The organism is Streptococcaceae bacterium ESL0687 (assembly GCA_029392475.1).
Lineage (GTDB): Bacteria > Bacillota > Bacilli > Lactobacillales > Streptococcaceae > Floricoccus.
This window is the reverse complement of sequence record CP113940.1, coordinates 1,209,546-1,440,231: the sequence shown is the minus strand read 5'-3', so window position 1 is coordinate 1,440,231 and position 230,686 is coordinate 1,209,546. Positions and strand designations below refer to the sequence as shown.

Here is a 230,686-nt window from a genome sequence, read left to right as displayed (position 1 = left end):
TTTAGTGGTTATTGCTACTAGTATAAAGATTCCCCTACCAACGGGTGCTTTTGTCCATTTGGGGAATGCCACCTTACTTCTGGCAGTCTTGCTTTTGGGCTATTTTAAAGGATCTTTAGCAGGAGGACTTGGTTTTGCTATTTTTGATGTTTTAAATGGATATGTCAGCGAGGCACCATATTTCATAGTAGAAGCTTTTATTGTTGGTGGAGCAGCTTATTTAGCCTTCTTGTATTTTAAGAAAAATCCAAAGAATGTTGGTCAATTATTTGTCATCGGGCTTGTAACTGGTCTTGCTAAACTGGGCATGACTTTTTTAAAAAATTTAGTTATCCAACTATATCTGGGTCAAGGATTTGAGGTTTCTGCTAGTTTAGCCCTTGCAAAATTACCTGCCACCCTTATTAATATAAGTATTACAATTGTTGCTGTATGTTTACTTTACTTCCCTTTAAGAAGTGCTATGCGAGCATTAAAATTACAGGATTAAAATTAGGTAAATTCTACTAGTCCCAAGTCTTTTCAAGTGGTTAAGCTTGGGGCTTTTTGGTATAATGAGAATATGAATAAATTAGATTTGAAAGACTTACACTGTATTGGTTGCGGGGCAACCTTACAGGTAGACAACGATAAACAATCTGGCTATACGCCAAAGTCTGCAATTGAGAAGGGACTTGAAACAGGAGAGCTTTACTGTCAGCGCTGTTTCCGCCTGCGCCACTACAATGAGGTAGCAGATGTTGAGATGACTGATAAGGACTTCCTCCGCCTGCTTAATGAGCTTGGAAACACTGATGCCCTAATCGTAAACGTGGTTGATATTTTTGACTTTAACGGTTCTGTTATTCCGTCCCTCCACCGTTTTGTCCAAAATAACGACGTACTTCTAGTCGGAAATAAAAAAGATGTCCTACCGCACGCTGTTGGAACTAGGAAACTTACCCAGTGGTTAAAGGAGCGAGCACACGAAGCAGGACTTCGCCCTATTGATGTGGTCCTAACTAGCGCCTTCAACCAAGATGATGTAAGAAACTTGATGGAAAAAATTGATGAGTACCGAAAAGGTCGCGACGTCTACGTGGTTGGGGTAACAAATGTTGGTAAATCAAGCCTGATCAACTCAATCATTAAGATTGCTACAGGAGAAGAGGATGTTATTACAACTAGCCGCTTCCCGGGAACAACCCTTGATAAAATTGAGATCCCGCTTGATGAAGAAAGTAATCTGGTTGACACACCGGGGATCATCCACCACCACCAGATGGCTCATTACCTTGGTAAAAAAGATCTCAAGCTAATCAGCCCAAGTAAGGAAATTAAGCCCGTAACCTACCAGCTTAATCCGGAACAGACCCTCTTTTTAGGAGGACTTGCTCGTTTTGATTATCTGCAGGGGGAAAAACAAGGGTTCACAGCCTATTTTGCCCGTGACCTAAAACTACACAGGACAAAACTTGAGGGTGCAAGTGACTTCTATGAAAAACACGTCGGTGGTCTTTTAACTCCGCCGCAAAAAGATGAGGTCGCTGAGTTTCCAAAACTCCGCCGGGTTGAATTTTCAATCAAGGAAAAAACTGATATCGTCTTCTCAGGACTAGGATGGATTCGTATGGCTCAACCTGGAGTCGTAGCCTGCTGGGCCCCTGAAGGAGTCGACATATTAACAAGAAAGAGTATTATTTAAATGGCATTAACTGGAAAACAAAAAAGATATTTAAGATCTGAAGCCCATCACTTAAACCCAATCGTTCAAGTCGGAAAAAATGGCTTAAATGATGAGGTTAAAACAAGTATTCGTAACGTCCTTGACGCCCGCGAACTTATCAAGGTGACCCTTCTACAAAATACTGATGAGACTGTGGAAACTGTGGCAGAAGCCATGGAAGAAATGGGATTTGATGTGGTTCAAGTAATCGGCCGCATGGTCGTTCTTTACAAGGTTTCTGAACGTAAGGAAAATCGTAAAATTTCTCAAAAGGTTAAAAGCCTTTAAGAAGGAAAGTAGGCTAGGAAGATGCCCTTTGAATTATTGACACCTTTTACAAAGGTTAAACCCTATCAGGAAGAAAAAAATAATCGTAGACAAATTGGAATTTTTGAAGGATTTTTTAATCCTGTTCATAATGGGCACTTGCTGATTGCTGACCAGGTCTGCCAGTTCCTAAATTTAGAAAAGGTCTTACTTTTTCCGGAGTATTCTTCATCAGATCATGTGGTGCGAATGCTTGAGTTGGCCCTTTTGGAATTTGAACAGAATAATATAGGAATTGATCTTCATGCCCATCAAAATCCTGGAATTACTAGCTATCATCTGGTGAAAATGCTAATTGAAGAAAATCCAGATGTTGATTTTTATTATATTCTAGGTGGAGATAGGGTTGGTAACCTAGATAAATTCTATAAAATCGATGAACTTGTAAAAATGGTTCAATTTGTTGGGGTACAAAGGCCAAAATATAGGGTTGGAACTAGCTATCCTCTAATCTGGGTTGATCTTCCTACAATGGATATTTCATCAAGTGCCATCAGAAAATATGTTAAAGAGGGCATGAAACCTAATTACCTCCTGCCAAATTCTGTTCTTGATTATATTTTGAAGGAGGGATTATATGACTAAATACTATTCTGAACTTGGTTTAACAAGAAAGGAACTCCTTGAAAAAATCAAGGCTCAAATGAGTGACCACCGGTTTAAGCACGTTTTATCAGTTGAAGAAACAGCAAGAAAACTTGCTAAAATCTACGGGGTTGATGAGGATCAGGCAGCCCTTGCTGGCCTTCTTCATGACTATGCCAAGGAGCTTCCCAAAGAGGAATTTAGGGAGCTTATTCAAAAGTATGAATTGGATCCTGACCTTTTGAATTGGGGAAACAATGTCTGGCATGGAGTGGTTGGAATCTATAAGATTAAAGAGGACTTGGGACTAAAGGATCCTGAAATTCTTGAAGCAATCAGAGTCCATACTGTTGGCTCAAGTTCTATGACCACTCTTGCAAAGATTGTTTACGTTGCTGATTATATTGAACCAAATAGGGATTTTCCTGGTGTTGATAAGGCACGAAAACTAGCTAAAAAAGATTTGGATGCGGCTGTAGCCTTTGAAACTCAAAAGACGATAGAACATCTTTTAAATAAAAAAATACGGGTTTACCCGCAAACAATTGAAACCTACAATGCTTATATTTCTTACTTAAAGTAGATATTTATAAGTAAGACATGCATGTAGATATAGAAAATATTGGAGAATAAATTGAATACAAATAAACTTATTGAAACAGTTGTCAAGGCTGCTGATGATAAAAAAGCCCTTGATATTGTAGTTATGGATATGAAAGGAATCAGTGGAGTTAGTGATGCCTTCATCGTAATGGAAGCCATGAATACTCGCCAAATCGGAGCTATCGTTGACAATATTGTTGATAAGGCTGAAGAAGCTGGCATGCGTGCCCACCATATTGAAGGAAATCCAAATAGCGGTTGGGTGCTAATTGACTTCCTTGACGTTGTAGTAAGTGTCTTCTCACATGATGAAAGAAGCTTCTACAATCTTGAAAAACTTTGGTCAGATGCACCTTTAGTTGATATTTCAGGAATGATTGGATTAGATTAAGATGGCAATTTACGAGGATTTTGCGCGTGTTTATGATAGCATCATGGATGATAGTCTTTATGATGCTTGGTATGATTTTTCAATCAGACATGCTTCAAAAAATACTAAAAAAATTCTTGAATTAGCTTGTGGTACTGGAAAACTTTCCCTCAAATTTGCAGAAGAAGGATACAAGGTCTATGGCCTTGATTTTTCTGAAGAAATGCTTACAATTGCTTATAATAGAGCAGTTGATGCAGATCTTGATGTTGCTTGGATTGAAGGAGATATGCGGGACTTGGGACAAATTGATACCTATGATTTAGTTACCTGCTACTCGGATTCGATTTGCTACATGCCTAATCAGGAAGAAGTTCAAAAGGTTTTTGATGAAGTTTATTCAAGCCTAAATGATGAAGGAACCTTTATTTTTGATGTTCATTCGACCCATCAAATTGATCAGGTCTTCCCTGGCTACAGCTACCATGAAAATGATGAAGACTTTGCCTTTGTCTGGGATAGCTATCCGGGACTTCATGAGCATTCAATTACCCATGAATTAACCTTTTTTGTAAAAGACGAAGAAGACGGAAAATTTATCCGTAGAGATGAAATTCATGATGAGAGAACTTATACTATCTACAACTATCAAATTATGCTAGAAAATGCAGGTTTTTCATCAGTTGAGGTTTATGCAGACTTTGAAGATGAACAACCTAAAGAAGACAGCGCACGCTGGTTTTTCGTGTGTAAAAAATAGAATTTATGGCAACTATTACAGGTATTGTAGCTGAGTTTAATCCCTTTCATAATGGTCATAAGTACCTTTTAGACCAGGCAGAGGGAACAAAGATTGTTGTCATGAGTGGCAACTGGCTCCAAAGAGGGGAACCAGCAGTTATTGATAAGTGGACTAGAGCTCAAATGGCAGTTCTTTGTGGTGCTGATCTGGTCCTAGAACTTCCTGTTCTTTCAAGTGTTCAGGGGGCTGACTTTTTTGCTGACGGCTCTCTTGAACTGCTAGCTAGGGTGGGGATTGATAATCTTGTTTTTGGAACAGAATCTGACATTGACTATGACCAGGTTCTTGAGATTTACCGCAACCAAAAACCTCAGATGGATGCTTATTTGGCTGAATTACCAAAGAGTATGTCTTATCCTGAAAAGACTCAGGCCATGTGGTCTGAATTTACAGGGATAAGTTTTAGCGGGGATTCCCCTAATCATGTTTTGGCTCTTGCTTACTTAAAGGGAATAGCTAAATATAAACCATCTATAAGGATGAACGGGATAAAAAGACAGGGTCAAGCCTTTCACTCACAAGAGCTTGTAGGTGATTTTGCTAGTGCTACTGCTATTAGGCAGGGACTTGAAAAGAATGAAGAGGTGGCATCATTTCTTCCTACTGAAAGTTATGACCTTCTTCAGCATAAACCAGCAGTTAGTTGGAAGAACTTTTATCAACTTTTGAAATATAAGATTATTTCAACTAATCTTAGTTCGATTTTTCAAATGAATGAAGAGCTTGAGGTTAGGATTAAGGCTGCTAGCCGGAAGGCTAGTGATTTTGATGATTTAGTCAATAAGGTTCATACCAAACGCTATACCAAGGCCCGAGTAAGAAGACTTTTAACCTATGTTTTACTTGATATTAAAAAGACAGACTTTGATTCCTTGAAAAAAACTCAGGGAGTTAGAATTTTAGCCATGAGTAATAGAGGTCGAAGTCATGTTAAGGAATTAAAGGATCAGGTTAAATTTATTTCTCGAATCGGAAAAGATCCGTGGGATCCTTTGAGCCAAAGAGCAGATGATATTTATAGGCTTGGAGATCCTGGAATTTTTGAGCAAAATTATGGCCGTATCCCTTATATCAAAGCTTAAGATATAATTTAATAGTTAGTAAATTTATGGTAAAATATGTAGGAAATTAACAGAGGAGGTCCACAATGGGACGTAAATGGGCAAATATTGTCGCTAAGAAAACAGCAAAAGACGGAGCAACTAGTAAGGTCTACGCTAAATTTGGTGTAGAAATCTACGTGGCTGCCAAACAAGGTGATCCAGATCCAGAAGCAAATGCTGCGCTTCGCCTGGTTCTTGAGCGTGCTAAACAGGCTCAGGTGCCAAAACACATCATCGACCGTGCCATCGACAAGGCTAAGGGTGGGGCTGACGAAACCTTCACTGAAGGACGTTATGAAGGATTTGGACCAAATGGTTCAATGATCATCGTTGACACTCTTACAAACAATGTAAACCGTACCGCCGCAAACATCCGTACTGCCTTTGGTAAAAATGGCGGAAACATGGGTGCATCAGGTGCCGTTTCATACATGTTTGACAACACTGGAGTTCTTGGATTCAAGGGTGACGACACTGATGCAATCTTCGAATACCTGCTTGATCAAGACATCGACGTTCGTGACGTTGAAGCTCAAGACGACCAAATCATCGTCTACACTGAGCCAGAAGATTTCCACCGTGCTATGGAAGCCCTAAAAGCTAACGGAGTTGAAGAGTTCTCAGTAAGTGAACTTGAAATGATCCCTCAAACTGAGGTTGAACTTTCAGCTGAAGACCTTGAAATCTTCGAAAAACTTGTTGAAGTTCTTGAAGAAGACGACGACGTTCAAAAAGTTTACCACAACGTGGCTGAATAAGTTTAATAAAAAGATCAAACCAGAGCAATCTGGTTTTTCTTTTGTAAAGATTTAAGTAAATCATTTACAGGTAGTTGTCACGATATGGATTCAATAATTATAGGATTTTAGCCCTTGTTTTCCTCAGTCATGTAAAGAAAGGTTACAAGTTTATTTACGGTTATATGTAAAGGATGTAAAGAAAGAAGATTTATTTGGGGAAATGAATTTAAAAAATAAAATAAATTCCCTAAAGGGTTGACAGAATATCTATTTATGATAGAATTATCTGGTATGCTTCTTTGCATAACAATGAAACGGGAATGGGGTGAAAAATATGTCAAAAACTGTAGTTCGTAAAAATGAATCTCTTGATGATGCTCTTCGTCGTTTCAAACGTTCTGTAACAAAAGCTGGAACTCTTCAAGAAGCTCGCAAACGTGAGCACTACGAAAAACCTTCTGTAAAACGTAAACGTAAATCAGAAGCAGCTCGTAAACGTAAAAAATTCTAATTAGATTTCTAATTAGAGAAAAATACCTGGCCGCGGTTAGGTATTTTTTTATTTTATTTTATTTGGTGACAGGAGTCTTCAGCCACAGATAAATATAACGAAGAAGATAGTAGGCCACATAGAAGATGGGAATCCAAAAAGATAATCCACTAAGCCAGGGAGAGGTACTTGGAAGCAAGTATTCCAAGACCTCTAGGAATAACCAAAAAATAAGAACTAGAAAAAATACTTTTTTATTCATTTTATCTCCTTTATGAGCTTATTATAGCACTAAAGAAAGGTAGAAAAAACATTTATAAGGAAAAAAACAAAAAAAGCGCATCAGCGCTTTTTCTTTTATTACATTTCTTCTGGAGCTTCAACACCTAGTAGGCGGAGGGCTTCTTTGATTACAGTTGCTGTTGAGTCAGCTAAAGCCAAACGAGCTTGTAGTCCATCATTTTCTTCAAGGATACGTACGTGGGCGTAGTATTTGTTGAAGGCCTGGGCCAGGTTGATTGCGTATTTGGCAATAACTGAAGGCTCATTACGGTCAGCTGCACGGTGGATAACTGCTGGAAATTCTTGAATCAGCTTGATGATTTCCCAAGATTCAGCATCGTCGAAGTTTGCAACAACTGTTGAATCAGCCACGTAGTTAGCTTTTCTAAGGATTGACTGGATGCGGGCGTGAGTGTACTGCACATAAGGTCCAGTTTCACCCTCAAAGCTTAACATGTCTTCCAGGCTAAAGTCATATCCATTTGTACGTTCGTTTTTAAGGTCAAAGAACTTAACGGCACCAACACCTACCTGGTGGGCAATTTTTTCCTTGTTGGCAAGGTTAGGATTTTTAGCCTCAATTTGTTTTAGGGCACGTTCAACAGCCTCGTCCATTGTAGGCTCAAGACGGATAATGTTACCTTTACGGGTAGAAAGTTTTTTACCTTCACGGGTTACTAGACCAAATGGCACGTGTTCAACGTCGTTTGCCCAGTCAAATCCCATTTCAGTAAGAACAGCCTTAAGTTGTTTGAAGTGGGCAGCCTGTTCTCCACCTACCACGTAGATAGATTTAGCAAAGTCGTAGTTGTCCTTACGGAATTTGGCAGCAGCAAGGTCACGGGTGATGTAAAGAGTAGCACCGTCAGACTTCTTGATAAGGGCTGGATTTAGGCCGTATTCTTCAAGGTCAACAATTGTAGCCCCTTGAGATTCCTGAAGCAGTCCTTTGTCTTCAAGCAGGTTTACGATTTCATCCATCTTGTCATTGTAGAAGGCTTCACCGTTGTATGAGTCGAACTCAACTCCCATTTTTTCATACAGGCGGTTGAACTCTTCAAGCGACTCGTCACGGAACCATTTCCAAAGGCTAAGAGCTTCCTCGTCACCATCCTCAAGCTTTCTGAACCAGGCGCGAGCTTCCTCGTCAACTGTTGGATCAGTGTCGGCCTCTTCATTGATGCGGACGTAAAGTTTTAATAGTTCGTCGATTGGGTGAGCCTTAACAGCCTCTTCGTTCCCGTATTTCTTGTAGGCAACAATCAGCATCCCAAACTGTTTACCCCAGTCTCCCAGGTGGTTGATCTTGATTGGGTTGTAGCCAATTTTCTTGTAGATGTTAGCTAGAGCGTCCCCGATTACAGTTGAACGCAGGTGTCCAATTGAGAAAGGTTTTGCGATATTTGGGCTAGACATGTCGATGGCAACGTTCGCACCTTCACCGATATTTTGGTCGGCATAGTGGTCACTACGTGCTACAACTTCGTCAAGGACCTTAGTTGAAACAGCGTTCTTGTCCAGGAAGAAGTTAAGGTATGGTCCCATCGCGACAACTTTTTCAAGTCCGTCTTTGTCGATTGATTCAGCAAGGTCAGCTGCGATCATTTGTGGGGCCTTCCGTAGAGACTTAGCCAGGGTGAAGGCAGGGAAGGCGATGTCTCCCATGTCAGAGTTTTTTGGTTTTTCGAGTAGGTTCTCGATATCTTGAAGCTCAAGGGCTCCATCAAGAGCTGCAAAAATTTTTCCAGCAACTAGTTTTTTATCGTCCATTAGGGTCTCCTATTTTATTTGTTTAGCTCTGAATATTATAACATAAAGTTGTTTTTCATTTAACCTTTTCACCATTTGTAAGGGATTTGTTAAAGTGGATGAAAAGGTGCATTAATGCCTTACAATACTAAAGTCTTGAAAATCATTTGATAGGATTGGATAATTTTTTTAAACTGTAGTTGAGTCAGATAATGATAAGTGTCCTATATTTATAAAAATGATAAATTTTAGTATAATTATTAGCATGAAGAAGAATGATAGACATAAACTTATTAAGAAATTAATAAGAGAAAATAAAATTGAAACCCAGGAAGGTCTTAGTAGACTTCTGGCAGAAAACGGGGCAAGCACTACTCAGGCTACATTGTCACGCGATATTAGAGAACTTGGAATTATTAAAAATAGATCCTCTTCTGGATCGTTTTATACTTTACTTGACGGGGAACTTAGTCCTTTTGAAGGGCTTGATCAAAGTTTTCGCAATCATGTTTTAAAGGTTTCAAGTGTTATGTTCATGGTAGTAATTCATACCAGACTTTCAGAAGCTGATATTTTAGCTAATATTTTGGATGAATCAAATCATGAAGGAATTTTAGGAACTCTTGCAGGAGCTGATACTCTTCTAGTAACTTGCGCAAGTATTGAAGACGCTGAAAATCTTTATGCTGAGGTAAATAGGGCTATTTCTTATGAAGAATAATAAGGCTTATGAAGAAGCTCTCAAGGAATTACAGAATAGCCTAGCTGAACTTGACTATGTGCGTGATTTTAAGGAACTTGAAGGAAAGATTAAGGAAAACCCGGTCATCTGGCAAAAGGAAAAAGAAATGAAGGACCTCCAGAAGGAGGCAGTTCTTTTTAAAAAGATTGAAAAAAATCGGGCCTATGAAGAAACCCTCCAAAGGGCGACTGAAATTGAAGAAGATTTAAATAAGGACCTGCTGATAAGGCAGTATCGTGCTAAACTTTTAGATGTTAGTGATCTTTTGGATTATATTTCAGGGGAGCTTGAAAGAAAGATTAATGAGGGTTTGAAACAGGCAACTGACAAAGAGAAATAAGAATAGATAGGTCCTTAAATTAAGGAAGGTAAGAAAATGGCAGAGGAAAAAATATCACCAGGAATGCAGCAGTATCTAAATATTAAGGCAGATTATTCAGATGCCTTACTTTTATTTAGGATGGGTGATTTTTATGAGCTTTTTTATGAGGATGCAGTCCGAGCTGCTCAAATTTTAGAACTAACATTAACGAGCAGGAATAAAAATGCTAAAAATCCCATCCCCATGGCTGGAATGCCCTACCACAGTGCCCAGCAGTACATTGATATCCTAGTTGATTTGGGCTACAAGGTGGCCATTGCCGAACAGGTGGAGGATCCCAAAACAGCTAAGGGTGTGGTCAAAAGGGAGGTAGTACAGGTTGTAACTCCTGGTACAGCCGTTGATAGTCTAAATGGTGACAAGACCAATAACTATCTAACTGCTGTTGACTATGACGGAGAATCATATGGCTTTTCTTATATTGATCTTGCGACAGGTGAGTTTTACGTAACAAAGATTGCTGATTTTTTAGATGTCTTAAATGAAGCCGCAAGCCTTCAGACCAAGGAAATTATTTTGGGTTATGAGGCAGATGAGGCAGACCTTGATTTAATCAAGGTAAAACTTAATATTCTAGTAAGTTATCAAAAGGAAGCAGATTTTGTTGCAGAGGAATCTGACCTGATTCAGGCTTCCTTGAGCTCCCTTGAAAAAAGTGTTGCCGCAAAACTTCTTACTTATGTTAAAGAGACCCAGAAAAGAAGTCTAAGTCACTTGCAGGAACTTAGAACCTATGAGTTAACCGACTTTTTAAAAATGGATTATGCCACCAAGCGTTCCCTTGAACTTACAGCTAATTTTAAGACAGGTAAAAAACAAGGGAGCCTATTTGGTCTTTTGGATGAAACGAAGACTGCCATGGGAACCAGGATGATGCGTTCATGGATTGAGCGTCCCCTCATTCAGGCCCATAAGATTAGACGGAGGCAGGATCTGATTCAAGTCTTTCTTGATAACTTCTTTGAAAGGGCTGATCTTTTAGAGGCCCTAAAAGGAGTTTATGATATTGAAAGACTATCCAGTAAGATTTCCTTTGGTAAGGCCCATGGTCAAGATCTGCTGCAGCTTTTAAATACCCTCAGGCAGGTACCAAGAATTAGAGGAATTTTAGAGAGTATTGCAAGTCCTGTTTTAGATACTTTGGTTGGGTCTTTTGATGAAATCCAAGACCTAAGAAAACTTCTAGGGAACAGCATCTCTGAGGATGCACCCAAGTCTATAACCGAAGGCGGGATTATTAAGGACGGCTACAATGATATACTTGATGACTACCGGATTACCTTAAGGGACGGAACAGCATGGATTTCAGAGCTTGAGTTGCGCGAGCGGCAAAATTCAGGAATTAATGGCCTAAGAATTGACTATAACCGTAAGGATGGTTACTATTTCCACATTACCAACAGTAATTTAGATCAAGTTCCTGAACACTTCTTTAGGAAGGCAACCCTTAAAAATTCTGAGCGTTTTGGTAGTGAGGAATTGGCCAAAATTGAGGGAAGGATGATTGAAGCCAGGGAGAAATCATCAGTCTATGAGTATGAATTATTTTTAGAATTGAGAGCTTTAGTTGAATCCTATATTCCAAGGATTCAGGCCTTATCAAGAGCTGTGGGTGAACTTGATTGCCTCCTTTCACTTGCCCTTGTAGCAGAAAACTACCAATATTCAAGACCAGAAATTCTTGAGGAAGGACGAAACCTGATTCTTGAAGGCGGAAGGCATCCAGTTGTTGAGAAGGTTCTTGGCAGGCAGGAATATATACCAAATGATATTATTTTATCTGAGGACGTTGAAATTCAGCTGATTACAGGTCCTAATATGAGTGGTAAATCGACCTACATGCGCCAGTTGGCTCTTTCTGTAATCATGGCTCAGATGGGTTCATATCTACCAGCTCAAAGAGCGGTTTTACCTCTGTTCGATGCTATTTTTACAAGAATTGGAGCAAGTGATGATCTGACCTCAGGTCAGTCAACCTTTATGGTTGAGATGATGGAGGCTAATAATGCCATCCGTCTGGCAACAAGTAGGAGTTTGATCTTATTTGATGAACTGGGGAGGGGGACTGCGACTTATGATGGTATGGCTTTAGCCCAAGGAATCATTGAATACATTGCCCGTAATATCCATGCAAAGACCCTTTTTGCCACTCACTATCACGAGTTAACAGAACTTTCAAAGACCCTTACAGCCTTAAAAAATGTTCATGTCTCAACTCTTGAAGAAAATGGGACAGTTACCTTCCTCCATAAGATTGAAGATGGTCCAGCTGATAAGTCCTACGGAATTCATGTGGCAAGGATTGCCGGACTTCCGGAAGATTTACTGGAAAGATCTGAGAGTATTTTGGCTTCTTTAGAAGAGAAATCAAAAGAGAATGACTCACAGTATAAGCTACAAGTAGAACAGATAACAGAAAATAATATAGTAGAAAATAAGGTTGAGGAAAGGGTTCAGCAGCTGGATCTTTTCACTGATCCCCAAATTGACGGGGAGATTCTTGAAAAAATCCGCAATCTCGACTTAACAAGCATGACTCTAATGGATTCGATGAACTTTCTTTGGGAGTTAAAGGGTCTACTTTAGTTTTCTTAGAAAAATCTACATTTTAAAATATTAGATGAAAAAGTGGTCAGCCACTTTTTTGTTATAATTATCATAGATTAGAAGAGGGAGAAAAAGATGGCAAAAATTATAGAATTAGATCCCTACTTGGCTGATAAAATTGCGGCTGGTGAGGTAGTTGAGCGTCCTGCAAGTGTTGTAAAAGAGCTTGTTGAAAACGCAATTGATGCTGGAAGTACCCAAATTACCGTAAGCATTGAAGAAAGTGGTTTGAAATCGATTGTTGTAACAGACAACGGAGAGGGTATTAGTAGTGATGATATTGAACTTGCCCTTAAGCGTCACGCTACCAGTAAAATTAAAACGATTGATGACCTCTTTCGAATTAAAAGTCTTGGTTTCAGGGGAGAGGCCATGCCAAGTATTGCAAGTGTTAGCCTCATGACGATTGAAACAAGCGTTGCTGATGAAGCGGCAGGGAGCAGGCTTTTTGCTGAAGGTGGTCATATTAAAGAAGTTAAGCTCTTGGCTAAAAGGCAGGGGACTAAAATCAGGGTTGAAAATTTGTTTTTCAATACCCCTGCTAGACTAAAATATGTGAAAAGTATGCAGGCAGAGCTTTCTCATATAAGTGATGTACTTAATCGCCAGAGTCTTGCTCACCCGGAAATCTCCTTTACCCTTATAAGTGATGGAAGAAGCCTGATGAGGACGGCAGGAAATGGGGACTTGCGTGCAGCCCTTGCTGGGGTTTACGGTCTAGCAACCGCTAAAAAAATGGTTGAAATTTCAGGAAGTGACCTTGATTTTGATATTAGGGGTTATATTTCCCTTCCTGAACTTACCCGTGCCAATAGAAATTACATTACGGTTTTAATCAATGGCCGCTATATTAAGAATTTCTTGATTAACCGGGCTATTATTAATGGCTACGGTAGTAAGCTTATGGTGGGGCGTTTTCCGCTGGCTGTGCTTGATATTAGACTGGATCCCTTTTTGATTGATGTCAATGTCCATCCAAGTAAGCAGGAAGTCCGTCTTTCTAAGGAAAAAGAGCTTATGGATCTCATATCAAGGCTGATTGCTGAGAGCTTAAACAAGGAAACTTTGATTCCAGATGCCTTAGACAATTTGCAAAAATCTTCCAAAACAAGGGAGACCAAGGGTATTCAAACGAGCCTGCCCTTAAAAAGCACCAATCTTTTTTATGACCAGGAAAAAAAGGATTTCTTTGTTGCTGAGGAAGGATTAAAGGAAACAACTGTTGAAATCGACAGGAATGCTGGTCCTTCTTTTGAAGGATCTAGTGTTCCAGAAGGGGAATTTCAAGAAGAAAGAGTTAGTCAACCTCTGGGGGCCAAACAGGCTAAGAGAGAGAATGGACCTGTCTCAGAAGATTCAGAGCATCCTGATTTCCACCAGCTTGATAAAAAAAATGTAAAAAATTTAAGTGGTCTTGCAAAAAAACTTGAAGGCGAAGAAAAGTCGACCTTCCCGGAACTTGAATTTTTCGGAAAGATGCACGGCACCTATCTTTTTGCCCAGGGGCGTGATGGTCTTTATATTGTCGATCAGCATGCTGCCCAGGAAAGGATTAAGTATGAATATTTTAGGGAAAAAATAGGTCAGGTCGAAGACCTTAAGCAACAGCTTTTAATTCCTTATCTTTTTGATTTTCCTAAGAATGATTTTCTTTTAATTAAGGAAAAATTACCTCTTTTAAGGGAGGTTGGTTTAAATCTGATGGAATACGGTGACCAGCAGTTTATTTTACGGGAGCATCCAACCTGGATGAAGGAAGATGAGGTTGAAGGAGCAGTCTATCAGATGGTTGACATGCTTTTAAATCTTGGTCAGGTGAGCGTTAAGGATTACCGGGCTGATCTTGCCATTATGATGAGTTGTAAGCAGTCTATCAAGGCCAATCATTATCTTGACGATTTTAGTGCAAGACAGCTTTTAGTGGATTTATCTCGGTGTAAAAATCCCTATAATTGCCCACATGGTCGACCTGTTTTAGTCCATTTTACTAAGGCTGACATGGAAAAAATGTTTAGAAGAATCCAAGAAAATCACAAGGGTGGTTGGGATTTAGAGTTTTAATAGAAAGTAGATATATGTATGAATACCTCAAAGGAGTTCTAGTAAAGATTACTCCCACTTATATTGTTGTTGATGTTTCAGGAATTGGTTACCTCCTCCAGGTGGCTAATCCCTATAGTTTTTCTCATTTGATGAATACTGAGCTTAAGGTCTATGTTCATCAGGTAATAAGAGATGATGCCCACACCCTTTATGCTTTTATGAGTGAGGACGAAAAGGCTCTTTTCTTAAAATTAATCAGTGTTTCAGGGATTGGTCCTAAATCAGCCCTGGCTATTCTTGCAAGTTCTGATAATGAGGGTTTGGTTGAAGCTATCCATGCCAGTGATACTAAATATTTGATGAAGTTTCCTGGGGTTGGGAAGAAGACGGCCATGCAGATGGTTTTAGATCTTGAAGGAAAATTTGAACTTAATCCAAGTGGTAATTTATTTGCTGAAGCGCGGGTAGAGAATCAAAATACAGCTCTCGAAGAAGCTCTTGAAGCCTTGGAAGCCTTGGGTTATAAGGCCAGTGAACTCAAGAAGGTTAGGAAGAATCTGGAGGGAAGTTCTGATACAACTGAAGGTTATATTAAATCTGCCCTTAAGTTTATGATGCGCTAGTTAGTCTATAAGCTTATAATATAAAAGATTACTTGCTATTTTTTTAGAAAAGATGTAGGTTTTTAATATAAAATTAGGGTTTTGGTGGTAATCATGCTTACTTTTTTAAGTAATTTAGGTGGTTGGGGTGTTTTTTGGTTAATCCTAGATGTCTTTTTAATTTGCCTTGTAACACGTATGGGGATTATTAAGAGAAATCTTGGAACCAGTTTCCATGATCAATTGAAAATGTTTTTTCAAAAGAAAAAATAATTAAAAAGATTCAAAGTCTAAGGCTCTGAATCTTTTTATTTGGCCAGTAAATGCTGGTAGAAGAAAGGATTTATGTCACATATTTTACATAGTTTGGCTGATTCCTACCCTTATTTCTTATGCTATAATAAAGCCTAGTAGGAGAGTGATGACAATGACAAATGAATTTTTAGATGGTAAGGCTCAGGGTCAGGAACTTTCAAGTGAACTTTCCTTAAGACCCCAAAGGCTTGCCCAATATATTGGCCAGGACAAGGTTAAGGAACAATTAGAAATCTTTATTGAGGCAGCTCTCATGCGTGAGGAAAGTCTTGATCATGTTCTCTTATTTGGTCCCCCAGGTCTTGGGAAAACAACTATGGCTTTTATTATTGCCCAGGAACTAGGTGTTAATATCAAGCAAACATCAGGGCCTGCCATTGAAAAACCAGGGGATTTGGTCGCCCTTTTAAATGAGCTTGAACCAGGGGATGTTCTCTTTATTGATGAAATCCACCGGATGCCCATGAATGTTGAGGAGATTCTCTATTCGGCCATGGAAGATTTTTATATTGATATTATGCTAGGTAATGGAGACGGAAGTAGAAGTGTTCACTTGGAACTTCCTCCCTTTACCCTGGTGGGTGCTACCACACGTGCTGGTATGCTTTCAAATCCCTTGCGGGCCCGTTTTGGTATTTCAGCCCATATGGAATATTATGAGGTTCATGACCTGGAAGAGATTGTAAAAAGGACGGCAGGCTTATTTGATGTTGAAATAAGTGATCAGGGAGCCCTTGAGTTGGCCCTTAGAAGTCGTGGTACTCCCCGGATAGCCAACCGCCTCTTAAAAAGAGTTAGGGACTATGCTCAGATTAAGGGGACTGGTCTAGTCGATGAGCAAGTGACAGACCAGGCTTTAAGCATGCTTGATATTGACCGGGCAGGTCTTGATTATATCGATCAAAAGATCCTAAAAACAATGATAGAATTATATGACGGAGGGCCTGTTGGTCTTTCGACTATAGCAGTAAATATTGCTGAAGAGCGTGAGACCATTGAGGATATGTATGAGCCATATTTGATTCAAAAAGGTTTCATTGTAAGAACAAGACAGGGCAGGAAGGTTACAAAACTCGCCTATGATCACCTAGGTCTTCCTTTTTTCGAGGAAGATTAGTAATTATTTAAAGGATATAAGAGGAAAAGGCTTTTGGAATATTTAACAAGTCAAGAGGTTGAACATGCTGAAAAGAATGTAAGTACTGACAAGATAACTAAGTCAGTCTGGGAAATTATTCTTTCAAATACCTTCACCTTTATTAATGGGATGGTTCTTGTCCTAGCAATTATAGTTGCTACAACAGGACGCTTTGAAAATCTGACCTTTGTCTTTGTTATTGTAGTTAACTCAGTTATAGGAAGTGTTCAGGAGATTCGCTCTAAGCTGGCCTTGGAAAGACTTGAACTTTTAAGCCGAAGTGAATATGAGGTTAACCGGGATAAGAAAACAGTTAAAATCTATTCAGAAGAGATTGTTCACGGCGACTACCTCCATTTAAACATAGGAGATCAGATACCCGTTGACGGGAGGATTATTTCAGGCCAAATAGAAGTTGATGAATCCCTATTAACAGGTGAGAGTGACAGTATTTTAAAGGGGATTGGAGAAGAGCTCTTAAGTGGTAGTAATGTTTTAAGTGGTCACTGCTTGGTCAAGGTTGAGGCCGTAGGAGATGCAAGCTATATTAATAAGTTTGCCCAAAAGACCAAGGTTTTTAAAAAATACCCTTCAAAATTAAGGGATAACTTAAATGAGATTTTAAAAATTATTTCCCTCCTTTTAATTCCTCTAGCGATTCTTATGTCACTAAGAGGTTATTATAAGGGTTTTAGCTATGATGAGATTGTTCTAGCTACCTCGGGAGCTCTTGTGGGAATGATTCCTGAGGGACTTATTCTTTTGGTGAGTGTATCCCTTGCAGTATCTGCCCTTAAACTGTCTCGTAAAAAGGTTCTGGTTGAGGAGTTATTTTGTGTGGAAACCCTAGCTCGGGTAGATGTTCTGTGTTTTGATAAGACAGGGACAATTACGACAGGGAGGATGAAACTTGTTGATATTGATTCAAAAACTAAGGATATTCTTGAAAACTATCTTTCTTATTTTGATGATGAAAATGCTACAAGTAGGGCCCTTAAGCAGGCTCTAAAATTAAAAAGAACCTGGGACGTTAGAAACATTGGTGCTTTTTCAAGTAAAAATAAGTATTCCTATATTCAAGTTGAAGGCCAGGGGACCTATTTCTTTGGGGCAGCTGAATTTTTGGATCTTAAGGAAGAGCTTCCAGAAAAATTTCAGGAGGCAAAACTTGAGGGTTATAGGATTTTGACCCTTGCCTGGAGCAAGGACTATGTAGAAAGTCCTTATAATTTATCAATGATTGGAAGTCTGATATTGTCAGATGAAATCAAGGATAACACCAAGAAAACCTTCGAGTATTTTTCTAGTCAGGATGTGGATATTAAGATAATAAGTGGGGATAATCATCTAGCTGTTCTTGGGGTAGCCCGTGAAGCAGGTTTTTCAAAGGATGCGCGTGCTATTGATATGAGTCAAGTTGCAGATGATGACTTTCGTGAGGTTGTTTTAAAATATGATATTTTTGGCCGGGTCACTCCTAGTCAGAAGGAAAGAATGGTTGAAATCCTCCAGGAAGAAGGAAAGACAGTTGCCATGAGCGGGGACGGGGTAAATGACGTTTTAGCCCTTAAAAAAGCAGATGTAAGTTTTGCCATGAACGGGGCTACCAGTGCTGCCAAGAGTGTTTCAAATATTATCTTTTTAACTGATGATTTTGGTGTCTTTTATGACATATTGATGGAAGGTAGACGAGTTATCAATAATATTCAAAAGGTTGAGTCCCTCTTTTTGATTAAAACCTTCTTTTCCATTGCCTTTTCAGTCATCTCCATCTTATTTGCCCTAAGATTTCCCTTTACACCCATTCAACTTACCTTACTGTCGACCATTACGGTTGGTGTACCTTCCTTCTTCTTGACCTTTGAGGAAAGTAAGGCCAAGGTAGCTGATAATTTTATGAGGGATGTTTTAGTCAATGCATGTATCGGAAGTTCGACCCTTGTGGTATCAAGTATTCTGGCAAATATTTTTGTTAGTGGTTACAGCAAGGTGAGTCTCATTTGCTTGATTATCGCCATGTTAAATGGTTTGCTAATGGTTGGGGTAGTTAGTCGTCCCCTTAATTACTATAATAAAATTCTAATTTTAGCCCTCGCTATTTCAGCCATTATAGCTGTTGTTATTGATGTTTTATTCATTGATAAAAACATAGCTAGTTTTGGAGGAGCTGACTACTTGGTCTGTGGCCTCTTGTCGCTTATGGTTCTTTTGATTTACTGGGGACTGGAAAAAGTAAGATTATTAAGAAGATAGAAAGAAAGATAGAAATGGAGTATGGTAATTTATGAAAAAAGTAGCCTTTGTTTGCTTGGGTAATATTTGCAGAAGTCCAATGGCAGAGTTTGTCTTCAAGGATGAACTTAAAAAAGCAGGGCTTTCAGATGATTATCAGGTTGAAAGTTTTGCGACTGGTAACTGGGAGCACGGAAATAAAATTCACGGGGGAACCCTTGATATTTTTAAAGAGCACGGGATTATCTATGATAGTACAAAGACAAGTAGGAAAATATCTGATGTAGATTTTAAAAATTTCGACTATATTTATGCCATGGATGAAAATAATTACCGGGACCTTTTAGTCATGTCTCCTCAGGAATACAAGGGAAAAATTCATCATTTTATCGAAGGAAAAAGTGTTCCAGATCCTTATTTTACCGGTGACTTTGATGAAACTTATGAGCTTGTAAGAAGCGGAAGCAGAAAAATAATTGATCAACTTAAGTAAGAATCTCTTGGAGATTCTTTTTTTAATGATATTTGTTAGTTTTATAACATTTTTTAAAATATAAATTAACAAATTTTAACTAAAAAACCTTTAAATATAAGTATTTTAGAGCTAAATAAGGTTTTTTAACCCTAAAAATAGTGAAAAAATTATCAAAAAATGGTTTACATTTCTTACGTCTGTGATATAATAACTTTGATAAATAATTAACAAAGTTGCAAATGACTTATAAAGGAGAAAAGATGGTAGTAAAGACTGTAGAAACTGTTGAAGTTTCAGAAACTGAGCTTATGATTAATGAGTTGGTTGGTAAGGCCAACTATGCCCTTAAAGAACTTGAAAAACTTAACCAAGAGCAAGTTGACCATATTGTTCATGAGATGAGTATGGCGGCTTTAAATGAGCACATGCCTCTTGCTAAGATGGCCGTAGAGGAAACAGGACGTGGAATCTATGAAGACAAAGCCATTAAAAATATGTATGCTTCAGAATACATTTGGAATGCTATCAAGGACAATAAAACAGTCGGTGTCATTGACCGTGATGATCAGGCTGGACTAATTCATATTGCAGAACCAGTTGGTGTTATTTGCGGGGTAACTCCTACAACAAACCCTACATCAACTACTATCTTTAAGGCTATGATTGCCCTTAAAACTCGTAATCCAATCGTTTTTGCCTTCCACCCATCAGCGCAAAAATCATCAGCTGAGGCAGCTCGCATTGTTCGAGATGCAGCAATTAAGGCAGGAGCTCCTGAAAACTGTGTGTCATGGATTGAAAAACCAAGTATTGAGGCTACCAACCTTCTTATGAACCACCCAGGTGTTGCTACAGTTCTTGCGACAGGTGGTTCTGCTATGGTAAAAGCTGCTTACTCTACTGGAAAACCAGCCCTTGGAGTTGGTCCTGGTAATGTACCAAGCTACCTAGCAAGTGATGCTCATGTAAAACGTGCTGTAAATGATATTATCCTATCTAAAACCTTTGATAACGGAATGATTTGTGCCAGTGAACAGGCAGCAATCGTTGATAAGTCAATCTACGAGCAAGTTAAGAGAGAATTTGTAAAACACAATTGCTATATTGTTTCAAACCCAAGTGAGCTTAAAAAACTTGAAGCTGTTGTTATGCAGCCTGATGGCCATGCTGTAAATCCAAAGATTGTTGGTCACTCGGCTGAAAACATTGCAAAACTTGCAGGAATTAAAGTACCAAAAGGAACTAAACTTCTTCTTGCAGAGATTGCCGGTGTGGGAGAAGACTATCCTTTATCTCGTGAAAAACTTTCACCAGTTTTAGCACTTATTAAATCAGATGGTGTAGAAGATGGTTTTGATAAGGCTGAAGCCATGCTTAATTTAGGAGGTCTTGGACATACAGCTGTAATTCATACAGAAGATGAAGATTTACAAATCCGTTTTGGTCTTCGTATGAAAGCCTGCCGTGTCCTTGTAAATACACCATCAGCAGAAGGTGGAATTGGAAATATTTATAATGAAATGATTCCATCTCTTACCCTTGGTTGTGGATCATATGGACACAATTCAATCTCACATAATGTTGGAGCCCTTGATTTGATTAATGTAAAAACTTTAGCTAAAAGAAGAAATAATATGCAGTGGTTCAAATTACCACCAAAGGTTTACTTTGAAAAAAATTCAATTACCTACCTACAACAGATTAAGGCTGAGCGAGTAATGCTTGTCTGTGACCCAGGAATGGTTAAATTTGGTTATGCTGACTTAGTTCGTACCCAACTTGAAAAAAATCCAAATAACCCACGAGTTGCTATCTTCTCAGATGTTGAGCCGAACCCATCAACTAATACTGTTTACAAGGGATTAGAAGTCTTTATGGACTTTAACCCAGATGTTGTTGTAGCTCTTGGTGGTGGTTCTGCTATGGATGCTGCCAAAGCTATGTGGATGTTTTTTGAACACCCAGACGTAAGCTTCTTTGGTGCTAAACAAAAATTCCTTGATATCAGAAAACGTGCCTATAAGATTCCTTATGCTCAAAAGGCTGAGCTTATCTGTATCCCAACAACATCAGGTACAGGTTCAGAGGTTACACCATTTGCCGTAATTACTGATAGCGATGACCACACTAAATACCCTCTAGCAGACTATGCTTTGACTCCTGATATTGCAATTATTGATCCCCAACTTGTAATGTCAGTCCCAGCAGGTGTTACAGCTGATACTGGAATGGACGTTTTAACTCATGCTATTGAGTCTTATGTATCAGTTATGGCAAGTGACTACACTCGTGGATTATCTCTTCAAGCCATTAAACTTGTCTTTGACTATCTTGAAGATTCAGTTAAAAATGGGGACGAGGAAGCCCGTGAGAAGATGCATAATGCATCAACAATTGCTGGTATGGCCTTTGCCAATGCCTTCCTAGGTATTACCCATTCAATCGCCCACAAGGTTGGTGGAGCTTGGAGCATTCCTCACGGACGTACTAATGCCATTCTTTTACCGCATGTTATTCGCTACAATGCAAAAGATCCTCAAAAACATGCCATGTTCCCTAAATATGACTTCTTCCGTGCTGATACTGACTATGCTGATATCGCACGCTTCCTAGGACTTCCAGGAAATACGACAGAAGAATTGGTAGAATCTCTTGCCAAGGCAGTTTATGATCTAGGAGTTTCAGTTGGAATTTCTATGAACTGGAGTGCCCAAGGGGTTACTAAAGGACAAATGGATAGGGACGTTGATCACCTGGCTGAAAAAGCTTATGAAGACCAATGTACAACTGCCAACCCTAAAGAACCTCTAATCTCAGAACTTAAAAATATTATCCAAGTAGCTTACGACTACAAGGGATAGAAAAAAGGCAGCCCTAGCTTATAATAAAGGGCTGCTTTTTTTGACTATAAATGAACTTATTTTTATAATTAAAATCTATTAGGAGGAAAGAAATTATGGCTACTTGGTTATTATTAAGTTCATTGCTTTTAAGCTTACTGCTAGTTGTCCTAGTAATTTATGTTACCTACCGTTTTTGGCATGATGATCTTGCTGGAAGCAAAATGGCATCTGATCAGAAGGGAATGGGGCTTTATCGTCTTTTACTTGTAATTATTTTAGTGGTTGCCCTAGCGATTTTTGTAGTTAATCTTCTACATTTGATTAATCTATGATGAAGTAAATTTCAGATGAACAAAAAAGAAGACCTCAAGTCTTCTTTTTTCTGTTATTTATTAAGGCGGCAGACGGATTTGAACCGACGATCAAGCTTTTGCAGAGCCGTGCCTTACCACTTGGCTATGCCGCCGAACTACTGTAATATTGTAACCCATTACCACTTGTTTAGTCAAGCACCAAATTTGATGAAAAATTAATTATATGATATAGTTAATTCAACAATAAAATAGTTTTTAAGGTTGAGCGAGATGCTTCAAGTTTATCTTCTTGGGAGGGAGATAGCTTTTGGTATCTCGCTTTTTTTATTTATAAGACAGAGGAGGTCTTTTATGTACGGATTGATGTTAAACTTACCAGTAATAATTTTAGTTTTTATTTTCCTTATATCACTTTACGCCCTATCAAAATTTTCTGATTTGATGGTGGAAAATTCGGTTGTTTTAGCAGAGAATTTAGCTATTCCCAAGGTTGTCATTGGGGCAACAATTGTATCACTTGGAACCACCCTTCCAGAAGTATCAACTGCCGTCATAGCTATTTTGAATGGATCATCAGATTTGGCCTTAGGAAATGCTGTGGGTTCTGTCATGTCTAATATTACTTTGATTGTAGGAGTATCAGCACTCATTGCCCCCTTACCAGTTACCATTCAGACCAGCAAGAGTTATAACTTTTTTCTAGCGGCATCCCTCATTCCAATTGTAGCAAGTTATTTTAAGGGATATATAGACCAATGGGTTGGCTTTGTAATGCTGATTTTTATGATTTATTATATCGTTGAGCAATTTAGAAATAGTCCTCTAAAAAAGAGGGAAACAAATTTGCTTTTATCTAAAAAAACAAATGTTAAGTCTGATGGAAATGCAAAATTGATAGTGAGCATAATATTATTTGCTCTCTTAGTGGCAGCTTCAGCGAGTCTATTAGTGGCCAGTATACAAGTATTTGCTGAACGAATAAATATTCCGCAAACAGTTATTGGTGTTATAGTAGTAGCCCTTGGAACTAGCCTACCAGAACTTACAACAGCTATACAAGCTACAAGAAAAGGACAGGGGGCAATTGCAATTGGTAACATACTGGGCGCTAATATTTTAAATTTATTGCTTGTTCTAGGGACAGGAGTCGCCATGTCTAGCGGTGGTATAGGTATACCTAGTATCTACCTAACAGCTATATTTCCTATGCTTTTATTCGTCCTCTTCTTGTTCGCTCTTTCTATCTACAACTCAAAAATTCACGTAATTTCTAAAAAAGAAGGAATATTTCTTTTGATTTTATATGTAATTTTTATATCTATAGTTATTGTCAAATGAAGATATTTAATATATAATAAAAAGGCTGTTATTACAGCTATAATTTCACATTTCAATCGGATTGTCTTCTATGTGCCCTAGGGTCTTTTAGGCAAGTTGATGATTGGGAGAGGGAAAAAACAAAATATAAAGGAGACTTGCAAAATGGCAGTCATTTCAATGAAACAACTACTAGAAGCAGGTGTTCACTTCGGTCACCAAACACGCCGTTGGAACCCTAAAATGAAACCTTACATCTTCACAGAACGTAACGGAATCCACGTTATCGACCTACAAAAAACTGTGAAAATGGCAGATAGCGCATATAACTACATGCGTAATGCAGCTGCTGATGGAGCTGTTGTACTATTTGTTGGTACTAAAAAACAAGCAGCTGAAGCTGTTAAAGAAGAAGCACTTCGTGCTGGTCAATACTACATTAACCACCGTTGGCTTGGTGGAACCCTAACTAACTGGGGAACTATCCAAAAACGTATCGCACGTCTTAAAGAAATCAACCGTATGGAAGAAGATGGAACTTTCGAAGTTTTACCTAAGAAAGAAGTTGTTCTACTTAACAAACAACGTGAACGTCTTGAAAAATTCCTAGGTGGTATCGCTGATATGCCTCGCATCCCAGACGTTATCTACATTGTTGATCCACATAAAGAACAAATCGCTGTTCAAGAAGCAACTAAACTTAATATCCCAATCGTTGCTATGGTTGACACTAACGCTAACCCAGATCCAATCGATGTAATCATCCCTGCAAATGATGATGCTATCCGTGCCGTTAAACTTATCACTGGTAAAATGGCTGACGCTATCATCGAAGGCCGTCAAGGTGAAGATGCAGCTGAATCTGTTGAAGCTAAACTTGCAGCAACTGAAACTTCTTCTGATGATTCAATCGAAGAAATCGTTGAAGTTGTTGAAGGTGACAACAAGTAAGAATCGGATAACTTTTTAAAGTTACAAACGCTAAGGCGGGGCTTTGGCCTCGCCTTTTCTTAATAAAAAATCAAACAAGGAGACTGAAAAATGGCAGTTACTGCAGCTCAAGTTAAAGAACTACGCGAAATCTCTGGTGCTGGTGTTATGGACGCTAAAAAAGCATTAGTTGAAACTGATGGAAACATGGAAAAAGCTGTTGAGCTTCTTCGTGAAAAAGGTATGGCTAAGGCAGCTAAAAAAGCTGACCGTGTAGCAGCTGAAGGACTTACTGGTGTTTACGTTGACGGTAACGTTGCAGCAGTAGTTGAAATCAACTCTGAAACTGACTTCGTAGCTAAAAACGACCAATTCGTTACTCTTGTAAACGAAACAGCTAAAGTTATCGCTGAAGGACGTCCTGCTGACAACGAAGCAGCTATGGCTCTTAAAATGGCTAACGGAGAAACTCTTGAAGAAGCTTATGTTAACGCTACAGCTACAATCGGAGAAAAAATCTCATTCCGTCGTTTCGCTCTTTTAGAAAAAACTGACGAGCAACACTTTGGTGCTTACCAACACAATGGTGGACGTATCGGGGTTATCGCTGTTATCGACGGTGGAGATGACGCTTTAGCTAAACAAGTTTCAATGCACATCGCTGCTATGAAACCACAAGTACTTTCATACAAAGAACTTGATGCACAATTCATCACTGATGAACTTGCACAAATGAACCACGCTATCGAGCAAGATAACGAATCACGTGCTATGGTTAACAAACCAGCACTTCCAGCTCTTAAATTCGGTTCACGTGCTCAAATCACTGACGAAGTACTTGCTGAAGCAAAAGAAAACATCGAAGCTGAACTTAAAGCTGAAGGTAAACCAGAAAAAATCTGGGATAAAATCATTCCAGGTAAAATGGACCGCTTCATGCTTGACAACACTAAAGTTGACCAAGCTTACACACTTCTTGCTCAAGTTTACATCATGGACGACAGCAAAACAGTTGAAGCTTACTTAGATTCAGTAAATGCAAAAGTTGTTGCATTCGTACGTTTCGAAGTTGGTGAAGGAATTGAGAAAGCTGTAAACGACTTTGCAGCAGAAGTTGCAGCTCAAACAAAAGCAGCAAGCAAATAATTAAAAAAACATCTCTTTTGAGGTGTTTTTTTTTTTTAAACTATCATAATTATCTAAATTGTGGTATAATTTACAAAGCAATTTAGACTATTAGACTAGGGGAGTTATATATGTCAACAACAATTATTTGGGGATTAATCATCATAATCGTTGCGGCCTTAGCGGGATATATTTTTATCATGGTTACTCGTAAAGGTAATGAAAAGCGTATTCATAAACTTGAAGAAGAAAAGGAGGAACTTTTTGATCTTCCAACTCAAAGCGAGATTGATGCTGTTAAAAAAATGCACCTAATTGGGCAAAGTCAAAGTGTTTACAGGGAGTGGAATCAAAAATGGGTTGATTTGTCTGCTAATTCATTTGCTGATCTTGAAAAACACCTGTTTGAAGCAGAAGAATTAAACCGTGGCTTTAATTTCTTAAATGTTAAAACTGAAATTGATGCTTGCGAAAAACAACTTGAGCTGATGAAAAATGATGTTACATCAATTCGTCAGGCCATTAAAGACCTAACCGTTCAAGAGGAAAAAAATAGTTCAAAAATCCAAGCCTCTCTTGATCTTTATGAGGAACTTCGTAATGAGATTTCTGAAAATCCAGAAATCTATGGGACAACTATTGATGAAATCGAAAAACAGTTAAACAATATTGAAGAAGATTTTTCAAATTTTGTTACCCTTAACTCAACTGGAGATCCAATCGAAGCTGCTGAGGTTCTAGAACTTGCTGAAGAGCACACCATTGCTCTTGGTAAAATTACTAAGAAGATTCCTGAGATCATTAAGGCCCTTAATGAAGAAATCCCTGCAGATATTTCTGAACTTAAGGATGGTAACAAGAGATTTGAAGAGCTTGGTTACAAGCTACCTGAGGAAATCAACTTCAATGAGGAGATTGAGACAATCTCTAAGCGAGTTAAGGAAACAACAGAACTTGCTGAACGTTTTGACCTTAACCATGCTGAAGCTGAACTTAAAGTCATTAAAGACCAGTTAGCATCACTTTACAAGGTCTTTGAATACGAATATACAGCAAGTAAGCAACTTGAAAAAAATATTGGCATGGTAGAAAGCTTTATTGCCCATGCCCGTGAGAACAATAAAAATCTTCTTCTTGAGATTGATCACATTTCGCAAAGTTATGTTTTAACTGCTAATGAAATGGCTCAAGTTCGTGCTTATCAAGTACAAATTGATCAAGCCAGCCAAGATGCTAGCACTTTACTAGAAGATGTTGAAAAGGGTATGGAAGCTAATTCGACTCTTAACAATCGTTTAAATGAAATCCTTGATATCTTAAATGAGATTGAGGACAATCAGGTTACAATTAATGACTCACTTTCTAAGCTTAAGGTTATTGAAAAGCAAGCTCAAGAGCAAGCGGATGCCTTTGACATTGAACTTAGAGCCATTAAACGTTATGTTGAAAAATTGAATCTTCCAGGTCTTCCAGAAGCCTACTTAGATTTATTCTACATGGCGACATCTCGTGTAGAGTCACTTTTCAAGGAACTTAATAAGGTTCGAGTTAACATTGACACTATTTCAAACCTTTTAGATATTAGTAATGAAGATATGGATATCTTAGAGGATGCGACTGATCGTCTAACAGATGATGCCAATCTTTCAGAACAACTAATTCAATACTCAAATCGTTATAAAACAACTGACGGTGAAGTTGCTAAAGCCTTCAACCGTGCAGTAGATATTTTTGACAATGAGTGGGAATATGACAGAGCTCGTGAGGACATCTCAGAAGCCCTTGAAACAGTAGAACCAGGTGCAGTAGAGCGCATTAGTAACTTCTACTTCAATAATAAGGAAGTTCCTGATTATAGGGAGATTCGATAAAAAAAGAGGCCTTAGCCTCTTTTTTTTATGTCATCAGTAGATATATTTCCGCCTTCAACCTGAAAAATTTCCATATTAGCTGGTAAATTTTTTAAATGGTCCAGGGTTGTTGTTGTAATAAAGGTTTGAGTTTTTCCAATAATGGTCTCAAGCAGGTCAAGTTGCCTGATGTTATCCAGTTCACTCATGACGTCATCAAGAAGGAGAATAGGATATTCACCACTTTCCTCAAAAATTAAATCAATTTCAGCCAGCCTAACTGAAAGGGCAGTTGTCCTTTGCTGTCCCTGAGATCCAAAGTCTGAAACATTAATTCCATTAATGAAAAATTCTAAATCATCCCGGTGAGGTCCTACCAAGGTTTGGTGGCGGATAAGCTCCTTGCTGCGATTTTTCAATAATTGATTTTTAAAATCTTCTTTAATCCCTGAAAGGGTAGGGGCATCTTCGCTTAAAGAAACATTTGACTTATAGCTAATGGTCAAATCTTCTAGACCATGACTAAGCTTAAAATGAAGTTTATTAGCCAAATCTTCTAAATGCCTAATGAAGCTTATCCTATGCTCAATAATCTTACTACCATAATCAATAAGCTGGTCATCTAAGACGCTTAAATAAGTATCGTCAATCTTCTTGCTATCAAATTTCAAGTAGGCATTGCGCTCCTTAAGGATTTTACCATAGTAGATGGAATCATAGAGGTAGATGGATCTGAGTTGGCTGATTTCCATATCGATAAAACGCCGTCTCATGCTAGGACTTCCTTTAATGACAGATAAATCCTCTGGGGCAAACATGATAACCTTCATTTGACCGATATAGTCAGCAACCTTTTGTTGGACCAGATGATTGACCTTGGTCTTTCGTCCATCCTTCCCCCCTATGATTTCAAGAGGAATCCTAGATTGATGCTTTTCAAGGGTTCCAGCTACCTTCATAGATTTAGAATCCCACTTGAGAAGGTCCTTATCACTTGAAGTCCTATGACTTTTAGTGAGGGCTAGGTAGTAAATACTCTCTAAGATATTGGTCTTACCTTGGGCATTTTGTCCGAGGAAGATATTCAAGTTGGGATGAAAATCAAGGTTTAAATCATCATAATTCCTGAAATTTCTAAGAGAGATATTTTCTAACTTCATTTATTTTACTCCAGGAAAGCGGGGTTTGGTAGGCTTTTTGACAGTCTTTTTATTTTCTTTATTAAGTTTTGCAACGATTTCTTTAACTCGCTCTTTTTCTTCCTTTTCTTCTAGGAATTCAGCCTTTTCCTCCTCAGTTGGAGCAGAAATCTCAATTGTTAGGTCATAGTCAGGAAATTCTAAGACGTCATTCACGCGCAGTTTACGTCCACGGCGGTTTTCAAACTCACCGTTCATAAGAATAGTGTTTTCAGCAAGAAAGGCCTTAGCGGCTCCTCCGCTACTTATCATATCAATCTCCTTGAGCAGTTTGCCGAGGGTGATAAATTCATCAAATAGTATATAATTCATGCCTTTATTCTACCACAAATTAGCAGATAATCTTAATTAGTAGGCCAATCTTTTAAACTAGCCCAAATAAAATATTAGCAGTTTTTTTTAATAAATCTGTTATAATGAGAACATCATTTTAAGGAGCAAATTATGCAGGTAAATAAAGGTGTCAATCTCAATATAATCAAGGAAAAGAAATTTAAAACCATAAATATAGCCATTCGTTTTAAGGCTGATTTTAAGGCTCAAATTTTAGCCAACAGGATTTTAATTTCAAACCTTTGGGAGACCAGCAATAAAAATCTTACAAGTAACCGAGATCTTGATTTAAAGCTTTCAGACATGTACGGTGCTACTTTTTCGACAAGGGTAGCCAAAAAAGGTAAAAAGCACCTTTTAACCATTAATTTATCCCTTGTTAACCCGGCCCTGGTTAATGACAATAATCTTTTGGAAGAAGCCCTTAATTTCTTAAAAGATGTTATCTTTAATCCTCTTGTAAGTGAAAGTGGCGGTTTAATGTCCTTTGACCGGGAAACCTATGCCCGAGAGCAAAAAAATCTAATAAAATACTTAGAAGCAAGTGTTGAGGACAGGTCATACTATGCCAGCCAAAGGCTAACTAGTCTTTATTTTACAGATGAGAACATGAAACTTCCTAGCAGTGCTACAGCAGAGCTTGTCAGAGAAGAAGACCGATTTACTACTTATAACTATTATCAAAAGATGCTTAAAGAAGACTTGGTCGATATTTTTGTCTTAGGAAATTTTGATGATCAGACTGAGGATTTTCTCAAGGAATCTTTCAAAAAATTTGGCTTTACAGACCGTTTGGATTATGTAGACGTAAGGAGTGAAGCTCAGACTTATTTTTATAAACAAGAGCTTAATCAAGTAGAAGTTTACGAGGAAGATAAGCCAGCTAATCAGTCAATTATTGAGTTTGCTTATAACCTTCCTGTTTATTTTGGGGATAGCCTTTACATGGCCCTTCTTGTCTATAATGGTCTTTTGGGAGCTTTTGCCCATTCCAAATTATTTATGAATGTGAGGGAAAAAGAAGGTCTTGCCTACTATGCGTCAAGCTCTATTGATTCATACAGGGGATTTTTAAGGATTAAGGCAGGGATTGAGGCTTCTAAAAAGGATAGGGTCATTTTCCTTGTGGATCAAGAGGTTGAAGCCATGAGGCTTGGTGATTTTAGCCAGGATGACCTTGAGCAGACTAAAAAAATGCTTGAAACCTCATACAAGTTGGCTCAAGATTCTGCTGGAAACTTGATAGAACAGGCCTTTATTCGAGGTGAATTTCCAGGTCTTTATAAGAATCAGGAAATCTGGCTTAAGGATCTGTGGTCGGTTACTAGAGAAGACGTTATGAAAGTTGCAGAACTTGTAAGCCTGCAAACCATTTATTTCTTGAAGGGAGATGATTTAGATGCTCAAGAAGATTAACTACCAGGCAGTAGAAGAAGGCTTATACCAGGAAGACCTAGAAAATGGCCTAAGGGTTTATTATTTACCTCAACCTCTTTACAATAAAACCTATGCCCTTTTTACAAGCAAATTTGGATCCCTTGATACATCATTTGTTCCCTATAATCAGGAAGCTTCAAAAACTTACCCGGAAGGGATTGCCCATTTTTTGGAGCACAAATTATTTGAAAAGGAATCAGGGGATGTTTTCCAAGATTTTTCAAAACTTGGAGCTGCCAGTAATGCCTTTACAAGCTTTGAGCGGACCAGCTACCTTTTTTCAACAAGTGAAGAGGTCTATGCTAGCCTAGAAGTCCTTTTGGACTTTGTTCAAGAACCTTATTTCACAGAAGAAGGGGTTACGAGTGAACAGGGGATTATTGGTCAAGAGATTCAAATGTATCAAGATGACCCTGACTGGCGTCTTTACTTTGGCCTGCTGCAAAGCTTGTATCCGGAGTCTCCTCTGGCTGCAGATATTGCTGGTAGTCCTAAAAGTATAAGTGAAATCACAGTAACAGACCTTTATGAGAACTATGAGAGTTTCTACCAGCCGGGGAATATGAATCTTTTTATTACAGGTCCCTTTGAAATTAACCAGATGGCTGATTTTGTTAGAAAGAACCAGGACACAAAGAATTTTCCTAAGACTCAAAAGATTAAGCGGGATAAATTTCAAGCAGCAGATTCTATAGCTTATAGGGAGATTGAGATGGATCTTGTAAATAGTAAATTTGCCCTAGGATTTAGGGGGAAAGACTCTCTACCTAGTGAGGGTGCTGAACTTCTAAGCTATAGAATGTCTAATTTCTTCCTATTTACCATGCTTTTTGGCTCAACCAGTAAGAGATATGAAAGGTTATATAATGAGGGTCTAATTGATGACTCCTTTGACTATAACTTTGAACTTCATGAGCGCTTTCATATGGCAAGTATCACTTGTGACAGCGAAGATCCCAAGTTCTTAGAGGAGGAATTTACTGCGGCCCTAAATAATTTTGAACTTGATCCAGATTTTACAGAAGAGCATCTTAAGCTGATTAAAAAAGATTATTTGGGTAATTATTTTAAAAGTATGAACTCCCTTGAGTTTATTGCTAGCCAGTTTGCTTCTAATATTTATGAGGATTTGAACTTCTTTGATTATCCGGCTATTTTGGAAAAAATTAACTTGGACCTTGTAAGGGAGAATGGGAGAAAATTCATTTCCTCAATGGAAAAAAGTGTCTTTTGTATCAAGGCAAGTCCTGTGGACTAGATATTTTGACCTTTAAAAATTATGAAAATAATTGTATACTTGTAACAACTGATTAAGAAAAAAAGATTATGAAAGGAGGTAGTATGAAAGCTAAAACTGCAGGAGAATTCCTTGCCTACAAGCGCCAGGAAAAAGGTTGGACCATTGATGAAGCTGTAGAGACGACAAGGATTAAGAAAAAATATATCCTGGCTCTTGAAGCCGATGATTACAGCGTTATTCCTGGAAGCTTTTATGTTCGTGCTTATATTAAGCAGTATTCAGACCGTTTAGGAATTGATTACGGTCCACTAATTAACTACTATGAAAGTGGTCAAAAAATCGGGGAGGAAGAATCCTTAGATTCATATACAGATGACTTTAAGGCCAGCCTAGCTGATTTTGAGCTCGGAGAACGTGAGCAAGAAAGGGAAAGAAGAGGTTTTCTTGAGGGAGTAAAGGCGCGTTTACCTTTGATTTTACTCTCAGGAGCAGCCCTTTTAATCCTTGTAGGTGTCTTTTTGGTCGTTTTCCTAAATCGTCCCAAAACTTTAATTTCTACTGATGAAAAAATCAGTCAAACAAGTAGCCAGACAAGTCAATCAAGCCAGGCAAGTGCCCAGTCCTCTGAAAGTAAGGAAGTAACATCTTCTAGTTCAGAAAGTCAGTCAACTAGTAAAGATAAAGAAGTTGAAAAGACTGAAAAAATTAAGGTTTCAGGGTCAGGCGCTAGCCTTTCAGCTGAAATAACAGGGGCAACAAGTCCTCTTACTATTGAGTTATCAGTAGCTGACGGGGTTACCTCATGGATTTCTGTGACCAATTCAGATTTAGCCAGCGGTCTTGTACTAAGCCCTGACAATAAATCTACTCAGACCAAGTTAGTTGATAAGGCAGCAAATAGTCTTATAACTTTAGGAGTTGTCCAAGGAGTAACCATTAAGATTAATGGACAAACGCTTGATTTGTCAGCCCTTACGGCTACAACTGGAACAATAACCCTAAAAATTACCTACCAAAATTAAGAAAGTGAGCTCCCTTTATGGAGATGAATCTACCCAATAAATTAACCCTACTGCGAATTATCTTAATTCCAGTATTCATCCTTATTTTATCCCTACCAGGATCTGTCGTAGTCTTTGGTATTTCCCTAACCCATCTTTTAGCTGCAATAATTTTTACCTTTGCAAGTGTTACAGACTGGCTTGATGGGTATATTGCCAGACGAGATAACTTAGTCACTAACTTCGGAAAATTTGCTGATCCTTTAGCTGATAAGATGCTTGTTATGTCAGCCTTTATCATGCTAGTAGCTCTTGGTTTTGCACCAGCCTGGGTGGTAGCGATTATTATCTGTCGTGAACTAGCTGTAACAGGTCTTCGCTTACTACTGGTTGAAAACGGGGGAGCGGTTTTAGCTGCGGCCATGCCTGGAAAAATAAAAACAACAACCCAGATGCTTGCCATTATCTTCCTGCTTTTAGGAATGAAGACCCTAGGAAATATTACCTTATATATCTGTCTCTTCTTTACCATTTACTCAGGATATGACTACTTTGCCAAAAATACTCAAGTCTTTAAGGACGTAAAATAGATAGCCCAGCTATCTATTTTTTTTGTTTCAAAATTAATCAAAAGGCTCAGGCAATAACAAGATATTCCAGCTTTAAAGCATAACTTTAAATTAGATTTTTAATTTTTTATATGTTAACATTGTACATATATTAGTGAATACAAAATCAATAATTATTAAATAAATTAACTTATAATTATATAATTTGATATATTATATTCCTTATTTTTTAATTTAATCTAGATTTAAGCGATTTCATTATAATAACGGGGTTTATGATGTGATATATTTTAATTTTTATTATTAATAATTAGTTATTATTTTTTCTATCTTAGTGAATATTTTTCTTTAATATATTATATTTGTTGCATAAAAAAATATTTTAGGGGCTAAGATTGAGAATTTAATGAACGGGGGTAAATGGGTTTGAAAAGTAATTTTTTTAAGGGAAAATTTTTCCTACTAGCTGTTATAATTTTAAGTTTGTCCTTGACCATTAATGGTTTTGCCCTGGGAAGTTCAGGTGTGTCTTCAAGTAACTCAGGTTCAGTTACAGATTCTTCGGATAGTTCCGCAGACCTATCTTCAATAGGTAGTAGTCTACTTCCATCTAGTTCATCTTTTATTTCTAATTCAAGTTCTATAAATTCTGAAAGTCTGAATTCTAATGAGGTAAGTGATTCTGCATCAGATGAGGTTAATGAAGTGGAAGTAAGTGAGGAGGCAGGAGAGCCAAATGCTCAATCATCGACCATGATGTCAACAAGGGCCAGTATTACAGTAACCACTCAAACTCAATTACAATCTGCCCTAGCTAATACATCATATGATACCATCTATCTTGGTGCCAATATAGATCTTGGAACTACGTCCAATCCGGTAAATCATAGTGTTATTATTGATGGGGATAATGGTTCTGGTGGACGCTATACTATCACCTATGCAGGTGATAGTAATTCTGGTATTGGGATTTGTTACGGAGCAAATGGGATAACCATTCACTATAGGAATGTTAATTTCGGTTTCCCGGGTACCCCTGTAACCAGTCATAGCACAACAAATGCTAGTAACAACTACGGGATTGCTCCTCCTAATGGTATGTCAAATAAGACTTTGATTGTTGAAAATGTTGGCTATTATTCAGGATATGGAGCCCAACCCTTCTACCTTCCAGGGGCATCAGAGACTATAACCTTTAAAGGAACTAATACCTTTGTCATGGGTGGTGGATCATATTCACAGGAATTTGCTGAAGGATCGAATTTTATTTTTGATGCTGGTAGCACAACCACCATTACTGATGGTAATACAAACAATTTAGGTTTTATTTGGCCTCAGAATAATCCTTTAAATTTTCAAGTGGGAGCAGGTGCGACCGTCAATATTTCAACTACGCATGATTTTATTTATTCAGATTTAAATACACTTCATAATGTCTCCATTGGAGCTGGAGGGACCTTATCAATAACACAGGCTAATACTGTTAGTTCAGGAAAACTTATATATCAAACTGGTAAAAATTTAAATATTGACGCAGGAGTTGGATCGACTCTCTATATACAAACACCTATAAAATCAGTATTTACAAACTTTACTTTAAGTCAGGCAGTAAATTCAGAGGCTGCAATTGTTTCAAAATCAGATGATGCCTTAAATGCATCTACTATGGCTACCTTCAATATTAATGAAGCTTCTAAGCTAACTCTCCAGGGAACAACCACAAGTGTGGCAGGGACTAATGCAACATTTAATTTTGGGAGTTTTAATAATGGAACATTAGGATACGATGTATCTATAAATGGTGTATCCCAACCTATAGTAACTCAGACTAATAATGATTACTGGAGTGTTGCGGGAAGTTCATTTTCAAGGCCCAATTCGGACTTTACCACGACTGTTAGGAACCAACTTAATAATGCCCAAAAAATTGTTTTTGAAAGAAAAACCAAGGCTGTCATATCCTTTGAAAATGAAGCAGGGCATTTGCAAGAGCCAGGGACTGCATCCGTTGGAACTTATTTTGCCGACCACTTGTACTGGCAGGATAATGGTTCTAACAGAAACTTAATCTTTAAAATTTTTATTGCAGGTACTGAGACCCAGGTTGGATCAGACTTTTCGGTTACGACAGATGGAGATTCAGCTTTTGAATCTAAAACTTATACGATTGCACCTATGTATTTTGAAGAATTTGGTGCTAATTATAATTTTGAGATTAGAGCCTACAAGGAAACGGCAAATGGTTACCAGTATGAGGAAACGACAACAAGTGAGCGTTTATTACTTAATTTAACAACATCTGACTTTGTTGTTACCCTAACCACTGCCCCAACAGCTCTTACTTGGAGCAATCGAACTATTTCAGAAACTAAGGGTATTTTAACAAGAGACACTAATAATCCCATGACCCTTGAGGTTTTGGATAAAAATGAAAATGCTCACCACTGGGTTGTAAAGGCTCTTGTATCAGGAACAGATGATTATTCTTTGGTTTGGAAGGCAGATTCATCTACAGACCCTGTCGATTTACATTATCAGACAGTATTTACCAACTATGATGTCAGCCGGGACGGTGATGACATTTACAGTAAGACTTGGGATGAAAATACGGGTGTCTTGGTTAATAGTTCTGATTACTTAACTATTGGAAGTCACAGTAATATTACCATAACTTGGACCTTAGCCATTACGCCATAATCATAATAAAAGAAGCAGGACAGTTTTTAGTAACTGCTTCCTGCTTTTTATTATTTAATATGTATTAGCATATATTAGAAAGTATATTGATAGGATTATTAATTTGAAACATAAGTTTTTAAGGCAATTATTTTTTACATTTTTATTTTTAATTTTTTACCTGCCTGTGACTATTATGGCTTATGGGCAGGAGTCAACTAATTCCGCATGGAAGAATTCATCAAGCTATGACGTTCTCAGTCAAAATTCAAGTAGTGAGGAATTAGATTTGCCATCATCAAGTATTAGCGTTTCAGGTGCAGATTCTTCGACTATTATGGTAGGTGATAGTTCAAATGATCAAGAAATCCTAGGAGAAGTCGTAGGAGTAAGTAATGTAGAAGCATCAACCATGGCAGATGCAAGAATTAGCTATTCGGTTGGAAACATAGTAGATCTTACCCTGGCTCTTACCTTGCCAACAGTTGATACCATTAACCTAACAAGTGATCTTGACTTAGGGATTTTAGGCTTTGCTGTTACAAGAGATATTACTATAAACGGCGACAAAAATGATGGGATGGGTGGAAGGTATACTATTACTTATGGTAATCCACTTGGGACTAATAATTCCACTACTAGAGGAATATACTATGGTGCAAGCAATATAACCATTACTTACAAGAATGTAAATTTTGGTTTTGAGTCAGCTCTTGGATCAAATAATAAGACTAATGCTAGTAATTATTACGGGATAGCTCCTCCAGGAATTTTAACGAGCGGAAAAAAATTAGTCCTTGAAAATGTTGGTTACTATTCAGATTATGGGGCAGAACCTCTTTTCCTTAATGGAGCAAATGAAACAATAACATTTAAAGGAACCAACACTTTTATTATGAAGGGTGGAACTGATTCTGAGGAATTCGCAGAATGTGCTAACTTTATATTTGAGGCAGGAAGTACGACAACTGTTACTGATAGTAATACAGATCAAACAGGATTTATCTATGCTGCTAATGGGTCTCTTAATATGCAGATTGGAGCAGGGGCAAGTTTTAATGTAACCTCCAATCATGATTTCCTTTATACCTCAGGTGCTAATCCAACAATAAGTATAGGAGATGGGGGAAGTTTAAATTATATCAAGACTACCGCTAAAAGTACTGGAAAGTTTATTTCACAGACCGATAAAAATCTGACTGTTGGATTAGGAATTGGATCTAAGTTTGATATACAAACTCAGTCAGTCAATCAGTTTGCTAATTTAACAATAAATCAGGCAAGAGATTCTGAAGTAGTCATTAATTCTGCTGTGGGAGATGCTCTGAATGCCAGTACGATGGCTACCTTTAATATTGATAATGCCTCTAGACTTACTCTTCAAGGAACAACAAATAGTGTGGTTGGTAATAATGCTAAATTTAATTTTTCAACCTATTCAAATGGGAGACAGGTTATGATGTTTTTACTAATGCATCATCTAATCCACTTTTAACTCAAACTAATACTTATGGTTGGACTGTTGCAAGTGGAGCCTATACTAGGGCCACTAGTGATTTTTCTTTAGGTGAAAAATCAGCCTTAGTTGCAGCCACTAAGTTGATCCTTGAAAGAAAAACGCCAACCACCTTATCCTGGGCTGATGGAAGTGTTGTTTCCAGCAATTCTGAGACCATATCTCAAGGTAATTTTGAGGACAACTTTTATTGGACAGATCCTGGGACTGATAGGAATTTGGTCTTTAGGATTTTTGACTCATCTAATAACCAAGTAGGGTCAGATTTTACAGGTGCTAAAACTAATGGCGGTACGGGTTATAATTCCTTTACCTATTATATTCTTGAAGCCAATCTAGCAGCTGGACATACCTATACCTTCACCATTAGGGTCTATAAGGCTACCGCAGGTGGTGCCCTAATAGAAGAAACTTCAAGTCCGCCTTTGACGATAGCTATAACGGTTACTAATCCGACTGTAACCCTTATATCTACCCCAAGTAATCTTTCCTGGACCAACCGGACAATTACTGAAACTAAAGGAGTTCTTGAAAGAGATCTAGGTAATGATATGACCATAAGTGTCAAAGATACTCGCACAATCCCGCAAAATTGGGTTTTAAGAACTTTTGTTGAGGGAACGGAAGATTTTTCTCTTGTTTGGAAGGCAAATTCTGGAAGTTCCCTAGAACCTTTAGACACTCATATTGTATTTACAAATGGGGATGTAAGCCGTGATGGTAATAACCTTTATACTAAAACCTGGACCAAAGATGTTGGCATCTTGCTAGACAGTAGTAACTATATGAATATTGGGGATTATAACAATCTATCCATTGTTTGGATTTTAGCAGTAACCCCGTAAATGCACTTATAAATTTACCGAGGACTTAGGTCCTCTTTTTTATTTGTGAAAAAATAACTTTATAAAAAAATACTTGTTAAATATTTAGGCCCTTTTTTAGAAATTGCACAAAAAAAATTGAATACTATAAAAGAAGTTCACAATTATTTTTTATTGACTTACCCTGTAAATTCGGTATATAATCGTTTTCATGTAAATGAATAAAACGTTTTCGAAAACTCATGAATTTAAATTCTATTTGCTTACATATTTTTGAAAAATTAGATCTTAATTTAATTATTATATTTGAAAGTATGGATTTTATGGAAAGAGAATCAAAGAAGACCAGGTGGGGTCTTTACAAAAAACACACTATCTTACTGTCCTATTTGTCTTTATTGATAACATTTTTAAGTAATTTAGGAACTGTTCATGCTGATGATATTTCACCGTCTTCTACTAGTAATGAAAGTTCTAAAATAAATCAGGTGGCCCCTAGTTCGTCACAATCAAGTGAGGTAAAGGGAAGTTCTAGTAAAATTTCCTCATCTGAGTCTGTAAAGTCTGATGGCTCAGATGATTCCGCTTCTTCTGAGCCCAGTGATATAAGCCCTAGATTGTCAGTTAGCACCATGGATGTGGGAACACAAACTACTGCTTCTGTAGCAAACACAAACGATTTAACCAATGCCTTAAATGACTCTTCGGTGGATACCATTTACTTGACTGCTGATTTAGCACTTGGTAATGGTCAGTTTGCAGTTAACCGGAATATTACCATTGAAGGTAATAATCACACAATTACCTATGGCGGCACTATGAGTGACACGCGGGGGATTTACTTTAACCAAGATAATATAACCATCCATTTTAAAAATATATTTTTTGGAAGGGCTAGTGACCTTGGCAAAAATTTATCAACCAATGCTGGTAACTACTACGGCTTTAGCCCAGGTAGGAACCTATCAGGGAATAATTCAAGTAGGACCTTGATTATTGAAAATGTTACCTATAATTCAGACCGGGGTGCTCAACCTTTTTATCTGAAAGGAAAGAACGACAAAATTATCTTCAAGGGTAACAATGTTTTCAACATGTTAGGAGAAAGTGACGGTAATTCTCAGGAATTTGCGGAGGCTTCAAATTTTGTTTTTGAAGACAACAGTACAACGACTGTAACAGATAAGAACCAAGGGGCCAGTGGTTTTATCTGGTCAGATAATGCAGCTCCAAGTATCACTGTGGGAGACAATGCAAATTTTATCGTCACAACATCAAGGCATGACTTTATCTATGCCGGAGGCGGTGTTCCCGTAATAAAGATTGGTAATAATGGAACCATATCCTTTAACCAAAATACAAGCGATACAAGGGGAAGTGGGAAAATTATTTACCAAACCCTTTCGCCATCAATTACTCTAGGAGAAGGGGCTAACTTAGATCTTCACTCTCGTTATACCAGTACCTTTACTGATATAACAGTAAATATGCCTAAGAATTCTAGTGCTGTTTTTGCTGCAGCATCTGGAGATTCCATGAAAATTTCAGGGACAGGGAACTTTAATATCAGTGATGCAGCAAGACTTTTGATTGAGGGAACAAGCGGTAATCCTATTACAGGTAAATCAAATATTAATTTTAATTCATTTGGGACTAATACTTTAGGATATGATTCCTACATTAACGTTCCCCCAAGTAACTCTTATGCTAATTTCCTTACTCAAACCCAGCCTGGAACTTGGTCTGGTAATTCATCTGACAATGGTAGTAATGTAACTTTTTCAAGGACAGGAGATCCGAACTTTACAAATTCCCAGCTGATTAGTTTGCAAAATACAACCTTCATGTCTTTTACAAGACAAACCCCGGTCAGCCTTTCGTGGACCAGTGATGGAAGTGATACATCAGCAAAAGCAGTGCCTCTTACCACATCTACAGATAATGCGGCTGATTATACGGATACTGTTTACTGGAATGACCCGGGACGTTTTAACAATCTTATTTTTAAACTATATGACAGTGATGGAGTAAGTCAAATTGGATCAGATTTGGCCAATATAGCCTCAACACCTGGGCATAATGATTATACTGGCATCCAATTTACTATTCCTTCTTCTTACCTCCCAGTTAAAAGTGTTAATAAAAGCTTTTATATCAAGGCCTTTAAGAAAAATTTAGATGGTAGTCAAACACTCATGAAAACTCTACCTCTCAATATAACAGTTGACGGAAGGGTATCCCTTAAAAATATGCCGTCAAATCTATCCTGGACTAATAGGACTATCGCTCAAACCAAGGGTATTCTTGCTAGAGATGGTGGTAATACTATGTCTTTTGAAGTTAAGGATACAAGGATAAATCCAACCCCTTGGATGCTTACTGCACATGTTGCTGGAACTGCGCCCTTTAGTTTGGTTTGGAAGGATGCTGCAGGAGACGTGCCTGTTAATTTAGAAGATGTCTCAGTTTTTACTAAGGATACAGTTGGTATAGGAACAAGTACTGATGCCAACGGTAGTGTTACCTACAGTAAGTCCTGGGCTGAAAATTCTGGAGTTCTTTTAAAAAGTGATGACTATTTGACTATCGGCAGCCACAATGGTCTTACTATTTCTTGGAATCTGGTTGCTGCTCCTTAAAGTAAGTTAACTAGTTAACTATTTTTGTGAAAAAAAAACAAAAAAATAAATCGAAAGTGTAGCTTTTTAGAAAAAGGTGTGGTATTATTACCGCATAATAAAAGAATCTTTATATCTAATTAAAAACTAATGATACAGTGGTTTAATTAACTAATAAAAGTTTTACAATCCTTCGGTAGTGTTTTAATTAATAAAGAATAAAGTTAATGTTTTATTAAATATTAATTGTTGGGCGGTTTGGGGTAGTTTTCTTAGGAGTACTATGTAATGTAAGCCCTTACTAGTCTACATGATAGAAATTGGAGGGAGGGGCGAATTGAGATATACAGTTTTTTTAAAAGGAGCTTTGCTTCTGTCTTGCCTGTCCGCTGGAATTTTAAGGAGTAATTCAGCTTATTCAGAAGATATAAGTTCAGATATTTCAAGTAGCTCAAGTTCAACCACTTCGAGTTCAGCAAGCTCTGTACAGTCGTCAGTTTCATCGGAATCAAGTGGAAGTTTATCCATTCTGAGTGAGGCTATTTCAAACTCTGCGAGTTCATCCTCATCTGCTGAAATCTTATCAACTGAGACACCTAGTCTAAAAGCATTTGCAGCAGTATCAACCATGGATGCTTCATCTACAGCTTATGTGGGATCGACAAGTGATTTGACTTCTGCATTAGCCAATTCAGCAATCGATACCATTATCCTAACGGCGAACATAGCCTTAGGAACAGGTAGCTTCAATGTCACTAAGAATATTACGATTGATGGTCAAGGTCTCTATACTATAACTTATGGGGGAGGGAGTCAGACACAAGGTATTAATTTTAGAGCCAGTAACATCACCATTCACTATAAGAATGTGACCTTTGGTTTTGCTAGTGCGATAGGATCCCATAGTCCTAGTAATGCTGGTAATTATTACGGTATTGCTCCCACGACTGACGGTAGGACAAATCTTACATTAATCGTGGAGAATGTTACCTATAACTCTGACTATGGTGGACAGCCTTTTTACCTAACAGGTTCATCTAACAAGATAGTTTTTTCAGGAACTAATGTCTTTAATATGATGGGAGGTTCCTACTCTCAAGAATTTGCTGAGGCTTGTAACTTTGTTTTCACTGATAACAGTAGTACGACAGTCTATGACAATAATACTGAGGCAGATGGTTTCTTCTGGTCAGCAGCAACTGCAACAACTGTAACAATCGGGGATAATGCAAGCCTTGTTGTTCCGGTGTCCCACCATGATTTTATCTACAGTGGGGGTGGAACGCCAACCATAACTATCGGGAAAAACGGGACTCTATCTTTCAAACAGGCAACACCACTTGAAAGTACAGGACAGATTATCACTCAAACGGGTATGTCACCTATCATTACTTTAGGTGAAGGGGCTAATCTTGATCTTCATTCGATAAATACTAGTTATTTTGTCAATTTGACGATGAATATGCCGACGAATTCCAGTGCTGTCTTTTCATCAGCTAATAATGATTCAATGATTATAAGCGGAACGGCTAATTTTAATATCAATGATGCAGCGAGACTTTTGATTGAAGGGGGAGCGACTTCTGGTAAAAATAATCCAATTACTGGGGCTGCTAATATAAATTTTAATACTTTTGGGGCCAATACCCTGGGATATGATTCTTACATTAACGCACCTCCAAGTAATGCTTACACTTATTTTCTACCTCAGACACAACCTGGTACCTGGTCTCAGAATCTTAATTCTTCAAATGTCGGAACTATTACTAGAACTGGAGATGCCAATTTTACAACAGCGCAGGTAACAAGTCTCAAAAATTCTACCTTTATGTCCTTTACTAGGCAAACGCCGGTTACTCTTTCTTGGGCGAGTGACGGAAGTGATATTTCTACAAAAGCGATTTCTCTGTCAACGGCTACCGATAATGCAGCAGACTATACGGGAACCTTCTACTGGAATGATCCCGGAAGGTTCAATAATTTGATGTTTAGATTGACGGATAGTGCTGGTAATCAAATAGGGTCAGATTTGGCTGATGTTATTACAGATGGATTGTCTACTTACAATAGTTTGAGTTTTACGATTCCATCTTCGTATCTTCCAGTTAAGTCTGTTAATAAAGTCTTTTACCTTAAAGCCTTCAAGCAGTCGTTAGATGGCACAGAAACTTTGAAACAAACCTTAACTATGAATGTAACAGTTGACGGCATGATAACCCTCACTGGTGTTCCTTCAGGTCTTTCATGGACGGGTAGACAGATGACTGATACCAAAGGTGTTCTTGTAAGAGACAGTGGTAATACCATGGCTCTTACTACTAAGGATACTAGAATCAACCAGACTGGTTGGGAGGTTACGGCTGAAACCAGTGGTAGCGCACCTTTTAGTCTAGTTTGGAAGGAAGATACTAGTGCTACACCGGTTGATATAGATGGTGAGCCCTTGTTTACCAATTCTACCAGCGGTGCAAGCACAAGTACAGATGCCAATGGAAGTATTACCTCTACTAAGTCCTGGGCAGAAAATGAGGGTATCCAGCTTAAAAGTGATGATTACCTGACTATTGGTGATCATAATGGGATGACCATCTTGTGGAGTGTAGTTGATGCCCCTTAACTTGTGATTAAGACGAAAAAATAGTGAATTTTTTCAAAAAAATTACAAAAAATTGGAGCAAATGAGTTGATTTTTGAAAAAACACATAGTAATATATTAATAAATAAATATTAATAAAAGATAGTTAACTTAATTATTTATTAATAATTTATTTAACTAATCAAAAACAAATAAAAGTGGTTTACCACTTAGTCGTTCAAGTATATTCATTCCAGTTACTAGAAGTTTACTTATCTGGTCTATGAGTATCTTTACCAAAGGTACTGATAGACCGGATAATTAGACTAGGTGTAATTTTCGGAGACTATAGGACAGCATTCTTGCTAGATTATAGGAGTATACAACTATCGCTACATGGATTTACTTGTAAATCTTAGTACATTATATTTAGGAGGTATTCATAAATGAATGCAAAGAAATTACTAGGACTAGGTCTTGCTAGTGCTGTTCTACTAGGATCTGGAGTTGCTACAGCTTTCGCTGCTGATGTTGACCACGAAGTTCAAACTCAAACAGGTACAACACCCGTTACTGTTCAAGTTAACGATGAGTCTGATCCAGATCCAATCAACCCAGTTACTCCGACAGACCCAACTTCACCAGTTTTACCAGGGCAAACACGTCTAACTCTTAATCACGTTCCTACAGCTTACGATTTCCAAACTACTGTATCGGATGGTCAATATACAGTAAACTCAGGAACAATTGGTAGTGGTACTGCAGGTGATGGATCTGAAGACATCGTAGTATTCAACAGCAAGGTCGGACGTAAATGGAATGTTAAAGCTACTGTGGCTAACGAACAACTCTCTATTACTAAGAGTGGTACTACAACTAACTTCCCAGTAACTTCATTCAAGATTACATCAACTGGTGCAAATGGTAACGGTTCAGCTCAAGAAGTTTCAGCAACTGGTTACCAAGGTGTCGTTGCCCAAGATGTGAACGCAGCGTCAGGCGCTACTCTTGATGCAGAGAACAATACAAGTTCAATGTCAATCCCAGTATCAGCTGTATCAATCGGCTTCACAGATAACACTCACGTTATCAAGGCTGGAGACACAGTAACTGGTACAATTGATTACCAACTTTACATGGTTACAACAGTTTAATATGTCCCAATTAGAAGAAGGAGAATATTCTCCTTCTTTTTTTGTGTGTCAAAGAAGAAATTTGTTTTAAAGTCTTTGATAGATTTGTTATTTAAAGTTACAGACTAAGATAATATAAACTTTTATAAATATATTAAAAATAGTACAATAACTTGTTAAAATAATTTCATAAATACACACCTTTTATTAGCTTTTTATTAATTCTAATGATATTATATCAATATAATAGCTTGTAAATAAACAAGAAAAAACTTGCTTATTTATGATAAAATTTTTTTATAAATGTTTTTAGGCTAGTTAAATTTAAGGATAATTTTGAACAACCTTTATTTTGCTTGTTCAAAATTATCTGGTCGCACAGGTATACCATCTTTGATACCAAGGGTTTTCTCGTTTGGTCTATGAATATTTTTTAGACAAGTAAGAGATATTCATAGACCTGATGATTGGACTAGGTGTCTTATCGGAAACTACAAAAGGGTAGCTATGCTTTTTTGTGGGAGGTATATTAACTTTAGCTACTGGGATTTACTTGTAAATTTTAGTACATTGATTTTAGGAGGTATTCACAATGAATGCAAAAAAATTACTAGGATTAGGTCTTGCAGGAGCTGTTCTGTTAGGAGCTGGCTCTACTGCTGCCTTTGCAGATGATGTTGACCACGAAGTTCAAACTCAAACTGATGATACAACGGTCACAGTTAACGTTATCGATGAGTCTGATCCAGACCCAATTGCTCCAGTTACACCAACAGACCCAACTTCACCAGTTCTACCTGGTCAAACTCGTTTAACTCTTAATCATGTTCCGACCGCTTATATTTTTAATACTGAAGTATCTGATACAACATATACAGCTACAGCTTCGACCATCGGTAGTGGTACATCAGGTGATGGATCTGAAGACATAGTAGTATTCAATAGTAAGGTTGGACGTCGCTGGAAAGTTAAAGCTAGTGTAACAGATCCAGAGAATGGTAATGTGGTTACTGGTAATACCGGTCAACTTACTATTAACAAAAGTGGGGCCAAATATTTCCCAGTAACTGCCTTTAATATTACAAGTAGTGGAGACAATGGTACAGGTACCACACCAGTCAATGCTGCAACAACTGGTTACCAAGCAATTGTTGCCCAGGACGTATACGGTAAATCAGGAACAACTCTTAGTGCTACTAACAATACAAGTACAATGACTATTCCAGTGTCTGCCGTATCAATTACCTTTACAGATGCTGACCACGTTCTTCAGGTAAATGACGTTGTCTCAGGTACTATCAGCTACCAACTTTACATGGTTACAGAATAATCACTATTAAAAGAAGGGGAAGTCCCTTCTTTTTTACATAAAACTATTTTTATGGATTGAAGTTCTATTCGTAGATGATTTAATTTTTTATTTTCTTAATTTTTTCCATGTATTTTCAGAAAATATATGGTTTTTTGTGTTTTTTACATAATTTTTTCAGAAAACAAGCAGATGTTAACTTTAATTCACAAATTATTTAATGTATACTACTATCTTGGTTAGATATCTAATATATTAGTAACTAAAAATATGAATGGAGTACACAAAAAAATGAAAATTATACGACTGTTAATTTTAGGAGTATTAACAGTCTTGGTTTTCCATGGAGTTAACCAAGTTAGAGCGGATGAATTTATAGGTGCGGGACAAACTCAGGTTACTATTAAGATACTTGATGGTGATGAAAGTGAAGTAGATGTTAGTGGATCTACTTTGCCATATGATACAGAGTTAGCAGCGAATCATCCAAAAGAAAAAATAGCAATGAATCATGTGCCAGACGTCTATGGTTTTATAGATCACTCAGATAGTACGACTCATCAAATTGATGCTGAGGAGCTTGCTCAGGATAATAAAGTTGAAATTTTTAATGATTCTAGTAAAAGAGACTGGGTATTAAAAGCCAGTGTTTATAATAATCAAGTTACTAGGGATCATCAGGAAAAAAATAAGCAGACTGATTATCATGTAACAAGATTTGAAATTAATAAAGAATCAATGAAAACAGGTGTAGATACAATTATTGCAAAATGTGAACATATGACTACTGAAGAGAATACTGGAATTATAACAAATTATATAAAAAATCTTGAAATTACATTTAAAGATTCATTGAAGTCTCTAAAAGATGGAGATGCAATTAATGGACGCATCTGCTATCACTTATATATGGTTCCGAAAAATTGATTGAAGTATATTGAATAGAGAGGGAAATGAAATTCCTTCTTTTATTATGCCTAATTTATCTAAATTAGGCCCAACTATCTAACTATGCAAATATCCTCCTAGCGTGATATAATCAGAGAATGGAAAAAATTCTTGAAATTGAAAATATAAGTTACAAGTACGAAGAGGATAGTGACAAGCTTAATCTGTCAAACGTGAGTTTTGATGTTTACAAGGGGGAGTGGGTAAGCATCATTGGCCGAAATGGTTCAGGTAAATCAACAACTGCACGTTTAATTGACGGATTAATGCCGGTACTTGATGGAAAAATTAAGGTTGCTGGAGAACTTTTGACCGAGGAAAATGTCTGGGACATTCGCCAAAAAATCGGTATGGTTTTCCAAAATCCAGATAATCAATTTGTCGGAGCTACTGTGGAAGATGACATTGCCTTTGGCATGGAAAATCAGGCCATAGCTTATGACGAGATGAAAAAAAGGGTTGATCAGGTCCTTGACTTGGTTGGTATGTCAGCTTTTAAAGATAGAGAACCTGCCAGGCTTTCTGGTGGACAAAAACAGAGGGTGGCAATCGCAGGTGTTATTGCCCTAAGGCCTGAAATTATAATTCTTGATGAGGCAACAAGCATGCTTGACCCTAACGGGCGTGACCAACTAATGAATGTGGTCAGAAGTTTGAAGGATCAGTACGGTTTAACAGTTATCTCCATCACGCATGACCTGGATGAGGCTGTAAATTCTGACCGAATCATTGTGATGAAGGACGGTGAGGTTCTTAAAATTGCAAGACCTGAAGAGATTTTTGAAGGGGAAGAGGACATGGTGTCAATCGGTCTTGATGTTCCCTTTACTTCAAATCTTAAGAAGGATTTAAAGGAGAAGGGTTTTGACCTTCCTGATGGATATATGGATGAAAGGGAGCTTGTAGATTATTTATGGCAATTACATTTGAAAAAGTAGATTACATCTACCAGGAAAAGACCCCTTTTGAAAGTCAGGCTCTTTTTGATATAAATATGAATATAGAAACAGGTTCTTATACAGCCCTTGTCGGACATACGGGATCTGGTAAGTCGACCCTGTTACAACATTTAAATGGTCTTGTGAAACCAAGTAGCGGTAAGGTTTGTGTCTTTGACACAGAGATTACAAGGGAGAGCAAGAATAAGGACCTTAAAAAAATTAGAAAAAAAGTAGGGGTGGTGTTCCAGTTTCCTGAAGCCCAACTTTTTGAAGAGACTGTTTTAAAGGATGTTGCCTTTGGCCCTAAGAATTTTGGGGTTTCAGAGAAGGAAGCAGAAGATCTAGCCCGGGAAAAACTAGCTCTTGTAGGAATTAGTGAGGATCTTTTTAGTCATTCACCTTTTGAACTTTCCGGCGGACAGATGAGGCGGGTTGCCATTGCTGGAATTCTTGCCATGAATCCTGAGGTTTTAGTCCTGGATGAGCCGACAGCAGGCCTTGATCCCAAGGCAAGGATTCAGATGATGGAGCTTTTTAATGACCTTCACCAAAAGAACAATTTAACGACCATTCTTGTGACCCACTTGATGGATGATGTGGCTGATTATGCTGACTATGTCTATATTTTGGATAAGGGGCACTTGGTCAAGGAGGGCCTACCAAGTCAGATTTTCCAAGATGTTGCCTTTATGAAGGAAAACCAGCTGGGAGTTCCCAAGGCTACTGATTTTGCCCTAAGTCTTAGGGATAAGGGAATGACCTTTGACCACCTACCTGTAACCAGGCAGGAGCTAGCGCAGATGTTGGAGGATATGCTTCATGGATAAATTAATAATGGGCCGCTATATTCCAGGTAATTCAATCATCCACCGGATGGATCCAAGAAGTAAGCTTCTGGTTATGTTCTCTTTTGTGGTTGTAATCTTTATGGCCACTGACTTTGTGGGTTACCTGATTTTGTCAGTTTATACTTTATTAGCTATTCTGTTATCAAAAATTAAACTTTCCTACTATTATACTGGTTTAAAACCGATGATTGGTTTAATTTTATTTACGGCAGTTTTTCAGATTCTTTTTACCCAGTCGGGCGAGCTTTTATTCCAGATTTGGTTTATTAAAATCACAGTCGGAGCCCTTCTTAATGCCTTTTATATGGCTCTTAGACTTATTTTAATTGTCATTTTAAGTACGGTTATGACCCTTACAACAGCGCCTTTAACTCTGGCTGATGGGGTAGCAACAGGACTTTCACCCCTTAAAAAAATAGGGGTTCCGGTTTATGACATTGGTCTTATGCTATCGATTAGCCTGCGTTTTATCCCGACTCTGATGGATGATACAACCAGAATCATGAATGCCCAAAAATCAAGAGGGATGGATTTTGGTGAAGGTAATCTGATGCAGAAGATTAAAAGTGTTATTCCTATTTTGATACCCTTGTTTGTTTCAAGTTTCAAGCGGGCAGATGATTTGGCCATTGCCATGGAGAGCCGGGGCTTTCGTGGTGGTGAGGGAAGAAGCAAGTACCGCCTATTAAAGTGGAAACTTTGTGATACTGGTCTTGTCTTATCATTTGTAGCTTTGGTTGTAATATTATATACTTGGAATATTTATAAGTAATAACTTATAAAATTTACTAGCAATTTAATTTATTTATTATAATTATGGGAGAGAAAAGATGACTTCAAAAATGAATGCTCAAGAAATTATTCAATTTATTGCACAGGCTGAGAAAAAAACACCAGTTAAGGTGACTTACAAGGGTGAAATTGGTCAGGTACCTGAAACTGTTAAGGAATTTAGGGCAGGTGACAACAGCTTCGGACTTCTTTTTGGAGACTGGGAGGAAATCAAACCTCTATTAAGCCATTTAGCAGAAGCTGACTATGTGATTGAAAATGATAGTCGCAATACGGCAGTGCCTCTTCTTGATTTAAAAGAGGTTAAGGCAAGAATTGAACCAGGCGCAATCATTCGTGATCAGGTTGAGATTGGTGATAATGCTGTTATCATGATGGGAGCTGTAATTAATATTGGAGCTGTTATTGGTGAATCAACGATGATTGATATGGGGGCTGTCCTTGGAGGGCGTGCAACTGTTGGTAAAAATAGTCATATTGGAGCTGGAGCTGTCCTTGCAGGAGTGATTGAACCAGCTAGTGCTGAGCCTGTTCGTGTGGGTGACAATGTTCTTGTGGGAGCTAACGCTGTAATTATTGAAGGGGTTCAAGTAGGATCAAATTCAGTTGTAGCAGCAGGAGCAATTGTAACTAGTGATGTTCCAGAAGGTGTAGTTGTGGCCGGAGTTCCAGCCCGCATCATCAAGGAAATTGATGCTCAAACAGAAGCTAAAACAGCCCTTGAAGAAGCTTTAAGAACCTTATAATTATAGGTGGTAAATGATATGGATAAGAAAACAGCTAAGTCGCTTAATTTAATAGAAACTAGAAGGGACCTCCATCAGATTCCTGAAATTGGTCTGTGTGAATTCAAAACTCATGCTTATTTAATGGATAAAATCGAGGAGCTTGCAGCTGGTAAGGATTTTGTTAAGATTAAAACCTGGCAGACTGGAATTTTAGTCATGCTTGAAGGTAAAAATCCACAAAAGACAATTGGTTGGCGAACAGACATTGATGGTCTTCCAATAATTGAACAGACTGGATTTGATTTTGAGTCAACTCATGAGGGTCGCATGCATGCTTGTGGTCATGATTTTCATATGACCATTGCCCTTGGACTTTTAGAGGAGATGCTTGCTGAGCAACCTGAAAATAACATGCTCTTTCTCTTCCAACCAGCTGAAGAAAATGAGGCTGGGGGCATGCTTATGTATGAGGCTGGTGCCTTTGGTGACTGGCTACCTGATGAATTTTATGGTCTTCATGTAAATCCTGATTTACCAGTTGGAACAATTGCAACTAATGCAGGAACTCTTTTTGCAGGAACTTGTAGCTTGAACATCACCTTTAAAGGGGTGGGAGGACATGCAGCCTTTCCGCATAATACCAGAGATTCCTTGGTTGCAGCTGCAGCCTTTGTAACTCAGGTACAGTCAGTTGTTAGTAGAAATGTAAACCCCGTTGAGGGAGCTGTTGTGACAATTGGATCCTTCAATTCAGGAAATACAGACAATGTAATTTCAGAGGAAGCAACAGTTAGGGGAACAGTTAGAACTCTTACCACTGAAATGAATCTTTTAACCCAAAAAAGGGTCAGGGAGATGGCTGAAGGGATTGCCCTTTCTTATGGGGTGGAAGCTCATGTTATCTTAGACCAAAAGGGTTACCTCCCTGTGGAAAATAATCCAGACTTGGCCCTTAAGCTAATGGATTTCTTTGAGAACAAGGAATCAGTTGACTTTAGAGAGGTTGGCCCAAGTATGACCGGAGAAGATTTCGGTTACCTGCTCCATAAGACACCTGGAGTTATGTTCTGGTTGGGAGTTGATAGTCCTTATGCCCTCCATCATCCTAAGATGACACCAGACGAGGATGCTCTGGCCTTTGCTGTTAAGGAAATCAGTGACTACTTAAAAGTTAGAACTGCTAAGTAAAAAGACTGCCATATGGCAGTCTTTTTTAATGGGCTAACATTTCTTCAGCAATTTCAAAAGAAGACATGTCTTGCGGGTAATAAGTTGGCCAGTTGTCCATTTCTTCTAAAAGTTTATCCTGGCTTTCACCTCCGTAAAAGATATGGAAATGACTACTTTTTACAGGTCCGATATTATGGTCGCTAAACTGAACATACTTAAATTGGCCGGCATTAGGATCATCTGTTTCAAAGAGGTAGCGGACTCCCTTGTTTCCTTTTTTGTAGGTCAAAATTTTGTAACCAACATACTTGTATTTATAGCTTGAGCTGACACCATTTTGTAGGAAGGTCATGCTGTCATCTGTGATTTTAATTTGATTGACATCACTTGCGTAACCCTTTTGGTAGTATTCCTTGTAGGCTTGAGCGGTCATGTCTTTTTTAATTTTTGCCTTGTAGTCAAAAACTTGATCAAGGTCCCTTGCTTGAAGGAGGGGATAAACAGATTGCCAGTCTCCCTTGTAGTCACTTAGGCTGCGGTCCTTGACATCACCATCTGAAAAATAGCCATCTGCTACGGTTTTTGTAGTTTCAGAAGAGTTTTCTGCCTTTATATCTGTACCTTTAAGGCTTGTTGTCTTCATTAGGGAAGCAAGGTTTTCCTTCATGACAGAAATATAGTCTTTTCCTTCCTTTAAGTCCTTGTCTGTTAGGCTTTCAAGAGGATTAAGTGAAGCAACTTGAACTTTTGCTTCCTTGGCTAAGGTTTTGGCAAATTTATCGCTGGTGTTATCTTCGAAGTAGATATATTTAATATCATTTTCTGAAACATATTTTTTAAGCTCCGCAAGGCGGGCAGCTGAAGGTTCCTTATCAGGATTTAGTCCAGAAATTGGGATTTGATTTAGGCCGTAGTCGAGGGCTAGGTAGCGAAAGGCTGAGTGCTGGGTGACAAAGTTCTTTTGCTGAGCCTGACCTAATTTCTCAGTAAACTCACTATCAAGGGCCTTTAATTTTTTTAGATACTTGCTGGCATTTTCCTTAAATTTATCTGCCTGGTCAGGATAGAGGGTAACTAGTTGTTGCTCGATATTTTCAACCTCTTTAATGGCCATATAAGGTGAGGTCCAGGTATGGGGATCATATTCATGTTTGTGATCGCTACCTGAATGGTCGTGATCATGACTACTACCATCATCTGGTAGTAGTAGGATATCCTTAGTAGCATTTATAAGCTTAAGGTCACTCTTCTTCCAGTTATCTTGGGCCTTTTTAACCCAAGTTTCCATATTGTCATTATGGTAGATGAAGGCATCTGACTTGCTAATGTCTGCAAGGTCTCTGGCAGATGGTTCATAGTCATGGGGCTCGCTTCCTGCTGGAACAAGTAGCTTGACCTCACCAGCGTCCCCAACGATTTCCTTGGTAAAGGCGTAAACTGGATAAAAACTTGCAGTAATTACTAATTTGTCCTTATCTCCTGAAGCCTTTGGTTGGCTACAGGCAGCTAGGACTTGTAAGGTGCAGGTTAGGAGAATGCTTCCCCAAAGGATGGCCTTGTATCTAACTTTTGAAATTCCTGCTTTTTCTTCTTTTTTCATTTAACTCTCCTATTTATGGTGGTTTTCATAATATATAAGCATCTTGGCTAAGGTCAAATTATAACAGAAGTCCTAAACGTTTACAAGTGTAATCGCAAATAAATTTAATTTTAAAGGCCAACAAAAAAAGAACCAGCAGATGCTGATTCTTTTTTACTTAATTGAATTAATATCGAATTAAGCTTTTGTTACGTTAACCGCTTGAGGTCCACGTTGACCGTCTTCAACGTCAAACTCAACTGCTTGACCTTCTTCAAGAGTTTTGAATCCATCAGTTTGGATAGCAGAGAAATGTACGAATACATCTTTACCATCTTCAGCAGTAATGAAACCAAATCCTTTTTCTGGGTTAAACCATTTAACAGTACCTTGTGCCATAATATTACACACTCCTAAAATTTATTTGTATCTTTTTATTAGCCTTAAAAGTGTGTAACATTTGAATCCTTTTACAGAATGGAACAAGCACTGATTTAATTCTTAACTAAAATACAAATTTAGTATATCATAGATAATATGAAAAGAAAAGAAATAACTCGCCAAGCAATGCTTGAGCAATTAAAAGGGCAAAAAACCCTTGAAAAAAGGCGCAAAGAGGCCCTTTTAAGTAAAAAATTTTTAGAAGATGAAAATGTTTACAGGGCTCAAAAAATTGGCCTTTTTATGAGCATGCCCTTTGAGTTTGATACTGGCTTTCTGATTGACCAACTTCTTCTCAGGGGAAAAGAGGTTTTCATTCCCAAGGTTATGGGGCCTGGCAAAATGTCCTTTTTTCCCTATGATCCAGCCAGTTTGATTAGGTCAAAATTTGGAATCTTAGAACCAAGTCTTGGTAGTGAAGAGATTCCTGACCTGCTTTTAGTTCCTGGCCTTGCCTTTGATGAAAGAGGCTACCGGATTGGCTACGGAGGTGGTTTTTATGACCGTTATCTTAGTAAATTTGATGGCTCTACCATAAGTCTTGCCTTTGACTTTCAAAGGTCCAAGGTCGAAGAAGAGGTTTATGACCAAAGGGTTGACCAAATTATATTTTACCAAGAAATTGAAAGTGAGGAGGACAAGTGAATTTTACTTATAATAAAAAACATAGGGTGACCTATCTTTTGACTGCTCTTACAAGTTTGGTCTTTATTTTAATGTATTTGAAGTATGGGTCGAATATGACAAGTCCTAGGAATTTACTGGCTTCAGGTGCCCTTTGGGGGCCAGATATCTTAGAGCATCCTGGTCATTTGTGGCGTTTAATTACACCAATTTTTGTCCATATTGGTTTTATGCACTTTGCATCCAATACCTTTATCATCTATTTTATTGGTAAAGATCTTGAGGAAGTTTTTGGATCCTTTAATTATCTTATTCTCTACCTTCTTTCGGGAGTTTTTGGGAATGCCTTTGTCTTTTGCTTTGATACCTTTTCCTTATCAGCTGGTGCTTCAACCTCTCTTTTTGGGATTTTTGCAGCTGTTGTAGGTTTAGGTTATATCAGTAAAATCGAGGCCCTCAAGGAATTTTCCAAGGGTTATCTGGCCTTAATTCTCTTTAATTTGGCTTTTAATCTTTTTGATCCAAGTATTAGTTTATTAGGTCATTTGGGCGGGGCCTTAGGTGGTCTACTTCTAGTATTTTCAGTAAATCTTCCTAACTATCAGACCAAAACAAGTAAGGCGACTAGGTTTTTATTCTTGGTTATCTTTGTGATTTTACTTATTGGTCTAGTTACTTATCCATTTTTAAAATTTAATTTTTAGGTGTAAATATAGGTAGCGAGGGAAGGTAAGCGTTTATTTTAAAAAAATTTTATGGTATCATACTGGTGGATACGCTTTATCCAAATTGCCTATACTTTTTAAGTAAAGCTAGGCCAAGGAGTTTTCTACAGGTATTAAGATATACTGGATTTATAAAGCTGAAAAAGAAAAGATTATAACTGATAATTTGAGTAGTGTGAGCCTGTATGGAGATTTTTTGGGAAAGAAAAGGATAGGTTTCACAGTTAGTCTTGGAATAAGGGCATTTTCCTTGAACTAACCTTGTGAAAAATAGCATAGGTTATGACCTATGCTATTTTTGCTTTGAATCAGTTAGTGGATTTGGTTTGTATATTACCTATAAAACCATTATAATAAATAAAAGTTTTATAATAAAAAAATATTAAGGAGTTTTTATGAAATTTAAATCAATCAAAAGAGAGGCCAAGGATTTTGTTAATGGAAATCTTAAATATAGTATTATTTTATGGTCAGTTACAATTGTCCTTTCAATCATGTCAACCAGTTTAGGAGCACAGGTTGATGTTAATGATGATAGTTTTTATATTAGTGTTCCAAGCATTTTATCTTTTTTAATCTCTATTGCTATCTTTATAACTTCAAATAGTGCCAACTATGTGACCCTTGATAATTTACGTCTGGGTCGTCCAAGTGGTCGTCCACTTGACCAACAATCAGAGATTTTACAGAAGAAGTACTTTTTCCCGCTAGTTATAATAAATATTTTAGTAAGTATTTACATTTTCCTCTTAACTCTCTTAGTTGTTGCTGTTGTAGCTGGGTTATTCATGCTTTTTTCTTACTATAACCTCAACACATTCTTCTATATAATCCCTGTAGCAATCGCTATTCTTGGTTGGATTTTTGTTGCAGCAAAGAACCTTTCTTATGCTCAGGCAGCAAATATCTACAAGGACTATATTGATCAAGGAATAAAGATTTCAGCCAGAGAAAGCATTACTAAAAGTAAAAATCTTATGGCAGGACACCGCTTTAAGCTCTTCCTCTTTAGCCTAAGCTTCATTCTTTGGTTTATTCTAGTCGGTTTAACCCTAGGTCTTGCGATTTTCTATGTTCTTCCTTACTACAGGACAAGCCTACAAAACTTCTATCTTAAACTTGCTCCAGAAAAAGAAGCCCTTGATTTATATTAAAAATCATACCTACAAATTTGTAGGTATTTTTTGTTATAATTAACTACGAAAACGTATATAGTATTGGAGATATAATGAAAATTCGTGGATTTGAAGTAGTGAGTGCTTATGAGCATAAAGGAGTTAATTTACCCAAACGTTCAACCAAGCATGCTGCTGGATATGATATAGAAGCTTCTGATAAATTTATTATAAAGGCTTCTGAAATTGGCCTGGTGCCAACTGGACTCAAGGCCTACATGCAAGATGAGGAAGTGCTCTACCTTTTTGATCGAAGCAGCAATCCCCGTAAAAAAGGGCTTGTTCTTATTAACTCGGTTGGAGTTATTGATAAAGACTATTATAATAATGCAAATAATGAAGGTGAGATTTTTGTCCAAATGAAAAATATTACCGATAAAGATGTCATTATTGAAAAGGGTGACCGGATTGCTCAGGGAGTGTTCATGCCTTATTTAGTCGCTGACGGAGACTTAGCTTCAGGCGAGCGCACTGGCGGTTTTGGTAGCACAGGAAAATAAAGTTTAAAAGATTAGGAGGTCACTTTGGCCAAAAAAGCAAAATCAACATTCATTTGTCAAAATTGTGGTTACCACTCTCCCAAGTACTTGGGCCGCTGCCCTAACTGCGGGGCTTGGGGTAGTTTTGTTGAGGAGGTTGAAGCAGAGCCTGTCAAGAATGCTCGGGTAAGTCTTAGTGGCGAGAAGAGTCGCCCCATGAAGCTTGAAGAGGTTGAAAGTCAACATACTTTAAGGGTTGAGACAGACCTTGATGAATTTAACAGGGTCTTAGGTGGTGGGGTTGTTCCAGGCAGTCTTGTGCTTATTGGAGGAGATCCAGGAATTGGAAAATCGACCCTTCTTTTACAGGTCTCAACTCAACTTGCTAATAGGGGCCGGGTCCTCTATGTTTCCGGTGAAGAAAGTGCCCAGCAGATAAAGCTTAGGGCAGAGCGCCTAGGAGATGTTAATAGTGATTTTTACCTATATGCAGAGACCAATATGGCAAATATCCGGGCAGAGATTGAAAGGTTGCAACCTGATTTTGTGATTATTGATTCCATTCAAACGGTGATGAGTCCTGAGATTACTAGCGTTCAAGGATCTGTTTCTCAAATTAAAGAGGTTACAGCAGAGCTTATGCAACTTGGAAAAACTAACAATATTGCGATTTTTATTGTTGGCCATGTTACCAAGGAGGGTAGTCTTGCTGGACCCCGGATGCTTGAACATATGGTTGATACTGTTCTTTATTTTGAGGGGGAGCGCCAGCATACCTTTAGGATACTAAGGGCTGTTAAAAATCGTTTCGGATCAACCAATGAAATCGGGATTTTTGAGATGCAGTCAGTTGGTTTGGTTGAGGTTACCAATCCTTCAGAAGTCTTTTTAGAAGAGCGGCTTGAAGGAGCTACAGGAAGTGCCATCGTGGTATCCATGGAGGGAACAAGACCAATTTTGGTTGAAATTCAGGCCCTTGTGACACCAACAGTTTTTGGAAATGCCAAGAGGACCACAACGGGTCTTGATTTCAATAGGGTTAGTTTAATCATGGCTGTTCTTGAAAAGAGATCTGGTCTTCTCCTTCAAAATCAGGATGCCTTTTTAAAGTCAGCCGGAGGAGTTAAGTTAGATGAGCCGGCCATTGATTTGGCTGTGGCCGTGGCCATTGCTTCAAGCTATAAGGAACTTCCAACACCAGCTGACGTTTGTTTCATTGGGGAAATAGGTCTGACTGGAGAAATAAGGCGGGTCAACCGGATTGAAAGTCGAATTAATGAGGCAGCAAAACTAGGATTCAAGAAGGTTTATTTACCTAAAAATAGCCTCCAAGGTTTGGTTATTCCACAGGGGATTGAGGCTATCGGCTTAACCACAGTTAATGAGGTTTTAAGGGCAGTTTTTGACTAGTTTAGTAATTATTTAGGCACCTTCATTTATGTATTTTTATTTATCTTTAAGCTTTTTTTTATAAAAATAAAACTACAAACTACTTTAAATCTTAGATTTAAGTGGTATTATGGTAAAATAGCGATAATAGAGGTAAGTTAGATGATACAAGGAGGTGTCTATGAGAAAATTAATAGTTCAGATTTTAATAGTAATTGTTGGAGCTAGCGTAGGTGACGCACTTCTGCCCCAATTATGGTCGACCCTAAATCAACCAAGGCTTGAAGATAGCAGTCTGGTTAATAGCATTATTGGAGCAATTATATTTTTATTATTATCATTTATAGTAAGCAGACCAGTTTTAAAAAGTCTTTCAAGACTTGACGAGTATATCAACAAATTAAATCTTCAGAAATTCGCCCTAAATTCAATTGGGAGTCTTCTAGGGCTTATAGCAGGAACCATTGCCAGTGTAGGCTTTTGGGCCTTAGATATTCCTTATGTCAGTAGTATCGGGCCCCTTGTTTTAATGATCGGTTTTGCCTATGTCGGATTTAGAATTTTTTCCAGTAGGGGTGGTGAGATTTCATCCATGTTTACCAGGAAGAAGGATGAGGAAGTTGATGAAGAATTAACTAGGCTTGATCAAAAGTTTGATAGCTATCATGATAGTAAGCTTCTTGACACAAGTTCAATTATTGATGGCCGGATTATTGATGTTTTAAAAACAGGTTTTATTAGTGGTACTATTTTAATCCCAAATTTTGTAATTTTTGAACTTCAGTTGATTGCAGACAGTAATGATAAGCTAAAAAGAGCCAAAGGACGACGAGGTCTTGATCTTGTAAATGCCATTCAAAGCCTTAAGAATGTTCATGTTGAAACAAGTGACAAGGATTATGAGGATATTCATGAGGTTGATACTAAACTTTTAAGGCTGGCAGTAGAAATTGGGGCAAGCCTTATTACCAATGATTATAATCTTAATAAGGTAGCTGAAATTCAAGGGATTCAGGTTCTTAATATTAATGAGTTAGCTAATGCCGTAAAACCACAGGTAGTAACTGGGGAAGAGTTGGATGTTATCATTATTAAAAAAGGAACAGAACGCCACCAGGGGATTGGTTACATGCCTGATGGAACTATGATTGTTGTTGAAGATACAGACGATAAGCTTGATGAAATGGTAAGGGCAGAGGTTACAAGTTCCATCCAGACTAATGCTGGTCGAATGATTTTTGCTAAATTAGTTGAAGTCTAAACTAGTTGAAATGTAGAAAAGTAAATAAATTAAATATATTAGTAGATAAAGTAAGGGAATATGAAATACGATGCAATAATACTTGCGGCCGGTTCAGGACGCAGGATGAACTCTAGGGGAAATAAAATTTTTCTTAAGTTAGAAGGGAAATTCATCTTTGAATATTCTCTGGATCTTTTTAAGGCAGATGAAGACTGCCACCGAATCTTTTTAGTTGGAAAGGCATCTGAAAGAGAGATGTTTGAAAGTTACCTGGGAGATGAGGTTTACTTTGTTGAAGGAGGCAAGGAGCGTCAGGATAGTGTGCGCAATGCCTTAGATCTTGTTAGTTCAAGTCATGTTATGATTCATGACGGTGCGCGTCCCTTTGTAGACGAAGCAGGACTTTCAACCCTAAAGGCTTGTCCCAATTCAATTCTTGCAGTCCCAGTTAAGGACACAATTAAGATGGTGTCAGAGGCTACAGGCTTCATTGAAGAAACGCCAGCCAGGGAAAGACTTTACGCCGCGCAAACTCCTCAATTTTTTGAAAGTAAAGAAATTAGGAGGGTCCATATTAAGGCCCATGAAGTAGGTTTTCTGGGAACAGATGATGCTAGCCTTCTTGAAAAATTTTCAGATTACGGGGTTAGAATTGTCGAAGGATCTTATAGCAATATAAAAATTACAACTCCTGATGATCTTTTTATGGCTGAACTTATCTTAAGAAGGAGGGAGCAGATTAGTGAAATTTAAAATTGGACAGGGTTATGACGTCCATGAACTTGTTGAAAATAGAAAACTTATTATTGGTGGAGTAGAATTAGAACATGACCGGGGACTCCTCGGTCACAGTGATGCAGATGTCCTTCTACATGCCATAACAGATGCCATTATTGGGGCTCTAGGCCTTGGTGATATTGGCCATGCCTTTCCTGATACCAATCCAGAAATTGCAGGCATTGCTTCAACCAAGATTCTAGCTGACACTTATGAGCGGATGGCTGAAGAGGGTTTTGCCATTGGAAATATTGATGCTACAATCCTTGCGGAAGCTCCAAAGATGAAACCTCATCTGGCTGCTATGAAGGAAAATATTGCAAGTATTCTTCATACAGATAGGGAGAATATCAATATCAAGGCCACAACAACTGAAAAATTAGGTTTTGTTGGTCGGGAAGAGGGAATGGCAGTAGAGGCTGTTGTTTTAATTGTAAAATCTTAACTTGTTTGTAAAAACATTTATGTTATACTATTGTCAGCAAAAGGTTGCGACACCTTTAGAGGTTAGTTTAGGCTAGCCTTTTAGACTGCTATAATTGGAGGAAATATGTCAGATAAAATTCGTGTGCGCTATGCACCATCACCAACAGGACTGCTGCACATTGGTAATGCTCGTACAGCCCTATTTAACTACCTTTTTGCCCGCCATTATGGTGGAGACTTTGTTATCCGTATTGAGGATACTGACCGCAAACGCCATGTTGAAGACGGAGAGCGTAGCCAGCTTGAAAACCTTGCTTGGCTTGGAATTGACTGGGATGAAAGTCCAGAAAATCCAAATGAAAAATATGGACCATACCGTCAATCAGAGCGTCTAGACATCTACCAAAAATATGTGGACGAGCTTCTTGCAAACGGCCGCGCTTACAAGTCTTACAAGACCGAAGAAGAAATCGCAGCTGACCGTGAAGCTCAAGAAGCTAAAGGTTTACCACCAGTTTATATTTCAGAATACGCTGGCATGACTGAAGATGAAATTGCAGCCTATATGGCAGAGCGTGAAGCAGCTGGAATTGTGCCAACAGTTCGTATCAAGGTTCCTGAAAACTCAATCTACAGGTGGGATGACATCGTTAAAGGTGAAATCGAGTTTGAAGGTAAAAACATTGGTGGAGACTGGGTTATCCAAAAACGTGATGGTTACCCAACCTACAACTTTGCTGTAGTAGTTGACGACTACCTAATGGATATCTCACATGTTATCCGCGGGGACGACCACATCGCCAATACACCTAAACAGCTAATGATTTATGAAGCTCTTGGATGGGATGCTCCTCAGTTTGGTCACATGACTCTTATCATCAACAGCGAAACTGGTAAGAAGCTTTCTAAGCGTGATACCAATACCCTTCAGTTCATCGAAGACTACCGCAAGAAAGGCTTCATGAGCGAAGCTATCTTCAACTTCATCGCCCTTCTTGGATGGAACCCAGGTGGAGAACAAGAAATCTTCTCACAAGAGGAGCTAGTTAACCTATTTGATGAAAAACGTTTAAGCAAGTCACCAGCTGCCTTCGACCAGAAGAAACTTGAGTGGATGGACAACCAATACATCAAGGATGCTCCAGCTCAAGTAGCCTTTGAACTAGCTAAACCATTCCTTGAAGCAGCAGGCCGTCTTGATGAGAAATCTCCATACCTAGTTGAACTATATCAACCACAACTTAAGTACGGGGAAGAAATCATCGAACTTACAGATCTTTTCTACGGAGACTTCCCAGAACTATCTGACGAAGCCCGTGAAATCCTTGAACTTGAAACAAGCCCAGTTGTTATTGAAGCCTTCAAGAACAAGCTTGCAGCCCTTCCTGACGAGGACTACAAGAAGGAAAATATCTTCCCGCTAATCAAGGAAGTCCAAAAGGAAACTGGAATCAAAGGTAAGAATCTCTTCATGCCAATCCGTATCGCCGTATCTGGTGAGATGCACGGACCAGAACTTCCTGACACAATCTACCTTCTTGGAAAAGAAAAAGCAATCAAACACCTTGAAGGTAATCTTAAATAGTTAATTTATTTCAAAGAAAAAAGCAGCATGCTCTTGCATGCTGCTTTTTAAAGTTTATTAAGAAAGTAGGAGAAAATTTCCTTATCTCCAGCTGATAAATCCCAAGTAGCTTCAGGGTGCCACTGGATGCCAAGGATTCTCTTTTCCTTGTTGTAAATGGCTTCAACTAGATTGTCACTAGCATGTGCAATTTCTTCAAAGTCAGGAGCAAGTTTTTTAACAGCCTGGTGGTGGAAGGAATTAACCCAGTAATCGTCACTTAGAAAGTCAAGTACGCTACCTTCTTTAATTTTTACCGAATGAGTTGAAAAAATTTGTTTGGTAGGAATCTGTAGGTGCTTGATTTGGCTGTCTGAATAGGAGATATCCTGGTAAAGACTACCACCAAATTTAACATTAAGAACTTGTAGACCTCGGCAGATTCCTAAAATAGGTTTCCCCTGTTTAACAGCCTCATCAATTAAGGCAAATTCAAACATATCACGTTCCGGATAAATTTTTCCAAGTTTAACCAGAGGCTCTTCCCCGTAAAATCTTGGACTTACATCCTCTCCCCCGGTTAATAGTAATCTATCAACAAGTTTCATGTAGTCCCTTGCCTTATCAGGTTGATCCTGGGGAATAATGATTGGGATATGCCCTAGATTTTGGATGACATCAACAAATCCTTTTCTTGTATAAATTACCTTGTTACCATGAAAAGGGACTTCTTCCATTTCATTAAAGGTTGTTCCTGCAATACCAATTATAGCCATCTTCTACCTCGCTTATCTCTGTTTATAGCGTATTTATAAACATAACAGAAAAATCATTTAACTACAAGATATTTGTTTGCAAGAAGCTAAAATCTTCCATTTGAGACCCATCTAGACCCTTTATTTTAAAGGGAAAATCTAATAATTTGTAAAAAATCACAAAATAACTTACAATGAAAATTGTAAGCGATTGCCATGTAATAGTGCTTAAAGAGAAGGAGAAGCCCTTGAGATACATCATAAATAATAATAAAACTGCCCCATTCAACATTGCAATGGATGAGTGGCTACTTACTAAATTGAAACCTAGTGAGCCGGTTTTTGCCCTATGGCAGAATAAAAGTGCTGTAATTGTTGGAAAGCACCAAAATACCTTTGAGGAAATCAATGCTCCTTTTATAAAAGAACATGGAATTGAAGTTGTTCGAAGGGTCAGTGGGGGCGGAGCCGTCTACCATGATCTAGGAAATCTTAATTTTACCTTCATTATTCCACTTGATCACCCTGATAAGGTTGACTGGAAGAAGTTTGTTGAACCTATGATTAGGGCCTTAAACAAATTAGGGATCCCAGCTGTAGCTAGCGGTCGTAATGATTTAATGGTTGACGGTAAAAAGATAAGTGGTAATGCCCAGCGTTATGCTAATGGTTACCTGATGCACCACGGTACCCTTCTCTTTAATAGTGACGTTGAAACCCTTGTCAGGGCCCTTAATGTAAGTGATGAAAAATTTATTTCAAAGGCCGTGAAAAGTGTTCGTAGCAGGGTAGGTAATATTCACGATGTGGTACCGGATTTATCCTTTGAAGAGTTCCATGAGGCTATAAGATATGAGTTATCAGATCAGGATAAGGATCAGGAGATTGTTTTAAACGAAGATCAACTTGCTGAGGTTGAAAAAGCTGCCCGTGAAAAATTCTCGAGCTGGGATTGGAACTACGGTGAAAGTCCGGAATTCAATTACCATGCCCATGAAAAATTTGCAGGAGGTGTGATCGATCTTAAGGCTCAGGTTGAAAAAGGTATTATTAAATCAATAACCTTTGAAGGAGATTTCCTTGATGTCGAGGATGTTGAAAATATAATTCCTAAATTTGTAGGTCTTCCTTTTGATGAAGAAAGAATTCTTGATTTGCTTAAAAAATACGAATCAAACAAGTACTTTGGAAGCATTAGTCCTGAGGAAGTTGCAAGTTTATTTGAAAATAAATAGGAGGTTTAGTTTATGGTAAAAGGTCTAGAAATTTTAGATTTTAAAAAACAGTTGGAAGCTCAAGATACCGAATTTCCAACCTTAGAAGTTTTAAATAATGACGGAAAGCTAGTTGATCAAGCTCTTTTTGATGATGCTGGTATTAGTGATGAGGATTTGGTAAATATCATGCAGCGCATGATTAAGCAGTATGTCCTTAATGAACGAAGCACAAAACTTGCCAAACAAGGACGTTTAGGATTTGTGGCCCCAACTCGTGGTCAAGAAGCAAGTCAATCTGCGACAAGCTACGCCTTTAATGACGATGACTTCTTGATGCCAGGTTACCGTGATATCCCGCAGATGATCCACAAGGGATTTCCAATCTACAAGGCCTTTTTATGGAGTCGTGGTCATCAAATCGGAAATGAGATGGGTGATGTAAAAACTTGGTTCCCGCAAATCATCATTGGAGCTCAGTTTGTTCAGGCAGCAGGAATTGCCCTTGGAATGAAGATGAGAGGGAAGAAATCAGTAGCCTATACTTACACAGGGGACGGTGGTTCTTCTCAAGGAGATACTTATGAAGGAATGAATACTGCAGGAGCTTACAAGGCTAATGCTGTCTTCTTTATCCAAAATAATGGATTTGCTATTTCAACCCCGCGTAATCTTCAAAGTGCAGCACCTCATTTAGCCTCTAAAGGTTGGGGAGCAGGTATTCCAAGTATCGTTGTTGACGGTATGGATGCTTTGGCCTGCTATATTGCAGCTAAAAAGGCGCGTGAATGGGCAGTATCAGGTAATGGACCAGTCTTAATTGAAACCCTTTGTGACCGCTTGGAACCACACTCAATGAGTGGGGATGACCCTCTTCGTTATAGAACTAAGGAAGACATTGAAGAATGGTACAAGAAGGATCCATTAATTAGAATGCGTATCTTCCTTGAAGCTAAAGGATTATGGTCTTCTGATATCGAAGAAAAATACATTGCAGAGATCAACAGCGAGATTGATGATGCAGTCAAACAAGCTGATAATGTGCCTAAACAAAAGGTATCAGATTTCATTAAAAACACTCTTGAAAACCCTGGATATATCATGGAAGAGCAAATTAAGAAGTTTGAAGGGGAGGGAAAATAAATGGCAGTAAAAACTTATATTGCAGCTATCACAGAAGCACTTGATCTTGCCTTAGAAAGGGACGAAAATGTCCTTGTTTTTGGTGAAGACGTTGGTGAAAATGGTGGAGTTTTTAGGGCTACTGAAGGACTTAATGCCAAGTACGGAAAAGACCGTGTCTTCAATACTCCTCTAGCAGAAAGTGCCATTGGTGGGATGGCGATTGGTCTTGCAACAGAAGATTTCCGTCCTGTTATGGAAATTCAATTCTTTGGATTTATCTTTGAGGTAATGGATTCAATTGCAGCTCAAATGGCTAGAAATAGGTTCCGTTTCAGCTCAACCAAACAATTCCCAATTGTTGTCCGCTCTCCTTATGGAGGTGGTACTCATACCCCTGAAATGCACGCAGACAACCTGGAAGGTCTAATGGCTCAAACTCCTGGTTTAAGAGTGGTTATGCCAAGTAATCCAGCTGATGCTAAGGGACTTTTACTTGCTTCTATTGAGTCAAATGACCCAGTCATCTTCCTTGAAAACTTAAAACTTTACCGTTCAATTAAGGCGGAAGTACCAGAAGGATATTACACAACACCTTTAGATAAGGCAGCTGTTGCTCGTGAAGGAAGTGACATAACTGTTGTTACCTATGGTGGAATGGTTGGTAACTGCCTCAAGGCCGCTGAAAATCTTGAAAAAGAAGGAATTTCTGTTGAGGTTATCGACCTTAGAACTGTTTCACCGATTGATGTTGAAACAATCGGTAAGAGTGTTGAAAAAACAGGTCGTGTTGTTGTAGCCCAAGAGGCTCAAAGGCAGGCAGGAATTGCAAGTAACATTATGGCTGAAATTAGTGAGCGTTTCATCCTAAGTCTTAAGGCACCAATTGGTCGTGTTTCAGCACCAGACAGTGTTTACCCATTCTCAATGGCAGAAAACGACTGGTTACCACAGGTGGATGATGTTGTAGCAAAAGTTAAGGAGATTGTGGAATATGACTGAGATTTTTAGAATGCCCGATGTCGGTGAGGGAATGCACGAAGGTGAGATTGCGTCATGGTCTGTAAAAGTTGGTGATCAGGTCAAAGAAGATGATACTCTTGCAGAAGTACAAAATGACAAGTTACTTCAGGAAATCCTCTCACCTTACAGTGGAAAGGTAACAAAACTATTTGTTGAGCCTGGAACTGTTGTTGAAGTTGGAGCTCCTCTGGTGGAATTTGACGGGGACGGAAGTGGTGCTGCAGCTGGCGCAGAAAGCCCTGCACAAGCACAAGCTCCTCAAGTAGAAGAAGCACCGGTTGAAGCACCACAGGCCCCAGCACAACCCCAAGTAGAAGCAGCTCCTGTTCAAAAAATTGGAGCTCCTGTAATTGATGGAAAAATTAGGGCCATGCCTTCGGTTAGAAGACTTGCTCGAATTAATGGTATTGATTTAACCAAGGTTCCTGCGACTGGTCGCCACGGTCAAGTTACCCTAAATGATGTTAGAAACTTTAAGGATAATGGTCAAGTAGCTCCAGAGGCGCCTCAAGCTCAGGTTTCTCCAGAAGCTGTTAACCCGCAAGCTCCTGCTAGTCCTACTGGTCAAGCACAAGTTCCGCAGGCTCCTTCGAAAGAGGGTAGAGTTCCAATGACCCCTATCAGAAAAGCTATTGCTAGGAACATGGTTAGTCAAAAACAAGAAGTTCCTCATGTTACTCTCTTTGAAGAGGTTGAAGTTACAAAACTTATGGAACACAGGTCAAACTTCAAGGAAGTAGCTGCAAAAGACGGGGTAAAATTAACCTATCTTGCTTATGTAACCAAAGCTCTAGCAGCTATGGCTAAGAAATTCCCAGACTTAAATGCTCATGTGGATATGGCTAAATCTGAAATTGTGTATCCAGATGCTATTAATGTTGGAATTGCAGTTGATACTCCAAGTGGTCTTTTTGTTCCAGTTGTTAAAAATGCAGACAGCAAGTCAATCTTAAGTATTGCCAGTGAAATTGCAGACCTTGCAACTAGAGCCCGTGACGGTAAGTTAACACCTGACGTATCAAGTGGATCAACAATTACCATTTCAAATATTGGTTCAGCCCGTGGAAACTGGTTTACTCCAGTTATCAACGTTAATGAATCAGCTATTCTAGGTCTTGGAACAATTGCTAAGGAACCAATTGTCAATGAAGAGGGTGAAATTGTTGTTGGTAATATGATGAAATTATCTCTTTCATTTGACCACAGGTTAATTGATGGAATGTTAGCCCAATCAGCTATAAATTATTTGAAAAAATTACTTGCTGATCCTAACTACATGCTGATGGAGGTTTAATAAATGGTTGTAGGTTCTCAAGCAAAAAGTGTTGATTTAGTTGTTATTGGAAGTGGCCCTGGAGGTTATGTTGCGGCCATCCGTGCAGCTGAATTAGGACAAAAAGTCGTTGTAGTTGAGCGTGATAGCATTGGTGGGGTCTGCCTAAATGTAGGTTGTATCCCGTCAAAGGCTTTAATTAATGCAGGTCATGCCTACTATGATCAAATCCACGATGAGAAAAAAATTATGGGAGTTCATTCAAAGGGTGCAACCCTTGATTGGCAGGAAACTCAGAAGTGGAAGGATGAAAAAGTCGTTAAAACTCTAACTAGTGGAGTTGAGATGCTTCTTAAAAAGAATAAGGTAGAAATCCTTAGAGGGGAAGCACGCTTTAACGATAATCAAGTCCTAAATGTTATCTCAGGTGACGATTCTCATCTACTTGAATTCAAGTCATGTATTGTGGCTACTGGAAGCCGTCCGATTGAAATTCCAAACTTCAAATTTGAAGGTCGAGTGGTGAATTCAACAGGTGCCCTATCTCTTCCAGAGGTTCCAAAAAGACTTATTATTATTGGTGGAGGGGTTATCGGTTCAGAACTTGCAGGTGCCTATGCCAATCTAGGTTCTGAGGTTATAATTCTTGAAGGATTACCACATATTTTAAATGGTTTTGACCAAGAGATGATTGATGTAGCCCTTAAGCAGTTTACTAAAAAAGGCATTAAGGTCATAACCAATGCCATGGCTAAAAAATCAGAGCAGGATGAAAATTCTGTTAAGGTTACCTATGAGGTTGACGGGAAAGAAGAAACAATTGAAGCTGACTACTGTCTAGTTTCTGTTGGTCGTCGCCCTAATACTGATGAGGTGGGTCTCAATAATACAGATGTGAAACTTACTGATCGTGGTCAAATCATTGTCAATAACCGCCAGCAGTCAAGTGTTCCTCATATCTATGCCATCGGTGATATTGTTGAAGGACCAATGCTTGCTCATAAGGCAAGTTATGAAGCAAAAGTTGCAGCAGCAGTTGTTGCAGGAGAAGACTTTACAAACTGTGCAGTAGCTATTCCAGCTGTTGCCTATTGTGATCCTGAACTTGCGACCATGGGTGAAACTCCTGAGAGTGCCAAGGAAAAGGGACTTGATGTTTTAGTTTCAAAATTCCCCTTTGCAGCTAATGGACGCGCCATTACCATGAATGAAACAAATGGTTTTGTACGAATTGTAAGTGACAAGAAGGAACATGTCATCATTGGAGCTCAAATTGCAGGTCCTGGGGCAAGTGACTTAATTAGTGAGTTCTCTTTAGCTATTGAAAATGGCCTAACTAGTGAGGATATTTCAATGACCATCCACCCTCATCCAACCTTGGGTGAAGCAATCATGGATACAAGTGAACTTGCAGACGGTCTCCCAATTCATATTTAAGAAGAAGTGATGAGCTTAGGCTCATTACTTTTTTATTATTTAATATTTAAGGCTTGCCTAAAAATAAAATTTAGGTTAAACTAAATTAACAAAGTAATTATTATAAAATATTTAAAATCAAAAAATAAGAGAGGTTTTTATGTTTAAAGTAAAGGGATTAGGGGTCGCTTACGGAGGTAAGGAGGCCTTAAAGGACATCAACTTTGAAATTGATGCCTTGGGAACATCGATTGGGATAATTGGCCCTAATGGAGCCGGGAAATCGACTTTTCTAAAGGCTCTTTTGGGACTGGTAAAAAAAACTGGGGGAAGTAGTTACTTCAATGACCGGGACATTTTATCCTTGAAGAGAAATATTGCCTATGTTCCCCAAAGAAGTGAGATTGATTTGTCATTTCCAATTACAGTTTTTGAGGTAATTCTAACAGGAACCTATCCCAAGCTACCACTTTTTAAAAGACCTGGCGTTTGGGAGAAGGGGTTAGCCCTTAAATCTTTAGAAGAAGTGGGTCTAGTAGACTACAAGGATGCTCCCCTATCTAGTCTTTCAGGAGGTCAGCTTCAAAGGGTTTTCATCGCAAGAGCCTTGGCTCAAGAGGCTGATTATTACTTCTTGGACGAGCCCTTTGTAGGGATTGATATGGTAAGTGAGAAAATAATCATTGATATCATAAGTGACTTAAAGGCTAAAGGGAAAACGATTCTAACAGTCCACCATGATCTTAACAAGGTGGAAGATTATTTTGATAATCTAATCATTATCAATCAGGAGCTGGTGGGAGCTGGCCCGGTATCTGAAATTTTCACCAGGGATATGATTGGACAAGCCTACGGGCAAGTTCTTTTAAATCTTGACTTGAAAGGAGTAAAAGACTAGTGGATATTTTATTTTGGTTGGCCGATTTTCTAAATCTACCAGTAAGTATGACCAATGCCCTGATTACATCTGTTAGCTTGGGCATAGTGTCTGGAATTTTAGGAAGCTTTATTGTCTTAAGGCAGCTTTCCTTAATGGGAGACGCCCTCTCGCACGCAGTTTTGCCTGGTGTGGCTGTTTCTTATATGCTAGGAATCAATGCCTTAATAGGAGCAAGTATCTTTGGAATTCTAGCAGCAATGTTAATTGAATTCATTAGTAAGAAAAGTAAGATTAAGGCTGATACGGCTATTGGGGTTGTTCTTTCATCATTTTTTGCCTTGGGAATTGTTCTGATAAGTAATTTAAAAAGTGGGGTTGATTTGAACCACGTGCTTTTTGGAAATATTTTAGCAGTTACTCCCAATGAAATTCTCCAATCGATAGTTCTCATGTTTCTAGTAATTCTTATCATTTCCTTATTCTACAAGGAGCTTCTAATTACAAGTTTTGATCCGGTTATTTCTAAGGCCTACGGTCTAAAAAATGACTTTTACCACTATCTTCTCATGTTTCTTCTAACGATTTTTACTGTGTCGTCACTTTCAGAAGTTGGGATTGTTCTTGTCGTTGCCATGCTTGTCATCCCTTCATCAACGGCCTATTTATGGACAAAACACTTGTCTAAGATGATCTTTGTCTCAGCCTTGCTAGGAGTTCTTTATGGACTGGTAGGAGTCTTTATAAGTTTCCACTATAATCTGCCAACAAGTGCAACAATTGTTTTGATTGGATCCCTTGTTTTTATGATTTCGTTTCTATTTTCACCGAAAAATAATTTTATCAGTTCAACTGGTTTAGCTAATTTATTGAATGCAAAAAGGAGTAAAAAATAATGTTTAAAAAATTAAGTTACCTGGGATTAGCCCTGATTTCCCTTATTGGTTTATCTGCTTGTTCCAAAGATAAGGATACAAGTAGTGACAAGATAAATGTTGTGGCTTCTTATTCCATCATAGGTGACATGGTTAAAAATGTTGGAGGAGATAAGGTTGAGGTAAATAATATTGTTCCTGTTGGAGTTGACCCTCATTCATATGAGCCAACACCTGAGGATAGTAAGAAGATGGATAAGGCTGATCTAGTTTTTTATAACGGCTTTAACCTGGAGACTGCCAAGGGTTGGTTTGAAAAGATGCTTGTTAATTCAAGGAAGGAAGACCGCGCCTATGAGCTGACAATGGGAGTAACTCCACTTTATTTGACTGAAGATTCAAGTGAAAAGACAGAAGATCCTCATGCCTGGCTTAATATTCAAAATGGAATAAAATACGTTGAAAATATCAAGGATCAGCTGGTTTCGTATGATGCTAAAAACAAGGATGTATATGAAAAAAATGCCGCAAGCTACATAGCTAAATTGCAAAAATTGGATGAAGAAGGGGCTAAAAAATTACTTGAAATTCCTGAAGAAAGACGAGTTCTTGTAACCAGTGAAGGTGCCTTTAAATACTTTGCTAAACGCTACGGGATGGATGCTGAATATATTTGGGAAATTAACACCGATAATCAAGGTACACCTGAGCAGATGGTAAGGATTGATGATATTGTTAAGGACCGTAATGTTCCAGCCCTTTTTGTTGAAACAAGTGTTTCACCTAAAACCATGGAGGCTGTTGCAAGAAACACAGGTCGCAAGATTGCTTCCAAGCTATTTACAGATTCTCTAGCCAAGGAAGGCCAAAAGGGAGACAGCTACTATGAAATGATGGAGTGGAATATTAATAAGATCTATGAGGGCTTAAAATAAGTCTTTGAAATTTACTTAAAATATCTATTTTTCTCAGCAAATATCAAAAATAATGGTAAAATTGAGGGAAGAGAGGATGGGTAGATAGATGAAGAAACATGTAAATAACGCTAATCAGGAAGATTACCTAAAGGTTATGTATCAAAATGGAGGACTTCATAGTCATGTATCCAACAAGGTACTTTCACAAAAATTAAAGGTTTCTCCTCCGTCAGTATCTGAGATGCTTTTAAAGTTAGCGGAAAAAGATTACATAAGCTATACACCTTATAAGGGTGCCATCCTCACGGAAAAAGGGGCAGAAGATACGGCAAGAATCATTAGGAATCACCGTATTTTTGAAAGATTTTTGTATGATAAACTGGGTTATTCTCTAAGAGAGGTCCACAATCTTGCTGAGGAGCTGGAACATGTCAAGGATCCAGACTTCTTTCATCGTCTCTATGACTTTTTAGGTCATCCAACAACCTGCCCCCACGGAAGTTTAATCAATAAGGACCGAGTTATCTACGAAGAATATACAGAATCTCTGGCTGACTTTGATAATGGTGACCGTCTTCTTATAAAAAGATTTGATGATTCAAATTCTCTTTTGGAATTTGTTGAAGAAAATCATTTGAAGCTTAATCAGGAAATTGATCTGGTCAAGGAAGATGATCGAATTATGATTGAATCAAAGGCTAGCAGGCTACTTTTGAGCGATGACTTTGCCCATAAAATATATGCCATTAAAGATGCAAAAAAACAGGACTAAAATCCTGTTTTTTTATTTTATAGACTGGTGAAATTTTTGACAGTATTTCCAAATACTTATATGCTTGAGATAGAAAATCTTAAGTGTGAGGGAGATTACATGAGGGCAGAAGAATTACTAGACAAAAGGGAGAAGGCTAAAATTGAGCTTTTGCGTTACCTGATTTTAAATGAAAATGTTAGCCTGAGTCAATTAAGCCATCATCTTAAGCTTTCTATCAATACTCTTAAACTTTACATGAGGGAGCTTTCAGAGCTTAAGATTTCAGCAGGTGAGCAGATTAAAATTACTTCTGACGAAGGAATTTTAAGGCTTTATTTACCAAGTGGTTTAAATTTGGACCGTGTCATAGCCTATTACTTGAAGGATAGTTTGGAGTTTAACCTTCTAAGAAAACTTCTTTTGAGGCGAAAAATCTCCATCCTTTACTTAAGTCAGAAGTTTTCCATTAGTGAGTCCTCTGTTTTTAGGCGGATAAAAAGAGTTAACCATCTTTTGGAGGAATTTGGTTTATCTATTAAAAATGGAATCCTCCAAGGGGAGGAACTTCAGATTCGCTATTTTTACTTTCTGGTTCTTGAGTACATGTATCAAAATTCGACCTCTTTTTCTGAAAAGTACTTCCCAGGGGCTAGATCAAGGCAGGTTGCCAGAAGTTTTTTGACCAGTCTCTTGGTTGAGGAAACAAGTTTAGATCTTGAAGACAGGCTTTTGATTTGGCTGGAAATTAGCCGGCTAAGGTCACGTCAGGTAGGTGCTAGGGAACTTAGAGTAAAAAGGCGCTATCAGATTTTTCAGATGGATAAACTCTACCAGGATATTAAGGCATTTACCGAGTCCTATGTTAAAAATTTTAATTACAAGAATTTGGACTTTGAAAGTCTGGCCCTTTATGCCTTTGTTAACTCCTTGGGGATTTTAAATGAAAGCAGGCAGTATAGCTATGAGCTTTTAAGGAGTAAGAGATTACCCACGGCCATGCTTGATGTCTATATTAGGGAATATATTTTAAAGAATTATCCCAGTAAGAGAATTTCCCTTGATCTTGAAAAGCAGGTAGGTTTTTATCTGGCCAAAAGTAGTAACAGGCTTTACTTTTTTGACGGATCTCTAGAAAGGTATGACTGGGATAATCTATTAAAAAGGCAGGGGGAGCTAATCAACGGGGATTTATTTCATTTAGCCAGTAATTTACAGGAGATTGCTCTTAAGGAGTTTGAACCCTATAAGGATAGGGAGGCTTCTATGGGAGTAAAAAACTACCTACTAGTGAGCTACATCAATATCTTGTCTTTCATTGACTTTCATGTAAGTGAACTCATACGGATTGGGGTTGACCAAAGGAGCTTACCGATTTTTGGTTTAAATTACAGCCAGTACCTTTATAAGAATTTAGGATCCAGCCAGGAAGGAATCAGTATTGTAAGTTATGATCCTGCAGAAGATTATGATTTGGTAATAACCTGCCGGCAACTCCTTAAGGTTAAGGCCAGGTGCAGGCTTTATAGGCTTTCTGAGTATGAAAGTTATTATGATTTAAAGCAAATTGAAAGGATAGTTGAAGAAATAAAGCTTAATAAGAATAGTAGAAGATGCCTGTAAAATATGACTTTTATAGAAAAACTGTCAAAAATTGATAAGGCCAGTCCATATCTTGATGGTAAAAAATCTTAGAAAGCTATATTATATATTTATAGAAAGCGTTTACAAAAGGAGGAAATGATTTTGGAAGATAAATATATTATGGCTATTGATCAGGGCACAACAAGTTCAAGAGCAATCATTTATGATAAAAAGGGTAACCATGTGAGTAGTTCCCAAAAGGAATTTACCCAGTACTTCCCCCAAGAGGGATGGGTTGAACATAATGCCAATGAGATTTGGAATTCAGTTCAGTCAGTAATTGCAGGGTCATTTATTGAATCAGGCATTAAACCCAATCAGATTGCAGGAATTGGAATTACTAACCAAAGGGAAACAACAGTTATCTGGGAAAAGGAAACAGGAAGGCCAATTTACAATGCCATTGTATGGCAATCAAGGCAGTCGGCAGGAATTGCCAACCAACTTAAAAAAGATGGGTATGAAGATTTTTTCCATAAAAAAACAGGCCTTGTAATTGATGCTTACTTTTCAGCGACAAAAATTCGCTGGATTTTGGACAATGTAGAAGGTGCTCAGGAGCGGGCTGAAAAGGGAGAACTTTTATTTGGAACCATTGATAGTTGGCTGGTCTGGAAGCTTACTGACGGGGATGTTCATGTAACTGACTATTCCAATGCCAGCAGGACCATGCTCTTTAATATTAATGATTTAAAATGGGATCAAGAAATTTTAGACCTTTTAAATATACCTGAGATTATGCTTCCAAGGGTAGCATCAAACTCAGAGGTCTACGGAAAAACTCAAGGTTATCACTTCTTTGGAAGTGAGGTTCCAATTTCAGGTATGGCAGGAGACCAGCAAGCAGCTCTCTTTGGTCAGATGGCCTTTGAGCCAGGGATGGTAAAAAATACTTACGGAACTGGTTCTTTCATTGTCATGAATACGGGAGAAAGTCCGCAGTATTCAGCCAATAAACTTCTGACAACCATTGGTTACGGGATTAATGGTAAGGTCTATTATGCCTTAGAGGGAAGTATCTTTGTGGCAGGATCATCTATCCAGTGGTTGAGAGATGGCCTCCATATGATTGAAAAATCAAGTGATTCAGAAGCAGCTGCTAAGAAGTCAACTAATGATGATGAGGTCTATGTTGTACCAGCCTTTGTGGGACTTGGTGCCCCTTACTGGGATCAGGAAGCCAGGGGATCAATGTTTGGGCTAACTCGGGGAACCACTGATAATGATATTGTTAAGGCGACCCTCCAATCAATTGCCTATCAGGTGCGGGATGTAATTGAGACCATGGAAGCTGACACAGGTATCAGTATTCCGGTTTTAAAAGTTGACGGTGGGGCTGCCAATAATGGTTATCTAATGCAGTTTCAATCAGATATCTTAGATGTACCAGTTCAGAAGGCTGGTAATCTTGAAACCACAGCACTTGGTGCCGCATTTTTAGCCGGTCTTGCCGTTGGCTACTGGAAGGATATTGACGAAATCCGTGAATTCTATGCTCTTGGAGACATGTTTGAGGCTCAGATGGATGAGGGACGAAGAGAGAATTTATATGGTGGTTGGAAACGGGCAGTCAAAGCAACTAGATTATTTACAGATATTGAAAAAGGGGAAGAATAATGGAGTTTTCAAAGCATTCTAGAAAAGAGACAATTAAAAAAATACAGGGCGAAGAAATTGACCTATTAATCATTGGTGGGGGAATTACAGGGGCAGGCGTTGCCCTTCAGGCAGCGGCAGCTGGGATGAAAACTGGAATTATTGAAATGCAGGATTTTGCTGAAGGGACATCTTCAAGATCAACCAAGCTTGTTCATGGTGGAATTCGCTACCTTAAGAATTTTGATGTGGAAGTTGTTGCAGATACGGTAGGAGAAAGGGCAGTTGTTCAAAGAATAGCTCCTCACATTCCCAAACCTGATCCCATGCTTTTACCCATCTATGACGATGAGGGACCAACAACCTTTGATATGTTTTCAGTTAAGGTTGCAATGGATCTTTATGATAGACTGGCAAATGTTACCGGTACAAAGTATGAAAACTATACTTTGACTCCTGAAGAAGTTCTAGAGCGTGAGCCTTATATTAAAAAAGACGGCTTGCAGGGTGCAGGTGTCTATCTTGATTTTAGAAATAATGATGCACGCCTTGTAATTGAAAATATTAAAAAGGCTGTTGAAGACGGGGCTTATGCTATTAGCCGGATGAAGGTTGTTGGTTTTACCTATGATGACAATCAAAAGATAAACGGCGTTAAGGCGCGTGATTTGGAGAGTGACCAGGTAATTGAAATTAGGGCTAAACTTGTTATTAATACTGGTGGTCCCTGGGTTGATAAGGTAAGAAGTCTAAACTTTACTCGCCCTGTAAAACCTATGATGCGACCAACCAAGGGAATTCATTTGGTTGTCGATGCCAAAAAACTTCCAGTTCCGCAGCCCACCTATTTTGATACTGGAAAACATGATGGACGGATGGTCTTTGCTATTCCAAGAGAAGATAAAACCTACTTTGGAACAACTGACACCGACTACAAGGGAGATTATCTAGACCCTAGGGTTACTCAAGAAGATGTTGATTATCTTTTAGAGGTAATTAACTACAGATATCCTCAAGCAGATATCAAGCTTTCTGATATTGAATCAAGTTGGGCAGGCCTTCGTCCTCTTTTAGGTGGGAATTCTGGTTCTGACTATAATGGCGGGGACAATGGAAGTGTATCAGATCAAAGCTTTGAAAAAGTCATTGATATCGTTCTTGATTACAAGGAAGATAAGGCTTCTAAAGAGGACGTTGAAGAGGTACTTAATAATCTTGAGACCAGTAGGGCTGAGAAGGAACTCTCTCCGTCACAGGTTTCTCGTGGATCCTTCTTAGAAGTTGAAGATGATGGTTTGATTACTCTAGCTGGTGGGAAGATTACTGACTACCGTAAAATGGCTCAGGGAGCACTTGATTTAATTCGCAGACTACTTAAAGAAAAATACGGTGAAAACTTCAAAGAAATAGATTCTAAGACTTATCCTGTATCAGGCGGAGAGTTTGATAATACCAAGGTTGAAGAGACTGTTGAAGAAAATATGAAGGCGGGTCTTCTTGTAGGTCTTTCTGAAGAGGACGCAAGATATATAGCTGATTTTTACGGAATGAACTCCCTTAAAATATTTGATTTAGCTAGTAAGATGGAAGCTTATCCAGGCCTTAGTTTGGCTGAGTCAGCTCGTCTACTTTATGCCTTAAAAGAAGAGATGATTTTATGGCCTAGTGACTACCTAATGAGAAGAACAAATCATATCCTTTTTGAAAGGGATAGCCTTGATGGCCTGATAAATCCTGTTATTGATGTCATGGCTGACTATCTTTCTTGGTCTGATGGTCAAAAGGAAGCTGCCCTAAAAAATCTTAAGGAAGTGATTGCTGAATCTGATCTTGCTTATTTGAAAGAGGGAGGTAGCTAGGATGACAGAAGTTTTAGGAGAATTTGTTGGAACCTTCTTTCTGGTTCTTTTAGGGGACGGAGTTTGTGCTGCTGTAAACCTAAAAAAATCTAAGGCAGAAGGAGCAGGTTGGCTTGCTATTGCCTTTGGTTGGAGTATGGCTGTTACCATGGCTGCCTTCATGTCGGGCTACTTGGGCCCAGCTCATCTTAATCCAGCTGTAACCATAGCTATGGCCATAAACGGGGCGACTCCGGTATCACAGGTCCTTCCCTTTATCCTGGCCCAACTAGCAGGAGCCTTTCTGGGAGTCATCCTAGTTTGGCTTGCCTACCTGCCTCATTGGGATCAAACCAAGGACCAAGATGCAATTTTAGGAAGTTTTGCTACAGGTCCAGCTGTAAGAAATTACACAGCAAACTTTGTAACAGAAGCCATTGGAACCTTCGTCCTACTATTTGGAATCCTATCATTTGGCCGGCAGGATTTTGCAGGTGGAGTTAATACCTTTGCTGTTGGTGGCTTAATCTTAGCTCTTGGCTTGTCTTTAGGTGGTCCCACAGGATATGCCTTAAATCCAGCCCGTGATTTGGGTCCACGCCTAGCTCACCAGGTTTTACCAATTAGGACCAAAGGAGATTCTGATTGGGCCTATTCATGGGTGCCAATCTTTGGCCCAATTGTTGGAGCAAGTCTTGCTGCCCTAATCTTTGGCCTTCTACCTTAGACCTTAGTAAAATAAAAATCCCTTTCATAGGAAGGGATTTTTTTTATTTTTATGAAATTAACTAATAGCCTAAAATAATATGGGCTGCAAGGGGAACAAAGATAACATACATGATACCTGTCATACCAATAGAAAGTGCAGCCATGGCAGCCTGAGTTTTTCCAAGCATGATGGCAGATCCTGTTCCTACGGCATGTCCTGTTCCTCCAAGGGCGATTCCTTGAGCAACTGGATCATTTATCTTAAATAGTTTTAGAAGGGGAATCCCTAGAGCACTTGTTAGAATACCAGTTGCTACGACGACTACAATTGTTATGGTAACAACCCCGTGTATTTTGTCAGTAATCCCCATGGCCATGGCTGTAGTTACTGATTTGGGGAAAAGAGATAGCTGGGCAAGTTTTGGTAGGCCTAGAAATTTTACCAAAAGGGCTGTGATTGAGGTGTTTACCAAGGCAGCAAGCCCGATACTTATGGTAATTGATCTAATATGATGCTTCATAAGGTGAAAGGTCTTATAAAGGGGAATTCCTAGTGCTACAGTAGATGGTCCAATTAGGTCATTTAAGATTTCCCCGCCCTTATAATAATTTTCGTAGGGAATCTTAAAAATCAATAAAAAGCCAATAATTGTAAGGGTCGAAAGAAGGAGGGGATTGGTCCAGGCCCTGGGGAAGCTTTGGTTTATCCTAGATGTCAAAATAAAGACGAGGATGGTCAAGGTCACACCAAAGAGTGGTGACTGGGTTAATTCAATTAATTGTTTCAATTGTTTTCATCCCCCTTTCTAGTATCGATATAGTCCCCTTCATATTTGGTCTTAATAAATTGGACCACTCTACCCAAAACAAAGATATTGATAATCATGGTTACAAGGATGATTAAACTTATTTGCCACCAGTAGTCAGAAATCATTGCCCATTTGGCCATAATTCCGACTCCTGCTGGTAGAAAGAGGATGGTCATATTATTAATTAAAAAATCACCAACTTCTTCAATTTTATCAAGATCAAGAATTTTGAATTGTAAAAGAAGGAGGAGGACAATCATCCCGATAATACTTCCTGGGACGGGGAGGTTAAAAAAATTTGAAAGGCTATCACCAATGTAGGATAGCCCAAAAATTATTAGTAGTTGAAAATATATTTTCATGGAAATCTCCTAGATATTTAAAGTTCACACCTATCATAGTCCTTTGATTTACAAAATTCAATTACTTGAATAATTAATTTTTATTCTTACCTGCGCTCATAAGTTTCCGGTATTTAAAGATATATAAAAGGACCAGAATAATTATTAGGATAAGGGAAATGATTATAAGAATTCTGAAATTTCCCTGGAGGAGTTCTTGGCCATTGAAGGCCAGGAAAATCGCCTTAGGAGCCGACCCCAGAAGAACGATAAGCATCACCTGCTTGAAGGGAAGCTTAATAAGGGAGAGGGCATAGTTGAGGGCAACCTTGGGAATAAAGGGCATCATATAGGCCAGGCTAAGTTCAAAAATAGGATTTTTACTGGCTTTAATATATTTAATAATCCTTAAAGACTCCGCCTGAGGGGTGATATGATTGACCTTGTCAAAGATATAGATAAAAAATAAATTTCGTACTACAACCCCTATGATGCCAAAGATGCTTGATATAAAGGTCCCGTAGCAAATGCCTGTGAAGATTAGAAGAGATGAGTAGGGAACAAAGGGGGTAGCCAGTAGGATTGCTAGGGGAATGGCTCCAACAATCCCGTGTGACCTTAGCCTGGTACTTAATTCAAGCTGATTGTCTCCTTTAGAAAAGAGAAGGATAAGATCTGGCAAGTAAATCTTAACCGCCAAAAGCATCAGTAGGAGGGCACTTATGCTTGAAATGGTAATAATAAGCTTTTGTAGCCTGGTAAATTTTTTAATTTTAACTATTATCTTTACTATCTCCTTTACTGTCTTCATGTTTTTTTAAATAATAAGTTAGAAGGAAGATTACTAGGATAAAGCTTACAAGAATGATAATTCCCTTGAGGTGACCTTCAAGGATTGAATTTCCTCCGTAGGCATAAATAATTGAGATGGGAAGAGTCCCTAAAAAGATAATCAGTATTTTTTTGGAAAGGGAAAACTTGAAGATACTCAAGGTATAGTTGACCAAAAAGACAGGGATTATTGGAATAATATAGGCTATCACAAGTTCAAAACTTGGATTTTTTGAGTGTTCAATTTTTTTGACCCATTTTTTTGATCTAGCCTTCTCTGCCAAGGTAGTAAATTTACCCATAACGACAATTGAAAGTAGGTTACCGAGTAAATTACCGGTGATATTAACAAGGGTCCCTAAAAGGGGTCCAAAGGTTAGCCCTGAGAGGATGCAGATGAAGGCTGATGAGAGGCCTGGTGTAGCATTGATGATGGTTATAAGAAGGATTAGAAAAAAGATGACATTATTACCGTGGGATCTAAACTGCTCCACAAATAAATCCTTATTAGCTGACGGATTAAGAAGGAGTTTTAAATCTGGTAGGTACTCAAGAACTATTCTATATAAGATAAAGGCTGAAAGTATCAGGCTTGTCGCAACAATCATATTTCTAGGGGTCAGTAGTTTTTTCATAATCCTCTTTCAATTAAATTTCTGGTGGTTAGTCTATTATATTATTATAGCATAAGTAGAAAAAAGTGAGATAAACTTGAGGTTTGGTAGCTCTGATAAGATAGGCTGTTAAGTTAAAATTTTACTGGATTATACAAAAATTATTCATGGACAAAATCTTCAAGATTGTATAATATGTGTAATGAATAACAATCATGTTTTTAGCATAATCTTTAAGCAAGGGAGAAATTATGGAAATGGTAAAGGGAATGAAAAAAGTGAGTAAAATGAAGCATAAAAACTTATTTTTACTAGTAGCAAGTACAATTATTCTATTCCTCCTATCCCTGCCTTTTTTACCGGAGAATATTGTTTCTCATTTCAGTGGGGATGGTTATCCAAGGTCTGTCCAGAATAAATATTTGGTATTTTTATTTTTTTCGGCCTGTGATATATTGGGCACCCTCTGCCTGACTTCATGGATTGAATCAAATTTGATAGTAAAATCTATTTTTGATGAAAAAACAAGATCATTTTTGATATTATATTATCCGTTACTTTTACTGAATCTACTTATTATGATTATAGTTTCTAGTCTTAGTCTAAATGCTGTGCTTATCTTGTTTATCTTTAATTTTATGTACTTGCTTATACTGATTATTAGTTACATAAGATCTATTTTTCATAAAAACGAAATTAGATGATTTGCATCTTAGCGGTCTGTGTGAGGGTATGACTTTGCTACAATATGAAATATTCTTGGTTAGGGACAGTTAAAAGGCGACCGAAGTGGTTGCTTTTTTTGTATATATCAGAGAGAACGACACGGAAGTAATACGTGAATACCTAAAAATATAAATACCTTAGTCACCCCATAAGCCCCAGTTGACAAAAAAAAGAGCCCGTTAGGACTCTCCTATACTCAATGCGGAGAAAGGGACTTGAACCCTCACGACCTAAAACGGTCACAAGATCCTTAGTCTTGCGCGTCTGCCAATTCCGCCATCTCCGCTAATACCCTACTAGTATAACATTAGTAACCTACTTTGACAAGATTAATTTTGAAATTTTAGTAAATTTGGCTAAGCTTAAGGGATTTCTAGCAAGTAGCTTTATGGGCTATGCTAAAAGGGTGGTTAAATTTTCCTAACATATCTTCTAAAGCCTAGAAACTTCATCAGACACAAAAAAAGGAGCAAACCTGCTCCTTGATAGCCCTTTTATAATTTAGTTTGGAATAACAGAAGTCCTGTGCTCATATCTATTGGCGTGATCGTTAGCTGCACTGACAGCTGTGGATGCAAGAATGTGCTTATTGCTATAATAACCGCAAGTCCAACACTTCCAGTGGTAACCCATTCCTTTTTCATGCTCTTCCTCATCGTGGTCTGACTTAGCCAGAAGGTCAGTCGTCACAAGATTTACTTGCTGGGAGCTTACTGTCTGTAGTTCGTTGGCACTTGCTGTCTTGGTGTTTCCTAAAAATTGGAAGCCTGCAAGACCTGTAAGTCCAAGTAGACAGGCCAGAGTTAAAATTTTCTTTTTCATAAATTCTCCTTATAATAAGATGGTTCGGCGACAACCTAAACGTAACATAAGCCCTGAACTTATTCAAATTTAAACTCATCGCAGGATCAACTTATAACTTTGAGGGCCTTTGGGTCTGAGTCCCTCAGGGATTGTTTACGTCTAATTTGTCTGCCCTTTTGTTATCAGAATCTGCTAGCCAATTAGTTTCCCTTTAAAAAATCCACTAGGAATATGAGCAGGAAGAGCCTTGTTTTCTAGGAAAAAACCATGATACAATAATCACATTATTTGGGAGGATTTTATGTTTATTTGGATGGCTTGTATAATGGGAAAAGATCTAATGGTTATTGCCCTATGAAAAAAGGAAGAATTAAGCAGGTAATATTACTAATCTGCTGCTTGCAGTTGTTTTACCTAGGAGTATGTGGTTTATTAGGGGGACATTTTATCAAGGGTCCTCTGACAATAATTTTTGCTCTTTTGATGGGAATTATTTATAGCGATATTGACTCGGTTAACTAGCACTTCTAGCACCCTTTGATTGATGGGTGCTTTTTATATTTAATAAATTTTGGATTCTACCAACAAATATAAATAAAAAATAAAATATTATCTCGAAAGTAAATAATATCTGACAAAACACTTGACTAGTTTACAATAATGTATTATTATTCAGTAAAATGAATTATTATTCAATAAAAGGAGAAGGAAATGTCAGAGAAAGAAAAAATTATCTTAGCTTATTCAGGGGGACTTGATACTTCTGTTGCCATCAAGTGGCTTGCTGAGGACTATGATGTTATAGCTGTCTGTCTTGATTTAGGTGAGGGTAAGGATTTGGATTTTATCCATGATAAGGCCCTGAAAACTGGAGCTATCATTTCAAAAGTGATTGATGTTAAAGATGAATTTGCGGAAAACTGTGTCCTCTATGCCCTGCAAGGTCATGCCTACTATGAGCAAAAATATCCCTTGGTATCAGCCCTATCGCGCCCATTAATTTCTAAAAAATTGGTTGAAGTGGCCCATGAACACGGAGCAACAACCATTGCCCATGGTTGTACTGGTAAGGGAAATGATCAGGTTAGGTTTGAGGTTGCAATAAACGCCCTAGATCCTAGTCTTAAGGTCATAGCCCCTGTGCGTGAATGGAAGTGGAGCCGGGAGGAGGAAATTGAGTATGCTAAGAATCACGGAATCCCAGTTCCTGCAGTTCTAGATAGTCCTTATTCAGTGGATCAAAACCTTTGGGGACGGGCTAATGAGTGTGGTATCTTAGAAAATCCTTGGGCTGAAGCCCCTGAGGATGCTTACGGTATAACCAAGGCTATAAGTGACACACCTGACCAGCCAGAATATATTGAAATTACCTTTGAAAAAGGAGTTCCTATTGCCTTAAATGGAGAAAAATTAAAACTTGCTGATTTAATTGAGAAGTTGAATGGCCTTGCTGGTAACCACGGAATTGGCCGGATTGATCATGTGGAAAATAGACTGGTTGGTATAAAGTCTCGTGAAATTTATGAGTGTCCTGCTGCGGTGACCTTATTAAGTGCCCACAAGGAGTTAGAAGATTTAACAACAGTTAGGGAAATGTCACATTTTAAACCTATTATTGAAAATGAATTTTCAAATCTAATTTATAATGGACTTTGGTTTAACCCAGCAACTGATAGTTTGATTTCTTATATTAAGGAAACCCAAAAACCTGTTAATGGAGTAGCCCGGGTTCGTTTATTTAAAGGAATGGCCGTAGTTGTTGGAAGAAAATCACCTAATTCCCTTTATGATGAAAATCTAGCAACCTATACAAGTTCTGATACCTTTGATCAGGATGCTGCTGTTGGTTTCATCAAACTTTGGGGTCTACCAACAAAGGTTAACAGCGAGGTTCAGGCTAAGGTTCTTAAAGAGAGCAAGGAAAACAAGTAAATAAGTAAGGATATAGGTAAGTAGGATGGATGAAAAACTTTGGGGTGGTCGCTTTGAAGCTTCACTTGATGATTGGGTGGAAGAGTTTGGGGCATCAATTGATTTTGATAAAAAAATGGCTCAGGAGGATTTAACAGGAAGTCTGGCCCATTTAAAAATGCTTGCTCAAACTGGAATTTTAAATAAGGAAGAAGCTGAGATTATCGGGGCAGGACTTAAGGTTGTTGAAGCTAAGTATGAGGCCTCAGAGATTGAATTTGATAAATCCAATGAGGACATCCATATGAATATGGAAGTCCATCTGCATAAGGAAATTGGAGCTCTAGCAGGCAAACTTCATACGGCTCGTAGCCGGAATGATCAGGTTGCAACTGACATGCACCTGTATCTTAAAAAAGTTCTCTTAATGGTTAATGAAAAGCTTACAAATTTGCGAGAGGTTTTATTAAAACTTGCAAGTGAGCATACTGAAACCATTATGCCTGGGTATACTCACCTGCAACATGCCCAGCCCATAAGTTTTGGTCATCATCTTCTTGCCTATTATCAAATGTTTACAAGGGATGCTGAGCGTTTTACATTTAATCTAAAGCATACTGACTTGTCACCTCTAGGAGCAGCAGCTCTTGCAGGGACAACATTTCCGATAGACCGAAAGCTTACAGCAGATTTACTAGGTTTTGAAAAACCCTATGAAAATTCCTTGGATGCTGTAAGTGACAGGGACTTTATCCTTGAATTTTTAAGTAATTCAAGTATTCTTATGATGCATCTGAGTCGTTTTTGTGAGGAGATAATTCTTTGGTGCAGTAATGAATTTAATTTTATAAGCCTTTCTGATAAATTTTCAACAGGGTCAAGTATCATGCCCCAGAAGAAGAATCCTGACATGGCAGAATTAATCAGGGGTAAAACAGGCCGGGTATACGGCGATTTAATGGGTCTGTTAACAGTAATGAAGTCTCTTCCCTTGGCCTATAACAAGGATTTACAGGAAGATAAGGAAGGGATGTTTGATACAGCAGATACCATTATGAAATCCATCGATATTATGGCTGGGATGCTTGAGACTATGACAGTAAATAAGGATGTCATGGAAGAGTCAACAAAAAGTGATTTTTCAAATGCTACAGAGCTTGCTGATTATCTAGCAGCAAAGGGCCTGCCTTTTAGAAAGGCCCATGAGCTTGTTGGAAACTTGGTCCTAGAATGCAGTAAAAGAGCCTGTTACCTGCAAGATTTACCACTTGATTACTATCAAAGTTTGTCAAATTTAATTGAGGATGATATCTATCACTACCTGGAGTCTAAGACTGCTGTTAGCAGACGTAATTCCTACGGAGGAACGGGATTTGACTCAGTTAGGGATCAGATAAAAAGAGCCCAAAAACAAGATTTTTAAGGAATTAAAGCCTAAAAATGTACCGTCTGTGTACGTTTTTAGGCTTTTATGTTATAATCGAGGAGATTGAATGTAGTTTAGTAAAGTGAGGATTCAATGAAAAAATCATATCGAATCAAAAGTTCCCAAGACTTTCAAAGAATCTTAGGAAAAAGGAACAGTTTTGCCAATAAGAAATTTGTTATCTACAAGGATGATGCCCAAAAGGATAATTTTAGGGTGGGGATATCGGTAGGAAAAAAACTTGGTAATGCGGTTGCTAGAAACAGAGTAAAAAGACTCATTCGCCATGCCCTAATGGAATTTTCTCCTAATATTCAGGATTTTGATTTTTTAGTTATCGCACGTGCGGGTGCTGAGGATTTAAACTTTGTAGATCTTAAGAAGAACCTAAAGCATGCCTTGAAACACGCAAATATTTATAGAGATGGAGATTTAGATTAAGTGAAAAAGAAATTAGCTGGCCTAGGAAGTCTAGCAATGCTTCTAGTCCTTACAGGATGCGGAAGAAGTGATGTTACAGCAGCCTCGCCTGGAATTTGGGAAAAGATGGTTTATGCCTTTGCCCAAACAATTAAATTCCTATCTTTTGGTGGCTCAATTAGTATTGGTATTATTTTATTTACCCTAATAATTCGAACAGCCCTCTTGCCTTTGATGAATATTCAAATCAAGTCAAGCAGAAGATTACAAGAGATTCAGCCCCAATTAAAGGCCCTTCAGGCTAAGTACCCTGGAAAAGATCCGGAGAGCCGTAGACTTCTTAGTGAAGAAACACAAATTCTTTATTCAGAAAATAACGCCAATCCAATGATTGGATGCCTTCCGCTTTTAATTCAGCTTCCAATTTTAACAGGGCTTTACCAAGCTCTAACCCGTGTTGATTTTTTAAGGGATGGTCATTTTTTATGGCTTGATATCTCTCAAAAGGATCCTTACTATATCCTGCCTATTCTTGCAGCTGTCTTTACCTTTATTAGTTCATGGTTGACCATGAAGGCTACAAGTGAGAAAAATAGTATGACTACAAGCATGACTTATTTACTGCCTGTGATGATTCTATTTATGTCCTTAAATATGGCAAGTGGGGTAACCCTTTACTGGACAGTATCAAATGCCTTTCAAGCCTTCCAGACCTTGATTTTAAATAATCCATTTAAGATTCAAAGGGAGCGGGAAGCAAGCATTGAGGCGGAAAAAGCCAAGGTTCGTGCCAAGGAAAAAGCCCTTAAGAAGGCTAAGAAGAAAAAATAATAGCTAATAGTTTATTTATATAGGAGAACGAGTTTGAAGGAGAAAATATGACTATTTTTACTGGTGAAACGGTTGAAAAAGCAATTGAAAGAGGTCTTAGGAGACTGAATGTTGGCCGTGAAAAAGTTCATATAAGTATTGTTCAGCATGAGAGAAAGGGCTTTCTTGGTTTTGGAGTTAGAAGGGCCCGTGTAGATATTGAAATAATCGATGAAGAGACCCAGAGAAGGGCCGATTATGAGGTTCTCAAGGGAAGTCGAATAAAAAGTTTTGACCGTAATAAGAAGGTTAAAAGTAATAAGGATTTAACCCTTGAATTAAGTCATGTTGTTAAGGCTGTCCGCCTGGCTGAAAAAGAAAGTCAAGCTGGACTAAGTGATCTGGAAAAAGAATTGATCATGAAGGAGGCCAGGGAAAGTTTTAATCTGGCCCTGGATATAAATTTGCCTCAGCTAAAGGAAACAGTTCCCGAGGTTCCTAAAGAAGATCTAGTTACGCCAGTTATTTCAGAAAAAACAGCTGAACCCCAAAATAAGATTTTAATTGAGGTCGAAGAGTATTTACTTGAAATAATTTCAAATATGGGTATCAAGGCCTCTATTGATTCTTCTTACATGGAGGATGATAGGCTTATAAAAATCGATTTAAATTCTGACCAGGGAGGCCTGTTAATTGGTAAGCATGGTAAGATTTTACAAAGTCTTCAGGTCTTAACCCAGGCCTATGCAAGCCTTCTTGCTAAAGATTATATCAAGATAACTATCGATGTTGCGGGATATTTAGTCAAACGAGAGGTTTACCTCAAGTCCTTGGCCCGAAAATCAGTTGAAAAGGCTCTGGCTGGAGAGATTGTTGAACTTGAGGATCTTCAGTCCCATGAAAGAAAATTTATTCATAATCTTATCTCTGAAGAAGAGGGAATCACGAGCTATTCGACAGGCCAGGATTCAAAAAGATCTGTTATTGTTTGCAAGGAAAATAAATAACAGACTACAGGTTAGCTTTAGGGGATAAAATTGTGAAAGATGGTATTGACAAAGCAGACTAAAATATATTAAAATAGTTTGGTATGTTTAGTATTCGAACAAGTAAAGCCTAGGCTAGACATAAATAGAATAAAACAGGAGGAATCAAGAAATGAAACGTACTTACCAACCAAGTAAACGTAAACGTCAAAAAACACACGGTTTCCGTAAACGTATGTCTACTAAAAACGGACGTCGCGTATTAGCGTCTCGTCGTCGTAAAGGACGTGCAGTAATCTCTGCATAATAGTTAAATAAAAATCGTAGAGCGAACTCGAGCGCTTGCGATTTTTTTTATTTTTAAAAGTTTTTATCCACTCACGCAGAAAGCTTTTATAGGCTTTATTTGGGGTAGGATAATTTGAAAATATCTCTAAAATACCTTATAATTAGACCTATAGTTAAGAAAGAGGTGAGATTATGGGATTCACAGATGAAACAGTTCGCTTTGAATTTGATGATTCAAGCAAAAAAGAGATGAGTGAAACTCTCCTTTCCGTTTATAGGGCGCTTGAAGAAAAGGGTTATAGTCCAATTAATCAAATGGTAGGTTATGTCTTATCAGGTGATCCGGCATATATCCCTCGTCACAATGATGCTCGGAACATGATCCGTCGTTTTGACCGCGATGATATTGTTGAAGAGTTAATCAAATCATATTTAAAGAATCAAGGTGCAGATATTTGATGGAGAGAATTTTAGGCCTCGATGTGGGTAGTAAAACTGTAGGAGTGGCTGTCAGTGACCTGCTTGGTATTACTGCTCAGGGTCTTGAAATCATAAAGATTGACGAAGAAGCTGGTAATTTTGGCCTAGAGCGTATGGATGAGCTTGTAAAAGAGCAAAAACCAGGCCGTTTTGTTTTGGGCTTACCTAAGAACATGAATAACACCCTTGGTCCAAGGGCTGAGGCTAGCCAAAAATACGGTGCTCTTTTAGAAGAGCGTTACGGCCTTCCAGTTGATTATCAGGATGAGCGTTTATCAACAGCAGAAGCTGAAAGGATGCTTATTTCAAATGATACCAGTCGCGGTAAACGTAAGCAGGTTATTGATAAACTAGCTGCGGTAATTATCTTGCAAAACTATCTAGAGATACATAGATAGGCAAGTAAATATAAGTAAGAGATTAGAAGAGGGAAAACAATGACAGAACACAATCATGATCATAATCACGACCACAATCAAGAATTTATCACTTTGATTGATGCAGCAGGTAATGAGTCACTTTACGAAATTCTTTTAACTATTGACGGTCAAGAAGAGTTTGGTAAAAATTATATTCTTGTTGTTCCAAGTGGAGCTGAAGAAGATGAAAACGGCGAAATTGAAATTCAAGCTTATGCCTATACTCAAGATGAAAACGGAGTTGAAGGAGAGCTTCAACCAATCGCTGAGGATGCTGAAGATGAATGGAATATGATTGAAGAAGTATTTAATTCATTTGTTGAAGAAACAGAAGAATAAAAAAATCCTGGGAGTAATCCCAAGATTTTTTATTTTTGAATCGTGCTATTATTTAAAAGTTAGTAGACCTTTTTTTAGCTTGATTGCGAAAACTTCCTTTTTTTGCTATTATTGACTTAATATTTTGGAGATGGAGTTAAGATGAGTAGAAAAACCTATGCCCGTCGTTTCAATAGAAACGAGCATGATAACAATGAACCCATAGATGAATCCCTGAAGGATAGCGAAAATTTAGAATCAACCCTTGAGTACCAGGAGGATGATTTCTTGGAAGAAGAGACGACAAGGAGCCGGTCAGCTTACGATGATAACCAGGAATATGTTGAAAGTTTTAGAAAGCTTAAGACTTACCCTCTGGTAATCCTTCTGTCTATTTTGGTGTCCTTTACTTTTAAATCAATGCCCTTAAATCCTTTTAGCCCAGCAAGTAAGGTTGCTGAAAACCTTTATTCTGGTTTTGCTATGAATCACGGACAATTTCCTTATGAAAATTTTTACTCAAATGATGGGATTGTTTTCTTTTTAATCAATCAATTGGGAAATATTACTTCTGATACCTGGGTTCTATGGGGGATTGAGCTATTTTGTCTGATTTTTTCTTCGGTCATGCTTGGTAGACTCGTCCTTAAAAACGGGGGGTCTTATAAATTAGCTAGAATTTCTAGTGTTTTTAACCTCTTACTCATTTTTGTTTTAGCTGGAGGAGGAGATTCATCAGCCCAATTTGCTGTGCTACCTTTAATAGCGTCTGTTGATATCTTACTTGATTATTTTAAGGGAAATATCTCTGATAGGAGATTCTTCCTATTAGGTCTTTACCTTTCTCTGGCAGTTCTTATTATGCCTGTGGTTTCTATTTTTGCTCTTGTAGCAATCCTTGCCTATTTGGTCCAAGGTTTTAGAAAGAGTTCATTCAGCCGGGTTTTCTACCAGCTCATGCTACTAATTTTAGGTGCTATGCTTGTTGTTTATCCAGCTTGTTACTTGCCTTTAAAAGATCAATATTTAGGTCTTGCCTATGAGCAAATGTTTGTCCTTCCATTTAAAGGTATGAATTTTGATGCAGAAGGTTTAAAAACTGCTGGTATCTATCTTCTTGCCTTTGTAAGTTTATTTGGATTTAAGATTGTAAGTGGTCTAAAAGCTAGAAAGCCCTTCTTTTTAACCTTGGTAGTAAGTGCAGTTCTTACAATTCTTATCTTGGCTTTCTTACCTGATAATTCTTTTGCGTCATTAATTATCATTCTTCCTCTAGTGATGCCTTTTATACCAACAATGCTTAAGGACGTTCCCAGACGAAAACTTAATCTGGTTAGCTACCTTGGAGCCAATAAATTTTTACCACTTGTAGGTATTTTAGCTCTTGGGGGATACTCTGTTTGGGGCCTTGTGCAAAGTGTTGATTCTTACAATCAGGAAGTAATGGTTGCTAATCTTATTGATAGTTCAAGTAAAAGCGATGATAAAATTCTTGTTATTGATGATGGTAAGGATATTTACAATCTATCTGAAAGGGTGGCTGTAGCTATGCCAGTTCCAGCCTACTATCCAGCCAAGTATACAAGTGATTTTAACCACCGTTTAAATGAGAAAACAGCTAAATTTATTATTATTGACAGTAAAAAGGAACATTCAGAAGATTTAGCTCGAGTTTTAGAGGAGGCCTACCTGCAGGTTCAATCTGAGACATCAAGTTTTAATATCTATGAAAAGGCGATTAATACTGATGAGCCTGCTAATTCAGCTAATCAACCAGCTACTAGTGAGTCAACACCTGAAGCTAGTTCAGAGACTATTGATGTCAGCGGACTGATTATATCTGATGATGAAATGCCTATAGACACAAACACAGACACAGATATAGATATAGATTCTGGCAATTAAAAAAATCCTACGCGAGTAGGATTTTTATTTTTAGTATTCTTTAATTTCAGCGACAGTTTTATCGTCTAAACGACGGGCTACCTCGGTTAAGAGTTTAACTGTGTTTAAGTAATCGTCTTCGTGGATGATTGAAGTATGGCTGTGTAAGTAACGTACAGGAACAGTTACAGCAAGGCTTGGTACACCATTATGACTTAGATGCATTTTACCAGCATCAGTTCCACCGCCAGCAATTACTGTTAATTGGTAAGGGATGTGTAAATCATCAGCTACATCAGTTACAAAGTTTAAAAGTTTTTGATGAGGAATCATTGAAGCATCAAAAATAAGAATTTGAGGTCCTTTACCAAGGATACTATCAGCTTCTTTAGGAGTCATTCCTGGAGTATCACCAGCTGTACCAGTATCAACAGCAAAGGCGATGTCTGGGTTAACTAAGTGAGTCAAGGTTTGAGCCCCTCTTAGACCAACTTCTTCTTGAACGTCAGCACCAAGGAACATTTGATTGTGGACTGTGTCGTCACCTTTAAGGTTTTCAAGAACTTTAAGGACAATAGCAGTTCCAATACGGTTATCCCAGGCCTTACCAAGGAGGAATTTACCACCATTTAAACGAGTTGCTTCAATTCTTGGTGTAATCATGTCACCAGGACGAATTCCAAGGGCTTCAACCTCTTCACGGCTTGACATACCAAGGTCAATAAACATGTCTTTAATGTCATAAACCTTGTTGCGAACTTCAGCGCTTAAAACATGTGGTGGTTTAGATCCTGTAACACCTTGAATCTTGTCACCTTTTCTGGTTGTAATGGTAACCTGTTGGGCAAGCATTACCTGTGCCCACCAACCACCGATTGTTTGAAATTCAATAAATCCATTATCCGTGATTTTTGTTACCATGAATCCAACCTCGTCCATGTGGCTTGCCATAAGGACACGTGGTCCTTCTTGACCTAGGCGTGCAACAACACTTCCAAGACCATCAAATTCAATGTCAGAAGTATATTTTTTAGCTTCTCTTTTGAAAATTTCGCGGACTTCACCCTCATGACCGGCAATACCATCGGCATTACTTAGTTCATATAAAAATTGTTCTTCGTTAATATTCATTTCTAACCTCCTAAAAGTCAAGTCCATTCTAACATAAGTTTTTTATATATTAAAGTGTCGCTGCTTTTTCTTGGTCATACTAAATCTTGAAAACTTTTGGGCCTATTTCACTTTGGATTAAATTATGGATTGGTATTCTTAAAATTGTAAAAGTAAATATCCTTATCTGACCATTTGCCAAATTCAAACATGAAATTTTTTCTGGTAACTTCAAAAGTAAATCCAAGTTTAGCCAGCAAGTTTTTAGATGGAGTATTTTCAGGACTTACATGCGCTTCAATTCTATGAAACTTTAGGTGCTCAGAAGCAAATTTTAAGGTAGCCTGTAGTGCTTCAAAAGCATAACCTTGCCGCCATAAGTTGTTGTGGATGAGATAACCGATTTCTCCCCAGTCCATATTTCCTCTAGCAAGGGTTGCAATATCAATCATACCAATATGCTGCCCGCTCTTTTGATCAAAGATAGCAAAAATGTAGATGTTATCATTTTCTCTAAGCTTGTCATGCTTTTTGACCAAATTGTTGAACCATTCTTGATTGCAAATACTCATATCCAGTAAACCTTCATCGAAAATATTCTGTGATTTTTGACGTTTGGAGTATCCAGTAAACCATTCTTCATAGTCGGTAGTTTTTAAGGGTCTGATAACTAATCTATTGGTGAAAATTTTTGGCAACTGCATTATTGAGTCCCGTCCTTAGAATAATATTTCCCTCTAATCTATCATAAATAGATTGAATATCAAAATAATAACTAATCTCTATCTATACTACATATTGTGCCATATTGACGTTTTTTAGATAAGTAACACAATATATAGTGGTAGTCAAGATTGAAATTAAATATTATTTTGTTATACTTAAACCTATACAAGGAGAGTCTAATGGATTTAATTGAAAAACTAGAGGATAAAGTTATGGATATTCAAGTCATCAAGCGTGATGGTAGGGTGCTTGATTTTGAAGCAGGAAAAATTTACACTTCCCTACTTAAGGCTAGTAGCTCAGAAGAATCAGAAGGATTGAATAAAAGCGATCACCCTGAAAAAATTTCCCAATTAGTCGATAAGGTTTTATTAGAAATTGCTAATAATTTTGACCAAAAGATTGGGGTTTTTGAAATTCAAGCAATCGTTGAGGAAGTCCTGCTGGAAAATCAGGAGGATCAGTTAGCTAAGGGTTATAGTGATTATAGGGTCGAGAGGAATTTGGCCCGTAAGCAGGCTACTGATATCAACTTCACTATTGATAAACTTTTAAACAAGGACCAGGCTGTGGTCAATGAAAATGCCAACAAGGACAGCGATGTCTTTAACACTCAAAGAGATTTGACTGCAGGAATTGTTGGAAAATCAATCGGGCTACGTCTTTTGCCAAGTCATGTGGCCAATGCCCACCAAAAGGGTGACATTCACTACCATGATCTTGATTACCATCCGTATACGCCGATGACCAACTGCTGTCTGATCGACTTCAAGGGAATGCTAGAAGACGGTTTTAACATCGGTAATGCTGAGGTGGTATCACCCAAGTCGATTCAAACGGCAACAGCTCAGATGAGTCAAATCATCGCAAATGTGGCTTCAAGTCAGTACGGGGGATGTTCAGCCAACCGGGTTGATGAGCTTTTAGCACCATACGCCAAATTGAACTTTGAAAAACACTTGGCTGATGCCCGCGAGTGGGTGGCAGCAGACCGCCAGGAAGAGTATGCCTATGCCAAGACGAAAAAAGACATCTATGATGCCATGCAGTCTTTGGAATATGAAATCAACACTCTTTTCACATCAAATGGTCAAACCCCATTCACTTCCCTTGGTTTTGGTCTGGGAGAAGACTGGTTTGCCCGTGAGATTCAAAGGGCCATTTTAGAAATCAGATTAAAGGGACTTGGTCGCGAGGGTCGTACAGCCATCTTCCCAAAACTTATCTTCACCCTAAAAGACGGGCTGAACCTACACGCCGATGAACCAAACTACGACATCAAAGAGTTAGCCCTTGAATGTGCCACAAAACGGATGTACCCAGATATCTTAAGCTATGACAAGATTGTCGAACTTACCGGTAGCTATAAGGTTCCAATGGGTTGCCGGTCCTTCCTACAGGGCTGGAAAAATGCCCAAGGTGAAGACGAGGTAGAAGGTCGGATGAACCTGGGGGTTGTAACACTTAATTTACCAAGGATTGCTCTTGAGTCAAAAAGTGACATGGACCGCTTCTGGAATATTTTTGGAGAACGTTTGGACATCTTGCGTGATGCTCTCGTTTATCGTATTGAACGTGTCAAAGAAGCAACTCCAGCAAATGCCCCGATTCTTTACCAAAATGGGGCCTTCGGGGGACGCCTGGCTAAAACAGACTCAGTTGACGAGCTCTTCAAAAACCGCAGGGCTACAGTTTCCATGGGTTATATTGGACTTTATGAGGTTGCGACAGTTTTCTATGGGGGGGACTGGGAGTCAAATCTTGAAGCTAAAGAGTTCACCCTGGATATCCTAAGAAGCATGAAGAAGGCCGCTGAAGCCTGGTCAGATGAGTATGCTTACCACTTCTCAGTCTATTCAACTCCTTCAGAGTCACTGACTGACCGCTTCTGCAAGCTTGATACGGAAAAATTTGGTGTCATTGAAGACATCACAGACAAGGAATACTACACAAACAGTTTCCACTATGACGTCAGAAAGAACCCAACTCCATTTGAGAAATTGGACTTTGAAAAAGACTATCCAGTCTATGCCAGCGGCGGATTCATCCACTACTGTGAGTATCCAATGCTCCAGCAGAATCCCAAAGCTTTAGAAGCTGTTTGGGACTATGCCTACGACCGAGTTGGCTATCTTGGTACCAATACCCCAATCGACAAATGCTATGAATGTCATTATGAGGGCGATTTTGCACCAACTGAGCGAGGATTTAAATGCCCTAACTGCGGTAATTCAAACCCTGCAACAGTTGATGTGGTTAAAAGAACCTGCGGTTACCTGGGAAATCCTCAGGCCCGTCCAATGGTGAATGGTCGCCACAAGGAAATCACCAGCCGAGTTAAGCATATGAATGGTTCAGTTGGTCATATTTTAGCTGATTAATTAGTTGGTTAATTATCTAAAAGAGAACATTAATTAATAGAACCTTAGAGAATTAGGAATAAGTATTTAAAAAAGATAAGGAGGTAGTTATGGGAAAATATCAATTAGATGACAAGGGACGTGCTCAAAATCAAAAGTTCCACGAGAAACATTCTAATGTAAAATCAGACAAGCAGGCTCGAATTTTAGAGATGCGTGCTAAATTTTTAGCTGGTAAAAAAGGACAAGCTAATGAAGAATCCAAAGCCTAAAGAATGGCTAGCAGAAGATTTAAGCCAGAATTATATAGCTGATTATAAGCCCTTTAACTTTGTTGACGGCGAAGGTGTGAGAAATAGTCTTTATGTATCAGGTTGTCCTTTCGCCTGTGAGGGCTGCTATAATGCAAGTGCTCAAAGTTTCCGCTTTGGTAGCCCCTATACTAAGGAGCTTGAAGAGAGGATTATGGCTGACATGAGAGAATCTTATGTTCAAGGCTTGACCCTTCTTGGCGGTGAACCCTTTTTGAACACAGGCGTAGTCCTTCCCCTGGTTAAAAGAATCAGAAGGGAGCTTCCTCAAAAAGATATTTGGTCATGGACAGGCTATACCTGGGAGGAACTCTTGCTTGATAGCTCTGATAAACTTGAACTACTGGAGAATATTGATATTTTGGTCGATGGCCGTTTTGATATTAATAAAAAGAATCTTCTTCTTCAGTTTAGGGGATCAAGCAATCAAAGGATTATTGATGTAAAAAAATCACTTGAATCAGGGCACCTTATTCTTTGGGATAAACTTAAGGATGGCAGTACAAGCTTTGAACAGGTTGACCGCAATAAATTATTATAAAAGGAACACTCGTTTAAATTTACGGGTGTTTTTTCTATAGTCTCTATAAGTTTAGAAATTATTCAGAATTTTTGATACAATACTATTAAAATAAAGGAGGAAGATATGGTTCGTATACAAGATGATTTATTTGAAGCAGTTAACAAGGATTGGTTGGAAAAAAGTAAAATTCCAAGTGACAAACCAAGAATATCTGCCTTCGATGAATTAGTTATTAATAATGAGAAAACACTCATGGAAGATTTTTCAGGTCCTGTTGATTTTGCAGAACCTGTAATGCATGAATTTATTAAATTTTATAAAAAAGCAGGAGATTTTGAAGCTCGTAAAAATTTTGGAGTGGAGCCTGTAAAAGCAGACTTAGCTCGAATTGAAGAGATCAAAGATTTTTCTGACTTTGATGAAAATTTGACAGATCTTATTTTAAATTCAAGTACAACACCGCCTTTTGGACTTTCAGTGTCTCCTGATATGAAGGATGCCATCCATAATGCCTTATACTTTTCAAGTGTTGGACTTATCCTGCCTGATACAAGTTATTATGCGGAAAATCATCCTAGAAAGGATGAACTTTTAGCCTTTTACCGTCAAAATACCATTGATATTTTAAAGGAGTTTGGCTATGACCAGGACAGGGCTGAAAAATTAGCTGATGATACATTGAAGTTTGATTCTCTCTTGGTTCCTTATGTAAATACAAGTGAAGAGTGGGCTAAATATGCAGACCTTTATAATCCAGTTGAGATTGGAGAATTTGTAGGCAAGCTTACAACAGTTGATTTCGACCGTTTGATGAGAGGGCTGATTGGGGAGCTTCCTGACCGAGTTCTTGTTTATGAGAAAAGATTCTTTGAAAATTTTAATAGCATCGTAAATGAAGAAAATTTTGAACTTATCAAGTCATACATGCTTGTTATGGCAGCAAGATCTGCGACAGGTTATTTATCAGACGATCTTCGAATTTTAGGTGGAGCCTTTGGTCGTTTCCTAAGCGGTATTTCTGAGGCCCGCAGTCAGGAAAAACACGCCTATGATCTTGCTACAGGGCAATTTTCTCAAGCAGTTGGACTTTATTATGGTCACAAGTATTTTGGGGAAGAGGCCAAGCAGGACGTCAAAAGAATGACTGCTCAAATGATTAAGATCTACCAAGAGCGTCTAAGTGACAATAATTGGTTATCTAAGGAAACAATTGATAAAGCCATTGAAAAACTTGATGCAATGACAGTCTTTATTGGCTATCCGGATAAGCTACCTGAGATTTATAACAAATTTAGGGTAGGAGATGCTAGTATCTATGAGGATGTTCGAGAATTTAGTAAAATCCGCACTCGTAGGCACTATGAAAAATACTCTGAGGATGTAGACAAGACTGAATGGCATATGCCAGCTCACATGGTAAATGCCTACTTTAGTCCAGACAGTAACACAATTGTTTTCCCAGCAGCTATTCTCCAAGAACCTTTCTATAGTGTAAGTCAAAGCAGTAGTCAAAATTACGGGGGAATCGGGGCAGTTATTGCCCATGAAATCTCACACGCCTTTGACAATAACGGTGCTCTTTTTGACAAATTCGGTAACATGGAAAACTGGTGGACTGAAGAAGATTTCAAAGCCTTTGAGGAAAAACAAAAACTGATGATTGATGAGTTTGAAGGACTTGAAATTGCAGGTGGCAAGGTTAATGGAACACTTGTTGTTAGTGAAAATATCGCAGATGCTGGAGGGCTAACAGCAGCCATGACAGCAAGTCAACTGGAACCAGATGCTAATCTGCGTGAGGTCTTTGAACAGTGGGCTACTGTTTGGCGTAACAAGGCCAAGGATGAGTACACACAAATGTTGTTAAGTTCTGATGTCCATGCTCCGGCCAAACTTCGTGCAAATGTCCAACCAACTAACTTAGATGAATTCTTTGAGGTCTTTGATGTTAAAGAAGGAGATCCTATGTGGCGCGCGCCAGAGGATAGGGTTAAAATTTGGTAAGAAACTTCTATAAGTAAGAATAATAAAAAATAAGAAAAACTCTTGACATTACCAAAAAGTAGTGTATAATAGGAAGAAATAGTTTGTCGGTGCACCTGGTATGAAATATTGTCCATACGGGTGTAGTGAGCAGCGGTGAAGGAATTGACCGTTGCTTTTTTTGCCGTTTTAGACCTTGTTTTTCAGGTTAAGTCACTGAAACTTAAAGCTTCTAAATTTTCAGACTACTTTAAAATAACTATTTATAAGCAATGATTTGTAAAATAGGAAAGAGGAGAAACTACATTGGCAGGACATGATGTTGCCTACGGTAAACACCGTACAAGACGCAGTTTTTCGCGAATCAAAGAAGTTCTTGATTTGCCAAATTTAATTGAAATCCAAACAGATAGCTACCAGCAATTTCTTGATGAAGGCTTTAAGGATGTATTCCAAGAAATGCTTCCGATTAATAACTTCACAGATACAATGGAGCTTGAGTTCGTTGGTTACGAAATGCGTGAACCTAAATATACGATTGAAGAAGCTCGTGCCCACGATGCTAACTACTCAGCACCAATTTTTGTAACCTTCCGCCTTATTAATAAGGAAACTGGAGAAATCAAAACTCAGGAAGTTTTCTTTGGTGATTTCCCACTTATGACTGAAATGGGAACCTTCGTTATCAACGGAGCGGAACGTATCATCGTAAGTCAGTTGGTTCGTAGCCCTGGTGTTTACTTCCACGATAAAGTAGATAAAAACGGTAAAGTTGGATATGGCCACACTGCCATCCCTAACCGTGGTGCCTGGTTCGAACTTGATACAGACGCTAAAGATATCGGTTATGCTCGTATCGACCGTACTCGTAAACTACCATTTACAGTAATGATGCGTGCTCTTGGATTTGGAGCTGACTCAGAAATCTTCGAGATTCTTGGGGACTCAGAAATCCTTCGTAACACAATCGAAAAAGACATCCACAAAAACCAAAACGACACTCGTGTTGAAGAAGCTCTTAAAGACATCTATGACCGTATCCGTCCAGGTGAACCAAAAACTGCTGACTCATCTCGTAACCTTCTTGTGGCAAGATTCTTCGACCCACGTCGTTATGACCTAGCACCAGTTGGACGTTACAAGGTAAACAAAAAACTAGCTCTTAAGAACCGTCTTTTAGGTCTTACACTTGCTGAGCCTTTAGTTGATCAAGAAACAGGAGAAATCCTAGTTGAGGCTGATACTCTTGTAACTCGTGAAGTTCTTGATAATATCACTGAAGCTCTTGATAATGGTTTAGCTACAGTTACTTACTACCCATCAGATGATGCAGTATTAAACGAAGCTGTTAACCTTCAAGTAGTTAAAGTTTACTCACCTCTTGACCCAGAACGTGTGGTTAACGTGATCAGTAACGGTCAAATTGACTCTGAAGTTCGTACAATTACACCGGCTGATATCATTGCAAGCATCAACTACTGGCTTGGATTAAATGATAACATTGGTAAGGTTGACGATATCGACCACCTTGGTAACCGTCGTATCCGTTCAGTAGGTGAACTACTTCAAAACCAAGTTCGTATCGGTCTTAGCCGTATGGAACGTGTTATCCGTGAACGTATGTCAAGTCAAGACAATGAGAACATGACTCCTCAAGCTCTACTTAACATCCGTCCAGTTGTAGCTGCAATCAAAGAATTCTTTGGTTCTTCACAGCTTTCACAGTTCATGGACCAACATAACCCGCTTTCAGAGCTTTCACACAAACGTCGTCTATCAGCCCTTGGGCCTGGTGGTCTTACACGTGACCGTGCCGGATATGAAGTCCGTGACGTACACTACACTCACTACGGTCGTATGTGTCCGATTGAAACCCCTGAGGGACCAAATATCGGGCTTATCAACAACCTTTCAAGCTACGGAAAAATCAACAAATACGGATTCATCCAAAGCCCATACCGCAAGGTTGACCGTGCATCAGGTCTTGTAACTAGCGACATTCACTGGCTAACAGCTGATGAGGAAGATAACTACACAGTAGCACAGGCAAACTCTCCGCTTAATGAAGATGGAACTTTTGCAAATGATACTGTAATGGCCCGTCACACAGGTAACAATATTGAGGTATCAACTGAACTTATTGATTACATGGACGTATCTCCTAAACAGGTAGTAGCGGTAGCGACAGCTTGTATTCCTTTCTTGGAAAACGATGACTCTAACCGTGCCCTAATGGGAGCGAACATGCAGCGTCAGGCAGTACCACTTATTGACCCACACGCACCATTCATCGGAACTGGTATGGAACACCAGGCAGCCCACGACTCAGGAGCGGCTCTGATTTCAAAACACGCAGGAACTGTTGAGTTCGCTGATGCTGCTGAAATCCGTATCCGCCGTGAATCTGGTGAGCTTGATATCTACAACGTTACTAAGTTCCGCCGTTCAAACTCAGGAACATCTTACAACCAACGCACTCTTGTTAAGGTTGGAGATAAGGTTGATGCAAGTGAGATCATCGCTGATGGACCATCTATGGAAAATGGGGAAATGGCCCTTGGTCAAAACCCACTAGTTGCCTTCATGACATGGGAAGGGTATAACTTCGAGGATGCCGTAATCATGAGTGAACGTCTGGTTAAAGATGACGTTTATACATCTATTGCCATTGAAGAATACGAATCAGAAACACGCGATACAAAGCTTGGGCCTGAAGAAATTACCCGCGAAGTACCAAACGTTGGTGAAGAAGCACTTAAGAACCTTGACGAATTCGGTATTATCCGCATCGGTGCTGAGGTTAAAGAAGGTGACCTTCTAGTTGGTAAGGTTACACCAAAAGGTGTAAGCGAACTTTCTGCAGAAGAACGCCTCCTTCACGCAATCTTCGGTGAGAAATCACGTGAAGTACGTGACACATCTCTTCGTGTACCTCACGGAGCTGACGGTATCGTCCACGATGTTAAGATCTTCCGCCGTGAAAATGGGGACGAACTTGCAACTGGTGTTAACATGCTTGTTCGTGTATACATCGTTCAAAAACGTAAGATCCACGTTGGGGATAAAATGGCCGGACGTCACGGAAACAAAGGGGTTGTATCACGCATCCTTCCAGTTGAAGACATGCCTTACCTTCCAGACGGAACTCCAGTCGATATCATGCTTAACCCTCTAGGGGTACCATCACGGATGAATATCGGACAGGTTATGGAGCTTCACCTAGGAATGGCTGCCCGCCAACTAGGAATCCACATCGCAACTCCAGTCTTCGACGGAGCAAACGATGACGACATCTGGAACACAGTTAAAGAAGCTGGTATGGCAGATGACGCAAAAACTGTCCTTTACGACGGACGTACTGGTGAACCATTTGACAACCGTGTATCAGTTGGTGTCATGTACATGATCAAACTTCACCACATGGTTGACGATAAACTTCACGCCCGTAGCGTAGGACCTTACTCACTAGTTACCCAACAACCACTTGGAGGTAAAGCTCAATTTGGTGGACAACGTTTCGGGGAAATGGAAGTATGGGCCCTTGAGGCATATGGAGCTGCCTATATCCTACAAGAAATCTTGACTTACAAGTCAGATGACGTTACAGGACGTACTAAGGCATACGAAGCAATCGTTAAGGGAGAACGCATCCCTCGTCCAGGTGTTCCTGAATCATTCCGCGTACTTGTTAAAGAGCTACAATCTCTAGGTCTTGACATGAAAGTACTTGATGATGAAGACAACACACTTGAACTTCGTGATCTTGATGATGATGAAGATGATGGAATCCACGTTGATGCCCTTGAAAAAGCCCGTAAGGAACAAGAAAAATTACGTGCTGAAAATCTTGCTGCAGAAGAATTAAAAGCTGCTCAAGAAATCAAGGAAGTTCAAGCAAACGAACTTGAATCTGATGCAGATGGCAAGTAAGTTAGGATTTAACTTCAGTAAAAATAAATAATATAGATTTTGAGAACTGACGTTGATAAAGGGCACAGATGCCCTTTATCAAGTTTTATATAGCTAGGAGAAGAAATCTTGGTAGATGTTAATAAATTTCAGAGTATGCAAATATCTCTGGCTTCACCACGCCAAATCCGTACTTGGTCTTACGGTGAAGTAAAAAAACCAGAAACAATCAACTACCGTACACTAAAACCAGAACGTGAAGGACTATTTGATGAACGTATCTTTGGTCCTACAAAAGACTGGGAGTGTGCCTGTGGTAAATACAAACGTATCCGTTATAAAGGGATCGTTTGTGACCGCTGTGGTGTAGAAGTTACCCGTGCTAAAGTGCGTCGTGAACGTATGGGACACATCGAGCTTGCAGCTCCTGTAACTCACATTTGGTACTTCAAAGGTATCCCGTCTCGTATGGGTCTTGCTCTAGATATGAGCCCACGTGCCCTTGAGGAAGTAATCTACTTCGCATCATACGTGGTAATCGATCCAAAAGACACTCCAATGGAGAAGAAAACACTTCTAAGTGAACGCGAATACCGTGAAAAAATGCTGGAATACGGCTACGGATCATTTGTTGCTAAGATGGGTGCTGAAGCTATTCAAGACCTTCTTATGGATGTTGACCTAGATAGTGAAATCGCTGAACTTAAGGAAGAACTTAAAACAGCAAGTGGACAAAAACGTGTTAAGGCTGTTCGTCGTCTGGATATCCTTGATGCCTTCCGTAAATCTGACAACCAGCTTGACTGGATGGTAATGGATGTACTTCCAGTTATTCCACCAGATCTACGTCCAATGGTTCAACTTGATGGTGGACGTTTTGCCACAAGTGACCTTAACGACCTTTACCGCCGTGTTATTAACCGTAACAACCGTCTTAAACGTCTGATTGAGCTTAACGCTCCTGGAATCATCGTTCAAAATGAGAAACGTATGCTTCAAGAGGCTGTTGATGCCCTAATCGATAACGGACGTCGCGGTCGTCCAATCACAGGACCAGGTAACCGTCCACTTAAATCTCTAAGCCACATGCTTAAAGGTAAACAAGGACGTTTCCGTCAGAACTTGCTTGGTAAACGTGTTGACTACTCTGGACGTTCAGTAATCGTCGTAGGACCAACTCTTAAGATGTACCAATGTGGTCTTCCAAAAGAGATGGCAATTGAGCTATTCAAACCATTTGTTATGGCTGAACTTGTTAAACGCGAGATGGCAGCCAATGTTCGTGCAGCTAAACGTAAGGTTGAGCGTATGGATGAAGACATCTGGGATGTTTTAGAAGATGTAATCAAAGAACACCCAGTTCTACTTAATAGGGCACCTACCCTTCACAGACTTGGTATCCAGGCCTTTGAACCAGTTCTTATCGATGGACGCGCAATTCGCCTTCACCCACTTGTATGTGAGGCCTACAATGCCGACTTCGATGGAGACCAAATGGCCGTCCACGTACCACTTTCTGAAGAAGCTCAAGCTGAAGCTCGTATCCTTATGCTTGCTGCTGAGCATATCCTTAACCCTAAAGATGGTAAGCCAGTAGTAACTCCATCTCAGGATATGGTTCTAGGTAACTACTACCTAACTATGGAAGAAGCTGGACGTGAAGGGGAAGGAATGATCTTCTCTAACGCTGACGAAGCTATCATCGCTTGGCGCAATGGTTACGTTCACCTACACACACGTGTTGGTATCGCAACTAACTCACTAGAAAAACCTTGGACTTCTGAACAAGAAGGTAAAATCCTTCTTACAACAGTTGGTAAGATTCTCTTCAATGCAATTATGCCTGCTGAGTTCCCTTACCTAAATGAGCCAACTATGGATAACCTTACAAGTAAGACTGATGATCGTTACTTCGTTCCTGCAGGAGGAAATGTTAAAGAAGCGATTGAAAATCTTGATCTTGTAGCTCCATTCAAGAAAAAATATCTTGGTAATGTAATCGCTGAGGTCTTCAAACGTTTCCGTACTACAGAAACATCTGAAATGCTTGACCGTCTGAAAGACTTAGGTTACCATCACTCAACAAAAGCTGGTCTTACAGTGGGTATCGCAGATATCCCAGTCGTTGAAGAAAAACATGAAATCATCGACGCAGCCCATGAAAAAGTTGAAACAATTACTAAACAATTCCGTCGTGGTCTAATCACTGATGATGAACGCTACCAAGCAGTTACAAACGTTTGGCGTGGTGCCAAAGAAGAGCTTGAGAAACGTCTGATTGAAACTCAGGATCTTAAGAACCCAATCGTAATGATGATGGACTCTGGAGCCCGTGGTAACATCTCAAACTTCTCACAGCTTGCCGGTATGCGTGGACTTATGGCCGCTCCGAATGGACGTATCATGGAACTTCCAATCATCTCGAACTTCCGTGAAGGTCTATCAGTCCTCGAGATGTTCTTCTCTACCCACGGAGCTCGTAAAGGTATGACCGATACGGCTCTTAAGACTGCCGATTCAGGTTACCTGACTCGTCGTCTAGTAGACGTAGCCCAAGACGTAATCATCCGTGAAGACGACTGTGGAACTGACCGCGGACTTATCATCAGTGCTATCACTGACGGTAAAGAAATGGTTGAACCACTTGATGAGCGTTTAGCAGGACGTTATACTCTACAAACTGTAACTAATCCTGAAACTGGTGAAGTAATCATTGGTATGGATGAGCTTATCACAGAAGATATTGCTTCAGCTATTGTGAAAGCTGGTATTGAACAAGTTAAAATCCGTAGCGTATTTACTTGTCGTACTCGTCACGGTGTATGTAAACACTGTTATGGTGTCAACCTTGCTACAGGTGACGCGGTTGAAGTTGGTGAAGCAGTTGGTACAATTGCAGCCCAATCAATCGGGGAACCAGGAACACAGCTTACAATGCGTACCTTCCATACGGGTGGGGTTGCCTCAAGTGAAGATATCACTCAGGGTCTTCCTCGTATCCAGGAAATCTTTGAAGCTCGTAATCCTAAAGGGGAAGCAATCATCACTGAAGTTACAGGTGAAGTTGTTGAAATCACTGAAGAAGCAAGCACACGTACTAAGGAAGTAACTGTCAAAGGTGAAACTGATACTCGTACATATACTGTACCATTCACATCTCGTATGAAGGTTGCAGTTGGTGATTTCGTTCACCGTGGTGCTCCACTTACTGAAGGATCAATCGAACCTAAACACCTACTACAAGTACGTGACGCCCTATCTGTAGAAACTTACCTACTTGCAGAGGTACAAAAAGTTTACCGTTCTCAAGGGGTAGAAATCGGCGACAAACACGTTGAGGTTATGGTCCGTCAAATGCTTCGTAAGGTTCGCGTTATGGATCCAGGGGACACTGATCTTCTACCAGGAACACTTATGGACATCTCAGACTTCTCTGATGCCAATGAAGACACTCTTATCAAGGGTGGAGTTCCTGCGACATCACGTCCAGTTCTTATGGGGATTACAAAAGCCTCACTTGAAACTAACTCATTCCTATCAGCTGCATCATTCCAGGAAACAACTCGTGTCCTTACAGATGCTGCCATCCGTGGTAAGAAAGACCACCTACTTGGTCTTAAGGAAAATGTTATCATTGGTAAGATTATCCCAGCGGGTACAGGTATGCAGCGCTACCGTAACATCGAGCCACAAGCTCATGTACCAGTAGTCGAAGAAACAGAAGAAGTAGTTGAAGTTACTGAATAAAGGCTAACTTTAATAACTTTTAATAAATAAAAAATACCCAAGGTTAATTCCTGGGTATTTTTTTGTTGGCTGCGGAAATTCTCATATATAATGAAAGTTTCCAGTAAATTTTTGGAAGTTCCTCTCTTAAATGGTATGATTTTTATAATAAATTATAATAAAAGGGGTTAGTGGATGAATATATTTTTAAAAAATAGAGATTTTAGGCAGATGTCGATAAATGAATGGATTTCAATCTTAGGGGATACAATGTTTTATTTGGCCTTTATTAATTATGTGTCAGCCTATAAATTTGCTCCCCTGGCGGTCCTTTTAATTACCATTTCAGAAACAATTCCCCAGATTATTCAAATCTTTACAGGGGTAGCAGCAGATTTTCAAAAAAATAGAATAAAAAAGTATACAATAATTGCTCTCATTAAATTTATTCTTTATACCTTTGTAGCTATAATTTTACTTGGAAGCGAATTTGGTATCCTATCAGTTTTTTTAATTTGTGGTATTAATCTTGTATCTGACACCCTAGGTACTTTTTCTGGGGCCATGTTAACTCCAATTTATATGCGAATTATAAGTGATGATATGACCCAAGCCATGGGTTTTAAGCAGGCCACCTCTAGCTTAGTTAGGATGTTTGGAAATCTCTTGGGCGGAGTTTTAGTAGGCTTTATTAGTATCGGAAATTTTGCGGCAATTAATGCCTTGACCTTCCTATTAGTTTTTCTAGGAATTCTTTTGATTAAAAAGGATCTAATCAAGTATGAAGAGGAAATTCCTCCGGGTCGTCCTATGAGCTTTAATGGCTTTTTAGATCACTTGAAGGAGTCGTTGAAAATATTATTTGGTTTAAAAGATGTGGTCAGGCTTTTAGGAATTCTTTCCATTAGCCAGGCCGTTATGAGCATCCTTGTTCCCCTATCAACCCTTGTGCTCTTAAAGACAAGTTTTTACGGCTTAGAAAATGGACAGTCGATTGCTATTTTGACGGTCATGGAGCTTGTGGGGCTAGTTTTTGGTAGCTTCCTAAGTGGGTCCCTTTTGAAGAAGATGACGACAAGAAGTTCCATCTATTTATGCCAACTTATGGAGCTTTTGATAATTTTTGGTTTTGCAAATCAAAGTTTTCTTCTGATTATAATTGGTGCCTTTGGAAATGCCCTTTCAGTTGGGGTTTTAAGTCCTAGGTTGCAGAAGGCAGTCTTTAGCCTGATTCCAGAAAAAGCTATGGGAGCCATTCAATCAGCTATTTCAACAATCACTGTTGTTTTTCCGGGACTTTTATCCATCGCTCTTGTTGCTGTTGCTAGCTCCCTTGGAATCATGCCTGCAGCAATTTGTCTAGGACTTTTAGTAGTTCTTGCTATCGGTCTAATTCTAAGCATGAAGGAGATTCCTGCCTAAGCTTTGTCAAACACTAGTAAAGCTTATTTTAAATATTTCAAGCAGGTTAAAGTCAGGTGATTAATCTTTTATTATCTTTACGGCCCAAGTCAAATTTGTTAGAATAGTAGAGCTGTAGCTAAGTAAGAAGCTATAAAAAAATGCCTTGAACTGTTTTTTCAAGAGCCGGAGGAAAAATGAAAGATTCACCGATAAAATATCGTCTGATTAAGACAGAAAAACATACAGGAGCCCGTTTAGGAGAAATTATAACTCCCCACGGGACTTTTCCAACACCCATGTTCATGCCAGTTGGAACGCTTGCAACTGTTAAAACTCAAAGCCCAGAAGAGCTTAAGGCCATGGGAAGTGGGATTATTCTTGCCAATACCTATCACTTGTGGTTACGCCCTGGTGATGAACTTGTTAAAAAAGCTGGTGGTCTCCATAAGTTTATGAACTGGGATCAACCGATTTTAACTGATTCAGGAGGTTTTCAGGTCTTTAGTTTGGCTGAAAGTCGTCATATTGAAGAAGCAGGAGTTAATTTCAAGAGCCACTTAAATGGTGAAAAACTTTTCTTAAGTCCTGAAAAGGCCATCCAGATTCAGAATAATCTAGGTTCTGACATTATGATGAGTTTTGATGAATGTCCGCAATTCTACCAGCCTTATGACTATGTTAAGGCATCAATTGAAAGAACCAGCCGCTGGGCTGAAAGGGGTCTTCGTGCCCATGAAAATCCAGATCGCCAGGGTCTTTTTGGGATTGTTCAAGGGGCAGGGTTTGAGGACCTTCGCCGTCAGTCAGCTCAAGATTTAATTAGCATGGATTTTCCAGGTTATTCAATCGGAGGTCTTGCTGTTGGTGAAAGTCATGAGGAGATGAATGCTGTTCTTGACTTTACAGCACCTATGCTACCTGCTAATAAACCCCGTTATTTAATGGGAGTAGGAGCACCGGATTCTTTAATCGATGGTGTAATTAGAGGAATTGATATGTTTGACTGCGTTCTACCTACTCGAATTGCAAGGAACGGAACTTGTATGACAAGTAATGGACGCTTGGTTGTAAAAAATGCTCAGTTTGCTGAAGACTTTAGGCCAATTGATGAAAATTGTGACTGCTATACTTGTCAAAATTATACTAGAGCTTACGTCCGTCATTTAATAAAATGTGATGAAACTTTTGGTATGCGCCTGACCTCAACTCACAATCTTCACTTCCTCTTAAACCTTATGAAACAGGTTCGTCAGGCCATTATGGATGACAACCTTCTTGAATTTAGGGAAGACTTTTGTGAACGTTATGGTTACAACAAAGAAAATGCCAAGCAATTCTAATTTGTTAAAGGCCAAGAAATTTGGTAAACTGTAGAAAGCAACATAAAAATCGGAGGTAGATATGGGTAGCCCATTTATTTTAGTAATGTTAGTCATGGTTGGGGGAATGATGTTCATGACCTCAAGACAGCAAAAGAAAGCTCAAGAAAGTCGTAAAAACTTACTTGATAGCATGAAAATTGGAAGTTCAATTGTAACCATCGGAGGACTTCACGGTACACTTTTTGCTGTTAATGATGACCTTGGAACTATTGAACTTGATTGTGAAGGTGTAATTTTAACCTTTGACAAGTCTGCTATTAAAACTGTAAAAGAGCCAGCTCAAGTACAGGCCGAGGCAGAAAAATTTGTAGCTGACAGTGAAGAAAAAGCTGATCAAGAGAGCCAAAGACCTTACGACACACCAATCGAAGAAGACAAATAAGAGGGCCTAGGCCCTCTTTTATCTGTATTAAAAATAATTTAATTATGGTAAAATAGGATATTAAGTATGTGGAGTGATTATGTTAAATCTGTTTAAAAATAAAGATATAAAAAATTTAGCTGATATTCCAGTTCCTAATCACATTGGGATAATTATGGACGGGAATGGAAGATGGGCTAAAAGACAGGGGAAACCTAGAATTTTAGGTCATAAGGCAGGTATGGATTCCCTCCAAAGGGCAGCCATTCATGGTCAAAAAATGGGAATTAAGGTCATGACAGTCTATGCCTTTTCAACAGAAAATTGGGCAAGACCTGAGGCAGAAGTAAAATTCATTATGAGCCTACCCATCGATTTTTATGAAAAATTCGTTCCTGTTTTAAATAGGGAAAATATTCAAATTAGAATGATTGGGGAAAGACAAGGTGTTCCTAAGTCAACCCTTGATGCTATTGATAGGGCAAGTATTGATACTAAAGATAATACTGGGATGATCTTAAATTTTGCCCTGAACTACGGGGGTCGTAACGAAATTACCCAGGCTGTTAAAAAAATTGCAGGGGCTGTAAAAGAAGGAAGCATTAGTCTAGAAGATATCAATGAAGATTTGATTTCAAGAAATCTAGAGACCTCTATCTTACCAGAAGAGTACTGGGATCCTGATTTTATTGTTCGAACTAGCGGTGAGGAAAGACTTAGTAATTTTCTTCCCTGGCAGGCAGCCTATAGTGAACTTTACTTTACCCCAACCTTATGGCCTGATTTTGATGAGGCAGAGCTTGAAAAAGCAGTGGAAATTTATAAAAAACGTGATCGAAGATACGGAGGAATTAAATAGATGAGAGAAAGAGTTATTACTGGAGTTGTAGCTGGAGGGATTTTTATTCTAGCAATTCTCAAGGGTGGCTTGATTTTAAACCTTTTAGTAGCAGCTTTAGCTGTTATAGCTCTTAGTGAGTTATTCAAAATGGCAAATCTGCCATTTTTATCACTTGAAGGTGGGTTGTCTTCCCTTGCTACCTTGGCTCTAGTTCTTCCGATGAACACTTATTTTCCAAAACTTGGAGTGGATAGCCAACTCATGCTCTTTACCTTCTTTGTCTTTAGCCTACTAGCAGGTATGGTCTTTTCAAAGGGTCAATACAAGTATGAAAATATTGGCTTTCCTTTCCTATCAGCCTTCTATATTGGAATTGGTTTTCAGAGTCTTTTAAATGCTAGGTTGAATAGTTTGTTTGTTATATTCTTAGCCCTCTTTATCGTTTGGGCGACTGATATCGGTGCCTATTTTGCAGGAAGTAAATACGGCAAGCACAAGTTAATTCCTTCAGTTTCTCCTAATAAGACAATTGAAGGATCCCTTGGGGGAATCTTATCGGCTGTCGTGACAAGTTTTCTTATGGCCATTCTTTTTTCTAAGTATGCACCAAATATCTCTTTAGGGAAGCTTCTTTTCCTAACTATTATCTTTAGTGTGGTAGCTCAGCTAGGAGATTTGGTTGAAAGCTCTATCAAGCGTCAATACGGGGTTAAGGATTCAGGTGACATTCTACCAGGTCACGGGGGAATTTTAGACCGTTTTGATAGTTTGCTATTTGTTTTTCCAATAATGCACCTTTTTGGTCTCTTTTAAGATTCGGACATGAAAGCAATGAAAAAAATTTGTTTGTTGGGTGCTACGGGATCAATTGGATCAAGTACCCTAGATATAATTGAAAATAATCCCCATAAATTTCAGCTGCTTGCAATAAGTTTTGGACAAAATTTAGCCAAGGCTCGCGCCATTATTGAACAATTTAAGCCTCTTTATGTAGCAACCCAATCAGAAGAAAATGCTAGTCTTTTAAAAAAGGATTATCCAGGTTTACAGGTTTTTTATGGTGATGAAGGGCTAGCTGAGCTTGTTGAAGTTGACTATGATTTACTTTTAAATGCTGTGATGGGAAGTGTTGGTCTTCTTCCAACCATGAGGGCTATTGAACTTGGAAGGGATATTGCTATTGCCAACAAGGAAACCCTAGTTGTTGCAGGAGATTTTATCATGCCAGCAGCAAGGGCCAAGGGAGTAAAAATACTTCCTGTTGATAGTGAACATTCAGCAATTTTTCAACTTCTTGAAGGGGTGAAAAATTCTGACCTAAGGGATATAACCATAACAGCTAGCGGAGGTAGTTTCAGAGATAAGAAACGCTCAGAACTCAAAGGAGTTAGCGTTGAGGATGCCTTAAATCATCCCAACTGGTTTATGGGAGCAAAGATTACAATTGATAGTGCTACCATGGTTAATAAGGGGCTTGAGGTCATTGAAGCCCATCACCTTTTCAATCTTGATTACGGGCGAATCAATGTTCTTATGCATAGGGAAAGTGTGGTTCACTCCCTTGTAACTACCCATGACGGGGCTATGTTTGCAGAACTTGGAGCCAGTGATATGAGGCAACCCATTCAGTACGCCCTTACCTATCCTAACCATGAACCCTTGATTAAGGAAAAGGATTTTTCTCTGGCTGATATGGCCTGCCTTCACTTTGAACAAGTTGATTATGAACGTTTCCCTATGCTTGCCTTAGCCTTTGAGGTTGGTCGCCTTGGTGGAAGCTTTCCTGCTGTATATAATGCAGCAAATGAAATAGCTGTGGCTTCATTTTTAGCAGGCGAGATCGAATTCTTAGAAATTGAAACTGTCATTGAAAGGGCAGTTGCTCGTCACACGGAAGTAGCCCAATTAAGTCTTGAAAAACTGATAGCAATTGATCAACAAACCAGAAAATCAGTTAAAGAATGGATTAAAAATAAGGATGTAGGCTTTGAATCTCAAGGAGGTTAGAGAATGGAAGTTATTAAAACACTAGTTACATTTATTATAATTTTTGGTGTAATTGTAATCGTTCATGAGTTTGGTCATTTTTACTTTGCCAAAAAAGCAGGGATCCTTGTCAGAGAATTTTCAATTGGAATGGGCCCCAAGTTATTTGGTCATATAGGTCGTGATGGAACAGCCTACAGTATTAGGATGCTCCCTCTTGGAGGCTATGTCCGTATGGCCGGCTGGGGTGATGATGACACAGAAATTAAAACAGGTACGCCAGTTGGTCTTACTCTTGTTGATGGTCTTGTGACAAGGATTAATCTAAGGCAGGGAACAAGCTATTTGGAAGAGCTGCCCATGTTTGTGACCTCTTATGATTTTGAGAATGCTCTAACCATTACCGGTGAGGTTGCAGGTGACGAAAGAATCTATCCAGTAAATCATGATGCAACAATTATTGAAGCTGACGGGACAGAGGTTAGGATTGCACCAAGTGACGTTCAATACCAAAATGCAAGCCTTAAAGGGCGCTTGATGACAAACTTTGCAGGGCCTATGAATAACTTTATTTTGGGAATCCTTGCTTTTATTCTAGCGGCCTTTCTAGCTGGTGGTGTTCAGGATCTTTCAACCAATCAAATTGGCGAGGTCGCAAGTGACTCTCCTGCAGCTCAAGCAGGCCTTGAATCAGGTGCCTACATTGAAAAAATTAATGGTGTTTCTATCTCAAATTGGGATGATTTGACTAAAAATATAGGGGAAAGTCAAGTAGCTAGCCTAACTTTTGACGTTGTTCAAGACGGACAAAGTAAGGAGCTTAAAATAACTCCGAACAAGGTGGAAGACCGTTACTTGGTCGGCATTGCCCCCCATATTAAAACAGGGTTTATGGATAAAATAAGCTACGGTTTTAGTGAATCACTAAGTGCTTCTACAGCGATTGTTAAGGCTTTGGGAGATTTGATCGTAAAACCTAATATCAATAAGTTGGGTGGTCCAGTTGCCATGTACCAAATGAGTGGAACAGCAGCCCAGGCGGGTCTTTCAACAGTTGTTAAATTTATGGCAATTTTATCAATTAATCTGGGAATTTTTAACCTAATTCCAATCCCAGCTCTTGACGGGGGTAAAATTGTCTTTAACATAATTGAAGCCATCCGTAGAAAACCAATAAGCCCAGAAAAAGAAGGAATAATTACAGCAGTTGCCATGGTCTTTATGATTATACTAATGATTGCTGTAACCTGGAATGACTTTATGAGACTATTTTAGTAAGTGAAAGGAAATATATAAATGAAACAATCGAAAATGCTAATCCCAACCTTAAGGGAGATGCCAAGTGATGCCCAGGTAATTAGCCATGCCCTTTTAGTACGTGCAGGTTATATCCGCCAAATCTCAGCAGGAATTTACTCATATCTTCCTCTTGCCAATCGTGTTCTTGAAAAATTTAAGAATATCTTGCGCGAGGAATTTGAAGCCATCGGAGCTGTTGAGCTTCTTGTACCTGCTCTTTTAACAGCTGACTTATGGAAGGAAAGTGGTCGTTACCATACTTACGGAGAGGATCTTTACAAGCTTAAAAATCGTGATAACTCAGATTTTATCTTGGGACCAACTCATGAGGAAACAATGACAGCCCTTGTAAGAGATGAAATTACTTCTTACAAAAAATTACCGCTAAACATCTATCAAATTCAACCAAAATACAGGGATGAAAAACGTCCACGTTATGGTCTTTTAAGGGGCCGTGAGTTTATCATGAAAGACGGTTACAGCTTCCATTCAAGCTATGACAGTCTAGATGAAACTTATAACGACTATAAAACAGCCTATGAAAATATCTTCAGTCGTGCCGGTCTTAACTTTAAGGCAATTATCGGTGACGGTGGGGCTATGGGAGGAAAAGATAGTCAGGAATTCATGGCCATAACCCCAAGCCGTACTGATCTTGACCAGTGGTTAATCCTTGATAAAAGTATCGCTTCTTTAGATGAGATTCCAGAGGAAGTTCTTAACAACATTAAGGAAGAATTAACCTCATGGCTTGTTGCTGGTGAGGATACTATTGTTTATGCTGATGGTGGAGATTATGCTGCCAACCTTGAAATGGCAACAAGTGAATTTAAAAAATCAAATTCATATACTGAGCCTCTTGAGCTTGAAAAAGTAGCGACACCTGATGTTAAAACAATTGACGAAGTATCAGCCTTCTTGGACCTTCCAGTTGATACAACTGTTAAAACCTTACTTCTTGTAGCTGATGAAAAACCAGTTGTTATTCTTTTACGCGGGGATGACGAACTAAACGAAGTTAAACTTACTAACCACCTGGGAGCAAGTGATCTTCGTCCAGCAACAGAAGATGAAGCTGTTACATTATTTGGAGCTCACTTTGGTTCTCTTGGGCCAGTTGGTCTTAAGGAAGGCACTTATGTAATTGCTGACCGTTTAATTGAAACAATGGATAATGTTGTAGTTGGAGCAAATGAAGATGGCTTCCACTATATTAATGCCAACCGTGATCGCGACTTCGAGGTTTCAGAGTATGTTGACCTTCGTACAGCCAAAGAAGGTGAAGTGTCACCTGATGGACGTGGTAACTTAAAATTTGCCCGTGGTATTGAAATTGGTCATATCTTTAAACTTGGAACTCGCTACAGTGAGTCAATGGATGCTAAGGTTCTTGATGAAAATGGCCGTGCAATTCCAATCATTATGGGTTCATATGGAATTGGTGTCAGCCGCATGCTTTCAGCCATCCTTGAACAATTTGCCCGTGTTTATGTTGAAAAAACACCAAAGGGTGATTTCAAGTATAGCTGGTCAATCAACTTCCCTAAAGGTCTTGCACCATTTGATGTGCATTTGATTCCAGTGAATACTAAGGATGAGGCAGCCGTCGAATTAACTAATGAACTTGAAAGCAAGCTTCGTGAAGTTGGTTATGAGGTTTTAGTTGATGACCGTAATGAACGTGCAGGTGTTAAATTCGCTGATAGTGATTTAATTGGACTTCCAGTGCGTGTTACCGTTGGTAAAAAAGCAAATGAAGGAATTGTTGAAGTTAAGATTCGCTCAACTGGTGAAACAATTGAGATTAACAAGGATGAATTAATCGATACAATTAAAATTTTAAATAAATAAGTAAGGGGAGTTAAAAGTAATAAAATAATTATTTTTAGCTCCTTCTTGCCTTTACATGAGGAAAATAAATGAATGAACTTTTTGAAAGGTTGATGGATCAGATAAATCTCCCCTTAGAGATTAGACAATCAGCTGATTTTTCAGGTGCCGACATTGCGAACGTTGAAGTTCATACAATCAGTAATTTGTGGCACTTTTACTTAAAGTTTCCAAGACTTTTAAGGGTTCAGGATTACAAATCTTTAAAGGGTCATTTGGAAGAAGCTTTTAGTAATATTGCAAGGATTAAATTAACTGTTTTAGCAGAAGATGCAAGTTTTTCTGATGAGGACTTAAATGATTACTATCCTTTAATTTTTGGTGAGGAAGGATGCAGTAGTCCGTCATTTTCAAATATCTTTGAAAATTATAAGCTTTATTCGGAAAATTCAAAGGTCTATCTTGTAACAGCGGATTTATCTAATCTCAAATACTTTGAAGATAAGTACCTACCTTTAATGGAAGATGCCTATAAAAATTTTGGGTTTAAGGACATAAAAATTTTTACTAGGGTGGATCAAGATTTATCAATGAAGCTTGCCAAAAAGCATGAAAAACAGGTAACCGAGGCAACTAATAATCAGCTCCAAAAAATTAAAAGTCAGGCGCTTAGTCAACCTCAAGTTCCTGCAGCCAGTAAAAAAGAGAAGAAGGGATCGACCCCTACAATTTTTCAGATGGGCCGGGAGATTAAATCAAATGAACTCCTAACTCAAATGGTTGAAATTACAACTGAGGAAAATCGCCTAATTTTTGAAGGGTATGTTTTTGATGTTGAAAGGAAAACGACTAGAAATGGACGTCATCTTTTAATTTTTAAAATGACGGATTATAGTTCTTCTTTTGTCGTTCAAAAATGGGCCAGAAATGATGATGAGGCCAAGGTTTTTGATTTATTAAAGACTGGTATGTGGGTTAGAGCTCGGGGTAATGTTGTTATGAACACCTTTACAAGAGATCTGGTCCTTGAAGCCCAAGACCTAATTGAAGTCAAAAAGAAGGCTAGAATGGACCTTATGCCTGATGATGAAAAACGAGTTGAATTTCATGCCCATACAAATATGTCTACCATGGATGCTATTGAGTCAGCTGGGGCTTTGGTTGAAAGGGCAGCAAAATGGGGCCACAAGGCCATAGCCATTACAGACCATGCTGGTCTTCAGGGTTTCCCTGAAGCCCATAGTGCTGGGAAAAGAAATGGGGTTAAGATACTTTACGGGGTTGAGGCCAACCTGGTTGAAGACAGGGTACCGATTACCTACAATGAAGATGATTCGAGCCTAAGTGATTCAACTTATGTTGTTTTTGACGTGGAAACAACAGGACTTTCGGCAGTTTATAATAAACTTATTCAAGTCGCTGCCAGTAAGATGTACAAGGGTAATGTCATTGAAGAGTTTGATGAATTTATTAACCCAGGGCATCCCTTAAGTGAATTTACAACTCAATTGACAGGAATTACAGATGATCATGTCAGAAATGCAAAACCACTTAAACAGGTTCTTGAAGACTTCCAGGAATTCTGCCAGGGTTCCATTTTAGTGGCCCATAATGCAAGCTTTGACGTAGGTTTTATGAATATTAATTACTCGCGTAATAATTTACCGGAGATTACTCAGCCAGTAATTGATACCCTTGAATTCGCAAGAAATCTTTATCCTGAATACAAGCGCCATGGTTTAGGACCTTTGACCAAACGCTTTGGTATAGCCCTTGACCACCACCATATGGCCAATTATGACGCCGAAGCTACAGGTAGACTTCTATTTATCTTCCTAAGAGACGTAGCTGAAAAATTTGGGGTAAGTAAAATTTCCGAACTAAATACCAAGGTGGTAGCCAAGGATTCTTATAAGAAGGCACGAGTTAAGCATGCTACAATTTATGCCCAGACCCAGGCTGGTCTTAAAAATCTTTTCAAGCTGGTTTCCTATTCAAATGTTGACTATTTTGAAGGGGTAGCAAGAATTCCTAAAAGTGTCCTTGAAGCCCATAGGGAAGGTCTTTTGGTGGGATCAGCCTGCTCAGAGGGTGAAGTCTTTGATACGGTTACAACTAAGAGTTTTGAAAAGTCACTAGAGGTTGCAAGTTTTTATGATTTTATTGAAATCATGCCCCCATCTGTGTACAAACCACTGATAGCCAAGGAAACAATCAAGGATGAAATGGAGCTGCAGGATATTTTGAAGCAGCTTGTAAAGCTTGGGAAGACCCTAGGAAAGCCTGTACTAGCTACAGGAAACGTTCACTATCTAGATAAGACTGATGCCCTTTACAGGGAAATAATTGTTAGGTCTCTGGGTCCTGGGGCTATGATTAACAGGCCGATAGGACGCGGGGAAAAGGCCATGCCTGCAGATCTTCCAGATGTTCATTTTAGAACAACCAATGAAATGCTTGATGAGTTTTCATTTTTAGGGGAAGAGCTGGCCCGTGAAATTGTAATTGAAAATACACAAAAGATGGCTGATAGCTTTGAAGAAGTGACCCCTGTTAGAAGTGATTTGTATACTCCTTATATTGAGGGAGCAGAGGAGGAAGTGGCAAGACTTACCTATGAAAAAGCTCACGCCCTTTACGGTAATCCCCTCCCCGATTTGGTTGATCTTAGGATTGAAAAAGAGCTCAATAGTATTATCGGTAACGGATTTGCTGTAATCTATCTAATCTCCCAGCAGCTAGTAGAGCGGTCTAATGACCGGGGCTATTTGGTTGGAAGTAGGGGATCTGTGGGTTCAAGTTTTGTAGCTACTATGATTGGAATTACTGAGGTTAATCCCTTAGCTCCCCATTACATGTGTCCTAACTGCCAGTACTCTAAATTTTATGATGAAGGTCAATACGGATCAGGCTATGACATGCCAGAAAAGGATTGTCCCCAGTGCGGAACCAGGCTTAATAAAGACGGCCAGGATATTCCCTTTGAAACCTTCCTAGGATTTTACGGAGATAAGGTACCTGATATCGATTTGAACTTCTCAGGAGAAGATCAGGCCAGTGCCCACTTGGATGTTCGGGATATTTTTGGAAAAGATTATGCCTTTAGGGCAGGAACCATAGGTACAGTTGCTGATAAAACAGCCTATGGCTTTGTTAAGGGCTATGAAAGAGATTACGGTAAATACTATAGGGCAGCAGAAATTGATAGGCTATCACAGGGAAGTACTGGAGTTAAAAGGACAACAGGTCAACACCCAGGGGGAATTATTGTAATTCCTAATTATATGGATGTTTACGACTTTTCACCTGTCCAGTATCCAGCAGATGATTTGAATGCTGAATGGCAGACCACTCACTTTGACTTCCATGCCATCCATGATAATATCCTAAAACTTGATATCCTGGGTCATGATGATCCGACCATGATTAGGATGCTGCAAGATCTTTCTGGAATTGACCCTTCAACCATTCCACCTGATGATCCAGATGTTATGAAGATCTTCTCAGGGACTGAGGTTCTTGGGGTTACACCCGAGCAGATTTTTTCAAAAACGGGAACCTTTGGGGTACCTGAGTTCGGGACAAGTTTTGTTCGCGGTATGCTTGAAGAAACAAAACCTAAAACCTTCGCTGAACTTTTGCAGATTTCCGGATTATCACACGGAACTGACGTTTGGCTAGGTAATGCCCAGGAGCTTATTAAGGCAAAAATTGCTAACCTAAGTGAGGTAATCGGTTGTCGGGATGATATTATGGTTTACCTTATCCATGCTGGTCTTGAAGAGGGGATGGCCTTTAATATCATGGAACGAGTGCGTAAGGGTGCTTGGAATAAGATGGATGAGGCGGAGCGAGATAAGTATCTAGCGGCCATGAAGGAAAATAATGTTCCAGAATGGTATATCGAATCTTGTAGCAAGATTAAATATATGTTCCCCAAGGCCCATGCGGCAGCTTATGTTCTCATGGCCCTTCGTGTTGCCTACTTCAAGGTTCATTATCCTATCTTTTACTATTCAGCCTACTTTTCAATTAGGGCCAAGGCCTTTGATCTGAAAACAATGGGAAGTGGTCTTACAGAAGTTAAGGCTAAAATGGCTGAAATCCGTGAAAAGGATAAAAATTATGAGGCAACGAAGGTCGAAAAAGATCTTTACGGAACCCTAGAACTTTGTAATGAAATGCTTGAACGTGGCCTTAAATTTGGTAAGCTTGATCTTTATAGAAGTGACGCAACAAACTTCATTATTGAAGGGGATACCTTAATTCCACCATTTAGAGCCATGGACGGTCTAGGCGAATCAGTTGCCTATCAGATTGTTGAAGCCCGCAAAAACGGAGAATTTTTATCGAAAACAGAGCTTAGAAAAAGGGCAGGTGTTTCTCAGACTTTGGTTGAAAAAATGGATGAAATGGGAATCCTTGGCAATATGCCTGAGGATAATCAACTGAGTCTCTTTGATGATTTATTTTAAAAGCTAGATTTTTAATGAAACTTTAACTAACAAGAACTTGAAAATTTATGTAAATCAACGTAAAATAGAAGCTAGAAATCGCGGAGGATGTAATGAGTTATTCAGATTTAAAGTTATTTGCCTTAAGTTCAAACAAGGATCTTGCCCAAAAAGTTGCTGACAACATGGGTATTGAGCTTGGAAAATCTACAGTTAAGCAATTTTCTGATGGAGAAATCCAAATCAATATTGAAGAAAGTATTCGTGGTTCACACGTTTACATCCTTCAATCAACTTCAGCACCAGTTAATGACAACCTGATGGAACTTTTAATCATGGTTGATGCCCTAAGACGTGCTAGTGCTGAAACAATCAACATTGTTATGCCTTACTATGGTTATGCTAGACAGGACCGTAAGGCACGTGCGCGTGAGCCAATCACATCTAAACTTGTAGCTGATATGCTTCAAGTAGCTGGGATTGACCGCTTGCTAACAATTGACTTACATGCTGCACAAATTCAAGGTTTCTTTGATATTCCGGTCGACCACCTAATGGGTGCGCCACTTATCGCAGACTACTTTGATCGTCAAGGACTTTGCGGAGATGACGTGGTTGTAGTAAGCCCTGACCACGGGGGAGTGACTCGTGCAAGAAAACTTGCTGAGTTCCTTAAGACTCCAATTGCTATCATCGACAAACGTCGTCCTAAGGCAAATGTTGCTGAAGTTATGAACATCATTGGTTCTGTTGAAGGTAAGAAATGTATCCTGATTGATGACATGATTGACACTGCTGGAACAATTACTCTTGCTGCTGACGCCCTTAAACAGGTCGGAGCAACAGAAGTTTATGCATCATGTACTCACCCAGTTCTTTCAGGACCTGCGCTTGAGCGTATCGAAAACTCAGCCATCAAACAATTAGTCGTAACTGATACAATCTATCTACCTGAAGATCGCAAGATTGACAAGATTGTTGAAATTTCAACTTCAGGACTTCTTGCTGAAGCGATTATTCGTATTCACGAGAAACGTCCACTTTCACCACTATTTGAAGCACCACACAAGTTTTAAAAAATAAAAGGAGATAGTCTTATCATGAGGCTATCCTTTTTGTTTGTCTGGGTAATTATCTTTGAATATTTTAAATAGATTATGGCAATTTTCAGGCTATTTGTGTTAGAATAAAAATATTAAATTAATTGATAATGAGGAAAACTATGAACTACAATCATCAAGAAATTGAGCAGAAGTGGCAAAAGTACTGGGCTGACAACCATACCTTTAAAACTGGTGAAAAACCAGGTGCCAAAAAATTCTATGCCCTAGACATGTTTCCGTACCCATCAGGAGCAGGTCTTCACGTAGGACACCCTGAAGGATATACAGCTACTGACATCCTAAGCCGCTACAAGCGTGCCCAAGGTTATAATGTCCTTCATCCAATGGGTTGGGATGCTTTTGGTCTACCTGCTGAACAATATGCTATTGATACTGGAAATGATCCAGCTATTTTTACCCAACAAAATATTGATACCTTTAAGGGTCAAATCAATTCCCTTGGTTTCTCTTATGACTGGGACCGTGAAATTAATACAACTGATCCAAACTACTACAAGTGGACCCAGTGGATTTTCACAAAACTTTACGAAGAAGGACTTGCCTACGAGGCTGAAGTGCCTGTAAACTGGGTTGAAGAGCTTGGAACAGCTATCGCAAATGAAGAGGTTCTTCCTGATGGAACCAGTGAACGTGGTGGATATCCGGTAGTTAGAAAACCAATGCGCCAGTGGATGCTTAAAATTACAGCCTATGCTGAACGTCTACTTGAAGACCTTGATGAGCTTGACTGGCCTGAGTCAATCAAGGAAATGCAAAGGAACTGGATTGGTAAATCAACTGGAGCTGATGTAAACTTTAAAATCAAGGGCTCAGATCGTGACTTTACAGTCTTTACAACTCGTCCTGATACTCTTTTTGGAGCAACTTATGCTGTAATGGCACCAGAGCATGCCCTGGTTGACCAAATTACAACTCCTGAACAGGCTGAAGCTGTTGCTGAATACAAACGTATTGCATCCCTTAAATCTGACCTTGCCCGTACAGACCTTGCCAAGGAAAAAACTGGGGTCTTCACTGGTGCCTATGCTATTAATCCAATTAATGGTCGTGAAATTCCAATCTGGATTGCTGACTATGTTCTTGCAAGCTACGGAACAGGTGCTATCATGGCCGTTCCTGCTCACGATACTCGTGACTGGGAATTTGCTAAACAATTCGACCTTGATATTATTCCGGTTCTTGAGGGTGGAAATGTTGAAGAAGAAGCTTATACTGAAGATGGTATTCACATCAACTCAGGTTTCCTAGATGGTCTGAACAAGGAAGAAGCCATCAATCGTGTTAATAGCTGGTTAGAGGAAGAGGGAGTAGGATCTAAGAAGGTTACCTACCGCTTACGTGATTGGCTATTTAGCCGCCAGCGTTACTGGGGTGAACCAATTCCAATCATTCACTGGGAAGACGGAGAAACAACAGCTGTTCCAGTTGAAGAGCTCCCACTAGTTCTTCCAAAAACAAATGATATTAAGCCCTCAGGTACTGGTGAAAGCCCCCTAGCAAATATTACTGAATGGGTAAATGTAGAAGACGAAAATGGCCGTAAGGGACGCCGTGAAACTAATACTATGCCTCAGTGGGCTGGTTCAAGTTGGTACTACCTTCGTTACATTGATCCAACAAATACAGAAGCTCTTGCTGATCCTGAAAAAATTAAGGAATGGCTACCAGTAGATATTTATATTGGAGGAGCTGAACATGCCGTGCTTCACCTGCTTTATGCTCGCTTCTGGCACAAGTTCCTTTATGATTTAGGAGTAGTTCCAACTAAGGAACCTTTTGCCAAACTGTTCAACCAAGGTATGATTCTTGGAACAAGCTACCGCGATTCAAGGGGAGCTCTTGTAGCAAGTGATAAGGTTGAAAAACAAGGGGACAAGTTCATTCATATCGAAACTGGTGAGGAGCTTGAACAAGGTCCAGCTAAGATGAGTAAATCGCTTAAGAATGTTATCAACCCTGATGATGTTGTCCGCGAATACGGAGCTGATACCTTAAGACTTTATGAAATGTTCATGGGACCACTTGATGCTTCAATCGCTTGGTCTGAAGAAGGACTGGACGGAGCTCGTAAGTTCCTTGACCGTGTATGGCGTCTTTATGTGACTGAGGACGGAGCTCTTCGTGATAACATTAAGGACGAAAACGATGGAAGCTTGGACAAGGTTTATAATGAAACAGTTAAACTTGTAGGGGATCACCTAGAAAACCTTAAATTTAATACAGCAATCAGCCAGCTAATGATCTTTGTCAATGCAGCTAACAAGGCTAAGGTCTTCCCACTTGAATATGCTAAAGGATTCATCCAACTTCTAGCTCCAATTGCACCTCACCTAAGTGAAGAGCTGTGGGCTAAACTTGGTGGAACTGAAGGAATTTCATACGTTGCCTGGCCAACCTATGATGAATCTAAACTTGTAGAGTCTGAAATTGAAATTGTTCTTCAAGTTAACGGTAAGGTTAAAACTAAAGCCGTTGTTGCTAAAGACTTATCTCGTGATGAACTTGAAGCCCTAGCTCTAGCAAATGATGAGATTAAGGCAAATATTGAAGGTAAAACAGTTAGAAAGGTTATTGCTGTACCTGGAAAACTTGTAAATATTGTTGCCAACTAATAAAGCTAAAGCAAATAAAAAGGACCTAGGTCCTTTTTATTTGCTTGCTTTTAATTTTCCATTCTTCTTCCTGTAAAGTAGTCGGCCTGATCAGTGAAAATACCATCAACCCCCCAGTTAAAGAGTTGGTTGGCCCGGGACGGATCATTTACCGTCCAAACATTGACCTTGTAACCACGATCTTTAATTTCCTTGACCATTTCATAGGTAAGAAGTTCATTTTCGAGGTGGACTGTTTTTGCGCCGCAGGCATCTGCAATTAGTTGCCAGTCTGGATACAAGGTATGTCTTTCAAAGAGGATGGCGTATTCATATTCAGGAGCAATCTGCTGCATCTTGGCCAGCATAATTGAATTAAAGGATGAGATTAAAATCTTAACCTCAGGATCAATCTGGGCCAAAAGTTTTTTAAGTTTTACCACCAAATTATCAGCCAGAAGGTTTCCACGGGGACCAGAAATTCCCTTTAGTTCAAGGTTTAGATTGATTTTACTGTCATTAATAAAATCTACCAAATCCTCCATCCGGGGTAATTTTTCCCCCTTAAATTCTTGGGAAAACCAAAAGCCTGCATCCAGATTTTTAAGGTCCTGATAGGATGTCCTTGCTACCTCACCATGTAGGTTTGTTGTTCGGTCTAAAAAATCATCATGGATAATAACTAGTTCACCGTCACTTGTAGATGTGACGTCTGTTTCAAACCATTTTATATTATAATCCTTTAATAGCCTAAAAGATGCCATAGTATTTTCAGGAGCCTTAAGAGGAAGCCCCCTATGGGCAAAAATTATTTTATCTTCGTACATATTTCTCCTATTCATAAGTTTTATTAAGTTCTGAATACCTGATTTACCTACATTATAGCGAATAAGTTTCTTAAATAAAAGGAAACAGCTATTGCCTTTAAGGGTTAAACCGATACCTTGACAAAGAACATTTACAGCTGTAAACTTGTTATAAAGATAGAGGAGGTAGAGCATGATTAATACAATTAGTGATGCAGAATGGGATGTTATGCGGGTCATTTGGACTAACGGTTCAGCCACTGTTGACGATGTTGCCAGCAAAATTGATCCAAGCCACGGTTGGCAGCTTTCAACCATAAAAACCCTTCTTGGTAGGCTAGTAAAAAAAGAGATGCTTTCCACTCAAAAGGAGGGGCGAAGGTATATCTATTCAGCTAGACTTTCTGAGGGTGAAGCGGCCCGTGAAATGGCAGATGAACTCGCTGATAAAATTTGTACCAAACAAAGGGTGCAGGCTATTGCAGAGTTGATTAAAATTAGTGATTTTACTGAAGCTGATCTCGAAATCCTAAGGGATGCCTTAGATCATAAGACAAGTGAGGTCATGGTTAAATGCAATTGCATTTTTGATTAAAAGAAAAAGAGAAGGATTATTTTCCTTCTTTTTTCTTTTTATATTTATCAAGTAGATAAGAGGTAAAACTCCCCTCATAGAGGATAAAGGTGCTTATGCCCAGAATGAAAGCCACAAGTCCAAGTTTAAATCCTTGAGGTAGGAATTTTAATTTGACTGTGTGTTCACCAGCAGGAGCCTTAATTTTCATAAAGCCAGTTTGGGCCTGCTCGATAGTCACCTTTTTACCGTCAACAAATGCAGTCCAACCTTGATCATAGGGAACAGTTAGAAACAAGTCACCGCTAGTCTTGGCATCATAGTCAACGCTTAGGCCATTTTTAATGACCTTGACATCAGTTTTATTAGAATTTATTTTTTCAATGGCCTTTTGATAGTTTTCAACATCCAAGGCCCAAAGTTGGGTCTTATCAAAGGAGATATTATCATTATTTGGCACGGTTAACTTAAAGTCAATCGGTGTTGAGGTATCATAATAACCTAGATTGAAGAAAGCACCAGTATTTAAAGGATTAAAGGTATAAGACCTATCGTTTATGGTAAGTTTTATATCCTTGCCCTTATCACCAGAAAAGCTGATATTAGGCATCTTTAAATAGAGTTGTTTCTTGGCTGGTGCAGTGATTGAATAGGAGAAGGATAGCTCCGTTTCACTATCTTTTTTCCTAAGGGTAACCCGGGTATCATTTGCACTGATATTTCCTGAAATGCTCTCGCTTCCTTTAGCTTGACTGCTGAAATAGTTAAGATCCAGGCCTGAGAGCTGGTTGAGCATCTTGGTTTGATTTTCAAGGGCTTCGTTTTCTACTAATTCAACGTCCTCATAACCTCCTGCAACAAAAATAGCAGGATTTAGGGCCAGGGTGTTTTCCTTTAGTTTATCAAAATCGGTATCTTCAAAACCATATTTGTTTTCTTGTAGGTTGTTGGTGATATTATATTTAATGGCAAAAATTCCGTCACCTATCAGGGTATTATTTGGATATCTTAGATTTAAGTTTGTTCCAAGGGATTTAAATCCAAGCAGATTAAGGGTGCTACTTGATTTACGATTTCTGACACTTGAAAATTGGGCTAGGGAATTGTAATCATATTTCATTCCGTCATTGGCTGTGTCAGGTTCAAGATTTTCCATCCGGGTAAAGGTCTTAGAATCGAGACTTTTTGCCAAGGGATCAATCTTGTCGTATTGCTCATCATAGTGGGATTTTTTAGCGTATCCCCACTCGCTAGAAAGACCCTTAATTTGGTAGTAACTGTTAATACCTGTTTCTCCAATCATAAGAAAAAGGAGAGTCAGCATTAAAAGTTGGGTATTAATTTTCCTTTCTTTAAAGGCCCAGGCTAGAAGGAAATAGGCAAGTAGGAAGAATATTGTTAAGATGATATTGTATTTATTTAAAAAGTTATAGCGCTCACTTACCAGAACGTAGCTAAATCCGGTAGCTAAGAAGATAAACCCGTAGGTAATTGTCCGTTTACTGAATTCATTAATCCTGCTTAAGCTTTCAAGGGCCATAAGAACAATTAAGAGACTTAAGGTAAAGGAATAGCGGTGTAAAAACATATTAGGCGCGTGCATCCCCTGCCATAGAAGATCAAGCGCCTCTAAGTGGAAGCTTAGATTGATAAAGATCAAAAGAGCTAGATAGGCAAATTTTGTCTTAAGCGAGATGCTTTTGGCAAGGAAAAATAAGATGGCAAGGATTAGAGGAACCAGTCCGACATAAATCATAGGAATTGAACCATATTTAGTGGTATCAAAGGCTCCTAGAAAGTTTTTAGCAAAGAAATCAAAGTACCAACTTTTTTCAGTAAATAACCTAGTGATGGGGGTTAAGGCTTCACCGTTGATTTTAAGGTCAAGGTACATGGGAAGAATGGTTATCAGGGAGCTGATTCCAGCTAAAATTGATGTAAGTGAGAAGTCCCTAAAATTCTTAAGGAATTTTTTCCTGGTAAAATTAAAGGTTGATCTGGTCAGAAAGTATCCTACCAGAAAAATAGCCATCATAAATCCAAAGTAATAATTTTGAATAAAGAGAATGGTCAGGCTAATAAAATAGAGTTTTTTCTTGCCAGAATCCATGAGGGAGTGAAGCCCCCAAACAATAAGTGGCAGCCAGATGAAAACATCAAGCCACATGATAATCTCACTCTGACTACTTGAAAAACTCATGAGGGAGTAGGCTGTTGATAGGGGTAAAATAAGCCAGCTTGAAATGCCTTTATACATATTTTTAAAGCTTACAAAAGCTGTCAGCCCAATTGTCCCAAATTTTAAAAGGGTAAACAGATAGAGGGCATTAGGCATATTTTCCGCCGTGAAAAAATAGGTCAGGGGCATGAAAAAGCTACCCAAGTAATAGGATGAAAATGAATAGAGATTCAGTCCAAGACCACTGGTAAAGGTATAGAAAAAACCTTTACCAGAGTGCATGATATCCCGATAGAGGGAGTGGGCATTAACATACTGGTGGTAAGAATCTCCAGCTAGAACGGTCGTTCCCCCGTCCCAAAAAATGCCAAAAATTGAATAAATAACTGTAAGTAAAAAGGCCGGTACAAAAAAGCTTGCCAGAAGTGGTAGCTTATTTTCTTTAATAAATTCTGATAATTTTTTCATGGTATGATTATAGCAAAAAAATTAAAAAATTAACAAAGAAACCAAAAGAAATAGGTCTTAGCCAGGTTTTTAGGCCAGCAAAAAAGCAAGCTTTGGGCCTGCTTTTTTATTTATTAAATTAGATTTGGACAAGTTCCTGTGGTTTCAACATCATTAAAATTATCAAAGCTGATTTCAATCATATTTTTAAGGGCTTCGTCCGTATTTGACCCAATGTGCGGTGTAATAAGAACTCTTGGATATAGGTCTACCAGTTGTTCAGCTAGGCTATCAAGCATTGGATTTTCTGGTGAAAATTCCTTGAAAAAGATGCTTGTTTCGTTAGGCATAACGTCTGTTCCAAAGGCACCCAAGGTATTTTCCTGGAGGGCTTTTAAAATGGCCTCGTTATCCTGAAGTTCTCCTCTTGCTGTATTGATGAGGATGGCGTCATCTTTCATCTTAGCTAGGAAGTCCTGATTGACCAATTTATCATTTTTTCCAGGGAAGTAAGGAAGATGGAGGCTTACGATGTCACTTGTTTCAAGTAGTTCATCTAATTCTAAAAATTCAACAACCTCTTTAGCTTCATCAGACTGGTAAATATCATAGGCTACAACGCGTGCTCCAAGACCTTTGTACAACTTAGCTTCGACAAGACCGATTTTACCAGTTCCAAGAATCCCTACGGTACAGTTGCGGATTTCGCGACTAAACATTTGAGGGGTTACTGTAAAATTCTTTTGCGAAGTACGGTCAACAGTATAAGAAACATTTCTTAAAAGGCTCATCCCAAGAGTTAGGGCAAGTTCTGCAATTGCATTTGGAGAATACCCAGGAACACGCGCAACAAGTAGTCCCAATTCTTTTGCAGCATCTAGATCAATATGGTTAAATCCTACAGTTCTAGTGAAGACATAGCGAACTCCAAAGGACTTCATTTTTTCAAGATTTTCCTTGTCCGCAACACAGTTTCCGCGAAGTAAAACGGCGTCCTGCCCCTTTGTAGTATCTATATTATCATGGGTCAGTAAATCTTCGATTAAACTTAAATCATAGTTATATTTATTGAGTTTTTCAAAGTAGGGTTTTTCATTTGGTCGAACCCCGTAACATGCGATTTTTAACATAATGTAAACCTAGACCTTTCTGTCTTTAAGTTGTAAATATTAGTATTTGAGGTGCTTGGTTAGCCAATCATTTGAAGGACGACAATCCAAACAGGTGTCATAATAACAGCAAGTACCGTTGATATAAGCGAAGCATTGGATGCAAGGACAGCTTCTCTGTCAAAACTTATGGCATAAGCGGCTGCGACTGTTGCAGTAGGTGCTGCCATCATGATAACAATTGTTGCAAGAGCTGTTGAGTCAACTTTAAATATTCCTGTTGCTGTTAGAATAGTTAGAGCAACCAGATTAATAAGAGGCACGATAATAACTTTAACAAATGAATAGTACCAAGAAGTTTTATCTGATGCTGCTTTCTTGAATTCAACCTCACCAAGGGTTGTACCAATTGATAACCATGCAAGAGGTGATGCAAGTCCTGCTAGGAAGGTCATTGGTTTAAAGAGCCAAGGAAGGGTTTGGTCGATTCGAAGGATGGCAAAACTTTTAACAACTTGTTCAGTTACAACCTTTCCTTTTTCAACGCTCGCTGGAATATTTACTGTAACATGTGTTTGTGGAAGGTATCCTTGGAAAAGCCAGATAAGAAGACCTGCAAAGGTTGCAATGATTATTGGGTTCATAAACATGGTTTTGATATTCTTAGCTTCCATCTTAAGACCACTCATTTTAATATAGCCGTAAGAATAAAGGAAGATACGGTAACCGATATTAAAGACGCTTGAATACATAACCCCAAGAGGACCGTAAACTGCACTGACAATCGGTGTTCCAAAGAAGGTAGTTGATCCAAAAATTGTTAGAACCCTAAGGGTTGTTTGCTTATCACCCTTGTATTTCATAAATAATGGCTTTGAAAGGAAGATGAGAAGGACATAGATAACTAATCCCCAAATCAAAACATTTATACTTTGTTCTAGTTTTACTGGGTCGATATCTTGCATAAATGAGTTGAAGGCAAGACATGGTAGGGCAACAGTAAGTACGAGTTTTGAGAGAGTTTTCCCAACATGGGCATCGAAAATACCCTTTTTCCTACAAAAATATCCAAGAAGGATAATAAAGACAGTCGATGTAATGGCACTTAAAACTTCAACCTTGGTTAGGGTTTCAACTGCCATCTTTAAAATATTCATAAATAAGCTTCTCCTAAAGTTTTTTCCTTCATCTGTTATAATATACGAAGTTTGTTAGATAACAAACATATATAGCTAAAAAAATAGCCCAAAAAAAGAATGTATAACGATAATACTATTTTTCTTTAGTAATTACAATAGAATCTGGGAAAGATAAGTAAATTTTTCCTCTTAATCTAATAATTATTTACCTTATTTGCTGATCTTATAGGAGAACTGATGTATTACAAACTGTAATAGTTTTTCTTGTTACTTATAAATTTAATAATCAAAATAAAAAAGACGGATCTCTCCGTCTTTTTATTGGCCGAAAATTTCTTCCATTAGTCTTTGACCGGTAGGGGTAGCAGCAAGTCCACCTTCAGCTGTTTCCTTAAAGGCAGTTGGCATGGCAACACCAACCTGATACATGGCTTGAATTACCTCATCAACTGGAATTTTTGATTCAATACCAGCAAGGGCCATATCAGCTGCCACAAAGGCAAAACTTGCCCCTAGAGCATTTCTTTTAACACAGGGTACTTCAACAAGCCCTGCAACTGGGTCACAGATAAGTCCCAGAAGGTTTTTGATAACAAAGGCTGCTGCCTGGGAAGCTTCAAAGGCTGAGCCTCCTGCTGCATGAGTGAGGGCTGCAGCTGCCATGGCACTGGCTGAACCAACTTCGGCCTGACAACCACCTTCAGCTCCACTAATCGAGGCATTGTTAGCAATAACAAGTCCAAAGGCTCCTGCTGTAAATAGGAAATCAATTTGTTCTTTAGGACTTAGCTTTAGCTTTTCGCTGGCTGCAACAAGGACACTTGGAACACATCCGGCAGAACCTGCTGTAGGAGTAGCACAGACTAGTCCCATCTTAGCATTTAATTCATTGACAGCCATGGCATTTCTGACTGCTGAGAGAATTGTTGTGTCAGAAAGGCTGCTTCCCTTTTGCAGGTAGCGGTCAAGCTTTGCAGCATCCCCTCCTGAAAGTCCAGTTGGCGATGGCTTGGGATCAAGGCCTTTTTTAACAGAATCAACCATTACCTCAAGATTTCTTTCCATGAGGCTTATGATCTCTTCCCGGCTGCAACCAGTCATTTCTTCTTCGGTTGCAATCATAAGTTCAGGGATACTTCCCTGGTGGTTAAGATTAGCCTGGTAGACTAATTCTTGAATTGAATAAAACATTTTGTAGACTCCAGTTTTTATTTAAAGAAGTTGACGTTTTCAATATGGGGAATGGCCTTAATTTTTTCTAAGGCGTCACCTATATCCTGTGAATCAACCTCAATCATCATGATTGCCTTTTCTCCTGCACTTTCACGGGTTACATTCATTTGGGCAACATTGATATTAGCTTGGGATAGAAAGTTAGTTATTTTAGCAATTACTCCTGGTATATCTTGGTTGACGATAATCAGGGTAGGGGTGTTCATATTAAGGGCAATATCAAAACCATTTAGCTCTGTTACCTGGATATTTCCACCTCCGATTGAAATTCCTGTAATAGACATGCTTCGGTTTTGTCCCTTAACGATAATTTTTGCAGTATTGGGATGATTAGTCTTTCCTTCCCGGTCAATAATCCAAGATACTTCCATTCCCTGGTCGTGGGCAATCTTTAAAGATTCAGGTATCTGGGGGTCATCAGTATCCATACCTAAGAGGCCTGCAACTAGGGCAACATCAGTACCATGCCCCTTATAGGTTTTAGCAAAACTTTGGTAGAGGTGAATATCAACCTGGCTTGGCATCTCGCCAAAAATTGAGCGGACAATTTTTCCAATCCTAACTGCTCCAGCCGTATGAGAGGAGCTTGGTCCAATCATAACAGGGCCTATGATATCAAAAACACTTTTAAATTTTATATTTTCCATTAGATTTCTAGTAGCTCCTTGGGATTTGAAATAATATAGCTGGCATCTGCTGCCTCAAGCTCTTCCAGATCACCAAAACCGTAAAGAACGCCAACTGTTTGTAGGCCATTTTCAGAGCCTCCAGTAATATCGTAGGACCTATCACCAATCATCAGACTCTGGTTTTTATCTGCCTGAGATTTTCTGAGGGCTTCTTTGAGAACAGCAGTCTTGGTGTGTCTTCCTTCAAAGCTTCCAGTTAAGTCGTCAAAGTAGTCGTTTATTTTGAAAACTTCAAGGGTTTTTTGGGCAACTGGTTCATATTTACTGGTAGCAATATAGGTTTTGGCACCATTTTTTCTTAATTCTTCAATGGTTTCAAGGATATCAGGGTAGATTTCTGCTTCAAACATCCCATACTTGGTATAGTAGGAACGATAAATTTCAAGGGCCCTATTAACAAAATCCTGGTCTCCCATCTGAGAGAAGGTAACCTCAAGGCTAGGACCAATGAAAGAGGTCAGAGTTTCATCACTTGGCTCTTCAAGTCCCAGCTCCTTAAAGGTATGCCTAAAAGTATTTTTTATACCGATTTCACTATTGATAATGGTTCCGTCTAAGTCAAAAAAATAATGATTCATTTTACGCTCCTTTGTAGTCATAGGCCTAGTGTACAACCTTTTGAGCTAATTGTAAATTACATCAATTTCTTTTGAATTATAAAATAAAAATGTCATAAAATTGTTAGTTAGCATTATTTTATTAGCTAATTTTTTTTGTTATAATACGAAGGCTTGCACCTTCAATGCAAAGCAAAAATTAATGGTAAGTAAAGTAGACCTTTAATCTCACTTTACAAGAAAGATGGTGTATATGGACAATTCAAAAACACGTGTTGTTGTTGGAATGAGCGGAGGAGTAGATTCCAGTGTTACTGCTCTTCTTTTAAAAGAACAAGGTTACGACGTAGTCGGAATCTTTATGAAAAACTGGGATGATACTGATGATGACGGCGTTTGTACGGCAACTGAGGACTATAAGGATGTGGCAGCAGTAGCTGATCAAATCGGCATCCCCTACTATACAGTAAACTTTGAAAAAGAATACTGGGATAGGGTTTTTGAGTACTTCTTGGCTGAATATAGGGCAGGAAGAACCCCAAATCCTGACGTTATGTGTAACAAGGAAATCAAGTTCAAGGCCTTCTTAGACTATGCTATGAGCCTGGGGGCAGACTATGTGGCAACAGGCCACTATGCTCAAGTAAGTCGAGACGAAGATGGAACAGTCCACATGTTACGTGGTAATGACAACAATAAGGACCAAACTTATTTCTTAAGTCAACTATCGCAAGAACAACTGGCTAAGACCATGTTCCCGCTGGGACACCTGGAAAAACCAGAAGTTCGCAGGATCGCTGAAGAAGCTGGTCTTGCCACAGCCAAGAAAAAGGACTCAACAGGAGTCTGCTTCATTGGAGAAAAAAACTTCAAGGAGTTCCTCAGTAAGTACCTTCCAGCTAAAGCTGGCCGCATGATGACTCTTGACGGGCGCGATATGGGGCCTCATGCTGGTCTTATGTACTACACAATCGGCCAACGTGGAGGTCTTGGAATTGGTGGTCAACAGGGAGGCGACAATGAGCCTTGGTTTGTAGTCGGAAAAGATCTAACAACAAATACTCTTTATGTGGGGCAAGGCTTCCACCACGAGCATCTTTACTCAACAAGTCTTGAAGCAAGTGAAGTTAGCTTCACCCGTGACATGCCTGAAAAATTCGAATTTGACTGTACAGCCAAGTTCCGCTACCGTCAACCTGATGTGCCGGTAACTGTTAAGATCGACGGCGACAAGGCAGAAGTCCTATTCAAGGAACCAGTTCGCGCTATCACACCAGGTCAGGCCGTAGTATTCTATGATGGTCCTGAATGTCTGGGAGGTGCCATGATTGACCGCGCCTACAAGGACTGTAAGGTCATGCAGTACCAGTAAAAGGAAAGCGGAGGTAGGAGCTATTGGGAGAGTTTTTGTGGAAGAAAAGAGGAGTTGGGCTCCTATTTGCATCCTTGGGCCTGGGTTTATATGCCCTGATCAATGGATGGTTATTTGAATCTGTTGATAATGTTAAGATAAATATTTTTTTCAAGTCTATTGTTGGGGTAATTTGCTTTTTAGTGCCTCTTTTGACAATTTTATTCAGTTTACTTGTTGTTTTGGGGAAGAAAACAAATTGGTCAACCCTTCTTAAGGCAGGAGGACTTTATCTACTCAGTCGAATCTTTCATTTTCTGATTGTTTTAACAAAAAATGTAAATGATAAGGATTTTAAGCTAGATGGACAGCTTGTCTTTAAAATCTTTGTTGACTGGAATATAGTGGCTTATGTAGGGTTTTTAATCTTTCTTTTCTTTGTTTTTAGCAGGATGAAAAGATTTAAAACATCCCTTTATGATAGTTGGTTTTCTGGCTTTTTTGACCTTAAAGAAGAACAGGTATTAACAGCTCTTTTCTCACTGTTTATTTATTTGAGTCCTGAGATTTTTTCATTGTTAAAGGCTAAATTTTATTACCTCAACCCCCTTAATAATATTGACCTGATTGCAGTTGATCGCTTTACTTTGTTAGACTTTCTTAATCTGACTTTGAGGGAGATTTTCCTCTTTCTTGTGGTAGTTGTTGTAGCAAGCTCTTTTGTTAAAGGAATCAATGGATTTTCTAGGAATCATGTAAACTGGCAGCTTGCATTTGCAAGTTCTATCTTTTTGGCTATTAATGCCAATTACTTGATTCAGCTGAGTCTTGCTAACTACACTAAAATTGTTGGTTATTCTGTTTTAGATGGAGCCAGTCTATTTCAAATTTTAACGCTTTTTCTGATTTACTATCTGATTTATTTATTAGTAAATCGGTATATTTACGCAAGTTCATTAATTATAATGCTGACAGGTCTTTTGGTTTTTTCAAATATTGAAAAATTTGGCCTCAGGGGTGAACCTGTTTATTTGACCGATTTTACCTGGCTTAAAAATTTTAAATCACTTATTAGTTTTATCAATGGCGGTAGGATTATTGGAATGTTTATCGTCCTGTTACTTGTAGTCGGTCTTACTATTTTCCTCCAAACTAAGTTTCTCAGGGGAAGGGTCTTTCAAAGAAAAAGGAAGCGAATTGTTCTGCTTGCAGCATCAATTTTTTGCCTGTGGCTTATAGGTGACAATACTAGAAAGAATCCTCATCTGAAGGTTGCCGTTCTGTCTGATTTTTCAAAGTGGCAGGACGGGAATATTCTCTGGCTAGGTAACACGCCTACAGCTAATATGAAATCCCTATCTTTTGTGTGGTATAGGCAGCTATTTACTGATCCCATGGATGAGCCTGAAGGTTATAGTCAAAAGGCTGTGATGGAGATAAGAGACAGATATATTAAGCGAGCAGAGGAATTAAATCAAAGTCGCAAGGAAAATATTGGCGACAAGACCGTAATCTTCGTCCTCTCAGAATCTTTAGCCAATCCCAATAGGATTCCTCAGGTTAAGTTATCCCAAAATCCTTTGCCTGAAATTGACAAAATTAAGGCTGGTACGGCTTCAGGCCTCATGATTTCCCATGGTTATGGTGGGGGGACAGCTAATATGGAATTTGAAGGGCTAACTGGTCTAAATCTGGATTATTTTAGTCCAACCATAACGGTTGTAAACAATGAAATTGTGCCAGCCATGCGCTTTATTCCAACCCTCAGTGATTTTTTCAAGGAAAAGATAGCCATTCATTTGGAAAATGCTGAGAACTACAATAGAAGAAATGTCTATAATCAAATGGGATATAATGAATTCATAACCCTAGCTAACTCGAACATGTTAGCACTTGATGTTGAAAATTACGGGGTTCATCCAAGTGACGCCAGCAGCTATAATCAGGTCATAGATAACCTGACGACTGATCCTCAGTTCTTTTCACTCATAACCATTCAAAATCATTCGCCGTGGGTTGATGTAGATGGACATATAACGGCAGAACTTGCAAAAGCTGGAAAAGATGTTAACAAGACCTTATCTAACTATGTAAACTCAATAGCTCAGACTGATACGGATACTGAAGAGTTTTTAAGCCAACTTGTCGATGCCCCGAAAGATATTTCAGTTGTCTTTTACGGGGATCATCTTCCAGGAATCTACCCTCAGTCAGCCTTTGAAAAAAATCAGAATTTGAAATATCAGACCGATTACTTCATCTGGAATAATAGAAAAGGTTTCGAAAATGGTAAGCCAATTGTTAGGACCAGTGATTTTATTCCTGAATTACTAGAGCTTCTAGATACAAAGGTTAGCCCCTGGTATGCCCTTCAGACAGATCATTTTGATCAAGTGCCCAACCAGCAGATGCTTGGAGCAAAAGGCGAATTGACTGCTGATCAGGAAAAAATTGTAAGTGACTTTAAAATGATTCAGTATGATTTAACAGTCGGCAAGCACTACCTAAAGAAGGATGATTCCTTCTTTCAGGTTAAAAAATAGAAACGCCCGGCTTGACCAACTATTAAATTTAAGATAAAATATTTTTAAAATGAAAACCAGTAGTCAAAGTACTGAGTCATGTATGCTTTTTTTGGCGTACCTGCTCTTGCTTTGGCTTTTTTGTATGTATATATGTATAGGAGATAATGTGAACTTTCAAGAAGAATTTGACGTAATTGTCGTTGGTGCAGGTCATGCTGGAGTGGAAGCATCTCTTGCTTCAGCCCGCATGGGATCAAAAACCCTGTTACTAACTATTAACTTAAATATGCTGGCCTTTATGCCATGTAACCCGTCGATTGGTGGGTCTGCCAAAGGGGTTGTCGTTCGTGAAATTGACGCCCTAGGTGGTGAAATGGGTCGCAACATTGATAAGACCTACATTCAGATGAAAATGTTAAATACCGGTAAGGGTCCAGCCGTCCGTGCCCTTCGTGCCCAGGCTGATAAGGAACTTTATTCACAGGAAATGAAGAGGACTGTTGAAGCTCAGGAAAACTTGACTCTTCGTCAGGCCATTGTTGATGAACTCCTTGTTGAAGACGAAAAAGTTGTAGGAGTTAGAACATCTACCGGAACTAAATACGGAGCAAAATCAGTTGTTATAACAACAGGAACAGCCCTCCGCGGAGAAATCATCTTAGGAGATTTGAAATATTCATCAGGGCCAAATAATTCCCTAGCATCAATTACCCTGGCTGACAATCTTCGTGATCTTGGTTTTGAGATTGCCCGTTTTAAAACAGGTACTCCGCCTCGTGTTAAGGCTCAAAGTATTGACTACGGCAAAACTGAAATTCAACCAGGAGATGAGGAGCCTAATCACTTTAGCTACCTATCTCGAGATGCTGACTATGACAAGGACCAAATTCCTTGTTGGTTGACTTATACAAGTGAAGAAAGCCACAAGATTATTAATGATAATCTTCACAGGGCACCAATGTTTTCTGGTGTTGTAAAAGGAGTTGGGCCAAGATACTGCCCGTCAATTGAAGATAAGATTGTCCGTTTCTCAGATAAACCACGCCACCAACTCTTTTTAGAGCCTGAAGGTCGTAATACTGACGAGGTCTATGTTCAGGGTCTTTCAACCAGCCTGCCTGAGGATGTGCAATTTGAAATTTTAAGAAGCATTCCTGGTCTTGAGCAGGTAGAGATGATGCGTTCTGGTTATGCCATTGAATACGATGTAGTCCTACCTCATCAACTTCGCCCAACCCTTGAAACCAAACTTATTTCGGGCCTATTTACAGCTGGTCAAACCAACGGTACCTCAGGTTATGAAGAAGCCGGTGGTCAAGGAATTATTGCAGGAATTAATGCAGCCTTAAAGGCTCAAGGAAAACCTGAATTTATCCTAAAAAGAAGTGACGCCTATATTGGAGTTATGATTGATGATTTGGTTACCAAAGGAACCATTGAACCCTACCGTCTTTTAACAAGTAGGGCTGAGTACCGCTTGATTCTTCGCCATGATAATGCTGACATGCGATTGACAGAGCTAGGACGTGAGATTGGCCTTGTTGATGCTGACCGCTTTGATGCTTACGAGATTAAAAAATATAAGCTTGAAGCAGAAAATAAACGTTTATCTGAGCTTAAACTTAAGCCGACAGCAGAAACCAATAAAATTATTGAATCATACGGGTATAAGCCTTTGAAAGATGCCATGACAGCAAGGGACTTCCTAAGGCGTCCTGAGATTAAATACAGTGACCTTCTTAATTTCATTGAACCAGCTGCTGAAGATCTTGATGACAAAATCATTGAGCAACTAGAAATTGAAATTAAATACGAAGGCTACATTAAGAAGGCAATGGATCAGATAGACAAAATGCACCGTCTTGAGGCTAAAAGGATTCCAGCTAACATTGACTGGGATGCCATTGATTCAATCGCTACAGAAGCCCGTCAAAAATTCAAAAAGATTAATCCCGAAACAATTGGTCAAGCCAGTCGAATTAGTGGGGTAAATCCAGCAGATATCAGTATTTTGATGGTCTACCTTGAAGGAAAAAATAAAAAATAAGAGGAGCAGAAGCTCCTTTTTTGTCTTTTCTTGATTCTCAGATGACTTGCCCGCTTCTTTATTTTTATCGGTATTTATGATAAAATATTGCGGACAGGAGTGTAATTATGAAACGTTTTGATCAATTGTCTTCACTAACAACGACCATCATGTTAGGGATTTTATTTCTAATAGAATGTATTGTCATTAGGGTTTCTGAGTCAAGAATTAACTCAATGGTGATTTTGTTTTTCTTAAATTTAGCAGTTCTTGCGGTGATTCTGTACCAAAAAAAGGTCTACCAAAGTAACACTGTTGATTTTATTAGAAATGCAAATGAAATGGCTGAAAATTCTTTGAGTTCAACCCTTGAAAAGATGCCTTTAGGAGTCGTTCGATATACGCCGGATACCTATGAAATTGAATGGTTTAATCCTTATGTTGATTTAATTTTTGGTGATGCCGTAAAGTATTTTAGCAGGGATGAAATTAGGAAAATAACCAGTCAAATTGAAGAAGGTATCAGTAAATATATGAGTCTTGATAACAAGCAGTATACTGTTAAGCATGACAAGGATAAGCATCTCCTTTACTTTTTAGATGCCAGTGAGGAGCTTGATGCAAAAAATATTATAGCTGATAGTCGTGCGGTTATTGGTGTTTTATCAGTTGATAATTATGATGATACCACTGATTTAATTTCTGAAAGTGAAAGAACAACGATTAATAGTGTTATTACCAACTCCATTGATAGTATTTCTAGCAAATATAAAATCTTTACAAGGCGGGTTTCTGCAGGTCGTTACTATTTCTTTACAGACTATAGGACTCTTAGCCGAATCATGGATGATAATTTTAGTTTTTCTGAAGAATTTAAGAAGAAGGCTGCTGAAAAAAATGTTTCCTTGACCTATAGTATAGGGGTTGGTTACGGGATTGAAAATCACCAATCAATCGGTAGAACAGCCCTTAATAACCTTGAACTAGCTCTTGTTCGAGGGGGTGACCAGGTTGTTGTCAAAGAAAATATTGACTCTGCTCCCATTAGATACTTTGGGGGAAATTCAGCTAGCAGGTCGCAAAGGTCAAGGACTAGGGCGCGTGCTATTGCGACAGCCATCAACACGATTATTAGTGAAAGTGACAATGTTTTTATCGTTGGTCACAAGTTTCCTGATATGGATGCCCTAGGTTCAGCGGTTGCCATGAAGATTTTTGCAAATCTTGCAGGTAAGCCTGCCTATGTAGTTTACGATAAAAAGCAACTTTTACCAGATGTTCAAAGGGCTATTGCTAAACTTGATGTGGCAGAGGACGGTAAAAAATATATTATCACAACCAACAGGGCCAAGGCGCTCAGAAGAGATAATTCTCTTTTGATTATGGTTGACCACTCTAAGCCGAAGATGACCCTCAATGAAGAGTTTTATAAGGCCTTTGATAAGTTAGTTGTAATTGACCACCATAGGAGGGATGAAGATTTTCCAAATCATGCCATGCTGACTTATATTGAAAGTGGGGCAAGTAGTGCCAGTGAACTTGCAACAGAGCTTCTTCAGTACCAGACAACTAATCCTAAAAAGATGACAAGTCTTGAGGCTAGTATTACTCTAGCAGGGATTTCAGTTGATACTAAAAGTTTCAGTAAGGGAGCAACAAGTAGGACCTTTGAAGCAGCAAGCTTCCTTAGGGAACAAGGTGCTGATGGCAATTTAGTCAAGGACATTCTTGCAACCAACTATAATGATTATAAGGATGTAAATGAGATTATCTTAAATGCAGATTTTGTCGGTGAACACACAGTAGTAGCCTGCGGAAATCCTGATAAAAAATATGATAATGTAAAAACAGCCATTGCTGCTGAAACTTTGGTTGATATGGTTAATATCAATATGGCCTTTGCTATTGCCCGCCATAAAAATGGATACATTGCCATATCGGCAAGAAGCCGGGGGGATTATAATGTGCAAACAATTATGAGTGCCTTTGGTGGTGGTGGACACTTCAATAATGCGGCAGCTCAGGTCTATGAGAAAACAATTGAAGAGGTTAAAGCAGAGCTTTTAGAGGTTCTCAGAGATGAGAAAAAAGACAAGATAGATGACAGGGAAGGATAGTAAAAAATGAAAGTTATATTTTTAGCAGATGTAAAAGGTAAGGGAAAAAAGGGAGAAATTAAAGAGGTTCCTTCTGGATACGCTCAAAATTTCTTAATCAAAAAAAATCTAGCCAAGGAAGCAACAAATGCGGCCATTAGTGAATTAAAGGGACAAAAGAAGGCCCAAGATAAACAGGAGGCAGAAATTTTAGCAGAGGCTAAAAAATTAAAAGAGCTCCTTGAAGAAGAGGGAACAATGGTTGAGCTGACTGAAAAAGTTGGTAAAGACGGAAGATTATTTGGAGCTATCAACTCTAAAAAAATTGCAAGTGCCCTAAGTGACCAATATCAGGTCAAATTAGATAAACACAAGATTCAGCTTGAAAATCCTATTAAAAGTCTAGGGGTGACTAAGGTACCTGTTAAACTGCACAGGGATGTTACAGCTACAATTAGAGTTCACGTTGGAGAAGCATAATGCCTGATCAGGATATTATGAAGGTTCCTCCTCAAGATTTAGAAGCTGAGCAGGCTGTTCTAGGGGCGATATTTTTGGATGCTGATCGCTTGATTGAAGTCCGTGAATATCTGGATTTGGCAGACTTTTACAAGGTGGCCCACAGGACAATTTTTCGAAATATGATCAAGCTTTCTGATGAGAAGGAACCGATTGATGTCCTAACAGTTCGGAATGCCTTAGAAAAAGATGGAGAGCTTGAAAATATCGGCGGTGTTTCCTACATTGCTGAACTTGCAAGTGCTGTTCCAACCAGTGCCAATGCAGCCTACTATGCTAAAATCGTTGCGGAGAAGTCCCTTCTAAGAAATTTAATTAGCAATTTAACCCAGAGTGTAGAGAAAGCCTATGCCCAGGAAGAAGATCCTTATGATATTTTAAATGAAGCTGAAAACAAGCTGATGGATGTGGCTGAGAATAAAAACCGTTCTGGCTTTAAAAGAATCTCTGATCTTGTTAATGATAGCTTTGAAGAAATCGATAGACTTAGCCAGCAAGACAACCGAATTACTGGTCTAGCAACAGGATACCCGGCCCTTGATGACTTAACTACTGGACTTCATGAAGAGGAATTAATAATCCTTGCAGCTCGTCCTGCTGTCGGTAAGACGGCCTTTGCCCTTAATATTGCACAAAATATAGGAACAAAGCTTGATAAATCAGTTGCCATCTTTTCTTTAGAGATGGGGGCTGAAAGTTTGGTCAAAAGGATGCTTGCTGCAGAAGGTAGGATTGAATCTTATAATCTTCGGACAGGTAACCTATCCCGGGATGATTGGAATAGTCTGACTATAGCAGCAGGCACTCTTTCAAACTCAGGGATTTACATTGATGATACGCCGGGAATTAAGATTACAGAAATCAGAGCCCGTGCCCGGAAACTTGCCCAGGAAACAGGTAATCTTGGTCTTATCCTAATCGACTACTTGCAGTTGATTTCAGGGACAGGCCGGGAGAACCGTCAACAGGAAGTTTCAGAAATTTCAAGACAGCTTAAAATTTTAGCCAAGGAATTAAAGGTTCCTGTGATTGCCCTAAGTCAGCTATCCCGTGGGGTGGAGCAGAGGCAGGATAAAAGACCAGTTTTATCTGATATTAGGGAATCTGGATCTATCGAGCAGGATGCGGATATTGTGGCCTTTTTATACCGGGAAGACTATTACGCTAGAGAAGGTGAGGAGTCTGAATCCCTTGAAGAGGATAACACAGTTGAGGTTATTATTGAAAAAAACCGTAGTGGAGCGCGAGGAACAGTAAAACTTGCCTTCATTAAGGAATATAATAAATTTGTCAATCTTTCGAATATGGAAGAATTTTAATTACTAGAAAGTAGGATATTATGTCACAAGCATTCGAAGATGTTGAAAAAATGAAAAAAATTAAGGAAGACGTAAAAAATCACGAAGGACAGGTAGTTGGTATTACAAGCCAGTACGGTCGTAAGCGTGAAAACCGTAGGGAAGGTACCCTTTCTGAAGTTTACGATTCACTTTTTATTGTTGTTTACGATCAAGACTCTCGTCCTAAGGAAAGAGCTAGCTACAGCTACTCTGATATTTTAACTGAAAATATTCTTATCCACTACGCTGATCAGGAAGAAGTTGTCGAAGTGGTTGAAATTGATGAAGTTAATATTGACACAGAAGAATAATCTTGATAAACTAGTAAAGTTGAAATAGTGCAGCAGAATAGTTAAGGACCCCGTCAACAATGCATCTGGTTAGTTAAAGTAGCCAAAGCTGTAAAGGTGAAGATGCAGTGCACGGACCTGGAATTATTCAAAACATTGTTTCTTCAAAAAATAATATTTTGGAGGATGACATACATGTCACGTTATACAGGACCATCTTGGAAACTTTCACGCCGTTTAGGTGTATCACTTTCTGGAACTGGTAAAGAAATCGCACGTCGTAACTACGTACCAGGACAACACGGACCAAACAACCGTAGCAAATTATCTGAATACGGTTTACAACTTGCTGAGAAACAAAAACTTCGTTTCTCTTACGGAGTAACTGAACGTCAATTCCGTAACCTATTCGTACAAGCAAGCAAAATCAAAGAAGGAACTCTTGGTTTCAACTTCATGGTTCTTCTTGAGCAACGTCTTGACAACGTAGTTTACCGTTTAGGTCTTGCTACTACTCGTCGTCAAGCACGTCAATTCGTTAACCACGGACACATCCTTGTTAACGGAAGCCGCGTTGATATCCCATCATACCGCGTACAAGTTGGTGATGTAATCAGCGTTCGTGAAAAATCTCAAAAAGTTCCAGCTATCCTTGAAGCTGTTGAAGCTACTCTTGGACGTCCAGCATTCGTATCATTCGATGCTGACAAACTTACTGGTACTCTTGAGCGTCTTCCAGAACGTGATGAGATCAACCCAGAAATCAACGAAGCTCTTGTCGTAGAATTCTACAACAAACAACTTTAAGATTTACCTGGTCAAAAGAAGCAGATTATTCTGCTTCTTTTTTTGTTTTAATCCATAAGAAAAAAGCATGCCTGGGCATGCTTTTTATTAATCAACTGAAAGAGCTTCAATTGTATTCATTTTACTTGCACGACTTGATGGTGCAATGCTTGATAGAAGGGCAATTACAATACCCACAAGTATAGCAAAGATTATATCGCTACTTGTAACCTGAACTAAGTCAAATTTGGCTAAATCGTAAAGGGCCTTATTAAGACCAAATTCTCCTAGTAGGGCTCCAGCAATTGCTATGATTGCTGCCAGAAGACCTAACATAAGGCTTTCTCCAGTAAAGAGGCGGCGAATGTCTTTCTTACGGGCTCCCATGGCACGAAGGATACCAATCTCTTTGGTTCTTTCTGTAACTGACATGTAAGTTGTCACGACAATCATAAAGATTGAAACGATTAATGAGATTCCAGCAATAGCTGCAAGAACATATTTAATGATATCTAGGTAACCATTAATTGTTTTGAGAATGTCACCAGTTCCCAGGGTAACGAAGGCTTTTTTACCGTCAACCTTGATATTTTGAATATCAGATAGGACTTGGTCTACATTTTTAGAATCGTCAATATCAACTGATACAATACTTGACTTAGTTTGTGCTCCAGCAGCTTCTAGAGACTCTTTAAGTCCCTTATAGCTAAAGATAGCCATATTTGAACTTGTAAGAGAATCAACTATACCAGATACAGTGTAATTTTTTTCAATGGTAACAGCTTTTGTTCCGTCACTTGAAAGGGTAGAATAGTTAACTTTGACCTCTTTACCAACGATTGAACTATAATCATCGGGATTAAATTTCATAGCAGTTTGTTTACTTATAAGGACTTCGTTGTCGCCTGGAATGTGTCCTTCTTTGACTGAAGCTTCCTGCTGGTTACTTCCCCAACTTACTACTGTTTGGAAGTTTTCAGATTGGTCATTGAGGGTGATTTTACCAGGAACGACTAGAGGAATACTGTAAGTTTCCTCAACTGCTGTGACATGGTTAACACTTTTAAGTTTTGCAATTAAGGCATCATCAAATAAAACTTTTGAATCTCCTGTTAAGACGGCCTGGCTGCTTTCTTGTAGGGCTAATTCATTAGGAGTTTTATCATCCTTTGAGACCCTCCTCATAATAGTTGGATGGTTGGGATTGAGTTGCTCAGATACCTGCTTTTCGGCAAACTTGCTAATTCCGTTTCCAAGTCCTAAAAAGAGCATAACGGCAAAAAGTCCAATCCCTGTACCAATTGAAATTAGAAGGTTTTGCTTCCAGTTATATTTGAAATGCTTCCAAGACATTCCAAGGGAACTTGCAAAACTTAAGGCCTTGGCTTTGAAGTTTTTAGGTTTTTCTACAACCTGATAAGGATCCCTTAACTTTTCATCATCAACAATTCGCCCATCAGCAAGCCTAATAATTCTTGTTCCGTAGTCAGCAACCTCTTGCGAATGGGTTACGACAACAACGGTTGTACCACTTTCAGCAATTTCTCTTAAGATCCGAAGAACATCTCTTGTATTTTGACTGTCTAGGGCACCTGTCGGCTCATCAGCGATAATAATTTCAGGGCTATTAGCGAGGGCTCGGGCGATGGCTACCCTTTGCTTTTGTCCACCAGATAACTGATTGGGTTTCTTTTTTCGATGGTCAAAGAGACCCACTTGTCTTAATAAGTCTTCAGCTTTTTTCACCTGTTCCTGGTGGGAAAGGCTAGTCATTTTAAGGCTTAAAAGGACATTGTCTAAAACAGTCAAATAATTAACGAGATTAAAACTTTGGAAAATAAAACCGATGGTACTTCTGCGGTATTCATCCATGGCCTTTTCTGTTTTTGATCTTTGGTTGACGTTATTAACAATCACCTCGCCGGAAAATTTATTGTCTAGTCCTCCGATGATATTCATGAGGGTTGATTTTCCACCCCCAGATTCACCGAGAATACTTGCAAATTCTCCTCGTTCAAAGGATAAATTAATACCCTTTAATACAGGGAATTCTTCCTTTCCCAGGTAGTAAGATTTTTTAATATCTTTAAGTTCTAATAAGGGCATAAGTTTCCTCCACTAAATAAATGTATAGAGACCATTATAGTTCTTTTTCCAAAAAAAGACTAAGATTTTAGTTGAAAATATAAATAAAATTTTAAGGGTAAAATAATTAATTTTTTTCGTATGAATAGGTAACTAATGGGTAAATAAGGGAAGTGATGGGTATTTTATCCAAGTGGTCTAACATGAACTATGGACCTAAAAATGGTATAATAGACCTACCTTGTTACAATTTAAGATTGGAGAAAAAATTGGCTAAAGTTAAGAAAAAAACAGAAGAAGTTACAAAGAAATTTGGTGACGAGAGGGAACGTGCCCTCAATGATGCCCTTAAAATAATTGAAAAAGACTACGGTAAGGGAGCACTTATGCGTCTTGGTGACAAGGCTGAGCAGAAGGTTCAAGTTATGAGTTCTGGAAGCCTGGCTCTTGATATTGCCCTTGGTGCAGGTGGTTACCCTAAAGGAAGAATTATTGAAATCTATGGGCCAGAATCATCTGGTAAGACAACTGTGGCCCTGCACGCTGTAGCTCAGGCTCAAAAAGAGGGTGGGATTGCAGCCTTCATTGATGCCGAACACGCACTTGATCCTGCCTATGCCCAAGCCCTAGGTGTTAATATTGACGAACTCCTTTTATCACAACCTGATAGTGGAGAACAAGGTCTTGAAATCGCTGGAAAACTAATCGACAGTGGTGCTATTGATCTGGTTGTTATCGACTCGGTTGCAGCCCTTGTACCGCGCGCTGAAATTGACGGCGACATCGGAGATTCTCACGTGGGTCTACAGGCTCGGATGATGAGTCAGGCCATGCGTAAGCTATCAGCCAGTATCAACAAGACTAAGACAATTGCTATCTTCATCAACCAGCTGCGTGAAAAAGTTGGGGTAATGTTTGGTAACCCAGAAACAACTCCTGGTGGACGTGCGCTTAAGTTCTATTCATCAATCCGTCTTGACGTTCGTGGAAATACACAAATCAAGGGTACTGGGGATGAAAAAGATCAAAATGTTGGTAAGGAAACCAAGATTAAGGTTGTTAAAAATAAGGTTGCACCACCTTTCAAAGTGGCTGAGGTTGAAATCATGTATGGTGAGGGGATCTCACAAACTGGAGAGCTGTTAAAAATCGCATCAGATTTGGACATTGTCAACAAATCAGGTGCTTGGTATTCATATAAGGGTGAGAGAATCGGTCAAGGTTCTGAAAAAGCCAAAGCTTATCTTAAGGAACACCCTGAGGTCTTTGATGAGATTGATAGGGAAGTTCGAATTAAGTTTGGGATGCTAGAAGATGATAAGCCAGTAGCAGATTCTAAGAAGGATAAACCAGCCAAGGCCGCTGAAAGTGAAGATTTAGGTTTGGAACTTGGAGAAATTGAAATAGAAGATTAATAACAGTTAAATATATTTTCGATAAATTAAATTTCTGAAAAGGCTTGCAATATTAATAACGTATGATATAATAATCACATGATAGTGGTTCCCTTTACAAAGGAGTGTGATTTATGCTTACTGTTTATACTGCCCCATCTTGCACAAGTTGTAAAAAGGCCAAAGCTTGGTTTACCAAACATCAAATTGCTTTTGTTGAAAGAAACATCATAAGTAATCCCTTAACTAAAGAAGAAGTTCAAACGATTCTTGAAATGACAGAGGATGGAATTGATGGTGTTATTTCTACACGCAACAGATACGTCAAGCAGTTGAATATTGATTTTGAGGAGCTGACATTTAGTCAAGTAGTTAAAATTATTACTGAGAATCCCCAAATTTTACGACGTCCAATAATTATGGACTCGAAAAAATTAAATATAGGATATAATGAGGAGGAGATTAGAACCTTCCTTCCTCGCTCAGTAAGAGTTATTGAAAATAGAGATGCCCGTTTAAGAAGTGTTATTTAGGATTCATTATTTCTTAGTCTATGGCTGGATTATCTGGCTATGCCTACATCTCAATTATGTTATAATTAATGAAAGTACTTAGTGCTTTCATTTTTATTTGGAAAAATGGAATAAATTTTACTGGTAAGTGAAGGCAGGCAAGGAGAGAGAATATGATTTTTGATACCCATACCCACCTTAATGTGGAAGACTTCCTTGGGAAAACGGACGAGGAATTGGAACTAGCCCGTCAGTTTGATGTGACTGAAATGGCTGTTGTTGGCTTTGACAAACCAACCATTGAAGAAAGCCTGGCTCTTTCTAAAAAATATGATAATATCTACAGCATCATCGGCTGGCATCCGACTGAGGCAGGAGACTATGACCAGGCGGTGGAAGACTACCTCCTGTCTAAGATGGATAATAAAAAAGTTGTCGGCTGGGGGGAAATTGGTCTCGACTACCACTGGATGACCTCACCAAAGGAAGTACAAGAAGCAGTCTTCAGAAGGCAGATTGAACTGTCTAAACAGGTAAATCTACCCTTTATCGTCCATACCAGGGACGCCATGGATGACACCTATGGAATTATCGAGTCCGCTGGCGTCGGTCCGCACGGTGGAATCATGCATAGCTTTTCAGGTACTCTGGAAGAGGCCCAAAAATTTGTTGACCTTGGCATGTACATCTCTATTTCAGGAGTAGTAACCTTTAAGAAGGCCACTGATCTTCAAGAGGCAACAGCCAAACTTCCGCTAGATAAAATCCTTGTGGAAACTGACGCCCCCTATCTGGCCCCAGTCCCTTACAGGGGTAAGCAAAACCACACGGCCTATACTAAGATGGTTGTGGAGAAAATTGCTGAGTTGCGGGGAATAACCTATGAGGAAGTGGCGCGTGCTACGGCAGAAAATGCCCACCGTATTTTTGGTTTGGGCCCTGTGACCGATCAAGAAATCGGACTCTAGGAGTGCTTTATGAAGCCAGAAGAAAAAATCAAAATTTCTGAAGTTGTAGTGGTGGAAGGTAAGGACGACACGAGGAGGCTGAAGCAGTTTTTCGAGGTCGACACCTATGAGACCAGAGGCTCTGCCATAACGGATGAAGATCTTGAAAAAATTGAAATATTAGACCAGCTCCGTGGAGTTATTGTCTTTACAGACCCTGACTTTTCAGGTGAGAAAATCAGAAAGAGAATCGTCCAGGCCTTGCCATCAGTCAAGCAGGCCTTCTTAAGAAGAGAAGAGGCAAGACCTTCATCTCATTCAAAAGGACGGTCTCTGGGAGTGGAACATGCCTCTTTTGAAGATTTAAAAATGGCCCTGTCAGGTGCCCACAATGCCCGAGAGGATTTTCCGGAAATCCCGCAAGCTGTTCTTCGGGAACTGGGCCTTATCATGAGTGATGACGGCAAGAGCCGCCGGGAATATCTAGGTGAAGAGCTGAGAATTGGCTATACTAACGCTAAGCAGCTGCCCAAACGTTTAGCCCTCTTTGCCATTGACGAAGAAGAGGTAAGAAAGGTAATGAAAGAATATAATGAGTAATATCGCAGACTATCAAAATACAAGAGCAATCTTAGAGCGCCACGGCTTTTCCTTCAAGAAAAGTCTTGGGCAAAACTTTTTAACAGACCCCAATATTTTAGCTAAGATCACTGAAACGGCCGACCTTAGTCGTGAAGTCAATGTAATTGAAATCGGCCCTGGTATCGGAGCCTTGACTGAATTTCTGGCCCGTGAGGCAGCAGAAGTTATGGCCTTTGAAATCGACGACCGCCTGATTCCAATCCTTAAGGAAACGTTGAGCCCTTATGACAATGTTCAAGTGGTCAATGAAGACATCCTAAAGGCTGATTTAAGAAGTCAAATCAAGAACTTCAAAAATCCAGATCTTCCAATCAAGGTTGTAGCAAATCTTCCTTATTACATCACAACGCCAATCCTTATGCATCTGATTGAGAGCCAGATTCCATTTGCGGAATTTGTCGTTATGATGCAAAAAGAGGTTGCGGATCGAATCAGTGCAAAACCTAATACCAAGGCTTATGGAAGCCTAAGTATCGCCGTTCAATATTACATGGAGGCTTCAGTTGCCTTTATCGTACCGCGTACGGTCTTCATTCCAGCTCCAAATGTGGACAGTGCCATCCTTAAGATGGTCCGCCGTCCTGAGCCCCTTGTGAAGGTGGACAATGAGTCATTCTTCTTTAGGGTGACAAAACTAGCCTTTTTACACCGCAGAAAGACCCTTTGGAACAACCTTTTGGCATCCTTTGGAAAAGATGATGAGGTCAAAGAAAAACTAACTAAGGCCCTTGAAGAGGTTGATATCAAGCCAAGTATTCGGGGAGAGGCCTTGAGTATCGAGGATTTTGCCCGTCTGGCAAATGCCCTTTATAAATATTGGAAATAAAAATGGGGTTACCCATTTTTATTTTATAATTCATTAAAAAGGGTAAATAAAGTATACTTTAACTAAAACTAAGTAAATAGGAAGTTGCCGAAATTCAGAAGTATAAAAAGTTTAAGAGTTTAAAGGTTTACCCGCTTTTACCCACAGATAACTATTTATACTGAAGGATAGGTTAGAATTGTGTATAATAGAATTATGATAAAAAAAGGAAGAATTATTAAATCTCTTGCTGGATTTTACTATATTGAAGACCAGGGGAAGATTGAAAGAACACGTGCGCGTGGAAATTTTAGGAAAAAAGATGTTAAGCCAGTTGTTGGTGATTTTGCGGAATTTACAGCTGGTTCCAAGGAAGACGAAGAAGGCTATATTCTAAAAATTGAAGAGAGAAAAAACTCACTAGTTCGCCCACCGATTGCCAATATTGATCAGGCTGTTGTAGTTATGAGTGCCGTTGAGCCAGACTTTTCACTAAATCTTTTGGATCGTTTTTTGGTCTTATTAGAACATAAGGATATTAAACCCCTTATCTATATTAGTAAACTTGATCTTTTAGAAGATCTTAGTTTTTTTGAAAAGGTCCAAGAAGACTATAAAAAAATTGGCTATGATATCTACTTTAAGCCAGAGGAGCTTCTGCCAAACTTTAAGGACCAGGTGACAGTTTTTATGGGTCAAACTGGGGCTGGAAAATCAACCCTCTTGAATAAGATTGCCCCTGAACTGCTAATTGCGACTCAGGAGATATCTGACAAGTTAGGTCGTGGTCGTCATACAACCCGTCATGTGGAGCTGTTCAAGGTTGCAGGGGGATGGATTGCAGATACACCAGGATTTAGCTCCCTTGACTATGAGGTTAAAGATGCCCCGGGGCTCAATGAAGCCTTCATTGATATCCGCCACTACAGTCATGGTTGTAAGTTTCGTGAGTGTACCCATACCCATGAGCCAAGTTGTGCGGTTAAAGAAGCGGTAGCTAAGGGTGAAATTCTTCAAAGTAGATATGATGATTACTTGCAGCTTCTGTCTGAGGTTCAAAATCAGAGGCAGGTTTATGCAAAAAATAGGAGTAAGAAAGGTTAAATTATGAAAATAGCACCATCAATATTAAGCGCAGATTTTGGAAATTTTGAACGTGATGTAAAGCTTCTTGAAGCAGCAGGAGCTGATTATATCCATATTGATGTTATGGATGGTCATTTTGTTGACAACCTAACCTTCGGTGCAGGTGTCGTTAAGGCTCTTAGAAAATCAACTAGGCTTGTATTTGATTGCCATTTGATGGTTGAAAATCCTGATAAGTATGTAGAAGAATTTGCAGAAGCAGGGGCTGATATTTTATCTGTTCATGCAGAAGCTACCAACCATATTCATGGTACCCTGCAAAAAATTAAGGCAGCTGGTCTTAAGGCAGGTGTCGTTATTAATCCAGGTACACCAGTTGAGTTGATTAGTCCAGTTCTTTCAATGGTTGACCAGGTATTAGTTATGACTGTAAATCCAGGTTTCGGTGGACAAAAATTCATTCCTGAATGCCTTGACAAGGTTCGCCTGCTTAAGAAAATTAAGGATGAACATGCCTATTCCTACGATATTCAAGTTGACGGTGGGGTTGATGATCAGACCATAAAACTTTGTCAAAGTGCTGGTGCAAATGTCTTTGTGGCAGGTTCTTATGTCTTTAATGGAGACCTCGACCAAAGAATTCAAAGTTTAAAGGTAGCCCTTGAAAAAGCGCTTTAGGATCAAAGATTAGATTAGAAGGTTATTATGAAATTTTTGCATGTAGCAGATCTCCATTTAGACCGTGAATTTGAGGGTTTACGTCAGGAATTATCCTATCGTCCCTATCAAATCCTTGAAGATATTATCGATTTTGCACTGGCCGAAAATCTTGATTTTGTTATTTTCGCTGGAGATAACTTTCACCAGTCAAAACCTAGCATCAAGATGCAAAACTACTTTATGACTCAACTTGAACGTCTTAAAGAGCAGGGAATTAAGGTCTTTTTGATTTTTGGAAATCATGATTACTACCGGGAAGATGTCTATTGGTTTAATTTCCCTAGTAATGTTGAGGTTTTTTACAAGGAAGAAGTTGAAAGTAAATCCTTTGAGAATGCTCAAGGTGAACGGGCTATTATATCGGCATTTTCTTATAATCATGCCCATATTGGGGACAATAAAATCAAAGATTATCCAGTAAGAGACGCAATAAGCGATTACCATATTGGTATCTTCCACGGGGAGTTAGGCGGCGAAAATTACGCACCAACCACTCTTCTTGATTTAAAAGAAAATAACTATGATTACTGGGCTCTTGGGCATATTCACCTAAAGACTGTACTAGCAGATAATATCATCTATCCAGGGACTCCCCTTGGTCGTAATAGCAAGGAGATTACCAGTCAGATAGCCTTAGTTAATCTGACAAAGACATCTTTTAATCTTGAATTTATCGATTTGGCGCAGGTTCACTGGGTTAAAAAAAGGATTAACTTATTAGGGGTTAAAAATCTTACTGAGCTTACGGATAGAATCTCAACTAGTCTGGTTGATTCAAGTGAGATTTATAGTCTTTATCTTGAAAATTATAAGTGGATAGCTAAGGATTTGATGGAGGCCCTTGAAAACGGAGAACTCATTGATGCCCTGATGGATCAAGGGATGCTCATTCGAAAGATTGTCCTCCTTCCTTTAGAAGAGGGCAATAATTCTGAAAAGATTGCTCTTCCTATTAGCAATCTTCAACTTCCAAAATTTGAAGATTTAACAGAGGGTCTTCCCAATAATAAGGAAATAAGGCAGATACTATCAGCTGAATTTTTTGATGATCTTGATAAGAATCTAGCCTCATACATTGATGATAAATTCGTATTTAAAAAGGAGGGTGATTTTGAAGCTTAAAAAAGTTGAAATCGATGGATTTGGTAAACTAGTAAATCGCTCCTATGAATTTGAAGAACTAACAATCTTCATGGGTGCCAATGAAGCTGGAAAATCAACTCTTTTGTCCTTTATTAAATATATGATTTTTGGTTTTGAGAATAAGACCACTAAGAATAGGGATTTTACTCCAAAAGATAGTAGGGTTTATGGCGGAAGAATCTATCTTGAAATTGATGGCAAGGATCTTGTAATTGAAAGAATCAAGCTGAGTAAGAGCGGGAGCCAAAATTTTGAGGGTAGGTATATAGCTTCTGGTCAAAAATTAACGGAAACCGATTGGCAGGATCTGGTTTCTCCTATGACCCCTAAGCTTTTTGATCAGATCTACTCAGTAACCCAGGACAATCTTCAAATAAACCAGGAAAAAGATTATGACGAAGAGAGTTTGGAAGAAAAATGGCGGATGGCTTTGACCACAGGTTCAGTCGAACTCTACACTGAGGAGCAGGAAATCCTTAGGGAAAAAAATCAGATTTATACTAGTCCAAGAGCTTTGACTAAGCCTCTAAACAAACTTCTTTTACATGTTGACCAGATTAAGGAAAAAATTCTTGCAAAGGAAGCAGAAGAACTTACTTTGGCGCCTCTGATTAAGGCGGGAGCAAGGCGGGAGCAGGAAATCAAGGAAAGTCGTCTGAAACTAGCTGAGCTGGAAGGAGACAAGAGGTTTTTACAGGCAAAACTGGCTGCGAAGGTTGATTATTTAGAGCTTACAAATCTAAGGGACCAGCTAAAGGTTGAGGCAGAAAGGCAGGAAAAAATTGACTATGATAAGTTACTTGCCAGCTACCATAATTTTGAAATCTTGCAGTCGCGAATAGGAAGGCTTGAGGATAAGATTGCTGCCAATGAAAGGCAACTTGAAAAATTTAATAATCCTAGGGACAATTTTTTATTAGAAGACGATACAAGGAGTCTGATTAGGCAGATTGAGCTTTTATATCCAGAGGTTATTGGAAAAAAAGAAAAGCAGGTTAAAACTATTGAAAGAAGTAATACCCTTTTACTGGGCTTAATGTTTATTGTTCTAGCTACCTTAGTGGGCCTTATCTTTTTACCTGCTGGAATGAAGATCTTTTTATCAATTTTGCTCGTTTTTGAAATTATTTTTAGCATGGTTTACCTGCTTACAAGTTCAAAAAAATGGGGCAAAATAAATGAGGAAGCAAAAAATAGTCAGGCTACTAAGGATTACTTTGAACTAACTGACTACTTTAGGGACTGGTACCGCCTGCCAGAAGGCATTGAAGGGCGCTATAATCTAATTCTTGAAATCAAGGAAAGGATTTTAGAGCTTATCTTCAATTATGAAAGTCTGGATAACCGGGAAAATGACCGGCAACTTAAAAACTTGTATGCCAAGTCTGATGTCTACCTAAGGGAAAACCCGCAGTTGGATCAAGTTCAAGAGGAAATAAAACTTCATGAGACTTTCATCCAGCAAAAAAAATACCTCGTCCAGGAGGAAAGAAGGTTGGATCAGCTTTTTGATTTCGGAGAAAAAGTTGAGCCTGATTTTGATCAAATGGCTAAAGATAAAGATTCGATTGACCAAAAGATTGATCAGCTGGGAAATCAATTAAGTGAGCAGATTGACCAAAATAGTTTAATTTTGGTTAAGATCGACCAGCAAAAGTCTGATCAAAGTTTGGAAAATTTATACCAAGAGCTTGAGCTGAAAAGAAGTGAACTTTCAGATATGCTTTCAGATTACTTGCTCAAGGAAGGGCAGATTGAAAGCTTGAGGGCTGCAACCCAAAGTTTATCAACCTATAGTCTTCCAGAAATTTTAACCAAGGCTAGCCACTACCTGTCTATTTTGACAGATGGCAAGTGGGAGGAACTTAAGATTTCTAAGGGACTTTTAAAGGTTAGTGGACCAAGTCTTAAGAGTATCAGATTACTTGATCTTTCAACTGGAACAAGAGATCAGCTTCAATTAGCTGTGAGACTGGCCTTTATTGAAGCTAAAAATCTTAATTTTCCGGTCTTTTTTGATGATAGTTTCCTAAGGTATGACGGAAAACGCAAGGAAAATTTCATTAAATTATTGGAGGAATTTTCGGAGAGCGTACAAACATTTGTCTTTACAAGTGATGAAAAATTTAGGAATCAAGGAGATTTAATAGAATTATGACATTTTTAAAAGATTTATCGGTGGGTGACCACTTTGAAGGTTTTTATCTTATAAAATCTGCAGAAGTTCGAAAGACTAGGGCAGGTAAAAACTATATGGCTATGACCTTCCAGGATAGGACAGGAACCATATCAGGAAATCTTTGGGACGCACAGCCCCATAATGTGGAAGAGTTTATCCCTGGACGAGTTGTTTATATGAGAGCAACCAAAGAGCTTTACAATGGAATGCCTCAGGTGAATCAAATTTTCCTTCGTCTACCAGAAAACACAGAACCAAATGATCCAGCTGACTTTAAAGAAAAACCACCAGTTTCAGCTGAAGAATTAAGGAACTATGTTCAAAATGTTATTTTCAAGATTGAAAATGGCAACTGGAACCGAATTGTTCGCCATATTTTCAAAAAATACGATGAAGAATTCTTTAAATATCCAGCCGCAAAGGTTAACCACCATGCCTTTGAAACAGGGTTGGCTTTTCATACGGTAACAATGATTCAATTAGCGGAAAAGATAACAGAAATTTATCCGCAATTAAATCAAAGTTTAATGTATGCAGGAATTCTCCTTCATGATATGGCAAAAACAATTGAATTGAGCGGGGTAACTAATACAACCTATACCCTTGCAGGAAATTTAATTGGCCATATTGTTTTAATCGATGAAGAGGTATCAAAGGCTGTTGCTGAGCTTAAAATTGACGAAATGGATGAGGATGTAATCTTGTTACGCCACGTTCTTTTGAGCCACCACGGTTTACTGGAATACGGAAGCCCTGTTCGTCCTCATATCATGGAAGCTGAAATCATCCACATGATTGATAATTTAGATGCTAGTATGATGATGATGACAACTGCCTTGAATCAAGTTGAGCCAGGAGAGATGACTCCAAGAATATTTGCCCTTGATAATCGTAATCTTTATAAACCACATTTTGATGATAAAAAACTCAAATAAAAAACAGTAAGGTCAAGCCTTACTGTTTTTTTAATTATGTTTAATCTTCCATATTTCATCTGCATAAAGTCTAATGGTATCGTCAGAGCTGAAGCGGTCTGACTTGGCAATATTATGCATGGCTTTTTTAGTCCATAAATATTTATCACGGTAGATTTGATCAATGTATTCTTGGGCTTTGACGTAACTCTCAAAGTCCCCAAGTAGGAAGTATTCATCGTTATTTAGAATCAAGGCATCATATATTTCTTGACCTTCACGCTCTGAATTAGGGATAGATCCATTAATAAAGCTATCAACAACCCTACGAATTACAGGGTTATTTTCATAGATAGCCCTTGAATTATAGTCATGATTTTCATAGTGTTTATAAACTTCTTCTGTATTCATTCCAAAGATTACAATATTATCATCACCAACGGCGTCTTTAATCTCAATGTTTGCTCCGTCAAGGGTAGCAAGTGTTATGGCCCCGTTCATCATAAATTTCATATTAGAAGTTCCGCTGGCCTCTTTACCTGCTGTTGAAATTTGTTCTGACACATCAGCAGCTGGAATAATTAACTCAGCAAGGGTTACATTGTAGTTTTCTAGGAAGACAACCTTAATCTTATCCTTGATTTCAGAGTCATTATTAACAAGATTTGCGACCTCGTTGATAAGTTTAATAACAGCCTTAGCAAATTTATAACCAGGTGCTGCCTTGGCACCAAAAATAAAGACGCGCGGAGTCATATCAAGATCTGGGTTATCCTTAAGATCCCAGTACAACTTGATTATATGAAGGAGGTTTAGCAGCTGACGCTTGTAAGCATGAAGCCGTTTGACCTGGACATCGAAAATAGCATCAGGATTGACCTTAATCCCTTGGGTGTTTTCGATATAGTCAGCCAGACGTTTTTTGTTGTCTCTTTTGACGGTATAAAAATCTTCAAGCACCTCTTTTTGGTCGATAAAATTCTCTAGATTTTGAATTTGGTGGATATCTTTTCGCCAGTCACTTCCAATAAGTTGGTCAATTTTTTCAGACATCAGAGGATTTGCGATTTGTGACCATCTACGAACAACGATACCATTGGTTTTATTGTTGAATTTTTCAGGATAGACCTGATAGAAATTCTTTAGGACATCATCAATGAGAAGTTCTGTATGAAGTTTTGCTACCCCATTAATGGAATGTCCCCCAATAATAGCAAGATTTGCCATATGAATTTGATCATTTTTGATGATACGAGTATTTTCAACTACCTGGCAGTCAAACTTTTTACTTACCTCTGAAATATAGCGGTTGTCAATCTCACTTACGATTTGGTAGATACGAGGCAGGATTCCTAGGAAGAGATTGGTTTCCCATTTTTCTAGCGCCTCTGACAAGATAGTATGGTTGGTATAGCTCATGGTATTTACAGTAGCATGCCAGGCGTCCTCCCAATTAAGTCTATACTCATCCATTAGGATACGCATGAATTCTGGTACAGCAAGGGCTGGATGGGTATCGTTGATATGGACAGCTACCTTTTGGTGGATATCTTTTAGTGGAAGTCCCATTTTAAGGTAATTTTCAACAATTGTTTGAAGACCTGCTGAAACCATGAAGTATTCCTGAATTAGGCGAAGTGATTTTCCTTCATAAGAGGTGTCATCTGGGTAAAGAATATTTGTAATATCTTCGACCTGCCTCCTGCTCTCAATTGTTGGGTAACGAAGTTCATCTTCTTCAGGGATTTCAACGTCCCAAAGTCTAAGGTTGTTAACAATCCCATTTTGGAAACCAATTTGCGGGATGTCATAAGGAACAGCCCTTAGATTACGATGGTTCTTATAAAGAACATCGTATGAACCGTCATCATTTGGATATAAGAAGGCATCTCCGTAGATACGCACGTTAACAGCTGAGTGAGGTTTTTTAATCTCCCAGACATTTCCGTCCTTGCCCAGCCAGGCATCTGGAAGTTCAACCTGATAACCATCAACAATTTTTTGCTTGAACAGGCCGTATTTGTAACGAATTCCATTTCCAAAACCTGGAGCTGAAATAGTAGCAAGAGAATCCATGAAGGCTGCAGCCAGACGACCCAGACCACCATTTCCAAGGGCCATATCATTTTCAGACGCTGCTAGGTCATCGAAATTAATATTAAGCTCTTCCAAGGCCTCCTGAACCAAGTCAAGAATTCCCATATTTAGTAGGTTGGTTTCAAGCATCCTTCCAGGTAGAAATTCAATTGAAAAGTAGTAGGCTGTTTTCTCTTGATCTTTCTTTAAGTCGTGGCGTCTTTTAATCCATTCATTACTGGCATAATTTTTGAGTAGGTGAGCAAGGGCTACAAAGTGTTCGTCTGTTGTAGCATCTTTTGCCTTGATCATGAAATCTTCATGTAGCTGATTTTTAAAATCGCGAATAAATTGTTCTTTTGTAAGTTCCATAAGTGACCTCTTTTTGAGTAAAGTTTATTTAGTACTAAGAATATTAAGAGTTAATTTATTTGCTTTCCCTGTAAAGCTCTAGGTAGGCAAGACTTGCTGTATCCCAAGAAAAATCTTTTTTCATGGCCTGCTTTTGCAGTTTTTTCCAAGTATTTTGATCCTGGATAAATAGGTCATAGGCATTTTTTAGAACCTCCATCATCCAGTAGCTATCAAAGTTATTAAAGGCAAAACCATCACCCTCTTGGGTATACTTATTATAAGGAGTAACTGTATCCTTAAGTCCTCCAATTTCGTGGACCAAAGGTAGGGTTCCGTAACGCATGGCCATCATCTGAGAAAGACCACACGGTTCAAAGGCGCTTGGCATTAAGAATAAGTCACAGCCAGCATAAATTCTTTGGGCAAGCTTTAGATTAAAGCTGATATTGGCTGAAATCTTATCGGGAAAGACCCCGCCAAACCAAGAAAAGTCATGCTCAAATTTCGGGTCCCCTGTTCCTAGAATAATGATTTGAATTTTATCCCAAGAAAGAATTTCATTTAATCTTTCAACCACCAGCTGGAAGCCCTTTTGGTAGGTTAGGCGGCTTACAACTCCGATTAGAAGGACGTCATCTCTTTGAGGAAGACCTACCTGCTTTTGGAGTTCCATCTTGTTAACTTTTTTACCTTTCATGTGCTTAAGGGAATAATTTTCAACAAGATTTTTATCAGTTGCTGGGTCATAAATTTCGGTATCGATTCCGTTAACAATGCCTGATAGTTTACCCTGAACAAGCCTTAAAACGGAGTCAAGCCCCTTACCAAATTCCTGGGTTTGGATTTCTCTAGCATAGGTTGGAGAGACTGTTGTAACCTTGTCTGAGTAGATGACACCAGCTTTAAGCCAGTTAAGGCAGCCATTTTGCTCAAGACTTCCGTCCTGGTACTTATTAAGTCCCATAGAGAATAAATCTCCCAGCATGTCAGGACTGTATTGCCCCTGGAATTCGATATTATGGATGGTAAGGATTGTCTTCATTTGAGGATAACCTTCAATCCATGAATATTTTTCTCTTAGAAGATAGGGAATCATGGCTGTGTGATAATCATTTACGTGTAAAATATCAGGGACAAAGCCTAGTTGAGGTAGAACCTGTAAGATGGCCTGCTGGAAGAAGGCAAAGCGTTCCCCGTCATCATAGTAGCCGTAAACATCATCCCGGTAGAAGTAGTATTCATTGTCTATGAAATAGTAGTGAACGTTTCCGTGGTGGAGGTGTTTGACCCCAGCATACATCCTACGCCAACCAACGTCAACATGAGTAAAGAATAAATCTTCAACCTGATTGCGGAATTTTTCCGGAATATTTTTGTAGTAGGGAATAATGACTCTCGCATCAATGTCGTCATTTTTATTAAGACTTTTAGGAAGGGCCCCAAGGACATCTCCTAGGCCTCCCGTCTTGATAAAGGGAGCGGCTTCAGCTCCAGCTAGTAGTATTTTCATAGAATAATATCCTCTGTAATTTGGCGTGATTTTGCAATAACGATTGGTGCATCAGGGCTACCTTTAATCTTAACGTTGTCAGAAATAACAACACCCTTATCAATAATTGCATATTCAATGGAAACATTTTCTCCAATGTTAACCCTTGGAAAGAGAATTGAATCCTTTACAGTTGAGTTTTTACTGATTTTACAATTCCTTGATACGATTGAATGTTCAACCCTACCATCAACAATTGATCCAGAAGCAAAATGAGAATTTTCAACCTGTGAATCTTCTGAATAATAAGTAGCTTCTTCATTTTTAACCTTGGTAATGACCTTTTGGCTACTGTAAAATAATGAGTTGAATTTTTGTGGGTTGAGCATGTCCATATTAGACTGGTAGTAAGAATTGATGTCGTGGATGTTTGATAGGTAACCTGTGTATTCATAGGCCAAGGCTTTAACATCAGCAACCAGACTACTAAGAAGGTAGCGAAGTTTGCGCGGATTTTCCTGGGCCTGTTCCATTTCCATTTGTTGGATCAACCAGTTGGTATTAATCACATAGATACCAGTTGACATGGTTTCTTCTTCGCAGGCTGAGTCTTCAGTAAAGTTTTTAGTTCCAATTACAGTATCTGTTTCATCAATTTCAAGGACCTGGTTCTCAGAAGACATCTTGTCTCTTGGAAGCTTCTTGTAGACCACAGTCATGGTTCGTTCGCTAGCACTATGGATATGAATGACCTGTCCCAAGTTAATGTTACAAAGAATATCGCAGGTAGAGAAAATCGTGTAATCGCTACTTGTTCTTTTGAGGTAGGTTAAAAGTTTTTCATAGTAGTCATCATCAGCATAGTGGCTGTTGAAATCCTTGTTGTAAAAACCGATGAAAAGGTGGCTTAGCAGGCTACTTAGTCCCCATTCACGTCCATTTCGGATGTGGTCAAGAACGCTATTTACTTTGTTTTCATGGAAAATTGCATAAACATTGTGGATGTCGGCATTGATTAAATTTGATAGTTGAAAATCAATCAGACGGTATTTTCCATCGAAGGGAAGGGTTGCTAGTGGGCGATTCTCGGTGAGTTCTCCCATTTCATGGCTTCCAACAGCATTTCCTAAGATTGCACAGTATTTATCAATTTTCATCACTTGGTACCCCCACGACTTCCTTATAGCCTACAACTTGAACTTCGTCTTCTCCAATAATTTCAGTTCCTTCCCCGATAACGGCTCCAGATCCAATAATGGCATTTTTGATAATAGCATTTTCACCAATGATGGCTCCTGGCATAACAAAGGTGTCCTCAACCCTTGCTCCCTCTTTTACCTGAACATTAGTTGATAGGATTGAATGCTTAATACTACCAGAGACAACACATCCGTCGACAACTAAAGAGTCCTGAATTTCAGCTTTTTCAGTAATAAAATTTGGTGGAACAATTTCATTGCGGGAATAAATCTTCCACTGGCGGTTTCTTGAATCCAGTTTGTTATTAGGAGAGATATATTCCATATTAGCTTCATGAAGGGATTCGATGGTGCCGACGTCCTTCCAGTAGCCATTAAATTCGTAGGCGTAAACACCTTCTCCGGCATCAAGAAAGGCTGGGATAACATTTTTACCAAAGTCGTTCATGTCAACGCCGTTCTTAGCACCACTGACTAGGGTTTCCCTTAATTCCTTCCAGTTAAAGATGTAGATTCCCATAGAAGCATTAGTTGATTTGGGATTTTCTGGTTTTTCTTCAAATTCAACAATTCTGTTGGAAGAGTCAGTGTTCATGATTCCAAAACGACTAGCTTCTTTGAGGGGTACATCGATTACTGCCACTGTAAGGCTTGCTAGTTTATCACGGTGGGCCTTTAGCATGTCATCGTAATCCATCTTGTAGATGTGGTCTCCTGAAAGGATTAGAACGTGTTCAGGATTAATGTGGTCAATATAGTCAATATTTTGGTAAATAGCATGGCTGGTACCTTCAAACCACTTATTTCCCTCAGCTGCGCTATAAGGTTGTAAAATTGATACGCCAGAGTCAACCCCGTCAAGCCCCCAAGATGATCCGTTTCCTATATGCTCATTTAAGGCTAGAGGTTGGTATTGGGTGATTACACCAACATTTTTGATACCTGAATTGGCACAATTTGAGAGGGCAAAGTCAATAATTCGGTAACGTCCCCCAAAGGGAACAGCAGGTTTTGCTATTGATTGAGTAAGTTTTCCAAGTCGGGTTCCTTGTCCCCCGGCTAAAATAAGTGCGAGCATTCCATTAGACATCTGAACTACCTTAAATTCTTATTAGTAAGAATACCTTTCTTTTTCATTCATAAAACTATTTCAGTTTCCAAATTGAGACTCCAAAAGCTGGAAGGGTAAATGTTAGGGTTGATTTATAATCCTTCCATTTTCCCTTTTCACTTTTGGTATTTGGATTATGTTTTTTCCATTTGCCGCCAAATTTTTCAAGTTCACTATTGAAAATTTCGATATACACTCCCTTAATTGGTACACCGATGGTAAAGTCTTTTCTTTCAACAGGGGTCATATTAAAGACACATACAATAAAATCTGTGTCACTTTTTCTAACAAATGATAGAACGCTTTCATCGACATTATCAGCATCGATGATCTCAATTCCCGAGTAATCATGGTCGATATCCCAGAGACATTTATTTTTTTGATAAAAGCTATTTAAATGCTTGGTATAGGTTTGCATTTTTTTATTGAGGGGATCTTCTAAATCAACCCATTCAAGAGCGTGGTCGAATTTCCACTCTAAAAATTGTCCCCATTCACTTCCCATAAAGAGCAGTTTTTTCCCAGGATGACACATCTGATAGGCATAGAGATTTCTAAGGCCTGAAAACTGCTGGTCACGGTCGCCCCACATTTTATGCATGAGACTTTTTTTGCCATGGACAACTTCGTCGTGGGACAGGGCCAAGATGTATTTTTCACTCATCATATACATGAAGCTAAAAGTTAGGAGGGTAAAATTATGTTTTCGGTAGATGGGATCCATTTGATAAAATTTTAAAACATCGTTCATCCAGCCCATATTCCACCTGTAGTCAAAGCCAAGGCTTCCTTCTTCAAGACTTCCTGTGACTTTAATTTGACTGGAAGAATCTTCAGCAATCATTAGAACATTAGGATATTTTTTCTTAATTACGGCATTTAATTTCCTAAGAAAGTGGAAGCCGTCTAGATTGACATTTGTTCCCTCGTGGTTGGGGGTCCAAGGTCCGTCATCATAATCAAGATAGACCATGTTACTCACAGCATCAACCCTGATTCCATCAAAGTGGTAGTATTCAAGCCAAAAAAGAGCAGATGAAATCAAAAACGATTGAACCTGAGGTTTTCCTAGATCAAAGTTTAAAGCCCCCCAGCGGTAGTTGTTGGCCCTATTTGGATCCTGGTATTCATAGGTTGGAGTTCCGTCATAGTAGGCTAGGCTATCATCATTGATACAAAAATGTCCTGGTACCCAGTCAACAATTGCTCCTATCCCATTAAGGTGGCAGGCTTCAATAAAGTCCCTAAGTTCTTCAGGTTGACCAAAGGTTTTTTCAAGGGCAAAGTAACCAACTGACTGATATCCCCAAGACATGCCTAGGGGATGAGCCATTAGAGGCATGAATTCTACATGGGTATAATTCATTTTCTTGAGGTAGGGAATTAGTGTCTTCTTTAGATCCTTAAAGGTTAAAGGACTGCCGTCATCATGTGTTTTAAAACTTCCTGCATGAATCTCGTAAATGTTTACAGCTTCTTTGGAGTAGTCTGTTTTATTTCTTTGCTTGATCCACCTACTATCTTTCCATTCCTTCTTGGGGAAATCCCTAACAACTGATGCTGTTCCAGGTCTTTCTTCTAATTCCAGGGAGTAGGGATCAATTTTCATTATTTCCTCACCGTTTGCACGGGTTACAAGGAACTTATAGAGATCTCCTTCTGATGGAAGGTCGGTCACAATTTCCCAGACCTCGTTATTAATTTTCTTCATGGCCAGACGGTTTTCCACCCAATTGGTAAAGTCGCCAACCAATTCTACTTTTAGTGCATTGGGAGCCCAAACTCTAAAGACAAAACCATGCTTGCGGCGGTGATGGCCGAAGTAATTTTCTGCCTTAAAATTTTCTCCAGTGGTAAAAGTTTTATATGCCTTACTCAGTGCCCTTATCTCCTATCCTTTGAAATTGTGAAAATAATAATTTTCATCATAAGTATATATCTTTAAAAATACATAATCAACGTTAATTTTTTAACAATAATTTAGAAAAAGAGAACTCATTCCCAATTATTTGCCAAATAAAGTGCATTATTTGAAGGGATACTAGCATTTAAGAAGATATTTAGTATTTGGTCAGGTATATTTTGTGAATATTTCAAATTATTTTTTGTGATGTAATCTGATTGATTACTAGGGTTAAAAATAAAGACGGTAAAGGCCTTATTATCGTACCTGATTATTCCTAGACTCTTGTCTGTATAAAAAGCTAGTAGATCGCCGTGAGTAAGAACTTTATTTTCCTTACGAAGGGCAATCCATTTTTTAAAGCTAGCAGTAAGTTCTTGATTGGCACTATCCCAAGGGAAGAAGGATCTATTATCAGGATCTGCTTGACCGCTGACACCTGCCTCGTCACCATAGTAGAAGCAGGGAACCCCGGGAAGGGCTACAAGCATCTGCAGGGCTAGCTCTAATTTTTTCGTATCCCCTGAAAGTTCAGTTAAAATTCTCGGTGTGTCATGGGTTCCTAGATTATTAAAATTATTGTAGAAGACTTCTTTCGGATAATTTTCTCTAAGACTCATAAGTTGACTGTAAGCTTCCTTAGAGGAAAATTGTTGGTTTAAGAAGTCAATAATCATCTTCCTAAAAGGATAATTCATTACAGCTTCAAGGGATTTACCCAGGATATATTTTCGCTTGACTCCGTAAGAAATCTTGCGACTAGCATCCTCCCAGACCTCACCAATTAGAACCTTATCTTCATATGCATCAAGGGACTTTCTAATTCCTTCAATGAAGAAATCGGGTAGCTCATCGGCTACGTCAAGTCGCCAGCCGTCAATTCCCATCTCAGTCCATTTATTAATGACTGAGTCTTTCCCCTTATAGATATAGTCCTGGAAGGTTGGGTTATTTTTGTCAATTTCAGGTAGGTCCTTGATACCCCACCAGGATTTGTAGTCATCAGGATAATGTTCGAACTTAAACCAATCCATGTAGGGACTTTGGGGATTTTGATAGGCGCCTACATGTGAACCAAAGCGACCATCATAGTTGAAATAAATTGAATTTTTTCCTACATGTGAGAAGACCCCGTCAAGAACCAGGTACATACCCTGGGCATGTACTTCCTTTAAAAGACTTAGAAAGTCTTCCGGGCTTCCTAAAAGTGGATCTATTTTCATATAATCAGCTGTATCATACCGGTGAACGCTTGAAGCCATAAAAATTGGATTCAGATAAAGGGCAGTTATACCAAGCTCTTTTAGGTAGGGGATTTTTTCCTTAATTCCTGCCAGGTTCCCGCCGTAATATGTCCAGCGGGCAATGTCGCCGTCACTTTTCTTGACATAATAAGGCCGGTCGGTCGTTTTTCCGTAGAAAAGAATATTGTTGTAAGGGTTTTCAATTGTTTCTATAGAAGATTTGGCAAAAGAGTCAGGAAAGATTTGGTAGAAGATAGCATTTTGATACCAATCTGGAGCCTTATCATCACTTAAAAAAATTGTAAGAGTGTAAGGAGTAACCTTCTCTTTTTTATCATAGCACTGCCCCTTGCCTAGATTAGGATTTGTTGCCCCGTAGAAAAAGCGGTAGCACCTATCATCTTCATGTTCTTCCATTTGAAAGAAGTAGGAATAAGTCCCAACTTGGTCAAAGGATGCCAGTTTAATTTCATAGAAATTATCGATTTCAGACTTGTTCATGGAAAAGCTCTGTTCGATATCATCTTCTCCCTTTAAAATGAGTTTAAGGTCAATTCTATTTGGACTTTTAACCTTTATTTTAAAGTGAATGTCAGTATCTTTTTTACAGGCCCCGAAGGGGTATTTATAGGTCTGATCCCAGGGATTAAAAAAAACTTCAGCCATCTTATCCTCCTTGTATTATTGGTCAGGAATCCCTTGAATTATATGATCTATATAGTAAGAGCTACCTTTAATTAAATATTACCCTACCAAAAATTTTATGTCAAAAATCTACTGGGAAGCTTGTGTTTTATTGGTGTTTTTGGCAATTTAGACTAAAAAAGTTCACAAAAAAAGCAACACTAAGGTTGCTTTTTTACGCAATTTTATTCAAGTGAATCTGCCCAACTTCTTGAAAGTCTACGTGAAAATTGACTGATAATAAAGTTGATTACGAAGTAAATTAAGGCTACGATTCCGTAAAGCATGAAAACCTGCCCAGCTTGGTAATATTTACCCATTAGAATTTGTGAGCTACCAAATAATTCTTGAAGGGCAATTGTCGAATAAAGAAAACTTGTATCTTTAATGACTGTTACAAATTGCGAAATAATCGCAGGGAGCATTTTTCTAATGGCCTGGGGTAGGACGATGATAGTAAGAATTTGAAGGTCTGAAAAACCTTGTGATTTACCAGCTTCGACCTGACCATTAGGAACCCCGTTTAATCCTCCGCGGATAATTTCAGCTAGGGCAGCAGATGTGAAAACAGTGAAACTTGTTACACCTGCAGGAACTGATTTTAGCTTGAAGATAAGGAAAATTACAAAAATCCAAAGTAGATTGGGTACATTACGGACGATTTCGATATAAATACCTGCAAGAATTTTTAAAAATTTGTTTTTACTGTTTCTCATGACAGCTAAAATCGTTCCAAAGAAGGTACTAAATACAATGGCAAGTAGTGAGATCCATAGAGTTAGCATAAGTCCTTCCATCAGGAATTTAATATTTGCAGGAGTAAATACTTGTTGTGCTTGTTCAGATAATGACATTTGTCTCCTTTCTATTGATGAAAATCATCAAATGCTGTAAGAATCTTTGTTTCTTTCTTCAATTCTTCTACCATATGTAGCAATAGGGAAGCAGAGTACGAAGTAAAGAACACCGACTGCGATAAAGGCTGGAATGAAACTTAGGTTTCCTGATGACCAGCTCTTGGCTGTAAAGATTAGATCAGCACCACCGATTAGGGCGATAGTTGAGGTATTTTTAATTAGGTTAACGACCTGGTTGGTTAGAGGGGGGATAATCATCCTTACCGCTTGTGGTAAAATAATTAGTCTCATAGACTCCCGGTAAGAAAAACCTTGTGACTCAGCGGCTTCAAGTTGGCCGCGGGGTACAGCTTCAATCCCACTTCTGATAACCTCAGAGATGTAAGCACCGTGGTAGAGTCCCACACAGAGGACAGCCGTCCAAAAGGCACTAAGCATGAGGTGTTCATTTAAAATAGGGAATCCGTAGTAGACAACCACAAATTGGATGAGAAGGGGAATATTTTGATAAATTTCAACGTAAACTCTACTAATTCCTTTAAGAATTTTATTTTTACTTGCTGACATGGAACCAAAAACGATACCAAGAGCCATGGCAAGTATGAGGGCACAGATTGATATTCCAAGAGTATAAAGAAAAGCTTTACCAAAGATACCAAAATCATTGAATAGTGCCTGCCAACGTTCAAGAGCAAAAGGGCTCATAGAAACTCCTTTCTAAGATAAATGCTTATTTGGTTGAGGCATCCTTTAAATTATATTTGGTATATAATTTGTCGAGGGTACCGTCTTGTCTCCATTTTTCAAGCAGTTGGTTCATGTAATCATTTAAATCAGTATTTGATTTTTTGCTTGCAATCCCGTATTTTTGAGGGGCAAATCCGATGTCTAGGATTTCAGTCTCATTATCGACATAACCTGTCAGGATTGATTTATCAACAGCAAAGGCATCAATTCTACCAGCTGTTAAAGATAGTTTAAGGCTAGGGTAGTCTGAAAGTTCGGTGTATTTAAAGCTAATTCCATTTTCAGCAGCCAACTTTTCAAGATTTTTTCTGGTACTTGACGACTGGGCAACCCCAATTGTTTTACCATCTAAATCTTTAATGTTTTCATAACCATATTTCTTTTTAACTAGGAAACCTGCTTCATCTGTAAAGTAAGGTTCTGTAAAGTTATAGGTTAGCTTTCTTTCATCTGTAATAGTAAAGGTTGCAAGGACTGCATCAACTTGATTGTTGTCCAGAAGAGGTCCCCTTGTTTGAGCAGTTACAGGAACATACTCGGGAGTAGCCCCTAACTCATCAGCAATCATCTGCGCAAGTTCAATTTCAATTCCTGAAAATTTTCCTGTCTCCGGATCCTTAAATCCAAAGTTTGGTACGTCTTGCTTAACACCAACCCTAAATTTTTTACTCTCTTTTATTTTATCTAAAGCCTTAGTATCTGAAGAAGATCCTTCTGAACTAGTTTTTGTAGAAGATCCACAAGCTGCTAAAGAAAAAAGAAAGAGGAGTCCAGTAAAAATCATCAGTGATTTTTTTAATTTTTTCATCATTCCTCCTTTTTGATTTACAATACTTAAAATGAATTAATAACCGATTGCATTAGTGGGAAATGATTTGACCAAGGAATTGTTTAGCACGCTCCTCTGTAGGATTATCAAAGAATCCGGCAACGTCTGTTGTATCCTGTAAGATTTCACCATCAGCCATGAAAATAATCCTGTCGGCAACATTGCGGGCAAATCCCATTTCATGCGTTACAACAAGCATGTTCATTCCTTGTTTAGCAAGGTTTTGCATAACCTCAAGAACGTCACCGATTGTTTCTGGGTCAAGAGCACTTGTTGGTTCATCAAAAAGAAGAAGCTTTGGATGCATGGCAAGACCACGGGCAATTGCAACCCTTTGTTTTTGTCCACCAGAAAGCATGCCTGGATAGCTATCTTTTTTATCCCACATGTTTACATATTCAAGATATTCTTTAGCAGTTTTTTCAGCGTCAGCTTTGCTTTCTTTAAGGACTTTGATTGGTGCTAAAGTCACATTTTCAAGTACAGTTTTATGCGGATATAAATTGAAATGCTGGAAAACCATTCCAACTTCCTTACGAAGATCAATTAAATCTTGGGCAGTTGCGGATTCGACATGGTGGCCATTGACAATTAATTCTCCAGAATCAATCTGTTCAAGGGCATTTATGGTACGGATAAGAGTTGACTTACCACTACCAGATGGACCAAGGAGAACAACTACTTGTCCCTCTTCAACCTCTAAATTAATGTCCTTTAGAGCATGATAGTCCCCGTAATATTTTTCAACATTTTTAAATTCAATAAGTGCCATAAAAACTCCTTTCTTATTGTCACTTTTTCTGACATTGGCCTATTCTAACAAAAAAATATTAATGTGTCAAAAATTCAGAAAAATTAGACCAATTAGAACAATTTTGGAAATTTTTACAGTATAGCCACCTTTTTTGTAATAAATTTTAAAAAAATGTATAATAAGGCAAAAGATACGTGAATGGATGGATGACTATGAAAAGAATATTAGTAGTTGATGATGAAAAACCGATTAGTGACATCGTAAAATTTAATTTGACCAAAGAAGGATACGAGGTTATAACGGCCTTTGATGGGGAAGAAGCCTTAAAATTATTTGAGGAAGAAAATCCAGATTTGGTCCTTCTTGACCTTATGCTTCCTAAGATAGACGGGTTAGAAGTGGCGCGTGAGATTAGAAAATCAAGCGACATTCCAATCATTATGGTCTCTGCCAAGGATAGTGAATTTGACAAGGTAATTGGTCTAGAGCTTGGCGCTGATGACTATGTAACCAAGCCTTTTTCAAATCGTGAACTTCTAGCCAGGGTTAAGGCCAACCTTAGAAGAATTAAGGCTGCTCAAAATTTAGCTCAGGAAGATGATTCCAAGCAGGAGATTGTTGTGGGTGATTTAAAAATCATTCCTGAAAAATATGTTGCTTATAAAAGAGATGAGCCCCTTGAGCTTACCCATAGGGAATTTGAACTCCTTCATTATCTGGCCCAACATATAGGAGAAGTTATGACGCGTGAGCACCTCCTTCAAACGGTTTGGGGTTATGACTATTTTGGTGACGTAAGGACTGTTGACGTGACAGTTCGTCGTCTGAGAGAAAAAATTGAGGATACTCCAAGTCGCCCAGAATACGTGGCTACTCGCCGCGGTGTTGGCTACTACTTAAGTGAAGCCAAGAATGATAAGGATAGCTAGATAAGTGTGAAGAAAATAAAATTTTACAATTCGATAGTTTTTAAGGCAGCCCTTGTGGTCGTCTTACTTTTTTCGATTTTTATAGCCTTTAATTATGATTTACTGATTCAAAATTTGATTCTTTATAGAAGCTTTATGGTGTTCAGTTTAATCTGTCTGGTTGTTGCAATTTTTGTCAGCCAAAGGCTTTCGGGTGTAATTTTTAAGATTTCTAAGCAGGTGGAAGATTATACTAACAAAAATTATTCCGAAAGAAAAAATATTTCAGGAAATAATGAAACAACCCTTCTTTATGATAATGTGGTAAGACTGGGAGAAGAGATTGAAAAAACGCAAGATACTTTAGAGAGCCAGCACAACCGTTTAAATGGGATCTTGACCTATATGACCGATGGGGTCATTGCAACAGATAGGCGGGGTAAAATCGTAACAGCAAATGCTGCAGCCCTAACCATGCTTGGATTCACGGAAAAGAAGATTTTAAACAAGAGGATTGTTGATGTCTTGAAGCTATCAAGCAAATATAGCTTTAGGGATCTTTTGACCCAGTCTCCTGAAGTTATCATTGACCGGGAAAATGAGATGGGCGAGTATGTAAGTATTCAGCTTCATTTTGCTCTTTTTAGGAGGGACAATGGCTTTATTTCAGGGCTTGTAGTTGTTCTCCATGACGTAACTGAGCAGGAAACAGCAGAACGGGAGAGAAGGCTCTTTGTTGCCAATGTATCCCATGAGCTGAGAACTCCTTTGACCAGTGTGAAAAGTTATCTGGAAGCCTTGGAGGAAGGGGCTTGGATGGATCCAGAGATTGCTCCCAACTTTCTAGCTGTGTCCCTTGATGAGACCAATAGAATGATTAGGATGATTAGTGATCTTTTGACCCTATCACGGATGGACCGAGAGGATATGGTTGCTGACAAGGAGATGGTCAATTTGGTGGCCTTCCTTCACTTTCAGCTCAACCGTTTTGACCAGATGTCTGTTAGTACAGGACTTGATAAGACCATTAAAATTGTAAGAAAGATTCCTTTGAAGCCTGTGTGGGTTGAAATTGATACCGACCAGATGGGTCAAGTTATTGATAATATAATGAATAATGCCATCAAGTATTCACCTGAAGGTGGAACAATTACCGTTTCCTTAGAAGAGACCAACAATCAAATTCTACTTAAGGTTACCGATGAAGGAATAGGGATTCCTAAAAAGGATTTACCTAAGATTTTTGATCGTTTTTACCGGGTTGACAAGGACCGTAATAGGAAGCAGGGTGGAACTGGCCTGGGTCTTGCCATTGTGCGAGACGTAATTAAGTTACATGATGGCTACATTTGGGCATCAAGTGACGGAGAGCATGGTACAACCTTTACCATTATTCTCCCATATAATCCAACCCTAACAGAGGTTGTTACAGAAGAAGATGACTGGGGATAAAATTCCCAGTTTTTAAAGTGAGGAAAAGATTGGAAGATTCAGCATTTAAATATAGTATTTTAGCATCAGGAAGTAGTGGGAATGTCTTTTACCTAGAAAGTCCCAAGAAGAAGATTTTAGTTGATGCAGGACTTTCGGGTAAAAAAATAGAGGGTCTTATGTCAGATATTGGCAGAGATCTAAAAGATGTTGATGCCCTTTTGGTCACCCATGAACATAAGGATCATATTGCAGGACTTGGGGTTCTAGCAAGAAAGTATAAATTTGACCTTTATGCCAACCAAGCTACTTGGGATGCCATTGGGGATTCTTGCGGGAAGATTGCAAGTGAACAAAAAAATATTTTTGAACTGGGTCAGACCATGACCCTAGGGGATTTAGACATTGAAAGTTTTGGAGTTAGCCATGATGCAGCAGCTCCCCAGTTTTATAGGTTTATGAAGGATGACAAGAGTTTTGTTATGCTTACTGACACAGGATACGTCAGTGAAAGGGTGGCTAAAACCATTGAAAATGCAGATGCCTATTTGATGGAAAGTAACCATGATGTAGAGATTCTTAGGATGGGTTCATATCCTTGGAGAATCAAGCAGCGTATTTTAAGTGATCACGGACACTTATCAAATGAGGACGGGGCTCGTGCAGCACTGGACGTTTTGGGTAATAGGACCAAGAAGATATTTTTGGGACATAGGAGTCAACAAAATAACATTAAGGATTTGGCTCACATGACCATGGAGACTACCTTAATGCAAAATGATATTGATGTGAGAAAAGAAATTAAAATCTATGATACTTCTCATATTGAAGCAAGTCCCCTATTTGATATCTAGAAAATGACGATTGAAGAATTCAATCGTTTTTTTTGATATAATACGGAAAGAGGAGAAAAAAATGAATAACATTGAAGAATTAAACCTTGAATTACAGGAAAAATACGGAATTAACTTTACAAATCTTAAGCTCCTAGAACAAGCATTTACCCACTCGAGTTATGCAAATGAACAACGTCTCCCAAAAGCTTCAAACAACGAAAGGTTGGAGTTTCTTGGAGATGCCGTTTTAGGACTAACGATTTCAGAATTTCTTTTTAAAAAATATGAGGATCGTCCAGAAGGAGAACTTTCAAAAATGCGTTCAAATATTGTAAGGACGGAAAGTCTGGCCAATTTTGCACGTAAGTGTAATTTTGATAAGTATCTCCTTTTGGGACACGGAGAAGAAAAAAGTGGTGGAAGAAACAGGGATACCAACCTTGAAAATCTGTTTGAATCATTTTTAGGTGCCCTTTTGTTGGATAAAAATTTCAAGGCAGCTGAAGCCTTTATCTACCAGGTAATTATTCCAACCATTCAAAGTGGCGAATTTGAAAAAATTGTAGACTTTAAAACAAGCCTACAAGAAGCTCTTCAGGCCAATGGAGACGTGGATATTAGTTACAAGGTGGTCAAGGAAAGTGGTCCGGCTCACGAAAGAATATTTGAGGTTACAGTCTACCTCAATGGTGAGGAAATTGGACACGGAGCTGGTAAATCAAAGAAAAATGCTGAACAAGCAGCTGCGAGAAATGCCCTTGAAAGTAACGATAATTTAGTACTTGAAACAAGTATTATCCACCAGAAGAAGGAGGACTAATGTTTCTTAAGAAAATAGAAATGGTTGGTTTTAAATCCTTCGCTGATAGGACCAAGATTGATTTTAATTCAGGAATTACCGCAATCGTTGGTCCAAACGGTTCTGGTAAATCAAACATTGCAGAGAGTTTGCGCTGGGTTCTTGGGGAGCAATCAGCCAAGAGTTTACGCGGAACAAAGATGCCAGACGTCATCTTTTCAGGTACTGAAAGTCGCAAGGCCTTAAATTTTGCTGAAGTCATTGTAAGTTTTGACAATGGGGATAAATACCTGAATTCTGATTCAGACCTTACTATAACAAGGCGCCTTTACAGAAATGGTGATAGTGAGTTTCTAATAAACGGAAAAAAAGTTCGTTTGAAGGATGTCCATAATCTTTTTACCGATACGGGTCTTGGACGTGATTCTTTTTCTATAATTTCTCAGGGTAAAATTGAAGAAATTTTTAGTAGTAAGCCAGAAGACCGCAGGTTAATCTTTGAAGAAGCTGCTGGGGTTTTAAAATACAAGACCAGGAAAAAGGAAACAGAAGGCAAGTTAAACGGAACCCAGGAAAATATTGACCGCTTGGAAGATATTATTTATGAGTTGGATAGCCAATTAGCACCTCTAAGGGTGCAAAGGGATAAGGCTCTGAAATATAAGGATCTAGACGGGACAAGAAGAAATCTGGAATTATCCGTTGTTGTTGCCCAACTGATAGAAGAAAAGATAAAATATGAAGCGCGAAATGAGGCCTTTGAAGAAATTTCTTCTATTTTAGCTGATTTAAGGCAGAAAAAAATAGCTTATGAAAACAAGGTTTCTTCTATTAAAGAAGGAAGACGAAAACTTAGCCTTGAACGGGAAAACCTCCAATCTGAGGTGGTTAATTTAACCAAGCTGAAGGCTGACTATCAAGGAAAGCTTGAATTATTTGATAGCCAAAAAGATGCTTCTGATAAAAGTAAGGCAGAGCTTGAAGCCCGTCTACTTGAAAGCAGCAAAAAACTTTCTGGCTACCAAGAACAGGTAGAGAAGATTACGGCTATTTTAGATGAAAATAATCTAGAAAAAGAAGCCCTACTTGCAGCCATTAAAAAAATGGAAGCTGACCAAGAAAAATATGCAGATGATCCAGAAGCCCTTATGGAGCAACTTAGGCAGGAGTATGTAAGCCTAGTTGACAAAGAGGCAAGTTTAAATAATCAACTGGTAAAAAATGATTCTGACATAGCAAATATTTTAAGGGCTTCCAAGGAGCAAGATGACAGCTCGAAAGAACTTCAAGACCGTTTTTCAGAAACTAAACTTGAACTTACCCGTTCTCAAAAGGAAGTTGTAGGAGCAGATGAGTTAATTGCTGAAATTTTAGAAGATAGAAGAATTTTATCTGAAAAAAGAGAAGCTGTTGACCACAAGTATCAAAAGGCTCAAACCATTATGTTTGACAAGCTTGACGAACTTAAAAATCAAAAGGCCAAGCTTGCAAGCCTTGAAAATATTCAGGCTAATCACAGTAATTATTACCAGGGAGTTAAGGCAGTTCTTAATAATGCTGACAAAATTGGTGGCATTATAGGTCCTGTAGCTGATTTAATAAACTTTGATAGCAAGTATTCTGTTGCTCTTGAGGTTGCTTTAGGTGGTAATGCCCAAAATTTAATTGTTGAAGATGAGGCTTCTGCCCAAAAAGCAATTAGTTTCCTTAAAAAAACTAGGGGAGGACGAGCAACCTTTCTACCTCTGACAACAATTAAAAGTAGGGATCTGTCTCAGGCAAGCCTTAATAAACTTAGGGGCCTACCAGGATTTATTGGCCGGGCTCTTGATCTGATTAGTTTTCAAGAGAAGCTACTACCAGCCCTATCTAATCTACTTGGGACAACAGTTATTGTAGATACGACTGAAAATGCCAGCCAGCTTGCAAGGGAGATAGACTACAAGCTTAAAATTGTAACCTTAGACGGTACAATTTTAATGCCTGGAGGTTCATATTCAGGTGGTTCAACGAGAAAAAATTCAATCACCTTTACTCAGGCTGAGATTAAAAATCTAAAAGCCAAGTTACCTGATTTAGAAGAAGAGCTTAAACTTCTAGAAAAAACTGTTAAAGACCTTCAAAATAAGGATCAAGCCCTACTTGCAAAACTTGAACAAAACCGTGAATCTGCTGAAAAAGCTCGTTTAAGGAAACAGGAGCAGGTATTTAAGCTAGAGCACTTACACAAGGAAGAAGCTGAGCTAAAAAATCAGTTGGCAAAATTAAGTTCTAAGGATAAATTACTGGAGCTTAACCAGCTGGATGAGCAGGCAGTAGCCATTAGAAAAGACCTTGACCAGCTTAAACTTGAAAAAGACCAGGTTAACAAGTCAATTGAAGCTCTTAGGGAAAATCAGGCCAGTCTCAAGGAAGTCAGAGGAGATTTGCAGGACAAACTTCAAACCAGCCGCTTGAAACTTACTGAACTTACAAGTGAAATTAAATTTAGAAGTTCAGAAAAAGAGCGTCTTGAAGTAGGTATTTCTGACCTTAAAAAAGAACTAGCAAGTTACCAGATCAGTCTTTCTGAGAGTAGTAAGCTCAGCTTAGAAGACAGGGATAATTTTTCAGCCAAACTTTCTGAAGTTGAAATCAGGCTTACTGCTTGTGACCATAAGATTATTCAAATAAAATTTGAACTAGATGATCTTCAAGGGCAGTTAGATGACCTTGAAGACCTAAGCAGTAAAAATATTAAGGCCCGTGAAGAGTACGGTGATAGTCATACTAGGCTGGAGCTTGAACTTGAGCAGTCTAAAAAATATCTGATGGACAAGCAGCTGATTCTTACTGATCATTATCAAATGAGCTTTGAAGAGGCTCAAAATCAGGCGACTAACCTTGAAGATTTAAGGGCGGCTGAGCATGAACTTAAGGAGCTTGAAAGGAAAATTAGAGCTCTTGGTGCAGTTAACTTAGATGCCATTAGCCAGTATGATGAGGTTAGTGGTAGGTATGAATTTTTAAGTACCCAAAAAGATGACCTCCTAAAATCAAAAGAGATGCTTCTTGATACAATTTTCCAAATGGATGATGAGGTTAAAATTCGCTTTAAAAATACCTTTGAAGCTGTCAGGGAAAGCTTTAAGAGGACCTTTGAACAGATGTTTGACGGCGGTCAGGCTGATCTTGAACTGACAAGTGATAATCTTTTGGAAGCCGGAGTTGAAATCGTTGTTCAACCGCCAGGTAAAAAACTTTTGAGCCTTAATCTAATGAGTGGGGGAGAAAAATCCCTTACAGCTTTAGCCTTGCTGTTTGCTATCTTAAAGGTTAAAACAGTGCCATTTGTAGTCTTGGATGAGGTCGAAGCAGCCCTTGATGAAGCGAATGTTAAACGTTTTGGTAATTATATGGCGAATTTTGATGGAGCCAATCAGTTTATTGTGGTAACCCATAGGAAGGGAACCATGGCTGCAGCGGATTCTATCTACGGGGTAACTATGCAGGAATTTGGAATTTCAAAAATTGTATCTGTTAAATTAAAGGATATAAAAGAAGATAATTAAGAGGAGATAAGATGATAAAATTACTAGCCCTTGATTTAGATGGTACCTTATTAAATAGTCAAAAAAAGGTATCTGATAAAAATAGGTGGGCACTCGATGAGGCTAGAAAAAAAGGTGTTAAGCTAGTGGTCACTACAGGTCGCCCTCTGACATCGATTAAGTACCTCCTAGAGGATTTGGATTTAATTGACCAAGAAGAGTATAGTATTACCTTTAATGGTGGCTTGGTCCAAAGAAATACAGGAGAGATTTTAAGTAAATCTTCCCTAAGTCTTGATGAAATTAAAGAAATTCATAAGCTGGGTTCAAGTTTTGGCCTGCCTCTTTCAATCTTAAGTGATGACAGAGTATATGAACTTGATGGACCGACTGATTATAGGAAGATTAATCCAGCTCTTACTTATTTTGAATCATCAGTTGAGGATTTGCCTTCTGACCGGATTTATAATAAGGCTATTTTCTGTGCCGAGGTTACTACCCTTGATGAGCATGTTAAAGACCTTCAAGCAAAATTAGCGGGATCTTTTGAGTCATTTAAATCAAGGGACATAATTTTTGAGGTTATGCCAAGGGGTGTGGTTAAGGCAACAGGTCTTAAGGGGTTAATCGATATTTTAAATATTGATCAATCAGAGGTTATGGCCATCGGGGACGAGGAAAATGATCTGTCAATGATTGAATGGGCAGGATACGGTATGGCCATGGGAAATGCAGTCGATTTAATCAAGCAAGTAGCCAACCATACAATTCCCCTTACAAATGATCAAGATGGTGTCGCTTGGGCGATTGAAGAACATATTTTATAAATTTTTAACTAGTAAAATTTAGATTTAATTGGAGAATATTATGGGCTTATTTGATAAATTATTTAAAAGAAAAAATAAAGACAAAGAGCAGATAGAGCAAAATGAACAGGTCGAAGAAGTTCAAATTGATGATTTTCCTATAGACTTGCCTGTTGGTAAGTCAGAAGAGGATAGCCATTCTTCTGACAGCAAGGATTTGTCAAGTTTTGAGCAGCCAGAAGAAGCTTCTAAGTCTCAAGATGAAGAAGTGTTTGAACAAGTAGAAATTTCAAATCCTGCAAGCTTTGAAAAAGTTGAGCAGGTTGAAATCAAGGAAGTTGCTCAACCAAAAAAAGTTGAACCTGAGCAAAAGCTTGAAGAAAAATATCAAAAATCACTTAAGAAGACAAGCCGCTCTTTTGGAGATAGGTTTAATGCCCTTATGGCTAACTTCAGGGGAGTAGACGAAGAATTTTTTGAAGATGTTGAAGAGGCTTTAATTTTAAGTGACGTAGGTTATGAGCTATCCCTTGATATTGCAGAAGAATTGAGGGAAGAGGTAAGGCTTAAAAATGCTAGGAAGCGTGAGGATGTAAAAAATGTCATCATCGAAAAGCTTGCTGATACCTTAGATGATAATGGACTAAACCACAGCTTAAATCTTCAAAAGGACGGCCTTTCTGTCTTTATCTTTGTGGGGGTAAATGGTGTTGGTAAAACAACAACCATTGGTAAGCTTGCAAATCGATACCGTCTGGAAGGTAAGAAGGTTCTTCTAGCCGCTGCTGATACCTTTAGGGCTGGAGCCACAGACCAATTGGTTGAGTGGGGTCAAAGAAGCCAGGTTCCTGTTGTAGTTGGACGTGAAGGAGGAGATCCTGCAAGTGTAGTCTTTGATGCAGTCAAAAAAGCTCGCGATGAAGACTATGACGTTCTTTTGATTGATACGGCTGGGCGTTTACAAAACAAGGATCATTTGATGAAGGAACTTGAAAAAATAATTCGTATTATTCAAAGGGAAGTTCCAAGTGCTCCTCATGAAACCTTGCTAGCAGTTGATGCAACTACAGGGCAAAATGCAATTGAGCAGGCCAAGCAGTTTTCAAGTGTAGCTCCTCTGACAGGGATTATTTTGACCAAGTTAGATGGAAGTGCCAAGGGTGGAATTGTTTTTGCCATTGAAAGCACACTTCAGATTCCTGTTAAACTGGTTGGACTAGGTGAGAAAATTGATGACTTAGAAGACTTTTCACCAGAAAACTTTGTCGTTGGAGTTTTCTCGTCATTGATTTAAATAAAAAAATGAAGACCAGATGGTCTTCGTTTTTTTATTAGAGATCAAAATACTGTTTTTTCAAGATACTTGGATAGACATTTACGACCTTCTCAAGTTCTCTTTGTTTTTTCTCCATGTCATGGGTTACTTCTTTTGAGAAATTTTCAAGGATAATCCGGGCATCTTTAAAGATGTAGCCCCCGTTTTTCATATCATCCTCGTCTGAGTAGGTTGCAAGCCTGTGTGATAGGTCCTTGAAAAAAGTTTCTAAAAAGTAGGCCGGAAGATAACGATTATACATGGAGGTGAAATTTTTAAGAAAATTATAGTCATAGAAGGGAATTTTAATATCCTTTTGGGGGATGATTAAAAAGTCATCTCTCGTATCTAGGGGACGATTTAAAAGTTCATTAATTTTCTTGTTTAAAATATTTCTTACTTCCACTTCCTTTAATTTTTTGTCAATGGCCAACTGTTTTTTGTAACGATTTTCGTCATAAAGATGGTAGAGGTAAAAGCCTAGGCCCATTCCAAGGATTCCTAGGGCCATACCGGTTAAAGTTGATAAAATAATTTGAATATTCATGGAGAAATTATACCATTATTAGTAGGATATAGGCTAGTAGAAGCTAGTTGAAAAGGGGTGATTTAAAATAATTGCGCTCAGTAATACGAACTATTTGACCATTCTTGACCAAAAGTGTAAAATTAACAAAAAGGTCGCTTAAGATTTGTGACCATGCTAATTTTTATTAAACTAAAAAGGAGAAATTATGAATCTAGTACCTACAGTCATCGAACAATCTAGCCGCGGAGAACGTGCCTATGACATTTACTCTCGTCTTCTAAAAGACCGTATTATTATGCTTACTGGAGAAGTTGAAGACAATATGGCAAATTCTATCATTGCCCAACTTCTTTTCCTAGATGCCCAAGATAGCACAAAAGATATTTACCTGTATGTAAATACTCCAGGAGGATCAGTATCTGCAGGTCTTGCTATTGTTGATACTATGAACTTCATCAAATCAGATGTTCAAACAATCGTTATGGGAATGGCCGCTTCAATGGGGACTATTATCGCTTCAAGTGGAACCAAGGGTAAACGTTTCATGCTACCTCATGCTGAATACATGATTCACCAACCAATGGGTGGTACTGGTGGCGGAACTCAACAGACTGATATGGCAATTGCTGCAGAACACCTACTAAAAACCCGTAATACCTTAGAAAAAATTCTTGCAGAAAATTCAGGTCAACCAATTGAGCGTGTTAATAAAGATGCTGAGCGTGATAACTGGATGAGTGCTCAGGAAACTCTTGATTATGGCTTTATTGATCAAATCATGGAAAATAATAAATTGAAATAAAATAAGAAAGATTCCCTGAAAAGGGAGTCTTTTTTTATTTTAAAAAATTCTTGTTTTTAGCGGGAAAAGGACTATAATTATAGGGTTGTTTTGTGAAGTTAATATCATAAATATATCAATAGTTATATGGAGTAAAAAATGAAAAAATACTTATTTATTTTATCGTCAGTTGCGGTTCTTACAGCTTGTGGAAATCACAAGACATCTGAAGTTAAGTCTACCAGTGGTGTGAAGACTGAAGAAGTTGACAAAAAGGCAGCTAATAAGTCTGATAAAAGAGAGACTCAGATTGACCAAGTTGAAAATGTAGGTTCTGATACAAGTAAAGAAGGGGGATACCAAGGGGCGCAAGAAAATTCGATAAATCAAGAACCGGTCAGCACGGTTTCAACAGGTAATAATGAAATTATAGCTACTTCGAATAATAATACAAACGAATCAATAGACTATAATGCTGGTCTGACCTCAGAAGATATTGCCCGCAATGAGGAATACAATGGGACAAGTATGACTGATGAGGAGATAGATGCAATTGATGCACAAATGCCTCCTCGAGAAGATGGTTTACCTCGTCGTTCGCGCGGGAAAGCATCTTTCCCAGTTGATGCATCTACCTTAAATGAGGAAGTTGCCATGAGAATTATTAGGGAAGGCCTAAAAGAATACGATGAAAAATATGGTTTGATCTTGGGTATTGGCCTGAAAAATAAGAATGGAATTACAGTCACCGTTACCTTAAAAAATTATCCAGGTGAATACGGGGGAAGCTTCCCATGTTTCGTAAAAAATGATGGAAGCTGGCAGATTGTGGGGTAGGAATGTTTTATCTCCCTGGAATAATTCTTTAGTGGTTATTAAGCCCTCGTTAATTTTAATAGCAGCATATCTCAGGAAAGTCTTCTAGGAAAAATTATAAAGACTACTTCAGTAAAAAGAGAAATCCATAAAGATTTCTTTTTTTATTTTTACTGAATTTTTGGATTTATGGATAAGATTACATAAAATTTAGATAATCTATTTGTAGGGTAGCTTAAGACTTCTATTCCCTTTTTAAAATATGAATAATATAAATAATATTATAAATCCCTTGCAATAAGATATAATTATGATAAAATGGATAAGTATGTTATCTATGATTAACAAAAAAAATTAACAGGAGATATAAAAATGGCTAAAGTTTGTTATTTTACTGGTCGTAAGACTGTATCAGGAAACAACCGTTCACATGCTATGAACAAAACTAAGCGTACATTCAAACCAAACCTTCAAAAAGTAACTGTTCTTATCGATGGTAAACCTAAAAAAGTTTGGGCTTCAGCTCGTGCTCTTAAATCAGGTAAAGTTGAACGTATCTAATTTTATTATTGATTAATCAATAGAATAAAAGACCGTCGTGCTGAGTCGCGACTTTTTTATTTTCAAGAATTATGATAAAATTACAGTAATTAAATTCTAAGGAGCAGAAAAATGGCTGTTACTATTAATACAAAGAACGGTGCTGTTGAAATTGAAAATGATGTTCTTTCGACAGTTGTTGGTGCGAGCACGACTGAGATTTTTGGAGTTGTTGGTATGACGAGCAAAAGTGCAGTCAAAGATAGCTTTAAGGTCATTTTAGGTCAGGAAAATTATTCAAAAGGTGTAGTCATCTCCAATAAAGAAGAAGGCATAACTGTTGACGTTTATGTTGTTGTAAGTTATGGTGTAAAAATAAATGAGGTTGCTAAAAATATTCAGGAACGTGTCAAGTTTAACTTAGAGAATCAACTTGGTATTGTTGCCGACTCAGTGAATATTTTTGTGCAGGATGTGAAGGTGGTATCAGAGTAAAATGTCAAAAATTAATGCAAGTTTATTTCAAGAAATGGTTCAGGCAGCAAGTACACGCCTAAATAACCAAGCTGAATATGTGAATTCTCTTAATGTATTCCCAGTTCCAGATGGAGACACCGGGACAAATATGGGTATGACAATCACAAATGGTGCCAAGGAAGTAGCAGATAAACCGGCAGCAACTGTTGGACAGGTCGCACAAATCCTATCAAAAGGTCTTTTAATGGGTGCGCGTGGAAACAGTGGAGTTATCCTAAGCCAGCTTTTCCGTGGTTTTGGACAGCAAATTGTAGACCTTGATGTACTTGACGGTAAGGCTTTAGCCTCTGCCTTTCAAGGTGGGGTTGAGGTTGCCTACAAGGCTGTTATGAAACCAGTTGAGGGAACAATCCTTACTGTTGCCCGCGGAGCAGCAACTTATGCCCTGAGAAAGGCTGAAGAATCTGATGATGCAATCGAGGTTATGCGTGCAGCTCTTGAGGGAGCAAATGTAGCCCTTGCTAAAACTCCTGACATGCTTCCAGTTCTTAAGGAAGTTGGAGTAGTTGACTCTGGTGGACAAGGTCTGGTTTATATTTATGAAGGCTTCTTGGCGGCAGCGACTGGTGAGTACCTAGAAAGTACTGATTTTGTTGCGACACCAGCTGTAATGGATGAGATGGTAAATGCAGAACACCACAAATCAGTAGCAGGACATGTAGCGACTGAAGATATTAAATTTGGTTACTGTACAGAAATCATGGTTGCCCTAGGCAAGGGTCCTACTGCTAGAAAAGAATTTGACTATGATGAATTCCGTACCTATTTAAATGAATTGGGCGATTCTCTTTTAGTGGTAAATGATGATGAGATTGTAAAAGTCCATGTCCATACAGAAGATCCGGGTCTTGTGATGCAAGAAGGTCTTAAATACGGAAGTCTAGTTAAAGTGAAAGTTGACAACATGCGTAACCAGCATGATGACGTTCTTGAAAAAGAAGCCCAAAAAGCTCCAACAGCTCCTTTAGAAGAAGCTAAGGAGTTTGGTGTGATTGCAATTGCTGCCGGGGAAGGATTAGCTAAGGTCTTTAAGGGACTGGGTGTTGATTATGTTATAAGTGGTGGTCAAACAATGAATCCATCAACAGAGGATATTGTTGTAGCCATTGAAAGCGTCAATGCTAAAAACATTATTATCCTGCCTAATAATAAGAATATCTTTATGGCTGCTCAAACAGCGGCAGAGGTTGTTGAAAAACCAGCAGTTGTTGTTGAATCAAGAACTGTTCCCCAAGGTTTTACAGCCCTATTAAGTTTTGATCCAAGCCGTAGCCTGGAAGAAAATAAGGAACGCATGACTCAAGCCCTTTCTGATGTTGTTAGTGGATCAGTAACTAATGCTGTTCGTGATACTACAATTGATGGTCTTGAAATTCATGAAAATGATATCCTAGGAATGATTGACAATAAGATTGTCGTTTCAACTCCAGATATTGGAGATGCCATGAGTGCGACCCTAGATAAGATGCTTAATGACGAAAGTGAAATTGTTACAATCTACATAGGTGAAGATGGTAGCCGCGAACTTGCTGAAAGTCTTGCTGAGGATATTGAAGAGGACTATCCAGAAGTTGAAGTTGAAATTCACCAAGGAGACCAACCTGTTTACCCTTATCTGTTTAGTGTTGAATAATAAATCTAAGACCCTTATGGGGTCTTTTATTATGATTCAAGGATAAAATTAAATATTTATTTCACAAAGATTTAATTTTGTGGTAGAGTTAGAGGTAGATAGGAGTTTAAAATGAAGAAAATACTAGCAATTATAATTTTAGCTTTTACTCTCACCTCTTTAATGGGCTGTAAGCAGGTGGGGAAAGAGATTCAGGAATCTTCTGATACTACAGTAACTGGTAGTTCTAAGTCTCAGGAGGGAAGTAGTCAAGCTGATATTACACCGGTCTTAACTAAAGAGCAGCTTGCAGCAGAGATTGCTAAGTCTGAAGGGATTACTACGAATCTTGCAACAGAAGAAATAGGTCAGAACATAAATGAAGGGAACAATCAGGCAGGCGAGACCTTAGAAGAAACCTTCCGAATTTTTTCGAGGGAAATTTTAGTCGCTGATGACTACCGTCCAAGGATTAAATTTTATTGCCAAACAAGTGAAGAAGGAGAATCTAAGGTAATTAATAAGGTTTTTCGAATAAGTTTTGACCGAAATTATAGGGGCCTGACTAAGGAGTTCAATGGTCATATTTATGCTAATCTTGAAGATCCCACTACTATTTTTTATATTTTAAATGGTGACTTCTATGATGGCGGAATAACCTACGATTCAAGTGCTTGTAATGTCGTCTTAGGACATGGTGATGATCTAACCTTTACTGTCCAGGATTATAATGAAAAATTTGCTTATAAGTATTTAGAAGATAAATTTATTTTTTAAGAAAGACAACTTAATTTGTCTTTTTTTATTAGGAGTACAACTATCTTTACTGACCATCTACCGGCTTAAAGTGTAGTTATTATGCTATACTGGAGGCAAGAAAAGTTAGAGAAAGGACACCAGGCAATCTGGCAGAGTATATGAAATTAAGTGATTCAATTCAATATCTCAAGGGTGTGGGTCCCAAGGCTCTTGAGAATTATCAGAAACTTGGCATTTCAACCCTTGAGGATCTTCTTTTTTACTTTCCTTTTAGGTATGAAGACTTTTCAGGCAAATCAGTTTTTGAACTGGTTGACGGAGAAAAATCAACGGTTGTTGGGGAGGTTGTAACGCCAGCTTCCAGCCAATACTATGGATATAAGAAAAATCGCCTGAATTTCAAAATCAAGCAGGATGATCTAGTAATCTCAGTTAGTTTTTTTAATCAAGCCTATTTGGCTCAGAAGATTGAGGTAGGAGCAACTCTAGCCATTTACGGCAAATGGGATGCTAGAAGAGCGGCCCTTTCAGGAATTAAGCTATTAGCCCAAGTAGATAATGGCCAGGAACCCGTTTACCGTCTTAAAGAAGGGATTAAGCAAGGAAAACTTGTTTCTTTGATTAGACAGGTAATGGATCTTGGTGCCCTTAATCTTATAGAGGAAACTTTACCTGCTTATCTTCTTGAAAAATACCGTCTACTTTCAAGGAGGGAAGCTGTTTTTAACATGCATTTTCCAAAGGATGACGAGGCCCACAAGCAAGCCCTTAGAAGGATGAAATTTGAGGAGTTATTTTACTTTCAACTTAAAATGCAGGCCTTGAAATATAGGGAGAAAAAACTAACAGCAGGTATGAGCCTACCTTATAAGGATGACCTTTTAAATGAAAAGATAAATCAACTCCCCTTTGACCTAACCAAGGCTCAAAAGAGAACTCTTGACGAAATTAAGCAGGACCTAAAGTCTCCCAGTCATATGAATCGTCTCCTGCAAGGAGATGTTGGGTCAGGAAAAACGGCTGTCGCTTCTTTAGCCATGTACGGGGCCTATACGGCAGGTTTTCAATCAGCTATGATGGTACCAACAGAAATTTTAGCCAACCAGCACCTGATTAGTCTGGAAGAACTTTTTCCAGAACTTAGGGTTGGTCTCTTAACTAGTGGGATGAAACCTGCTGAAAAAAGGGAGGTATTAGCAGGTCTTTCTGATGGCTCAGTTGATATGGTGGTTGGAACCCATGCTTTAATTCAAGAGGGGGTTGAATTTAAAAAGCTAGGTCTAGTTATTACAGATGAGCAGCACCGCTTTGGGGTCAAACAGAGGAAGTTTTTTAGGGAGAAGGGTGAAAATCCTGATGTTCTTATGATGACTGCAACTCCCATTCCACGAACCCTTGCCATAACCTCCTTTGGTGACATGGATGTATCGATTATTGACGAACTTCCTAGCGGACGGGTACCTATAACAACCAGGTGGGTCAAACAGGAACAATTTTCGCAAGTTTTGGCTTGGATTAAAGATGAGCTTAAGAAAGGAGCCCAGGTTTATTTTATTTCGCCCTTAATTGAAGAAAGTGAAAGCTTGGATCTTAAAAATGCTCAAGATCTTTATCAAGACTTGGAGGATTACTTTGGAAATCAGGCCAAAATTGCCCTCTTGCATGGCAGGATGAAGGCCCAGGAAAAAGATGAAATCATGGCCTCTTTTAAGGCTAAAGATTATGATATTTTGGTGTCAACAACTGTAATTGAGGTTGGAGTTAATGTCCCTAATGCAACGATTATGGTTATTATGAATGCTGACCGCTTTGGACTCAGCCAGCTCCATCAACTTAGGGGACGGGTTGGTCGGGGTAGTAAAAAATCATATGCCATCCTTGTGGCTAACCCCAAAAGTGATCAGGGTAAACAAAGGATGAAGATTATGACTGAAACGACCAATGGCTTTGTTTTAGCTGAAGAGGATCTCAAGATGCGAGGTTCTGGTGAAATATTTGGAGTTCGCCAGTCAGGGCTACCAGAGTTTACTGTGTCTGATATTGTTGTTGACTATAATGTTTTAGAGACGGCAAGAATGGAAGCAGAAGAAGTATTTAAAAGAGATGATTTTAGGTCAAATCCTCATTATGGAATTTTATTTGAGAATTTATCTGACCTGGATGTCTTTGATTGAAAACAAATGGTACTTTAGACTGATGTAGGGTCATGTAAAAAGTTTTATTATATATCTATCGACCAAGGTCGTAAAACTTTTTCATAAATAACAAAACTCCTAAGGGATTTGAAATCCCGAATAAACAAAACTCCTAAAAATACTCCTACATAAAAGACCAGATTTACTTCTGGTCTTTTGTTTTACCTAAAGCTCTAATCTATCCTTACGGCTAGTTTTACAAGGTATTTTCATGGAAAATTTCATAAAATTTGTTTATAATAAAACTAAGGTCAGTATAGGTCAATAAAGTTTAGAGGGAAGGGAGGGATGAAAGTGAGTAGGAAGAATACATCTGACTTGATTGAAGAATATTTGAAAAAACTTCTCAACCAGGCTTCAGAAATTGAAATCAAGCGTTCTGAGTTGGCAGAGACTTTTGATGTTGTTCCCAGTCAGATAAATTATGTTATAAAAACTCGCTTTACCTTACTTCGTGGTTATGAAGTTCTAAGTAAACGTGGGGGCGGTGGCTACATCAGGATTGTAAAGATCAGATGTTCCAACAGGCACCTGTTTTTGCAAGAGGTGCAGGATAAGATACCAGATCTCCTTAGTGAGAAGGCAACGCAAGATATAATTCAATTTCTTTTTGAAGAAAAGATAATAAGTTTTAGAGAAGGAAACCTGATGCTTTCTGTCCTGAGTGACTCAAATTTTAACTCAAAGGATGCAGATGCTACTAGGTCACTTATGGTGAAATCATTTTTACAAAGATTGGATAGGGAAGATGAAATTAAATAATAACTTAAAATTTACCCCGACTGTTAGGGCAATAATGGAGGAGGCTGAGAAGATTGCCTTTTCTTACAACTCAAGAGTGGTTGGAACAGGGCATGTTTTAGCTGCCTATGCCGAGTTTTATGATAACTATGGTTCAACAACCCTCAGGGATTTAAATTTAGAAAGGGACGACTTTGAAATTGAATTGGGTCCTCTTTCTTCAGACCAACCTCAATTAGCAGAAGGCGAGCTTCTTCAGGTATCGCCAAGGCTTGAAGAGCTTTTAGAAGTAGCCCAATTTTTAGCCCTTGAAAATGGTCAAGAAGAAATTGGATCAGAGCACTTATTTTATATCCTTGTATCAGATAATGATTCCTTTGCTAGAAGAATTTTAGTAAGTCTGGGCATTGATATTGGGAAGATGCTAAAAACCTTCCTTGATAAGTCACGTCTTGATGTAAAAGCCCTTTTAAGCCGTAAACCTGTGGTTCCTGCATCAAAAAGAGGAGTTGCAGCAGATGTCTCACCCAACAGCAAGACACCAACTCTAGATAGTGTAGCTCGTGATATGACTCGTTTGGCTCGTGAAGATAAGCTAGACCCTATGATTGGCCGGGATAAAGAGGTTGAACGAGTTCTTCAGATTCTAAGTCGCAGGACCAAAAATAATCCCGTTCTTGTCGGTGAACCTGGAGTTGGTAAAACAGCTATTGCTGAAGGCTTGGCTCTTAAACTTGCTAGTGGTGAGGTCCCTGAAGATTTAAAGGGTAAACGTTTGATGTCAGTGGAAATTTCTGCCATCTTAGCTGGAACTAAATTCCGCGGGGAATTTGAAGACAGGATGACTGCCATTATCGATGAGGTAAGTAAGTCGCAAGATGTCATTCTCTTTATCGATGAGATTCATACGATTATGAGTTCAGGTGGGGGAATGGACGGGACCCTTGATGCATCAAATATTCTAAAACCAGCTCTAGCCCGGGGCGACCTCCAACTTATGGGTTCAACAACCTTTGATGAATATCAAAAGAAAATTGAAAAAGATTCAGCCCTTGAAAGACGATTAGCAAGGGTAGTAATTAACGAACCAAGTGAGGAAGAAACCCTTCAAATCCTAGATGGGCTTAGAAGCAAGTATGAAAATTACCACGGATTAAAAATTGAAGATAAGGCCCTTGAGGCAGCTGTTAAAAACAGTATCAGATATATGCCAAACCGTAAATTACCCGATAAGGCAATTGATCTCTTGGATGAGGCTTCAGCAAGGGTTAAGATAAATAGTCTGGAACATGATTCAAACTATCAAGATTTAAAAGATGAGATAAAATCTTTGGATTCTAAAATTGAGGCTGCCCTTTTGAACCGTCAGGTGACAGACGTCAGAGATTTACGCCAGGAAAAAAGTGAGCTCCTTGGAAAACTTATCAAAATTAAGGAAGGACAAAATCCTAAAGAAGATTTAAGGGTTTCTGATTTAGATATTATTGAGGTTGTTAGTGATTTATCAGGTGTTCCGGTAAGTCAGATGACCCAATCAGAGGCAAGTCGTCTAGTTAATCTTGAAAAAGAACTCCATGAGCGCGTGATTGGTCAGGATGAAGCTATTGAAGCTGTGAGCCGGGCCATCAGAAGGTCTCGTAGCGGGATTTCTGATCCTAGAAGGCCAATTGGGTCATTCATGTTCCTAGGACCAACAGGAGTAGGTAAGACAGAACTTGCCAAGGCCCTTTCAGCCACTATTTTTGGTAGTGAAGACAACTTAATTCGAATTGACATGAGTGAATACATGGAGAAATTTTCAACCAGTCGCTTGATTGGTGCGCCTCCTGGTTACGTTGGTTTTGATGAAGGTGGTCAATTGACTGAAAAGGTCCGTCAAAAACCTTATTCAGTGGTCCTACTAGATGAGATTGAAAAAGCTCACCCAGACGTCTTTAATGTTCTTTTACAAATCCTTGATGATGGTTTTGTTACTGATAGTAAAGGACGTAAGGTTGATTTTAGAAATACAATTATCATTATGACAAGTAATATCGGGGCAACTGCTCTAAGGGATGAAAAGACAGTTGGATTTTCAAGTAAGGATGAGGCCCGTGATTACAAGGCCATGAAGGCTAGAATTTTGGAAGAGCTTAAAAAGGCTTATAGGCCTGAATTCCTTAACAGGGTTGATGAAATCCTTGTCTTCCACAACTTATCAGAAACAGAGATCCAAGAAATTGTAAAACTAATGCTTAAGTCAGTCACAGCTCGCCTTAAGGAACAAGACATTGAACTTAAAATTACCCCAGCAACAAGTAAACATATTGCTAAGATTGGCTTTGATCCGGAATACGGAGCTCGTCCTTTAAGACGCGCCATTCAAAGGGAGATTGAAGACAAACTGAGTGAAAAGTTGTTAACTGGTGAAATTAAAAGTGGTCAAACAGTAACCGTTGGAAGCTCTGCCGGTAAAATTAACTTTAAAGTTAAGTAATAGATGGTAAATCCTTCTTAGATGTGATTAGTCTTTGGTGTTAATCTAAGTAAGCTAGCTGAATCAAAGAGATGTGTGAATTTCACACATTTTTTTGCTATAATTAAAATATTATTAGGAGATTCTTAGCTGATTTTTAGCCAAAGATTTCTATAAAAGAAGCAAATACTTAAGAAAAGGTTATTGATATGATTACAAACAATATTTCAAAGGGAAAATTAAAGGGCCAAAAGATTGGTATCTACTTTGGAACATTTGCCCCTCTACATACAGGTCATCAGCAGCAGATTTATAAAACAGCTGCTTTAAATGACGGAGTCTTACTCATTGCATCTGGTTATGATAATGACCGGGGTGATCAGATTGGTTTGAATCTGGAAAAGAGATTTCGTTATTTGCGTCAGGCCTTCAATGATGAACCTGATATTAAGGTTGCAAAACTTGATGAAAACGGAATGCCACCCATGCCCCTTGGCTGGGACGTTTGGACTGACCGAGTGATTGAAATTCTTCACGAAAATACAATCCAAGAAAATCTCCAAGTAACCTTTTATGTGGGGGAAGAAGAGTATGTTGAAGAGCTTTCAAAACGTTTCCCTGATGACGGGAATACCTACTCAGTTGAAAGGGCTGACCGCCACGATATAGCCATCTCTTCTACCATGATTAGGGAAAATCCGCAAAAATATTGGAACGATATCAATAGGGTGTTCAGGCGTCATTTTAGTAAAATTGTAACCTTTATGGGTGGAGCTTCAACTGGTAAAACAACCCTTGTAAGGCGGCTTGCCAGATCCATTAATGCTCCCTTCTCAGAAGAATATGCGCGTATTTATGAGGAAGAGTCAAATATTGATGATGATGAGCTTCGTGTGGATGACTATGCTAGGTTGATTACAGGCCAATATGATGCCAATTCTTATGAAATTTGTTCTCCGTCAAATAATGGAATTGTCTTTTTAGATACAGATGCCATTGTAACTAGGGTTTACGCCAAACTCTACCTGCCCCTTGAAGATCAAGAGGCCTTGGAACCTCTATTTTTAAGAACCATTAAGCAGGAAAAAATGGATTTAATCCTTGTTATTCCACCAATTACTCGTTATGTGGATGACGGCTTTAGGAATATGGACTGGGAGGACTCACGCCTTGAATTCCATGAAGAACTCATGCGCCAACTTGAGGAATTTGACTTGATGGATAAGGTTGTAATCTTAGATGACCGAGGTGACGGACTCCGAGATGAGTACGGCTATTTAGCTCGTTATCATCATGCTATTGATGCAGTTAAGGAACATACAGGTGTTGTGATTAAACGTCTAGAGTATTAAAAAAAAACGCCCTTTGGCGTTTTTAAATTTTTAAGCTAAAAAACGATTTAAAAATCGTATTATCAAGTGGAGGAAATAGTAATGGCAGAATTAAAATTTGAAATAGAAGAATCACTAATTGTTTTATCAGAAAATGAAAAGGGCTGGACCAAGGAACTCAACCGAGTGAGTTGGAATGGGGGTCCAGCCAAGTATGATATTCGCTCTTGGAGTCCTGATCATACAAAAATGAGTAAGGGTATAACCCTCACCAATGAAGAATTTCAGGTTCTTTTTGAGGAACTTGCAAACAAGTAATTACTTGAAAAATGATAAAATGGCCATCATATAATACATGATGAAGGCGATGAGAAAGGAAAGACGCCAGAATAATTTTAAAAAGTTATTGCGGTCGAATTTTCTAACATAAAAAAGATCAACCAAAAGAATAACTAATCCAAGACCACTCATTAAGATTAAAAAGTAGGGAAGCATACTTGTTGTGGTAAGCTTCAAGGAAAATAAATAAATTCCAAGGATTATAAATAGGGTAGCTATATCAGGCACCCTGAGTCCAGTAAATTTTCTAATCTTGAAAAACTTGAACAGGTAGTTGAGGAAAAAAATTATTAATAAGGGATATGCTAGGGTAAATATTCTTAAAATCATGCCCTTATTATAGCACAAATAGCAGCTGAAATATCTGAAAAACCGTGAGGAATAATTCGCAAATAAAAAGGAGGTCAATTAAATTTGATCTCCTTTTGTTTAAGATTTACCGATGTCTTGGTAGATTGATTTACCAATGTTTATTAGAGAATTTGAAGGAAGGCTGTTGCCCAGCCAACCGATAATAATGTCCTGCTCCCTATTGGTATAAAGGAGACTGACATACCCACCACTTCCTAGTTGGTTACTGGATATATTTCCAGTAACTGCCAGGCAATTGTCTCCGGTTAAAAAATATCCTCCAGCATAGTTGGCGTTGGTTTTGGGTTTGACCAAATCATCAAAGGTAGTTTGCTTAACTAGCTTATTATCATTGATGGCCTCTTGGTACTTAATTAAATCATCAACTGACATATAGAGATTTCCTGCCCCCAGAAGGGTACTCATAAGTTCTAAAGAATATACCTTTTGAAGGCTGTTACTTCCCTTAATTTCTTCTGCCACATTAGCAGTAGTAGGTAAATCATCCCAAAAATAGGTATTTTCAAGACCAAGGGGAGCAATTATTCTTTTCTGTAAGCTTTCCTTGTAGGAGCTGCCTTCAATTTTTTTAATTACGGCAGCCAGATAGGTATAGTTTACATTGGTATAAAAGAAACTATGATAGCCAGTGTAATCAGTTGTTTCTTTGGCATATTCAACTTGCTCTTCTTCGTCTTCTAGGACATCCTCACTAGCCGTTTCTGGCATAACATAAGATGAGGTATGTTCTAAAAGTTCTCTAATCGTAACATTATTTGACTTAGGAATATCTGGTCTAAAGTCCCCTAGTTTGGAGTCATAGGTAAGTTTTCCTTCTTCAACAAGTTGGGCGATTAGGAGGGCTGTAAAGGTTTTTTGGATGGATGCAAGGGGGTAAATGGTAGTATTTAAACTAGCAATTTCCTCATCCTCATCCGAGTAACCATAGGCCTGTCTGATAATCTCTTGTTTTCTCTTACTAACCAGTAGGTTTCCATTCATATCGGAGTCTACTATAAGTTGATTAATCAGTCTAGAACTCTCCTCTTGTGTAAGTTCCGTCAAATCACTATTTTTTTCCTGGCTATAAGTAAAACCCAAAAGAATCAGAAAGAGGCAGATAAAAAATCCTAACAAAAGGGGACGTCTTGGTGAAAGACCTGATTTATCCCTTCTTTTTTTCATGGCCCTAGCTCCTATTCAATCAAGTCACTAAATTGAGCCTGGACTAAACTTGCTAGATCCTTAGGATTAATTTTAATACTTCGACCAATTTCACCAGCAGATACCACTATAAAATCCTCTGTTTCAGCTAGTTTATCAATAAAGATAGGGAATTTTTTTGTCTGCCAAATCCCTACAGGATTGTTGGCGCCGTGAACATATCCTGTTGTTTTCTGTAGGTCTTTTAAAGGAATCATAGCGACTTTTTTACTTGAACTAGCCTGGGCTAGTTTTTTTAGTGACAGGTGTTGGTTGATGGGAACGATTCCGATTATGGCTTGGTCCTTATTATTTTTAAGGGCCAAAGTCTTATAAACATCTTTTTCTTCTAGATTAAGGGGATTTTGTCCCTCTAAGATATTCATTTTAATCCCTTCATGGGGGATTTTCTTTTGGTCAAGAATCTGCTCAACCAGTGTTTTTTTCAGTTTTTTCTTACTCATTGTTCATATTTCTCCTCAAGTTTACTCATCCAAAAACCTAATATTACTCCTAAAACAAAGAGAACTAGGGCTATAAGAATTGTTTGGAAATTAATTCCCATATAACTTATAGTATCAGCTGATTTTGGATTAGGTAGGAGGATTAAAAGGGTACTTGAAAGCACAATTCCAATTATAAAGTGGTAGACATAGGAGAAGTGGTTATCAAGTAAATGTTCCATTAGTTTAGAAAATAAGATGATGGTGACACCTGCTCCTACAAGGATTGGCAGGAAGACTCCAAGTAAATCAAAGTTTTTAAACCCAGTCAACATAGGGTTATAAAGGCCTAAGATTAAAAGGAAGTTTGATGGGCTGAGTCCAGGGACTAGGACACCAAGGGCTATTAGGATACCCGCTAAAACAAAACTTGCAAAATTTGCAGGTAGGGTACCAAAAAGATAGGGCATAGAATAAAGGAAAATACTTGAGAACAAGAAGCTTCCAAGCATCCAAGACCAGTCAGCCTTAGAATGGATTCCTTTATTTTGACTGGCAGCTTCCTTCCAAAGAGAGGGAATGCTGCCAATTATTGCTCCTGCAAAGCCCCATAAGACGACCACCTGGTAGTTTGCAAGAAGGTATTCTAAAGGACGACTAAAGAGACCAATCCCTATAATCCCCCCAATACCAACAGGTAGAAAGTAAAGAATATTTGCGACAAAATTTTGTCTGATATTAGCTAAAAACGATAGTATTTTATGATAAAGACCCAGAAGAGCTGCTAGCACTCCGCCTGAGACTCCAGGTAAAATAAATCCAAGGGCAATAATCATCCCTTTAATTACCCTAACAAACCAATCTTTCATTGAGTTTTCTCCTTCTAATAAAATTAACCCTAATAAGTTAATTAGGGTTAATTATATCATGGCTGAAAAATTTTTGGAAATTTTCGAACGGTGAATAAAAGGACTAACGAGGCAACAAGAGCAGTTAGAATGGCACTAGATCCATTGACAACTAGTGAGTACCAAAATGGATTCCATCCGGCCCAGGCATACTGCCCCCAGAAAATAAGACCTGCAATAAAGTGCCAGAAAAAGCGAGCAAAGGTTGCAAAAATACTGGCTAAAACGACAGTTCTTTCAGGATTTTCCTTAAGTTGCCCCCTAAAGATACCTGAGGTTCCTGCAAAGACAAAGGCAAGGATGTATTCAACCATAACTTGCGCAAATGATAGGTAGTAAACTTGACCAGTTAAAAAGTGGAGAATACCCCAAAGGAGTCCTGCAAAAAGTCCTGCCTTAAGTCCCCTTCTTAGCCCAAATAAAATAATAATGGTTTGACCAAGGCTTATATCAATCCAGCCGAAGCGGATTTTTAAGAAGGATAGGACCATGGCAAGGGAGGCGCAGATTGTGGCCTCAAGAGCAATTCTCAAATCAAGTTTGGTAGTAGTAGACATTAAAAAAACCTCCTGGAATTCACAAGGAGGGAGTATGGCTATCTCTAGCGACACATCCCTACGACGGTATTAACCGTATCAGGTTCTGAGGGTGAATCTCAACTAAAATTAGAAATTTAATCTTAGTACCCCTTGTGTATCTTAATACTAACAAAAATAACTAAAATTTAAAACAAAAAATTTACAGTAAATATATTTTTTGCTCATGATGAAAAAATATTATGGTATCATTTGCTTTAAAAACATAAGAAACCAGGAGGACTAATGATGAAAATTGGAATTATAGGGCTTGGACATGTGGGATCAACTCTTGCTTATACCTTATGTCTACAAGGGCTGGTTCAGGAGCTTGTATTAATTGATAGTAATGAGGCTAAGCTTCAGGCAGAATATTTGGAACTTCAGGATGTCCTAGTAAACCTTTCCAGTGAAATTAAGCTTATAAAAAATGACTATCAGGAATTGAAGGATGCTCAGATATTAGTTTTCTGTGCGGGAGATATTAGGGTTTTAGAAAATGCTAGTGATCGCTTCGCTGAAACGCGGGTCAGTAAGCAGGTTGTAGAAGAGGTCGCACCAAAGATTAAGGATTCAGGCTTTTCTGGCATGATTATCTCAATTACTAATCCCTGCGACGTCATCGTCCATTATTTGGCTGATTTAACCTCCTATGATAAGACTAGAATCATTGGAAGTGGCACCTTAATTGATACCAATCGCCTCATTAATCGGGGTAAGCGGGAAAATCTTTTGGTTGTTGGAGAGCACGGGGAAAGTCAGCTAGCTTTAAACGCCACTGAGGAAGAGGCAAGGCTTGCTGCCCAAACAGGTTGGGAGATTTATTCGGCCAAAAAACATACGGCCTTTGGTATAGCCTCAAGTGTCTCAAGAATTATTGATTACCTAAGAAGGGGTTCTAAGGAGCTTTTACCCGTATCCTCTTATGACTCACAAAGGGAATGTTTTTACGGATCTTTGAGTGAATTTTCCCTGGAAGAAGGAGTAGTTAGAAAAATTTTACCAGATTTATCAGCTGAGGAAACCATAAAATTTGAAGCCAGTCTTAAAAAAATAAGGGAGGGATACTTAAAACTTAGGCAATAAAAAATCTTAATGGCCCTATAAATAAATGATAAGCCAGATTTTTTATTCCTGTGTTATCATGGTCTTACAGTAAAAAGAACTTATTAAGGAGAAAGATTTATGAAAAAGTTTAAATTATTTACAGCCCTACTTGCAGGAGCAGCCCTATTAACTCTTACCGCTTGCGGAGGAAAAAAAGATTCTTCTTCAACAGAAAAAACTTACACCGTTGGAGTTGTTTCAGACTCAGCCAATAAAATTTGGAAGTCAGTTGCTAAAACCTTAGAGGATGAGGGAATCAATCTGAAAATTAAGCAGTTCAGTGATTACAATACACCTAATGATGCCCTTGCAGACGGAAGTATTGATTTAAATGCCTTCCAGCACGTAGCCTTTTTGGAAAACTACGACAAGGAAAAAAATGAGGACCTAGTAGCAATTGGATACACAATTATCTCCCCTCTAGGACTTTATTCAGACAAGTTAAAAGACTATAAAGATATTAAGTCAGGTGATACAATTGCCATTCCAAATGATGTAACAAATGGTGGCCGTGCCCTTCAATTACTTGATGCAATTAATGTCATTAAACTTAAATCTAATGCACCAGCTTCACCAACTACTAGTGATATCGAATCATATACAAAAGACGTAACGATTAAAGAGCTTGATGCTTCTCAAATTCCAGCGGCCCTACCTGACGTTTCTGCAGCAGTTATCAATACTAACTATGCTGTTGATAGTGGTCTAAGTCCTAAGAAAGATGCCCTTTATCTAGATACAGATAACCTTGCCAAAGTTGGTAATATTTACAAAAATGTTATTGCCGTTAAGAAGGAAAATGAGTCAAATGAAGACTTCAAGAAAATTGTTAAGGCTTATCAAACAGATAAAACAGCTGAGTTAATCAAAGAAGAAACCGATGGAAATGATATTCCAGCTTGGAAATAGGTTGATTAGGTTGATTAGGTTGCTTAAATTATAGAAAAGGGATGATTATGAAAAAAGGAAAATTACTGGGGACTTTACTGGCAGGGCTAGCTCTCTTTAGTCTTACTGCCTGTGGAAACCAGAAGGATAGCTCTTCTACTGGGAAAAAATCATATACTATAGGGGTGGTATCTGATGTGGAAGACAAGATTTGGAAGTCTGTGGCCAAAAGCCTTAAGGACCAAGATATTGAACTTAAAGTCAAGCAGTTTAGTGATTACAATACACCAAATGATGCTTTAGCTGATGGAAGTCTTGATTTAAATGCCTTTCAAAGTGTAGGATTTTTAAATAACTACAACAAGGAAAAGAATCAAGACTTGGTGTCAATAGGCTATACTTACGTATCTCCTATGGGACTATATTCAAGTAAGCTTAAGGACTATAAGGACATTAAGTCAGGAGATACAATCGCTATCCCAAATGATGTAACAAATGGTGGTCGTGCCCTTCAACTTTTAGATGCTATTAATGTAATTAAGCTTAAGGACAATGCACCGACGTCTCCAAGTAAAAATGACATTGAAAGTTACCTAAAACAAGTGGACATTAAAGAGATTGATGCCTCACAAACACCAGCAGCCTTGCCGGATGTTGCAGCAGCAGTCATCAATACCAATTATGCTGTTGATAGTGGTCTTAAACCAAAAGAGGATGCAATCTATCTGGATACAGATAATCTTTCAAAAGTCGGCGAGATTTATAAGAATCTAGTTGCCGTTAAAAAGAAGGATGAAACAAATCCTGATTTCAAAAAGATTGTAGCTGCCTATCAAACTGATAAGATAGCAGGACTTATCAAGGATGAGTCTGGTGGCAATGACTTGCCAGCTTGGGAGTAAAGGGTAATTAAGAAGGATCGTCCCTTTTTGGGGACATCCTTTCTCTTTTTTTAGAAGATGGAGTAGTAAATGATTGATTTAAAAGATATTGTAGTTAAATTTAAGCAGGGTTCAAAAGATGTAACTGCTGTTAACGGAGTATCCCTTAAGATTGATAAGGGAGATGTATACGGAATTGTAGGTTATTCAGGAGCAGGGAAATCAACCCTTGTTCGTGTAGTAAACCTTCTTCAAAAACCGACAAGTGGTCAGGTTATTGTAGACGGAAAAAATTTAGAAAAGTTAAGCGGCAAAGAGCTGAGGGAGGAGCGAAAGAAGATTGGGATGATCTTCCAACACTTTAACCTAATGGAAAGTAGAACCATCTACCAAAATGTAGCCTTTCCCCTAAAGGGAAGCGGTCTATCAAAGGAAGAAGAGTCTAAAAAGGTTGAACGCCTGCTTGACTTAGTCGGGATTTTAGATAAGAAAAACTTTTATCCTTCGCAACTTTCGGGTGGTCAAAAGCAAAGGGTGGCTATCGCGCGTGCTCTAGCAAATGATCCAAAAATTCTTCTCTGTGATGAGGCAACAAGTGCCCTAGATCCTAAAACAACTCTTGCCATTCTTGATTTACTCAGGGAAGTTAATGAAGTTCTAGGGATTACGATTATTGTTATCACCCATGAAATGCAGGTGGTTAAGGAAATCTGTAATAAAGTAGCTGTTATGGAAAATGGACGTGTCCTTGAGCATGGTCTGGTAGTAGATATCTTCAATCAACCTGAAGAGCTTCTGACTCGTGACTTTATAAGAACGGCCACTCACATTGAACAGGCCGAGAAAAAAATCATCAGCCACAATAAGGATGCAGATATCTATGAGCTTAAGTTTTCCGGTAATAATACAGGTGAGCCCGTTATCATTGAACTTTATAAGCGGTTTAATCTGACAGCAACTATCTTGTATGGAAATATTGAGTATTTACAAGATACGCCTTTTGGTAGTTTGCTGGTTAGTTTTGACCAAACCCCTGATCTTGAAGAACTCAGGGAATATTTAAAAACTCAAAGTGTTACGATTGAAGAAGTTGGGGGTAAAAAATGATCGAAAAGTATTTTCCATATGCCAGTCAGATTCCAGATGATTTTATTCAAGCAAGTCTTGAGACAATCTATATGACCTTGGTATCAGCCTTAATTGCTGGAATTTTAGGTTTGCTTTTAGGAATTATTTTATTAGTTACAGGCAAAGGTGGTCTTAAAGAGAACAAGGTAATCTATACTATTTTAGATAAGATTGTTGATATTGGGCGTAGTATCCCTTTTGTTATCTTACTTGCTGTAATTTTTCCTTTCACTAGGCTTATTGTTGGAACAATTGTTGGAACAACAGCTGCTATTGTACCGCTAGTTGTAGGGACTGTTCCCTTCTTTGCCCGTCAAATTCAAAATGCCCTTTTGGAGGTTAATCCAGGAGTTGTTGAAGCCGCAAAATCAATGGGTGTTAGTGATTCAGGAATTATTTTCAGGGTTTATTTGAGAGAGGGACTTGTTCCTATTATCAGGGCTTGTAATTTCACAATGATTTCAATAATTGGACTTACTGCAATGGCTGGTGCAGTAGGTGGTGGTGGGCTTGGCCAGCTTGCCATCTCTAAGGGATATCAAAGATATCACAATGATGTAACTCTTGTTGCACTATTGATAATTCTTTTATTGGTCTTTATAACCCAATTAATAGGTAATTTAACCATTAAACTGGCCAGTAAAAATGGGAAAGCCTGATTATAAGGTGGAAATTACTTTTTTCACACTTGTAAGCTTCAAATTATTGTAAAATTTTTAATTATAATTTGATAATAAATAAACTTTATGTAAAATAAAATTATTTTAAGGTTTCTTTAAGGTTTGATTTATATACTAGCCTCAGCCCTTAAATAGTCGTACATACGACTTATCCTACTGATTTAATTATCAGTAAACTTTTCTTTTTCATAAAACTCCTTAAATACCCTTGGTTGCGACCAAGGGTATTTATTTTGCTATAATGGGCTTATTAAATCTTTAAGGGAGGTTATCTACAATGAAATTAACGACTTTAGGATGTTGGGGAGGATATCCCTATAAGGATGCTGGGACAACCAGCTATCTTTTGACTAGTGAATCTGGTTTTAATCTTTTGATTGATGCGGGAAGCCGTGCTGTTACTGAACTTGAACATGAACTATCACCATTAGAACTTGATGCGGTAATTATTAGCCACTATCATCAGGATCATATTGCAGATTTAGGTGTACTTCAGCAGTACCGCCAGTTGTGGCCAAAAAATCAGTGGGACGGAAAAATTCTTGATATTTATGGCCATGATGAGGACCCTGTAAGTTTTAAGCGTCTGACTTTAAAGGATGTTTCTGAAGGTCATGCTTATAATGTTTCAGGTCTGCAAAAGATTGGGCCCTTTGATATTACCTTTATAAAAACAGTCCACCCAGTTGTCTGCTACGCAATGAGAATAGTTGAGCGAAAGACTGGTCAGACTTTAGTCTTTACAGGTGATACTGGTTGGTTTGATGAGCTTGTTGATTTTACACGGGATGCACAGATGTTTTTAGCAGATGTTTATCTCTTTAAGGGTATGGAGCATCACCCGGCCCATCTTACAAGCTATGAAGCAGGAAAAATTGCTAGAGAGGCCTCTGTTGATCTTTTGGTTTTAACCCACCTTCCGCAACACGCGCCAGAACATATTGCTAAGGAAAATTATTTAGAAAGTCTTTTACAGGAGGCACAAGATGAGGCTGGATCAATTCCAGTTGAACTTGCAGCTCCTCACAAAAAATGGGATTTTAATGAAATCTGATGATAAAGAGCTAGTTTTTAGCCAAGAAGAAAAAGAATATTACATGCATGAGGCCCTCCTTGAGGCCCAAAAGGCCTTTGATAATGAAGAGGTTCCAATTGGTGCTGTAATTGTAAAAGAGGGGAAAGTTATAGCCAGATCCTTTAACCAAAGGGAATTGCAACAAAAGGCAGTTGATCATGCAGAGGTATGTGCCATTAATCTTGCCAACGAGTTTATAGGAAATTGGCGCCTAACTGACTGTGCCATGTTTGTAACGATTGAACCTTGTGTCATGTGCGCAGGAGCAATTGGTATGGCAAGGATTCCTCAGGTATATTTTGGTGCAACTAATCAAAAATTTGGGGGAGCAGTTTCCCTTTATCAAATTTTAGAAGATCCAAGACTTAACCACAGGGTGCAGGTGGAATCTGGTCTACTCGAAGAAGAATGTAGTACAATCATGAAAAAATTTTTTAAGGCTAGACGAAAAAAATAGACTGTGTTATAATTAAACCCGAGGCAATATCTTATTTACGAAGCGTGTCAGGACCTGACGGTAGCAGCACTAAGTAGGTGGGGTATGTGCCTTTTTTTGTGCAAATAAAAAAAGCTAACTGCAAGTTAGCCCTTAATCTCGGGAGGTTATTTGAAAAGTCTTTTCAAAAAGCCTTCCTTTTTTTTCTTTTTAATAATTTCCTTGGCCTTTAAAAGGTTGGTGTAGCGTTCATAAATATCGAAGTGGTCAGCATTTAAGGCTATGTTCGAATGAACAATAACACCAAATCTTGATGCGGTAAGCGGAGTTGAGATGATAGTAGCAGGTATATTATGATCTTTGGCAATTTTTTTGTATTTCATACTGATACTATCGCTTAAATTTCCATTAATCTTGACTGCAATGTTGTCGTACTTACCTTCAATGTCTGATAAAACCGGATCAAAATTATCGATAACTTCTTTTTTCTTGGCATCCTCAAAGTTAATAGTTAAAATAATTCTTTCCCGGAAGGTATTTAGGTATTTTTTTTGTTCGTCTGGATTAAAACGCCCCTCACCTAAAGCAGAACGCTCCAATCGATCATTTATATTAGTGTCCATGCCCCGCATTATAGCAAATATGGTACAATAAGGCTAGAATATACTATTTGCTAGGGGGTATATATGAATATTTTAGTAGAGCTTGCTAGGTACAATATTATTGAAACACCTAGGCTTATTTTAAGGCCGTTAAGAATTCAGGATGCAAGGGACATGTATGAGTATGCTTCAGATCCTGAAAATCTAATTTTTATTTTTCCGCCCCATAAAAATTTAGCTGAAACTGAGCTTTCAATTGCTAGCCACTTTATGGAAAAACCTCTAGGTAAATGGGCTATTGAGCTTAAAAGTGAGAAAAAAATGATTGGGACCATTGATTTTATTAAAGTTAATCAAAAGAGGGCCTCTGCTACTATAGGTTACGTGATTAATAAAAACTATTGGGGTCAGGGGATTGTAACGGAGGCTCTTAGAACCTTAATTGATTTTTCCTTTAGGGAATTTGGCCTTAAGAGTCTTGATTTAGTAGCTGATTTTAGAAATCTTGCTAGTAAGAGAGTGGCAGAAAAGGCTCAAATGAAAAAAATTAAGGAATACAAGTCTTCAAATAAATATACCAAGGAAATTGTATTATTTTCTGAGTACCAGATAGAAAGAGCAGATTATTTAAAGGAAAATGAGTAAACACCAGGAAATTATTGAATACATTGAAGATTTAAAGGTTGGTCAAAAGGTTAGTGTCCGTGGTCTTTCGCAGAAGCTTTCAGTTAGTGATGGAACAGCTTACAGGGCCATTAAGGAAGCGGAAAGACGTGGACTTGTAGCAGTTGTTGACCGGGCAGGAACAATTAGGATTGCAACCAAGGAACAAAAAATTATTGAGCGTTTGACCTATGAGGAGATTGCTAAAATTTCAAATGCTGAGGTTATCGGCGGCCGTGATGGGATGGACCGGGAGTTTAATAAATTTGCCATCGGTGCCATGACCAAGGAAAATATAAAGAAATATCTTTCAGTTGGTGGCCTTCTAATTGTAGGTGACCGAAAGGATATTCAGATTTTAGCCCTCAAAGAAAACAATGCTGTTCTTGTAACGGGGGGATTTCCAATTGAGGAAGAGGTACTAGTTTTTGCTGATAAGGTCAAGGTTCCCATTATGCGAACAACCTTTGATACCTTTACTGTCGCCAGCAGGATTAACCGGGCCCTTAGTAATGAGCTCATTAAAAAGGATATCCTAACAGTGGGAGATATCTACCAGGAAAATATTACCAGTCTAAATGAGACAAGCACTGTAAAAGACTACAATGATTTGGTCAAAAAGACCAACAGTAGCCGCTTTGTTGTTGTTAACCAGCATCATATGGTTGTTGGAATTGTTACTATGAGAGATGTGGTCGGAAAAGCTTCAAATCTTACCATTGATAAGATTATGACAAGAAATCCGATAACTGTTTTTCTTGATACGACGGTTGCAAGCGCCAGTCAAAGGATGATTTTTGATGGATTCGAACTTTTACCTGTTGTTAGCCGTGAAAAACTTTTTCTGGGTCTTGTAAGTAAAATTGATGTTCTAAGAAGTCTCCAAGAGTCTGAGGAACAAAATCAGTTCTCTCATACCATGAGTGATAATTTGGCTACCCTTATAAATGAGGTTCAAAATCACTATACCTTTAAGGTGGATCCCTTAATGATGAACGGGGCAGGGAATATATCTAATGGAGTGCTTGTTGAAATTATTTCAAATATAGCAGGTAGACTTATGACCAAAACTAAAAATAAAAATATTTTAGTTGACCAATTAAATGTTTATTTTATCGATGCCGTAAATATTGACGATGTACTTGAAATTTATCCCAAAGTAATATCTGAAAGCAGGCGCGAGGCTATCATTGATATAGAGGTTTACCTGGGCTATAAAATTGTAAGCAAGGCACTTGTAACTATACAAATTCAGTAGTAGGAGAAAGAAATGATTGAAATTTATAAAAAAATTAAAGAATATGACACATTAATAATCCATCGCCACCAAAAACCAGATCCAGACGCCTTGGGTAGTCAGGTTGGTTTGAAGGAAATTATTAAAGAAAATTTTCCAGATAAAAAGGTCTATGCAGTAGGTTATGATGAGCCAAGCCTGACTTATCTTGCTGAGATGGATCAAATAAGTGATGATACATATGACGGCGCCTTAGTCATTGTCTGTGACACAGCCAATACGCCAAGAATTGATGATGACCGCTGGTCAACAGGAGACTTTCTAATTAAGATTGACCACCACCCTAATGATGACGCCTACGGGGATATTTACTATGTTGAGGACACAGCCTCATCAGCTAGTGAGCTCATTGCTGACTTTGCCCTAACCTATGACTTAAAATTAAATGGCAAGAGCGCAAGGATGCTTTATGCAGGGATTGTTGGTGATACGGGCCGCTTTTTATATCCATCAACAAGCTCAAAAACAATGATGATTGCTTCAATCTTAAGGGAGGAAGACTTTGATTTTGCAGGTCTTGCTCGCAGGATGGATAGCGTAGATTTAAGGATTGCCAAACTTCAAGGTTACCTTTATGAAAATCTTGAAATTGATAAAAACGGAGCAGCACAGATTACAATCACCCAGGATGTATTAAAAAAATACGGAGTAAGTGAGAGTGAGGTTAGTGCTATTGTTGGAGCGCCTGGCAGGATATCATCGGTTGAATCATGGGTTTTATTTGTTGAGCAGCCAGAAGGTTATTACAGGGTCAATCTAAGAAGTAAGTCAACAGTTATAAATCAGATAGCCAAAAGGCATGACGGAGGGGGTCACATCTTTGCAAGTGGTGCCAAGAGTACAAGCCTTACTGAAAACAATCAAATCTATAAAGAGTTACAAGAAGCTGTAGCTGGTAAATAATTTTATATAAAAATTATCCCATCTGTGATAGAATAGCTTATGTTACTAAAATATAGCGAGAAATAGATAAATGAAAAAAATATTAATTAATGGTGGTAATCCTATCAAGGGTGAGGTAACAATATCTGGAGCAAAAAACAGTATTGTAGCCTTAATTCCAGCAGCTATTTTAGCAGATGATATTATTACCTTAGAAGGTGTTCCAGATATTTCCGATGTGGCAAGCCTAATTGAAATAATGGAAATTATTGGAGCAAAAATTGACCGTCAGGGAGAAGTTTTAACAATTGACCCAAGGGGTGTTAAAAGCATGCCTCTTCCTTATGGTAAAATCAACAGCCTTAGAGCCTCTTATTATTTCAACGGAGCTCTTTTAGGAAAATTTGGTGAGGCTACAGTAGGTCTACCTGGAGGGTGCGACCTTGGTCCCCGTCCAATTGACCTTCATATTAAGGCATTTGAAGCCCTGGGTGCTCGAATGACTTACCAGGACAATGCCATGCACCTTACGACAGACGGAAAAGATCTAAAGGGAACTCATATTTATATGGACATGGTCTCAGTGGGAGCAACCATTAACACTATGCTTGCAGCAGTTAAGGCAGAAGGTCGCACGGTCATTGAAAATGCAGCCCGTGAGCCTGAAATAATTGATGTAGCCACCCTGTTAAACAACATGGGAGCAGATATCAAGGGTGCAGGGACTGATGAGATTAGAATTAATGGAGTTAAAAAATTAGGTGGGGCTAGACATACTGTTATTCCAGACAGGATTGAAGCTGGTACCTATATTTCCCTTGCAGCAGCTTACGGTGAAGGCGTTATTGTCAATAACGTAATCTATGAACACCTGGAATCATTTTTGGCTAAACTTGAGGAAATGGGTGTTAATATGATTATTAGGGAAGATTCGATTGAGATTAAAAAATCATCTAACCTTAAGGCTATCAATATTAAGACAGTACCTTATCCAGGATTTGCAACTGACTTACAGCAGCCAGTAACTCCCCTTCTTCTTACCAGCCATGGTCAAGGTAAAATTATAGACACCATCTACGAAAAAAGGGTAAATCATGTTCCTGAGCTTGCTAAAATGGGAGCTGACATTAGAGTAGATAATGACATGGTAACCTATAAGGGACCAGTAGCCCTTCACGGAGCAGAAGTTACAGCAACTGACCTTCGTGCAGGAGCAGCTCTTATGAATGCGGCCATTATGGCTAGCGGTCAAACTAAAATAAATAATATTGAATTTATTTTAAGGGGCTATGATAATGTTGTTGAAAAAATGACAGGTCTTGGTGTTGATATAAAAATTATTGAAGAATAAAAAATAATTTATATTGCAAAAAAGATAAAAAACTGATAAACTATTACGTGCACGGCTAATTTTAGCCCTACTAATCTCTGGAGTGGCAAACATTCCAGGGCAGAAAGGAAAAAGACAATGAAAAAAGATATCCATCCTAATTATGGACCAGTAGTATTCATGGATACAACAACTGGTTTTAAATTCCTTAGCGGATCAACTAAATCTTCTAAAGAAACAGTTGAATGGGAAGACGGAAACACTTATCCACTAATTCGTGTTGAAATCTCAAGTGATTCACACCCATTCTACACAGGACGTCAAAAATTCACGCAAGCCGACGGACGTGTGGATCGTTTCAACAAAAAATACGGTCTCAAAGACGAAAACGCTGCAGAATAATTTGTTATTTTCTGTGGAAGACACCTTCGGGTGTCTTTTTTTATTCAAAAATAATAGTTGAAAATAAATGCAAGGCCTAAAAACAAATTTTTGTGTTTTTTTGTGTTCTTTTTTTGTTGTTGAATTAATAAAGACAATATTTCTTTTATTTTTTTAGTTTATGTGTTAAAATCTATTTAAGACTGTGTGTCAGTTAAGTCGTAGGAGGAAGAAATTTTATAATGAATGAATTTGAAGAACTATTAAACAGCGTTGGAGATGTCAAAGTTGGTGACATCGTTAAAGGTGAGATCCTTTCAGTAGACGGCGACCAAGCTTCTGTAGCTATCGTTGGAACTGGTGTTGAAGGTGTCCTTACTTTACGTGAACTTACAAGTGATCGTGACGCTGATATAAATACTTTTGTAAAATCAGGTGATGAATTAGAACTTTTAGTTGTAAAACAAATCGTTGGTAAAGAATCTGAAGGTGCAACAGTATTCCTACTTTCTAAGAAACGTCTTGATGCTCGTAAAGCATGGACTGCTCTTGAAGGTAAAGAAGGTGAAGTTGTAACAGTTAAAGTTCTTAAGAACGTTAAAGGTGGACTTTCAGTGGATTATCAAGGTGTACGTGGATTCATCCCAGCATCTATGATTGACACATATTTTGTTCGTGATACTGCTAAATTCGTAGGTCAAGAAGTTGAAGCTAAAATCATCGAAGTTAACGCTTCTGAAAACCGCTTCATCCTTTCTCGTAAAGCAGTAGTTGAAGAATCAGCAGCAGAAGCTCGTAAAGAAGTATTTGCGAAAATCGCTGAAGGTTCAATCGTTGAAGGAACTGTAGCACGTTTAACAGACTTCGGTGCTTTCGTAGACCTTGGTGGTGTTGACGGACTTGTTCACGTTACTGAGCTTGCTCACGGACGTGTAAGAAGCCCTAAAGATGTTGTATCTGTAGGTGACCAAGTACAAGTTAAAGTTCTTAAAGTTGATGAAGATGCTAACCGTATCTCACTATCACTTAAAGCAACTACACCTGGACCATGGGAAAACATTGAAGAAAAAGCTGCTGCTGGAACTGTTCTTGATGGTGTTGTTAAACGCCTTACAGACTTCGGTGCCTTTGTTGAAATTTTCCCAGGTGTTGAAGGATTAGTTCACATCTCACAAATTTCACACACTCGTGTTGAAAATCCAAAAGATGTTCTTACAGCTGGTCAAGAAGTTAAAGTTAAAGTTCTTGATGTTAAACCTGAAGAAGAACGTGTATCACTTTCAATCAAAGCTCTTGAAGAAGCACCAGCACGTGCTCCACGTCAAGACTCTGATAACGAAGGACGTTCAGAACGTTCAAACAAACCACGTCGTAACAACAAACGTAAAGTACAACGTGATTACGAACTTCCAGAAACTCAAGAAGGATTCTCACTTGCGGACTTCCTAGGTGAAGATTTCAAACTTGACTAAAAAGTATTTTAAAAAGAAGCTTATAGCTTCTTTTTTTTATTTATTATTCTTTTTATCACGGACAACTAAGACATCACAAGGTGCATGGCGAATAATGTATTCAGCAACACTTCCAATTAAAAGTCTTTCAATGGCTGTCTGTCCTGTTGAACCGACCATTATCAGGTCAACCTTTTCTTCAGTGGGGATAGTATCTGAAAGCATGGCCCTTGGACTTCCAAATTCAATATAGCTTTTAACATCTTTAAGTCCCTTTTCACGAGCCTCGTCCTCGTATTTTTTCATAAATTCCTTTGAGGACTTAAGGGCATCTTCAGCAATAACACCTTCAAAGCCTGAAAGACCTTGGAAGGCACGGGAATCAATAATATTTGCAATAATAAGTTGAGCCTTGTTTCTAAGGGCTGCGTGAATGGCTTTTTTAAAGGCTACATCTGCCTCATCACTACCATCAACACCGACTAATATTTTTTTGTATTCTTCTTCCATAAGCACTCCTTTTCTATATTTTTATCTTACTCTTTAAAAATAAAACTGTAAAATATTTATTAATCTTTAGCTTTTAATCTCTTGCTTTTTAAGATAGATAGTAGTAGAATAACTCATTGACTGTGGAAAAAAATCCACCCTACAAATTTTTTGGAGTGTAATAATGAGGAAAAATATCTCAGAAAAAGAATTTCTGGAACGTTTAGAAACTATGCGCAAACGTTATTTGGAGCGATTGGATGTTAGTGAAGAGAGCCAAAAACCTCTTAAATACAAGGAAAAGTTTTATGAACGTTTTGCTTCTGCTGAGACAAAAAAAGCTAAAATGAAGCGTCGTGCTGCCCAACTTGAATTTAAACGTTGCCAACGAAAGATTGACAACAAATCATGTTCTGACTTGGACGAAAAATTGGCAGCTCAAAAAGCTCTTTTTAAGCAAAAATATAAAAATGTATACCGCGATTTTACTAAAACTCGTGAAAATTAAAAAATAACTAGGACAAGGAGAGATTAATGGACCATCATCTTATGTTTATTATCATCGGTTTTTTCCTTGCTTTGATCTTATCAAATATAATTAACCGAGTATTTCCTAAAATTCCCCTGCCCTTTATCCAGGTTGTCTTTGGTATGCTTCTGGCCTATTCTGGGGCAGATGAGATGCTAAAGTTTGACCCCGAAATGTTTCTAGCCTTTGGAATTGCTCCCCTCCTTTTTAGGGAGGGAGAAGAGGCTGACGTTCCTGGTATTATGAAACATTCAAGGACTGTTTTAGTTCTTGTCTTAGCTGTTGTCTTTATAACAGCCTTTGTGATTGGATTTGTAACTCATTCCTTCTTTCCAGCTATTCCTCTGGCAGCCTGTGTGGCTATCGGGGCAAGTCTTGGTCCGACCGATGCAGTGGCAGTGTCTTCTTTAGCCTCGAGATTTGACTTTCCTAAAAGGATAAGAAATATCCTATCAGGTGAGGGACTTTTAAATGATGCCAGTGGAATCATCGCCTTCCAGTTTGCTATTTTAGCCTTAACCACAGGTAAGTTTTCCATAACAAATGCAAGTTTTCAATTTATTGTATCAGCCCTAGGTGGTGCCCTAATTGGGTATCTGGTTTCCTGGCTTAATAGCACCATCTTATCTTTGATGGAAGATGTAGCAGCCCAGGATGTGGTTGGTTATCTCTTGTTGGAGCTTATTATGCCTCTTATGGCCTTCAGTATTTCAGAATTAGTTGGTGTTTCAGGGATTATCGCAGTCGTTGTGGCAGGAATTATGCAGGCGGCTGGATTTAAAAAAATCACCCTCTTTGACGCCCAGGTTAACCGGGTATCAAGTACCATTTGGGATATGATTGTTTTCATTCTTAACGGGGTCGTCTTTTTATTCCTTGGAATAGAGCTTGAATCAATCGCCCTACCGGTTCTTAAAAATAACACCTACAGTAATTCCAAGTTATTAGTTATTATTATTGTTTTAACACTAGTGTTATTTGCGACCAGATATACAATCCTTTCAATCTTTTATAAGTTTGTAAGTCTTAAGAGAAAGCAACCCTTTGAAAGATACAGGAGTGATATAAATCTTTTGACCTTTGCAGGGGTCAAGGGGACAGTTAGTATTGCGACCATCATGTTAATCCCGCAGGCTATGGCCCAAAAGTATAACATGATGATTTTTACAACAGCGGGTGTTACTCTTTTATCATTTCTTTCAGGAATTATTATCCTACCTTTGATTGCTCCTAAAAAGGAAAGAAATGTTAACTACTTTAGTCAGATTTCTATCTTAAATGATGTGGTTGAAGCCCTTCAGGAAGATTTAGCCAAGGCCCGGGTTAAGGACGGTTACTATGCGACAATAGATAACTACACCAACCGAATCCAGCAGCTAATTCTGATGCAGGAAAGTGAAGAAGCCACCCAGGATTTCAATGACCTGCAGCTGATGGCTTTAAGGATTGAAGAAGACAGTCTTGACCGAGCTTATACAGACGGGGATATTTCTATTTATACTTATAGGATTTATCACGGCTACCTCAAGGAGCTTGAAAGATCAATCAAGCATAATCTGGTTTCTTCTCTAACCTTCGCCCTAACCATTCTCTTTAGATCCGTTCACCTGGTTCTGGCAGAGCTTGTTCACTTGGGGCGCCGCAAGAAAAAAGAAAGCTCTAATATTCAGAAAGTTAGCCCTGAGGTTAAGCAGGAGTTGAAAGATTTATATCTAGAAAATACGGAATTAATTTTATCAGCCTTTTACAACTTGACTGATATTTATGATCCCTATTTGATTAATCTTTTGACTGCAAATAGATTAAGATCAGCTGAAATTGTTGCTGACGGTGACTTTACTAAACGCCTTATTTCAAGGTACAAGCCTAATAATATTGATGAGATGACCAGGGGTTATTATCTAGAAAGAAAGATAATAGCTGAGTATGAGAACAGAGGGGAGATAACCTCTGCCAAGGCTCGTAAACTTCGAAAAAATGTAAATACCCTGGAAGATTATTCAATGAATGAGGAGTATAGTAGCCTACTTTATGACTATTTGGACTACAAGGGTAATAAAAATTAATCAGTGGAAACACTGATTTTTTTTATTGAAAAAAGAGAAAAAAGAAATTCATGAGATTGACATATAAAGTGACCTATTTTTTTGCTATACTAGTTAGTGCTTATTTACAGGATAACCTGTATAAATTTAAAATTAGAGGAGAAAACCGTGATTTATTTTGATAATGCTGCGACAACAAGGCCTTATCCACAGGTTTTAAAAACATATACAGACGTGGCTCAAAGAATTTGGGGGAACCCAAGTAGCCTTCATAGTTTGGGGGCAACAGCTACAAAACTTTTAGATATGAGCCGCAAGCAGATTGCAGAGCTTTTAGAGGTTAAACCAACTGAGATCTTTTTCACCAGTGGTGGAACTGAGTCAGACAACTGGCTGTTAAAGGGTGTGGCCTTTGAAAAGGCTAAATACGGCAAACACATCATTGTTTCATCAATTGAACACCCAGCCGTAAAAGAATCAGCTGACTGGCTTTCTAAACATGGTTTTGAGGTTGACTATGCGCCAGTAGATCGCCATGGTTTTGTCGATGTCAAAAAACTTGAGGGACTTCTTCGTGATGACACCATTTTAGTCTCTGTCATGGCCGTAAACAATGAGATTGGAAGTATCCAACCTCTTGCTGAAATCTCAGAACTTTTAAAAGACCGTCCTAAGGTCAGCTTCCATGTTGATGCCGTCCAAGCCATCGGGAAAACAGAACGTGCCAACTTCCTGCCAGACCGAGTAGATCTTGCTAGTTTTTCAAGCCACAAATTCCACGGGGTCAGAGGAGTTGGACTTGCCTACATCAAGGAGGGTAAGAAGCTTGAAAGTCTTCTAACTGGTGGGGGGCAAGAGGGCAACATGCGGTCAACGACTGAAAACCTGGCAGGAATTGCATCCACAGCCCGTGCCCTGCGAATGACTCTTGATAACCAAGAAGCAAAACTTAAACGTCTTTCAGCCCTAAAAGAAGTTATCCTAACAGAACTTGAAAAACATGATGATATCGTCATCTTCTCGGGACGGGAAAACTTCGTACCAAATATTATTACCTTTGGTATCAAGGGTGTTCGAGGAGAAGTTCTAGTCCATGCTCTTGAAGAAAAAGACATTTTTGTATCAACTACAAGCGCCTGCAGCTCTAAGGCGGGAGCAGCCGCAAGTACTCTGATTGCCATGAATGTAAAACCGGACCTTGCCACAAGCGCTGTTCGCATTAGTCTCGACGACGAGAACAACATGGTTGAGGTTGAGCAGTTTCTAACGGCGCTCACCCACCTTCGTCAAAAATTCCAAAAGATTAGATAAGAGGAAAAATATGAATTATACAGAAATTATGGTTCGCTACGGCGAGCTTTCAACCAAGGGGAAAAACCGCGGTAAATTTATCGGCCGCCTGGCCCGCAATATTAAACAGGTTCTGGCTGATCTGCCTGAACTTACAATCGACGCCCAGCGCGACCGCACCCATATCATCTTAAATGGGGCACCTTATGAAGAAGTGGCAGAGCGTTTGACCAAGGTCTTTGGGATTCAAAACTTCTCACCTTCAATCAAGGTTGAAAAGACTGTCCCTGCTATTAAGGCAGCCGTTGCAGAACTTATGACTGACATCTATAAAGAAGGGATGACCTTCAAGATTACAGCCAAAAGAAGTGACCACAACTTTGAGCTAGACAGTACTGAACTTAACCGCGAACTAGGGGGAGTAGTCTTCGATACTATTGAATATGCTAAGGTGCAGATGAAGGCTCCAGACCTTAACCTTCGTGTGGAAATCCGTCCTGATGCCTGCTACCTGTCTTATGAGACAATCAAGGGAGCTGGTGGACTTCCAGTTGGAACCAGTGGGCGCGGGATGCTTATGCTTTCAGGTGGGATTGACTCGCCAGTTGCAGGATATTTAGCCCTAAAACGCGGGGTTGAAATCGAGGCCGTCCACTTTGCCAGCCCTCCTTATACAAGCCCAGGTGCCCTTGATAAGGCAAAACGCCTGACTGAAAAGCTAACTTCATTTGGTGGAAACATCCAATTTATCGAGGTTCCTTTCACTGAGATTCAAGAAGAAATCAAGGAAAAAGTTCCTCAAGCATATCTGATGACCATTACCCGTCGTTTCATGATGCGTGTGACTGATGAAATTCGCAATCGCCGTGAAGGGTCAATCATTATTAACGGAGAAAGCCTGGGCCAGGTTGCCAGCCAAACATTAGGCAGCATGGTGGTAATTAATGAGGTGACAAACACGCCTGTCATCCGTCCGGTTGTAACCATGGACAAGCTTGAAATCATTGAAATCGCCCAAGATATTGATACCTTTGAAATCTCAATTGAACCGTATGAAGACTGCTGTACTATTTTTGCTCCACCGAGTCCTAAAACAAATCCTAAATTAAAACATGCCATGGCCTATGAAAGCCGTATGGATGTAGAAGGTCTTGTTAAACGTGCAGTTGACGGCATCATGATCTCAACTGTTGAAAAAGAAGGTACTAATAAATCTCAAGAAGAAGAAATTTTGGCTGATTTTCTTTAATAAAAAAAGTTACTTGGTAGATACCAAGTAACTTTTTTATTGATAATTAGCGAGATTAGTGACTCTCACTACTTGAGCTTGCTGGTGTAGATGAATTAGTGTTAGAAGATGTTGATCCAATAATTTTAGACCAAGCATCTGCATAATTGGCATCAGAACCTCCAATAGCAAATTTGTATTGGGTAGTAGGGGCTCCCTTACTTGTAGCCCAGTAACTACTTGTTGTTTCACCAGTTACATCAACATTGTTTAAAGATCCACCAGTTACCTTACCTGGTTTTTCACCTGTTGATACTAAAACTTTACTTTCAGTTGCACTGGTATCAATCTTGAATTTTTGACCATTTCCGAAAATATTAGGACTAGCGCTATTTATAGCACTAACAAGGTTTGCCATATAATTTCCGTTGTTGGCATAACCTGTCAGAGGAGCCATTGAGGTATTGTTGTCGTGGCCGATCCATCCACCAAGTGTCACGGTAGGAGTTGAAAGAATAAGCCAAGCATCTCCGTAGTCATCACTTGTACCTGTTTTTCCGGTCCAGTCAACAGCGTCGACAAGACTTGGATTTACAGCTGCTAAATAGTCAAGGAATTTTGTTGTTTTCTTAGAGCGAACAGGACCTCTTAAAAGTTCATTCATAATAGAGGCTGTTGCTCTTGAGAAGACCTTGACAGGATTAGACTTCCATTCATAGATAACCTTACCGGTATCGTCAGTAATTTTTTGAACGACATGTTGCTCCTGGTACTGTCCGTTATTGGCTAAGGTTTGGAAACCGTTAGTTTGTTGGACAACAGTTTGGTCAATACCACCTCCCATAGGTAAACTTTCAATATAGTAATTATCTATCTGATAGTTCATTTTTTCCATGTAAGGTTGGGCAGGTTTTCCTTCTTTTAGAAGGGTTTGATAGGTCCAGTAGGCTGGGATATTCCAAGAAGCATCAAGGGCATCTTGGAGGGTCATCATTTCATTGGTTCCTCGGTCTCCAACGTGAAGGATAGGTTGACCACTTGAATAGTTGGTTGGATAGTTACTCAAACGGCTCTTACTTCCAATGATACCTTGGTCAATGGCAGGAGCGTAAGCAAGGATTGGTTTGATACTAGAACCTGGACTTCTCTTGGTGTCAAAGGCATGGTTATTCTGATTTTCCTGGTAGTCACGGCCACCAACAAATCCAAGAACAGCACCTGTTTTATTGTCCATGAGGACATTTCCTGTCTGAACCTCACCAGTTCCATCGTCTAGGTAGCCACCATAATTTGCTACAGCATTTTGCATGGCTGTATGGATATTTTGATCAATTGTTGATTGAACAGTGTATCCACCTTGCTGTAATTTTTGAAGGGCCAGTTTTTGGTATTTTTCCTTGGTTGAATCATTCTTTTGATCACTTTCAGAAACCTTGTCTTCAGCTATTAGGTAATCATAGACATGATCAATGGCCTCACTGATTACTGTATAGTAAAGATAGTCGTGGCTAGCTGTTTCTGAGTAACTTGGTTTTAAAAAGTCATTTGTTAAATTATAAGCCTTGTACTGCTCGTATTCTTCCTGGCTAATGTAGCCCTTACGGTACATATTAAATAGTACGGCATCCTTACGGGCTAGACCATAAGAAAGATTGTCTCCGTCTTTAAGGCTTGCGTCAGCTGCGTAAGGACTGTAGGTAATAGGACTTTGCGGAAGCCCTGCGATGAAGGCAGCCTGAGGCACATTAACTTCTGAGGCATGTTTGCCAAAAATTCCCATAGCAGCCTCTTCGACACCAGCAATGTTTTGGCCCTTATTATTACGACCAAAAGGTGATACATTGAGGTAGTCAGTTAGGATTTCATCTTTTGAAAAATCCTTTTCAACGGCACGGGCATAAACAATTTCAGAAGCCTTCCGTTTAAAGGTTGGACTATCACCCAAAATTTGTTGCTTGATTAACTGCTGGGTAATAGTTGATCCACCACTTGAGCTTCCAACTCCAATTGTTGCACCGATTGTGGCCCTTAAAACAGCCTTTGGTACAACACCATTATGGCTTTCAAAGTTTTCATCCTCAGTTGAAATAATGGCGTTTTTAATATTTTGTGAAATTTGCTGACTGCTGATTTTTGTTCTCACTAAATCAGAAGAAATAGGTGAAATGACACTATTATTATTATAAACAAGATTTGAGGTACCGTGGATATTATTAATTTTTTGGGTAAGTTCATCCTTATCCGGAACGTTAACCTCATCAATGAGACTGGCAAAATAGCCTATTCCCATCGATCCAACAAACAGTCCCCCCAAGAAAACTATAATTAAAATAGTAAATATAACCCCTCGGACTGATAAAAAGGCAATATTAAAGTAGTTGCTAAACTTAAGTTTAGGTGCTGGTTTGGTTGCACTTTTTCTATTTCTTTTTGACGGCTTTCTGCCACCCTTTTCACTATCGTTTCTGTTCATAATAGAATTATACCAAATTTGTTAATAATTGCCTAACAGGCAATATAAAAAAATTTAAAAGTTCATGCCAATCTGGTAATTATTTTGTTATAATTAAGCTATTATCATTTATTTTAAAAGGAGGTTATAGCATGGAAATTTTTGACGAGCTGGTCGAACGCGGCCTGGTTTTTCAAACAACTGACGAAGAAGCATTACGCAAGGCATTAAAGGAGGGAAGTGTTTCTTTCTATACCGGCTATGACCCAACGGCAGATAGTCTTCACCTGGGACACTTGGTTCCAATCCTAAACATGAGAAGGCTTCAAATTGCTGGTCACAAGCCAGTGGCTCTAGTTGGTGGGGCTACTGGAATGATTGGTGACCCAAGCTTTAAAGACGCTGAGCGCTCTTTACAAACAACTGAAACGGTAAAAGAGTGGAGTGCAGGTATCAAGAGCCAACTTGAACGCTTCCTGAGTTTTGAGGGAGAAAATGCAGCCAAAGTGGCCAACAACTACGACTGGTTTAGCCAGATGAATGTGCTTGATTTCTTGCGTGATGTTGGTAAGTACTATACTATCAACTACATGATGAGCAAGGAGTCTGTAAAACGCCGGATTGAAACAGGGATTTCATACACTGAATTCGCCTACCAAATCCTCCAAGGTTACGACTTCTACGAACTTAATGAGCGCGATAACGTAACCCTCCAAATTGGTGGATCTGATCAGTGGGGGAACATGGTAGCTGGAACTGACCTTATTCGTAAGAAGTCAGGCAAAGAGGCCCACGTTATCACAGTACCACTAATCACTGACTCAACAGGTAAGAAATTCGGTAAGTCTGAAGGAAATGCAGTTTGGCTTGACCCTGAAAAGACTTCACCTTACGAGTTCTACCAGTTCTGGCTGAATGTGGCTGATGCTGACGCCATCAAATTCATGAAGATCTTCACCTTCCTAAGCCTTGAAGAGATTGCTGAAATTGAACGTCAGTTTGAAGAAGCTCCACATGAGCGTCTGGCTCAAAAGACTCTTGCTAAAGAAGTGGTAACTCTTGTCCACGGAGAAGAAGCTTACGAGCAGGCTGTGAAAATCTCACAAATGCTCTTCAGCGGAAACATCAAGGAACTTTCTGTTAAAGAAATTAAACAGGGTCTAAAAGATGTGCCAAGCTACCAAGTTCAAGCTGATGATAACCTAAACTTGGTTGAAATTCTTGTGCAATCTGGTGTGGTAAACTCTAAACGTCAGGCTCGTGAGGATGTCCAAAATGGGGCAATCTATGTGAACGGTGAAAGAATCCAAGATACCAACTACGAATTAACTGATGCAGACAAGCTGGAAGGCGAGATGACTGTAATTCGTCGTGGTAAGAAAAAATACTTCATCCTAACTTACTAGGATACCCAAAAAGATCTGTCTGATAAGGCAGGTCTTTTTCCTTGCTAGTTTTTTACTTTCACATGCTCTTGTGATTTAATAAAGAATGGAGGTTTGTATGACATCAAAAACAAGTATTTGGGATTATAGTATGGTTATCTGCTTGCTGATGGGGGTCGCTGCGGGAAATATTTTAGGAATCTTTTTAGGCAATAATCTTTATTGGCTGAATGTTGGAATTTCACTTGGTTATTTTCTAGGTCTCATCGGTACAGTGCTTGCTCTTAGAGGAAAATATGAACTTAAAAGGGAGCAAGTTTCTACTATGCTCACCCTTTTTGGTCTGGGTGTGGGACTTTTGCTGAATTGTCTAATTTCAAGTCCTTACGGAATGCTTGCTATTATTTTAGGAACAGTTACAGGCTGGCTTCTTGGACAGGTAATCAAAAAAACTCCTATCATTTGATAGAAGTTTTTTCTTATTATTCAATGATTAAAAGATCTTCCGGAAGGGCAAATGGGTTTTTCTCATTGATACGGTCGTAGAACATGATACCATTGATGTGGTCAATCTCATGTTGGACAACGATAGCGTTAAATCCTTTAAGCTTAATTCGTTTTTTCTCACCATTTTTATCGAAATATTCAACAGTTGCGCGGGCATGGCGGATAACATATCCTGGTACCTCGCGGTCAACTGACAGGCATCCTTCACCGTCAGCAAGGGCTGCATTTTGCACAGAGTGAGAAACCACGCGTGGGTTATACATGATTTCTTCCAGGCTATAGGCATCATTTGCTGCGTCATCACCTGAATCTTCCTTTGGTACAAGGACTGCAATAATCTTTCTTGACACATCAAGCTGAGGGGCAGCAATTCCTACTCCTGGACGAAGTTTCATCCTTTCAGCCATAACGGGATCTTGAGAATGTTTTAAAAAGTTAAGCATCTTTTCGCCCAGGATGATATTTTCATCGGTTAGGGGAAGTTCAACATCAGAAGCAACCTCTCTTAGGGTTGGATTTCCTTCTCTGATAACATCCTTCATATCAATGAGATGACTGGCAGATGTTAAATGTTTAATTTTGTTCAATTTATGTTCCTCCGTGTAATTCATACTTATAATCTGACACTTTTTACTTTAAATTGCAAGTTAAATGCACAAAAAAATATTCCAATACTTGAAATTTCTATAATAATAGTTTATCATAAGTGAGTAGTTTTCTACAAGAAGGCATCTTGGTAAAACGCACGCCAAACGTTAACTCGGATGTACTTACAAAAAAGGAGAAATATAATGGCAATTTCAAAAGAGAAAAAAAATGAAATCATCGCTCAATACGCACGTCACGAAGGGGACACTGGTTCACCTGAAGTACAAATCGCTGTACTTACTTGGGAAATCAACCACCTAAACGGACACATTAAAGAGCATAAAAAAGACCACGCTACTTACCGTGGACTTATGAAAAAAATCGGACACCGTCGTAACCTTCTAGGATACCTACGTGAAAAAGACGTTCAACGTTACCGTGAACTAATTTCTTCACTTGGACTACGTCGTTAATTCGATAAGGAGCCACTTCGGTGGCTTTTTTATTTTGTATGTTTATAAGGTAAACTCTTAATAATTTTAATCACTTATAAGGCATGGTATAATCAGTCTGATAGTTAAGAAAAAGGAAGTATGAGATATGGATAATAAATTAGTAATCAGACAGGTTGTAGCTTCTGATCTTGAAAATGTTATGCGAGTTGAAGAGGCCAATTTTGGGCATGAAGCAACAAGCAAAAGAGCCATGAAAGAGCGTATTCAAACAACAGCTGATACCTTTTTGGTTGCAGAAATTGCAGGAAATTTTGCAGGTTATATTGAAGGGGCAGTTATTTCCGATAAGTACTTGTCAGATGAATTGTTTGAGCATGTTGAGAAAAATCCTGAAACAGGTGGATATCTTGCCATAACAAGTCTTTCAATTGATGATGATTTTCAGGGGCAGGGACTGGGAGATGCTCTTCTTCTGGCCTTTAAGGATTTAGCTACAAAGACAGGGCGCGAGGCTATAACTCTTACCTGTCATGATTATTTGATTAAGTATTATGAGAAAAAGGGCTTTACCTATGAAGGGAAATCCACTTCAACCTTAGGGGGTGGTGAGTGGTTTAATATGATATGGGAGGTAGAATAATGAATATTGAAAAAGTAGAACAGGCTTTTAACCTGATTATTGAAAATACTCAAACCTTAGAACAAGAGTTACACACTCATTTTTACGAGGCTTTGATTGAACAAAATGTAGCCTATGTGGAAGGAAAATCTGACAACAAGCTGGTTGATGAAAATAACCAAAAGTTGAAAGCTTTAAAACTCAATCAAAAAGAGTGGCAAAAGGCCTTTCAATTTGTCCTTATCAAAGGAGGACAGACAGCCAAACTTCAGGCCAACCATCAGTTTACACCGGACAGTATTGCCTACATCATTAATTTTATTATCAATACCATGAAACCAAGCGGTGACCTTTCAATTGCTGAATTTGGTTCAGGTACTGGTAATATGACAGCAACTATTTCAACGGGTCTTGACCGCAAGCTTCAAATTCTTGGAATCGAAGTCGATGACCTCTTGATTGATTTAGCTGCCAGTATGGCAGATGTGGCTGATTATGACATTGAATACATGCAACAGGATGCGGTTAAACCTCTGTTAGTTGATCCAGTTGACGTCCTAGTTAGTGATCTTCCTGTCGGTTTCTACCCAGATGATCAGGAGGCTAAAAACTTTCAGGTTGCAAATACAGGTGAGGGTCATACCTATGCCCACCATCTTTTGATGGAACAAGGTCTTAAGCACTTAAAAGAAGACGGTCTTGGAATCTTTTTGGCCCCACTTGATCTGATGACAAGTGAGCAGGCATCTGAACTTAAGGGTTGGTTGAAAGAAGCTGGAAGCCTTGCTGCCTTAATTGCTCTGCCGCAGAATTTATTTAAATCAAGTCCTAAGGCAATCTTTGTTTTTGATAAAAATGAAGCTAAAAAACCAACCTTTGTTTATAACCTATCTTCTCTGACAGATTCAGCTCTAATCCAAGATTTCATGCGAGAATTTAAGGAAAATATGTTATAATATTAACAAAATAACACCAATAAAGTTTCTAACTTTTAACTTTTATCTTTATATCTTTAGAAGAGGAGATTCAAATAAATGTCAAAAACAATTGCGATAAATGCTGGTAGTTCAAGTCTTAAATGGCAATTATACAAGATGCCAGAAGAAGAGGTTCTAGCAAAAGGTATTATCGAGCGAATCGGTTTATCTGATTCAATTTCAACTGTTAAGTGGGGAGACCAGGCTGACACAAAAACTTTTGATATTCCTAACCATGAAGAAGCTGTAAAAATTCTTTTGAATGACCTTATTAAATTTGGAATAATTTCTTCATATGATGAAATCACAGGTGTTGGACACAGGGTGGTTGCTGGAGGAGAAATCTTCAAAAAATCAACCCTGATTGATAACCAGGTAATGGAAGAGATTGATAAACTTGCTCCCTTAGCTCCCCTTCACAATCCAGCCAATCTAGCTGGAATTAAAGCCTTTAAAGAGCTTTTACCTGATATTACAAGTGTTGCAGTCTTTGATACAGCCTTCCACACAACCATGCCCGACCAGGCCTTCCGCTACCCTATGCCAAATAAATACTATACTGACTATGCAGTCCGTAAGTACGGTGCTCACGGGACAAGCCACCAGTATGTAAGTCAAAAGGCTGCTGAGATTTTAGGTCAAAAAATTGAAGACCTGAAACTGATTAGCTGTCATCTAGGTAACGGAGCTTCAATTACAGCAGTTGATGGTGGTAAATCAGTTGATACCTCAATGGGATTCACCCCCCTTGCTGGAATCATGATGGGAACTCGTTCAGGAGATATCGATCCTTCAATTTTCCCTTATATTATTGAAAGAGATGAAAAACTTGCTACGGCTCAAGACGTTGTAGACATGTTGAATAAGGAATCTGGTCTTTTAGGAGTTAGTGAAATATCAAGTGATATGCGTGATATCACAGCTGGGATTGAAGCAGGAAATAAAAAGGCTGAACTTGCCTACGGTATGTACATTGACCGAATAAAAAAATACATTGGTCAGTACTTGGCTGTTTTAAACGGAGCTCATGCAATCATCTTTACAGCTGGAATTGGTGAAAATTCGCCTGAATTAAGAGCCGAAATAGCTGAAGGTCTAAGCTGGTTTGGTATCGAAATTGATCCAGAAAAAAATATCCGTGGTTATGAAGGAGTTATTTCAACAGCTGATTCAGCAGTTAAAGTTCTCTCAGTTCCAACTGATGAAGAATTAGTTATTGCGCGTGACGTTGAAATTTTTACAAAATAATTAACAAGAAGGCAAATCGTCAATCTGATGATTTGTTTTTTTATGTTTTCTTTTAGAGAAGCAATTATTTTGCCTAATAAATGTGTTATAATCGTCAGGTAATATCTATTACAGAGTAGTTTTACAAGCGTCAAGTGTCCACGGGATGGGATGTTGCCCTGGAACGAAGCCTAATGGTGCGGTTTGTGAAACGCATTCGCTGTGAAAAATTATGTGGTATGTCCAGAAAATTTTTAACAGCTCACCAAAAAAGAGGAGAGCTCAATGCAAAAAATTGTCAACAAATACTTACCTGAAGCATCAACGAGGCTGACTGTAGCCCTTGCCATGCTTATGGCCTTAAAATTTATTATTGAAAAATTATCAATCTGGATTATTCCAGGGAATTTAAAATTAACTTTTTCCTTCATTCCAGATACTATAATCGGTGCCATTGCAGGCCCAATTGTAAGCCCGATTGTTTTCATTCTTTCAGACTTCATTAAGATAGTAACCGGGGATGGTGCAGGTTCTAGCTTTATTTGGGGATTTAGTCTCCTTCAAGCCTTTTTAGGATTCCTTTACGGATTATTCTTTTATAAGAAAAAGCTTGATGCCAAGAATGTAAAAGATTGGGTTTATACAAGTTTAGCAGTGATTGTTATCATGCTTGCTGGAACCTTTATCTTCACTCCGCTTTTAATTCAAATTTACTACGGGGTATCTTTCAAGGTTCAATTCTTTGTCCAAGGAAGAATTTTCAAAATCTTAGAAATTCCAATCAGGGTTGTAATTATCATGGTCTTAGTACCTGCCCTACAAAGAATTCCAGTTATTAGAAAATATATTTTAAACTAAAAGAAAAAACCAAGTTCATCCCACTTGGTTTTTTTCTTTTTATTTAAGATAACGTGATAGAAACTCACGGGTTCTTTCTTCTTTTGGATTGGTAAAGATGTCTTCTGGGTTACCTTCCTCAGCGATCACTCCCTTGTCCATGAAGATTACCTTGTCAGAAACTTCTCTGGCAAATTCCATCTCATGGGTTACAATGACCATTGTAATACCTGATTTTGCAACGTCTTTCATAATACCAAGAACTTCTCCAACCATTTCAGGGTCAAGGGCACTTGTTGGTTCATCAAAAAGAATAACCTCAGGATTCATTGAAAGGGCACGAGCAATTGCCACACGCTGCTTTTGTCCTCCTGATAGTTGACGGGGCTTAGCATTTACAAAAGCGTCCATGCCAACCTTTGTAAGGTTAGCAATGGCAATTTTCTTAGCCTCATCTCGGTTTCTTTTTAGGACTGTTGTTTGAGCAACAATCAGATTTTCAAGGACATTTAAGTTTTCAAAAAGGTTAAATGATTGGAAAACCATACCTAGATGAGTTCTATATTTAGGAAGGTCGTATCCTTTTTGTAGGACATTTTCCCCGTGGTAAAGGATCTCACCACCACTTGGAACCTCAAGGAGGTTAATTGATCTTAAGAAGGTCGATTTACCTGATCCTGAAGATCCAATGATTGAGATAACCTCACCCTTGTTGATATTCATGCTAATATCTTTTAAAACTTCATTTTCTCCAAATGATTTTTTTAGGTGTTTAATTTCTAATACTTTTTCTGCCATTATTTTTTATCCCCCACTTGCATTTGATTTGCCCCAGTTGTATGAGTATCAGAATCAAGTTTTCGTTCAACAAATCTTAGAACTCTTGTAACAGTAAATGTTAGAACAAAGTAGATTACTGAGATGATGGCAAATGTTTGGAAGTATTGGTAATTTTGTTGGGCTACAGTGTTCCCTTGGAAGAAGAGCTCACTTACAGAGATTACATTAAGAACAGATGTATCTTTAATGTTGATTACGAATTCGTTACCTGTTGCAGGAAGGATGTTTCTAATAACCTGAGGTAAAACAATTTTAATCATTGTTTGTGAGTGGTTCATTCCAAGAGCACTTGCAGCTTCAAATTGTCCCTTGTCAACTGATAGGATACCACCACGAACAATCTCACTCATGTAGGCCCCTGTATTGATTGAGACGATTACAAGACCAGCAAGAGTACGGTCCATGTTGATTCCGAAGGCTTGAGCTGTACCGTAATATAAAACCATAGCCTGTACAATCATTGGAGTTCCGCGGAAAACTTCGATGTAGATGTTAATAATCCAGTTTAGAAGTTTTTGGAAGAAGGCAAGGACTGCATTGGCAGCTTTTGGAGCAGTTCTATAAACTCCAATTAGAAGTCCGATTAAGGTCCCAATTATTGTCCCGATTAAGGAAATATAAAGGGTAACTCCTGCAGCTTTAATAAACTCACTACCATTTTCTTTGGCGATAGCAAATACTTGATTCCACCAACCAGTTTTTTTATCTGGGTGATCTTGAAGGGCAGTCATTTGATCCATAATCTTTGTGCGCTCATCATCAGAGATTGAAGCGAGAACCTGATTGATTACTGGAAGGTCTTTGTCTCCCTTGCGGACACCAACAGCAGTTTGAGTATCATCTGGATCAGTAACAAAACCATCACCATCAGCAAATTGAATCATTTTAAATGAATCGTTAGCAGCTTGAGCTGTGATTCCCTCAGGACGCTCACCAACATATCCATCAATTGTTCCTGATTGAAGGGCTACACGCATGGCAGAAAAGTCTGACATGGCTTGTTCTTTTTGTACACCTGGGATTTGAGAAATCAAATCATAGTGGAAGGTTCCCTGTTGGGCAGTGATTTTTGCACCAGCAAAGTCAGATAATTTAGTTGCGTCAGCATATTTTCCGTTTTTATTAACAACAATAACAAGATGACTAGTATAGTAATTATCCGAAAAATCAACTTCTTTTCTTCTTTCAGCTGTCGGGCTCATCCCGGCAATGATGGCATCAATTTTTCCAGAAGTTAGGGCAGGTACCAAACCGTCCCACTTGGTTTTTACAATGACAAGTTTTTTATCCAGCTTGTCAGCGATTTTTTTAGCAATTTGGACATCGTATCCATTAGCATACTGGTCGCTTCCATCGATTTTTACAGCTCCATTGGCGTCAGTTTTCTGGGTCCAGTTAAAAGGTGGATAACCAGCTTCCATTCCTACACGAAATTCCCCTTGATCAGCCTGTGCACTTATAGAAAAGGCAAAGATTGCAAGAAGTGGTAGTAGGATGTTTAGTAATTTTTTCATCACAGCTCCTAAAAATAATATTATTTTTAAATAAAAATAGAAAAATCCCCTTGGAAGAAGAGGATAGAATAGGCTTATTAAGTAAGTAAAGCACAACTTGGCCGATAACCAAGACAGTTCGGATGTTATTTACAATCCGACCCAAAAATAACCTGAGGTGGCAGGTGATTTTTTCGGCAACTTTTCCTAGACCTGTGTCAATGTTCCACAAAACTCAACAGGCTTAATAAAAGATGCAACCTCTAAACTCTATATTTATTTAATTATACAGATGATTCTAGCATTATTTTACCTATAAGTAAAGGTGGACTGAAAAAAAGAAGTTTACTTGTTTAGACCAGAAAAAAATTTAAATAGCTATACAGAAGGCAGTTTGTTATAATAGTTACAATAAAAATTTTTTTATAGATTGGAGTTTTATGTTAGAGATACTCAAGGCAATTTTTTTAGGAATTATTGAAGGAATTACCGAATGGCTACCAATTTCAAGTACGGGGCACTTGATCTTGGCGGAAGAATTTGTAAAGTTAAATGCAAGTGAAGCTTTTAAATCCATGTTTAATGTCGTAATTCAGTTGGGGGCGATTATGGCAGTGGTACTTATCTTTTTTGATAAGCTAAATCCCTTTGATGCTAAGAAAAATTATATCGAAAAAAGAAATACTTGGCGCTTGTGGGTTAAGGTCTTAATTGCTTCCATTCCTGCTGCAATTGTTGGAATCAAGCTTGACGACTGGTTTGAGGCACATTTTTATAACTTTGTAAGTGTTGCCCTCATGCTTATTTTATATGGTTTTGCCTTTATCTATGTTGAAAAATGGGCTAAGAGTCAAATACCTACAGTAACCAGCCTAAATAAAATGCCTTACCTTTTTGCCTTCTATATTGGAATTTTCCAGGTTCTGGCCCTTATGCCAGGTACTAGTAGGAGCGGAGTTACTATTTTAGGAGCTATAATTCTTGGGGCCAGCCGTTACGTTGCGGCTGAATTTACCTTCTTCTTGGCCATTCCAGCCATGTTTGGTGGATCGGCTATTAAGGTCCTTAAGTTTATTAAAAACGGGGAAACACTTTCAGGGAAAGAGTTTTTAGTTCTTCTTATTGCAAGTTTTACGGCCTTTGTCGTTTCAGTTGTGGTTATTAAATTCCTTATGGATTACATCAAGAAGCATGATTTTACTATTTTCGGGAAGTACCGGATTGTCCTTGGTTTAATTCTTCTTGCTTATGCAGCCATTAAATTTATCTTAGGACTCTTTTAGTCAACAAATCCTTCCATAATTGGGAGGATTTTTTTATAAAAGAGCTTGCCTTTTTGATCATTTATTGATATAATGGTGGTCTGTGAGTATACCTCACTTACGTCCTGGAAATACAGGACGTCATTAGACCAAAAGAGGAGGAAAAAATTCAATGACTAAGTACGAAATTCTTTATATTATCCGTCCAAACATTGATGAGGAAGCTAAAAAAGCTCTAGTTGAGCGTTTTGATGGGATTTTGACTGATAATGGTGCTACTATTATCGAATCAAAAGACTGGGAAAAACGTCGTCTTGCTTACGAAATCAAAAACTTCAATGAAGGTTTATACCACATTGTAAATATCGAAGCAGCTACAGACGCAGCAGCAACAAGCGAATTTGATCGTCTTGCTAAAATCAACGGCGACATTCTTCGTCACATGATCGTTAAGGTAGAAGCTTAATTCTATTTTAGTAGATCATAGGAGGACCATCTTATATGATTAATAACGTAGTGCTAGTGGGACGTTTGACTAAGGATATTGAACTTCGTCAGACTGCTAATGGACAATCAAATGCAAGCTTTACCCTGGCTGTTACTCGTAATTTTAAAAACCAAAAGGGTGAATATGATGCGGATTTCATCAACGTTGTTGCGTGGAGAAATACGGCAGAATTCTTGGCTCGTTTCGGTGCGAAAAAAGGAAATCTTCTTAGTGTAACTGGAAGAATCCAAACTCGTAATTATGAAAACCAGCAAGGTCAGCGTGTGTATGTAACAGAAGTAGTTGCTGACAATGTAAGTTTCCTTGAAAGTCGTGCAGTACGCGAGAGTCAAGGTGGCCCGTCATCAGGCGGAGGCTATCAGGCTCCGCAGGTAAACAATAATGCTTATGGTTCATCAAATGGGGGATACCAAGCCTCAGAGATGAATAATAACTCTTACGGTGCATCAGATGTTAAAATTCCTGATTTCGGTCGAAATGATTCAGATCCTTTCGGTGGCGGAAATCCGATGAATATTTCAGATGATGACCTACCATTTTAAGTATAAGCATACTTGGATGTAGAAAAATATAATATAAGGAGAAATAATATGGCTCAACAACGTCGTGGCGGATTCAAACGTCGCAAAAAAGTTGATTTTATCGCAGCTAATAAAATCGAACATGTTGATTACAAAGACACTGAACTTTTAAAACGTTTCATCAGCGAACGTGGTAAAATTTTACCTCGTCGTGTAACTGGAACTTCAGCTAAAAACCAACGTAAAGTAGTTAACGCTATCAAACGTGCACGTGTTATGGCTTTACTTCCATTCGTTGCAAATGACGAAAACTAAAAAGTAATAAATGAGGGCCAGCTTTGCTGGTTCTTTTTTGTTAAATAATGAAGTTAACTAGAATTAGCTAAAATTAAATAAATTTGAAAGGATGTAGGATAATGGCGACTGAAAAAAATAAGCGTATCCCTTGGAACCAGTATTTTATTGCCCAGGTTTTACTTTTATCCCTTCGAAGTACCTGTACTAGACTTGAGGTGGGAGCAGCCCTTGTTAAAGATTCAAGGATAATTGCAGGTGGCTATAATGGTTCTGTTAAAGGAGATGACCACTGTATAGATGAGGGATGTTATGTGGTCGATGGTCACTGTATTAGAACCATCCATGCTGAAATGAATGCCCTTTTGCAGTGTGCTAAATTTGGTATCTCAACTGAAGGGGCAGAAATTTATGTGACTCATTTTCCTTGTCTTCCATGTACCAAGGCTATTCTTCAAGCAGGTATTAAGAAAATTTACTACCTAAATGACTATAGAAATGATGCCTATGCCAGTAAGTTAATTGATCAAATGGGTGTAGCAGTAGAACAGGTTAAACTTGATCCAGCTTACTTTGAAAAATTATCCTTTGGAGAATTATATTAATCAATAAAAAAGAACCTATCTACTAGATAGGTTCTTTTTACTACATCTCACTTGGAAGAAGGACTGTTTCACGTCCCATTCGGTCAATGACGTGAATGTCTGTTGGCCAACTTTTATTAAACGGATAGTTGAAATCAAATTTAATTTTATCGGGGGAACCGTCTTGAGAAAAGACGATACTTAAGTAGTTATCATCATCAACGAGCTCAAAATTAATTAGAGACTCTAAAACAAAGACTCCCTTCAAGTTATTGTCTATAATATACCAGAAAGTATCAATAACTTGACTTGGCAAACTTGAAGCGATACCGAAGCTTGCAGCCCGGCTGGTTGTGTTCGTAAAAGCCATCTCAATTTCCCCCTTTTATTTTATCTGTAAATTGTTTAAAATGTAGTATTAGAATATATTAAAGGGAAAAAAAGGTCAAGTAAAGAGATTGAGAATTGATGAATTATTAATTAAAACGCAAGAAATTAATAAAAAAGAGGCAAGGCAGGCCATTAAAAAGGGATTGGTCCTAATTGATGGCCATACAGCCTATAAGATAAGTCAAAATGTTGATAGTAGGGTACAAGAGGTTACCTATAATGGTTGTCTTATTGATTTTTGGCCCCACAGCTATTACATGTTAAATAAGCCAGTTCAAACCGTCTGTGCTAATAAAGACGACAAGCATCCTACAGTTTTTGATCTACTAGGAGACACTAGTCAGAAGGATTTATATTCAGTTGGTCGCCTTGATTTTTGGACAACGGGCCTCCTCCTACTAACTGATAATGGTCCTTTAGGACGAAGGATGCTTAATCCAGAAAATCATGTTGATAAAATTTATCAGGTAAAGACCAAGGAAGCTTTAAGTCCAGATGATGTAATCGCCTTTAAAGAGGGGGTCACAATTGATGGTGACGTCAGATTAAAGGAAGCATATCTTGATCTTAAATCCACTCATGAGGCCCAGGTTCAGATATCTGAAGGGAAAAATCGCCAGGTGCGAAAAATGTTTCTGGCTAGGGGTAAGCTTGTTTTGGAATTAAAGCGAATTAAATTTGGTCCCTTGAATTTGGATCCTGATTTGGCAGTCGGTTATTTTCGTGAACTGACAGAAGAGGAAATAAGAAGGCTGATTCCTTATTTTGATTGATTCTAAAAGTCAAATTCTCTTAAGTTTCTATTTATTAGATCAAAGTCATAACCTTTTCGGGCAAGGGCAGCTGTTATCCTCTGTTTTAAGTCGTAGCCTGTATATTTATTTTGATATCTCTTTAGGATTTTATTGAAGTCTTTTTCAAAGAGCTCGTCTTCTATTTGGGAATCACTCTCTAAATCTAAAGCAGTTAACGCCTCCTTAGCAATATCATAGCTGAAACCTTTATTAATAAGGTTTTGGCTTATTTTTATTTTAAGCATTTTTAGGGGTAATTTTTGATACTTTTGCATGACTAATTTTTCAGCCAGCTCCTGGGCTAGTTCGAGTTGTTTGTCATAGCCAAGGAGGTCAGCTAATTTACTTTCAACAAGGTCCCTTGAAATCCCCTTTGCCAGTAGTTTTTGTTTGATTTGTTGGGGCCCCGTACCTTGACTATTAATCTTAGAATTAATGAAGGATTCGGTGTAGTTCTCATCATTAATGTATTTACTTTCTTCTAAGCTGGTTATGATCTTTGCGATTTGGTGGTTGTCTATTTTATGCTCTTTTAGGTAAAGAATAACCTCCATCTTAGTTCGCATTTTAAAGCTAATATAGTAGATGGCAAGATTCTTCTCCCTGGAAAAATTGGCAAAGTCGGTAATTTCTTTAAGGTCAGCCTCTGAAAATTCAGAACCCTTTGACATCATGTACCTTACGATGGTATCTTCTGTGACATAGATGGTTTCAGATTTATCAAATTCTACCTTGTATAGTCTTTTTTTCTTTTCGATTTTTATAATTTTTATCATATGCTATATTATACGAAAAAAGAGCTTAAATAGTTATTATTTGTTTGAAAGTGATATAAATGGGTTTGAGCAGCTTTCTAATGATACATTTGTTATATTTTGTAAAAAAATTTGAAATATTGTAATTAAAATGACACATTGGCTATAAAATATGCTATAATTTCCTTACGGCTTTGTACACCGTCGATACTTGTTTTAATTTAAGATAGAGTATTGTATTTGTTTTTGTGGAATAGGAATGGAAAAATTTTTTTCTATTCCTATTTTAATTTTGTCAAAAAAAATCACCACCAATTGACTAACTGGTAGTGATTTCTTGATTATTCTGCAGATAAAGCAGCCATTGTAATGTAGTTGTATGGTTGGTTGAAGTGAGGTAGGAAGAAAATGTCTAAAAGTTTAAGTTTATCAATTGTTAGACCTTCCTGAATAGCCAAGCTAAACATGTGGATATTAGCTGAAATGTCATAGGTTGAAGCAAGCTGTGCTCCTAAGATACGGCGATTGTTTTTATCATAAACAATCTTTATCTTAACCATGGCATTACCTTCCTTGATAAATTCAGGTTTTTGTAAATCTTCATATTCAGTTGAGAGAACTTCAAAGCCAAAACGTTCTGCTGCCTTGACAGATAGACCGGTAGATACAAGATCTAGACCGAAAATTGAGATTCCATTTGATCCCTGTACCCCAATAGCATCAACCTCAGTACCTCCAATATTGTGACCAGCAACAAGTCCTGAACGAACAGCATTTGATGCAAGGGCAATATAGGTAGTATCTTGGAGGGCATTTGAGTAGATGGTAGCACAGTCCCCAACAGCGTAAACATCTGGATTACTTGTTTGTTGGTGCTTATCGACTAAATATGCTCCGTTTGTAAAAGTTTCAAGCTTGTCTGCACCAAGGGCTGCATTAGCAGTAAATCCAATAGCATTTATCACCATATCGACATCATAGCTGCCCTTGTCAGTTACTAAACGTTCAACTCGCTTGTCTCCTTCATAAGCTGTAGCTAGTTCACCAAAATGAAGTTCAATTCCATTGTCTTCAAGATTTTTATCCATAAGTTTGGCAAAGTCTTCATCGTAGTATGAAGCAAGAGAGGTAGTTGCAGCGTCAAATAAAAGAACATTTTTCCCGCGGCGGCGAGCAGCTTCTGCAATTTCAACACCGATATAACCTGCACCAATAACAGCTACAGTTTTGACCTCATCACGGCTTAAATCTTTATCAACTTCTTGCCCTTCTTGGAAGAGTTTTAGGAAGTGGAGACCTTCCAAGTCTTTTCCAGGAATATTTGGGATAATAGGACGAGATCCAGTCGCTAGTACTAGTTTATCGTAGTCTATGATGCTTTCCTTACCATCAAGATTTGTAGTATAGACCTTTTTATTATCGAAATCGATGCGGTCAACAACTGTTTCCATATGGATTTCAGCGCCCTTATGAATAAAGGTTTCTTCATTGGTATAAAATAAACCTTCGTAACCATCGATTTGACGACCAACCCAAAGGGCAGTCCCACAACCTAGGTAACTTAAGTTAGAATTGCGATCAATCATTACAACTTCTTGATCGGGATAGTTATCTAAAAGGGTATTTGCAGCCGCAATACCAGCATGGTTGGTACCGATAATAACAGTTCTCATCGCTTTTCCTCTAAATTCTTTAAGATAGTTATATCTTACACAAAAGTAAATTTTTTAGCAACAATTTTGCACTTTTAAAATTCCTGGTAAAGGTTTTTATGGCGGCAATGGTTGCGC

At 38.6% G+C, this 230,686-nt stretch carries 205 protein-coding genes, 2 tRNA genes, 1 other RNA gene, 1 pseudogene and 3 riboswitches (1 of these 212 running past the window's edge); of the genes and pseudogenes, 159 read left to right on the top strand and 50 right to left on the bottom strand.

Annotated elements, in window-relative coordinates; genetic code table 11:
- The 10 genes from OZX60_06985 to rpsU form a co-directional block, all read left to right on the top strand.
- Nucleotides 1-490: the 3' portion of an ECF transporter S component gene (locus OZX60_06985; protein ID WEV45169.1), read on the top strand. It extends 50 nt beyond the left edge of the window; the window shows 490 of its 540 coding nt (coding positions 51-540); its start codon lies off the left edge, out of view; the stop codon is at nt 488-490.
- Nucleotides 491-562: 72 nt separating this feature from the next.
- The gene (yqeH, locus tag OZX60_06980; protein WEV45168.1) at nt 563-1,684 is read left to right on the top strand and encodes a ribosome biogenesis GTPase YqeH; all 1,122 of its coding nucleotides are present in this window, start codon (nt 563-565) and stop codon (nt 1,682-1,684) included.
- Complete coding sequence (gene yhbY, locus OZX60_06975; protein ID WEV45167.1) at nt 1,685-1,993, top strand: ribosome assembly RNA-binding protein YhbY; 309 nt, start codon at nt 1,685-1,687, stop codon at nt 1,991-1,993. It begins immediately after the preceding gene.
- 21 nt (nt 1,994-2,014) lie between these two features.
- A complete protein-coding gene (locus tag OZX60_06970) occupies nt 2,015-2,617 on the top strand; it encodes a nicotinate-nucleotide adenylyltransferase (protein ID WEV45166.1) in 603 nt (200 codons plus the stop codon).
- Complete coding sequence (gene yqeK, locus OZX60_06965; protein ID WEV45165.1) at nt 2,610-3,200, top strand: bis(5'-nucleosyl)-tetraphosphatase (symmetrical) YqeK; 591 nt, start codon at nt 2,610-2,612, stop codon at nt 3,198-3,200. Before OZX60_06970 ends, yqeK begins: the two co-directional genes overlap by 8 nt.
- Nucleotides 3,201-3,251: 51 nt before the next feature.
- Nucleotides 3,252-3,611 (top strand): ribosome silencing factor, encoded by a 360-nt coding sequence (rsfS, locus tag OZX60_06960; GenBank protein WEV45164.1) that lies wholly within the window; start codon nt 3,252-3,254, stop codon nt 3,609-3,611.
- Between the two features lies 1 nt (nt 3,612).
- Nucleotides 3,613-4,350, top strand: a complete 738-nt coding sequence (locus OZX60_06955) for a class I SAM-dependent methyltransferase (GenBank protein ID WEV45163.1) — start codon at nt 3,613-3,615, stop codon at nt 4,348-4,350.
- A 5-nt stretch (nt 4,351-4,355) separates the two neighbouring features.
- The gene (locus OZX60_06950; GenBank protein WEV45162.1) at nt 4,356-5,474 is read left to right on the top strand and encodes a nucleotidyltransferase; all 1,119 of its coding nucleotides are present in this window, start codon (nt 4,356-4,358) and stop codon (nt 5,472-5,474) included.
- A 65-nt stretch (nt 5,475-5,539) separates the two neighbouring features.
- Nucleotides 5,540-6,253: a YebC/PmpR family DNA-binding transcriptional regulator gene (locus OZX60_06945; GenBank protein ID WEV45161.1), complete on the top strand. Its 714-nt coding sequence runs from the start codon at nt 5,540-5,542 to the stop codon at nt 6,251-6,253.
- A 316-nt stretch (nt 6,254-6,569) separates the two neighbouring features.
- Entirely contained in the window at nt 6,570-6,746 is a 177-nt protein-coding gene (gene rpsU / locus OZX60_06940) for a 30S ribosomal protein S21 (GenBank protein WEV45160.1), read from the top strand.
- Nucleotides 6,747-6,804: 58 nt separating this feature from the next.
- On the opposite strand, the gene OZX60_06935 is transcribed toward rpsU, so the two are convergent.
- Nucleotides 6,805-6,987: a hypothetical protein gene (locus OZX60_06935; protein WEV45159.1), complete on the bottom strand. Its 183-nt coding sequence runs from the start codon at nt 6,985-6,987 to the stop codon at nt 6,805-6,807.
- Between the two features lie 98 nt (nt 6,988-7,085).
- Nucleotides 7,086-8,777, bottom strand: coding sequence for an arginine--tRNA ligase (gene argS / locus OZX60_06930; protein ID WEV45158.1), 1,692 nt, complete (start codon nt 8,775-8,777; stop codon nt 7,086-7,088).
- Between the two features lie 244 nt (nt 8,778-9,021).
- Here argS and argR point away from each other — a divergent pair, with 244 nt between their 5' ends.
- From argR to OZX60_06875, 11 genes are all read left to right on the top strand, one after another.
- On the top strand, nt 9,022-9,477 hold the full coding sequence (gene argR / locus OZX60_06925; protein WEV45157.1) for an arginine repressor: 456 nt from the start codon (nt 9,022-9,024) through the stop codon (nt 9,475-9,477).
- Nucleotides 9,467-9,838: a YlbF family regulator gene (locus tag OZX60_06920; GenBank protein WEV45156.1), complete on the top strand. Its 372-nt coding sequence runs from the start codon at nt 9,467-9,469 to the stop codon at nt 9,836-9,838. The genes argR and OZX60_06920 overlap by 11 nt, the downstream gene beginning before the upstream one ends.
- 36 nt (nt 9,839-9,874) lie before the next feature.
- Nucleotides 9,875-12,466, top strand: coding sequence for a DNA mismatch repair protein MutS (mutS, locus tag OZX60_06915; protein ID WEV45155.1), 2,592 nt, complete (start codon nt 9,875-9,877; stop codon nt 12,464-12,466).
- A gap of 96 nt (nt 12,467-12,562) precedes the next feature.
- Nucleotides 12,563-14,548, top strand: coding sequence for a DNA mismatch repair endonuclease MutL (gene mutL, locus OZX60_06910; protein ID WEV45154.1), 1,986 nt, complete (start codon nt 12,563-12,565; stop codon nt 14,546-14,548).
- A 14-nt stretch (nt 14,549-14,562) separates the two neighbouring features.
- Entirely contained in the window at nt 14,563-15,153 is a 591-nt protein-coding gene (gene ruvA, locus OZX60_06905) for a Holliday junction branch migration protein RuvA (protein ID WEV45153.1), read from the top strand.
- Between the two features lie 93 nt (nt 15,154-15,246).
- Nucleotides 15,247-15,405 (top strand): hypothetical protein, encoded by a 159-nt coding sequence (locus OZX60_06900; GenBank protein ID WEV45152.1) that lies wholly within the window; start codon nt 15,247-15,249, stop codon nt 15,403-15,405.
- Between the two features lie 154 nt (nt 15,406-15,559).
- Entirely contained in the window at nt 15,560-16,564 is a 1,005-nt protein-coding gene (gene ruvB, locus OZX60_06895) for a Holliday junction branch migration DNA helicase RuvB (protein WEV45151.1), read from the top strand.
- 33 nt (nt 16,565-16,597) lie between these two features.
- The gene (locus OZX60_06890) at nt 16,598-18,838 is read left to right on the top strand and encodes an HAD-IC family P-type ATPase (GenBank protein WEV45150.1); all 2,241 of its coding nucleotides are present in this window, start codon (nt 16,598-16,600) and stop codon (nt 18,836-18,838) included.
- 31 nt (nt 18,839-18,869) lie between these two features.
- Complete coding sequence (locus OZX60_06885) at nt 18,870-19,310, top strand: low molecular weight phosphotyrosine protein phosphatase (GenBank protein ID WEV45149.1); 441 nt, start codon at nt 18,870-18,872, stop codon at nt 19,308-19,310.
- A 290-nt stretch (nt 19,311-19,600) separates the two neighbouring features.
- Nucleotides 19,601-22,153, top strand: coding sequence for a bifunctional acetaldehyde-CoA/alcohol dehydrogenase (gene adhE / locus OZX60_06880; GenBank protein ID WEV45900.1), 2,553 nt, complete (start codon nt 19,601-19,603; stop codon nt 22,151-22,153).
- A gap of 95 nt (nt 22,154-22,248) precedes the next feature.
- Entirely contained in the window at nt 22,249-22,467 is a 219-nt protein-coding gene (locus OZX60_06875) for a hypothetical protein (GenBank protein WEV45148.1), read from the top strand.
- A gap of 63 nt (nt 22,468-22,530) precedes the next feature.
- On the opposite strand, the gene OZX60_06870 is transcribed toward OZX60_06875, so the two are convergent.
- A tRNA-Cys gene (locus OZX60_06870) sits at nt 22,531-22,601 on the bottom strand.
- 199 nt (nt 22,602-22,800) lie between these two features.
- On the opposite strand from OZX60_06870, the gene OZX60_06865 reads away from it, so the two are divergent.
- The 4 genes from OZX60_06865 (at nt 22,801) to OZX60_06850 (ending at nt 27,692) form a co-directional block, all read left to right on the top strand.
- Nucleotides 22,801-23,787 (top strand): sodium:calcium antiporter, encoded by a 987-nt coding sequence (locus OZX60_06865; GenBank protein ID WEV45147.1) that lies wholly within the window; start codon nt 22,801-22,803, stop codon nt 23,785-23,787.
- A gap of 144 nt (nt 23,788-23,931) precedes the next feature.
- The gene (gene rpsB, locus OZX60_06860) at nt 23,932-24,717 is read left to right on the top strand and encodes a 30S ribosomal protein S2 (GenBank protein WEV45146.1); all 786 of its coding nucleotides are present in this window, start codon (nt 23,932-23,934) and stop codon (nt 24,715-24,717) included.
- Between the two features lie 90 nt (nt 24,718-24,807).
- Nucleotides 24,808-25,842: a translation elongation factor Ts gene (gene tsf / locus OZX60_06855; GenBank protein ID WEV45145.1), complete on the top strand. Its 1,035-nt coding sequence runs from the start codon at nt 24,808-24,810 to the stop codon at nt 25,840-25,842.
- Nucleotides 25,843-25,952: 110 nt separating this feature from the next.
- Nucleotides 25,953-27,692 (top strand): septation ring formation regulator EzrA, encoded by a 1,740-nt coding sequence (locus OZX60_06850; protein ID WEV45144.1) that lies wholly within the window; start codon nt 25,953-25,955, stop codon nt 27,690-27,692.
- Between the two features lie 11 nt (nt 27,693-27,703).
- Here the strand turns inward: OZX60_06850 and recF are convergent, their stop codons facing one another.
- The gene (gene recF, locus OZX60_06845) at nt 27,704-28,831 is read right to left on the bottom strand and encodes a DNA replication/repair protein RecF (protein ID WEV45143.1); all 1,128 of its coding nucleotides are present in this window, start codon (nt 28,829-28,831) and stop codon (nt 27,704-27,706) included.
- A 177-nt stretch (nt 28,832-29,008) separates the two neighbouring features.
- A pseudogene (gene yaaA / locus OZX60_06840) lies at nt 29,009-29,182 on the bottom strand (S4 domain-containing protein YaaA).
- Between the two features lie 132 nt (nt 29,183-29,314).
- On the opposite strand from yaaA, the gene OZX60_06835 reads away from it, so the two are divergent.
- From OZX60_06835 to OZX60_06800, 8 genes are all read left to right on the top strand, one after another.
- Nucleotides 29,315-30,619: a pitrilysin family protein gene (locus tag OZX60_06835; GenBank protein WEV45142.1), complete on the top strand. Its 1,305-nt coding sequence runs from the start codon at nt 29,315-29,317 to the stop codon at nt 30,617-30,619.
- Nucleotides 30,603-31,898 carry a pitrilysin family protein gene (locus tag OZX60_06830; GenBank protein ID WEV45141.1) on the top strand — a complete coding sequence of 432 codons (1,296 nt, stop codon included), beginning with the start codon at nt 30,603-30,605 and terminating at the stop codon, nt 31,896-31,898. Before OZX60_06835 ends, OZX60_06830 begins: the two co-directional genes overlap by 17 nt.
- 83 nt (nt 31,899-31,981) lie before the next feature.
- On the top strand, nt 31,982-32,902 hold the full coding sequence (locus tag OZX60_06825) for a helix-turn-helix domain-containing protein (protein ID WEV45140.1): 921 nt from the start codon (nt 31,982-31,984) through the stop codon (nt 32,900-32,902).
- Between the two features lie 23 nt (nt 32,903-32,925).
- Nucleotides 32,926-33,471, top strand: coding sequence for a CDP-diacylglycerol--glycerol-3-phosphate 3-phosphatidyltransferase (pgsA, locus tag OZX60_06820; protein WEV45899.1), 546 nt, complete (start codon nt 32,926-32,928; stop codon nt 33,469-33,471).
- 405 nt (nt 33,472-33,876) lie between these two features.
- Complete coding sequence (locus tag OZX60_06815) at nt 33,877-36,147, top strand: hypothetical protein (GenBank protein WEV45139.1); 2,271 nt, start codon at nt 33,877-33,879, stop codon at nt 36,145-36,147.
- A gap of 175 nt (nt 36,148-36,322) precedes the next feature.
- Nucleotides 36,323-37,621, top strand: coding sequence for a hypothetical protein (locus tag OZX60_06810; GenBank protein ID WEV45138.1), 1,299 nt, complete (start codon nt 36,323-36,325; stop codon nt 37,619-37,621).
- A 104-nt stretch (nt 37,622-37,725) separates the two neighbouring features.
- Nucleotides 37,726-38,487: a hypothetical protein gene (locus tag OZX60_06805; GenBank protein ID WEV45137.1), complete on the top strand. Its 762-nt coding sequence runs from the start codon at nt 37,726-37,728 to the stop codon at nt 38,485-38,487.
- Between the two features lie 302 nt (nt 38,488-38,789).
- Nucleotides 38,790-41,105: a hypothetical protein gene (locus OZX60_06800; protein WEV45136.1), complete on the top strand. Its 2,316-nt coding sequence runs from the start codon at nt 38,790-38,792 to the stop codon at nt 41,103-41,105.
- Between the two features lie 393 nt (nt 41,106-41,498).
- Here OZX60_06800 and OZX60_06795 read toward each other — a convergent pair whose 3' ends face one another.
- Nucleotides 41,499-41,714 carry a hypothetical protein gene (locus OZX60_06795; protein WEV45135.1) on the bottom strand — a complete coding sequence of 72 codons (216 nt, stop codon included), beginning with the start codon at nt 41,712-41,714 and terminating at the stop codon, nt 41,499-41,501.
- Between OZX60_06795 and OZX60_06790 the strand changes: the two genes are divergently transcribed.
- From OZX60_06790 to OZX60_06750, 9 genes are all read left to right on the top strand, one after another.
- On the top strand, nt 41,713-43,701 hold the full coding sequence (locus tag OZX60_06790; protein ID WEV45134.1) for a hypothetical protein: 1,989 nt from the start codon (nt 41,713-41,715) through the stop codon (nt 43,699-43,701). The two genes, OZX60_06795 and OZX60_06790, sit on opposite strands and share 2 nt — an antisense overlap.
- A gap of 404 nt (nt 43,702-44,105) precedes the next feature.
- Entirely contained in the window at nt 44,106-44,813 is a 708-nt protein-coding gene (locus tag OZX60_06785) for a hypothetical protein (protein ID WEV45133.1), read from the top strand.
- Nucleotides 44,814-45,384: 571 nt separating this feature from the next.
- Nucleotides 45,385-46,122 (top strand): hypothetical protein, encoded by a 738-nt coding sequence (locus OZX60_06780; protein ID WEV45132.1) that lies wholly within the window; start codon nt 45,385-45,387, stop codon nt 46,120-46,122.
- Between the two features lie 270 nt (nt 46,123-46,392).
- Nucleotides 46,393-47,028, top strand: coding sequence for a hypothetical protein (locus tag OZX60_06775; GenBank protein WEV45131.1), 636 nt, complete (start codon nt 46,393-46,395; stop codon nt 47,026-47,028).
- 119 nt (nt 47,029-47,147) lie between these two features.
- Nucleotides 47,148-47,987, top strand: a complete 840-nt coding sequence (locus OZX60_06770) for an energy-coupling factor ABC transporter ATP-binding protein (protein ID WEV45130.1) — start codon at nt 47,148-47,150, stop codon at nt 47,985-47,987.
- Nucleotides 47,963-48,817, top strand: a complete 855-nt coding sequence (locus OZX60_06765) for an energy-coupling factor ABC transporter ATP-binding protein (protein ID WEV45129.1) — start codon at nt 47,963-47,965, stop codon at nt 48,815-48,817. The genes OZX60_06770 and OZX60_06765 overlap by 25 nt, the downstream gene beginning before the upstream one ends.
- Nucleotides 48,810-49,610: an energy-coupling factor transporter transmembrane protein EcfT gene (locus tag OZX60_06760; protein ID WEV45128.1), complete on the top strand. Its 801-nt coding sequence runs from the start codon at nt 48,810-48,812 to the stop codon at nt 49,608-49,610. Before OZX60_06765 ends, OZX60_06760 begins: the two co-directional genes overlap by 8 nt.
- Before the next feature lie 58 nt (nt 49,611-49,668).
- A complete protein-coding gene (gene dapD, locus OZX60_06755) occupies nt 49,669-50,376 on the top strand; it encodes a 2,3,4,5-tetrahydropyridine-2,6-dicarboxylate N-acetyltransferase (protein ID WEV45127.1) in 708 nt (235 codons plus the stop codon).
- Between the two features lie 18 nt (nt 50,377-50,394).
- Entirely contained in the window at nt 50,395-51,546 is a 1,152-nt protein-coding gene (locus OZX60_06750; protein ID WEV45126.1) for an N-acetyldiaminopimelate deacetylase, read from the top strand.
- A 25-nt stretch (nt 51,547-51,571) separates the two neighbouring features.
- Here the strand turns inward: OZX60_06750 and OZX60_06745 are convergent, their stop codons facing one another.
- Nucleotides 51,572-53,128, bottom strand: coding sequence for a zinc ABC transporter substrate-binding protein AdcA (locus OZX60_06745; protein ID WEV45125.1), 1,557 nt, complete (start codon nt 53,126-53,128; stop codon nt 51,572-51,574).
- Nucleotides 53,129-53,305: 177 nt separating this feature from the next.
- The gene (locus tag OZX60_06740; protein WEV45124.1) at nt 53,306-53,506 is read right to left on the bottom strand and encodes a cold-shock protein; all 201 of its coding nucleotides are present in this window, start codon (nt 53,504-53,506) and stop codon (nt 53,306-53,308) included.
- 138 nt (nt 53,507-53,644) lie between these two features.
- Here OZX60_06740 and OZX60_06735 point away from each other — a divergent pair, with 138 nt between their 5' ends.
- The 9 genes from OZX60_06735 (at nt 53,645) to gltX (ending at nt 61,971) form a co-directional block, all read left to right on the top strand.
- Nucleotides 53,645-54,193 carry a 5-formyltetrahydrofolate cyclo-ligase gene (locus OZX60_06735; GenBank protein WEV45123.1) on the top strand — a complete coding sequence of 183 codons (549 nt, stop codon included), beginning with the start codon at nt 53,645-53,647 and terminating at the stop codon, nt 54,191-54,193.
- The gene (locus tag OZX60_06730) at nt 54,190-54,876 is read left to right on the top strand and encodes a rhomboid family intramembrane serine protease (protein ID WEV45122.1); all 687 of its coding nucleotides are present in this window, start codon (nt 54,190-54,192) and stop codon (nt 54,874-54,876) included. Before OZX60_06735 ends, OZX60_06730 begins: the two co-directional genes overlap by 4 nt.
- Before the next feature lie 416 nt (nt 54,877-55,292).
- Nucleotides 55,293-56,051 carry a DUF975 family protein gene (locus OZX60_06725; GenBank protein ID WEV45121.1) on the top strand — a complete coding sequence of 253 codons (759 nt, stop codon included), beginning with the start codon at nt 55,293-55,295 and terminating at the stop codon, nt 56,049-56,051.
- Between the two features lie 74 nt (nt 56,052-56,125).
- Nucleotides 56,126-56,572 (top strand): dUTP diphosphatase, encoded by a 447-nt coding sequence (locus OZX60_06720; protein ID WEV45120.1) that lies wholly within the window; start codon nt 56,126-56,128, stop codon nt 56,570-56,572.
- Nucleotides 56,573-56,596: 24 nt separating this feature from the next.
- The gene (gene radA, locus OZX60_06715) at nt 56,597-57,961 is read left to right on the top strand and encodes a DNA repair protein RadA (protein WEV45119.1); all 1,365 of its coding nucleotides are present in this window, start codon (nt 56,597-56,599) and stop codon (nt 57,959-57,961) included.
- 160 nt (nt 57,962-58,121) lie between these two features.
- Nucleotides 58,122-59,201, top strand: coding sequence for a PIN/TRAM domain-containing protein (locus OZX60_06710; GenBank protein ID WEV45118.1), 1,080 nt, complete (start codon nt 58,122-58,124; stop codon nt 59,199-59,201).
- A 60-nt stretch (nt 59,202-59,261) separates the two neighbouring features.
- Nucleotides 59,262-59,936 carry a 2-C-methyl-D-erythritol 4-phosphate cytidylyltransferase gene (gene ispD / locus OZX60_06705; protein WEV45117.1) on the top strand — a complete coding sequence of 225 codons (675 nt, stop codon included), beginning with the start codon at nt 59,262-59,264 and terminating at the stop codon, nt 59,934-59,936.
- The gene (gene ispF, locus OZX60_06700) at nt 59,926-60,405 is read left to right on the top strand and encodes a 2-C-methyl-D-erythritol 2,4-cyclodiphosphate synthase (protein WEV45116.1); all 480 of its coding nucleotides are present in this window, start codon (nt 59,926-59,928) and stop codon (nt 60,403-60,405) included. Before ispD ends, ispF begins: the two co-directional genes overlap by 11 nt.
- A 105-nt stretch (nt 60,406-60,510) precedes the next feature.
- Nucleotides 60,511-61,971 (top strand): glutamate--tRNA ligase, encoded by a 1,461-nt coding sequence (gene gltX, locus OZX60_06695; GenBank protein ID WEV45115.1) that lies wholly within the window; start codon nt 60,511-60,513, stop codon nt 61,969-61,971.
- Between the two features lie 47 nt (nt 61,972-62,018).
- On the opposite strand, the gene OZX60_06690 is transcribed toward gltX, so the two are convergent.
- A complete protein-coding gene (locus OZX60_06690; GenBank protein ID WEV45114.1) occupies nt 62,019-62,726 on the bottom strand; it encodes a gamma-glutamyl-gamma-aminobutyrate hydrolase family protein in 708 nt (235 codons plus the stop codon).
- Nucleotides 62,727-63,001: 275 nt separating this feature from the next.
- Between OZX60_06690 and OZX60_06685 the strand changes: the two genes are divergently transcribed.
- The 13 genes from OZX60_06685 (at nt 63,002) to OZX60_06625 (ending at nt 77,978) form a co-directional block, all read left to right on the top strand.
- A complete protein-coding gene (locus OZX60_06685) occupies nt 63,002-63,940 on the top strand; it encodes a lipoate--protein ligase (protein WEV45898.1) in 939 nt (312 codons plus the stop codon).
- Between the two features lie 12 nt (nt 63,941-63,952).
- Complete coding sequence (locus tag OZX60_06680; GenBank protein WEV45113.1) at nt 63,953-65,062, top strand: thiamine pyrophosphate-dependent dehydrogenase E1 component subunit alpha; 1,110 nt, start codon at nt 63,953-63,955, stop codon at nt 65,060-65,062.
- Nucleotides 65,063-66,043 carry an alpha-ketoacid dehydrogenase subunit beta gene (locus tag OZX60_06675; protein WEV45112.1) on the top strand — a complete coding sequence of 327 codons (981 nt, stop codon included), beginning with the start codon at nt 65,063-65,065 and terminating at the stop codon, nt 66,041-66,043. It abuts the gene before it with no gap.
- The gene (locus OZX60_06670; GenBank protein WEV45111.1) at nt 66,036-67,358 is read left to right on the top strand and encodes a dihydrolipoamide acetyltransferase family protein; all 1,323 of its coding nucleotides are present in this window, start codon (nt 66,036-66,038) and stop codon (nt 67,356-67,358) included. Before OZX60_06675 ends, OZX60_06670 begins: the two co-directional genes overlap by 8 nt.
- Nucleotides 67,359-67,361: 3 nt before the next feature.
- Entirely contained in the window at nt 67,362-68,774 is a 1,413-nt protein-coding gene (lpdA, locus tag OZX60_06665) for a dihydrolipoyl dehydrogenase (GenBank protein WEV45110.1), read from the top strand.
- Between the two features lie 139 nt (nt 68,775-68,913).
- Nucleotides 68,914-69,651: a metal ABC transporter ATP-binding protein gene (locus OZX60_06660; protein ID WEV45109.1), complete on the top strand. Its 738-nt coding sequence runs from the start codon at nt 68,914-68,916 to the stop codon at nt 69,649-69,651.
- Nucleotides 69,651-70,526, top strand: a complete 876-nt coding sequence (locus OZX60_06655) for a metal ABC transporter permease (protein WEV45108.1) — start codon at nt 69,651-69,653, stop codon at nt 70,524-70,526. The genes OZX60_06660 and OZX60_06655 overlap by 1 nt, the downstream gene beginning before the upstream one ends.
- A complete protein-coding gene (locus OZX60_06650) occupies nt 70,526-71,440 on the top strand; it encodes a metal ABC transporter substrate-binding protein (protein WEV45107.1) in 915 nt (304 codons plus the stop codon). The genes OZX60_06655 and OZX60_06650 overlap by 1 nt, the downstream gene beginning before the upstream one ends.
- 88 nt (nt 71,441-71,528) lie before the next feature.
- Nucleotides 71,529-72,194, top strand: a complete 666-nt coding sequence (locus tag OZX60_06645; protein WEV45106.1) for a metal-dependent transcriptional regulator — start codon at nt 71,529-71,531, stop codon at nt 72,192-72,194.
- 99 nt (nt 72,195-72,293) lie between these two features.
- Nucleotides 72,294-73,796: a helix-turn-helix domain-containing protein gene (locus tag OZX60_06640; GenBank protein WEV45105.1), complete on the top strand. Its 1,503-nt coding sequence runs from the start codon at nt 72,294-72,296 to the stop codon at nt 73,794-73,796.
- A gap of 120 nt (nt 73,797-73,916) precedes the next feature.
- Nucleotides 73,917-75,434 carry a glycerol kinase GlpK gene (gene glpK / locus OZX60_06635; protein WEV45897.1) on the top strand — a complete coding sequence of 506 codons (1,518 nt, stop codon included), beginning with the start codon at nt 73,917-73,919 and terminating at the stop codon, nt 75,432-75,434.
- On the top strand, nt 75,434-77,272 hold the full coding sequence (glpO, locus tag OZX60_06630; GenBank protein WEV45104.1) for a type 1 glycerol-3-phosphate oxidase: 1,839 nt from the start codon (nt 75,434-75,436) through the stop codon (nt 77,270-77,272). Before glpK ends, glpO begins: the two co-directional genes overlap by 1 nt.
- Before the next feature lies 1 nt (nt 77,273).
- Nucleotides 77,274-77,978 (top strand): aquaporin family protein, encoded by a 705-nt coding sequence (locus OZX60_06625; protein ID WEV45103.1) that lies wholly within the window; start codon nt 77,274-77,276, stop codon nt 77,976-77,978.
- A 61-nt stretch (nt 77,979-78,039) separates the two neighbouring features.
- Here OZX60_06625 and OZX60_06620 read toward each other — a convergent pair whose 3' ends face one another.
- The 6 genes from OZX60_06620 to OZX60_06595 all read right to left on the bottom strand — a co-directional run bounded on the left by OZX60_06620 (nt 78,040) and on the right by OZX60_06595 (nt 82,102).
- Complete coding sequence (locus OZX60_06620) at nt 78,040-78,747, bottom strand: LrgB family protein (protein ID WEV45102.1); 708 nt, start codon at nt 78,745-78,747, stop codon at nt 78,040-78,042.
- On the bottom strand, nt 78,744-79,130 hold the full coding sequence (locus OZX60_06615; GenBank protein ID WEV45101.1) for a CidA/LrgA family protein: 387 nt from the start codon (nt 79,128-79,130) through the stop codon (nt 78,744-78,746). The genes OZX60_06620 and OZX60_06615 overlap by 4 nt, the downstream gene beginning before the upstream one ends.
- 73 nt (nt 79,131-79,203) lie before the next feature.
- Entirely contained in the window at nt 79,204-79,920 is a 717-nt protein-coding gene (locus OZX60_06610) for a VTT domain-containing protein (protein WEV45100.1), read from the bottom strand.
- On the bottom strand, nt 79,883-80,575 hold the full coding sequence (locus OZX60_06605; protein ID WEV45099.1) for a VTT domain-containing protein: 693 nt from the start codon (nt 80,573-80,575) through the stop codon (nt 79,883-79,885). The genes OZX60_06610 and OZX60_06605 overlap by 38 nt, the downstream gene beginning before the upstream one ends.
- A gap of 905 nt (nt 80,576-81,480) precedes the next feature.
- A tRNA-Leu gene (locus OZX60_06600) sits at nt 81,481-81,566 on the bottom strand.
- A 215-nt stretch (nt 81,567-81,781) separates the two neighbouring features.
- Nucleotides 81,782-82,102: a hypothetical protein gene (locus OZX60_06595; protein ID WEV45098.1), complete on the bottom strand. Its 321-nt coding sequence runs from the start codon at nt 82,100-82,102 to the stop codon at nt 81,782-81,784.
- Between the two features lie 693 nt (nt 82,103-82,795).
- Here OZX60_06595 and OZX60_06590 point away from each other — a divergent pair.
- The 10 genes from OZX60_06590 (at nt 82,796) to OZX60_06545 (ending at nt 91,047) form a co-directional block, all read left to right on the top strand.
- A complete protein-coding gene (locus OZX60_06590; GenBank protein WEV45097.1) occupies nt 82,796-84,016 on the top strand; it encodes an argininosuccinate synthase in 1,221 nt (406 codons plus the stop codon).
- A 25-nt stretch (nt 84,017-84,041) separates the two neighbouring features.
- Nucleotides 84,042-85,418 carry an argininosuccinate lyase gene (gene argH / locus OZX60_06585; GenBank protein WEV45096.1) on the top strand — a complete coding sequence of 459 codons (1,377 nt, stop codon included), beginning with the start codon at nt 84,042-84,044 and terminating at the stop codon, nt 85,416-85,418.
- A gap of 96 nt (nt 85,419-85,514) precedes the next feature.
- Nucleotides 85,515-85,862, top strand: coding sequence for a ribonuclease P protein component (gene rnpA / locus OZX60_06580; GenBank protein WEV45095.1), 348 nt, complete (start codon nt 85,515-85,517; stop codon nt 85,860-85,862).
- Nucleotides 85,863-86,672, top strand: a complete 810-nt coding sequence (locus OZX60_06575) for a YidC/Oxa1 family membrane protein insertase (protein WEV45094.1) — start codon at nt 85,863-85,865, stop codon at nt 86,670-86,672.
- A 47-nt stretch (nt 86,673-86,719) separates the two neighbouring features.
- The gene (locus tag OZX60_06570; protein ID WEV45093.1) at nt 86,720-87,658 is read left to right on the top strand and encodes a Jag N-terminal domain-containing protein; all 939 of its coding nucleotides are present in this window, start codon (nt 86,720-86,722) and stop codon (nt 87,656-87,658) included.
- 151 nt (nt 87,659-87,809) lie between these two features.
- The gene (gene rpmH, locus OZX60_06565) at nt 87,810-87,944 is read left to right on the top strand and encodes a 50S ribosomal protein L34 (protein ID WEV45092.1); all 135 of its coding nucleotides are present in this window, start codon (nt 87,810-87,812) and stop codon (nt 87,942-87,944) included.
- A 173-nt stretch (nt 87,945-88,117) separates the two neighbouring features.
- A complete protein-coding gene (locus tag OZX60_06560; GenBank protein WEV45091.1) occupies nt 88,118-88,384 on the top strand; it encodes an IreB family regulatory phosphoprotein in 267 nt (88 codons plus the stop codon).
- Nucleotides 88,384-88,803 (top strand): Holliday junction resolvase RuvX, encoded by a 420-nt coding sequence (ruvX, locus tag OZX60_06555; GenBank protein WEV45090.1) that lies wholly within the window; start codon nt 88,384-88,386, stop codon nt 88,801-88,803. The genes OZX60_06560 and ruvX overlap by 1 nt, the downstream gene beginning before the upstream one ends.
- Nucleotides 88,804-88,842: 39 nt before the next feature.
- Complete coding sequence (locus OZX60_06550; GenBank protein ID WEV45089.1) at nt 88,843-89,163, top strand: DUF1292 domain-containing protein; 321 nt, start codon at nt 88,843-88,845, stop codon at nt 89,161-89,163.
- Between the two features lie 141 nt (nt 89,164-89,304).
- The gene (locus tag OZX60_06545) at nt 89,305-91,047 is read left to right on the top strand and encodes a hypothetical protein (GenBank protein ID WEV45088.1); all 1,743 of its coding nucleotides are present in this window, start codon (nt 89,305-89,307) and stop codon (nt 91,045-91,047) included.
- Between the two features lie 30 nt (nt 91,048-91,077).
- Here OZX60_06545 and OZX60_06540 read toward each other — a convergent pair whose 3' ends face one another.
- Together OZX60_06540 and OZX60_06535 are read right to left on the bottom strand one after the other, a co-directional pair.
- Entirely contained in the window at nt 91,078-92,157 is a 1,080-nt protein-coding gene (locus OZX60_06540; protein WEV45087.1) for a M42 family metallopeptidase, read from the bottom strand.
- A gap of 122 nt (nt 92,158-92,279) precedes the next feature.
- Nucleotides 92,280-92,840, bottom strand: a complete 561-nt coding sequence (locus OZX60_06535; protein ID WEV45086.1) for a GNAT family N-acetyltransferase — start codon at nt 92,838-92,840, stop codon at nt 92,280-92,282.
- A gap of 201 nt (nt 92,841-93,041) precedes the next feature.
- Between OZX60_06535 and nrdD the strand changes: the two genes are divergently transcribed.
- The 17 genes from nrdD (at nt 93,042) to leuS (ending at nt 122,967) form a co-directional block, all read left to right on the top strand.
- Nucleotides 93,042-95,243, top strand: a complete 2,202-nt coding sequence (nrdD, locus tag OZX60_06530; protein WEV45085.1) for an anaerobic ribonucleoside-triphosphate reductase — start codon at nt 93,042-93,044, stop codon at nt 95,241-95,243.
- Nucleotides 95,244-95,332: 89 nt separating this feature from the next.
- A complete protein-coding gene (locus tag OZX60_06525; protein ID WEV45084.1) occupies nt 95,333-95,494 on the top strand; it encodes a hypothetical protein in 162 nt (53 codons plus the stop codon).
- Nucleotides 95,475-96,074 carry an anaerobic ribonucleoside-triphosphate reductase activating protein gene (gene nrdG, locus OZX60_06520; GenBank protein ID WEV45083.1) on the top strand — a complete coding sequence of 200 codons (600 nt, stop codon included), beginning with the start codon at nt 95,475-95,477 and terminating at the stop codon, nt 96,072-96,074. The genes OZX60_06525 and nrdG overlap by 20 nt, the downstream gene beginning before the upstream one ends.
- A 105-nt stretch (nt 96,075-96,179) precedes the next feature.
- Nucleotides 96,180-98,060: a peptidase M13 gene (locus OZX60_06515; protein ID WEV45082.1), complete on the top strand. Its 1,881-nt coding sequence runs from the start codon at nt 96,180-96,182 to the stop codon at nt 98,058-98,060.
- Between the two features lie 285 nt (nt 98,061-98,345).
- Complete coding sequence (rpoB, locus tag OZX60_06510) at nt 98,346-101,969, top strand: DNA-directed RNA polymerase subunit beta (GenBank protein WEV45081.1); 3,624 nt, start codon at nt 98,346-98,348, stop codon at nt 101,967-101,969.
- A 108-nt stretch (nt 101,970-102,077) separates the two neighbouring features.
- Nucleotides 102,078-105,695 (top strand): DNA-directed RNA polymerase subunit beta', encoded by a 3,618-nt coding sequence (rpoC, locus tag OZX60_06505; GenBank protein ID WEV45080.1) that lies wholly within the window; start codon nt 102,078-102,080, stop codon nt 105,693-105,695.
- A gap of 174 nt (nt 105,696-105,869) precedes the next feature.
- On the top strand, nt 105,870-107,096 hold the full coding sequence (locus OZX60_06500) for an MFS transporter (protein ID WEV45079.1): 1,227 nt from the start codon (nt 105,870-105,872) through the stop codon (nt 107,094-107,096).
- A gap of 176 nt (nt 107,097-107,272) precedes the next feature.
- Nucleotides 107,273-108,418: a tRNA guanosine(34) transglycosylase Tgt gene (gene tgt / locus OZX60_06495; protein ID WEV45078.1), complete on the top strand. Its 1,146-nt coding sequence runs from the start codon at nt 107,273-107,275 to the stop codon at nt 108,416-108,418.
- Between the two features lie 61 nt (nt 108,419-108,479).
- Nucleotides 108,480-108,842 carry a preprotein translocase subunit YajC gene (gene yajC / locus OZX60_06490; protein WEV45077.1) on the top strand — a complete coding sequence of 121 codons (363 nt, stop codon included), beginning with the start codon at nt 108,480-108,482 and terminating at the stop codon, nt 108,840-108,842.
- A 79-nt stretch (nt 108,843-108,921) separates the two neighbouring features.
- On the top strand, nt 108,922-109,680 hold the full coding sequence (locus tag OZX60_06485) for an isoprenyl transferase (GenBank protein WEV45076.1): 759 nt from the start codon (nt 108,922-108,924) through the stop codon (nt 109,678-109,680).
- The gene (locus tag OZX60_06480; GenBank protein ID WEV45075.1) at nt 109,681-110,475 is read left to right on the top strand and encodes a phosphatidate cytidylyltransferase; all 795 of its coding nucleotides are present in this window, start codon (nt 109,681-109,683) and stop codon (nt 110,473-110,475) included. It abuts the gene before it with no gap.
- Between the two features lie 18 nt (nt 110,476-110,493).
- Nucleotides 110,494-111,669: a 1-deoxy-D-xylulose-5-phosphate reductoisomerase gene (dxr, locus tag OZX60_06475; protein ID WEV45896.1), complete on the top strand. Its 1,176-nt coding sequence runs from the start codon at nt 110,494-110,496 to the stop codon at nt 111,667-111,669.
- Between the two features lie 3 nt (nt 111,670-111,672).
- The gene (rseP, locus tag OZX60_06470; GenBank protein WEV45074.1) at nt 111,673-112,923 is read left to right on the top strand and encodes an RIP metalloprotease RseP; all 1,251 of its coding nucleotides are present in this window, start codon (nt 111,673-111,675) and stop codon (nt 112,921-112,923) included.
- 21 nt (nt 112,924-112,944) lie between these two features.
- Nucleotides 112,945-114,798, top strand: coding sequence for a proline--tRNA ligase (locus OZX60_06465; protein ID WEV45073.1), 1,854 nt, complete (start codon nt 112,945-112,947; stop codon nt 114,796-114,798).
- A gap of 68 nt (nt 114,799-114,866) precedes the next feature.
- Nucleotides 114,867-119,252, top strand: a complete 4,386-nt coding sequence (locus OZX60_06460) for a PolC-type DNA polymerase III (GenBank protein WEV45072.1) — start codon at nt 114,867-114,869, stop codon at nt 119,250-119,252.
- 92 nt (nt 119,253-119,344) lie between these two features.
- Entirely contained in the window at nt 119,345-120,307 is a 963-nt protein-coding gene (locus OZX60_06455) for a ribose-phosphate diphosphokinase (protein WEV45071.1), read from the top strand.
- A 146-nt stretch (nt 120,308-120,453) separates the two neighbouring features.
- Nucleotides 120,454-122,967, top strand: coding sequence for a leucine--tRNA ligase (gene leuS, locus OZX60_06450; protein WEV45070.1), 2,514 nt, complete (start codon nt 120,454-120,456; stop codon nt 122,965-122,967).
- Between the two features lie 50 nt (nt 122,968-123,017).
- On the opposite strand, the gene OZX60_06445 is transcribed toward leuS, so the two are convergent.
- Nucleotides 123,018-123,773 carry a glycerophosphoryl diester phosphodiesterase gene (locus OZX60_06445; protein WEV45069.1) on the bottom strand — a complete coding sequence of 252 codons (756 nt, stop codon included), beginning with the start codon at nt 123,771-123,773 and terminating at the stop codon, nt 123,018-123,020.
- Nucleotides 123,774-123,945: 172 nt separating this feature from the next.
- Here OZX60_06445 and OZX60_06440 point away from each other — a divergent pair, with 172 nt between their 5' ends.
- Nucleotides 123,946-124,347 (top strand): CopY/TcrY family copper transport repressor, encoded by a 402-nt coding sequence (locus OZX60_06440; GenBank protein ID WEV45068.1) that lies wholly within the window; start codon nt 123,946-123,948, stop codon nt 124,345-124,347.
- A gap of 16 nt (nt 124,348-124,363) precedes the next feature.
- Here OZX60_06440 and OZX60_06435 read toward each other — a convergent pair whose 3' ends face one another.
- From OZX60_06435 to OZX60_06410, 6 genes are all read right to left on the bottom strand, one after another.
- Complete coding sequence (locus OZX60_06435; GenBank protein WEV45067.1) at nt 124,364-126,973, bottom strand: YfhO family protein; 2,610 nt, start codon at nt 126,971-126,973, stop codon at nt 124,364-124,366.
- A 113-nt stretch (nt 126,974-127,086) separates the two neighbouring features.
- On the bottom strand, nt 127,087-128,082 hold the full coding sequence (locus tag OZX60_06430) for a 2-hydroxyacid dehydrogenase (GenBank protein ID WEV45066.1): 996 nt from the start codon (nt 128,080-128,082) through the stop codon (nt 127,087-127,089).
- A gap of 59 nt (nt 128,083-128,141) precedes the next feature.
- On the bottom strand, nt 128,142-129,218 hold the full coding sequence (locus OZX60_06425; GenBank protein WEV45065.1) for an AEC family transporter: 1,077 nt from the start codon (nt 129,216-129,218) through the stop codon (nt 128,142-128,144).
- Between the two features lie 300 nt (nt 129,219-129,518).
- Nucleotides 129,519-130,391: an L-serine ammonia-lyase, iron-sulfur-dependent, subunit alpha gene (gene sdaAA / locus OZX60_06420; protein ID WEV45064.1), complete on the bottom strand. Its 873-nt coding sequence runs from the start codon at nt 130,389-130,391 to the stop codon at nt 129,519-129,521.
- Between the two features lie 17 nt (nt 130,392-130,408).
- Nucleotides 130,409-131,080 carry an L-serine ammonia-lyase, iron-sulfur-dependent subunit beta gene (gene sdaAB / locus OZX60_06415; GenBank protein WEV45063.1) on the bottom strand — a complete coding sequence of 224 codons (672 nt, stop codon included), beginning with the start codon at nt 131,078-131,080 and terminating at the stop codon, nt 130,409-130,411.
- On the bottom strand, nt 131,080-131,700 hold the full coding sequence (locus OZX60_06410; protein ID WEV45062.1) for an HAD-IA family hydrolase: 621 nt from the start codon (nt 131,698-131,700) through the stop codon (nt 131,080-131,082). Before OZX60_06410 ends, sdaAB begins: the two co-directional genes overlap by 1 nt.
- Nucleotides 131,701-131,932: 232 nt before the next feature.
- Here OZX60_06410 and mnmA point away from each other — a divergent pair, with 232 nt between their 5' ends.
- The 8 genes from mnmA (at nt 131,933) to rpsD (ending at nt 142,633) form a co-directional block, all read left to right on the top strand.
- The gene (gene mnmA / locus OZX60_06405; GenBank protein WEV45061.1) at nt 131,933-133,051 is read left to right on the top strand and encodes a tRNA 2-thiouridine(34) synthase MnmA; all 1,119 of its coding nucleotides are present in this window, start codon (nt 131,933-131,935) and stop codon (nt 133,049-133,051) included.
- 35 nt (nt 133,052-133,086) lie between these two features.
- On the top strand, nt 133,087-135,573 hold the full coding sequence (locus OZX60_06400; GenBank protein ID WEV45060.1) for an LTA synthase family protein: 2,487 nt from the start codon (nt 133,087-133,089) through the stop codon (nt 135,571-135,573).
- Between the two features lie 148 nt (nt 135,574-135,721).
- A complete protein-coding gene (mnmG, locus tag OZX60_06395) occupies nt 135,722-137,602 on the top strand; it encodes a tRNA uridine-5-carboxymethylaminomethyl(34) synthesis enzyme MnmG (GenBank protein WEV45059.1) in 1,881 nt (626 codons plus the stop codon).
- Between the two features lie 107 nt (nt 137,603-137,709).
- Entirely contained in the window at nt 137,710-139,698 is a 1,989-nt protein-coding gene (locus tag OZX60_06390; GenBank protein ID WEV45058.1) for a DHH family phosphoesterase, read from the top strand.
- A 6-nt stretch (nt 139,699-139,704) separates the two neighbouring features.
- Nucleotides 139,705-140,157 carry a 50S ribosomal protein L9 gene (rplI, locus tag OZX60_06385; protein ID WEV45057.1) on the top strand — a complete coding sequence of 151 codons (453 nt, stop codon included), beginning with the start codon at nt 139,705-139,707 and terminating at the stop codon, nt 140,155-140,157.
- Nucleotides 140,157-141,515, top strand: coding sequence for a replicative DNA helicase (dnaB, locus tag OZX60_06380; protein ID WEV45056.1), 1,359 nt, complete (start codon nt 140,157-140,159; stop codon nt 141,513-141,515). Before rplI ends, dnaB begins: the two co-directional genes overlap by 1 nt.
- 20 nt (nt 141,516-141,535) lie before the next feature.
- The gene (locus OZX60_06375) at nt 141,536-141,847 is read left to right on the top strand and encodes a hypothetical protein (protein ID WEV45055.1); all 312 of its coding nucleotides are present in this window, start codon (nt 141,536-141,538) and stop codon (nt 141,845-141,847) included.
- A gap of 174 nt (nt 141,848-142,021) precedes the next feature.
- Nucleotides 142,022-142,633: a 30S ribosomal protein S4 gene (rpsD, locus tag OZX60_06370; GenBank protein WEV45054.1), complete on the top strand. Its 612-nt coding sequence runs from the start codon at nt 142,022-142,024 to the stop codon at nt 142,631-142,633.
- A gap of 87 nt (nt 142,634-142,720) precedes the next feature.
- Here rpsD and OZX60_06365 read toward each other — a convergent pair whose 3' ends face one another.
- The gene (locus OZX60_06365; GenBank protein ID WEV45053.1) at nt 142,721-144,718 is read right to left on the bottom strand and encodes an ATP-binding cassette domain-containing protein; all 1,998 of its coding nucleotides are present in this window, start codon (nt 144,716-144,718) and stop codon (nt 142,721-142,723) included.
- A gap of 248 nt (nt 144,719-144,966) precedes the next feature.
- Between OZX60_06365 and recA the strand changes: the two genes are divergently transcribed.
- The 10 genes from recA (at nt 144,967) to OZX60_06315 (ending at nt 155,060) form a co-directional block, all read left to right on the top strand.
- Nucleotides 144,967-146,112: a recombinase RecA gene (gene recA, locus OZX60_06360; GenBank protein ID WEV45052.1), complete on the top strand. Its 1,146-nt coding sequence runs from the start codon at nt 144,967-144,969 to the stop codon at nt 146,110-146,112.
- Between the two features lie 113 nt (nt 146,113-146,225).
- On the top strand, nt 146,226-146,624 hold the full coding sequence (gene spx, locus OZX60_06355) for a transcriptional regulator Spx (GenBank protein WEV45051.1): 399 nt from the start codon (nt 146,226-146,228) through the stop codon (nt 146,622-146,624).
- Between the two features lie 152 nt (nt 146,625-146,776).
- Nucleotides 146,777-147,571, top strand: coding sequence for a TatD family hydrolase (locus tag OZX60_06350; GenBank protein WEV45050.1), 795 nt, complete (start codon nt 146,777-146,779; stop codon nt 147,569-147,571).
- Nucleotides 147,572-147,580: 9 nt separating this feature from the next.
- Complete coding sequence (gene rnmV / locus OZX60_06345; protein WEV45049.1) at nt 147,581-148,150, top strand: ribonuclease M5; 570 nt, start codon at nt 147,581-147,583, stop codon at nt 148,148-148,150.
- Nucleotides 148,143-149,018 carry a 16S rRNA (adenine(1518)-N(6)/adenine(1519)-N(6))-dimethyltransferase RsmA gene (gene rsmA, locus OZX60_06340; GenBank protein ID WEV45048.1) on the top strand — a complete coding sequence of 292 codons (876 nt, stop codon included), beginning with the start codon at nt 148,143-148,145 and terminating at the stop codon, nt 149,016-149,018. Before rnmV ends, rsmA begins: the two co-directional genes overlap by 8 nt.
- Before the next feature lie 195 nt (nt 149,019-149,213).
- On the top strand, nt 149,214-150,101 hold the full coding sequence (rsgA, locus tag OZX60_06335) for a ribosome small subunit-dependent GTPase A (GenBank protein WEV45895.1): 888 nt from the start codon (nt 149,214-149,216) through the stop codon (nt 150,099-150,101).
- A 3-nt stretch (nt 150,102-150,104) separates the two neighbouring features.
- Nucleotides 150,105-150,761: a ribulose-phosphate 3-epimerase gene (gene rpe / locus OZX60_06330; GenBank protein WEV45047.1), complete on the top strand. Its 657-nt coding sequence runs from the start codon at nt 150,105-150,107 to the stop codon at nt 150,759-150,761.
- A 27-nt stretch (nt 150,762-150,788) separates the two neighbouring features.
- Nucleotides 150,789-151,925 carry a DNA repair exonuclease gene (locus tag OZX60_06325; GenBank protein WEV45046.1) on the top strand — a complete coding sequence of 379 codons (1,137 nt, stop codon included), beginning with the start codon at nt 150,789-150,791 and terminating at the stop codon, nt 151,923-151,925.
- A complete protein-coding gene (locus OZX60_06320; GenBank protein ID WEV45045.1) occupies nt 151,915-154,104 on the top strand; it encodes an AAA family ATPase in 2,190 nt (729 codons plus the stop codon). Before OZX60_06325 ends, OZX60_06320 begins: the two co-directional genes overlap by 11 nt.
- Nucleotides 154,101-155,060, top strand: a complete 960-nt coding sequence (locus OZX60_06315) for a 3'-5' exoribonuclease YhaM family protein (protein ID WEV45044.1) — start codon at nt 154,101-154,103, stop codon at nt 155,058-155,060. The genes OZX60_06320 and OZX60_06315 overlap by 4 nt, the downstream gene beginning before the upstream one ends.
- A 30-nt stretch (nt 155,061-155,090) precedes the next feature.
- Here the strand turns inward: OZX60_06315 and OZX60_06310 are convergent, their stop codons facing one another.
- The 10 genes from OZX60_06310 to OZX60_06265 all read right to left on the bottom strand — a co-directional run bounded on the left by OZX60_06310 (nt 155,091) and on the right by OZX60_06265 (nt 168,304).
- Nucleotides 155,091-157,487 carry a glycogen/starch/alpha-glucan phosphorylase gene (locus OZX60_06310; GenBank protein ID WEV45043.1) on the bottom strand — a complete coding sequence of 799 codons (2,397 nt, stop codon included), beginning with the start codon at nt 157,485-157,487 and terminating at the stop codon, nt 155,091-155,093.
- A gap of 55 nt (nt 157,488-157,542) precedes the next feature.
- Nucleotides 157,543-158,979 carry a glycogen synthase GlgA gene (gene glgA, locus OZX60_06305; GenBank protein WEV45042.1) on the bottom strand — a complete coding sequence of 479 codons (1,437 nt, stop codon included), beginning with the start codon at nt 158,977-158,979 and terminating at the stop codon, nt 157,543-157,545.
- A complete protein-coding gene (gene glgD / locus OZX60_06300; GenBank protein WEV45041.1) occupies nt 158,976-160,115 on the bottom strand; it encodes a glucose-1-phosphate adenylyltransferase subunit GlgD in 1,140 nt (379 codons plus the stop codon). Before glgD ends, glgA begins: the two co-directional genes overlap by 4 nt.
- On the bottom strand, nt 160,105-161,247 hold the full coding sequence (locus OZX60_06295; GenBank protein ID WEV45040.1) for a glucose-1-phosphate adenylyltransferase: 1,143 nt from the start codon (nt 161,245-161,247) through the stop codon (nt 160,105-160,107). The genes glgD and OZX60_06295 overlap by 11 nt, the downstream gene beginning before the upstream one ends.
- Before the next feature lie 55 nt (nt 161,248-161,302).
- On the bottom strand, nt 161,303-163,147 hold the full coding sequence (glgB, locus tag OZX60_06290) for a 1,4-alpha-glucan branching protein GlgB (GenBank protein ID WEV45894.1): 1,845 nt from the start codon (nt 163,145-163,147) through the stop codon (nt 161,303-161,305).
- 116 nt (nt 163,148-163,263) lie between these two features.
- Nucleotides 163,264-165,081, bottom strand: a complete 1,818-nt coding sequence (locus OZX60_06285; protein ID WEV45039.1) for a glycoside hydrolase family 13 protein — start codon at nt 165,079-165,081, stop codon at nt 163,264-163,266.
- A gap of 203 nt (nt 165,082-165,284) precedes the next feature.
- The gene (locus tag OZX60_06280) at nt 165,285-165,953 is read right to left on the bottom strand and encodes an amino acid ABC transporter permease (GenBank protein WEV45038.1); all 669 of its coding nucleotides are present in this window, start codon (nt 165,951-165,953) and stop codon (nt 165,285-165,287) included.
- Nucleotides 165,954-165,980: 27 nt separating this feature from the next.
- Nucleotides 165,981-166,661, bottom strand: a complete 681-nt coding sequence (locus tag OZX60_06275; protein ID WEV45037.1) for an amino acid ABC transporter permease — start codon at nt 166,659-166,661, stop codon at nt 165,981-165,983.
- 25 nt (nt 166,662-166,686) lie between these two features.
- Nucleotides 166,687-167,511 (bottom strand): transporter substrate-binding domain-containing protein, encoded by an 825-nt coding sequence (locus OZX60_06270; protein ID WEV45036.1) that lies wholly within the window; start codon nt 167,509-167,511, stop codon nt 166,687-166,689.
- A gap of 52 nt (nt 167,512-167,563) precedes the next feature.
- Nucleotides 167,564-168,304 (bottom strand): amino acid ABC transporter ATP-binding protein, encoded by a 741-nt coding sequence (locus OZX60_06265; GenBank protein WEV45035.1) that lies wholly within the window; start codon nt 168,302-168,304, stop codon nt 167,564-167,566.
- 194 nt (nt 168,305-168,498) lie between these two features.
- On the opposite strand from OZX60_06265, the gene yycF reads away from it, so the two are divergent.
- The 7 genes from yycF (at nt 168,499) to ftsY (ending at nt 177,890) form a co-directional block, all read left to right on the top strand.
- Entirely contained in the window at nt 168,499-169,215 is a 717-nt protein-coding gene (gene yycF, locus OZX60_06260) for a response regulator YycF (protein ID WEV45034.1), read from the top strand.
- Nucleotides 169,216-169,221: 6 nt separating this feature from the next.
- Nucleotides 169,222-170,646, top strand: coding sequence for an ATP-binding protein (locus OZX60_06255; GenBank protein WEV45033.1), 1,425 nt, complete (start codon nt 169,222-169,224; stop codon nt 170,644-170,646).
- Between the two features lie 29 nt (nt 170,647-170,675).
- Nucleotides 170,676-171,479, top strand: a complete 804-nt coding sequence (locus tag OZX60_06250; protein WEV45032.1) for an MBL fold metallo-hydrolase — start codon at nt 170,676-170,678, stop codon at nt 171,477-171,479.
- A gap of 61 nt (nt 171,480-171,540) precedes the next feature.
- Nucleotides 171,541-172,281, top strand: coding sequence for a ribonuclease III (rnc, locus tag OZX60_06245; GenBank protein ID WEV45031.1), 741 nt, complete (start codon nt 171,541-171,543; stop codon nt 172,279-172,281).
- Entirely contained in the window at nt 172,281-175,811 is a 3,531-nt protein-coding gene (gene smc, locus OZX60_06240) for a chromosome segregation protein SMC (GenBank protein WEV45030.1), read from the top strand. The genes rnc and smc overlap by 1 nt, the downstream gene beginning before the upstream one ends.
- 11 nt (nt 175,812-175,822) lie before the next feature.
- On the top strand, nt 175,823-176,617 hold the full coding sequence (locus OZX60_06235; protein ID WEV45029.1) for a Cof-type HAD-IIB family hydrolase: 795 nt from the start codon (nt 175,823-175,825) through the stop codon (nt 176,615-176,617).
- Nucleotides 176,618-176,657: 40 nt separating this feature from the next.
- Entirely contained in the window at nt 176,658-177,890 is a 1,233-nt protein-coding gene (gene ftsY / locus OZX60_06230) for a signal recognition particle-docking protein FtsY (GenBank protein WEV45028.1), read from the top strand.
- 37 nt (nt 177,891-177,927) lie between these two features.
- On the opposite strand, the gene OZX60_06225 is transcribed toward ftsY, so the two are convergent.
- Nucleotides 177,928-178,458: a hypothetical protein gene (locus tag OZX60_06225; GenBank protein ID WEV45027.1), complete on the bottom strand. Its 531-nt coding sequence runs from the start codon at nt 178,456-178,458 to the stop codon at nt 177,928-177,930.
- Nucleotides 178,459-178,645: 187 nt separating this feature from the next.
- Here OZX60_06225 and OZX60_06220 point away from each other — a divergent pair, with 187 nt between their 5' ends.
- The 11 genes from OZX60_06220 to OZX60_06170 all read left to right on the top strand — a co-directional run bounded on the left by OZX60_06220 (nt 178,646) and on the right by OZX60_06170 (nt 190,525).
- Nucleotides 178,646-179,242 (top strand): ATP-dependent Clp protease proteolytic subunit, encoded by a 597-nt coding sequence (locus OZX60_06220; protein ID WEV45026.1) that lies wholly within the window; start codon nt 178,646-178,648, stop codon nt 179,240-179,242.
- Between the two features lie 138 nt (nt 179,243-179,380).
- Entirely contained in the window at nt 179,381-180,058 is a 678-nt protein-coding gene (locus tag OZX60_06215) for a membrane lipoprotein lipid attachment site-containing protein (GenBank protein ID WEV45025.1), read from the top strand.
- Nucleotides 180,059-180,409: 351 nt separating this feature from the next.
- On the top strand, nt 180,410-180,598 hold the full coding sequence (gene rpmB, locus OZX60_06210) for a 50S ribosomal protein L28 (protein WEV45024.1): 189 nt from the start codon (nt 180,410-180,412) through the stop codon (nt 180,596-180,598).
- 111 nt (nt 180,599-180,709) lie between these two features.
- Nucleotides 180,710-181,072: an Asp23/Gls24 family envelope stress response protein gene (locus OZX60_06205; GenBank protein ID WEV45023.1), complete on the top strand. Its 363-nt coding sequence runs from the start codon at nt 180,710-180,712 to the stop codon at nt 181,070-181,072.
- Nucleotide 181,073: 1 nt separating this feature from the next.
- The gene (locus tag OZX60_06200; protein WEV45022.1) at nt 181,074-182,747 is read left to right on the top strand and encodes a DAK2 domain-containing protein; all 1,674 of its coding nucleotides are present in this window, start codon (nt 181,074-181,076) and stop codon (nt 182,745-182,747) included.
- Nucleotides 182,748-182,858: 111 nt separating this feature from the next.
- On the top strand, nt 182,859-183,503 hold the full coding sequence (locus OZX60_06195) for a hypothetical protein (GenBank protein ID WEV45021.1): 645 nt from the start codon (nt 182,859-182,861) through the stop codon (nt 183,501-183,503).
- Nucleotides 183,504-183,643: 140 nt separating this feature from the next.
- On the top strand, nt 183,644-185,659 hold the full coding sequence (gene recG, locus OZX60_06190; GenBank protein ID WEV45020.1) for an ATP-dependent DNA helicase RecG: 2,016 nt from the start codon (nt 183,644-183,646) through the stop codon (nt 185,657-185,659).
- A gap of 315 nt (nt 185,660-185,974) precedes the next feature.
- Nucleotides 185,975-186,442: a CtsR family transcriptional regulator gene (locus tag OZX60_06185; GenBank protein ID WEV45019.1), complete on the top strand. Its 468-nt coding sequence runs from the start codon at nt 185,975-185,977 to the stop codon at nt 186,440-186,442.
- Entirely contained in the window at nt 186,429-188,897 is a 2,469-nt protein-coding gene (locus OZX60_06180) for an ATP-dependent Clp protease ATP-binding subunit (GenBank protein WEV45018.1), read from the top strand. Before OZX60_06185 ends, OZX60_06180 begins: the two co-directional genes overlap by 14 nt.
- A gap of 188 nt (nt 188,898-189,085) precedes the next feature.
- Entirely contained in the window at nt 189,086-190,228 is a 1,143-nt protein-coding gene (locus tag OZX60_06175; GenBank protein ID WEV45017.1) for a nicotinamide-nucleotide adenylyltransferase, read from the top strand.
- Nucleotides 190,229-190,309: 81 nt separating this feature from the next.
- Nucleotides 190,310-190,525, top strand: a complete 216-nt coding sequence (locus tag OZX60_06170) for a YdbC family protein (protein WEV45016.1) — start codon at nt 190,310-190,312, stop codon at nt 190,523-190,525.
- On the opposite strand, the gene OZX60_06165 is transcribed toward OZX60_06170, so the two are convergent.
- From OZX60_06165 to thiT, 5 genes are all read right to left on the bottom strand, one after another.
- Nucleotides 190,526-190,876 carry a DUF3397 domain-containing protein gene (locus OZX60_06165; GenBank protein WEV45015.1) on the bottom strand — a complete coding sequence of 117 codons (351 nt, stop codon included), beginning with the start codon at nt 190,874-190,876 and terminating at the stop codon, nt 190,526-190,528.
- A gap of 99 nt (nt 190,877-190,975) precedes the next feature.
- On the bottom strand, nt 190,976-192,082 hold the full coding sequence (locus OZX60_06160) for a serine hydrolase (GenBank protein ID WEV45014.1): 1,107 nt from the start codon (nt 192,080-192,082) through the stop codon (nt 190,976-190,978).
- A gap of 11 nt (nt 192,083-192,093) precedes the next feature.
- A complete protein-coding gene (locus OZX60_06155; protein ID WEV45013.1) occupies nt 192,094-192,564 on the bottom strand; it encodes an aminoacyl-tRNA deacylase in 471 nt (156 codons plus the stop codon).
- Nucleotides 192,561-193,412 carry a DUF368 domain-containing protein gene (locus tag OZX60_06150; protein WEV45012.1) on the bottom strand — a complete coding sequence of 284 codons (852 nt, stop codon included), beginning with the start codon at nt 193,410-193,412 and terminating at the stop codon, nt 192,561-192,563. Before OZX60_06150 ends, OZX60_06155 begins: the two co-directional genes overlap by 4 nt.
- A 56-nt stretch (nt 193,413-193,468) precedes the next feature.
- Nucleotides 193,469-194,008 carry an energy-coupled thiamine transporter ThiT gene (thiT, locus tag OZX60_06145; protein WEV45011.1) on the bottom strand — a complete coding sequence of 180 codons (540 nt, stop codon included), beginning with the start codon at nt 194,006-194,008 and terminating at the stop codon, nt 193,469-193,471.
- 38 nt (nt 194,009-194,046) lie between these two features.
- A riboswitch (TPP riboswitch) is annotated at nt 194,047-194,151 on the bottom strand.
- 121 nt (nt 194,152-194,272) lie between these two features.
- Here thiT and OZX60_06140 point away from each other — a divergent pair.
- The 8 genes from OZX60_06140 (at nt 194,273) to ffs (ending at nt 200,351) form a co-directional block, all read left to right on the top strand.
- Nucleotides 194,273-195,112, top strand: a complete 840-nt coding sequence (locus OZX60_06140; GenBank protein WEV45010.1) for an L-lactate dehydrogenase — start codon at nt 194,273-194,275, stop codon at nt 195,110-195,112.
- 99 nt (nt 195,113-195,211) lie between these two features.
- A complete protein-coding gene (locus OZX60_06135) occupies nt 195,212-196,042 on the top strand; it encodes a MetQ/NlpA family ABC transporter substrate-binding protein (GenBank protein ID WEV45009.1) in 831 nt (276 codons plus the stop codon).
- 47 nt (nt 196,043-196,089) lie between these two features.
- Nucleotides 196,090-196,923 (top strand): MetQ/NlpA family ABC transporter substrate-binding protein, encoded by an 834-nt coding sequence (locus tag OZX60_06130; GenBank protein ID WEV45008.1) that lies wholly within the window; start codon nt 196,090-196,092, stop codon nt 196,921-196,923.
- Nucleotides 196,924-196,992: 69 nt separating this feature from the next.
- Nucleotides 196,993-198,009, top strand: coding sequence for an ATP-binding cassette domain-containing protein (locus tag OZX60_06125; GenBank protein ID WEV45007.1), 1,017 nt, complete (start codon nt 196,993-196,995; stop codon nt 198,007-198,009).
- Nucleotides 198,006-198,689 carry an ABC transporter permease gene (locus OZX60_06120; GenBank protein WEV45006.1) on the top strand — a complete coding sequence of 228 codons (684 nt, stop codon included), beginning with the start codon at nt 198,006-198,008 and terminating at the stop codon, nt 198,687-198,689. Before OZX60_06125 ends, OZX60_06120 begins: the two co-directional genes overlap by 4 nt.
- Before the next feature lie 298 nt (nt 198,690-198,987).
- Complete coding sequence (locus OZX60_06115; GenBank protein ID WEV45005.1) at nt 198,988-199,764, top strand: MBL fold metallo-hydrolase; 777 nt, start codon at nt 198,988-198,990, stop codon at nt 199,762-199,764.
- Nucleotides 199,754-200,242, top strand: a complete 489-nt coding sequence (tadA, locus tag OZX60_06110; protein WEV45004.1) for a tRNA adenosine(34) deaminase TadA — start codon at nt 199,754-199,756, stop codon at nt 200,240-200,242. Before OZX60_06115 ends, tadA begins: the two co-directional genes overlap by 11 nt.
- Nucleotides 200,243-200,252: 10 nt before the next feature.
- Nucleotides 200,253-200,351, top strand: an RNA gene (gene ffs / locus OZX60_06105) — signal recognition particle sRNA small type.
- A gap of 37 nt (nt 200,352-200,388) precedes the next feature.
- On the opposite strand, the gene OZX60_06100 is transcribed toward ffs, so the two are convergent.
- Nucleotides 200,389-200,844 carry a DUF1694 domain-containing protein gene (locus OZX60_06100; GenBank protein WEV45003.1) on the bottom strand — a complete coding sequence of 152 codons (456 nt, stop codon included), beginning with the start codon at nt 200,842-200,844 and terminating at the stop codon, nt 200,389-200,391.
- Between the two features lie 63 nt (nt 200,845-200,907).
- Between OZX60_06100 and OZX60_06095 the strand changes: the two genes are divergently transcribed.
- The 6 genes from OZX60_06095 (at nt 200,908) to rpsA (ending at nt 206,848) form a co-directional block, all read left to right on the top strand.
- Nucleotides 200,908-201,468: a GNAT family N-acetyltransferase gene (locus tag OZX60_06095; GenBank protein ID WEV45002.1), complete on the top strand. Its 561-nt coding sequence runs from the start codon at nt 200,908-200,910 to the stop codon at nt 201,466-201,468.
- Nucleotides 201,461-202,744: a DRTGG domain-containing protein gene (locus OZX60_06090; GenBank protein ID WEV45001.1), complete on the top strand. Its 1,284-nt coding sequence runs from the start codon at nt 201,461-201,463 to the stop codon at nt 202,742-202,744. The genes OZX60_06095 and OZX60_06090 overlap by 8 nt, the downstream gene beginning before the upstream one ends.
- A 12-nt stretch (nt 202,745-202,756) precedes the next feature.
- On the top strand, nt 202,757-203,686 hold the full coding sequence (locus OZX60_06085) for a bifunctional oligoribonuclease/PAP phosphatase NrnA (GenBank protein WEV45000.1): 930 nt from the start codon (nt 202,757-202,759) through the stop codon (nt 203,684-203,686).
- A gap of 70 nt (nt 203,687-203,756) precedes the next feature.
- Nucleotides 203,757-205,016 (top strand): UDP-N-acetylglucosamine 1-carboxyvinyltransferase, encoded by a 1,260-nt coding sequence (locus tag OZX60_06080; protein WEV44999.1) that lies wholly within the window; start codon nt 203,757-203,759, stop codon nt 205,014-205,016.
- Nucleotides 205,017-205,133: 117 nt separating this feature from the next.
- The gene (locus tag OZX60_06075; protein ID WEV44998.1) at nt 205,134-205,397 is read left to right on the top strand and encodes a type B 50S ribosomal protein L31; all 264 of its coding nucleotides are present in this window, start codon (nt 205,134-205,136) and stop codon (nt 205,395-205,397) included.
- A 221-nt stretch (nt 205,398-205,618) separates the two neighbouring features.
- Nucleotides 205,619-206,848, top strand: coding sequence for a 30S ribosomal protein S1 (gene rpsA / locus OZX60_06070; protein WEV44997.1), 1,230 nt, complete (start codon nt 205,619-205,621; stop codon nt 206,846-206,848).
- A 36-nt stretch (nt 206,849-206,884) separates the two neighbouring features.
- Here the strand turns inward: rpsA and OZX60_06065 are convergent, their stop codons facing one another.
- The gene (locus tag OZX60_06065; GenBank protein ID WEV44996.1) at nt 206,885-207,337 is read right to left on the bottom strand and encodes a universal stress protein; all 453 of its coding nucleotides are present in this window, start codon (nt 207,335-207,337) and stop codon (nt 206,885-206,887) included.
- Between the two features lie 163 nt (nt 207,338-207,500).
- Between OZX60_06065 and OZX60_06060 the strand changes: the two genes are divergently transcribed.
- The 4 genes from OZX60_06060 to thiI all read left to right on the top strand — a co-directional run bounded on the left by OZX60_06060 (nt 207,501) and on the right by thiI (nt 212,429).
- Nucleotides 207,501-207,824, top strand: coding sequence for a hypothetical protein (locus tag OZX60_06060; protein ID WEV44995.1), 324 nt, complete (start codon nt 207,501-207,503; stop codon nt 207,822-207,824).
- 26 nt (nt 207,825-207,850) lie between these two features.
- Complete coding sequence (locus OZX60_06055; GenBank protein WEV44994.1) at nt 207,851-209,911, top strand: sodium:proton antiporter; 2,061 nt, start codon at nt 207,851-207,853, stop codon at nt 209,909-209,911.
- 147 nt (nt 209,912-210,058) lie between these two features.
- Entirely contained in the window at nt 210,059-211,201 is a 1,143-nt protein-coding gene (locus OZX60_06050) for a cysteine desulfurase family protein (protein WEV44993.1), read from the top strand.
- Nucleotides 211,202-211,211: 10 nt separating this feature from the next.
- Nucleotides 211,212-212,429 (top strand): tRNA 4-thiouridine(8) synthase ThiI, encoded by a 1,218-nt coding sequence (thiI, locus tag OZX60_06045; GenBank protein WEV44992.1) that lies wholly within the window; start codon nt 211,212-211,214, stop codon nt 212,427-212,429.
- Nucleotides 212,430-212,484: 55 nt separating this feature from the next.
- Here thiI and OZX60_06040 read toward each other — a convergent pair whose 3' ends face one another.
- Nucleotides 212,485-214,881, bottom strand: coding sequence for a transglycosylase domain-containing protein (locus OZX60_06040; protein WEV44991.1), 2,397 nt, complete (start codon nt 214,879-214,881; stop codon nt 212,485-212,487).
- Nucleotides 214,882-215,012: 131 nt separating this feature from the next.
- Here OZX60_06040 and tyrS point away from each other — a divergent pair, with 131 nt between their 5' ends.
- Both tyrS and OZX60_06030 read left to right on the top strand, forming a co-directional pair.
- Nucleotides 215,013-216,266, top strand: coding sequence for a tyrosine--tRNA ligase (gene tyrS / locus OZX60_06035; GenBank protein WEV44990.1), 1,254 nt, complete (start codon nt 215,013-215,015; stop codon nt 216,264-216,266).
- A 97-nt stretch (nt 216,267-216,363) separates the two neighbouring features.
- A complete protein-coding gene (locus tag OZX60_06030) occupies nt 216,364-216,711 on the top strand; it encodes a hypothetical protein (GenBank protein WEV44989.1) in 348 nt (115 codons plus the stop codon).
- Between the two features lie 16 nt (nt 216,712-216,727).
- Here OZX60_06030 and def read toward each other — a convergent pair whose 3' ends face one another.
- Complete coding sequence (def, locus tag OZX60_06025) at nt 216,728-217,339, bottom strand: peptide deformylase (protein ID WEV44988.1); 612 nt, start codon at nt 217,337-217,339, stop codon at nt 216,728-216,730.
- Nucleotides 217,340-217,543: 204 nt separating this feature from the next.
- On the opposite strand from def, the gene rpsO reads away from it, so the two are divergent.
- From rpsO to OZX60_06000, 5 genes are all read left to right on the top strand, one after another.
- Nucleotides 217,544-217,813: a 30S ribosomal protein S15 gene (gene rpsO / locus OZX60_06020; protein ID WEV44987.1), complete on the top strand. Its 270-nt coding sequence runs from the start codon at nt 217,544-217,546 to the stop codon at nt 217,811-217,813.
- A 127-nt stretch (nt 217,814-217,940) separates the two neighbouring features.
- The gene (locus tag OZX60_06015; GenBank protein WEV44986.1) at nt 217,941-218,435 is read left to right on the top strand and encodes a GNAT family N-acetyltransferase; all 495 of its coding nucleotides are present in this window, start codon (nt 217,941-217,943) and stop codon (nt 218,433-218,435) included.
- Complete coding sequence (locus tag OZX60_06010; GenBank protein ID WEV44985.1) at nt 218,435-219,370, top strand: class I SAM-dependent methyltransferase; 936 nt, start codon at nt 218,435-218,437, stop codon at nt 219,368-219,370. Before OZX60_06015 ends, OZX60_06010 begins: the two co-directional genes overlap by 1 nt.
- A gap of 78 nt (nt 219,371-219,448) precedes the next feature.
- On the top strand, nt 219,449-220,639 hold the full coding sequence (locus OZX60_06005) for an acetate kinase (GenBank protein WEV44984.1): 1,191 nt from the start codon (nt 219,449-219,451) through the stop codon (nt 220,637-220,639).
- A gap of 109 nt (nt 220,640-220,748) precedes the next feature.
- Nucleotides 220,749-220,843, top strand: a riboswitch (THF riboswitch).
- A gap of 60 nt (nt 220,844-220,903) precedes the next feature.
- Entirely contained in the window at nt 220,904-221,476 is a 573-nt protein-coding gene (locus tag OZX60_06000) for a folate family ECF transporter S component (protein ID WEV44983.1), read from the top strand.
- 39 nt (nt 221,477-221,515) lie between these two features.
- On the opposite strand, the gene OZX60_05995 is transcribed toward OZX60_06000, so the two are convergent.
- Both OZX60_05995 and OZX60_05990 read right to left on the bottom strand, forming a co-directional pair.
- Nucleotides 221,516-222,253, bottom strand: coding sequence for an amino acid ABC transporter ATP-binding protein (locus tag OZX60_05995; GenBank protein WEV44982.1), 738 nt, complete (start codon nt 222,251-222,253; stop codon nt 221,516-221,518).
- Complete coding sequence (locus OZX60_05990) at nt 222,253-223,809, bottom strand: ABC transporter permease subunit (GenBank protein WEV44981.1); 1,557 nt, start codon at nt 223,807-223,809, stop codon at nt 222,253-222,255. The genes OZX60_05995 and OZX60_05990 overlap by 1 nt, the downstream gene beginning before the upstream one ends.
- 80 nt (nt 223,810-223,889) lie before the next feature.
- Nucleotides 223,890-224,062: riboswitch (Lysine riboswitch) on the bottom strand.
- Nucleotides 224,063-224,228: 166 nt separating this feature from the next.
- On the opposite strand from OZX60_05990, the gene OZX60_05985 reads away from it, so the two are divergent.
- The 5 genes from OZX60_05985 (at nt 224,229) to OZX60_05965 (ending at nt 226,978) form a co-directional block, all read left to right on the top strand.
- Nucleotides 224,229-225,071 carry an undecaprenyl-diphosphate phosphatase gene (locus OZX60_05985; protein WEV44980.1) on the top strand — a complete coding sequence of 281 codons (843 nt, stop codon included), beginning with the start codon at nt 224,229-224,231 and terminating at the stop codon, nt 225,069-225,071.
- A gap of 151 nt (nt 225,072-225,222) precedes the next feature.
- Complete coding sequence (rpsF, locus tag OZX60_05980) at nt 225,223-225,516, top strand: 30S ribosomal protein S6 (GenBank protein WEV44979.1); 294 nt, start codon at nt 225,223-225,225, stop codon at nt 225,514-225,516.
- Nucleotides 225,517-225,551: 35 nt separating this feature from the next.
- Nucleotides 225,552-226,100 (top strand): single-stranded DNA-binding protein, encoded by a 549-nt coding sequence (gene ssb / locus OZX60_05975; GenBank protein ID WEV44978.1) that lies wholly within the window; start codon nt 225,552-225,554, stop codon nt 226,098-226,100.
- 48 nt (nt 226,101-226,148) lie between these two features.
- Nucleotides 226,149-226,394: a 30S ribosomal protein S18 gene (rpsR, locus tag OZX60_05970; protein WEV44977.1), complete on the top strand. Its 246-nt coding sequence runs from the start codon at nt 226,149-226,151 to the stop codon at nt 226,392-226,394.
- 101 nt (nt 226,395-226,495) lie between these two features.
- Entirely contained in the window at nt 226,496-226,978 is a 483-nt protein-coding gene (locus OZX60_05965; protein WEV44976.1) for a ComE operon protein 2, read from the top strand.
- Nucleotides 226,979-227,018: 40 nt separating this feature from the next.
- On the opposite strand, the gene OZX60_05960 is transcribed toward OZX60_05965, so the two are convergent.
- Nucleotides 227,019-227,327, bottom strand: a complete 309-nt coding sequence (locus tag OZX60_05960; GenBank protein ID WEV44975.1) for a DUF960 domain-containing protein — start codon at nt 227,325-227,327, stop codon at nt 227,019-227,021.
- A gap of 88 nt (nt 227,328-227,415) precedes the next feature.
- Here OZX60_05960 and OZX60_05955 point away from each other — a divergent pair, with 88 nt between their 5' ends.
- Nucleotides 227,416-228,120 carry a pseudouridine synthase gene (locus OZX60_05955; protein ID WEV44974.1) on the top strand — a complete coding sequence of 235 codons (705 nt, stop codon included), beginning with the start codon at nt 227,416-227,418 and terminating at the stop codon, nt 228,118-228,120.
- 2 nt (nt 228,121-228,122) lie between these two features.
- On the opposite strand, the gene recX is transcribed toward OZX60_05955, so the two are convergent.
- Complete coding sequence (gene recX / locus OZX60_05950) at nt 228,123-228,917, bottom strand: recombination regulator RecX (GenBank protein WEV44973.1); 795 nt, start codon at nt 228,915-228,917, stop codon at nt 228,123-228,125.
- Between the two features lie 320 nt (nt 228,918-229,237).
- A complete protein-coding gene (locus OZX60_05945; protein ID WEV44972.1) occupies nt 229,238-230,569 on the bottom strand; it encodes an FAD-dependent oxidoreductase in 1,332 nt (443 codons plus the stop codon).
- Nucleotides 230,570-230,686: the final 117 nt, after the last annotated feature.

What these genes read in the sequence shown, in the direction of transcription:
- yqeH (WEV45168.1), top strand. Translation starts at nt 563, where the DNA reads ATGAATAAATTAGATTTGAAAGACTTACACTGTATTGGTTGCGGGGCA.
- yhbY (WEV45167.1), top strand. Translation starts at nt 1,685, where the DNA reads ATGGCATTAACTGGAAAACAAAAAAGATATTTAAGATCTGAAGCCCAT.
- OZX60_06970 (WEV45166.1), top strand. Translation starts at nt 2,015, where the DNA reads ATGCCCTTTGAATTATTGACACCTTTTACAAAGGTTAAACCCTATCAG.
- yqeK (WEV45165.1), top strand. Translation starts at nt 2,610, where the DNA reads ATGACTAAATACTATTCTGAACTTGGTTTAACAAGAAAGGAACTCCTT.
- OZX60_06955 (WEV45163.1), top strand. Translation starts at nt 3,613, where the DNA reads ATGGCAATTTACGAGGATTTTGCGCGTGTTTATGATAGCATCATGGAT.
- OZX60_06950 (WEV45162.1), top strand. Translation starts at nt 4,356, where the DNA reads ATGGCAACTATTACAGGTATTGTAGCTGAGTTTAATCCCTTTCATAAT.
- OZX60_06945 (WEV45161.1), top strand. Translation starts at nt 5,540, where the DNA reads ATGGGACGTAAATGGGCAAATATTGTCGCTAAGAAAACAGCAAAAGAC.
- rpsU (WEV45160.1), top strand. Translation starts at nt 6,570, where the DNA reads ATGTCAAAAACTGTAGTTCGTAAAAATGAATCTCTTGATGATGCTCTT.
- OZX60_06935 (WEV45159.1), bottom strand. Translation starts at nt 6,987, where the DNA reads ATGAATAAAAAAGTATTTTTTCTAGTTCTTATTTTTTGGTTATTCCTA.
- argS (WEV45158.1), bottom strand. Translation starts at nt 8,777, where the DNA reads ATGGACGATAAAAAACTAGTTGCTGGAAAAATTTTTGCAGCTCTTGAT.
- argR (WEV45157.1), top strand. Translation starts at nt 9,022, where the DNA reads ATGAAGAAGAATGATAGACATAAACTTATTAAGAAATTAATAAGAGAA.
- OZX60_06920 (WEV45156.1), top strand. Translation starts at nt 9,467, where the DNA reads ATGAAGAATAATAAGGCTTATGAAGAAGCTCTCAAGGAATTACAGAAT.
- mutS (WEV45155.1), top strand. Translation starts at nt 9,875, where the DNA reads ATGGCAGAGGAAAAAATATCACCAGGAATGCAGCAGTATCTAAATATT.
- mutL (WEV45154.1), top strand. Translation starts at nt 12,563, where the DNA reads ATGGCAAAAATTATAGAATTAGATCCCTACTTGGCTGATAAAATTGCG.
- ruvA (WEV45153.1), top strand. Translation starts at nt 14,563, where the DNA reads ATGTATGAATACCTCAAAGGAGTTCTAGTAAAGATTACTCCCACTTAT.
- OZX60_06900 (WEV45152.1), top strand. Translation starts at nt 15,247, where the DNA reads ATGCTTACTTTTTTAAGTAATTTAGGTGGTTGGGGTGTTTTTTGGTTA.
- ruvB (WEV45151.1), top strand. Translation starts at nt 15,560, where the DNA reads ATGACAAATGAATTTTTAGATGGTAAGGCTCAGGGTCAGGAACTTTCA.
- OZX60_06885 (WEV45149.1), top strand. Translation starts at nt 18,870, where the DNA reads ATGAAAAAAGTAGCCTTTGTTTGCTTGGGTAATATTTGCAGAAGTCCA.
- adhE (WEV45900.1), top strand. Translation starts at nt 19,601, where the DNA reads ATGATTAATGAGTTGGTTGGTAAGGCCAACTATGCCCTTAAAGAACTT.
- OZX60_06875 (WEV45148.1), top strand. Translation starts at nt 22,249, where the DNA reads ATGGCTACTTGGTTATTATTAAGTTCATTGCTTTTAAGCTTACTGCTA.
- OZX60_06865 (WEV45147.1), top strand. Translation starts at nt 22,801, where the DNA reads ATGTACGGATTGATGTTAAACTTACCAGTAATAATTTTAGTTTTTATT.
- rpsB (WEV45146.1), top strand. Translation starts at nt 23,932, where the DNA reads ATGGCAGTCATTTCAATGAAACAACTACTAGAAGCAGGTGTTCACTTC.
- tsf (WEV45145.1), top strand. Translation starts at nt 24,808, where the DNA reads ATGGCAGTTACTGCAGCTCAAGTTAAAGAACTACGCGAAATCTCTGGT.
- OZX60_06850 (WEV45144.1), top strand. Translation starts at nt 25,953, where the DNA reads ATGTCAACAACAATTATTTGGGGATTAATCATCATAATCGTTGCGGCC.
- recF (WEV45143.1), bottom strand. Translation starts at nt 28,831, where the DNA reads ATGAAGTTAGAAAATATCTCTCTTAGAAATTTCAGGAATTATGATGAT.
- OZX60_06835 (WEV45142.1), top strand. Translation starts at nt 29,315, where the DNA reads ATGCAGGTAAATAAAGGTGTCAATCTCAATATAATCAAGGAAAAGAAA.
- OZX60_06830 (WEV45141.1), top strand. Translation starts at nt 30,603, where the DNA reads ATGCTCAAGAAGATTAACTACCAGGCAGTAGAAGAAGGCTTATACCAG.
- OZX60_06825 (WEV45140.1), top strand. Translation starts at nt 31,982, where the DNA reads ATGAAAGCTAAAACTGCAGGAGAATTCCTTGCCTACAAGCGCCAGGAA.
- pgsA (WEV45899.1), top strand. Translation starts at nt 32,926, where the DNA reads ATGAATCTACCCAATAAATTAACCCTACTGCGAATTATCTTAATTCCA.
- OZX60_06810 (WEV45138.1), top strand. Translation starts at nt 36,323, where the DNA reads ATGGCTTATGGGCAGGAGTCAACTAATTCCGCATGGAAGAATTCATCA.
- OZX60_06800 (WEV45136.1), top strand. Translation starts at nt 38,790, where the DNA reads ATGGAAAGAGAATCAAAGAAGACCAGGTGGGGTCTTTACAAAAAACAC.
- OZX60_06790 (WEV45134.1), top strand. Translation starts at nt 41,713, where the DNA reads ATGGATGCTTCATCTACAGCTTATGTGGGATCGACAAGTGATTTGACT.
- OZX60_06795 (WEV45135.1), bottom strand. Translation starts at nt 41,714, where the DNA reads ATGGTTGATACTGCTGCAAATGCTTTTAGACTAGGTGTCTCAGTTGAT.
- OZX60_06785 (WEV45133.1), top strand. Translation starts at nt 44,106, where the DNA reads ATGAATGCAAAGAAATTACTAGGACTAGGTCTTGCTAGTGCTGTTCTA.
- OZX60_06780 (WEV45132.1), top strand. Translation starts at nt 45,385, where the DNA reads ATGAATGCAAAAAAATTACTAGGATTAGGTCTTGCAGGAGCTGTTCTG.
- OZX60_06775 (WEV45131.1), top strand. Translation starts at nt 46,393, where the DNA reads ATGAAAATTATACGACTGTTAATTTTAGGAGTATTAACAGTCTTGGTT.
- OZX60_06770 (WEV45130.1), top strand. Translation starts at nt 47,148, where the DNA reads ATGGAAAAAATTCTTGAAATTGAAAATATAAGTTACAAGTACGAAGAG.
- OZX60_06765 (WEV45129.1), top strand. Translation starts at nt 47,963, where the DNA reads ATGGCAATTACATTTGAAAAAGTAGATTACATCTACCAGGAAAAGACC.
- OZX60_06760 (WEV45128.1), top strand. Translation starts at nt 48,810, where the DNA reads ATGGATAAATTAATAATGGGCCGCTATATTCCAGGTAATTCAATCATC.
- dapD (WEV45127.1), top strand. Translation starts at nt 49,669, where the DNA reads ATGACTTCAAAAATGAATGCTCAAGAAATTATTCAATTTATTGCACAG.
- OZX60_06750 (WEV45126.1), top strand. Translation starts at nt 50,395, where the DNA reads ATGGATAAGAAAACAGCTAAGTCGCTTAATTTAATAGAAACTAGAAGG.
- OZX60_06745 (WEV45125.1), bottom strand. Translation starts at nt 53,128, where the DNA reads ATGAAAAAAGAAGAAAAAGCAGGAATTTCAAAAGTTAGATACAAGGCC.
- OZX60_06740 (WEV45124.1), bottom strand. Translation starts at nt 53,506, where the DNA reads ATGGCACAAGGTACTGTTAAATGGTTTAACCCAGAAAAAGGATTTGGT.
- OZX60_06735 (WEV45123.1), top strand. Translation starts at nt 53,645, where the DNA reads ATGAAAAGAAAAGAAATAACTCGCCAAGCAATGCTTGAGCAATTAAAA.
- OZX60_06725 (WEV45121.1), top strand. Translation starts at nt 55,293, where the DNA reads ATGAAATTTAAATCAATCAAAAGAGAGGCCAAGGATTTTGTTAATGGA.
- OZX60_06720 (WEV45120.1), top strand. Translation starts at nt 56,126, where the DNA reads ATGAAAATTCGTGGATTTGAAGTAGTGAGTGCTTATGAGCATAAAGGA.
- OZX60_06710 (WEV45118.1), top strand. Translation starts at nt 58,122, where the DNA reads ATGAGAAAATTAATAGTTCAGATTTTAATAGTAATTGTTGGAGCTAGC.
- ispD (WEV45117.1), top strand. Translation starts at nt 59,262, where the DNA reads ATGAAATACGATGCAATAATACTTGCGGCCGGTTCAGGACGCAGGATG.
- gltX (WEV45115.1), top strand. Translation starts at nt 60,511, where the DNA reads ATGTCAGATAAAATTCGTGTGCGCTATGCACCATCACCAACAGGACTG.
- OZX60_06690 (WEV45114.1), bottom strand. Translation starts at nt 62,726, where the DNA reads ATGGCTATAATTGGTATTGCAGGAACAACCTTTAATGAAATGGAAGAA.
- OZX60_06685 (WEV45898.1), top strand. Translation starts at nt 63,002, where the DNA reads ATGGATGAGTGGCTACTTACTAAATTGAAACCTAGTGAGCCGGTTTTT.
- OZX60_06680 (WEV45113.1), top strand. Translation starts at nt 63,953, where the DNA reads ATGGTAAAAGGTCTAGAAATTTTAGATTTTAAAAAACAGTTGGAAGCT.
- OZX60_06675 (WEV45112.1), top strand. Translation starts at nt 65,063, where the DNA reads ATGGCAGTAAAAACTTATATTGCAGCTATCACAGAAGCACTTGATCTT.
- OZX60_06670 (WEV45111.1), top strand. Translation starts at nt 66,036, where the DNA reads ATGACTGAGATTTTTAGAATGCCCGATGTCGGTGAGGGAATGCACGAA.
- lpdA (WEV45110.1), top strand. Translation starts at nt 67,362, where the DNA reads ATGGTTGTAGGTTCTCAAGCAAAAAGTGTTGATTTAGTTGTTATTGGA.
- OZX60_06660 (WEV45109.1), top strand. Translation starts at nt 68,914, where the DNA reads ATGTTTAAAGTAAAGGGATTAGGGGTCGCTTACGGAGGTAAGGAGGCC.
- OZX60_06650 (WEV45107.1), top strand. Translation starts at nt 70,526, where the DNA reads ATGTTTAAAAAATTAAGTTACCTGGGATTAGCCCTGATTTCCCTTATT.
- OZX60_06645 (WEV45106.1), top strand. Translation starts at nt 71,529, where the DNA reads ATGAAGAAACATGTAAATAACGCTAATCAGGAAGATTACCTAAAGGTT.
- OZX60_06640 (WEV45105.1), top strand. Translation starts at nt 72,294, where the DNA reads ATGAGGGCAGAAGAATTACTAGACAAAAGGGAGAAGGCTAAAATTGAG.
- glpO (WEV45104.1), top strand. Translation starts at nt 75,434, where the DNA reads ATGGAGTTTTCAAAGCATTCTAGAAAAGAGACAATTAAAAAAATACAG.
- OZX60_06625 (WEV45103.1), top strand. Translation starts at nt 77,274, where the DNA reads ATGACAGAAGTTTTAGGAGAATTTGTTGGAACCTTCTTTCTGGTTCTT.
- OZX60_06615 (WEV45101.1), bottom strand. Translation starts at nt 79,130, where the DNA reads ATGAAAATATATTTTCAACTACTAATAATTTTTGGGCTATCCTACATT.
- OZX60_06610 (WEV45100.1), bottom strand. Translation starts at nt 79,920, where the DNA reads ATGAAGACAGTAAAGGAGATAGTAAAGATAATAGTTAAAATTAAAAAA.
- OZX60_06605 (WEV45099.1), bottom strand. Translation starts at nt 80,575, where the DNA reads ATGAAAAAACTACTGACCCCTAGAAATATGATTGTTGCGACAAGCCTG.
- OZX60_06595 (WEV45098.1), bottom strand. Translation starts at nt 82,102, where the DNA reads ATGAAAAAGAAAATTTTAACTCTGGCCTGTCTACTTGGACTTACAGGT.
- OZX60_06590 (WEV45097.1), top strand. Translation starts at nt 82,796, where the DNA reads ATGTCAGAGAAAGAAAAAATTATCTTAGCTTATTCAGGGGGACTTGAT.
- argH (WEV45096.1), top strand. Translation starts at nt 84,042, where the DNA reads ATGGATGAAAAACTTTGGGGTGGTCGCTTTGAAGCTTCACTTGATGAT.
- rnpA (WEV45095.1), top strand. Translation starts at nt 85,515, where the DNA reads ATGAAAAAATCATATCGAATCAAAAGTTCCCAAGACTTTCAAAGAATC.
- OZX60_06570 (WEV45093.1), top strand. Translation starts at nt 86,720, where the DNA reads ATGACTATTTTTACTGGTGAAACGGTTGAAAAAGCAATTGAAAGAGGT.
- rpmH (WEV45092.1), top strand. Translation starts at nt 87,810, where the DNA reads ATGAAACGTACTTACCAACCAAGTAAACGTAAACGTCAAAAAACACAC.
- OZX60_06560 (WEV45091.1), top strand. Translation starts at nt 88,118, where the DNA reads ATGGGATTCACAGATGAAACAGTTCGCTTTGAATTTGATGATTCAAGC.
- ruvX (WEV45090.1), top strand. Translation starts at nt 88,384, where the DNA reads ATGGAGAGAATTTTAGGCCTCGATGTGGGTAGTAAAACTGTAGGAGTG.
- OZX60_06550 (WEV45089.1), top strand. Translation starts at nt 88,843, where the DNA reads ATGACAGAACACAATCATGATCATAATCACGACCACAATCAAGAATTT.
- OZX60_06545 (WEV45088.1), top strand. Translation starts at nt 89,305, where the DNA reads ATGAGTAGAAAAACCTATGCCCGTCGTTTCAATAGAAACGAGCATGAT.
- OZX60_06540 (WEV45087.1), bottom strand. Translation starts at nt 92,157, where the DNA reads ATGAATATTAACGAAGAACAATTTTTATATGAACTAAGTAATGCCGAT.
- OZX60_06535 (WEV45086.1), bottom strand. Translation starts at nt 92,840, where the DNA reads ATGCAGTTGCCAAAAATTTTCACCAATAGATTAGTTATCAGACCCTTA.
- nrdD (WEV45085.1), top strand. Translation starts at nt 93,042, where the DNA reads ATGGATTTAATTGAAAAACTAGAGGATAAAGTTATGGATATTCAAGTC.
- OZX60_06525 (WEV45084.1), top strand. Translation starts at nt 95,333, where the DNA reads ATGGGAAAATATCAATTAGATGACAAGGGACGTGCTCAAAATCAAAAG.
- nrdG (WEV45083.1), top strand. Translation starts at nt 95,475, where the DNA reads ATGAAGAATCCAAAGCCTAAAGAATGGCTAGCAGAAGATTTAAGCCAG.
- OZX60_06515 (WEV45082.1), top strand. Translation starts at nt 96,180, where the DNA reads ATGGTTCGTATACAAGATGATTTATTTGAAGCAGTTAACAAGGATTGG.
- OZX60_06500 (WEV45079.1), top strand. Translation starts at nt 105,870, where the DNA reads ATGAATATATTTTTAAAAAATAGAGATTTTAGGCAGATGTCGATAAAT.
- tgt (WEV45078.1), top strand. Translation starts at nt 107,273, where the DNA reads ATGAAAGATTCACCGATAAAATATCGTCTGATTAAGACAGAAAAACAT.
- yajC (WEV45077.1), top strand. Translation starts at nt 108,480, where the DNA reads ATGGGTAGCCCATTTATTTTAGTAATGTTAGTCATGGTTGGGGGAATG.
- OZX60_06485 (WEV45076.1), top strand. Translation starts at nt 108,922, where the DNA reads ATGTTAAATCTGTTTAAAAATAAAGATATAAAAAATTTAGCTGATATT.
- OZX60_06480 (WEV45075.1), top strand. Translation starts at nt 109,681, where the DNA reads ATGAGAGAAAGAGTTATTACTGGAGTTGTAGCTGGAGGGATTTTTATT.
- dxr (WEV45896.1), top strand. Translation starts at nt 110,494, where the DNA reads ATGAAAAAAATTTGTTTGTTGGGTGCTACGGGATCAATTGGATCAAGT.
- rseP (WEV45074.1), top strand. Translation starts at nt 111,673, where the DNA reads ATGGAAGTTATTAAAACACTAGTTACATTTATTATAATTTTTGGTGTA.
- OZX60_06465 (WEV45073.1), top strand. Translation starts at nt 112,945, where the DNA reads ATGAAACAATCGAAAATGCTAATCCCAACCTTAAGGGAGATGCCAAGT.
- OZX60_06460 (WEV45072.1), top strand. Translation starts at nt 114,867, where the DNA reads ATGAATGAACTTTTTGAAAGGTTGATGGATCAGATAAATCTCCCCTTA.
- OZX60_06455 (WEV45071.1), top strand. Translation starts at nt 119,345, where the DNA reads ATGAGTTATTCAGATTTAAAGTTATTTGCCTTAAGTTCAAACAAGGAT.
- leuS (WEV45070.1), top strand. Translation starts at nt 120,454, where the DNA reads ATGAACTACAATCATCAAGAAATTGAGCAGAAGTGGCAAAAGTACTGG.
- OZX60_06445 (WEV45069.1), bottom strand. Translation starts at nt 123,773, where the DNA reads ATGTACGAAGATAAAATAATTTTTGCCCATAGGGGGCTTCCTCTTAAG.
- OZX60_06440 (WEV45068.1), top strand. Translation starts at nt 123,946, where the DNA reads ATGATTAATACAATTAGTGATGCAGAATGGGATGTTATGCGGGTCATT.
- OZX60_06435 (WEV45067.1), bottom strand. Translation starts at nt 126,973, where the DNA reads ATGAAAAAATTATCAGAATTTATTAAAGAAAATAAGCTACCACTTCTG.
- OZX60_06430 (WEV45066.1), bottom strand. Translation starts at nt 128,082, where the DNA reads ATGTTAAAAATCGCATGTTACGGGGTTCGACCAAATGAAAAACCCTAC.
- OZX60_06425 (WEV45065.1), bottom strand. Translation starts at nt 129,218, where the DNA reads ATGAATATTTTAAAGATGGCAGTTGAAACCCTAACCAAGGTTGAAGTT.
- sdaAA (WEV45064.1), bottom strand. Translation starts at nt 130,391, where the DNA reads ATGTTTTATTCAATTCAAGAATTAGTCTACCAGGCTAATCTTAACCAC.
- sdaAB (WEV45063.1), bottom strand. Translation starts at nt 131,080, where the DNA reads ATGGAAAATATAAAATTTAAAAGTGTTTTTGATATCATAGGCCCTGTT.
- OZX60_06410 (WEV45062.1), bottom strand. Translation starts at nt 131,700, where the DNA reads ATGAATCATTATTTTTTTGACTTAGACGGAACCATTATCAATAGTGAA.
- mnmA (WEV45061.1), top strand. Translation starts at nt 131,933, where the DNA reads ATGGACAATTCAAAAACACGTGTTGTTGTTGGAATGAGCGGAGGAGTA.
- OZX60_06390 (WEV45058.1), top strand. Translation starts at nt 137,710, where the DNA reads ATGAAACGTTTTGATCAATTGTCTTCACTAACAACGACCATCATGTTA.
- rplI (WEV45057.1), top strand. Translation starts at nt 139,705, where the DNA reads ATGAAAGTTATATTTTTAGCAGATGTAAAAGGTAAGGGAAAAAAGGGA.
- dnaB (WEV45056.1), top strand. Translation starts at nt 140,157, where the DNA reads ATGCCTGATCAGGATATTATGAAGGTTCCTCCTCAAGATTTAGAAGCT.
- OZX60_06375 (WEV45055.1), top strand. Translation starts at nt 141,536, where the DNA reads ATGTCACAAGCATTCGAAGATGTTGAAAAAATGAAAAAAATTAAGGAA.
- rpsD (WEV45054.1), top strand. Translation starts at nt 142,022, where the DNA reads ATGTCACGTTATACAGGACCATCTTGGAAACTTTCACGCCGTTTAGGT.
- OZX60_06365 (WEV45053.1), bottom strand. Translation starts at nt 144,718, where the DNA reads ATGCCCTTATTAGAACTTAAAGATATTAAAAAATCTTACTACCTGGGA.
- spx (WEV45051.1), top strand. Translation starts at nt 146,226, where the DNA reads ATGCTTACTGTTTATACTGCCCCATCTTGCACAAGTTGTAAAAAGGCC.
- OZX60_06350 (WEV45050.1), top strand. Translation starts at nt 146,777, where the DNA reads ATGATTTTTGATACCCATACCCACCTTAATGTGGAAGACTTCCTTGGG.
- rnmV (WEV45049.1), top strand. Translation starts at nt 147,581, where the DNA reads ATGAAGCCAGAAGAAAAAATCAAAATTTCTGAAGTTGTAGTGGTGGAA.
- rsmA (WEV45048.1), top strand. Translation starts at nt 148,143, where the DNA reads ATGAGTAATATCGCAGACTATCAAAATACAAGAGCAATCTTAGAGCGC.
- rsgA (WEV45895.1), top strand. Translation starts at nt 149,214, where the DNA reads ATGATAAAAAAAGGAAGAATTATTAAATCTCTTGCTGGATTTTACTAT.
- rpe (WEV45047.1), top strand. Translation starts at nt 150,105, where the DNA reads ATGAAAATAGCACCATCAATATTAAGCGCAGATTTTGGAAATTTTGAA.
- OZX60_06325 (WEV45046.1), top strand. Translation starts at nt 150,789, where the DNA reads ATGAAATTTTTGCATGTAGCAGATCTCCATTTAGACCGTGAATTTGAG.
- OZX60_06315 (WEV45044.1), top strand. Translation starts at nt 154,101, where the DNA reads ATGACATTTTTAAAAGATTTATCGGTGGGTGACCACTTTGAAGGTTTT.
- OZX60_06310 (WEV45043.1), bottom strand. Translation starts at nt 157,487, where the DNA reads ATGGAACTTACAAAAGAACAATTTATTCGCGATTTTAAAAATCAGCTA.
- glgA (WEV45042.1), bottom strand. Translation starts at nt 158,979, where the DNA reads ATGAAAATACTACTAGCTGGAGCTGAAGCCGCTCCCTTTATCAAGACG.
- glgD (WEV45041.1), bottom strand. Translation starts at nt 160,115, where the DNA reads ATGAAAATTGATAAATACTGTGCAATCTTAGGAAATGCTGTTGGAAGC.
- OZX60_06295 (WEV45040.1), bottom strand. Translation starts at nt 161,247, where the DNA reads ATGTCTAATGGAATGCTCGCACTTATTTTAGCCGGGGGACAAGGAACC.
- OZX60_06285 (WEV45039.1), bottom strand. Translation starts at nt 165,081, where the DNA reads ATGGCTGAAGTTTTTTTTAATCCCTGGGATCAGACCTATAAATACCCC.
- OZX60_06280 (WEV45038.1), bottom strand. Translation starts at nt 165,953, where the DNA reads ATGTCATTATCTGAACAAGCACAACAAGTATTTACTCCTGCAAATATT.
- OZX60_06275 (WEV45037.1), bottom strand. Translation starts at nt 166,661, where the DNA reads ATGAGCCCTTTTGCTCTTGAACGTTGGCAGGCACTATTCAATGATTTT.
- OZX60_06270 (WEV45036.1), bottom strand. Translation starts at nt 167,511, where the DNA reads ATGAAAAAATTAAAAAAATCACTGATGATTTTTACTGGACTCCTCTTT.
- OZX60_06265 (WEV45035.1), bottom strand. Translation starts at nt 168,304, where the DNA reads ATGGCACTTATTGAATTTAAAAATGTTGAAAAATATTACGGGGACTAT.
- yycF (WEV45034.1), top strand. Translation starts at nt 168,499, where the DNA reads ATGAAAAGAATATTAGTAGTTGATGATGAAAAACCGATTAGTGACATC.
- rnc (WEV45031.1), top strand. Translation starts at nt 171,541, where the DNA reads ATGAATAACATTGAAGAATTAAACCTTGAATTACAGGAAAAATACGGA.
- smc (WEV45030.1), top strand. Translation starts at nt 172,281, where the DNA reads ATGTTTCTTAAGAAAATAGAAATGGTTGGTTTTAAATCCTTCGCTGAT.
- OZX60_06235 (WEV45029.1), top strand. Translation starts at nt 175,823, where the DNA reads ATGATAAAATTACTAGCCCTTGATTTAGATGGTACCTTATTAAATAGT.
- ftsY (WEV45028.1), top strand. Translation starts at nt 176,658, where the DNA reads ATGGGCTTATTTGATAAATTATTTAAAAGAAAAAATAAAGACAAAGAG.
- OZX60_06225 (WEV45027.1), bottom strand. Translation starts at nt 178,458, where the DNA reads ATGAATATTCAAATTATTTTATCAACTTTAACCGGTATGGCCCTAGGA.
- OZX60_06220 (WEV45026.1), top strand. Translation starts at nt 178,646, where the DNA reads ATGAATCTAGTACCTACAGTCATCGAACAATCTAGCCGCGGAGAACGT.
- OZX60_06215 (WEV45025.1), top strand. Translation starts at nt 179,381, where the DNA reads ATGAAAAAATACTTATTTATTTTATCGTCAGTTGCGGTTCTTACAGCT.
- rpmB (WEV45024.1), top strand. Translation starts at nt 180,410, where the DNA reads ATGGCTAAAGTTTGTTATTTTACTGGTCGTAAGACTGTATCAGGAAAC.
- OZX60_06205 (WEV45023.1), top strand. Translation starts at nt 180,710, where the DNA reads ATGGCTGTTACTATTAATACAAAGAACGGTGCTGTTGAAATTGAAAAT.
- OZX60_06200 (WEV45022.1), top strand. Translation starts at nt 181,074, where the DNA reads ATGTCAAAAATTAATGCAAGTTTATTTCAAGAAATGGTTCAGGCAGCA.
- OZX60_06195 (WEV45021.1), top strand. Translation starts at nt 182,859, where the DNA reads ATGAAGAAAATACTAGCAATTATAATTTTAGCTTTTACTCTCACCTCT.
- recG (WEV45020.1), top strand. Translation starts at nt 183,644, where the DNA reads ATGAAATTAAGTGATTCAATTCAATATCTCAAGGGTGTGGGTCCCAAG.
- OZX60_06180 (WEV45018.1), top strand. Translation starts at nt 186,429, where the DNA reads ATGAAATTAAATAATAACTTAAAATTTACCCCGACTGTTAGGGCAATA.
- OZX60_06175 (WEV45017.1), top strand. Translation starts at nt 189,086, where the DNA reads ATGATTACAAACAATATTTCAAAGGGAAAATTAAAGGGCCAAAAGATT.
- OZX60_06170 (WEV45016.1), top strand. Translation starts at nt 190,310, where the DNA reads ATGGCAGAATTAAAATTTGAAATAGAAGAATCACTAATTGTTTTATCA.
- OZX60_06165 (WEV45015.1), bottom strand. Translation starts at nt 190,876, where the DNA reads ATGATTTTAAGAATATTTACCCTAGCATATCCCTTATTAATAATTTTT.
- OZX60_06160 (WEV45014.1), bottom strand. Translation starts at nt 192,082, where the DNA reads ATGAAAAAAAGAAGGGATAAATCAGGTCTTTCACCAAGACGTCCCCTT.
- OZX60_06155 (WEV45013.1), bottom strand. Translation starts at nt 192,564, where the DNA reads ATGAGTAAGAAAAAACTGAAAAAAACACTGGTTGAGCAGATTCTTGAC.
- OZX60_06150 (WEV45012.1), bottom strand. Translation starts at nt 193,412, where the DNA reads ATGAAAGATTGGTTTGTTAGGGTAATTAAAGGGATGATTATTGCCCTT.
- thiT (WEV45011.1), bottom strand. Translation starts at nt 194,008, where the DNA reads ATGTCTACTACTACCAAACTTGATTTGAGAATTGCTCTTGAGGCCACA.
- OZX60_06140 (WEV45010.1), top strand. Translation starts at nt 194,273, where the DNA reads ATGATGAAAATTGGAATTATAGGGCTTGGACATGTGGGATCAACTCTT.
- OZX60_06135 (WEV45009.1), top strand. Translation starts at nt 195,212, where the DNA reads ATGAAAAAGTTTAAATTATTTACAGCCCTACTTGCAGGAGCAGCCCTA.
- OZX60_06130 (WEV45008.1), top strand. Translation starts at nt 196,090, where the DNA reads ATGAAAAAAGGAAAATTACTGGGGACTTTACTGGCAGGGCTAGCTCTC.
- OZX60_06125 (WEV45007.1), top strand. Translation starts at nt 196,993, where the DNA reads ATGATTGATTTAAAAGATATTGTAGTTAAATTTAAGCAGGGTTCAAAA.
- OZX60_06120 (WEV45006.1), top strand. Translation starts at nt 198,006, where the DNA reads ATGATCGAAAAGTATTTTCCATATGCCAGTCAGATTCCAGATGATTTT.
- OZX60_06115 (WEV45005.1), top strand. Translation starts at nt 198,988, where the DNA reads ATGAAATTAACGACTTTAGGATGTTGGGGAGGATATCCCTATAAGGAT.
- tadA (WEV45004.1), top strand. Translation starts at nt 199,754, where the DNA reads ATGAAATCTGATGATAAAGAGCTAGTTTTTAGCCAAGAAGAAAAAGAA.
- OZX60_06100 (WEV45003.1), bottom strand. Translation starts at nt 200,844, where the DNA reads ATGGACACTAATATAAATGATCGATTGGAGCGTTCTGCTTTAGGTGAG.
- OZX60_06095 (WEV45002.1), top strand. Translation starts at nt 200,908, where the DNA reads ATGAATATTTTAGTAGAGCTTGCTAGGTACAATATTATTGAAACACCT.
- OZX60_06090 (WEV45001.1), top strand. Translation starts at nt 201,461, where the DNA reads ATGAGTAAACACCAGGAAATTATTGAATACATTGAAGATTTAAAGGTT.
- OZX60_06085 (WEV45000.1), top strand. Translation starts at nt 202,757, where the DNA reads ATGATTGAAATTTATAAAAAAATTAAAGAATATGACACATTAATAATC.
- OZX60_06080 (WEV44999.1), top strand. Translation starts at nt 203,757, where the DNA reads ATGAAAAAAATATTAATTAATGGTGGTAATCCTATCAAGGGTGAGGTA.
- OZX60_06075 (WEV44998.1), top strand. Translation starts at nt 205,134, where the DNA reads ATGAAAAAAGATATCCATCCTAATTATGGACCAGTAGTATTCATGGAT.
- rpsA (WEV44997.1), top strand. Translation starts at nt 205,619, where the DNA reads ATGAATGAATTTGAAGAACTATTAAACAGCGTTGGAGATGTCAAAGTT.
- OZX60_06065 (WEV44996.1), bottom strand. Translation starts at nt 207,337, where the DNA reads ATGGAAGAAGAATACAAAAAAATATTAGTCGGTGTTGATGGTAGTGAT.
- OZX60_06060 (WEV44995.1), top strand. Translation starts at nt 207,501, where the DNA reads ATGAGGAAAAATATCTCAGAAAAAGAATTTCTGGAACGTTTAGAAACT.
- OZX60_06055 (WEV44994.1), top strand. Translation starts at nt 207,851, where the DNA reads ATGGACCATCATCTTATGTTTATTATCATCGGTTTTTTCCTTGCTTTG.
- thiI (WEV44992.1), top strand. Translation starts at nt 211,212, where the DNA reads ATGAATTATACAGAAATTATGGTTCGCTACGGCGAGCTTTCAACCAAG.
- OZX60_06040 (WEV44991.1), bottom strand. Translation starts at nt 214,881, where the DNA reads ATGAACAGAAACGATAGTGAAAAGGGTGGCAGAAAGCCGTCAAAAAGA.
- tyrS (WEV44990.1), top strand. Translation starts at nt 215,013, where the DNA reads ATGGAAATTTTTGACGAGCTGGTCGAACGCGGCCTGGTTTTTCAAACA.
- OZX60_06030 (WEV44989.1), top strand. Translation starts at nt 216,364, where the DNA reads ATGACATCAAAAACAAGTATTTGGGATTATAGTATGGTTATCTGCTTG.
- rpsO (WEV44987.1), top strand. Translation starts at nt 217,544, where the DNA reads ATGGCAATTTCAAAAGAGAAAAAAAATGAAATCATCGCTCAATACGCA.
- OZX60_06015 (WEV44986.1), top strand. Translation starts at nt 217,941, where the DNA reads ATGGATAATAAATTAGTAATCAGACAGGTTGTAGCTTCTGATCTTGAA.
- OZX60_06010 (WEV44985.1), top strand. Translation starts at nt 218,435, where the DNA reads ATGAATATTGAAAAAGTAGAACAGGCTTTTAACCTGATTATTGAAAAT.
- OZX60_06005 (WEV44984.1), top strand. Translation starts at nt 219,449, where the DNA reads ATGTCAAAAACAATTGCGATAAATGCTGGTAGTTCAAGTCTTAAATGG.
- OZX60_06000 (WEV44983.1), top strand. Translation starts at nt 220,904, where the DNA reads ATGCAAAAAATTGTCAACAAATACTTACCTGAAGCATCAACGAGGCTG.
- OZX60_05995 (WEV44982.1), bottom strand. Translation starts at nt 222,253, where the DNA reads ATGGCAGAAAAAGTATTAGAAATTAAACACCTAAAAAAATCATTTGGA.
- OZX60_05990 (WEV44981.1), bottom strand. Translation starts at nt 223,809, where the DNA reads ATGAAAAAATTACTAAACATCCTACTACCACTTCTTGCAATCTTTGCC.
- OZX60_05985 (WEV44980.1), top strand. Translation starts at nt 224,229, where the DNA reads ATGTTAGAGATACTCAAGGCAATTTTTTTAGGAATTATTGAAGGAATT.
- rpsF (WEV44979.1), top strand. Translation starts at nt 225,223, where the DNA reads ATGACTAAGTACGAAATTCTTTATATTATCCGTCCAAACATTGATGAG.
- ssb (WEV44978.1), top strand. Translation starts at nt 225,552, where the DNA reads ATGATTAATAACGTAGTGCTAGTGGGACGTTTGACTAAGGATATTGAA.
- rpsR (WEV44977.1), top strand. Translation starts at nt 226,149, where the DNA reads ATGGCTCAACAACGTCGTGGCGGATTCAAACGTCGCAAAAAAGTTGAT.
- OZX60_05965 (WEV44976.1), top strand. Translation starts at nt 226,496, where the DNA reads ATGGCGACTGAAAAAAATAAGCGTATCCCTTGGAACCAGTATTTTATT.
- OZX60_05960 (WEV44975.1), bottom strand. Translation starts at nt 227,327, where the DNA reads ATGGCTTTTACGAACACAACCAGCCGGGCTGCAAGCTTCGGTATCGCT.
- recX (WEV44973.1), bottom strand. Translation starts at nt 228,917, where the DNA reads ATGATAAAAATTATAAAAATCGAAAAGAAAAAAAGACTATACAAGGTA.
- OZX60_05945 (WEV44972.1), bottom strand. Translation starts at nt 230,569, where the DNA reads ATGAGAACTGTTATTATCGGTACCAACCATGCTGGTATTGCGGCTGCA.